General features: G+C 66.0%; 201 protein-coding genes, 2 tRNA genes, 3 pseudogenes and 1 riboswitch (2 of these 207 cut by a window edge). Of the genes and pseudogenes, 109 read left to right on the forward strand and 97 right to left on the reverse strand.

Annotation, left to right across the window (positions count from 1 at the left end):
• From ABFA30_RS22815 to ABFA30_RS22825, 3 genes are all read left to right on the forward strand, one after another.
• On the forward strand, positions 1–277 hold the 3' portion of the coding sequence (locus ABFA30_RS22815) for an oxidoreductase (RefSeq protein WP_225787921.1). The gene continues 554 nt to the left of window position 1, outside the view; only the last 277 of its 831 coding nucleotides appear in the window; the start codon falls outside the window, past its left edge; its stop codon occupies positions 275–277.
• A gap of 92 nt (positions 278–369) precedes the next feature.
• Positions 370–1,161, forward strand: a complete 792-nt coding sequence (gene hisN, locus ABFA30_RS22820; protein WP_225787920.1) for a histidinol-phosphatase — start codon at positions 370–372, stop codon at positions 1,159–1,161.
• 113 nt (positions 1,162–1,274) lie between these two features.
• Positions 1,275–2,006, forward strand: a complete 732-nt coding sequence (locus tag ABFA30_RS22825; protein ID WP_225787919.1) for a hypothetical protein — start codon at positions 1,275–1,277, stop codon at positions 2,004–2,006.
• 197 nt (positions 2,007–2,203) lie between these two features.
• Here ABFA30_RS22825 and ABFA30_RS22830 read toward each other — a convergent pair whose 3' ends face one another.
• Complete coding sequence (locus ABFA30_RS22830) at positions 2,204–3,211, reverse strand: LysR family transcriptional regulator (protein WP_225787918.1); 1,008 nt, start codon at positions 3,209–3,211, stop codon at positions 2,204–2,206.
• Positions 3,212–3,663: 452 nt separating this feature from the next.
• Between ABFA30_RS22830 and ABFA30_RS22835 the strand changes: the two genes are divergently transcribed.
• The 17 genes from ABFA30_RS22835 (at position 3,664) to ABFA30_RS22915 (ending at position 21,859) form a co-directional block, all read left to right on the forward strand.
• Entirely contained in the window at positions 3,664–4,824 is a 1,161-nt protein-coding gene (locus ABFA30_RS22835; protein ID WP_225787917.1) for a glycine betaine/L-proline ABC transporter ATP-binding protein, read from the forward strand.
• A 55-nt stretch (positions 4,825–4,879) separates the two neighbouring features.
• A complete protein-coding gene (gene proW / locus ABFA30_RS22840) occupies positions 4,880–5,830 on the forward strand; it encodes a glycine betaine/L-proline ABC transporter permease ProW (protein WP_225787916.1) in 951 nt (316 codons plus the stop codon).
• Positions 5,831–5,887: 57 nt separating this feature from the next.
• Positions 5,888–6,907, forward strand: coding sequence for a glycine betaine/L-proline ABC transporter substrate-binding protein ProX (gene proX, locus ABFA30_RS22845; RefSeq protein WP_253090831.1), 1,020 nt, complete (start codon positions 5,888–5,890; stop codon positions 6,905–6,907).
• Positions 6,908–6,966: 59 nt separating this feature from the next.
• On the forward strand, positions 6,967–8,022 hold the full coding sequence (locus ABFA30_RS22850) for a GlxA family transcriptional regulator (protein WP_225787914.1): 1,056 nt from the start codon (positions 6,967–6,969) through the stop codon (positions 8,020–8,022).
• Positions 8,023–8,297: 275 nt separating this feature from the next.
• Positions 8,298–9,260: an AraC family transcriptional regulator gene (locus ABFA30_RS22855; protein WP_225787913.1), complete on the forward strand. Its 963-nt coding sequence runs from the start codon at positions 8,298–8,300 to the stop codon at positions 9,258–9,260.
• 147 nt (positions 9,261–9,407) lie between these two features.
• Entirely contained in the window at positions 9,408–10,766 is a 1,359-nt protein-coding gene (gene benA, locus ABFA30_RS22860; protein ID WP_225787912.1) for a benzoate 1,2-dioxygenase large subunit, read from the forward strand.
• Positions 10,763–11,251 carry a benzoate 1,2-dioxygenase small subunit gene (benB, locus tag ABFA30_RS22865; protein ID WP_253090830.1) on the forward strand — a complete coding sequence of 163 codons (489 nt, stop codon included), beginning with the start codon at positions 10,763–10,765 and terminating at the stop codon, positions 11,249–11,251. The genes benA and benB overlap by 4 nt, the downstream gene beginning before the upstream one ends.
• 73 nt (positions 11,252–11,324) lie before the next feature.
• Positions 11,325–12,338, forward strand: a complete 1,014-nt coding sequence (benC, locus tag ABFA30_RS22870) for a benzoate 1,2-dioxygenase electron transfer component BenC (RefSeq protein ID WP_225787910.1) — start codon at positions 11,325–11,327, stop codon at positions 12,336–12,338.
• A 230-nt stretch (positions 12,339–12,568) separates the two neighbouring features.
• A complete protein-coding gene (locus tag ABFA30_RS22875; RefSeq protein ID WP_410045994.1) occupies positions 12,569–13,330 on the forward strand; it encodes a 1,6-dihydroxycyclohexa-2,4-diene-1-carboxylate dehydrogenase in 762 nt (253 codons plus the stop codon).
• Positions 13,331–13,386: 56 nt separating this feature from the next.
• The gene (locus ABFA30_RS22880; RefSeq protein WP_225787908.1) at positions 13,387–14,715 is read left to right on the forward strand and encodes an MFS transporter; all 1,329 of its coding nucleotides are present in this window, start codon (positions 13,387–13,389) and stop codon (positions 14,713–14,715) included.
• A gap of 28 nt (positions 14,716–14,743) precedes the next feature.
• Positions 14,744–15,865, forward strand: coding sequence for a muconate cycloisomerase family protein (locus ABFA30_RS22885; protein ID WP_410045995.1), 1,122 nt, complete (start codon positions 14,744–14,746; stop codon positions 15,863–15,865).
• Between the two features lie 28 nt (positions 15,866–15,893).
• Entirely contained in the window at positions 15,894–16,184 is a 291-nt protein-coding gene (catC, locus tag ABFA30_RS22890) for a muconolactone Delta-isomerase (RefSeq protein WP_225787906.1), read from the forward strand.
• A 40-nt stretch (positions 16,185–16,224) separates the two neighbouring features.
• Positions 16,225–17,151 carry a catechol 1,2-dioxygenase gene (gene catA, locus ABFA30_RS22895; protein ID WP_225787905.1) on the forward strand — a complete coding sequence of 309 codons (927 nt, stop codon included), beginning with the start codon at positions 16,225–16,227 and terminating at the stop codon, positions 17,149–17,151.
• Positions 17,152–17,336: 185 nt separating this feature from the next.
• Positions 17,337–18,536, forward strand: a complete 1,200-nt coding sequence (locus ABFA30_RS22900) for a benzoate/H(+) symporter BenE family transporter (protein WP_253101395.1) — start codon at positions 17,337–17,339, stop codon at positions 18,534–18,536.
• Between the two features lie 75 nt (positions 18,537–18,611).
• Complete coding sequence (locus ABFA30_RS22905; protein WP_253101398.1) at positions 18,612–19,862, forward strand: OprD family porin; 1,251 nt, start codon at positions 18,612–18,614, stop codon at positions 19,860–19,862.
• A gap of 207 nt (positions 19,863–20,069) precedes the next feature.
• A complete protein-coding gene (locus tag ABFA30_RS22910; RefSeq protein WP_410045996.1) occupies positions 20,070–21,152 on the forward strand; it encodes a metal-dependent hydrolase in 1,083 nt (360 codons plus the stop codon).
• Complete coding sequence (locus ABFA30_RS22915) at positions 21,152–21,859, forward strand: TraX family protein (RefSeq protein ID WP_410045997.1); 708 nt, start codon at positions 21,152–21,154, stop codon at positions 21,857–21,859. The genes ABFA30_RS22910 and ABFA30_RS22915 overlap by 1 nt, the downstream gene beginning before the upstream one ends.
• 53 nt (positions 21,860–21,912) lie before the next feature.
• On the opposite strand, the gene ABFA30_RS22920 is transcribed toward ABFA30_RS22915, so the two are convergent.
• Positions 21,913–22,923, reverse strand: coding sequence for an aldo/keto reductase (locus ABFA30_RS22920; RefSeq protein ID WP_225787900.1), 1,011 nt, complete (start codon positions 22,921–22,923; stop codon positions 21,913–21,915).
• Positions 22,924–23,494: 571 nt separating this feature from the next.
• Between ABFA30_RS22920 and ABFA30_RS22925 the strand changes: the two genes are divergently transcribed.
• A complete protein-coding gene (locus ABFA30_RS22925) occupies positions 23,495–24,487 on the forward strand; it encodes a SagB/ThcOx family dehydrogenase (RefSeq protein ID WP_410045998.1) in 993 nt (330 codons plus the stop codon).
• Entirely contained in the window at positions 24,487–25,491 is a 1,005-nt protein-coding gene (locus ABFA30_RS22930; RefSeq protein WP_410045999.1) for a diiron oxygenase, read from the forward strand. Before ABFA30_RS22925 ends, ABFA30_RS22930 begins: the two co-directional genes overlap by 1 nt.
• 173 nt (positions 25,492–25,664) lie before the next feature.
• Here ABFA30_RS22930 and ABFA30_RS22935 read toward each other — a convergent pair whose 3' ends face one another.
• Both ABFA30_RS22935 and ABFA30_RS22940 read right to left on the reverse strand, forming a co-directional pair.
• Positions 25,665–27,158, reverse strand: a complete 1,494-nt coding sequence (locus ABFA30_RS22935; RefSeq protein ID WP_225790914.1) for a CoA-acylating methylmalonate-semialdehyde dehydrogenase — start codon at positions 27,156–27,158, stop codon at positions 25,665–25,667.
• A 69-nt stretch (positions 27,159–27,227) separates the two neighbouring features.
• Positions 27,228–28,574 carry an aspartate aminotransferase family protein gene (locus ABFA30_RS22940; RefSeq protein ID WP_225790913.1) on the reverse strand — a complete coding sequence of 449 codons (1,347 nt, stop codon included), beginning with the start codon at positions 28,572–28,574 and terminating at the stop codon, positions 27,228–27,230.
• A 118-nt stretch (positions 28,575–28,692) separates the two neighbouring features.
• On the opposite strand from ABFA30_RS22940, the gene ABFA30_RS22945 reads away from it, so the two are divergent.
• From ABFA30_RS22945 to ABFA30_RS22970, 6 genes are all read left to right on the forward strand, one after another.
• On the forward strand, positions 28,693–29,610 hold the full coding sequence (locus tag ABFA30_RS22945; RefSeq protein WP_225790912.1) for a LysR family transcriptional regulator: 918 nt from the start codon (positions 28,693–28,695) through the stop codon (positions 29,608–29,610).
• A gap of 89 nt (positions 29,611–29,699) precedes the next feature.
• On the forward strand, positions 29,700–30,362 hold the full coding sequence (locus ABFA30_RS22950) for a TetR/AcrR family transcriptional regulator (protein WP_225790911.1): 663 nt from the start codon (positions 29,700–29,702) through the stop codon (positions 30,360–30,362).
• A gap of 9 nt (positions 30,363–30,371) precedes the next feature.
• A complete protein-coding gene (locus tag ABFA30_RS22955; RefSeq protein ID WP_410046000.1) occupies positions 30,372–30,956 on the forward strand; it encodes an IMPACT family protein in 585 nt (194 codons plus the stop codon).
• 402 nt (positions 30,957–31,358) lie between these two features.
• A complete protein-coding gene (locus ABFA30_RS22960) occupies positions 31,359–32,045 on the forward strand; it encodes an SDR family oxidoreductase (protein WP_225790909.1) in 687 nt (228 codons plus the stop codon).
• Between the two features lie 120 nt (positions 32,046–32,165).
• The gene (locus ABFA30_RS22965; RefSeq protein WP_225790908.1) at positions 32,166–33,521 is read left to right on the forward strand and encodes an 8-oxoguanine deaminase; all 1,356 of its coding nucleotides are present in this window, start codon (positions 32,166–32,168) and stop codon (positions 33,519–33,521) included.
• 135 nt (positions 33,522–33,656) lie between these two features.
• Complete coding sequence (locus ABFA30_RS22970; RefSeq protein WP_225790907.1) at positions 33,657–34,604, forward strand: adenosine deaminase; 948 nt, start codon at positions 33,657–33,659, stop codon at positions 34,602–34,604.
• Positions 34,605–34,629: 25 nt separating this feature from the next.
• Here the strand turns inward: ABFA30_RS22970 and ABFA30_RS22975 are convergent, their stop codons facing one another.
• Positions 34,630–35,343: an ArsR/SmtB family transcription factor gene (locus ABFA30_RS22975; protein WP_253080409.1), complete on the reverse strand. Its 714-nt coding sequence runs from the start codon at positions 35,341–35,343 to the stop codon at positions 34,630–34,632.
• 524 nt (positions 35,344–35,867) lie between these two features.
• Here ABFA30_RS22975 and ABFA30_RS22980 point away from each other — a divergent pair.
• The gene (locus ABFA30_RS22980) at positions 35,868–36,065 is read left to right on the forward strand and encodes a hypothetical protein (protein ID WP_225790905.1); all 198 of its coding nucleotides are present in this window, start codon (positions 35,868–35,870) and stop codon (positions 36,063–36,065) included.
• Here the strand turns inward: ABFA30_RS22980 and ABFA30_RS22985 are convergent.
• Positions 36,016–37,197, reverse strand: a complete 1,182-nt coding sequence (locus ABFA30_RS22985) for a multidrug effflux MFS transporter (RefSeq protein ID WP_225790904.1) — start codon at positions 37,195–37,197, stop codon at positions 36,016–36,018. The two genes, ABFA30_RS22980 and ABFA30_RS22985, sit on opposite strands and share 50 nt — an antisense overlap.
• Before the next feature lie 212 nt (positions 37,198–37,409).
• Positions 37,410–37,607 carry a cation transporter gene (locus ABFA30_RS22990; RefSeq protein WP_225790903.1) on the reverse strand — a complete coding sequence of 66 codons (198 nt, stop codon included), beginning with the start codon at positions 37,605–37,607 and terminating at the stop codon, positions 37,410–37,412.
• A 145-nt stretch (positions 37,608–37,752) separates the two neighbouring features.
• Here ABFA30_RS22990 and ABFA30_RS22995 point away from each other — a divergent pair, with 145 nt between their 5' ends.
• The 5 genes and pseudogenes from ABFA30_RS22995 to ABFA30_RS23015 all read left to right on the forward strand — a co-directional run bounded on the left by ABFA30_RS22995 (position 37,753) and on the right by ABFA30_RS23015 (position 43,154).
• A complete protein-coding gene (locus ABFA30_RS22995) occupies positions 37,753–38,139 on the forward strand; it encodes a hypothetical protein (protein ID WP_225790902.1) in 387 nt (128 codons plus the stop codon).
• A 52-nt stretch (positions 38,140–38,191) separates the two neighbouring features.
• Entirely contained in the window at positions 38,192–40,591 is a 2,400-nt protein-coding gene (locus tag ABFA30_RS23000; protein WP_410046001.1) for a heavy metal translocating P-type ATPase, read from the forward strand.
• Positions 40,588–41,013, forward strand: coding sequence for a Cu(I)-responsive transcriptional regulator (cueR, locus tag ABFA30_RS23005; RefSeq protein ID WP_225790900.1), 426 nt, complete (start codon positions 40,588–40,590; stop codon positions 41,011–41,013). Before ABFA30_RS23000 ends, cueR begins: the two co-directional genes overlap by 4 nt.
• Before the next feature lie 353 nt (positions 41,014–41,366).
• Positions 41,367–42,296 (forward strand): annotated as a pseudogene (locus tag ABFA30_RS23010) (cache domain-containing protein); the annotation flags it as partial.
• A gap of 129 nt (positions 42,297–42,425) precedes the next feature.
• Positions 42,426–43,154, forward strand: coding sequence for a methyl-accepting chemotaxis protein (locus ABFA30_RS23015; protein ID WP_410046069.1), 729 nt, complete (start codon positions 42,426–42,428; stop codon positions 43,152–43,154).
• 34 nt (positions 43,155–43,188) lie between these two features.
• Here ABFA30_RS23015 and ABFA30_RS23020 read toward each other — a convergent pair whose 3' ends face one another.
• Both ABFA30_RS23020 and ABFA30_RS23025 read right to left on the reverse strand, forming a co-directional pair.
• On the reverse strand, positions 43,189–43,977 hold the full coding sequence (locus ABFA30_RS23020; protein WP_253080410.1) for an AraC family transcriptional regulator: 789 nt from the start codon (positions 43,975–43,977) through the stop codon (positions 43,189–43,191).
• A 106-nt stretch (positions 43,978–44,083) separates the two neighbouring features.
• Positions 44,084–45,361, reverse strand: coding sequence for an acetyl-CoA C-acetyltransferase (locus tag ABFA30_RS23025; RefSeq protein ID WP_253080411.1), 1,278 nt, complete (start codon positions 45,359–45,361; stop codon positions 44,084–44,086).
• 119 nt (positions 45,362–45,480) lie between these two features.
• Here ABFA30_RS23025 and ABFA30_RS23030 point away from each other — a divergent pair, with 119 nt between their 5' ends.
• From ABFA30_RS23030 to ABFA30_RS23060, 7 genes are all read left to right on the forward strand, one after another.
• The gene (locus ABFA30_RS23030; RefSeq protein WP_410046002.1) at positions 45,481–46,833 is read left to right on the forward strand and encodes a 3-oxoacyl-ACP reductase; all 1,353 of its coding nucleotides are present in this window, start codon (positions 45,481–45,483) and stop codon (positions 46,831–46,833) included.
• Positions 46,834–46,835: 2 nt separating this feature from the next.
• Positions 46,836–47,687: a MaoC family dehydratase gene (locus ABFA30_RS23035; protein ID WP_225790474.1), complete on the forward strand. Its 852-nt coding sequence runs from the start codon at positions 46,836–46,838 to the stop codon at positions 47,685–47,687.
• A gap of 194 nt (positions 47,688–47,881) precedes the next feature.
• Positions 47,882–48,187 (forward strand): MazG-like family protein, encoded by a 306-nt coding sequence (locus ABFA30_RS23040; RefSeq protein WP_225790475.1) that lies wholly within the window; start codon positions 47,882–47,884, stop codon positions 48,185–48,187.
• Complete coding sequence (locus ABFA30_RS23045) at positions 48,184–48,933, forward strand: methyltransferase domain-containing protein (protein WP_225790476.1); 750 nt, start codon at positions 48,184–48,186, stop codon at positions 48,931–48,933. The genes ABFA30_RS23040 and ABFA30_RS23045 overlap by 4 nt, the downstream gene beginning before the upstream one ends.
• A gap of 21 nt (positions 48,934–48,954) precedes the next feature.
• Complete coding sequence (locus tag ABFA30_RS23050; protein ID WP_225790477.1) at positions 48,955–49,590, forward strand: DUF4136 domain-containing protein; 636 nt, start codon at positions 48,955–48,957, stop codon at positions 49,588–49,590.
• Positions 49,591–49,609: 19 nt separating this feature from the next.
• Complete coding sequence (locus ABFA30_RS23055) at positions 49,610–50,170, forward strand: DUF4136 domain-containing protein (protein WP_225790478.1); 561 nt, start codon at positions 49,610–49,612, stop codon at positions 50,168–50,170.
• A gap of 101 nt (positions 50,171–50,271) precedes the next feature.
• On the forward strand, positions 50,272–52,221 hold the full coding sequence (locus ABFA30_RS23060) for a pilus assembly protein TadG-related protein (RefSeq protein WP_410046003.1): 1,950 nt from the start codon (positions 50,272–50,274) through the stop codon (positions 52,219–52,221).
• On the opposite strand, the gene ABFA30_RS23065 is transcribed toward ABFA30_RS23060, so the two are convergent.
• On the reverse strand, positions 52,206–54,851 hold the full coding sequence (locus ABFA30_RS23065; RefSeq protein ID WP_410046004.1) for an ATP-binding protein: 2,646 nt from the start codon (positions 54,849–54,851) through the stop codon (positions 52,206–52,208). The genes ABFA30_RS23060 and ABFA30_RS23065 overlap by 16 nt on opposite strands.
• Positions 54,848–55,291 (reverse strand): TadE/TadG family type IV pilus assembly protein, encoded by a 444-nt coding sequence (locus ABFA30_RS23070; protein ID WP_225790481.1) that lies wholly within the window; start codon positions 55,289–55,291, stop codon positions 54,848–54,850. Before ABFA30_RS23070 ends, ABFA30_RS23065 begins: the two co-directional genes overlap by 4 nt.
• 75 nt (positions 55,292–55,366) lie before the next feature.
• Here ABFA30_RS23070 and ABFA30_RS23075 point away from each other — a divergent pair, with 75 nt between their 5' ends.
• Complete coding sequence (locus ABFA30_RS23075) at positions 55,367–55,837, forward strand: prepilin peptidase (RefSeq protein WP_225790482.1); 471 nt, start codon at positions 55,367–55,369, stop codon at positions 55,835–55,837.
• Between the two features lie 121 nt (positions 55,838–55,958).
• On the forward strand, positions 55,959–56,735 hold the full coding sequence (locus tag ABFA30_RS23080; protein ID WP_225790483.1) for a response regulator transcription factor: 777 nt from the start codon (positions 55,959–55,961) through the stop codon (positions 56,733–56,735).
• Positions 56,736–57,164: 429 nt separating this feature from the next.
• Here the strand turns inward: ABFA30_RS23080 and ABFA30_RS23085 are convergent, their stop codons facing one another.
• The 8 genes from ABFA30_RS23085 to cpaB form a co-directional block, all read right to left on the reverse strand.
• Entirely contained in the window at positions 57,165–57,410 is a 246-nt protein-coding gene (locus ABFA30_RS23085; RefSeq protein ID WP_253081013.1) for a DUF3613 domain-containing protein, read from the reverse strand.
• A gap of 20 nt (positions 57,411–57,430) precedes the next feature.
• A complete protein-coding gene (locus tag ABFA30_RS23090; protein ID WP_225790485.1) occupies positions 57,431–58,108 on the reverse strand; it encodes a tetratricopeptide repeat protein in 678 nt (225 codons plus the stop codon).
• A 15-nt stretch (positions 58,109–58,123) separates the two neighbouring features.
• Positions 58,124–59,011, reverse strand: a complete 888-nt coding sequence (locus tag ABFA30_RS23095; protein WP_410046005.1) for a type II secretion system F family protein — start codon at positions 59,009–59,011, stop codon at positions 58,124–58,126.
• Between the two features lie 2 nt (positions 59,012–59,013).
• Positions 59,014–59,895, reverse strand: a complete 882-nt coding sequence (locus ABFA30_RS23100) for a type II secretion system F family protein (protein WP_410046006.1) — start codon at positions 59,893–59,895, stop codon at positions 59,014–59,016.
• Complete coding sequence (locus ABFA30_RS23105; RefSeq protein WP_225790488.1) at positions 59,892–61,148, reverse strand: CpaF family protein; 1,257 nt, start codon at positions 61,146–61,148, stop codon at positions 59,892–59,894. The genes ABFA30_RS23100 and ABFA30_RS23105 overlap by 4 nt, the downstream gene beginning before the upstream one ends.
• A complete protein-coding gene (locus ABFA30_RS23110) occupies positions 61,145–62,335 on the reverse strand; it encodes a pilus assembly protein (RefSeq protein WP_253081012.1) in 1,191 nt (396 codons plus the stop codon). The genes ABFA30_RS23105 and ABFA30_RS23110 overlap by 4 nt, the downstream gene beginning before the upstream one ends.
• Entirely contained in the window at positions 62,332–63,561 is a 1,230-nt protein-coding gene (locus ABFA30_RS23115; RefSeq protein ID WP_368816089.1) for a type II and III secretion system protein family protein, read from the reverse strand. Before ABFA30_RS23115 ends, ABFA30_RS23110 begins: the two co-directional genes overlap by 4 nt.
• 69 nt (positions 63,562–63,630) lie before the next feature.
• Positions 63,631–64,566, reverse strand: a complete 936-nt coding sequence (cpaB, locus tag ABFA30_RS23120) for a Flp pilus assembly protein CpaB (RefSeq protein ID WP_410046007.1) — start codon at positions 64,564–64,566, stop codon at positions 63,631–63,633.
• 287 nt (positions 64,567–64,853) lie between these two features.
• Here cpaB and ABFA30_RS23125 point away from each other — a divergent pair, with 287 nt between their 5' ends.
• Both ABFA30_RS23125 and ABFA30_RS23130 read left to right on the forward strand, forming a co-directional pair.
• On the forward strand, positions 64,854–65,045 hold the full coding sequence (locus tag ABFA30_RS23125) for a Flp family type IVb pilin (RefSeq protein ID WP_225790491.1): 192 nt from the start codon (positions 64,854–64,856) through the stop codon (positions 65,043–65,045).
• A 51-nt stretch (positions 65,046–65,096) separates the two neighbouring features.
• Positions 65,097–65,507, forward strand: a complete 411-nt coding sequence (locus ABFA30_RS23130; RefSeq protein ID WP_225790492.1) for a response regulator — start codon at positions 65,097–65,099, stop codon at positions 65,505–65,507.
• Between the two features lie 3 nt (positions 65,508–65,510).
• Here the strand turns inward: ABFA30_RS23130 and ABFA30_RS23135 are convergent, their stop codons facing one another.
• The 3 genes from ABFA30_RS23135 to pbpC form a co-directional block, all read right to left on the reverse strand.
• Positions 65,511–66,086 (reverse strand): PIN domain-containing protein, encoded by a 576-nt coding sequence (locus tag ABFA30_RS23135; RefSeq protein WP_225790493.1) that lies wholly within the window; start codon positions 66,084–66,086, stop codon positions 65,511–65,513.
• On the reverse strand, positions 66,086–66,544 hold the full coding sequence (locus ABFA30_RS23140; RefSeq protein ID WP_225790494.1) for a helix-turn-helix domain-containing protein: 459 nt from the start codon (positions 66,542–66,544) through the stop codon (positions 66,086–66,088). The genes ABFA30_RS23135 and ABFA30_RS23140 overlap by 1 nt, the downstream gene beginning before the upstream one ends.
• A 255-nt stretch (positions 66,545–66,799) precedes the next feature.
• Positions 66,800–69,154 carry a peptidoglycan glycosyltransferase PbpC gene (gene pbpC / locus ABFA30_RS23145; RefSeq protein WP_410046008.1) on the reverse strand — a complete coding sequence of 785 codons (2,355 nt, stop codon included), beginning with the start codon at positions 69,152–69,154 and terminating at the stop codon, positions 66,800–66,802.
• A gap of 77 nt (positions 69,155–69,231) precedes the next feature.
• On the opposite strand from pbpC, the gene ABFA30_RS23150 reads away from it, so the two are divergent.
• On the forward strand, positions 69,232–69,525 hold the full coding sequence (locus ABFA30_RS23150) for a hypothetical protein (RefSeq protein WP_225790496.1): 294 nt from the start codon (positions 69,232–69,234) through the stop codon (positions 69,523–69,525).
• A 269-nt stretch (positions 69,526–69,794) separates the two neighbouring features.
• Here ABFA30_RS23150 and ABFA30_RS23155 read toward each other — a convergent pair whose 3' ends face one another.
• The gene (locus tag ABFA30_RS23155) at positions 69,795–74,699 is read right to left on the reverse strand and encodes an alpha-2-macroglobulin family protein (RefSeq protein WP_410046009.1); all 4,905 of its coding nucleotides are present in this window, start codon (positions 74,697–74,699) and stop codon (positions 69,795–69,797) included.
• A 260-nt stretch (positions 74,700–74,959) separates the two neighbouring features.
• Here ABFA30_RS23155 and ABFA30_RS23160 point away from each other — a divergent pair, with 260 nt between their 5' ends.
• Entirely contained in the window at positions 74,960–76,297 is a 1,338-nt protein-coding gene (locus ABFA30_RS23160) for an MATE family efflux transporter (protein ID WP_410046010.1), read from the forward strand.
• 82 nt (positions 76,298–76,379) lie between these two features.
• Here ABFA30_RS23160 and speA read toward each other — a convergent pair whose 3' ends face one another.
• From speA to ABFA30_RS23180, 4 genes are all read right to left on the reverse strand, one after another.
• Positions 76,380–78,293, reverse strand: a complete 1,914-nt coding sequence (gene speA / locus ABFA30_RS23165; RefSeq protein ID WP_225790499.1) for an arginine decarboxylase — start codon at positions 78,291–78,293, stop codon at positions 76,380–76,382.
• Positions 78,294–78,448: 155 nt separating this feature from the next.
• Positions 78,449–78,820, reverse strand: a complete 372-nt coding sequence (locus ABFA30_RS23170) for a translation initiation factor Sui1 (RefSeq protein WP_225790500.1) — start codon at positions 78,818–78,820, stop codon at positions 78,449–78,451.
• Between the two features lie 258 nt (positions 78,821–79,078).
• Entirely contained in the window at positions 79,079–79,615 is a 537-nt protein-coding gene (locus tag ABFA30_RS23175) for an NUDIX hydrolase (protein ID WP_225790501.1), read from the reverse strand.
• Positions 79,616–79,617: 2 nt separating this feature from the next.
• Positions 79,618–80,685, reverse strand: a complete 1,068-nt coding sequence (locus ABFA30_RS23180) for a DUF2333 family protein (RefSeq protein WP_225790502.1) — start codon at positions 80,683–80,685, stop codon at positions 79,618–79,620.
• Positions 80,686–82,414: 1,729 nt separating this feature from the next.
• Here ABFA30_RS23180 and ABFA30_RS23185 point away from each other — a divergent pair.
• From ABFA30_RS23185 to accC, 5 genes and pseudogenes are all read left to right on the forward strand, one after another.
• Positions 82,415–82,930, forward strand: a pseudogene (locus tag ABFA30_RS23185) (methyl-accepting chemotaxis protein); the annotation flags it as partial.
• Between the two features lie 187 nt (positions 82,931–83,117).
• A complete protein-coding gene (locus ABFA30_RS23190) occupies positions 83,118–84,905 on the forward strand; it encodes a protein-disulfide reductase DsbD (protein WP_225790504.1) in 1,788 nt (595 codons plus the stop codon).
• Between the two features lie 178 nt (positions 84,906–85,083).
• Positions 85,084–85,536 carry a type II 3-dehydroquinate dehydratase gene (aroQ, locus tag ABFA30_RS23195; RefSeq protein ID WP_070090423.1) on the forward strand — a complete coding sequence of 151 codons (453 nt, stop codon included), beginning with the start codon at positions 85,084–85,086 and terminating at the stop codon, positions 85,534–85,536.
• A gap of 98 nt (positions 85,537–85,634) precedes the next feature.
• Entirely contained in the window at positions 85,635–86,102 is a 468-nt protein-coding gene (gene accB / locus ABFA30_RS23200; protein ID WP_225790505.1) for an acetyl-CoA carboxylase biotin carboxyl carrier protein, read from the forward strand.
• A gap of 17 nt (positions 86,103–86,119) precedes the next feature.
• The gene (accC, locus tag ABFA30_RS23205) at positions 86,120–87,466 is read left to right on the forward strand and encodes an acetyl-CoA carboxylase biotin carboxylase subunit (RefSeq protein WP_225790506.1); all 1,347 of its coding nucleotides are present in this window, start codon (positions 86,120–86,122) and stop codon (positions 87,464–87,466) included.
• 83 nt (positions 87,467–87,549) lie between these two features.
• Here accC and ABFA30_RS23210 read toward each other — a convergent pair whose 3' ends face one another.
• A complete protein-coding gene (locus ABFA30_RS23210) occupies positions 87,550–89,403 on the reverse strand; it encodes a sigma-54-dependent Fis family transcriptional regulator (RefSeq protein ID WP_225790507.1) in 1,854 nt (617 codons plus the stop codon).
• Positions 89,404–89,682: 279 nt separating this feature from the next.
• On the opposite strand from ABFA30_RS23210, the gene ABFA30_RS23215 reads away from it, so the two are divergent.
• The 13 genes from ABFA30_RS23215 to ABFA30_RS23275 all read left to right on the forward strand — a co-directional run bounded on the left by ABFA30_RS23215 (position 89,683) and on the right by ABFA30_RS23275 (position 105,455).
• On the forward strand, positions 89,683–90,738 hold the full coding sequence (locus ABFA30_RS23215; protein ID WP_253081007.1) for an ATP-NAD kinase family protein: 1,056 nt from the start codon (positions 89,683–89,685) through the stop codon (positions 90,736–90,738).
• 22 nt (positions 90,739–90,760) lie between these two features.
• Positions 90,761–91,738 (forward strand): thiamine pyrophosphate-dependent dehydrogenase E1 component subunit alpha, encoded by a 978-nt coding sequence (locus tag ABFA30_RS23220; RefSeq protein WP_225790509.1) that lies wholly within the window; start codon positions 90,761–90,763, stop codon positions 91,736–91,738.
• Positions 91,739–91,771: 33 nt separating this feature from the next.
• The gene (locus ABFA30_RS23225; RefSeq protein WP_410046011.1) at positions 91,772–92,794 is read left to right on the forward strand and encodes an alpha-ketoacid dehydrogenase subunit beta; all 1,023 of its coding nucleotides are present in this window, start codon (positions 91,772–91,774) and stop codon (positions 92,792–92,794) included.
• A complete protein-coding gene (locus ABFA30_RS23230) occupies positions 92,791–93,894 on the forward strand; it encodes an acetoin dehydrogenase dihydrolipoyllysine-residue acetyltransferase subunit (protein WP_410046012.1) in 1,104 nt (367 codons plus the stop codon). Before ABFA30_RS23225 ends, ABFA30_RS23230 begins: the two co-directional genes overlap by 4 nt.
• Before the next feature lie 533 nt (positions 93,895–94,427).
• Positions 94,428–94,733: a DUF3077 domain-containing protein gene (locus ABFA30_RS23235; RefSeq protein WP_410046013.1), complete on the forward strand. Its 306-nt coding sequence runs from the start codon at positions 94,428–94,430 to the stop codon at positions 94,731–94,733.
• Positions 94,734–94,876: 143 nt separating this feature from the next.
• Positions 94,877–95,770, forward strand: coding sequence for a 50S ribosomal protein L11 methyltransferase (gene prmA, locus ABFA30_RS23240; RefSeq protein ID WP_410046014.1), 894 nt, complete (start codon positions 94,877–94,879; stop codon positions 95,768–95,770).
• A gap of 29 nt (positions 95,771–95,799) precedes the next feature.
• Positions 95,800–97,119, forward strand: a complete 1,320-nt coding sequence (locus ABFA30_RS23245; protein WP_410046015.1) for a DUF3426 domain-containing protein — start codon at positions 95,800–95,802, stop codon at positions 97,117–97,119.
• 269 nt (positions 97,120–97,388) lie between these two features.
• Positions 97,389–98,402, forward strand: a complete 1,014-nt coding sequence (gene dusB / locus ABFA30_RS23250) for a tRNA dihydrouridine synthase DusB (protein WP_225790630.1) — start codon at positions 97,389–97,391, stop codon at positions 98,400–98,402.
• Positions 98,399–98,719 carry a DNA-binding transcriptional regulator Fis gene (gene fis, locus ABFA30_RS23255; protein ID WP_008093076.1) on the forward strand — a complete coding sequence of 107 codons (321 nt, stop codon included), beginning with the start codon at positions 98,399–98,401 and terminating at the stop codon, positions 98,717–98,719. Before dusB ends, fis begins: the two co-directional genes overlap by 4 nt.
• An 80-nt stretch (positions 98,720–98,799) precedes the next feature.
• On the forward strand, positions 98,800–100,407 hold the full coding sequence (gene purH, locus ABFA30_RS23260) for a bifunctional phosphoribosylaminoimidazolecarboxamide formyltransferase/IMP cyclohydrolase (RefSeq protein WP_253081005.1): 1,608 nt from the start codon (positions 98,800–98,802) through the stop codon (positions 100,405–100,407).
• 161 nt (positions 100,408–100,568) lie between these two features.
• Positions 100,569–101,864: a phosphoribosylamine--glycine ligase gene (purD, locus tag ABFA30_RS23265; RefSeq protein WP_225790628.1), complete on the forward strand. Its 1,296-nt coding sequence runs from the start codon at positions 100,569–100,571 to the stop codon at positions 101,862–101,864.
• A 135-nt stretch (positions 101,865–101,999) separates the two neighbouring features.
• A complete protein-coding gene (locus tag ABFA30_RS23270) occupies positions 102,000–104,771 on the forward strand; it encodes a hybrid sensor histidine kinase/response regulator (RefSeq protein ID WP_253081003.1) in 2,772 nt (923 codons plus the stop codon).
• Positions 104,772–104,858: 87 nt separating this feature from the next.
• Entirely contained in the window at positions 104,859–105,455 is a 597-nt protein-coding gene (locus ABFA30_RS23275; protein ID WP_225790626.1) for a MarC family protein, read from the forward strand.
• Here the strand turns inward: ABFA30_RS23275 and cobJ are convergent.
• Genes cobJ through cobG form a run of 4 tightly spaced genes read right to left on the reverse strand, consistent with a single transcriptional unit; the run spans position 105,433 to position 109,817 of the window.
• Positions 105,433–107,133: a precorrin-3B C(17)-methyltransferase gene (gene cobJ / locus ABFA30_RS23280; RefSeq protein ID WP_225790625.1), complete on the reverse strand. Its 1,701-nt coding sequence runs from the start codon at positions 107,131–107,133 to the stop codon at positions 105,433–105,435. The two genes, ABFA30_RS23275 and cobJ, sit on opposite strands and share 23 nt — an antisense overlap.
• Before the next feature lie 2 nt (positions 107,134–107,135).
• Entirely contained in the window at positions 107,136–107,867 is a 732-nt protein-coding gene (locus ABFA30_RS23285) for a precorrin-2 C(20)-methyltransferase (RefSeq protein WP_225790624.1), read from the reverse strand.
• Complete coding sequence (locus tag ABFA30_RS23290) at positions 107,867–108,493, reverse strand: precorrin-8X methylmutase (protein WP_225790623.1); 627 nt, start codon at positions 108,491–108,493, stop codon at positions 107,867–107,869. The genes ABFA30_RS23285 and ABFA30_RS23290 overlap by 1 nt, the downstream gene beginning before the upstream one ends.
• A complete protein-coding gene (gene cobG, locus ABFA30_RS23295; protein WP_225790622.1) occupies positions 108,486–109,817 on the reverse strand; it encodes a precorrin-3B synthase in 1,332 nt (443 codons plus the stop codon). The genes ABFA30_RS23290 and cobG overlap by 8 nt, the downstream gene beginning before the upstream one ends.
• 133 nt (positions 109,818–109,950) lie before the next feature.
• Here cobG and cbiE point away from each other — a divergent pair, with 133 nt between their 5' ends.
• The 17 genes from cbiE to ABFA30_RS23380 all read left to right on the forward strand — a co-directional run bounded on the left by cbiE (position 109,951) and on the right by ABFA30_RS23380 (position 127,789).
• Positions 109,951–111,162: a precorrin-6y C5,15-methyltransferase (decarboxylating) subunit CbiE gene (gene cbiE / locus ABFA30_RS23300; RefSeq protein ID WP_225790633.1), complete on the forward strand. Its 1,212-nt coding sequence runs from the start codon at positions 109,951–109,953 to the stop codon at positions 111,160–111,162.
• Positions 111,155–112,249: a cobalt-precorrin-5B (C(1))-methyltransferase gene (locus ABFA30_RS23305; protein ID WP_225790621.1), complete on the forward strand. Its 1,095-nt coding sequence runs from the start codon at positions 111,155–111,157 to the stop codon at positions 112,247–112,249. Before cbiE ends, ABFA30_RS23305 begins: the two co-directional genes overlap by 8 nt.
• Positions 112,246–112,983: a cobalt-precorrin-6A reductase gene (locus ABFA30_RS23310; RefSeq protein WP_225790620.1), complete on the forward strand. Its 738-nt coding sequence runs from the start codon at positions 112,246–112,248 to the stop codon at positions 112,981–112,983. Before ABFA30_RS23305 ends, ABFA30_RS23310 begins: the two co-directional genes overlap by 4 nt.
• A gap of 232 nt (positions 112,984–113,215) precedes the next feature.
• Positions 113,216–113,653, forward strand: a complete 438-nt coding sequence (locus ABFA30_RS23315; protein WP_225790619.1) for an NfeD family protein — start codon at positions 113,216–113,218, stop codon at positions 113,651–113,653.
• A 26-nt stretch (positions 113,654–113,679) separates the two neighbouring features.
• Entirely contained in the window at positions 113,680–114,537 is an 858-nt protein-coding gene (locus tag ABFA30_RS23320; protein WP_225790618.1) for an SPFH domain-containing protein, read from the forward strand.
• A gap of 350 nt (positions 114,538–114,887) precedes the next feature.
• Complete coding sequence (locus ABFA30_RS23325) at positions 114,888–115,277, forward strand: DUF2946 domain-containing protein (protein ID WP_225790617.1); 390 nt, start codon at positions 114,888–114,890, stop codon at positions 115,275–115,277.
• A gap of 48 nt (positions 115,278–115,325) precedes the next feature.
• Positions 115,326–115,808: a copper chaperone PCu(A)C gene (locus tag ABFA30_RS23330; RefSeq protein ID WP_225790616.1), complete on the forward strand. Its 483-nt coding sequence runs from the start codon at positions 115,326–115,328 to the stop codon at positions 115,806–115,808.
• A gap of 19 nt (positions 115,809–115,827) precedes the next feature.
• Positions 115,828–116,250, forward strand: coding sequence for a DUF2946 domain-containing protein (locus ABFA30_RS23335; protein WP_225790615.1), 423 nt, complete (start codon positions 115,828–115,830; stop codon positions 116,248–116,250).
• A 67-nt stretch (positions 116,251–116,317) separates the two neighbouring features.
• Positions 116,318–118,384 carry a TonB-dependent copper receptor gene (locus ABFA30_RS23340; RefSeq protein ID WP_253102595.1) on the forward strand — a complete coding sequence of 689 codons (2,067 nt, stop codon included), beginning with the start codon at positions 116,318–116,320 and terminating at the stop codon, positions 118,382–118,384.
• Between the two features lie 60 nt (positions 118,385–118,444).
• Positions 118,445–119,809: a PepSY-associated TM helix domain-containing protein gene (locus tag ABFA30_RS23345; RefSeq protein WP_368816083.1), complete on the forward strand. Its 1,365-nt coding sequence runs from the start codon at positions 118,445–118,447 to the stop codon at positions 119,807–119,809.
• Positions 119,810–120,040: 231 nt separating this feature from the next.
• The gene (gene cycA, locus ABFA30_RS23350) at positions 120,041–121,456 is read left to right on the forward strand and encodes a D-serine/D-alanine/glycine transporter (RefSeq protein WP_253168066.1); all 1,416 of its coding nucleotides are present in this window, start codon (positions 120,041–120,043) and stop codon (positions 121,454–121,456) included.
• Between the two features lie 188 nt (positions 121,457–121,644).
• Positions 121,645–122,910, forward strand: coding sequence for an urea ABC transporter substrate-binding protein (gene urtA / locus ABFA30_RS23355; protein ID WP_225790611.1), 1,266 nt, complete (start codon positions 121,645–121,647; stop codon positions 122,908–122,910).
• Positions 122,911–123,029: 119 nt separating this feature from the next.
• Positions 123,030–124,517, forward strand: coding sequence for an urea ABC transporter permease subunit UrtB (urtB, locus tag ABFA30_RS23360; RefSeq protein ID WP_225790610.1), 1,488 nt, complete (start codon positions 123,030–123,032; stop codon positions 124,515–124,517).
• The gene (urtC, locus tag ABFA30_RS23365; protein ID WP_253168063.1) at positions 124,517–125,596 is read left to right on the forward strand and encodes an urea ABC transporter permease subunit UrtC; all 1,080 of its coding nucleotides are present in this window, start codon (positions 124,517–124,519) and stop codon (positions 125,594–125,596) included. Before urtB ends, urtC begins: the two co-directional genes overlap by 1 nt.
• On the forward strand, positions 125,593–126,450 hold the full coding sequence (gene urtD / locus ABFA30_RS23370; RefSeq protein ID WP_253080998.1) for an urea ABC transporter ATP-binding protein UrtD: 858 nt from the start codon (positions 125,593–125,595) through the stop codon (positions 126,448–126,450). Before urtC ends, urtD begins: the two co-directional genes overlap by 4 nt.
• A 90-nt stretch (positions 126,451–126,540) precedes the next feature.
• Positions 126,541–127,239, forward strand: a complete 699-nt coding sequence (urtE, locus tag ABFA30_RS23375; RefSeq protein ID WP_253080997.1) for an urea ABC transporter ATP-binding subunit UrtE — start codon at positions 126,541–126,543, stop codon at positions 127,237–127,239.
• A 31-nt stretch (positions 127,240–127,270) separates the two neighbouring features.
• A complete protein-coding gene (locus ABFA30_RS23380) occupies positions 127,271–127,789 on the forward strand; it encodes a GNAT family N-acetyltransferase (protein ID WP_225790606.1) in 519 nt (172 codons plus the stop codon).
• Between the two features lie 30 nt (positions 127,790–127,819).
• On the opposite strand, the gene ABFA30_RS23385 is transcribed toward ABFA30_RS23380, so the two are convergent.
• Positions 127,820–128,125: a chaperone modulator CbpM gene (locus ABFA30_RS23385; RefSeq protein WP_225790605.1), complete on the reverse strand. Its 306-nt coding sequence runs from the start codon at positions 128,123–128,125 to the stop codon at positions 127,820–127,822.
• Positions 128,126–128,127: 2 nt separating this feature from the next.
• Positions 128,128–129,075, reverse strand: a complete 948-nt coding sequence (gene cbpA / locus ABFA30_RS23390) for a curved DNA-binding protein (protein ID WP_225790604.1) — start codon at positions 129,073–129,075, stop codon at positions 128,128–128,130.
• Positions 129,076–129,241: 166 nt separating this feature from the next.
• Here cbpA and ABFA30_RS23395 point away from each other — a divergent pair, with 166 nt between their 5' ends.
• Positions 129,242–130,513: an Hsp70 family protein gene (locus tag ABFA30_RS23395; RefSeq protein WP_225790603.1), complete on the forward strand. Its 1,272-nt coding sequence runs from the start codon at positions 129,242–129,244 to the stop codon at positions 130,511–130,513.
• A gap of 234 nt (positions 130,514–130,747) precedes the next feature.
• Here ABFA30_RS23395 and ABFA30_RS23400 read toward each other — a convergent pair whose 3' ends face one another.
• The 3 genes from ABFA30_RS23400 to ABFA30_RS23410 all read right to left on the reverse strand — a co-directional run bounded on the left by ABFA30_RS23400 (position 130,748) and on the right by ABFA30_RS23410 (position 133,070).
• Complete coding sequence (locus ABFA30_RS23400; protein WP_225790602.1) at positions 130,748–131,755, reverse strand: AI-2E family transporter; 1,008 nt, start codon at positions 131,753–131,755, stop codon at positions 130,748–130,750.
• A gap of 78 nt (positions 131,756–131,833) precedes the next feature.
• Complete coding sequence (locus ABFA30_RS23405) at positions 131,834–132,106, reverse strand: PsiF family protein (protein ID WP_225790601.1); 273 nt, start codon at positions 132,104–132,106, stop codon at positions 131,834–131,836.
• A gap of 73 nt (positions 132,107–132,179) precedes the next feature.
• On the reverse strand, positions 132,180–133,070 hold the full coding sequence (locus ABFA30_RS23410; protein ID WP_225790600.1) for an esterase/lipase family protein: 891 nt from the start codon (positions 133,068–133,070) through the stop codon (positions 132,180–132,182).
• Between the two features lie 121 nt (positions 133,071–133,191).
• Between ABFA30_RS23410 and osmE the strand changes: the two genes are divergently transcribed.
• Positions 133,192–133,533 (forward strand): osmotically-inducible lipoprotein OsmE, encoded by a 342-nt coding sequence (osmE, locus tag ABFA30_RS23415; RefSeq protein WP_225790599.1) that lies wholly within the window; start codon positions 133,192–133,194, stop codon positions 133,531–133,533.
• A 47-nt stretch (positions 133,534–133,580) separates the two neighbouring features.
• Positions 133,581–134,111: a bacterioferritin gene (locus ABFA30_RS23420; RefSeq protein WP_225790598.1), complete on the forward strand. Its 531-nt coding sequence runs from the start codon at positions 133,581–133,583 to the stop codon at positions 134,109–134,111.
• Between the two features lie 51 nt (positions 134,112–134,162).
• Here the strand turns inward: ABFA30_RS23420 and ABFA30_RS23425 are convergent, their stop codons facing one another.
• On the reverse strand, positions 134,163–136,226 hold the full coding sequence (locus ABFA30_RS23425) for an AsmA family protein (protein ID WP_253081072.1): 2,064 nt from the start codon (positions 136,224–136,226) through the stop codon (positions 134,163–134,165).
• A gap of 342 nt (positions 136,227–136,568) precedes the next feature.
• Here ABFA30_RS23425 and ABFA30_RS23430 point away from each other — a divergent pair, with 342 nt between their 5' ends.
• From ABFA30_RS23430 to ABFA30_RS23440, 3 genes are all read left to right on the forward strand, one after another.
• Complete coding sequence (locus ABFA30_RS23430; RefSeq protein WP_225790596.1) at positions 136,569–137,024, forward strand: phage infection protein; 456 nt, start codon at positions 136,569–136,571, stop codon at positions 137,022–137,024.
• Between the two features lie 122 nt (positions 137,025–137,146).
• Positions 137,147–137,779 carry a TetR family transcriptional regulator gene (locus tag ABFA30_RS23435; RefSeq protein WP_225790595.1) on the forward strand — a complete coding sequence of 211 codons (633 nt, stop codon included), beginning with the start codon at positions 137,147–137,149 and terminating at the stop codon, positions 137,777–137,779.
• 132 nt (positions 137,780–137,911) lie between these two features.
• The gene (locus ABFA30_RS23440) at positions 137,912–139,021 is read left to right on the forward strand and encodes an AGE family epimerase/isomerase (RefSeq protein WP_253081070.1); all 1,110 of its coding nucleotides are present in this window, start codon (positions 137,912–137,914) and stop codon (positions 139,019–139,021) included.
• A gap of 27 nt (positions 139,022–139,048) precedes the next feature.
• Here the strand turns inward: ABFA30_RS23440 and ABFA30_RS23445 are convergent, their stop codons facing one another.
• The 6 genes from ABFA30_RS23445 to ABFA30_RS23470 all read right to left on the reverse strand — a co-directional run bounded on the left by ABFA30_RS23445 (position 139,049) and on the right by ABFA30_RS23470 (position 145,510).
• On the reverse strand, positions 139,049–139,816 hold the full coding sequence (locus tag ABFA30_RS23445) for an SDR family oxidoreductase (protein ID WP_225788974.1): 768 nt from the start codon (positions 139,814–139,816) through the stop codon (positions 139,049–139,051).
• A 611-nt stretch (positions 139,817–140,427) separates the two neighbouring features.
• Positions 140,428–141,144, reverse strand: coding sequence for an ABC transporter ATP-binding protein (locus ABFA30_RS23450; RefSeq protein WP_225788973.1), 717 nt, complete (start codon positions 141,142–141,144; stop codon positions 140,428–140,430).
• Positions 141,141–142,016, reverse strand: a complete 876-nt coding sequence (locus ABFA30_RS23455) for an ABC transporter ATP-binding protein (RefSeq protein ID WP_225788972.1) — start codon at positions 142,014–142,016, stop codon at positions 141,141–141,143. Before ABFA30_RS23455 ends, ABFA30_RS23450 begins: the two co-directional genes overlap by 4 nt.
• The gene (gene livM / locus ABFA30_RS23460) at positions 142,013–143,302 is read right to left on the reverse strand and encodes a high-affinity branched-chain amino acid ABC transporter permease LivM (protein WP_225788971.1); all 1,290 of its coding nucleotides are present in this window, start codon (positions 143,300–143,302) and stop codon (positions 142,013–142,015) included. Before livM ends, ABFA30_RS23455 begins: the two co-directional genes overlap by 4 nt.
• A 2-nt stretch (positions 143,303–143,304) precedes the next feature.
• Positions 143,305–144,219 (reverse strand): ABC transporter permease subunit, encoded by a 915-nt coding sequence (locus ABFA30_RS23465; RefSeq protein WP_225788970.1) that lies wholly within the window; start codon positions 144,217–144,219, stop codon positions 143,305–143,307.
• A gap of 154 nt (positions 144,220–144,373) precedes the next feature.
• Positions 144,374–145,510 carry a branched-chain amino acid ABC transporter substrate-binding protein gene (locus ABFA30_RS23470; protein WP_225788969.1) on the reverse strand — a complete coding sequence of 379 codons (1,137 nt, stop codon included), beginning with the start codon at positions 145,508–145,510 and terminating at the stop codon, positions 144,374–144,376.
• Positions 145,511–146,026: 516 nt separating this feature from the next.
• Between ABFA30_RS23470 and pncB the strand changes: the two genes are divergently transcribed.
• Both pncB and nadE read left to right on the forward strand, forming a co-directional pair.
• Positions 146,027–147,232: a nicotinate phosphoribosyltransferase gene (gene pncB, locus ABFA30_RS23475; protein ID WP_225788968.1), complete on the forward strand. Its 1,206-nt coding sequence runs from the start codon at positions 146,027–146,029 to the stop codon at positions 147,230–147,232.
• Positions 147,233–147,235: 3 nt separating this feature from the next.
• Entirely contained in the window at positions 147,236–148,063 is an 828-nt protein-coding gene (gene nadE / locus ABFA30_RS23480) for an ammonia-dependent NAD(+) synthetase (protein ID WP_225788967.1), read from the forward strand.
• 114 nt (positions 148,064–148,177) lie between these two features.
• On the opposite strand, the gene azu is transcribed toward nadE, so the two are convergent.
• A complete protein-coding gene (gene azu, locus ABFA30_RS23485; RefSeq protein ID WP_225788966.1) occupies positions 148,178–148,627 on the reverse strand; it encodes an azurin in 450 nt (149 codons plus the stop codon).
• Positions 148,628–148,974: 347 nt separating this feature from the next.
• Here azu and ABFA30_RS23490 point away from each other — a divergent pair, with 347 nt between their 5' ends.
• Entirely contained in the window at positions 148,975–149,562 is a 588-nt protein-coding gene (locus tag ABFA30_RS23490; RefSeq protein ID WP_410046016.1) for a TIGR00730 family Rossman fold protein, read from the forward strand.
• 36 nt (positions 149,563–149,598) lie between these two features.
• Here ABFA30_RS23490 and ABFA30_RS23495 read toward each other — a convergent pair whose 3' ends face one another.
• From ABFA30_RS23495 to ABFA30_RS23535, 9 genes are all read right to left on the reverse strand, one after another.
• Positions 149,599–151,899, reverse strand: coding sequence for a YgiQ family radical SAM protein (locus ABFA30_RS23495; protein WP_225788964.1), 2,301 nt, complete (start codon positions 151,897–151,899; stop codon positions 149,599–149,601).
• A 149-nt stretch (positions 151,900–152,048) separates the two neighbouring features.
• Positions 152,049–153,446 (reverse strand): replicative DNA helicase, encoded by a 1,398-nt coding sequence (gene dnaB, locus ABFA30_RS23500; RefSeq protein WP_225788963.1) that lies wholly within the window; start codon positions 153,444–153,446, stop codon positions 152,049–152,051.
• A 112-nt stretch (positions 153,447–153,558) separates the two neighbouring features.
• On the reverse strand, positions 153,559–154,005 hold the full coding sequence (rplI, locus tag ABFA30_RS23505) for a 50S ribosomal protein L9 (protein WP_225788962.1): 447 nt from the start codon (positions 154,003–154,005) through the stop codon (positions 153,559–153,561).
• Positions 154,006–154,025: 20 nt separating this feature from the next.
• On the reverse strand, positions 154,026–154,919 hold the full coding sequence (locus ABFA30_RS23510) for a hypothetical protein (protein ID WP_225788961.1): 894 nt from the start codon (positions 154,917–154,919) through the stop codon (positions 154,026–154,028).
• Positions 154,920–154,952: 33 nt separating this feature from the next.
• Positions 154,953–155,183 (reverse strand): 30S ribosomal protein S18, encoded by a 231-nt coding sequence (rpsR, locus tag ABFA30_RS23515; RefSeq protein WP_009403887.1) that lies wholly within the window; start codon positions 155,181–155,183, stop codon positions 154,953–154,955.
• Positions 155,184–155,212: 29 nt separating this feature from the next.
• Entirely contained in the window at positions 155,213–155,638 is a 426-nt protein-coding gene (gene rpsF, locus ABFA30_RS23520) for a 30S ribosomal protein S6 (protein ID WP_225788960.1), read from the reverse strand.
• Positions 155,639–155,880: 242 nt separating this feature from the next.
• The gene (gene rlmB / locus ABFA30_RS23525; RefSeq protein ID WP_253081068.1) at positions 155,881–156,627 is read right to left on the reverse strand and encodes a 23S rRNA (guanosine(2251)-2'-O)-methyltransferase RlmB; all 747 of its coding nucleotides are present in this window, start codon (positions 156,625–156,627) and stop codon (positions 155,881–155,883) included.
• Positions 156,624–159,188 carry a ribonuclease R gene (gene rnr / locus ABFA30_RS23530; protein WP_225788958.1) on the reverse strand — a complete coding sequence of 855 codons (2,565 nt, stop codon included), beginning with the start codon at positions 159,186–159,188 and terminating at the stop codon, positions 156,624–156,626. Before rnr ends, rlmB begins: the two co-directional genes overlap by 4 nt.
• Positions 159,188–159,442, reverse strand: coding sequence for a hypothetical protein (locus ABFA30_RS23535; RefSeq protein ID WP_225788957.1), 255 nt, complete (start codon positions 159,440–159,442; stop codon positions 159,188–159,190). Before ABFA30_RS23535 ends, rnr begins: the two co-directional genes overlap by 1 nt.
• A 16-nt stretch (positions 159,443–159,458) precedes the next feature.
• Between ABFA30_RS23535 and ABFA30_RS23540 the strand changes: the two genes are divergently transcribed.
• From ABFA30_RS23540 to ABFA30_RS23555, 4 genes are all read left to right on the forward strand, one after another.
• Positions 159,459–159,545 (forward strand) — tRNA-Leu (locus ABFA30_RS23540).
• 80 nt (positions 159,546–159,625) lie between these two features.
• A tRNA-Leu gene (locus ABFA30_RS23545) sits at positions 159,626–159,712 on the forward strand.
• 218 nt (positions 159,713–159,930) lie between these two features.
• A complete protein-coding gene (locus ABFA30_RS23550; protein WP_225788956.1) occupies positions 159,931–160,944 on the forward strand; it encodes an extracellular solute-binding protein in 1,014 nt (337 codons plus the stop codon).
• Positions 160,944–162,509 carry an ABC transporter permease gene (locus ABFA30_RS23555; protein ID WP_253081066.1) on the forward strand — a complete coding sequence of 522 codons (1,566 nt, stop codon included), beginning with the start codon at positions 160,944–160,946 and terminating at the stop codon, positions 162,507–162,509. Before ABFA30_RS23550 ends, ABFA30_RS23555 begins: the two co-directional genes overlap by 1 nt.
• Before the next feature lie 106 nt (positions 162,510–162,615).
• Here the strand turns inward: ABFA30_RS23555 and ABFA30_RS23560 are convergent, their stop codons facing one another.
• From ABFA30_RS23560 to ABFA30_RS23620, 13 genes and pseudogenes are all read right to left on the reverse strand, one after another.
• Entirely contained in the window at positions 162,616–163,500 is an 885-nt protein-coding gene (locus ABFA30_RS23560) for a methyl-accepting chemotaxis protein (protein ID WP_410046070.1), read from the reverse strand.
• Positions 163,501–163,521: 21 nt separating this feature from the next.
• Positions 163,522–164,214, reverse strand: a pseudogene (locus ABFA30_RS23565) (methyl-accepting chemotaxis protein); the annotation flags it as partial.
• Between the two features lie 552 nt (positions 164,215–164,766).
• Positions 164,767–166,059, reverse strand: a complete 1,293-nt coding sequence (locus tag ABFA30_RS23570; protein ID WP_225788953.1) for an adenylosuccinate synthase — start codon at positions 166,057–166,059, stop codon at positions 164,767–164,769.
• A gap of 56 nt (positions 166,060–166,115) precedes the next feature.
• Positions 166,116–167,303: an ATP phosphoribosyltransferase regulatory subunit gene (locus ABFA30_RS23575; protein ID WP_253103084.1), complete on the reverse strand. Its 1,188-nt coding sequence runs from the start codon at positions 167,301–167,303 to the stop codon at positions 166,116–166,118.
• Between the two features lie 290 nt (positions 167,304–167,593).
• Positions 167,594–168,463 (reverse strand): protease modulator HflC, encoded by an 870-nt coding sequence (hflC, locus tag ABFA30_RS23580; RefSeq protein WP_225788951.1) that lies wholly within the window; start codon positions 168,461–168,463, stop codon positions 167,594–167,596.
• Positions 168,463–169,641, reverse strand: a complete 1,179-nt coding sequence (gene hflK / locus ABFA30_RS23585) for an FtsH protease activity modulator HflK (RefSeq protein ID WP_225788950.1) — start codon at positions 169,639–169,641, stop codon at positions 168,463–168,465. The genes hflC and hflK overlap by 1 nt, the downstream gene beginning before the upstream one ends.
• Positions 169,642–169,737: 96 nt before the next feature.
• The gene (gene hflX, locus ABFA30_RS23590; protein ID WP_225788949.1) at positions 169,738–171,039 is read right to left on the reverse strand and encodes a ribosome rescue GTPase HflX; all 1,302 of its coding nucleotides are present in this window, start codon (positions 171,037–171,039) and stop codon (positions 169,738–169,740) included.
• A 12-nt stretch (positions 171,040–171,051) separates the two neighbouring features.
• Positions 171,052–171,312 (reverse strand): RNA chaperone Hfq, encoded by a 261-nt coding sequence (gene hfq, locus ABFA30_RS23595; protein ID WP_196176002.1) that lies wholly within the window; start codon positions 171,310–171,312, stop codon positions 171,052–171,054.
• Between the two features lie 94 nt (positions 171,313–171,406).
• Positions 171,407–172,378: a tRNA (adenosine(37)-N6)-dimethylallyltransferase MiaA gene (miaA, locus tag ABFA30_RS23600; RefSeq protein WP_225788948.1), complete on the reverse strand. Its 972-nt coding sequence runs from the start codon at positions 172,376–172,378 to the stop codon at positions 171,407–171,409.
• 1 nt (position 172,379) lies between these two features.
• The gene (gene mutL / locus ABFA30_RS23605) at positions 172,380–174,278 is read right to left on the reverse strand and encodes a DNA mismatch repair endonuclease MutL (RefSeq protein WP_225788947.1); all 1,899 of its coding nucleotides are present in this window, start codon (positions 174,276–174,278) and stop codon (positions 172,380–172,382) included.
• Positions 174,275–175,714, reverse strand: coding sequence for an N-acetylmuramoyl-L-alanine amidase (locus ABFA30_RS23610; RefSeq protein ID WP_410046017.1), 1,440 nt, complete (start codon positions 175,712–175,714; stop codon positions 174,275–174,277). The genes mutL and ABFA30_RS23610 overlap by 4 nt, the downstream gene beginning before the upstream one ends.
• A complete protein-coding gene (gene tsaE / locus ABFA30_RS23615) occupies positions 175,715–176,188 on the reverse strand; it encodes a tRNA (adenosine(37)-N6)-threonylcarbamoyltransferase complex ATPase subunit type 1 TsaE (RefSeq protein ID WP_410046018.1) in 474 nt (157 codons plus the stop codon).
• Complete coding sequence (locus ABFA30_RS23620; protein ID WP_225788944.1) at positions 176,176–177,036, reverse strand: NAD(P)H-hydrate dehydratase; 861 nt, start codon at positions 177,034–177,036, stop codon at positions 176,176–176,178. Before ABFA30_RS23620 ends, tsaE begins: the two co-directional genes overlap by 13 nt.
• Before the next feature lie 65 nt (positions 177,037–177,101).
• Between ABFA30_RS23620 and queG the strand changes: the two genes are divergently transcribed.
• The gene (gene queG, locus ABFA30_RS23625) at positions 177,102–178,172 is read left to right on the forward strand and encodes a tRNA epoxyqueuosine(34) reductase QueG (protein WP_225788943.1); all 1,071 of its coding nucleotides are present in this window, start codon (positions 177,102–177,104) and stop codon (positions 178,170–178,172) included.
• A 66-nt stretch (positions 178,173–178,238) separates the two neighbouring features.
• Here queG and ABFA30_RS23630 read toward each other — a convergent pair whose 3' ends face one another.
• Together ABFA30_RS23630 and orn are read right to left on the reverse strand one after the other, a co-directional pair.
• Positions 178,239–178,850 (reverse strand): trimeric intracellular cation channel family protein, encoded by a 612-nt coding sequence (locus tag ABFA30_RS23630; RefSeq protein WP_225788942.1) that lies wholly within the window; start codon positions 178,848–178,850, stop codon positions 178,239–178,241.
• A gap of 108 nt (positions 178,851–178,958) precedes the next feature.
• A complete protein-coding gene (gene orn, locus ABFA30_RS23635) occupies positions 178,959–179,501 on the reverse strand; it encodes an oligoribonuclease (RefSeq protein WP_225788941.1) in 543 nt (180 codons plus the stop codon).
• Positions 179,502–179,646: 145 nt separating this feature from the next.
• Between orn and rsgA the strand changes: the two genes are divergently transcribed.
• A complete protein-coding gene (gene rsgA, locus ABFA30_RS23640) occupies positions 179,647–180,678 on the forward strand; it encodes a small ribosomal subunit biogenesis GTPase RsgA (RefSeq protein ID WP_225788940.1) in 1,032 nt (343 codons plus the stop codon).
• A gap of 134 nt (positions 180,679–180,812) precedes the next feature.
• Here rsgA and motB read toward each other — a convergent pair whose 3' ends face one another.
• Positions 180,813–181,832, reverse strand: coding sequence for a flagellar motor protein MotB (gene motB, locus ABFA30_RS23645; RefSeq protein WP_225788939.1), 1,020 nt, complete (start codon positions 181,830–181,832; stop codon positions 180,813–180,815).
• Positions 181,833–181,835: 3 nt separating this feature from the next.
• Positions 181,836–182,687 (reverse strand): flagellar motor stator protein MotA, encoded by an 852-nt coding sequence (motA, locus tag ABFA30_RS23650; protein WP_253081062.1) that lies wholly within the window; start codon positions 182,685–182,687, stop codon positions 181,836–181,838.
• Positions 182,688–182,810: 123 nt separating this feature from the next.
• Here motA and ABFA30_RS23655 point away from each other — a divergent pair, with 123 nt between their 5' ends.
• The 3 genes from ABFA30_RS23655 to asd are packed head-to-tail and all read left to right on the forward strand — an operon-like array spanning position 182,811 to position 186,083.
• Positions 182,811–184,346, forward strand: coding sequence for an HDOD domain-containing protein (locus tag ABFA30_RS23655; protein WP_225788937.1), 1,536 nt, complete (start codon positions 182,811–182,813; stop codon positions 184,344–184,346).
• A gap of 46 nt (positions 184,347–184,392) precedes the next feature.
• Complete coding sequence (locus tag ABFA30_RS23660) at positions 184,393–185,202, forward strand: rhodanese-like domain-containing protein (RefSeq protein ID WP_225788936.1); 810 nt, start codon at positions 184,393–184,395, stop codon at positions 185,200–185,202.
• A 17-nt stretch (positions 185,203–185,219) separates the two neighbouring features.
• Positions 185,220–186,083, forward strand: a complete 864-nt coding sequence (asd, locus tag ABFA30_RS23665; RefSeq protein WP_225788935.1) for an archaetidylserine decarboxylase — start codon at positions 185,220–185,222, stop codon at positions 186,081–186,083.
• Between the two features lie 97 nt (positions 186,084–186,180).
• On the opposite strand, the gene serB is transcribed toward asd, so the two are convergent.
• On the reverse strand, positions 186,181–187,392 hold the full coding sequence (gene serB, locus ABFA30_RS23670) for a phosphoserine phosphatase SerB (protein ID WP_225788934.1): 1,212 nt from the start codon (positions 187,390–187,392) through the stop codon (positions 186,181–186,183).
• A 136-nt stretch (positions 187,393–187,528) separates the two neighbouring features.
• Between serB and ABFA30_RS23675 the strand changes: the two genes are divergently transcribed.
• Positions 187,529–188,962, forward strand: coding sequence for a histidine kinase (locus ABFA30_RS23675; RefSeq protein WP_225788933.1), 1,434 nt, complete (start codon positions 187,529–187,531; stop codon positions 188,960–188,962).
• Between the two features lie 276 nt (positions 188,963–189,238).
• On the opposite strand, the gene ABFA30_RS23680 is transcribed toward ABFA30_RS23675, so the two are convergent.
• The 9 genes from ABFA30_RS23680 to ABFA30_RS23720 all read right to left on the reverse strand — a co-directional run bounded on the left by ABFA30_RS23680 (position 189,239) and on the right by ABFA30_RS23720 (position 198,526).
• The gene (locus tag ABFA30_RS23680; protein ID WP_225788932.1) at positions 189,239–189,949 is read right to left on the reverse strand and encodes a membrane integrity-associated transporter subunit PqiC; all 711 of its coding nucleotides are present in this window, start codon (positions 189,947–189,949) and stop codon (positions 189,239–189,241) included.
• 175 nt (positions 189,950–190,124) lie between these two features.
• Positions 190,125–192,383 (reverse strand): DNA topoisomerase IV subunit A, encoded by a 2,259-nt coding sequence (gene parC / locus ABFA30_RS23685; protein WP_253103079.1) that lies wholly within the window; start codon positions 192,381–192,383, stop codon positions 190,125–190,127.
• A gap of 10 nt (positions 192,384–192,393) precedes the next feature.
• Positions 192,394–192,912 (reverse strand): TIGR02281 family clan AA aspartic protease, encoded by a 519-nt coding sequence (locus tag ABFA30_RS23690; RefSeq protein WP_225788930.1) that lies wholly within the window; start codon positions 192,910–192,912, stop codon positions 192,394–192,396.
• A complete protein-coding gene (locus tag ABFA30_RS23695; protein WP_225788929.1) occupies positions 192,909–193,895 on the reverse strand; it encodes an esterase-like activity of phytase family protein in 987 nt (328 codons plus the stop codon). The genes ABFA30_RS23690 and ABFA30_RS23695 overlap by 4 nt, the downstream gene beginning before the upstream one ends.
• Positions 193,892–195,796, reverse strand: a complete 1,905-nt coding sequence (parE, locus tag ABFA30_RS23700; protein WP_225788928.1) for a DNA topoisomerase IV subunit B — start codon at positions 195,794–195,796, stop codon at positions 193,892–193,894. Before parE ends, ABFA30_RS23695 begins: the two co-directional genes overlap by 4 nt.
• Positions 195,797–195,831: 35 nt before the next feature.
• On the reverse strand, positions 195,832–196,440 hold the full coding sequence (locus tag ABFA30_RS23705; protein ID WP_225788927.1) for a YqiA/YcfP family alpha/beta fold hydrolase: 609 nt from the start codon (positions 196,438–196,440) through the stop codon (positions 195,832–195,834).
• 133 nt (positions 196,441–196,573) lie between these two features.
• Positions 196,574–197,389, reverse strand: a complete 816-nt coding sequence (cpdA, locus tag ABFA30_RS23710; RefSeq protein WP_225788926.1) for a 3',5'-cyclic-AMP phosphodiesterase — start codon at positions 197,387–197,389, stop codon at positions 196,574–196,576.
• A gap of 76 nt (positions 197,390–197,465) precedes the next feature.
• A complete protein-coding gene (locus ABFA30_RS23715; RefSeq protein WP_225788925.1) occupies positions 197,466–197,918 on the reverse strand; it encodes a DUF1249 domain-containing protein in 453 nt (150 codons plus the stop codon).
• Positions 197,909–198,526, reverse strand: a complete 618-nt coding sequence (locus tag ABFA30_RS23720) for an NUDIX domain-containing protein (protein WP_225788924.1) — start codon at positions 198,524–198,526, stop codon at positions 197,909–197,911. Before ABFA30_RS23720 ends, ABFA30_RS23715 begins: the two co-directional genes overlap by 10 nt.
• A 184-nt stretch (positions 198,527–198,710) precedes the next feature.
• Between ABFA30_RS23720 and ABFA30_RS23725 the strand changes: the two genes are divergently transcribed.
• Complete coding sequence (locus ABFA30_RS23725) at positions 198,711–199,457, forward strand: RsiV family protein (protein ID WP_225788923.1); 747 nt, start codon at positions 198,711–198,713, stop codon at positions 199,455–199,457.
• Here ABFA30_RS23725 and cytX read toward each other — a convergent pair.
• Together cytX and thiC are read right to left on the reverse strand one after the other, a co-directional pair.
• The gene (gene cytX / locus ABFA30_RS23730; RefSeq protein WP_225788922.1) at positions 199,426–200,703 is read right to left on the reverse strand and encodes a putative hydroxymethylpyrimidine transporter CytX; all 1,278 of its coding nucleotides are present in this window, start codon (positions 200,701–200,703) and stop codon (positions 199,426–199,428) included. The two genes, ABFA30_RS23725 and cytX, sit on opposite strands and share 32 nt — an antisense overlap.
• 116 nt (positions 200,704–200,819) lie before the next feature.
• Positions 200,820–202,706 carry a phosphomethylpyrimidine synthase ThiC gene (thiC, locus tag ABFA30_RS23735; RefSeq protein ID WP_225788921.1) on the reverse strand — a complete coding sequence of 629 codons (1,887 nt, stop codon included), beginning with the start codon at positions 202,704–202,706 and terminating at the stop codon, positions 200,820–200,822.
• Between the two features lie 152 nt (positions 202,707–202,858).
• Positions 202,859–202,965: riboswitch (TPP riboswitch) on the reverse strand.
• Between the two features lie 162 nt (positions 202,966–203,127).
• Between thiC and ABFA30_RS23740 the strand changes: the two genes are divergently transcribed.
• A complete protein-coding gene (locus tag ABFA30_RS23740) occupies positions 203,128–204,564 on the forward strand; it encodes a TolC family outer membrane protein (protein ID WP_225788920.1) in 1,437 nt (478 codons plus the stop codon).
• Between the two features lie 31 nt (positions 204,565–204,595).
• Here the strand turns inward: ABFA30_RS23740 and waaA are convergent, their stop codons facing one another.
• Both waaA and ABFA30_RS23750 read right to left on the reverse strand, forming a co-directional pair.
• Positions 204,596–205,867: a lipid IV(A) 3-deoxy-D-manno-octulosonic acid transferase gene (waaA, locus tag ABFA30_RS23745; protein ID WP_225788919.1), complete on the reverse strand. Its 1,272-nt coding sequence runs from the start codon at positions 205,865–205,867 to the stop codon at positions 204,596–204,598.
• Positions 205,868–206,049: 182 nt separating this feature from the next.
• Positions 206,050–206,940: a LysR family transcriptional regulator gene (locus ABFA30_RS23750; protein WP_225788918.1), complete on the reverse strand. Its 891-nt coding sequence runs from the start codon at positions 206,938–206,940 to the stop codon at positions 206,050–206,052.
• An 88-nt stretch (positions 206,941–207,028) separates the two neighbouring features.
• Here ABFA30_RS23750 and ABFA30_RS23755 point away from each other — a divergent pair, with 88 nt between their 5' ends.
• From ABFA30_RS23755 to ABFA30_RS23770, 4 genes are all read left to right on the forward strand, one after another.
• Positions 207,029–207,361, forward strand: a complete 333-nt coding sequence (locus tag ABFA30_RS23755; RefSeq protein ID WP_225788917.1) for a DMT family transporter — start codon at positions 207,029–207,031, stop codon at positions 207,359–207,361.
• 120 nt (positions 207,362–207,481) lie between these two features.
• On the forward strand, positions 207,482–208,657 hold the full coding sequence (locus ABFA30_RS23760; protein WP_225788916.1) for an NAD(P)/FAD-dependent oxidoreductase: 1,176 nt from the start codon (positions 207,482–207,484) through the stop codon (positions 208,655–208,657).
• On the forward strand, positions 208,654–209,466 hold the full coding sequence (locus tag ABFA30_RS23765; RefSeq protein WP_225788915.1) for an aldo/keto reductase: 813 nt from the start codon (positions 208,654–208,656) through the stop codon (positions 209,464–209,466). The genes ABFA30_RS23760 and ABFA30_RS23765 overlap by 4 nt, the downstream gene beginning before the upstream one ends.
• A gap of 37 nt (positions 209,467–209,503) precedes the next feature.
• Complete coding sequence (locus ABFA30_RS23770) at positions 209,504–210,472, forward strand: metal ABC transporter ATPase (RefSeq protein WP_225788914.1); 969 nt, start codon at positions 209,504–209,506, stop codon at positions 210,470–210,472.
• A gap of 174 nt (positions 210,473–210,646) precedes the next feature.
• On the opposite strand, the gene hldE is transcribed toward ABFA30_RS23770, so the two are convergent.
• The 3 genes from hldE to ABFA30_RS23785 form a co-directional block, all read right to left on the reverse strand.
• Positions 210,647–212,068 (reverse strand): bifunctional D-glycero-beta-D-manno-heptose-7-phosphate kinase/D-glycero-beta-D-manno-heptose 1-phosphate adenylyltransferase HldE, encoded by a 1,422-nt coding sequence (hldE, locus tag ABFA30_RS23775; RefSeq protein ID WP_225788913.1) that lies wholly within the window; start codon positions 212,066–212,068, stop codon positions 210,647–210,649.
• 129 nt (positions 212,069–212,197) lie between these two features.
• Positions 212,198–214,006 carry a lipid A export permease/ATP-binding protein MsbA gene (gene msbA / locus ABFA30_RS23780; protein WP_225788912.1) on the reverse strand — a complete coding sequence of 603 codons (1,809 nt, stop codon included), beginning with the start codon at positions 214,004–214,006 and terminating at the stop codon, positions 212,198–212,200.
• Positions 214,007–214,021: 15 nt separating this feature from the next.
• Positions 214,022–215,197, reverse strand: coding sequence for an O-antigen ligase family protein (locus tag ABFA30_RS23785; RefSeq protein ID WP_225788911.1), 1,176 nt, complete (start codon positions 215,195–215,197; stop codon positions 214,022–214,024).
• A 103-nt stretch (positions 215,198–215,300) separates the two neighbouring features.
• On the opposite strand from ABFA30_RS23785, the gene ABFA30_RS23790 reads away from it, so the two are divergent.
• A complete protein-coding gene (locus tag ABFA30_RS23790) occupies positions 215,301–215,906 on the forward strand; it encodes a toluene tolerance protein (protein ID WP_253090950.1) in 606 nt (201 codons plus the stop codon).
• Positions 215,907–215,909: 3 nt separating this feature from the next.
• Here ABFA30_RS23790 and ABFA30_RS23795 read toward each other — a convergent pair whose 3' ends face one another.
• The 9 genes from ABFA30_RS23795 to putP form a co-directional block, all read right to left on the reverse strand.
• Positions 215,910–217,001: a glycosyltransferase gene (locus ABFA30_RS23795; RefSeq protein ID WP_225788909.1), complete on the reverse strand. Its 1,092-nt coding sequence runs from the start codon at positions 216,999–217,001 to the stop codon at positions 215,910–215,912.
• Positions 217,002–217,049: 48 nt separating this feature from the next.
• Entirely contained in the window at positions 217,050–217,823 is a 774-nt protein-coding gene (locus ABFA30_RS23800; protein ID WP_225788908.1) for a glycosyltransferase family 2 protein, read from the reverse strand.
• A gap of 66 nt (positions 217,824–217,889) precedes the next feature.
• On the reverse strand, positions 217,890–218,846 hold the full coding sequence (locus ABFA30_RS23805) for a glycosyltransferase (RefSeq protein ID WP_225788907.1): 957 nt from the start codon (positions 218,844–218,846) through the stop codon (positions 217,890–217,892).
• Positions 218,847–218,893: 47 nt separating this feature from the next.
• A complete protein-coding gene (locus ABFA30_RS23810; protein WP_225788906.1) occupies positions 218,894–220,297 on the reverse strand; it encodes a PIG-L deacetylase family protein in 1,404 nt (467 codons plus the stop codon).
• Positions 220,294–221,190: an antimicrobial resistance protein Mig-14 gene (locus tag ABFA30_RS23815; protein WP_225788905.1), complete on the reverse strand. Its 897-nt coding sequence runs from the start codon at positions 221,188–221,190 to the stop codon at positions 220,294–220,296. Before ABFA30_RS23815 ends, ABFA30_RS23810 begins: the two co-directional genes overlap by 4 nt.
• Positions 221,190–222,320, reverse strand: coding sequence for a glycosyltransferase (locus tag ABFA30_RS23820; protein ID WP_225788904.1), 1,131 nt, complete (start codon positions 222,318–222,320; stop codon positions 221,190–221,192). The genes ABFA30_RS23815 and ABFA30_RS23820 overlap by 1 nt, the downstream gene beginning before the upstream one ends.
• The gene (locus tag ABFA30_RS23825) at positions 222,304–224,061 is read right to left on the reverse strand and encodes a carbamoyltransferase (RefSeq protein WP_225788903.1); all 1,758 of its coding nucleotides are present in this window, start codon (positions 224,059–224,061) and stop codon (positions 222,304–222,306) included. The genes ABFA30_RS23820 and ABFA30_RS23825 overlap by 17 nt, the downstream gene beginning before the upstream one ends.
• A 175-nt stretch (positions 224,062–224,236) precedes the next feature.
• On the reverse strand, positions 224,237–225,073 hold the full coding sequence (locus tag ABFA30_RS23830; protein WP_225788902.1) for a 23S rRNA (adenine(2030)-N(6))-methyltransferase RlmJ: 837 nt from the start codon (positions 225,071–225,073) through the stop codon (positions 224,237–224,239).
• Between the two features lie 126 nt (positions 225,074–225,199).
• Positions 225,200–226,678, reverse strand: a complete 1,479-nt coding sequence (putP, locus tag ABFA30_RS23835; RefSeq protein WP_225788901.1) for a sodium/proline symporter PutP — start codon at positions 226,676–226,678, stop codon at positions 225,200–225,202.
• Positions 226,679–227,038: 360 nt separating this feature from the next.
• Here putP and putA point away from each other — a divergent pair, with 360 nt between their 5' ends.
• Positions 227,039–228,733, forward strand: partial view of a trifunctional transcriptional regulator/proline dehydrogenase/L-glutamate gamma-semialdehyde dehydrogenase gene (putA, locus tag ABFA30_RS23840; RefSeq protein WP_225788900.1) — the beginning only. The gene runs 2,259 nt beyond the window's last position; the window shows 1,695 of its 3,954 coding nt (coding positions 1–1,695); its start codon is at positions 227,039–227,041; its stop codon lies off the right edge, out of view.

Raw genomic sequence — 228,733 nt, forward strand, 5'->3', positions numbered from 1 at the left:
CGACCAGTCGCTGGTCAAGACCGCCCTGGAACTGCCCGACTATGACCAGACGGTCGGCCAGATGCGCACCTTCGCCGCTTCGGCCAACCATGCCCAGCCGGGCGACCCGCAACGATTCGCCGAAGCCATGCTGGCCCTGGCCAACGCCGAGCAGCCACCGCTGCGCCTGCCGCTGGGCAGCGATGCGGTCGCGCGGGTCGAGGCCAAGCATGCCCTGGTCGAGCGGGAACTGGCGCACTGGCGGGAATGGTCGCTGTCCACCGACTTCGCCGATTGAATGGGCGCGCTCCACCCTGGGTTCGACACAGGCTTCGATCCCGGGTGGAGTCGGGTATGATGCGAGCCCTTTCCCTGAACGAGGCCTGACCCATGTCCCTGAGTGCTGAGCAGATTGGCGAATTCCGCGTCTTCGCCGAGCAGTTGGCCGATGCCGCCGCGGCGGCGATCCAGCCGTATTTCCGGGCGAGCCTGGAGGTCGAGGACAAGGGCGGGCGCCTGTACGACCCGGTCACCGTGGCCGACAAGGCCGCCGAGGATGCCATGCGTGCGCAGATCCAGGCCCGCTACCCGGAGCACGGTATCCTCGGCGAGGAGCAAGGCGTGGCCGCTGGCAGCAGCCCGCTGACCTGGGTGCTCGACCCGATCGACGGCACCCGCGCCTTCATCACCGGCCTGCCATTGTGGGGCACGCTGATTGCCCTGAACGACGGTACGCGCCCGGTCCTCGGGGTGATGAACCAGCCGTTCACCGGCGAGCGTTTCGTCGGCACGCCCGAGGGCGCCTGGCGCAGCGGCACACCCTTGAAGACCCGCGCCTGCGCCGACCTGGCCGCGGCGACCTTGATGTGCACCACCCCGGACATGTTCGACACGCCCGCGCGCAAGGCGGCCTTCGAGGCCGTGGCCGGCCGTGCCCGGTTGATGCGCTACGGTGGCGACTGCTATGCCTACTGCATGCTGGCGTCCGGCTTCGTCGACGTGATCGTCGAGGCCAGCCTGCAGCCCTACGACGTACAGGCGCTGATCCCGATCATCGAGGGCGCGGGCGGGGTGATCACCGCCTGGGACGGCGGCCCGGCGCAGCACGGCGGCTGCGTGGTGGCCTGTGGCGATCCGGCGCTGCATGCACAGGTGGTGCAGATGCTGCGCCAAGCGATGTGAGCCAAGGGGCGGCGTTGCAACCGCCCGCCGCACTTTTTCCCATTTGCGCGCTCTATGTCTGGTCAGGTTGGGCCGATTCCCGGCCCAGCCGTTGATTCCAGACCCCGGTGCCGATGGTTGCTCCACACCTCAGACTCTCCCTGCGCCTGCTCCTGGCAGGTGCGTTGACCGCCCTGTGCGCCTGCACCCAGCAGCAGGGCCGTGACATCATCAGCCAGTTCGGCGACGGTCAGCCCAGCGAGCTGTTCCAGACCAGCGTCGACCGCATGGCCACCCTGTCCATGCGTGACAACCTGCAGAGCCTGTACCTGCTGATGAACAAGCTGTACCTGCGCAACCCCAGCCAGTGGAAGCAGTCCGGCTACCTCGATGCCGCCACCGCCGAGCGGCAGATCCGCCTGGCCATCGAACAGCGCCAGCCGTTGCCGCAACTGGGCAACCGCCGCGACCTGGCAGCGCTGAGCTATGCCTTGAGCCCGGAGTTTCGTGGCGACCGGGTCGGTGCCTTCATCTACGCCATCGGCAGCATGCTGATCACCGCCCATGGCGGGCGCACCGAGTTCTACATGACCGATACCATCGACCCGCTGTTCGTCAACAACGCTGCGCGCAATATCGAGAAGGCCACCTGGATGCTCAGCCAGCGCCAGGATGCCAATGGTGTGCTGTTGCTGTTCTCCAACGAGATTTCCGAGGAGGGCAGCAACCTGAGTTTCGCGGTGGAGTTCGGCAAGATCGTGGCGAGGCTGGACCTGCTGGCGCAGATGCTCGACGAGCGCTACCGGAGGATCGGGCTGAACTATGCGCAGAGCCTGTTGCTGATGAACTTCCTGCCGGTGCAGTAGCCTATGGGCCGGTCGTGATACCAGCGGTACAGGGCAAGGGTTGCGCCTTGTTCGCGGGCAAGCCCGCTCCCACACGGCCCTGCAAGCCACCCTCATGTGTGATCGGCTTGGCGCCTGTGGGGCTGCTTCGCAGCCCATCGCCGGCTCTGACAGCATCGGTGTATGGCAAGAACTGCGGCCTTGCTCACGGCTCGTCGCTAGCGGAGCGATCGATGAGCTGGCGTTATGGCGCCGGGATCGTCCCGTTGCAGTGGCTCGTATTGTGCCAGCAACCAGTCACGCAGGCGGCGGCAGCTGGAGTCGTGCTCCTTGTCTTCGTTGAACGACAGGTAGTGGAAGGTGTCCTTGAGCACCACCTCCTGGGGCACCGGCCGCACCAGCAGGCCCTGGGCGACCAGCGGCGCCACCAGGATATGCCAGCCGAGCACCACGCCCTGGTGGCTCTGGGCGAGCTGCACCAGCAGGTTGTAGTCGTTGGCGTTGAAGAAGTGCGGTGCCTGGCTGGCCCGGCTCTTCAGGTCGATGTCATGGAAGGCCAGCCAAACGTTCCAGTCCACGTGCTCGGCGACCTGGGAGCGGCCATAAGGGCTGAGGTTGAGCAGGGCACCATCCCGGATGCCTTCCAGGGTGCGCAGCTCCGGATGCTGCTCCAGGTACTGGGGCGAGCACACCGGGTAGATGATGTCGTGGTTCAGCGGCTGGCAGCGGTAGCCTTCGTGGATCCTGCCCAGCTTGGAGATGAAGATGTCCGGCCGCGCCCCCGGCTCCATGGACAGGAAGTTCTGGGTGGTGATGAGGTTGATGTCGATGTCCGGGTTCTCCTCGAAGAACCGCGGCAGCCGAGGCCCGAGCCAGAGCGCGGAGAACGCTGGCGAGCAGCACAGGGTGACCACGTGCTTGGTGTTGGTGTTGCTGCGGATGCGCTCGGCGGCCTGGGAAATGTTGACGAACGACAACTGCACGGCATCGAAGAAGATCGAGCCGGCCACGGTCAGCTCCACCGCACGCCCGGCGCGGGTGAACAGTTCGGCGCCCAGGTGCGCCTCGAGCTCGCGGATCTGCCGGCTGACCGCCGCCTGGGTCACGCACAGGGCCTCGGCGGCGCGGGTGAAGTTCTGATACTTGGCGGCGGCGACGAAGACCTTGACCGCACGCAGGGAGGGCATCTTGATCAGGGTCTGATCGGGTTCGGTGTGTCTGGCCATGGGGCAGGGCGTCGAGGTCCTTCGTGGGGCTGGGGAGGGCGCGGTGTGCCTCACTCTAGCGTGGGAGCGCCCAGGCGGTAAACCGCTGCGTCGGGGCGCGGGGCACGGCCATGCGGCCCTTCGCGGCGGTATGCGCTTGCCCTGGGGAAGCCGTGGCCCCGCTGGAACCTGCAGGACAGTGCGCTCGCCAGGGCATTGATAACCCCAGGTAATGGTTAGCGCGCCCTAAATGTCGTTGGACCCCGCTCCCCCCCTGGGCCTAACGTGAAAGCAACGGCGCGGCATCGAAGACATCGATGTCGAGAATTTTTCCAAGCAGGGCCGCCTGCGTGCCGGTTTGACTCGCGTTCGAACTTGAACGGACTGCCAAGCGTACTCGCACTGATCCGAACCCGCCTTACCCGAGAAGTGCGATGTTTGAAGATTGGTTATAAGCATAAGAAGAGGGTCGTATGAGCCATGCCGATGAAATTCTTTCGGTGAACAATATTTTCAAGGTGTTTGGTCCGAACCCGGACATGGCCATGGAGATGTTGCGCAAGGGTGCCGACAAGAATGAGATTTTCAGCAAGACCGGCCACGTCGTCGGCGTGTTCGATGCAAGCTTTTCCGTCAAGCGTGGCGAGATCTTCGTCATCATGGGCCTGTCCGGGTCGGGCAAGTCGACCATGGTGCGCTTGTTCAACCGCCTGATCGAACCCACCGCCGGCAGTATCCACCTCAACGGCAGAGAGATCACCGGTCTGTCCGACAAGGACTTGCTCGACGTGCGGCGCAAGGAAATGGGGATGGTGTTCCAGTCCTTCGCCCTGATGCCCCACATGAGCGTGCTGGAGAACACCGCCTTCGGCCTGGAGATCGCCGGCGTCCCGGAGCAGGAGCGCCACGCCAGGGCCCGCGAAGCCTTGAGCCAGGTTGGCCTCGCTGGCCACGAGCACAGTTACCCGCACCAGCTCTCCGGTGGCATGCAGCAGCGCGTGGGCCTAGCCCGCGCGCTGGCCAACGACCCGGCGATCCTGCTGATGGACGAGGCCTTCTCGGCCCTCGACCCACTGATCCGCAGCGAGATGCAGGGCGAGCTGATCCGCCTGCAGGCCGAGCAGCAACGCACCATCATCTTCATTTCCCACGACATTGAGGAAGCCATCCGCATCGGCCATCGCATCGCGATCATGGAAGGCGGCCGGGTGGTGCAGATCGGCACGCCCCAGGAGCTGATCAACCAGCCGGCCAACGAGTACGTGCGCACCTTCTTCAAAGGCTTCGACAGCTCGCGGGTGCTCAAGGCAGGGGATGTCGCCCAGTTCGATCCAGAGACGGTGTGCCGGGTCAACGGCAAGGCGCCACGCTTCAAGCCCGGGGTGCCGTACGGCTACCTGGTCGACGAGCATGGCCAGTTGCTTGGCGTGGTCGACACCGACGTCAACGGCGCCTCGGCCAGCGATCGCTACAGCCTGCACGAGCAGCAGCCGGTGTACATCGACACGCCCCTGCATGACGTGCTGGGTATCGTTGCCAGCCTGCCTTACCCGGTACCCGTGCTCGACCGCGCCGGCGCCCTCAAAGGCACCATTTCCAAGAACGAGCTGCTGCAGACCCTGAGCCGCCACTGAGCGCCCGTCGCGGGTGCCGATGAGCGCCTGCGGCCACAAGAAGAGGTAAGCCCCGATGTCCGAGTTCAGTCTTCTCGACCCGTTCCAGTCCGCCACCCTGCCGCTGGGTGACTGGGTGGAAGCCACCCTGAATTTTCTGGTGCACAACTTCCGCGACGTATTCCGTGCCATCCGCTGGCCGATCGACCAGGTGCTCAACGGTATCGAGTTCGTGCTGCAGAGCATCCCGCCGAGCATCGGCATCATCCTTTCGTCGTTGCTCGGTTGGCAGTTGGCCGGCCGGCGCATGGCGCTGCTGTGCTTCGTCACCCTGACCCTGCTGGGGCTGATCGGCGTGTGGTCGGAATCCATGACCACCCTGGCGCTGGTGCTGACCTCGGTGTTCTTCTGCGCGGTGATCGGCATCCCGCTGGGCATCCTCTGCGCCCGCAGCGATCACCTGGAGCGGGTGGTGCGCCCGGTGCTCGATGCCATGCAAACCTTGCCGGCGTTCGTCTACCTGGTGCCGGTGGTGATGCTGTTTGGCATCGGCAACGTGCCGGGCGTGCTGGTGACCATCGTCTTCGCCCTGCCGCCGCTGGTGCGCCTGACCAACCTGGGGATCCGCCAGGTGCCGGAAGACAAGATCGAGGCGGCGCGCGCCTTCGGTTGCACGCCGCGGCAGATGCTGACCCGGGTGCAACTGCCCCTGGCCACCTCGACCATCATGGCGGGCATGAACCAGACCCTGATGCTGTCGCTGTCGATGGTGGTGATCGCTTCGATGATTTCGGTGGGTGGCCTGGGGCAGATGGTGCTGCGCGGTATCGGCCGCCTGGACATGGGCCTGGCCACGGTCGGCGGGGTAGGGCTGGTGCTGCTGGCGATCTTCCTCGACCGCCTGACCCAGGCCATGGGCGCGCGCAGCAGCGCCGACCCAAGCCTGCGCTGGTACCACACCGGCCCCGTGGGCCTGCTGCTGCGCCTGTGTGGTTCAGGGCAGGGCGCACCACGCAAGGCCGCCTGAGCCCACCGACCCCATCTGCCCTACCTGTAAAGAACAACCAGAAGAAGGTAAGTGACAATGCATCGATCCAAGTTCTCCCGTAGCGTCCTGCAATGCGCCACCGCCTTGTCGCTGGTGGCCGCCTCCCTGTGCGCCAGCGCCTCGGCCGAAAAGCCGGGCGAGGGCGCCAAGGTCACGCCGATCTTCCCCTCCATCGCCGAGGAGCGCTTCCGTGGCGAGGTGGCCATGGAAGGCTTGCGTGAACTGGGCTACAAGGTCCAGGAACCGAAGGAGACCGAGTACGGCGTGATGATGGTGGCCTTGGCCAATGGCGACGCCGACTTCACCGTGCACCTGTGGGAGAAGCTGCACGACAAGTTCTACCAGCAGGCCGGCGGTGACAGCGCGATGGTCAAGACCGGCAACATCCTGCCCGGAGTGAGCCAGGGCTACCTGATCGACAAGAAGACCGCCGATGCGCACAACATCAAGTACATCACCGACCTGAAGAAGCCAGAGATCGCCAAGCTGTTCGACACCGACGGCGATGGCAAGGCCGATCTGACCGGCTGCAACCCGGGCTGGGGCTGCGAATTGGTGATCGCCCACCACATGAAGGCCTACGACCTGGAGAAGACCGTGCACGTCAACCAAGGCTCGTACTTCGCACTGATGGCCGACACCATCACCCGCTACAAGGATGGCAAGCCGATCCTGTATTTCACCTGGGTACCGCAGTGGATCGCCAGCGTGCTGGTCGAAGGCCGCGACGTGGTCTGGCTGGAAGTGCCCAAGACCGACCTGCCTGACGGCAACAACGATGTCGACACCCTGTACAAGGGCAAGAACCTGGGCTTTGCCGTGGACAAGGTGGTGGCCGTGCTGAACAAGGACTTCGCCGACAAGAACCCGGCGGCGCTGAAGTTCCTCTCGCTGGTGCAGATCAGCACCGACGACGAGAGCGCGCAGAACCTGAAGATGCAGCAGGGCGAGAAGAAGCCTGCCGATATCCAGCGCCACGCCAAGGAATGGGTCGCCGCCCACCGCCAGCAGTTCGACGAGTGGCTGCAGGCGTCCCGCGACGCCGCCGGCAAGTAAACGTTTTTCTCCCACCCGCCCTGGCCTGGCCGGGGCACCGGCTGCCTGTGAGTCGAGCCATGAGTCATTTCGAAAGCGTCCTGAAGAACACCAACCTGGCCCACCTGGATCCGTCTGGCCGCACGGCGCTGTCGCAGCCGTGCCGGCGGGTGGCCTTCGTCCTGCGCGAGCACTTCTCCATGATGGCCTTCACCGCTGCCATGGACACCCTGGTGACCGCCAACCTGATGAGCGCCACGCCGTTGTTCCAGATCCAGGTGGTGGGCGAGGGCAGCCAGGTCATGAGCGACCTGGGGCTGGCCTTGCCGGTCAACACGCCGCTGGCCGAGCTCGATGTGCAGGGGCTGGACATCCTGCTGGTGTGCGGTGGTTTCCGGGTGCGCCTGGAGAACGATCCGTTGTTGCGTGGCAAGCTACGCCAGGCCGACCAGCAAGGCTGCCTGCTCGGTGGCCTGTGGAACGGGGCCTACTTCCTGGCCGAGGCCGGCCTGCTCAATGACCATGAATGCGCCTTCCACCCCGATGGCCGGGCGATGATGAACGAGCTGTTCCCGCATGTGCGGGTCAGCCGGCTGGCCCATGTGCTGGATCGCAAGCGCATGAGTTGTGCCGGCGCCAGCAGTGCCCTGGACATGATGCTCGGGCTGCTCGAACACAGCGGGGGCGAGCTGCTGCGCCGGGCCGTGGAGCAGATGCTGGCCTGCGACCGTTCACGGGTGCAGGCCAGCCTGCCGGCGGCCGCGCCGGACATCGACCCGACCTTGCCGCGCGGTGTGCGCCTGGCCCTTGAACTGATGCATGCCAATATCGAGGACCCTATCTGCATCGACGAGATCGCCCGCCATGCCGGGCTTTCCCGGCGTCACCTGGAGCGCCTGTTCCGCCGCCATGTCCAGGCCACGCCGCCGCGCTACTACCTGGAGCTGCGCCTGACCCATGCGCGGCAGTTGCTGCAGCACACCAGCAAGTCGCTGACCGAAGTGGCGGTGGCCAGCGGGTTCGTCAGCTTCCCGCATTTCTACCGGCGTTTTCGTGAGCTGTTCTCCATCGCGCCACGGCAGTTCCGGGCTCGCAGCCAGGGTTGGGCGGTTCGTCAGGACATGGCGGCGCATTGAGCTTGTTGGGGTCAGCTTGCCCATCTGGATTCAAAATTTGTCCGATAATCGCCCGGCTACCCGTCCAGCCCTGTCCGCTATCCGCACGACCTTTCCTTGGTCGCATTGCCTGGCTCTCGGCTTTTTGCTTAGTGTGTGCAAGCATCGCCGGTGGTCGCCTGAGCCCTGAATTCCCCCGCCGGCCCGATAGAATGACCGTGAACGACCGCGACCACAGGCCCTCGCGCCCGTAGGAAGCGGCGACCAGAACAATAACGAAGCCGAGTGCCTTGCCTATGGAAAGCCGCCTGTTGAGCGAGCGCAGCAGCGTGTTCCATCACGCCGACCCCTATGCCGTTTCCGACTACGTCAACCGGCATGTGGGCCAGCATTGCATCGGCCTGTCCCGAAGCACCCACCCCCAGGCCAGCCTGAGCCATCGCAAGTTCGCCGACCTCGACCTGTGCCGCATCAGCTACGGCGGCAGCGTGCGCGTCACCTCGCCGGCGTTGGAGACCATCTACCACCTGCAAGTGCTGCTCAACGGCAATTGCCTGTGGCGCGGGCACCAGCGCGAGCACCACCTGGTGCCGGGCGAACTGCTGCTGATCAACCCGGACGACCCGGTCGACCTGACCTACTCGGAAGATTGCGAGAAGTTCATCCTCAAGGTGCCGACCCGCCTGCTCGAGTCGATCTGCGACGAGCAGCGCTGGCAGCGACCCAGCGCAGGCGTACGCTTCTTGCGCAATCACTACCGGCTGGAGGAGCTGGACGGTTTCGTCAGCCTGCTGGCGATGATCTGCCACGAGGCCGAGGTGAGCGATTCGCTGCCGCGGGTGCAGGGGCACTACAGCCAGATCGTCGCCAGCAAGCTGCTGACCCTGCTGACCACCAACGTCCGCCGTGAATGCCTCGGTACGCCGGGGGCCAGCCTGGAGCGAATCCTCGAGCACATCGAGCACAACCTGAAGCTGGAGATGTCCGCCGAAGGCTTGGCCGAGCAGGCGTGCATGAGCGTGCGCTCGTTGTACGCGCTGTTCGACCGGCACCTGGGGACCACCCCCAGGCAGTACATTCGCCAGCGCAAGCTGGAGCAGGTGCACGCCTGCCTGAGCGATGCCAGCTGCGCGGTGCGCAGCGTGACCGAGTTGGCGATGGACTATGGCTTCCTGCACCTGGGGCGGTTTTCCGAGAGCTACCGGCAGCAGTTCGGCGAGTTGCCCTCCGAGACCTTGCGGCGTCGCACGGGCGCCTGATCCAGGGGCCGCTTTGCGGCCCCGATACACCCAGGCGCCCAACCTGCCTGCACAAATCGGATAGCACTCTGCACGATCCGGATATTGCCCCATCCCGGCACACCCTAACCTGACCTGGCCTGAACAATAACAATGGAGACCCTGGCCATGTCCCTGGGATTCGATTACCTCAATGCCTTGCTCGAGGATGACCGGGAAAAAGGTGTCTATCGCTGCAAGCGAGAGATGTTCACCGACCCGCGCCTGTTCGAACTCGAGATGAAGCACATCTTCGAGGGCAACTGGATCTACCTGGCCCACGAAAGCCAGATCCCCGAGAAGAACGACTTCCTCACCCTGACCATGGGGCGCCAGCCGATCTTCATCGCGCGCAACAAGGACGGGGAGCTCAATGCCTTCCTCAATGCCTGCAGCCACCGCGGCGCCATGCTGTGCCGGCACAAGCGCGGCAACCGTTCGAGCTATACCTGCCCGTTCCATGGCTGGACCTTCAACAACAGCGGCAAGCTGCTCAAGGTCAAGGACCCGAGCAACGCCGGCTACCCCGACAGCTTCAACTGCGACGGCTCCCACGACCTGACCAAGGTCGCCCGCTTCGAGTCCTATCGCGGCTTCCTGTTCGGCAGCCTCAACCCCGATGTCAAACCCCTGGTCGAACACCTGGGCGAGTCGGCGAAGATCATCGACATGATCGTCGACCAGTCGCCGGAAGGCCTGGAAGTGCTGCGCGGCGCCAGCTCCTACATCTACGAAGGCAACTGGAAGCTCACCGCCGAGAACGGCGCCGATGGCTACCACGTCAGTTCCGTGCACTGGAACTACGCCGCCACCCAGAACCAGCGCAAGCAGCGCGAGGCTGGGGAACAGATCAAGACCATGAGTGCCGGCGCCTGGGCCAAGCAGGGTGGCGGCTTCTATTCCTTCGACCATGGCCACCTGCTGCTGTGGACCCGCTGGGCCAACCCCGAGGACCGTCCGGCGTATGAGCGACGTGATGAGCTAGCCGCCGATTTCGGCCAGGCCCGCGCCGACTGGATGATCGAGAATTCGCGCAACCTGTGCCTGTACCCCAACGTCTACCTGATGGATCAGTTCAGCTCGCAGATCCGCATCGCCCGGCCTATTTCGGTGAACAAGACCGAGATCACCATCTACTGCATCGCCCCCAAGGGCGAGAGTGCCGAGGCCCGGGCCAGGCGTATCCGCCAGTACGAGGACTTCTTCAACGTCAGCGGCATGGCCACCCCGGATGACCTGGAGGAGTTCCGCTCCTGCCAGACCGGCTATGGCGCCGGTGCCGGCTGGAACGACATGTCCCGTGGCGCGGCCCACTGGGTCGAAGGCGCCGACGAGGCCGCCCGCGAGATCGAGCTCAAGCCGCTGCTGTCGGGCGTACGCACCGAGGACGAGGGCCTGTTCGTGCTGCAGCACAAGTACTGGCAGGAGACCATGATCAAGGCCCTTGAGCAGGAACAGCGCCTGATCCCCGTGGAGGCCGTGCAATGACCAGCACCTATGAAACCGTGCGCGACTTCCTCTACCGCGAGGCGCGCTACCTGGACGATGCCCAGTGGGACCTGTGGCTGGAGCTGTACGCTGCCGACGCGACCTTCTGGATGCCGTCCTGGGACGATGACGACCGCCTCACCGAAGACCCGCAGAGCGAGATCTCGCTGATCTGGTACGGCAACCGTGGCGGCCTGGAGGACCGGGTGTTCCGCATCAAGACCGAGCGCTCCAGCGCCACCGTCCCGGACACCCGCACCTCCCACAACATCAGCAACATCGAGATCGTCGAGCAGCGCGATGGCCAGTGCCAGGTGCGGTTCAACTGGCACACCCTGAGCTTTCGCTACAAGACCACCGACAGCTACTTCGGCACCAGCTTCTACACCCTCGACCTGCGGGGCGAAGACCTGCGGATCCTGGCCAAGAAGGTGGTCCTGAAGAACGACTACGTGCGTCAGGTCATCGACATCTACCACATCTGACACCAGGCCAAGGCGAGGGTCGCCCGGTGTGCCGCATGGCGCACCGTGGCCAGGCTCGCCCCGGAGGTACGCCATGAGCTTCCAGATCGCATTGAATTTCGAAGACGGGGTGACCCGTTTCATCCAGGCCGAAGGCCACGAGAGCGTGGCCGACGCCGCCTACCGCCAGGGCATCAACATCCCCCTGGACTGCCGCGACGGCGCCTGCGGCACCTGCAAGTGCCAGGCCGAGGCCGGGCGCTATGACCTGGGCGACAACTTCATCGAGGACGCCTTGAGCGAGCAAGAGATCGCCCAGGGCTACGTGCTGACCTGCCAGATGCGCGCGATGAGCGACTGCGTGGTGCGCATTCCGGCCTCGTCGCAGCTGTGCAAGGCCGAGCAGGCCAGCTTCGAGGCGGCCATCAGCGAGGTACGCCAGTTGTCCGAGAGCACCATCGCCCTGTCGATCAAGGGCGAGTCCCTGAGCCGCCTGGCGTTCCTGCCGGGCCAGTACGTCAACCTGCAGGTGCCGGGCAGCGACCAGAGCCGTGCTTATTCCTTCAGCTCGCTGCAGAAGGACGGCGAGGTCAGCTTCCTGATCCGCAACGTGCCCGGCGGCTTGATGAGCCACTTCCTCACCAGCCTGGCCAAGGCCGGCGACAGCCTGACCCTGGCAGGGCCGCTGGGCAGCTTCTACCTGCGCCCGATCCAGCGGCCGCTGTTGCTGCTGGCCGGCGGCACGGGCCTGGCGCCGTTCACGGCGATGCTGGAGAAGATCGCCGAGCAGGGCTCGGAGCATCCCCTGCACCTGATCTACGGCGTCACCAACGACTTCGACCTGGTCGAGATGGAGCGCCTCCAGGCCCTGGCCGCGCGCATCCCCAACTTCACCTTCAGCGCCTGCGTGGCCAACCCGGACAGCCAGTACCCGCAGAAGGGCTACGTGACCCAGCACATCGAGCCGCGCCACCTCAACGACGGCGATGTCGACGTGTACCTGTGCGGGCCACCGCCGATGGTCGAGGCGGTCAGCCAGTACATCCGCGAACAGGGCATCACCCCGGCCAACTTCTACTACGAAAAGTTCGCCGCCGCGGCAGCCTGAGACTTCACGGGGCTGCCCGCATCGTGCGGGTGAGGGCGGCCTCCTTTTTATTCCTGGCGACTGGCGAGGGCGTTGCCCCCGATCGCAGGCAGCCAGCTCCCACATTTCGAGGCATGCGCTGTACCTGTGGGAGCAACTGCTTGCGGCGAATGGGCCGGTAGCCGCAACCCAAGCCCACGGGCCTGAAGGGGCTCGTGGCGGGTTCGACAACCCAATGGTGGGAGAGAACGATGGATAGCAGATTCCAAGGCAAGGTCGCCCTGGTCACCGGCGCCGCGCAGGGTATCGGCCGAGGCGTGTGCTGGCGGCTCAAGGCCGAGGGCGCGCAGGTGGTGGCGGTGGACCGCTCCGAACTGGTCCACGAGCTGGCCGGGGAAGGCGTGCTGACCCTTACCGCCGACCTCGAGCAATACGCCGACTGCACCCGGGTCATGGCCACGGCCGTGGCGACCTTCGGCTGCCTCGACATCCTGGTCAACAACGTCGGCGGCACGATCTGGGCCAAGCCCTTCGAGCATTACGAGGTGGCGCAGATCGAGGCCGAAGTGCGCCGCTCGCTGTTCCCCACCCTGTGGTGCTGCCACGCGGCGCTGCCCTACATGCTCGAGCGCGGCAGCGGCGCCATCGTCAACGTCTCGTCCATCGCCACCCGAGGGGTCAACCGCGTGCCCTACGGTGCGGCCAAGGGTGGGGTCAACGCGCTCACCGCGTGCCTGGCCTTCGAGACGGCCGGCCGTGGCATCCGGGTCAATGCCACCGCCCCAGGCGGCACCGAGGCACCGCCCCGGCGCATTCTGCGCAACAGCAGCGAGCAGAGCGAGCAGGAAAAGGGCTGGTACCAGCAGATCGTCGACCAGACCGTCTCCAGCAGCCTGATGAAACGCTACGGGAGCATCGACGAACAGGTCGGCGCGATCCTCTTCCTGGCCTCCGACGAGGCCTCCTACATCACCGGCGTGACCCTGCCGGTAGGCGGCGGCGACCTCGGCTGAGCGCCGCCTTCGGGCAAGGTTTTCCTCACACAACAAAAACAAGAGAGACAGATGCCATGCGAACCCTCGACGTCCACCCGATCATCGACAATGCCCGCTTCACCCCGTTTCACTGGATGGTCATGGCCTGGTGCGGCCTGCTGCTGGTCTTCGACGGCTACGACCTGTTCATCTACGGCGTGGTGCTGCCGGTGATCATGAAAGAGTGGGGCCTGACCCCGCTGCAGGCCGGCGCCCTGGGCAGCTACGCGCTGTTCGGCATGATGTTCGGCGCCCTGGTCTTCGGCAGCCTGGCCGACCGCATCGGGCGCAAGAAGGGCATCGCCATCTGCTTCGCCCTGTTCTCCGGGGCGACCATCCTCAACGGCTTCGCCAGCACCCCCGGTGAGTTCGGCGTGTACCGCTTCTTCGCCGGGCTCGGCTGCGGCGGGCTGATGCCCAACGCCGTGGCGCTGATGAACGAGTACGCGCCCAAGCGCCTGCGCAGCACCCTGGTGGCCATCATGTTCAGCGGCTACTCGTTGGGCGGCATGCTCTCGGCGGGCATCGGGATCTACCTGCTGCCACGCTTCGGTTGGGAGTCGATGTTCTTCGCCGCCGCGCTGCCACTGCTGCTGTTGCCGGTGATCCTCTACTACCTGCCGGAATCCATCGGCTTCCTGGTGCGCCAGGGCCGTACGGAGCAAGCGCGTGCACTGCTCAAGCGCCTGGACCCCGACTGCGACGTGCGGCCCGATGACGTGCTGCAGGCACCGGAGCGCAAGGGCAAGGGGGCCTCGGTGCTGGCGCTGTTGCGCGACGGCCTGGCGGTGCGCACCCTGGCCCTGTGGCTGGCGTTTTTCTGCTGCCTGCTGATGGTCTATGCGCTCAGCTCCTGGCTGCCCAAGCTGATGGCCAACGCCGGCTACAGCCTGGGGTCGAGCCTGTCGTTCCTGCTGGCGCTGAACTTCGGCGGCATGGCCGGGGCGATCCTCGGTGGCTGGCTGGGCGACCGCTACAACCTGGTCAAGGTCAAGGTGGCGTTCTTCCTCGGCGCGGCGCTGTCGATCAGCCTGCTGGGCGTCAACAGCCCGATGCCGGTGCTGTACCTGCTGATCTTCGTCGCCGGGGCCACCACCATCGGCACGCAGATCCTGCTCTATGCCGGCGCCGCCCAGCTCTATGGCCTGTCGGTACGCTCCACCGGCCTTGGCTGGGCCTCCGGCATCGGCCGCAACGGCGCCATCGTCGGCCCGCTGCTCGGTGGCGCGCTGATGGGCATCAACCTGCCGCTGCAACTGAACTTCATCGCCTTCGCCATCCCTGGCGCGGTCGCCGCGCTGGCCATGGCCGTGCACCTGGCCAGCGGCCGGCGCCAAGGCCTGCTGGCCGCCGGCCAGGCGTGACCCTCAACTGACTGAACTGGAGCCTTGCATGACAAGCCCGACCATCGACCGGCTGGAGGCGATCATCGTCGACCTGCCGACCATCCGCCCCCACAAGCTGGCCATGCACACGATGCAGCAGCAGACCCTGGTGATCCTGCGCCTGCGCTGCAGCGACGGCGTCGAGGGCATCGGCGAGGCCACTACCATTGGCGGGCTGGCCTACGGTTACGAAAGCCCCGAGGGGATCAAGGCCAATATCGATGCCCACCTGGCGCCCGCGCTGCTGGGCATGGCGGCGGACAACATCAACGCCGCGATGCTCAAGCTGGACAAGATCGCCAAGGGCAACACGTTCGCCAAGTCTGGCATCGAGAGCGCCTTGCTCGATGCCCAAGGCAAGCGCCTGGGCCTGCCGGTCAGCGAACTGCTCGGTGGCCGGGTGCGCGACAGCCTGGACGTGGCCTGGACCCTGGCCAGCGGCGACACCACCCGGGACATCGCCGAGGCCGAGCAGATGCTCGAGGCACGCCGCCATCGCATCTTCAAGCTGAAGATCGGCGCCAACCCGCTGGATCACGACCTCAAGCACGTGGTGGCGATCAAGCGCGCCCTGGGCGAGCGGGCCAGCGTGCGGGTCGACGTCAACCAGTACTGGGACGAGTCCCAGGCGATCCGCGCCTGCCAGGTGCTGGGCGACAACGGCATCGACCTGATCGAGCAACCCATCTCGCGCATCAATCGCGCCGGCCAGGTGCGCCTGAACCAGCGCAGCCCGGCGCCGATCATGGCCGACGAGTCGATCGAGAGCGTCGAGGATGCCTTCAGCCTGGCGGCCGACGGCGCGGCGAGCATCTTCGCCTTGAAGATCGCCAAGAACGGCGGCCCGCGTGCCGTGCTGCGCACCGCGCAGATCGCCGAGGCGGCCGGCATCGCCCTGTACGGCGGGACCATGCTCGAAGGCTCGATCGGCACCCTGGCCTCGGCCCATGCCTTCCTCACCCTGCGCCAGCTGACCTGGGGCACCGAGCTGTTCGGGCCGCTGCTGCTGACCGAGGAAATCGTCAGCCAGGCGCCGGTCTACCGCGACTTCCAGCTCCACGTGCCACGCACGCCGGGCCTGGGCCTGGCCCTGGACGAAGCGCGCCTGGTCCGTTTCGCCCGGCGCTGAACCTGACTTGCCTAGAAGGAGAAGCACCATGCTGTTCCACGTGAAGATGACCGTGAGACTGCCGGTCGACATGGACCCGGCCAAGGCCGCGCAACTGAAGGCCGACGAGAAGGCGCTGGCCCAGCGCCTGCAGCGCGAGGGCACCTGGCGCCACCTGTGGCGCATCGCCGGGCACTACGCCAACTACAGCGTGTTCGACCTGCCCAGCGTCGAGGCCCTGCACGACACCCTGATGCAGTTGCCGCTGTTCCCCTACATGGATATCGAGGTGCACGGCCTGTGCCGCCACCCCTCGTCGATCCACGCCGACGACCGCTGACCCACCCGCTACGCACAAGAACAACACGAGGTACGCCATCATGACCGTGAAGATTTCCCACACTGCCGAGGTCCAGAAGTTCTTCGAAGAAGTCGCCGGCTTCGGCAACGACGACGGCAACCCGCGCCTCAAGCGCATCATCCAGCGCGTGCTGCAGGACACCGCCCGCCTGATCGAGGACCTGGAGGTCAGCGAGGACGAGTTCTGGCATGCCGTCGACTACCTCAACCGTCTGGGCGGGCGCGGCGAGGCCGGGCTGCTGGTGGCTGGCCTTGGTATCGAGCACTTGCTCGACCTGCTGCAGGATGCCAAGGATGCCCAGGCCGGCCTCACCGGCGGCACCCCGCGCACCATCGAAGGCCCACTGTACGTGGCCGGCGCGCCGATTGCCCAAGGCGAGGTGCGCATGGACGACGGCAGCGAGGAGGGCGTGGCCACGGTGATGTTCCTCGAAGGCCAGGTGCTCGATCCCCAGGGCCAGCCGCTGGCCGGGGCCACGGTCGATTTGTGGCATGCCAACACCCGTGGCACCTACTCGTTCTTCGACCAGAGCCAGTCCGAGTACAACCTGCGCCGGCGCATCGTCACCGATGCCGAGGGCCGCTACCGTGCGCGCACCATCGTGCCCTCGGGCTACGGCTGCGACCCGCAGGGCCCGACCCAGGAGTGCCTGGACCTGCTCGGCCGCCACGGCCAGCGCCCGGCCCATGTGCACTTCTTCATCTCGGCGCCGGGGCACCGGCACCTGACCACCCAGATCAACCTGTCTGGCGACAAGTACCTGTGGGACGACTTCGCCTACGCCACCCGCGATGGCTTGGTGGGCGAGGTGGTGTTCCGCGAGGACGGGGCGCGGGGGATCGCCGGGCGCTATGCCGAGCTGACGTTCGACTTCCAGCTGCAGAAGGCGCCCGACAGCGATGCCGAGCAGCGCAGCAACCGGCCGCGAGCGTTGCAAGAGGGCTGAGGGCGCAGGGGCTGCCTCGCAGCCCCTTCACGGCGGCGCTCCCACACGGCCTTGCCGTGGTCGACTCGGGCCCTGTGGGAGCGGGCTTGCCCGCGAATCGAGGGCCAAGCCCTCGCCATGCCGGCCCCCCTGACAACAAGCGCCCGCCACCCAAGGCCGGGCCCCGATGTCTCACGCGAGGTCCCATGAAAGACCTGTTCAAGGACTGCTCCCTGTCCGCCATCGTCGCCGGCATGATCGCCACGATGATCTCCTACGCCGGCCCCCTGGTGATCATTTTCCACGCTGCCGAGGCCGCGGGCCTGTCCCAGGGGCTGCTGTCGTCCTGGGTGTGGGCGGTGTCGATGGGCAGCGCCGTGCTCGGCGCACTGCTCAGCCTGCGCTACCGGGTGCCGGTGGTGATCGCCTGGTCGATCCCCGGCTCCGCGCTGCTGGTCACGGCCTTGCCCCAGCTTGGCCTGGAGCAGGCCATCGGCGCTTATCTGGCGGCCAACCTGGTGCTGCTGCTGATCGGTATCAGCGGCGCCTTCGACCGCATCATCGCCCGCCTGCCGGGCTCCATTGCCGCCGGCATGCAGGCCGGCATCCTGTTCAGCTTCGGTATTGAGGTGTTCCGGGCCTTGCCGGCACAGCCGGCGCTGGTGCTGGCGATGTTCGTCACCTACGTGCTGATGCGCAGGCTCCGGCCGCGCTACGCGGTGGCCACTGTGCTGCTGGTCGGTGCGGCGGTCACCCTGGCCAGCGGGCAACTGCGCAGCGAAGCCCTGGTGCTGGAATTGGCCTCGCCGCAATTCATCGCCCCGCAGTTCAGCCTGTCGGCGCTGTTCAGCCTGGGTCTGCCCCTGGTGCTGGTCGCCCTGACCGGGCAGTTCATGCCGGGCATGGCGGTGCTGCGCAACGCCGGCTACCAGACCTCGGCCAGCCCGCTGATCAGCGCCAGCGCCGTGGGCGGCGCCTTGCTCGCGCCGTTCGGCTGCCATGGGCTGAACCTCGCGGCGGTCACCGCCAGCCTGTGCACCGGCCGCGAGGCCCACGAGGACCCGCGGCGGCGCTATGTCGCGGCCGTCGCCGGCAGTGTGCTGTACCTGTTGCTGGGCATTGCCGGGGCCACCTTGATGTCGTTGTTCGCCGCATTCCCCGCCGCCTTGGTCGCCGCCCTGGCCGGCCTTGCCTTGTACGGCGCCATCAGCGAGGCCCTGGCCCGCAGCCTGGCCGAACCGCAAGAGCGCGATGCGGGCCTGTTCACCTTCCTGGTGACGGCCTCGGGCGTCTCCTTCCTTGGCCTGTCGGCAGCATTCTGGGGCTTGCTGTTCGGCCTGGCGGCCCATGCGCTGCTGCGCCTGCGCCGCCCCCAACCCCAGGCGGCCTTGCGCCGTAGCCCTTAGGAGGAACCCACCAACCGCCACCTTCGCGTTCCCAGCACCTTACTCACAATAACAAGATCCAAAGAGAGCTTCGGAATGAACCACACCCCTTGCGTCGCCCTGGGCGTCACCTTGCTCAGCCAACCCCTGCTGGCCGCCGAAGGCGGCTTCTTCGAGGATGCCAAGGCCAGCCTGAGCGCCCGTCACTACTACTTCAGCCGTGACTATTCCGACATCGTCGGGGCCAATCCGCAGTCGAAGACCGAGGAGTGGGCCCAGGGCTTCATCCTCGACTTCAAGTCCGGCTACACCCCGGGCACCCTGGGCGTCGGCGTGGATGCCCTGGGCCTTCTGGGCATCAAGCTCGACAGCAGCCCCGACCGGGCCAACAGCGGCCTGTTGCCGGTGCATGGCGATGGCCGCGCCGCCGACGAGTACAGCCGCCTGGCACCGACCTTCAAGGCGCGGCTGTCGAAGACCGAACTGCGCATCGGCGAGCTGCAGCCCAACCTGCCGGTGCTGACCTTCAGCGACATCCGCCTGCTGCCGCCGACCTACCAGGGGGCGAGCATCCGTTCCACCGAGCTGGACGGCCTGACCGTGCAGGCTGGCCACCTGAAGTCCTCGCACCTGCGCAACGAGGGGGGCGACGGCAAGATGAGCGCCATGCTCGGCCATGTCCCCATGCGCCAGGCCGAGAGCGACGCCTTCAACTATGCGGGCGGCGACTATGCCTTCAATGGCGAGCGGAGCAGCGTCAGCCTGTGGTACGGGCAATTGGAGGATATCTACCGGCAGGGCTTCGTCGGCTTCAAGCACAGCGAGCCTGTGGGGGATTGGCTGCTCAGCGCCAATCTGGGGTACTTCACCGCGCGCGAAGAGGGCGATGCCCTGCTGGGCGACATCGACAACCAGGCGTTCTTCTCGCTGTTCACGGCCAAGCACGGCGGGCACAGCTTCCATGTCGGCTACCAGGGCATGTATGGCGACAGCCCGTTCCCGCGAGTGTTCGCCAACATCACGCCGCTGGGCAACGAGGTGCCGACCTATGAATTCGCCTATACCGACGAACGCTCGTACCAGGTGCGCTATGACTACAACTTCGCAGCCCTGGGTATCCCCGGGCTGACCGCGACCGTGCGCTACATCACCGGCGACAATGTCGACACCGGGCTGGGCTACGAAGGCAAGGACCGGGAGCGGGACATCGACATCGGCTATGCGGTACAGGATGGGATGTTCAAGGGGCTCGGCATTCGGGTGAGAAATGCCATGGCGCGGTCGAACTACCGCACCGACATCGACGAGAACCGCTTGATCCTGGTCTATACCTGGCAGCTGTTCTGAGGGGGCGGCGCAGCTGCAAGCTTCAAGCTACAAGCTACAAGCTACAAGCTACAAGCTACAAGCTACAAGCTACAAGCGGCAAGAAAAGCGGGATCTGCGCGGGCCAGCTTTTTTCTTGCAGCTTGAAGCTTGCCAGGCGATTGGATTTGCACTGCCCACCGCGATGCAGGTAGGTTCCCGAAAACATCTGCTTCAGGGACCTGAACCGTGGACTCACTGACTCAAGCCGTACTCGGCGCCGCCCTGCAGGGCTCGGTCCTGGGCCGTATCCAGGGCCGCCGTTCGCTGCTCTACGGCGCTGCCCTGGGCACGTTGCCCGACCTCGACGTAGTGATCCGCTATGCCGACCCCGTGTCGCAGATGACCTACCACCGGGGTTTCTCCCATTCGGTCTTCGTCCTCACCGCCCTGGCCCTGTTGCTGGCCTGGCTGGTCGAGCGGATCGGGCGCAGGCGCTGGCCGCACAAGGGCTACACCTTGCCCAGGCTGTTCCTGGCGTTCTGGCTGGTGCTGGTCACCCACCCGATCCTCGACGCTTTCACCGTCTACGGCACCCAGTTGTTCTGGCCGCTGCACTCGATCCCCGAGAGCTGGGCCGCGGTGTTCATCATCGACCCGCTGTACACCGTGCCGCTGCTGGCCGCCGTCGCCTATGCCGGCATCAGGGGCATGGCGGGGAGGGCGATCCCGCTGCTGACGGCGGCCTTGCTGTTCAGTACCGCCTACCTGGGCTTCGGCCTGGCCGGGCGCATGGCCGCCGAGCAACGCTTCGAACTCGCGCTCGAACACCGTGGGATCGCCATCACCGAGCTGCGCGCCGTGCCCATCGCCTTCAACAGCCTGGTCTGGCGGGTGCTGGCCAAGACCCCGGACGGCGACTACTACGAAGGCGTGAGCAGCTGGTTCGACCGCGAGCCGCCGGAAATGCAGCGCCAGCCGCTCAACCTGGCGCTGGCCAAGGCGCTGCAGGGTGAGCCCCTGCACGAGCGCCTGCGCTGGTTCACCGGCGACTGGCTGCGCTACGACGTGGTCGGCGACGCCCTGGTGGTGAGCGACCTGCGCATGGGCATCCCCGGCAACTACACCTTCCGCTTCGACATGGCCCACCGCGATGGGCAAGGGCGCTGGGCAGCCGTCACGCCGTCGCTGTGGCTCGGCGCCGGGGCCGGCTCGATGCTCAATGCCCACGACCTGGCGCTGATCTGGCGACGCATCCTCGAGCAGCAACCGCCGCTGCCCCTGGCCGCCTGGAGCGACAAATACCTGGGGCAGGGGGCGGACGCCCATTGATGCGCTCGGCAGGGCTGGACCTGGTCAAGTGGACGGCGATCCTGACCATGGTCGCCGACCACCTGCGCTTTCTCTGGCCGGCCGCCGAGGGCCTGTTCGTCCTCGGGCGGCTGGCCTTTCCGCTGTTCTGCCTGGCCATCGCCGTCAATGTCGGGCGCAGCCGCAGCGGGGCCTTGTTCACCCGTGGCAATGCTCGCTACCTGGGCTGGCTGCTGGTGTTCGCGGTGCTCTGCGAAGGCCCCTACCGCTGGCTGGACAACGGCTCGCAGACCTTCAGCGTGATCCCCACCCTGGCGCTGGGCCTGCTGGTCGCCTGGGGCGTGCACCATCCCCAGGCGTTGGCGCGCCTGGGCGGGATCGCCGCGGCGTTGCTCGCCGCCCTGGCCAGCGAGCGCCTGATGTACGGTGTGCCCGGTGTGCTATTGCCGGGCGCCTGCCTGATCGCGCGTAGCCGGGGTGGGGCGAGCTGGCTGTTGCCCTGCCTGCTGGCCATGGCTGGCAACCTGACCAACAGCTGGTTGCGCGACCACCTCCTGCACCCCACGACCTTGCTGGTCTTGGCCATCGCCGCCGTGGCGCTCCCGCTGGGGGGCTGGCTACTGCGCCGTGACGACTGGCGTATCGTGCCGGTGGGGCGCTGGGGCTATGCCTTCTACCCGCTGCACCTGCTGGCGATCAAAGGCTTGCAGGGGCTGATCCAGGCATAAACGCTTGCAATCGGCCGATGCCAGGTTGGGGCCGCTTCGCGGCCCCGAGCGACTCACTGGCGCGGCAGTCGCCCTGTCACGAAATGCGCCACGTCGTTGAAACCTGGCGTGGAGGCATGCCCCGGCGTCACCAGCGAATCGATGAAGGCCTCGTCCTCGGCGGTGATCGCCACGTCCAGCGCGCCTGCGTAGGTGTTCCATTGCGCTTCGGTACGCGGCCCGACGATGGCCGAGCTGACCAGTTGGTTGTTCAGCACCCAGGCGATGGCGAACTCGACGATGCCAACCCCCTTGGCCTGGGTGTAGGCCTGGATCTTCTGGGCGATGGCCAGCGATTCCTGGCGCCACTCCACCTCCATGATGCGCTTGTCCTGGCGGCCGGCGCGGCTGCTGGCGTCCGGCACCGCCCCGGGGGCGTACTTGCCGCTGAGCACGCCGCGGGCCAACGGGCTGAACGGCACCACGCCGAGGCCGTGGTACGCGGCTGCGGTCAACTGTTCTGGTTCGGCCTGGCGGTTGACGATGTTGTACAGCGGCTGGCTCACCACCGGCTTGGCCACGCCCAGGCGCTCGGCCAGGTTGCACAGTTCGGCGATGCGCCAGCCCCGGAAGTTGGACACGCCCCAATAGCGGATCTTGCCTTGCTGCAGCAAGTCGCCCATGGCCCGCACGGTTTCCTCCAGCGGCACCTTGTGGTCTTCGCGGTGCAGGTAGTAGATGTCCAGGTAGTCCAGGCCCATGCGTGTCAACGACGCCTCGATGGCGTTGAACAGGTGCTTGCGCGAAAGGCCGCTGCGGTTGGGTATCCCTTCCACCGGGCCATAGCCGGCCTTGGACGCCACGATCCAGTCCTGGCGGTGACGGGCCACCGCCTCGCCGACGATCTCCTCGGAGCGGCCACCGTTGTATACGTCGGCGGTGTCGATGAAGTTGATGCCCTGGTCCCAGGCCTTGTCGATGATGCGCAGGGCGTCCTCGGTGCTGGTCTGCTCGCCGAACATCATGCTGCCGAGGGTGAGGGCCGAGACCTGGAGGCCACTTTGGCCGAGGGGGCGGTAGATCATGGAGAGGGTCCTTTTCTTGCCGTGAGGGATCTGGACTGTTTTACACAGGTCCCCCACGGTTTGAAAGGGTATGGGACGTGGGCTGCTGTGTATCGAGTCTGCGTAGCGGCGGGATAGCGCCTGGCTTTTGATATGGAGTAAGGGGGAGCGGCACATATTGATTGGTTAATTTTCTGTCAGTTTGTGAGACTCAAAAGGGTAGATGGCTGAGAGATTTCGAATGAGTTGTGCTTCTTGTGGAAAAGGACTTCAGCTGTCTGGGAATATTCCTATTGCATATTTTATTGCCTTCGAGGTGTGCTTGGCTAATATTGTTTGTGTCGCAATAAGGCGGCATTTAAAGGAGATGTGGAAATGAAAGAGGTCAAACTTGAGTCCGATAAGCTTGCCAATCTTGCTCATTTGGTTTTGGGTAAGTAGATCCTATCAATAAATGATGCTAAGGCGCAGAGCCGGCCTGCGCCTTGGCGGATGTCGAGTAAGAGCCATGATAATAAATAGGGATTGCTTTTTTATTGCGGCGGCGTCAGGTCTCATCTGCTGGGATTTTAAGCGGCACAGGTAGTTCGAAATGGATCAAGAGCATGCTGCACACTTGATTGAGCTGGCTTACGCATCGGTAGGCGTCGAGCCTCGCAGCACCGTTGATCAAAATTTAATTGATTGCAATGTTCTTGTTTCGGAATGCCCTGTGGATAATCATTGGGGGTGGGACGTACTGTCGGAGATATTTCATTATGGTACACGAAGCATACCGCTTGCGGCACTTCCAGGAAACGAACGGGCGTGGGCCGAATTCTACCTGAAGCACTGTCATCATGTGCTGGCCTCTCCCAAACCGTCTGAAAACATTGAACAGTACGCAAGCGGGGGTATTGAACTGCCATCGTTCGGCGATAACACACAGTTTGAACATGTTCTGGAAAGGCGTCAGACCGTCAGGTCATTTCTCGATAAGCCTGTGCCCTTGGAGGTAGTGAGTCATTTGCTGCAGTTTTCACTGGGCTTCATGCCGTCTCGGGAAGTCAATGCTCCTGACGATTTATCTATGACGCTCTGCAGACGCCGCTGTAGCCCTTCTGGTGGAGGCTTGAATGCAACGGAAGGCTATTTATATGTTAATAATGTAATGGGTCTGGCACCGGGTATTTATTATTATGACTCCAGCCGCCATGCACTGCATTTATGCACGGATTGTCTTCCCTCATTAGGAATAGTGCTGGCGGGGCAGCATTTCGCCAATAATCTGCCTGTGGGACTATTTCTTACCTCGCGCTTCGACAAGTACTGGTGGAAATACCCCCACTCACGTGCTTATCGCATGGCACTGATTGAAGTAGGCCACATAGCTCAGACATTTCAGTTGATTGCGACTGACCAAGGGCTGGGTACTTGGTTGACTGGGGCAATGGATGAAGATGCAATTGAACCGTTACTCAAACTCGGCAATTCAGCCGAGCAGCTTCTGTTCTTTGTAGGCGCCGGGTTCAGCGATGGTTCACACACTCCCAAATCGCTTCGGGACTTGATGAGTGCAAGGACCAGTCATGAGGTGATGTCCTGATGACAAAGATCTATGCTCAGGATCGGGGTGAGAGAGCTTTTCATGACTGGCATCAAAACAGTGCTGTCCGTTCTCGACCTTACGCTTATCTATTGACCCCCCAAGACCTGGCCGATACGGACCCGGAACGTTGGTACCCAACGAGCTTGAACCCAGTACTCAGTTTATCAGAGGTCACTAAACTACCTTCGTCCACACGTCTGAATGCTCATGTCGCTCACCTTGTTCATTTTCTTGATTATACGACCACTCTTGAACTCACCGTTGTCAACGATGCTGTAGCCTCCATGACTCTTGGGGCTTTGAAGCAAAATTTCGATGCAGTCGATCAGCGCGCCGCACTGAAGCTTTATACTGACGAAGGTTATCATGCATTGTTTTCTCGGCAAATAGCCGACCAGTTAGTCGAGCATTTCGACATTGCCCGGCATCCCGCCATGCGCTTGCTCCTGCTGAATCAATACATTGAGCAGACCCCGTCCACCTACAAATCCCTCGCGGTTTTTATGATCGCTTTCGTTTCCGAGACCATCATAACCCGAGAGTTGCTGGACCTCTCGCGTGAGCAATTGGTTGAGCCTGTTTTTCACATGCTACGTGACCATTTGCATGACGAGGCCAGGCATTCGGTATTTTTTTCTGATTGTTTTTGCAAACTACTGCCACAGTTGTCGCGAGCCGAGGAGGCGTTCGTGGCTAGTGCGCTGACAGATATTATCTGGATGTTTTGCCGGCCTGATCGTGATTTTCTGAAAATTTTGTTCGGTAGCGACCAGCAAAATTTTAGCCTAATCCTTGAGAGGCTCGATAGCACGGTAAGCACCCGTATTGCCTGGATTGCCGCTCCTACGATCCGGGCAATACAACGAACCAATCTTTTGAAACACAAGGAGCATCGGAATCTGTTCAGAACCCGAGGGCTTTTAGGGAAACTCCGAACAAGTTACTCATCATCCGGAAATGGACGGCTTGGGAACGCCGAAAAGCCCGATTTCAGACGCTGATTATTGGATAACCAAGGCAACGCCTTAGTTTTTCGTTTCGACTACGTCGGAAGTGGGGCGCATTATAAGGGGATTCGAAACCCCGTCAACCGTTATTTTCATAAATCTTTAAATAAAGAGCACGGCACAAACAAAACGGGGAGGCCTACTGGCCTCCCCGCTTCACTGCTTCATTACAGGCTTGGGAACGCGAACTGCGACGCCTCATGGCTGGCGCGCTGCGGCCAACGCTGGGTGATCGCCTTGCGACGGGTATAGAAGCGCACACCATCCGGGCCATAGGCGTGCAGGTCGCCGAACAGCGAGCGCTTCCAGCCACCAAAGCTGTGGTAGGCCACCGGCACCGGCAGCGGCACGTTCACGCCGACCATGCCTACTTCGATCTCGTCGCAGAACAGGCGCGCCGCCTCACCGTCACGGGTGAAGATGCAGGTACCGTTGCCGTACTCGTGCTCGTTGATCAGGCGCATGGCATCTTCCAGGCTGTTCACACGCACCACGCACAGCACCGGGCCAAAGATCTCTTCTTTATAGATGCGCATTTCTGGGGTCACGTTGTCGAACAGGGTGCCCCCCACGAAGTAGCCGTCTTCATGACCGGCCACACGCAAGCCACGCCCGTCGACCACCAGCTTGGCACCAGCCGCCACGCCGTCGTCGATGTAGCCAACCACCTTGTCACGGGCCGCCGCGGTCACCAGCGGGCCCATGTCCAGGCCGCAGGACGTGCCGGCACCGATCTTCAGCGCCTTGATCTGTGGCTCCAGCTTGGCGATCAGCGCATCAGCGACCTGGTCACCTACGCACACCGCCACCGAGATGGCCATGCAACGCTCACCGCACGAACCGTAGGCGGCGCCCATCAGTGCGCTGACCGCGTTGTCCAGGTCGGCATCGGGCATCAGCACGGCGTGGTTCTTCGCGCCGCCCAGGGCCTGCACGCGCTTGCCGCGCTTGGTGCCTTCGGCATAGATGTATTCGGCGATCGGGGTCGAGCCGACGAAGCTCAGGGCCTTGACCTCGGGCGCCTCGATCAGTGCATCGACCGCTTCCTTGTCGCCATTGACCACGTTGAGGATACCCTTCGGCAGGCCAGCCTCGTGCAGCAGTTGGGCAATGAACAGAGTCGAGCTCGGGTCACGCTCGGACGGCTTGAGGATGAAGGCGTTACCGCAGGCGATGGCCAGCGGGTACATCCACAGCGGCACCATGGCCGGGAAGTTGAACGGGGTGATGCCGGCGACGATACCCAGCGGCTGGAAGTCCGACCAAGCATCGATGTTCGGGCCGACATTGCGGCTGTACTCACCCTTGAGCAGTTCTGGCGCTGCACAGGCGAACTCGACGTTCTCGATACCGCGCTTGAGCTCACCGGCGGCGTCTTCCAAGGTCTTGCCGTGCTCCTCGCTGATCATCTGCGAGATACGCGCCTCGTTCTGCTCCAGCAGTTGCTTGAAGCGGAACATCACCTGGGCACGTTTGGCCGGCGGGGTGTTGCGCCAGGCAGGGAAAGCGGCCTTGGCAGAATCGATGGCCGCCTGGATGGTGGCGCGGCTGGCCAGCTCGACCTTGCGGGTGCTCTCGCCAGTGGCTGGGTTGAAGACATCGGCGGTGCGCTCGCCCTTGGAAACCAGCTCGCCGTTGATCAGGTGCTGAACGATGCTCATGCAGAACTCCAAGTAAAGAAGGTTGATGCAGGCGCGTGGGTGTGCGCCTGCCGTCAGAGTCGGAAAAGATCAGTCGATCTGGTTCAGGGCTTCGCCCACCGCGTCGAACAGGCGGTCCAGTTCCTGCGGCTGGGTATTGAAGGTCGGGCCGAACTGCAGGGTGTCGCCACCGAAGCGGACATAGAAGCCCGCCTGCCACAGCTTCATCGCAGCCTCGTACGGACGCACGATGGCATCGCCGTCACGCGCAGCGATCTGGATGGCACCAGCCAGGCCGTAGTTGCGGATGTCGATGACGTTCTTGGTGCCCTTGATGCCGTGCAGCACCTTCTCGAAGTGCGGCGCCAGCTCGGCGGCCGACTGCACCAGGTTCTCCTTCTGCAGCAGGTCCAGCGCGGCGATACCGGCGGCGCAGGCCACAGGGTGGGCCGAGTAGGTGTAGCCATGGGGGAATTCCACGGCGTATTCCGGCGTCGGCTGGTTCATGAAGGTCTGGTAGATCTCGCTGCTGGCGATCACCGCGCCCATGGGGATGGCGCCGTTGGTGACCTGCTTGGCGATGCACATCAGGTCCGGCGTCACACCGAAAGCTTCCGAGCCAGTCATGGCCCCCATGCGGCCGAAGCCGGTGATGACTTCGTCGAAGATCAGCAGGATGTTGTGCTGGCTGCAGATCTCGCGCAGGCGCTTGAGGTAGCCCTTCGGCGGCGGCAACACACCGGCCGAGCCGGCCAGGGGCTCGACGATCACCGCGGCGATGTTCGAAGCATCATGCAGCTCGATCAGCTTGAGCATTTCGTCGGCCAGGGCGATGCCGCCCTCCTCCGGCATGCCTTTGGTGAAGGCATTGCCCGGCAGCAGGGTGTGCGGCAGGTGATCGACGTCCAGCAACTGACCGAACAGCTTACGGTTGCCATTGACGCCACCCAGGCTGGTACCGGCGATGTTCACCCCGTGGTAGCCACGGGCACGGCCGATGATCTTGGTCTTGGTGGCCTGGCCTTTCAGGCGCCAGTAGGCGCGCACCATCTTCAGCGCGGTATCGGCGCACTCGGAGCCGGAGTTGGTGAAGAACACATGGTTGAGGTCGCCCGGAGTCAGATCGGCGATCTTCTCGGCCAGTTGGAACGACAGCGGATGGCCGAACTGGAAGGCCGGCGAGTAATCCAGCACGCTGACCTGGCGCGCCACGGCCTCGGAGATTTCCTTGCGGGTATGCCCGGCACCGCAGGTCCACAAGCCGGACAGGGCGTCGAAGATCTTGCGGCCCTTGTCATCGACCAAATAGCTGCCTTCGGCCGCCACGATCATGCGGGGGTCACGCTGGAAGTTACGGTTGGCGGTGTAGGGCATCCAGTGGGCATCCAGCTTGAGCTGGCTGGCGATACCGGCGGAAGCGGTTTCGGGCATGTTCATCGGCGGTTCCTCGGAAGACGATTAGGCAACGATGGATGTTGTTGCAGCTAAGTTGTCACGGGGATAAAGTCTGAAAAACCCAACATTTCTAATCTTCAGTTAGTAGAAGACTAAACTTATGAGCCGACGTCCCGATCCCCTGGCCCAGGTCAGCGACTTCGACATCCGCCTGCTGAAGATCTACCGCAGTGTGGTCGAGTGCGGGGGGTTCTCGGCTGCGGAGAACGTCCTCGGAATCGGCCGCTCGGCCATCAGCCAGCAGATGAACGACCTGGAGCAGCGCCTCGGCCTGCGCCTGTGCCAACGGGGGCGCGCCGGCTTCTCGCTGACCGAGGAAGGCCGCGAGGTGTACCACTCGGCCCTGCAACTGCTCAGCGCCCTGGAGACCTTCCGCACCGAGGTCAACGGCCTGCACCAGCACCTGCGCGGCGAGCTGAACATCGGCCTGACCGACAACCTGGTGACCCTGCCGCACATGCGCATCACCCATGCCCTGGCCGAGCTCAAGGACCGTGGCCCGGACGTGCGCATCCAGATCCGCATGATCGCCCCCAGCCAGGTCGAGCAAGGTGTGCTCGACGGCAGCCTGCATGTCGGCGTAGTGCCCCAGACCAGCCCGCTCTCGGGCCTGGAATACCAACCGTTGTACAGCGAGCGCTCGCTGCTCTACTGCGCGGTCGGCCACCCGCTGTTCTATGCCGACGACCAGCAGATCGACGACGACCGGCTCAACAGCCAGGAGGCCATCGCCCCGACCTTCCGCCTGCCCGCCGACATCCAGGCGCACTACCAGGCCCTGCGTTGCACCGCCAGCGCCTCGGACCGCGAGGGCATGGCCTTTCTCATCCTCACCGGGCGCTACATCGGCTACCTGCCCGACCACTACGCCACGTTCTGGGTCCAGCAGGGCCGCCTGCGAGCCCTGAAACCCAGCGAGCGTTTCTACGACCTGAGCCTGAGCTGGGTGACGCGCAAGGGACGACGGCCGAACCTGGTGCTGGAAAGCTTCCTGGATAGCCTGGCAGCGACACGCTGATGCCTGTCGCTGACGCCAATGCTTGTCACTTCGGCACAGGAAGGTAATCTGTCCGACATCCGTTGCCACAGACCCGTACGGAATCGTCCATGACCCTTGAAGTCCCTGCGCATCGTCCCTCCGCCTCCGGCAAGCCCGCCGGCCGCATCCGCCAGAAGAACGAACAGGCCATCATCCAGGCCGCCGAAGACGAGTTCGCCCGCCACGGTTTCAAGGGCACCAGCATGAACACCATCGCCCTGAAGGCAGGCTTGCCCAAGGCCAACCTGCACTACTACTTCACCAACAAGCTGGGCCTGTACATCGCCGTGCTCAGCAACATCATCGAGCTGTGGGACAGTACCTTCAACGCCCTGAGCGTCGAGGACGATCCGGCCCAGGCGCTGAGCCAGTACATCCGCACCAAGATGGAGTTCTCCCGGCGCAACCCACAAGCCTCGCGGATCTTCGCCATGGAAGTGATCAGCGGCGGGCAGTGCCTGAGCGAATACTTCAGCGCCGACTACCGCGAATGGTTCCGTGGCCGTGCCGCGGTGTTCCAGGCCTGGATCGATGCCGGCAAGATGGACCCGGTCGACCCCGTGCACCTGATCTTCCTGCTCTGGGGCAGCACCCAGCACTATGCCGACTTCGCCACCCAGATCTGCCAGGTCACCGGCCGCAGCCGCCTGACCAAGCAGGACATGGAAGACGCCAGCAACAACCTTATCCACATCATTCTCAAAGGCTGCGGCATCACTCCGCCCGCCTGAACCGGACCTATGCCTTCTACCCTGCTCGAGCTCTGCGAATTCCGCGAGGAAATCCGCAAGAGCCGCTTCATCACCCTCGCCGCCCCGATCACCAGCGCAGCCGAGGCGATGGCCTTCATCGAACGCCACAGCGACCTGGCGGCAACCCATAACTGCTGGGCCTGGAAGCTCGGCGCGCAGTACCGCAGCAGCGACGACGGCGAGCCCGGCGGCACCGCCGGCCGGCCGATCCTCGCCGCCATCGAGGCCCAGGACTGCGACCAGGTGGTGGTGCTGGTGATCCGCTGGTACGGCGGCATCCAGCTCGGTACCGGTGGCCTGGCCCGCGCCTACGGCGGCGGCGCCAACAAATGCCTGCAGCAGGCGCCCAAGCGGGTACTGGTGCAGCGCAGCGAATACCGCTGTAGTTGCAGCTTCAGCGAGCTGGCGCTGCTCAAGCTGCGTCTGGCGGAAGCCGACGGTCTGGTGCTGGACGAGCAATTCACGGCCAACGGGGTGGACCTGCACCTGGCGCTCGGCGAAGCACACCTGGAGATGCTGCAACAACAACTGGCCGACCTCAGTCGTGGTCGGATCCGCCTTGAAGCGTGCTGACGTTTCCCACAACTACTGTGGGCCTGCCTGTGGATAAGCTTGGGGCATTCTGTTGCAAGCCTTTACCCCCAAGGCCTGCAGGGTGTTGAGCATATTTTGATCACAGGCATGTGACAGCCGGGCAAGCGATCCCGAATCAATGAGTTATCCCCAGTTTCGGCGCCCGTGCCCCCTCTGCCGCCAGCATTCGACAGCGCTCCCGCTTGCACACAGATACTGTGGAGCAGCTTGTGGATAAGCCGTGAACCACCCGGCCGGAGCCCGACGGCGTCGGCCTCGGGGCGCATTGGTCATTTTTTGTTCGGTTCCGGCGAATGTCTTCGTCCCATGCCATGAAGGCGACAGGACAATACCTGGAGTATGCTCCAAGACCCTTCCTGAACCTGCTCAAGGAGTATCGAGATGCCCGCAAACAAGACTGCCCTGATCATCGGCGCCTCCCGTGGGCTGGGGCTGGGCCTGGTACGACGCCTGCACGAGGATGGCTGGAACGTCATCGCCACCGTCCGCGACCCGCATAAGGCCGATGACCTGCGCACCCTCCCCGGTGTGCGCATCGAGACCCTGGAAATGAACGACGGTGCCCAACTGGACGCCTTGCGCCAGCGCCTGCAAGGGGAAGTGTTCGACCTGCTGTTCGTCAACGCCGGTGTCATGGGCCCACTGCCACAGAACCTGGAAACCGTCCAGCCCAAGGAGGTGGGCGACTTGTTCATGACCAATGCCGTGGCGCCGATCCGCGTCGCCCGGCGCCTGGTCGGGCAAGTCCGCGAAGGCTCCGGCGTGCTGGCCTTCATGAGCTCGATCCTGGGCAGCGTGACCATCCCCGACGGCGGCGAGATCTGCCTGTACAAGGCCAGCAAGGCGGCCCTCAACTCGATGATCAACAGCTTCGTGGTCGAACTGCAGCGCCCCGACCTCTGCGTGCTGGCGATGCACCCAGGCTGGGTCAAGACCGACATGGGCGGCGAGAATGCCGAGATCGACGTGCTGACCAGCACCCAAGGCATGCTCGAGCAGATCAAGGCACAAAGCGGCAATGGCGGCCTGCGCTTCATCAACTACAAGGGCGAGGCCCTCATCTGGTGAATTGAAAGCCGCGTGGCGAGGCAGTAGACTCGATGCCTCGCCCACACGGCGGACCTGGATCAGCAGACAGGGCAACACTGAGCTGGCTAACCTGAACCCACTTTCAGAGGAGCCGGCACCATGCCTGCGACCCGTATCTGGTTGAAATCCCCGCTTGCCATCTTCACCGCCAACGATGCCGACGCCCGCGGCGGCCTGGTCATCGAAGACGGCCGTATCACCCAACTCCTGGCCCTCGGCGAAAGCCCCAGCCTGCCGTGCGAACAGGTCTTCGACGCCCGCGAGCACGTGGTCCTGCCCGGCCTGATCAACACCCACCACCACTTCTACCAGACCCTCACCCGCGCCTGGGCGCCGGTGGTCAACCAACCGCTGTTCCCCTGGTTGAAGACCCTCTACCCAGTCTGGGCACGCCTCACCCCGGCCAAGCTGGCACTGGCCAGCCAGGTGGCCCTGGCGGAGCTGCTGCTGTCGGGCTGCACCACCGCCGCCGACCATCACTACCTGTTCCCCCAGGGCCTGGACAATGCCATCGACGTGCAGGTCGAGGCCGTGCGCAAGCTGGGCATGCGCGCCATGCTGACCCGCGGCTCCATGAGCCTGGGCGAGGCCGATGGCGGCCTGCCGCCGCAGCAGACGGTGCAACAGGGCGAAGTGATCCTGGCCGACAGCCAGCGACTTATCCACAGCTACCACGAACGGGGTGACGGCGCGCGCATCCAGATCGCCCTGGCACCCTGCTCGCCATTCTCGGTCACTCCCGAAATCATGCGTGCCAGCGCGGCCCTCGCCGAAGAACTGGATGTGCGCCTGCACACCCACCTGGCCGAAACCCTCGATGAAGAGGACTTCTGCCTGCAACGCTTCGGCCTGCGCACCGTCGACTACCTGGACAGCGTCGGCTGGCTCGGCCCACGCACCTGGCTGGCCCATGGCATCCACTTCAACGCCGAGGAAATCGCCCGCCTCGGCGCTGCCGGCACCGGTATCTGCCATTGCCCGAGCTCGAACATGCGCCTGGCCTCGGGCATCTGCCCGACCGTCGACCTGGAAGCGGCTGGCGCACCCGTTGGCCTCGGCGTCGATGGCTCGGCCTCCAACGACGCCTCGAACATGATCCTCGAGGCGCGCCAGGCCCTGTACCTGCAGCGCCTGCGCTATGGCGCCGAACAGATCACCCCGCAACGCGCCCTGGGCTGGGCCACCCGTGGCTCGGCACGCCTGCTGGGCCGCGACGACATCGGCGAACTGGCGGTGGGCAAGCAGGCCGACCTCGCCCTGTTCAAGCTCGACGAACTGCGCTTCTCTGGCAGCCACGACCCACTCTCGGCCCTGCTGCTGTGCGGCGCCGACCAGGCCGATCGGGTCATGGTCGGTGGCCAGTGGCGCGTCATCGACGGGCAGATCGAAGGGCTGGATGTACAGGGCCTGATCGCCGATCACCGCCAGGCAGCGGCCCGCCTGATCGCCGGTTGACTTCACGGGCCGTTGTACGCCCCCATCGCCGGCTAGCCGGCGATGGGCTGCAAGGCAGCCCCAAGGCCTCGACTGAACAGCATCGGCTCCAGCCCTGTAGAATGACGGCAACCGTACCTGATCGAGACTACACACATGTATGACTGGCTCAACGCCTTGCCCAAGGCGGAACTGCACATGCACCTGGAGGGCTCGCTGGAGCCGGAGCTGCTGTTCGCCCTGGCCGAACGCAACAAGATCGCCCTGCCCTGGGCCGACGTGGAAACCCTGCGCAGCGCCTATGCCTTCAACAACCTGCAGGAGTTCCTCGACCTCTACTACCAAGGCGCCGATGTCCTGCGCACCGAGCAGGACTTCTACGACCTGACCTGGGCCTACCTGCAACGCTGCAAGGCACAGAACGTGGTGCACACCGAACCCTTCTTCGATCCGCAGACCCACACCGACCGGGGCATCCCCTTCGAGGTGGTGTTAGGCGGCATCCGCCAGGCCCTCAGGGATGGCCATGAACAACTGGGCATCAGCAGCGGGCTGATCCTGAGCTTCCTGCGCCACCTGAGCGAAGAGGAGGCACACAAGACCCTCGACCAGGCGCTGCCATTTCGCGATGCCTTCATCGCCGTGGGCCTGGACAGCTCCGAGCAAGGCCACCCGCCGAGCAAGTTCCAGCGCGTCTTCGAGCGCGCCCGCGCCGAAGGCTTCCAGGCCGTCGCGCACGCTGGCGAGGAAGGCCCACCCGAGTACATCTGGGAAGCCCTCGACCTGCTGAAGATCAAGCGTATCGACCACGGCGTGCGCGCCATCGAGGACGAACGCCTGATGCAACGCATCATCGACGAGCAGATCCCCCTGACCGTCTGCCCGTTGTCGAACACCAAGCTCTGTGTATTCGAGCACATGGGCCAGCACAACATCCTCGAAATGCTCGAGCGTGGCGTCAAGGTCACGGTCAACTCCGATGACCCGGCCTACTTCGGCGGCTATGTCACCGAGAACTTCCATGCCCTGCACATCCACCTGGGGATGACCGAAGACCAGGCCCGGCGCTTGGCACAGAACAGCCTGGATGCCCGCCTGGCCTGAGACCTGCCCGGCGTTGCGGGTACGGCTATCCGACCTGCAACGCTGGCACGTGGGCGATACGGTTGATGCACTGGATGCCCAGCGCTGAAATCTGCAACAGCCGGGAGCCCTCCTGTTCGCGTATCCAGCCTGACTGCAGGAACAGCCTGAGCAGCGCCTGCCCCAGGCTGCCCCCCAGGTGCGGGCCCTGGTCGCTCCATTCGCTGCAACGGCAGATGGTGCACTCGCCCTGCTGCGGCGAGGCCAACGCCTCGGTGTAGACGCCGATGGCCGCCAGCTGCGTACGCCCTTCCAGGCTGATCCGCGGTTGCAGGTCGCTCCCTTCCAGCCAACCGGCCGCGACCAGCCGCTGGTAGAGATCGCTCGCCAGCTCGCCGCCCAGGTGAGCACCGCAGCGGCGCGCCCGGCGCATCGACAGGGGCACTTGCAGCGGCGCCGCCTGCCCAGGCTGCGATCCGTTGTCCTTCAGTTGCAGGCTGGCCAGAGCCTCCACCGCCGCACCGACGGCCGGCGAGGCCAGGCGGAAATAGCGTTTGCGCCCCCGCGCCTCGAGCTTGAGCAAGCCGGCCGACGACAGCAACGACAGGTGCGCACAGGCAGACGAGGCGGTCAGCCCAGTCATGTCGGCCAACTCGTCGGTAGGACGGGGAATGCCATCGATCAGCGCCCACAACATGGCGCTGCGTTTCGGGTCGGCCATCAGGCCGGCGACCTGGCTGATACTGCTGACTGCTTTCATATCCCTGTAACTCCCTGCAAGGTCACGTCTTGTTCCAGTGGCCAGCCATGGCAGCGAAACGGCCGTGCGGCATGCCGGCCCACCTGCAAGGGCAGTCATCGCTTGCCGCTCCCTGGCAGGGAAGTGTCTCTCGCTGGCACTGACCGCAGCAGCCAGTATAAGTCGCGCGCCGGCGACGCGACCTGGCAGCCCACGGCACAAAACCGCAGGGTATCCCGACCCTCTACCCACCAGCAGACGCAGATTCGCCGAGGCCGCGTTGCCCGGAAGAAAGCCTGGCAGCCCACGGTAGCGAGCGTTCGACGCTGGCGGGAGCAAGCTCGGGCAAGCATGCCCTGGAACAATGCCGACAACGCGCTTCATCAAGTACGGCAAACAAAAGCGAAGCGTCCACATGCAGCCCCACTGGGCAGCCGACCGGCCCGAGGCCACGACCGTCAGTCAGGAGATCCCACGCCGGTCATGGCAAGCACAAGCGGCGGCGCTACACTTCATCCGCTCTCACCCAGTGGAGGTAGGCCGCGATGAAAATTGTCGTCAGTGCGTCGAACCGCAACCCCAACTGTCCATGGCAGGTACGCCTCGACCAACATGTGGTGAGTTTTCGCAGCGAAGCGCAGGCGCGTGCCTTCGTCGCCACGCTGGAAACCCGCCTGCAGGCGCCTCACCCACTCACGCCGGACGCCTGGCCTGCAAGCGCCGAGTCAGCATCGCGACACTGACCACCAGCGCACCGCACAGGCTGATCACCAAGGCCATCGGCACCGCGCTGCCATCGTGCAGCAGGCTCACCAGCGCCGCCGCGCCCGCGGCGACGCTGAACTGCACGCACCCCATCAGCGCCGAGGCACTGCCGGCCCGTGCGCCCTGCCCACTCATGGCGCACGCCGAGGCATTGGGGATGATGCAGCCCAGGCTGGCGATGCACGCGAACAGCGGCACCAACAATGGCCACAACTGCGCCGGCCGCCATGCCGCCATGCCCAGCAGCACCAACCCCGCCCCCAGGTACAGCCACACGGCCCGCCCCAACAGGAAGGCCGGACCACGCTTGGCCAGCAGGCGCGCATTGACCTGGGCGACGAGGATGAAACCCGCGGCATTGGTGCCGAACAGCCAGCCGTAGTGCTCGGGGGGCACGCCATACAGCTTGATGAACACGAACGGCGAACCGGCGATGTAGGCGAACATGCCGGCGATGGCGATGCCCCCGGTCAGCGCATGGCCCATGAACACCCGGTCGCCCAGCAGCCGCAGGTACTGGCGCAACGCCCCCGACAGCGGCTGGCGCGGCATGTCCGGCGCCAGGCTCTCCGGCAGGCCCAGGCTGACCGCCAGCAAGCAGGCGGCGCTGAACAGGCCCAGGGCGAGGAAGATCGATTGCCAGCCCGCGAGGTTGACCAGCACCCCGCCCAGCATCGGCGCGAGGATCGGCGCCAGGCCCATCACCAGCATCAGTTGCGAGAACACCTTGGCCGAAGCCACCGCGTCGCACTTGTCGCTGACGATCGCCCGCGACAGGACCATCCCGGCGCAGCCGCCCAGGGCCTGGACGAAGCGCGCCAGGATCAGGGTGTCGAGGTTCGGCGCATAGGCGCAGGCCAGCGAGGCCAGGGTGAAGAGCGTGATGCCGAACATGAGCGGCTTGCGCCGGCCGAAGCGGTCGGCCACCGGGCCATAGGCCAGTTGGCCGAGGGACAGGCCGAGGAAATAGGCGGCCAGGGTGGTCTGGACATGTTTCTCGTCGGTGGCGAAGGCTTGCGCCATGGCCGGGAAGGCGGGCAGATAGAAGTCGATCGCCAATGGCCCGAACGCACTGAGGGCGCCCAGGATCAGCACAATTCGCAGGTTCATCAGGAATCCATAGCAGGCTAAGCAAGTGGGTAAGTCTACCTGCTGCAGGCAGCACCGGTATGAAAACCTTTGTAACAGTTACTGGAGAGATCGCCCAGTCCCATGGGCCGCGCTGGGGTGGCAGAGAACATCGAGAGCAGTTTTGTAGCCATCTGGGGCCGCTTCGCAGCCCCAAATACCGGCTTAACGCTGTCAAACATCGAAAGGCGGTTTCAGGCCACTTCAGCCTGGTACCCTTGCTCGCGAATCGCCGCTAGGATCCGCTCACCCGCCACCTGGCTCTGTACCCGTACCTGCTTGCCCGCCAGGTCCACCTCCACCTGGGCTGCCGCGTCCAGGTCCTGTACCGCGCGGGTCACCGCCTTCACGCAGTGGCCGCAGGTCATGCCTTGCACATTGAACACTTGCATCGGTCCTACCTCCTTCAGGGTTTGCCGCAGTTTCAGGCTTGCCATCATGGCAAGGTCAAGTTCTGCCCGAAACGGCCGGGGTGGAAATCCGCGTGCGGCTCGGCCAAGCTGCGCCTTTGACGATTCGGCAAGCAGGAGATTCTTCATGTTCAGGGCAGCATTGGGCCTGGTCGGGCTGCTAGGCGCACTGGCGGTGGTGCCACCGGCCAGCGCCGAAGGCAACTCGGACTACAGCGTATTGGTCATTTCCCGGGAGCGCCTGGAAGTGGCCAGCAGTTGCGAGATCGGCATCTACCTCAACGACCAGTTGGCCGGCCGCCTGTTCCAGGAACAGTCGACCTCGTTCAACCTGCCGCCAGGGCCCGTGGACGTCCGCCTGCGCCTGCTGCCAGGGCAGACACCCGGCTGCGCCCCAGGGATCGAGGACCAACGCAGCACCCGCCTGAACCTGCAAGCCGGACAAATCAGCAAGTACCGCATTGCCACGGGTCACCAGGGCCTGGAGTTGAAGCGCGCCAGCCTGGGCTATTGACCTTACCAACGTGGCAAGCTTGATGCTGGAGGCCAGTCCAAGGAGGAGAGCCATGTCCGCATCCACCACTTTCGACCTGCCGATCTCCGGCATGACCTGCGCCAGCTGCGCTGGCCGCGTCGAGCGCGCCTTGCGCAAGGTCACCGGCGCCGAGCAGGTCAGCGTCAACCTTGCCACCGAACAGGCCCGGGTCCAGGCCCCGGCCGGCAGCCTGCCAGCCCTCGTCGATGCGGTACGGGAGGCTGGCTACGGCGTGCCGACCCGCACCGTCGAGCTGCAGATCGGCGGCATGACCTGCGCCAGTTGCGTAGGCCGCGTCGAACGCGCCCTGGGCAAGTTGCCGGGCGTCGAGCAGGTCAGCGTCAACCTGGCCAGCGAGCGCGCCCACCTCGAAGTCCTCGCGGCCGTCGACGACAGCCTGTTGCTCCAGGCCGTGGAAAAAGCCGGCTACAGCGCCAGCCTGCCTCACAGCACCCATGACGACCAAGCACAAGCCCTGCGCCGCCTGCGCAACGAACGCCTGGCGGTTGCCGCCGCGCTGCTGCTGGCCCTGCCGCTGGTGCTGCCGATGCTCGGCCAGCCGTTCGGCCTGCACTGGATGCTGCCGGCCTGGGCGCAGTTCCTGCTGGCGACGCCGGTACAGTTCATCCTCGGCGCCCGCTTCTACGTGGCCGCCTGGAAGGCCGTGCGTGCCGGTGCCGGCAACATGGACCTGCTGGTCGCCCTGGGCACCAGCGCCGGCTATGGCCTGAGCCTGTACGAATGGGCCCGTGCCCCGGCCGGCCTGCAGCCACACCTGTACTTCGAAGCCTCGGCGGTGGTGATCGCCCTGGTGCTGCTGGGCAAGTACCTGGAAAGCCGCGCCAAGCGCCAGACCGCCAGTGCCATACGGGCGCTGGAGGCGCTGCGCCCGGAGCGGGCCGTGCGGGTGCTCGACGGCCACGAGGAAGACGTGGCGATCAGCCAGTTGCGCCTGGGCGACCTGGTGCTGGTCAGGCCCGGCGAACGTTTCCCGGTCGATGGCCAGGTGCTCGAAGGCAGCAGCCACGCCGACGAGGCCCTGATCAGCGGCGAAAGCCTGCCGGTGCCCAAGCAGCCTGGCGACCCGGTCACCGGAGGCGCCATCAACGGCGAGGGCCGTCTGCTGGTACGCACCCTGGCCCTCGGCACCGAGACCGTGCTGGCCCGCATCATCCGCCTGGTCGAGGATGCCCAGGCAGCCAAGGCACCGATCCAGAAGCTGGTGGACCGGGTCAGCCAGGTGTTCGTACCGGCGGTGCTGGTCGTCGCGCTGGTCACCCTGGCCGGCTGGTGGCTGGCCGGTGCGCCGCTGGAAAACGCCCTGATCAATGCCGTCGCCGTGCTGGTGATCGCCTGCCCATGCGCCCTCGGCCTGGCCACTCCCGCCGCCATCATGGCCGGCACCGGCGTGGCTGCCCGCCACGGCATCCTGATCAAGGACGCCGAAGCGCTGGAGCGCGCCCATGCAGTGAATCGCGTGGTCTTCGACAAGACCGGCACCCTCACCTCCGGCAGCCCCCGCGTGGTCCACAGCCAGGCCCTCGACGGCGACCGAGGCGAACTGCACCGCCTGGCCGGCGCTCTGCAGCGGGGCAGCGAACACCCGCTGGCCAAGGCGGTACTCGATGCCTGCGCCGAGCAAGGCCTGCACGTGCCGCAGGTGGCCGACAGCCAATCCCTCACCGGCCGTGGCATCGCCGGGCGGGTGGAGGGCCGCGAACTGGCCCTGGGCAACCGCCGCCTGCTCGACGAGAGCGCCCTGCAAGCGGGCGAACTGGCCGCCAAGGCCCAGGCCTGGGAAGCCGAAGGGCGCACCCTGTCCTGGTTGATCGAGCGCGGGCCACAGCCTCGGGTGCTGGGCCTGTTCGCCTTCGGCGACAGCCTCAAACCAGGCGCCGGGCAGGCTATCCATGCATTGCACGAGCAAGGCATCAGCAGCCACCTGCTGACCGGCGACAACCGTGGCAGTGCCAAGGTGGTGGCCGATGCCTTGGGCATCGACGACGTGCATGCCGAAGTGCTGCCGGCCGACAAAGCGGCCACGGTGGCGGCGCTCAAGCGCAATGGCGTGGTGGCCATGGTCGGCGACGGCATCAACGACGCCCCTGCACTGGCCGCCGCCGACATCGGCATCGCCATGGGCGGTGGCACCGACGTGGCCATGCAGGCTGCCGGGATCACCCTGATGCGTGGCGATCCGCGCCTGGTGCCCGCCGCCCTGGAGATCAGCCGCAAGACCTACGCGAAGATCCGCCAGAACCTGTTCTGGGCTTTCATCTACAACCTGATCGGCATTCCCCTGGCCGCCTTCGGCCTGCTCAACCCGGTGCTGGCTGGCGCGGCCATGGCGTTGTCCAGCGTCAGCGTGGTGAGCAATGCCCTGTGGCTGAAGACCTGGAAGCCCACCGCCCCCCGACAGGAGGCCCCATGAACATCGGCCAAGCCGCCCGCCGCAGCGGGCTCAGCACCAAGATGATCCGCTACTACGAGTCCATCGGCCTGCTCAAGCCGGCCAAACGCAGCGACAGCGGCTACCGTCTGTACCAGCAGGACGACCTGCACACGCTGGCCTTCATCAAGCGCTCCCGTGACCTGGGGTTCTCCCTGGACGAGGTGGCCAGGCTCCTGACCCTCTGGCAGGACCGCCAGCGTGCCAGTGCCGATGTGAAGGCCCTGGCGATGCAGCATATCGAGGCGTTGAACCGGCGTATCGAGGAACTCGTTGGGCTGCGCGATACCTTGGGCGAGCTGGTTGCCCATTGCCATGGCGATGACCGGCCGGATTGCCCGATCCTCAAGGACCTGGCCAATGGCAGCGGTTGCTGCCGGGGCAAGGACAAATCCCTGGGCTGAAGCATTCAAGCGGTACTGGGGCTGCTTTGCAGCCCTGAGCGCCACTGGCATCCCCAGGCCATCCAAACACGACCGCACAGTCACCAAACACGACCTCGCCCAATAAATACGGGAACTTCCCTACAAAAAAACCAGACGCTGCCGATCTCTTGGACACCTGCCTCATGTGTCGCACAAGAAAAACTCCGGGAGCGTGGATGAACATCAAACAGAAACTGACCTGGGCCTTCGCCGTCATCGCCGGCCTGCCCATCGTCCTCGTGGCCACCCTGGTGGTCCTCAACCTGCGCGGCGAAGCCCGCGAGGACTTCCTCGACAACAGCAGTCGGGAAATCCGCCAGGTCAGCAACGCGATGCATATCTTCTTCCAGGGCATCGACCAGAACGTGAACTACCTGGCCGCCCAGCCGCTGGTCGCCGCCACCGGCGATAACCTGAACAAGTACCTGGCCACCAACCCCAGCAACGAGCTGGGCGAGCAGGACAAGCAAGTCCTCGAGTTCTTCACCCGCCTGGCGCAGGTCCACCCCAGCTACGCCTATGTCTCGTACGGCGTGAACGACGGCGGCTACGTCGGCTGGCCGGCCGGGCAGAAGTTCTCCAACTACGACCCGCGCCAACGCCCGTGGTACCAGTTGGCGATGGCCAACCCCGGCAAGACCGTGCGCACCGGCGCCTATTACTGGGCCGCCGACGATGCCGTCCTGATCAGCACCGTGCGGGCAGTCCCCAACGCCCTCGGCAACCCTGGCGGCGTCGTCAACATCGACGTTTCCCTGAACGGGCTCACCGAGATCGTCAAGAAGATCAAGCTCGGCGACAGCGGCTACCTGATGCTCGTGGAAAAGAACGGCAACGTGATGGTCGACCCGCGAGATGCCAGCCACAACTTCAAGCAGTTGGCCAGTTTCGGCGATGGCTACGCGGCCCTCGCCAAGGCCGGCCAAGGCCTGGTCGAGGTGGAGCTGGGCGGGGAGCGCTACATGGCCAACGTCTACCCTGACGAGCAACTGGGCTGGACCTTCATCGGCCTGATCCGCCACGACGAAGTGATGCAGACCACTACCCGCCTGACCTGGCTGATCGGCATCATCGCCTTGGCCTTGGCCGCCGTGTTCGCGGTCGTCGGTACGGCCTTCGCCAAGCTCATCGTGCGGCCGATCAACAGTGTCACCAACGGCCTGGAAGACATCGCCCAAGGCGAAGGCGACCTGACCCGCAGCCTGGAGGTTCGCGGGCGCGACGAAACCGCCCAGTTGGCCAACTGGTTCAACCAGTTCCTCGGCGCCATCCGCAGCCTGATCCAGCACATCGGTACCGCCGCCGGGCAGATCCTCCACACCTCCAGCAGTTCGACCCGTGTCTCCGGCGACATGGCCGAAGCCGCCGGCCGCCAGCGCGAGGCCGTGGACATGGTCTCCACCGCGTTCCATGAAATGGTCGCCACCGCCAACGAGGTCGCCCGCTCCTGCAGCCAGGCCGCGCAGTCGGCCGACAGCGGCCAGCAACAGGCCCGCGAAGGCCAGCAGCAGATCGACGCGGCGGTGCAAAGCGTCGACCGCCTGAGCCAGGAGATCGAGCAGTCGGCCCAGTCGATCCAGCAGCTCGAGCGCGACAGCAATGCCATCCAGTCGATCCTCGGCACCATCCGTTCGATCGCCGAGCAGACCAACCTGCTGGCCCTCAACGCCGCCATCGAGGCCGCCCGCGCTGGCGAGCAGGGCCGTGGCTTCGCCGTGGTCGCCGACGAAGTTCGCGCCCTGGCCAAGCGCACCGCCGACTCCACCGCCGAGATCGATGGCCTGCTGGGCAACCTGGCCGCCCGTACCGCCGAAGTCGCCGAGCAGATGCACGCCAGCCTGGAGGTTTCGCAGCAGTCGGTCAGCCGCATCGGCATGGCTCGCGACAGCTTCGGGCAGATCCGCGAGTCGGTGGACATCATCCGCGACATGAACACCCAGATCGCCACGGCTGCCGAAGAGCAACACCAGGTGGCCGAGGACATCAACCGGCATATCAGCCAGATCCATGGCGATGCGCAGTTGGTGGCCGAACTGGCCCAGGCCGCCAGGCAGGACTCCGAAAGCCTGGCAGGGCTGTCCAACGAGCTGGATGCGCTGGTACGACGCTTCCGAACCTGAGCCCATCGGGGCTGCTTCGCAGCCCCGGTATTCGTTACAAGCGCAACTCCCCAGGCGTCGCCCCGAACAGCTGCTTGAACGCGGCGATATACGCCGAAGTGGAATCGTACCCACAGCCCAGCGCCGCCTCGGTCACGCTCTCCCCCGCCTCCAGCAAGGCCAGGGACGACAAGAGCCGCATGCGCTGGCGCCAATTGCGAAAACTCAGGCCCGTCTCACGCTGGAACAGGCGCATCAGGGTCTTCTCCGAACACCCCAACTGCCGGGCCCACTGCCGCAAGGTCTGGGGTCGGTCCGGCTCGGCGATCAATCCGTTGCACAGCGCCAACAGGCCTGGGTGGCGCGGCAACGGCAGGGAGAACCCCACCTCCGGCAGGGTGCGCAACTGGTCGAGCAGCACCGCCACCAGCCGCGCCTCGGCGCTGTCGTTTTCCGGGTACTCCGGCGGGTACAGGCAGAACTGCTTGATCAGCTCCCGTACCAGAGGGGTCACTTCCAGCACCCGGCACTGCTCCTCGGCCCAAGGGCAGGCATCGCGGCGCACGTAGAGGCTGCGCATCTCGGCTTGCATCGAGGTCACCACTTCATGCTCGATGCCAGCGGGGATCCACACCCCCCACTGGGGCGGGGCGAAATAGCTGCCATCGCTGGTGTAGACGCCGAGCACGCCACTGATGGCATAGGAGAACTGCACCCAGTCGTGACGGTGGCGGGTGGTCCAGGAGCCGGCGCCCAGGCTTTCGGCGCGGGCGTAGAGCGGCCTGGGCAGGTGCTCCAGGGCGGGGATGGCGCGAGGGGGGGGAAGCTGTCCGGTACTCGACATGACGGGTTCGTGTGTTGCAGAAGTGACAAGCCTAACAGAGATTCGTCAGGGGCCAGTGTCAGTCGGGGTCCTGACTCACCGACACTGGGCCCAACCTGCGAAGCACTCAACGCTCGACGATCGCCGTCACCCCCTGCCCCCCCGCCGCACAGATGGAGATCAGCCCCCTGCCCTTGCCAGCCTTGGCCAACAGCTTGGCCATGTTCGCCAAAATCCGCCCGCCCGTGGCCGCGAAGGGATGCCCCGCCGCCAGCGAGCTGCCCTTCACATTGAGCCTGCTGCGATCGATCGCCCCCAGCGGCGCCTCCAGCCCCAGGCGAGTGCGGCAGTACTCCTCGTCCTCCCAGGCCTTGAGCGTGCACAGCACCTGGGCGGCGAAGGCCTCGTGGATCTCGTAGTAATCGAAGTCCTGCAAGGTCAGGCCATTGCGCGCCAACAGACGCGGCACGGCATACACCGGGGCCATCAGTAGCCCCTCCTGGCCCTTGACGAAATCCACCGCGGCGGTTTCGCCATCGACCAGGTAGGCCAGCACCGGCAGGCCACGCTCCTCGGCCCATTGCTCGCTGCCGAGCAGCACCAGCGAGGCGCCGTCGGTCAGCGGCGTGGAATTGCCCGGGGTCAGGGTGCCCAGGCCGCTGCGGTCGAACACCGGCTTGAGCTTGGCCAACTGCTCCAGCGTCAGGTCCGGACGCAGGTTGTTGTCGCGGGTCAGGCCCAGGTAGGGCGTGAGCAGGTCGTCATGCCAGCCTTCGACGAAGGACGCCGCCAGGTGCTGGTGGCTGAGCAGGGCCAGCTCGTCCTGCTCGGTGCGGCCGATCTGCCAGCCCTGGGCCATGCGCTCGCAGTGCTCGCCCATGGAAAGCCCGGTGCGCGGCTCGACATTGCGCGGCAACTCGGGCTTCAAGTGCCTGGGACGCAGCTTGAGGAAAGGCTTGAGCCGTTCGCCCAGGTGCTTGCCGCGATTGGCCTGCAACAGGATGCGACGCAGGCCTTCGTTGACCCCGATCGGAACATCGGAGGTGGTATCGACGCCGCCAGCGATCCCGCACTCTATCTGCCCCAGGGCAATCTTGTTGGCCACCAGCAGCGCCGCCTCCAGGCCCGTGCCGCAGGCCTGCTGGATATCGTAGGCCGGCGTTTGCGGCGACAGGCGCGAACCGAGCACGCACTCGCGGGTCAGGTTCATGTCACGGGCATGCTTGAGCACCGTGCCTGCCGCCACCTCGCCCAGGCGCAGGCCATGCAGGCGATAGCGCTCGACCAGGCCTTCGAGGGCGGCGGTAAGCATCGCCTGGTTGCTGGCATTGGCATAGGCCCCGTTGGAGCGGGCGAAGGGGATTCGGTTGCCACCCAGGATCGCGACCCGGCGAGGTGAGCGCATGCGTATGTTCCTCCTGAAACAATTTCGATCCGTACAGCCTAGGTCTTTTTACCGCATTCGAACGTCCCGCCCGCAAACTTGGTCCACACTTGCATGCTTGCCTTCAGGGAGAACCGTACATGAGCGATCGCTATCTCGGCTTTGCCAACTCCAACCTGGGCCGCCGCCTCGTCGATGCCCTCGGCCTGCCTCGCCCGGCCCCCTTGCAGCGCTGGCAGGCTGGCCGCCTGCGGCCGGTGGAAGGCGCACTGGTGCTGGGTGGCGGGCCATTGGCGAGCACGCTCGAGGCCATCGCCGCACGCCTGACCACCGAGCTCTACAGCTTCAACGTCGAAGGCCTGCAAGCCCCGGCCTGGGTCGCCGGGCTCGGCCCCAGGCTCCAGGCGGTGGTGTTCGATGCCAGCCAACTGTCCGACAGCGACGAGCTGCGTCAGTTGCGCGAGTTCTTCCAGCCCCTGCTACGCAGCCTCGCCCCCTGTGCCCACGTGGTGATCCTCGGCCGCGCGCCAGAAAGCCTCGACGACCCGCGGGCCAGCGTAGCCCAGCGCGCCCTGGAAGGCTTCAGCCGCTCGCTGGGCAAGGAGCTGCGCAACGGCGCCACGGCGCAACTGCTGTATGTCGGTGCCGGCGCCGAGGACCAGCTCGAAGGCGCCCTGCGCTTCTTCCTCTCGCCCAAGAGCGCGTTCGTCTCCGGCCAGGTCCTGCGCCTGGAGGCCTGCGCCAGCCAGGTCGAGGACTGGACCCGCCCCCTGGCCGGGCGTCGCGCCCTGGTAACCGGCGCGGCGCGGGGTATCGGCGCGGCCATTGCCGAAACCCTGGCCCGCGATGGCGCCGAGGTGACCCTGCTCGACGTACCACCGGCGCAGCAGGACCTCGACGCCCTCGCCGCCCGCCTCGGCGGCCGTGCCCTGGCCCTGGACATCTGTGCCAGCGATGCCCCGGCGAAACTGCTCGACGCCCTCCCCGAAGGCATCGACATCGTGGTCCACAACGCCGGCATCACCCGCGACAAGACCCTGGCCAACATGACGCCCGAATACTGGGACGCGGTCATGGCGGTCAACCTCAAGGCGCCCCAGTTGCTGACCCAGGCGCTGCACGAGGCCGGTGCCCTCGGCGAAGACGCGCGCATCACCCTGCTCGCTTCGGTCAGCGGTATCGCCGGCAACCGCGGCCAGGCCAACTATGCGGCGAGCAAGGCCGGCCTGATCGGCTTCGCCCAGGCCTGGGCGCCGAAACTGGCCGAGCGCGGCGGCACCATCAATGCCGTGGCGCCGGGCTTCATCGAGACCCACATGACCGCCGCCATGCCCATGGCCCTGCGCGAGGCCGGGCGCCGCCTGAGCTCGCTGGGCCAGGGCGGGCAGCCCCAGGATGTCGCCGAGGCCGTGGCCTGGCTCAGCCAACCCGGCTCCGGTGCGGTGAATGGCCAGGTCCTGCGGGTCTGCGGCCAGGCACTGATGGGGGCCTGAACATGAACCGGCAATGGCATGACCTGCACACCCCCGAATCGCGCGCCAGCCTCTACCTGCGGGCGCTGGGCAAACGCAAGATCCACGGCACCCGCCTACCCGAGACCGGCCTGCGCTGTTTCCTGCGGGTGCAGCCCGACAACCTGTCGGCTTATCGACGACTCTGCCATTTCGCCGACCATGGCCAACTGCCGCCGACCTATCCCCATGTCATGGCCTTTACCCTGCAACTTCAGTTGTTGACGGCCCGTGACTTCCCCTTCCCGTTGCTCGGCCTGGTTCACTTGCACAATGCCATCGAGGTGTATCGCCCGTTGGGTGGGGTCGATGGCCTGCGTTTCGCGGTGTATGTCGACGCTCTGAAACCCCATGCCAAGGGCGGCACCTTCGACCTGGTCACCGAAGCCGAGGATGCGCTAGGCCCGCTCTGGCGCGAGAGCAGCCGCATGCTGGTGCGGGGCCTGCAGCTTGACGGGCAAGCCGATGAGGAAACGGAGCTCGAGCCCGGCAACCTGCCCGAGGTCACCCGTTGGTATGCCGACCGCGACATCGGCCGGCGCTATGCCAACGTCTGCGGCGACTACAACCCGATCCACCTGAGCGCCCCCAGCGCCCGCCTGTTCGGTTTTCCCAAGGCCATCGCCCATGGCATGTGGAGCAAGGCCATGGCGATGGCCGCGCTGCAAGGCCACCTGCCGGCCAGCGGTTATGCCTTCGAGGTGGATTTCCGCAAGCCGGTGCGCTTGCCGTCCGAGGTGGTGCTCAGCGCCAGCGAGGCCGGGCCGGAAGGTATCTTGCGCCTGGATGGGCATGGCGAACGGGTGCACATGCTCGGGCGGTGGCGCGCGCTCTAGAGCCAAGCGGCATTGGGGCTGCCTTGCAGCCCATCGCCGGCAAGCTCCCGCAAGGTGCGAGTCGACCACGCATGATGCGGTTTGCAGGGCCCCTGTGGGAGCCGGGTTGCCGGCGATGGGGCGCGAAGCGGCCCCAATGCACTTGCTTTGCACAAAGGCTCATCCGAAGCTATGCGCCAAGAGGAGAGCCCCCGATGAACCTGCAAGAACTGACCGAACGCCTGCACCGGATCCGCGACACCAACGACTGGCGCGGCTTCCACAGCCCGAAGAACCTGGCCATGGCCGCCAGCGTGGAGATGGCCGAACTGGTGGAGATCTTCCAGTGGCTGAGCGAGGACGAGTCACGCCAGCTACCCCCCGAGCAACTCGCCCATGCCGGCCAGGAGGTCGGCGACGTGGTGCTGTACCTGTTGCTGCTGTGCAGCGAACTGGGCCTGGACATGGAACAGGTGGTGCGCGCCAAACTGGCCGACAGCGAGAGGCGTTTCGCCCGATGAACGACCGTCACTTCGATGAGCTGGCCAGCCGCTTCGCCGAGAAGATCTATGGCGGCGCCAAGGGTGCCATCCGCCTGGCCGTACTCCAGGCCGACCTGGCCGAGGCCCTGCCCGATCGCCCCCTGCGCGTGCTGGATATCGGCGCCGGCCTCGGCCACATGGCCCTGTGGCTGGCCGAGCGCGGCCACCAGGTGACCCTCGCCGAGCCCGCCGCCCCCATGCTCGACGGTGCTCGGGCACGCTTCGCCGAGGCAGGCCAGCAGGCCACCTTCATCCAGGCACCCTGGCAGGACCTGCTCGGCCAGCTGACCGAACCCTTCGACCTGGTCCTGTGCCATGCCGTGCTGGAATGGCTGGCCGAACCCGAGAGCATCCTGCCGGTGCTGCACCAGCTGACCGCCCCAGGCGGCTGGTTGTCGCTGGCGTTCTACAACCGCGACGCACTGATCTACCGCAACCTGCTCAAGGGCCATTTCCGCAAGCTGCGCAGCAACCGCCTGGCCGGCGAGAAGCAGAGCCTGACCCCGCAAAAACCCCTTGATCCCCGCGAGCTCAAGGCGCAACTTGAACCCATGTGGCAGGTCGAAAGCGAAAGTGGTGTGCGGATTTTCCACGACTACATGCCCAAGGAGTTCCAGGCCAAGGCCGAATTGCTCGACCTGCTGGAAATGGAGCTGGCCCACCGCCGACATCCAAGCTTCGCCGGGCTGGGCCGCTACCTGCACTGGGTCTGTCGCCCGCACTGACCCGCCTGCCGGGAGGAACACATGCGGTACCGTCTCTTGTGCCTGCCCCTGCTGCCCCTCGCCCTGGCTGCCTGCCAGGGCAGCAACCCCTATGTCGCCAGCGGCCGCCCCCTGCCGCCAGCCCCGCCCCAGGCGGCCAGCACCTTCGATGCCAGTGCCTACCCGGCAGCCCCTCGTGACTACGGGCGCTATCGCAGCTGGAGCTGGCGCAACGGCCAACTGCCCAGCGCCAGTGCCAGTGCCGACCCGGCGCAACTGGCCGAGGCGGTCAGCAGCGCCCTCGACCAGCACGGCCTGCGCCCGGCCCGGGGTGGCAGCGCCGACCTGCTGGTCAGTGCCGACATGCGCCTGGAGCGACGCCTGCGCCAGGTCCGCGACTACGACTACTACGACCCCTACTACGGCCCGTACCCCTATGGCGGCATCGGCTACGGCGGCTACCGCCACGGCTACGGGGCCTACGGCAGCGTGCCGATCGTGCGCACCTACGAGGTCGAAGTGATGGTGGTGCGGATCGACCTGTTTGATGCCCGCGATGGCCAGCCGGTATGGAGCGCCAGCGCCGAGAGCGGCAGCGACAGGAGCTCGCCACGCGACCGCGAGAAGGCCTTGCGCGAATCGGTGCACAAGGCCCTCGACGGCTATCCTCCCAGTTAACCTGCACCGGAGAACCATCATGTTGCGCCGCCTCGTTCTGCTGTCGTTCACGCTGCTGCTGGCCGCGTGCGCGAGCAACAACGTCACCCAGGATTTCGACGCCAGCCGCGACTTCGCCGGGTACCGCAGTTGGGCCTGGCAGGAGCCGGCATTGCAGTATCGCCCGGACGATCCGCGGATCAAGAGCGACCTGACCGAACAGCGCATCCGCCAGGCCGTCGCCGACCAGCTCGACCAGCGCGGCCTGCGCCCGGCGCAGGCCAATGCCCGGCCAGACGTCAGGGTGCGCACCTACCTGATCGTCGAGCAGCGCCAGCAGCAGATCACCACCAACTACGGCGGAGCCTGGGGCGGCTATTGGGGAGGCTACTGGGGCGGGCCGATGTACAACGAAACCCGCAGCGTCGACTACAAGGTGGCGACCATCCAGGTCGACCTGTTCGATGGGCGCGACGGCAAGCTGGTCTGGCGCGGCAGTGCCGAGCAGATCATGAACAACTATCCGCCCAGCCCGCAGGAGCGCAATGCCGCGATCCAGAAGACCGTCGCGCAATTGATGAGCAACTATCCACCGCGTTGAGGCGCTGACGGCCACTCGATCAAGGCAATTTGCCATCACCCTGACTACACTCCTTTCATCGCCGCTGCGCTGCGTGGCCGATGGCCTGCAAAGGAGTGCCCGTGGTTCCCCGTTCCGCTGTGCGCCAACGCGGCGCGATCGGCCTGATGGCCGCCCTGACCCTCGGCCTGGCCCTGCTGTTCCTGCTGCTGGTGGTCGACAGCGGCAGGCTCTACCTCGAGCAGCGCAAGTTACAGCGCATCGCCGACATGGCCGCGCTGGAAGCCGCCGGGCAGCACGCCGGCTGCAATGGCAACGGCCCCCAGGCCAGCACCCTCGCCCGCGCCGCGGCCACCCGCAACGGCCATGCCCCCGGCAACCCCCTCGTGGCCAGCTGTGGCTACCTGCAGACCGATGCCCGCAACCTGCGCATCTTCACCTCCGACACCTCGCGCAACGAAGCGATCAAGGTCGAGGTACGCAACACGGTGCCCACGAGCATTGCCGCCAGTGCCTTCACCCTGGTGCAAGGCAGCGACCTGCCATTGACCACGACCCTCGGCGCCAGCGCAGTGGCTTCGATGCCCCGGCCACCCCAGGCCATGCTGAGCATCCGCAGCACCCTGCTGAAAGTCGACTCGCGTCAGTCGGCGATACTCAACGCCCTGCTCGGCGCCCTCGGCAGCCATGTGCAACTGGACGTGGCGGGCTGGCAAGGCCTAGCCGACGCCGATATCAACCTGCTGCGCTACCTCGACCAGTTGGCCATCGACCTGGGCCTGGACATCGGCGATTACCACCAGTTGCTCAACGCCGATGCCACTGCCACGCAACTGCTGCAAGCGGCCGTCAAGGTGCTGCAGCAGAGCGGTGCCGCCGCTGAGGTCATCACCAACCTCGGCAAGGTGGCCGTGGGCAGCGGCAATGGCACGCTCCTGAAGCTGGGCAGGATTCTCGACATCCAGAACGGCACCACCCAGGCCGGGCTGGATGCCAGTGTCCAACTGCTGCAACTGGTGCAGGGTGTGGTCCAGCTTGCGACCAGCGAAAACGCCGCCAACATCGACTTGCCTCTCAGTGTGCTGGGCCTGGTCAATGGCCGCATACGCCTGAAGGTGATCGAACCGCAGCAGGTCTCCGCAGCAGGCGATCCACGAAGCGACGAGATCGCGGTTCACACCGCGCAGGTACGAGCGTTGGTCTCTCTCGACCTGCCGCTGCTGTCAGGCATCGCCGGGCTGGCCAACGCCGTCCTCGACCTGGCGGCGCCCCTGACCAACGTACTCAACAGCCTGCTCAACCTGAACCTGCTGGGCACGGTGCACTCACTCACCTGCGCCCTGGGCATTCCTTGCAAGGTCAGCGACATCAAGCTGCTGGACGGCAAGCTGCACATCGATATCGGCCTGGAAGCGGCCAAAGCCTCCGCCCGCCTCAGGCCCGGCCCACCAGCCAGCTACAGCTGCGCGCCCAAGCAGTTGAGCGTGCTTGCCGAGAAGGCTGCGGTGAGGCTGGCGGTCGGCAAGTTCGAGCCCCCCGAGACGTTCTTCAGCCAAGGCCCCCCCACGGTCAAGGCGCTCCCGTTGATCGACATCGGGACCAACGTCTGTAGCCGCCTGCTGATCCTGCCGCCGATATGCGGCACGCGCGTGCCCTTCGCCGGGGGCGGCATCGGGCTGCGCATCGACAGCAAGGTGCTGGGCAGTGGCGCCACGGCAATGCCCCTGCTGTTCAAGGACGCCAGCGAGCCGCCCGACATCGGGCAACCGCCCCGCTACCTGTCGATGGCCGACAGCCAGGTCGTCGGCAGCCTCGGCGACACCTTGGCGGGCATCCGCCTGGAAGCCTACAAACCCACCGCCAACAGCGGCCTGGGCGAGCTTCTGGTGCTCACCGCCGGGCTGCTGGACGGCGTGAAGAACATTCTGGAGCCGCTGATCCGGAACCTCCTGAGCCCGTTGCTCGACCCGCTGGTCAATGCCCTGCTCAAGGTGCTCGGCATTGACCTGGTCAACGCCGAAGTCGGTGCCAACCTGACCTGCTCCAGCGGTCGCGCTCAACTGGTGCAGTGAAGCGGCAGGCTGATCCGAAAACACGCCCCCTCGGCGCCATTGGCCACGCTCAGGCTGCCGCCCATGCCCTCGACGATGCCATGGCTCACCGACAACCCCAGGCCCGTGCCGACACCGGCCGGCTTGGTGGTGAAGAAAGGCTCGAAGATCCGTGCCTGCAACTGGGGATCGATACCGCCGCCGTTGTCTTCCACCCACAGGCACAACTCCCCGGGCTGCAACGACTGGCGCATGCAGATCCACGGCGCGTCCCGGCGCTGTTCGAGCAGCGCGTCACGGGCATTGACCATCAGGTTGATCAACACCTGTTCGAGCTGATCCTGGTGCCCCAGCACCAGCGGCTGCTGCTGCGGAGGCTCGATGCGCAGGGTCACCCCCTTGCCGCGCAGGCCTTCGTCGAGCAGGGCCACCGCCCCTTCCACCGCCGCCCAGGCACTGAAACGCTGGCGCTCGACCTCGGAGCGACGTCCGAACACCCGCATGTGGTCGACCAACCGTGCCGTGCGTTCGACCTGGGCTTCGATGCGGCGCAGCTTGTCTTGCAGGTAGGCCGGCTCGGCGGCGCCGTTGTCCAACCGTTTCAAGGCATTGACCGTGGCCATGCGCATGACGTTGAGGGGCTGGTTGATCTCGTGCAGCAACCCAGTGGTCAGCTCGCCGAGGGTCGCCATCTTGGCGCCTTGCAGGAGCTGGCGCTGGCTGCGCCGGACCTCGGTGTTGTCACGCGCCACCGCCTGCACCTCCAACAACCGGCCCTGGTCGTCGAACAGGCCACGGTCGGCCCAGACCCACCAGGCATGCTCGTGGCCAGGCAGCTGCAGGCAGACCTGCGCACTGCTCACCGGCTGCTCGGGGGTCAGGGCCTGGAGCCGCTGGAGGAACTCGCCACGCTGTGTATCGGACATCCACTGCCCGAGGTTCATGCCCAGCAGTTGCTCCGGCGTGCAGCGCAGGCAGTCGGCCAGCGGCCGGTTGCCGAACAGCAGGGCCAGGTCCGGGCGGTAGCGGCAGATCATCGCCGGCGAATCCTCCACCAGCACCCGATAGCGTTCCTCGCTCTGGCGCACCCGCTCGGCGGCCTCGGTCGCCTCGCTGACATCCAGCCACAGGCCGACCACCTCCAGCGGCTGGCCGAGATCGTTGCGCAGCAGGCGTGCCTCGTCCAGCACCCAGTGATAGCCGCCCCGGCTGTCACACAGGCGGTAGCGGCAGCGCGCCTGGCCGTCGCGTAACAAGCTGCGGGTGCGCTCCAGCCACAGCGAGCGATCGTCCGGATGCACCGCCAGGCCCGGCTGGCGTGCCTGCTCGCTGTCCGCGGCCCAACCGAGCAGCGGCATCAGGCTGGCACTGAAGAACTCGCTGTACAGCGCACCGTCGGCGTAACGCTGGATGTAGATCACCGCCGGCGAACTGGCGATCAGGTTCTCCAGCCGCGCCCGCGCAGCACCGGCCTGGAGCTCCTGCGCCTTGAGTGCGCTGATATCGAGCAAGAATCCGCGCAACTGCCGCCCCTGCAAGCGCCCGACCCAATGGAACCAGCGTGGCGCCGCCAGGGTATCGTCGCCCGGCATACGCAGGCTCAGGCTCAGTTCCCCGCTGCTGCGGGCCTGCTCCAGCGCCAGTTGCGCCGCTTCGCGATCCGCCGGGTGCACACGTGCCAGCCATTGCTCAAGGCTCGGTTCACGCGCCAGGCCCAGGCTGGCAGCGAGGTACGGATCCAGATGCAGGGGGCCGTGCAGCGGCCACGCCCACCACCCCGCCCCCAGCTGTTGCTGCAACGCCTCCAGGTGGTGGGTCTGGCGCAGCAGCTGGGCCTGCCGATGACGGCCCAGCAACGGCTCGACCAGAGCCTGCAGCAGCCCCTGCGCCGCCGCTGTCTGCGGCAGCGCCTGGGCACCGGCGCACAGCAGCCAGGCCTCGGCCTCAGCCCCCTGGCAGTAAGGCAGCAGGAACAGCGAGACACCCCCGCACAGCGCCAGCAGTTCGGGATGCTCGCGGCTGTCGAGCAACGCCTGGGCCGGCAACCGCGTCAACCAAGGTTGCAGGCGCGTGTCTTCGGGCCAGGGCCAGTCGGCGTCGTTGCTGGCGAAGCTGCGCCAGCCAGCCGGCTCGCGCAGCACCAGGCGCAACGCCGGGGCATGCCAGCACTCAGCCAGACGCTGTAACTGCTCCACCACGCACTGTGCCAGGTGCTCCTCGCCGCATTCGCGCACGGCGCGGCCGACCTCTCCCGCCAGTTGTCGCAGGCCTTGCTGCTCATTGGCGTGGGCACGCTCGAGCAACAGGTCGCCAATATCGAACAGTTGCAGCAACCAACCGTCACCGTGGCGCATCAGCCAACCACGGGTGTGCAGGGGATGCCCCATGACGGTGTGGAAATCCAGGTCCAGGGGTAGCCCCTGCCAGTCGGCCGGCTCGCCTTCGAGCACCAGCCAGCTGTGCCGCTCCAGGTAGTCATGCACCCGCCCGCCACCGTGGGCGGGCAAGGCCAGCAGGGTACGCAACGGGCCAGACAGACGCTGCACCGCGCCCTGGGCATCGAGCCACAGTTGCAGGCCCACCGCCGGTGGCACCTCGGCCTCGTGCGCGCTCGGTGGCGCCGCACGCCAGCGATCGAACAGGCCGCTCACAGTTGCAGGCTCGCTTCGGCCTGCAGGCGTTCGGGCAGGCGTGGCACCTCACCGATCAAGGGCAGCACCAGCACCGGCAGTACGCGGACCAGGCGCTCGCGAGGGTAGTCGATCGAGACGGTCAGCAGGTTGTCGCCGCTCCAGGTGACCTTCGTATCGGTGACGACGCTGAAACCCAGGGCCGCCGGCATCCAGGCCAGTTGCTGCCCGACCACCTCCCGGGCCAGGCTGTCGACGTCGCTTCGGTAATGCTCGCCGCCCGGGTCGAGCGCCACGCAGCGACGCACCGCCTCGCTGCTGGCCTGGTTGAACGACTGCAACATCAGCATCGGCAACGCATGGCTGACCAAGCCATAGAACACCGCGAAAAACACCATGAAAACGGCGACGAACTCGATGGCTGCCGCACCTTTTTGCCGTCCCGCCAGGCTTGCTTTCATGTTCGCGTCTACCCTGACTATGACACCTGACTGACAGCATAGAACCGTTCAACGAATAGGGATGGCAATTTGCCAATGCAAAGCATTGTTCTCCTGATGTGGCTTGCCTTGTGCACCGAACAAGATATCCGTGAACGACAGCTTTCCAACGCCCTGACACTGGGTGTCGCCGCAGCTGCGCTGGCCTGGCTGTTCGCCACCGGCCACAGCTGGATCGGCGCCGATCCCAGCGATGCCGGCTGGGCGCTGGCCATCGTCATGCTGCTTACCCTGCCCGGCTACATGCTTGGCCGTTTCGGCGCCGGCGACGTCAAGCTGATGGGCGCCCTGGCCCTGGCCACCAGCCACCAGTACGTGCTCGGCACCTTCATCGGCGCCGGCATCACCGTGCTGGCCTGGATGCTCGCCAGGCGTCGCCTGCTGGCCTTGCTCAGCCCCAAGGTGAGGAAACGCTTGCAGCAACTGGCCGAAGAGGTCGACGAGAAACAACCCTTCGCGCCTTTCGTGCTGGCGGGCTTCCTGCTGACGGCCGTCTGGATCCCGTAAATGACTACTCGGTCCAGATTCGTCGTACAGCCCGTGTACATACTCGCAAAGTGCGACTAGTGTCTTTAGCGGCCAGTCTCTCTGGCCCAGGAGCAGGACCGAGTCGAACAGGGAGTCGATCGTGAACAAATCCATCAGTGAGGTGAAGCTACTGGTCGTCGACGGCCAGGCGTTGATCGTCGAGCAGTTGTGTGAATTTCTCGAGTACCAGGGCTACGGCTGCGTCCCGGCCCATTCCACGGAGCAGGCCATCGAGCGCTACCAGGCCGATGACGGCATTGGCCTGGTGCTGTGCGACCTGCACCTGCCCGGACGCGATGGGATCGAGCTGGTCCGCATGCTGAAAGCGCTGTCCGGGCGCCGGCGCATGTTCGAGGCGATCATGCTCACCGGGCGGGCCGAAAAGCAGGATGTCATCCGCGCCTTGCGCGAAGGTTTCGCCGACTACTACCAGAAGCCCATCGACCTGGACGAGCTGCTCGAGGGCGTGCGCCGCCAGGAGCAGGCGCTGCTGGAGCGCCAGCGCAACCTGCGTGAGCTGGGCAAGCTGAACCAGCGCCTGCAGGAGCTGGCCGAGTCCATCGACGATCTCTACCACGACCTGGAAAAGGCCCGTGGCCTGGGTGTGCAGCGCCGTGCCGGCGATCCCGAGGAGGCCGAGGCCGAACTGCCGCCGAACTTCGAGAAGCTCTCGCCGCGCCAGCTGGAAGTCGCCAGGCTGGTGAGCAAGGGCAAGACCAACTACCAGATCGCCTGCGAGCTGGGCATCACCGAGAACACGGTCAAGCTCTACGTGTCCCAGGTCCTGCGCCTGACCCACATGCACAACCGTACCCAACTGGCCCTGGCGCTGACGCCGCGTTCGTCACCGGTGCACCAGCGCTTTACGGCCCATTGAAAGCCCCTGGCACGGCGGCTGATGCTGTTCACTTAAGTCTGATGTGACATCGATTGGGGCTGCCTTGCAGCCCTTCGCGGGCAAGCCCGCTCCCACAGGATCGTGCATTCCTTGAGGTTTGCAGCGTACTTGTAGGAGATTACCCAGCCTTTGAGCTGCGCTGTCACGCAGAGAACTGATAGTGGCTTTACGCGGCCCCTGTGGGAGCGGGCTTGCCCGCGAAGGGCCGCAAGGCGGCCCCAATGGCTTAAGTGAACAGCATTACTAGCATGGCGGCGCCCTTTTCGCGGGCAAGCCCGCTCCCACAGGGGCCCGTTGCTCTTTCGGTCTCTGTTCCCAGATTTCCCACAGAGCCCGCGCCGCTCTTGAGATCGACGCAGAAGCCGGCTTGCCGGCGATGGGGCGCGAAGCGGTCCCAGATGAGCCAGCTCAGTCACCCGACGAACCAACCGACTGCCAGCGGAATACCTCGGGGATCGGGTACTTGTAGCTGTCCAGCCAGCGCTGCAGGGCCTGCTCCCGCTCCCGGGCGGTCTGCACCTGTGGCGTCGGCGAGGCCTGCTGGTTGCTCGCCTGCACCTGCAAGAGCGCTTCGGTGGCCGTCTGCGCCGGCTCCTCGGCCAACGCTGCCAGGGGGCCGGCAAGGCCGACCAACAGGATCACGCACTTGAGCATGGGCATCTCCTCCCTTGGATTCAACCGAGCGGCGTCGCGCCACGCCCGCTCGTCTTCAACTGCGTCGCCCGGGCCTGGGCCTCGGCGAACTGTTCGGGCCTGAGCCGCAACCGGGCCACCAGGTCGGCAGCCTGCTGCCAGTTGTCCTGGACCAGCGCGAGGGTCACCAGGTTGACCGCCGGCAGCGTGTTGTCGTCCTTCAGTTCGATCGCGGTGAGAAACTCGAAACGCGCCTGCTCGTGATCGCCCAGGTGCATCAACACCACGCCCAGGTCGTTGCGCACCTTCTCGTCGGTCGGCGCCAGGCGCACGGCCCGCTGCAGGTGACGCAGGGCCTGGGCATCGTCGCCCCGGGCCGAGGCGAGCTGGCCAAGGCCATGCTCGCCCTCGGCCGCCAGGCAACCACCGAGCAAGCCACGGTACAGCGGCTCGGCCTCGCTGCGCCCGAGCAAGCGCAAGACCTTGGCCTTGCGCAGGCGCACCTGGTCGAGCGCATCCGGCAACTGCTGCAGGTGCGCCAGACTGGCATGGGGCCGGCCTTCGTTGAGCATTTCATCCGCCAGGTTCAGGGCCAACTGCTGGTTGGCGTCCGGCTTGCCGCACTGGGCAGCGCCCAGCAGCCGGGCCAGGCCATCAGGTGGCTGGCCGGCGCAACCGGCGAGCAGCAACAACCCGGTGAACAACAACAGCGCTTTCATCCGCCTCCCCTCCCTTCAGGATCCCAAGGCCCGCGCCAGCGCGGTAAAGCCCGGCCCGGCCAGGACGATGAGCAAGGCCGGGAACAAGAACAGCATCATCACCGCCGACATCTTCGCCGACATCTTCGACACCCGCTCCTGCAAGCGGGTCAGGCGGCGGTCGTCGAGCAATACCTTGAGCGCCTGCAGCGATTTCATCCCGCCGCTGCCTTGCACCAGCAACTGCCGCAGGATCACGCAGGTATCGATGAATTCGTCCACCGCCAGCAGGTGGGCGCTCTTTTCCAGCTCCGGCCCCAGGGCAAGGCCCGAATCCACCCGCTGCAGTACCAGGCGCAGCTCCTCGCTGATCTCCGGCAGCAGGCCGCGGCCCTCCTGGCTCAGCACCCGCAAGGCCTGCTCGACCGCAAGCCCAGTCTCGAACAGGATGCGCAGCAACGGGATCAGCAGGCTGACCTCCAGGGCGATGCGCTGCTGACGCCGCTGCGCCGCCACCGCCAGCAGGCGCTTGGGCAACAGGTAGCCGACACCCAGGGCGCACAAGGGCAGCACCAGCCAGTGCCCTGGGCCTTCGCCCACCAGGCCATGCTGCAACAGCAACGTCATCCCCACGGCCAGCAACGGCAGCCCCAGCTGCACGGCGGCGAACAACGCCCGCTGACGGCTGCGCCGCCAACCGACCCGGTCGAGCAGGGCCTGGGTCTCGCCGTCGAGTGTCTGCAAACGTCGCCCCAGTGCCGTGCTACCCAACCAGTGCAACCAGTCCCCCAGGCGCTCCTCCCGTGCCATCTGCCCTTGCAGGCGACGTGCGACCAATTGCCGGGCGCGCCACTGGCGCGCCGCCTGCAGGCCCAGCAGCGCGGACGCCACGAACAGGCACAGGGCGCACAGCAGCAAGGCCATGTTCACAAGCGCCTCATCATGCGCCACAGCACCAGGCAACCCAGGGCCTGGAGGGCGAAGGCGAACAGCAGCATCCACTGACCGTGGTCGTCACGCCACATGGCCAGCAGGTAACCGGGGTTGCCCAGCAGGAAGTAGCCGACCATGGCCAGCGGCAAGGCACCGAGGATCCAGGCGGTGACCCGTGTCTCCCCGGTCATGGCCCGCAGTTGCCGGGCCCCCTGCTCGCGCTCGCGGATCAGCTTGATCAGGTTTTCCAGCAACTCGCTGGCGTTGCCGCCATAGTGTTGGTTGATACGCAGGCCAAGGGCGAACAGGCGTAGTTCGTCCTGCTCGTACAGCTCGGCCAGTTCACCTGCCGCGTCCTCCAGCGGCACGCCCAGTTGCACGTTGCGCCGCACCCGGCCCATGGCCGAGCGCAAGGGCTCGCGGGTGCCGTCGATACCACCGAGCACCGCGTCGCTCAGCGTGCGCCCGGCCTTGAGGCTGCGAACGCTGTAGTCCAGCAGCCCCGGCAACTGCTCGATGATCTTCCCCAGGCGCCGGCGGTAGCGCCCGTGCAGGTAGAGGTAGGCCAGCAGCGGCATGCCCGGCAACAGCGCCATTGCCGCCACCCAACCAGACACCAGCCAGGCCGCCAGCACCAGGGCGAACCAGGCCAGCAGCCAAGGCCGCAGGCTGAAGCCGGCATGGGCCAGCCCGGCACGCTGCAGCAGCGGGTCGAGCCAGTCGCGCCTGGCATTGCCCGTGCGCACGGCCTGGTAGGCCCGCCCCAGGCGCTGGAGGATGCGCTCCTCGCCCCGCTTGTGCAGGCCAAGACGCAGCAGCAGCACGGCGATGCCCAGGCACAGCGGCGACAGCGCGAGCAACAACGGCCCCATCACAACACCCCCTCATGGCGCAGCTTGGCGCCCGCCGGGTTCGGCGCCTCGCGCAGGAAGCCCTCGCCGCTGCGTCGGTCGAGGCGGAACAGGGTATTGGTGACATAGACGTCATCCCGCACCCCGACCACTTCCAGCACCTCGCTGACGCAGCGCCGGCCATCGGCCAGGCGGGTCAGTTGGATCACCACGTCGAGCGCCGCGCAGATCATCTGCCGCAGGGTCTTCTCGGCGACCTGCCGCCCGGTCAGGCCGACCAGCGTTTCCAGCCGCAGCAGGGCGTCCTGGGCGGTATTGGCGTGCACCGTGCTCATCGAGCCGTCGTGCCCGGTGTTCATCGCCGTGAGCACATCGAGCACCTCGGCGCCGCGGATCTCGCCGAGCAGGATACGGTCCGGGCGCATGCGCAGGGCATTGCGGATCAGCTCGCTGGCCTTGATCTCGCCGTGGCCCTCGGCGTTCGGCGGGCGGGTTTCCAGGCGCACCACATGAGGGTGGTGCAACTGCAGCTCGGCGACGTCCTCGATGGTCACCAGGCGCTCCTGGGGGGCGATCATCTGGCTGAGGATGTTGAGCAGGGTGGTCTTGCCGGTGCCGGTACCGCCGCTGACCAGGATGTTGCAGCGCCGCCCCACGGCGCGCTCGAGGAAGTCGAAGATGGCCTGGTCGATGGCCCGGGTGGCCAGCAGGTCAGCGCTCTTGAGCATGTCCTGGCGAAACTTGCGGATCGACAAGCAGGGCCCGTCCAGCGCCACCGGCGGGATGATGGCATTGACCCGACTGCCGTCGGGCAGGCGCGCATCGACCATGGGCGAGGACTCGTCCAGGCGCCTGCCGAGCGGGGCGAGGATGCGCTGCATCACCCGCTCCACATGATGGGCGTCGATGAAACGCAGGTCGGTCTGCTGCAGCACCCCGGCGCGCTCGACGAACACCCGGTACGGGCCGTTGACCAGGATCTCGGTGACGCTGGCATCGCGCAGCAGCACTTCCAGCGGGCCATAGCCGGTCAGCTCGTCGACCAGTTCCTCGGCCAGGCGCTCCATCTCGTAGCGTGACAAGGCCAAGTGCAGGCGCGCCACATAGTCGCCCACCTGCTCCACGACGAACTGGGTCAGGGCCGGCCGCGCGCCCTCCAGCAGGTTGCGCCCGCTGTCTTCGATGGCATCGATGACGAAACGGTGCAGGGCCCGCTTGAGTGCCTGCGGGTCTGCCGCGGCATGGCGTGGCCCGCCGAAGGGTTCGTCGCCACTCATTTGCTGCTCCACAGGCGGCGAAACCAGGTGAAGGTGGGTGTCGCCAGGTTCTCCGAGCGCCGCGCCAGGCGCTCGCCCAAGCCGCGCAAGGCCTGGGTCAGGCTTTCCCGCGGCGCCAGCTCGAACAGGCTCGCCCCCTGGTTCTTGGCATTCAGGCGCACCTCGGGGCTGTAGGGCAGCACCTTGAGCAACGGCAGGCCGTAGCGCTTGGCCAGGGCATCGGCATCCGGCGCCACCTGGCGCAGGTAGCGGTCCACCAGCAGGCCGGCATGCTCGAGCTTGATGCCACGGTCACGCCACTGCTCCAGCACCTCTAGGTTGCGCCGGCAGTCGAGGATGTTCTGGTCGGTATAGAGGATCAGCTTGTCGCAATGGCTGACGATGGTCCGCAGGGCTTCGCTGTCGGCCTGCCCGGCGAGGTTGACCACGATGTGCTGGAAGTGCTGGCGCAAGGCGCTGAGCAGCATGTACAGCTCGGCGGTGCTCGATTGCGCCAGCGGCACGTCGCTCTCGGCGTAGGCGAGGATGCGCAGGCCGCCCTTGTCGGCCGTGAAGGCGCTGTCGATCAGGGTGGCATCGAGGCGGCGCAAGTGGCGCAGGGCATCGCCGAAGAAGAACGACGCCTCCAGCCCCAGTAGCGCCAGGCTGTCACCGCGCGGCAGGCCGAGGTCGAGCAGCAGGGTCTGCTGGCCGCTCTCCTGGACCACTCGCGCCAGGTGGGTGGTCAGCAGTGCACCATCGGCGCCACGCTGGGCACCGTAGAGCACGCTCAGGCCACCCAGGCTGGGGTTGCTGGCCACCACCGGCAGGCGCTTGCCCAGGCGCCGCACCAGCCCGGCCACTTCGCTGGCCCGCGAGCCGTAGGCGACGAAATCGCGTGCCCCGGCGCGCATGGCGTGCAGCACCAACTGGTTGTCCATGCCATCGCCCAGGGCAACGATCGCCAGCATCGGCTTGGCCTCCAGCACACCTTCGATCAAGGCGCACTGGTTGACCAGTTGCTCACGGTCCAGGCCGATAAACACCAGGTTGCTGAAGGTCACATCGACCAGCGCCAGCAACTCGTCGAGGCTGCCGCCGCTGGCGCCGATCACCTGGCCCAGCGGCGCCAAGGCGCCTTGCAGCCAGTGCAGGTCGTCCTCGTTGCGGGTGATGGCCAGGTAGGTCTGGTTCAGGCTCTCGCTCATCGTGATAACCCACTACGGCCGTCGAAGTTGCCGTTTTCCAGGAAGAACAGCTGGCCCCAGCTGGGGTCGTAGGTACGCAAGTGCTCGCCTGGCAGTTGTGGCAGCCGTGCATTGGCGGCCAGTGGCTGGACCAGGTGTGGGGTGACGATCATCAGCAGCTCGGTGTCTTCGCGGTTGAGCGTCGATTGGCGAAAGAACGCGCCGATGATCGGCAGGTTGCCCAGGCCCGGGAACTTGTCCACGGCAGAGCGGGTGTTGCTGCTGACCAGGCCGCTGATGATGAAGCTCTCGCCATCGGCCAGGGAGATGCTGGTGTCGGTGCGTCGCACCTTCAGGCCCGGGACGAGGGTGCCGGCGATGTTCACAGGGTTGCTGTAGTCCAGCTCGCTGACCTCCGGCGCCACCTTGAGGGTGATGCGGTCGCGGCTGATCACCGTCGGGGTCAGCGCCAGGCGTACTCCGAACTCCTTGTACTCGATCGAGACGTTGTCGCTGCCACTGCTCGGTACCGGGATAGGAATTTCCCCGCCCGCCAGGAAGCTCGCGGTGAACCCGCTGAGCACGGTGAGGCTGGGGCGCGCCAGGGTATAGGCGAAGCCGCTGTTCTCCAGGGCGTTGATCATCGCCAGGAAGCGGCTGCTACCGCCGCCCCAGACGATGTTGAAGACACCGTTGTCGAGGGGAATACCCGGACGCACGTCCGCGTAGGTCACCGGGTTGGCGCTGGTCTGGATCCCCGGCACATGGTCAGGGCGCACGACAGTGTTGGGTACCGTGCCGGGCGAGCCGATCAGGCTATTGTTCGAACCCTTGAAGAACAACCGCGCCCCAGCTTCCTTGTACTTGACCCGCTGCACCTCGACGAAGCGGATATCGGCCTGCACCTGGCTGGGCAACTGCGGGTCCTGGGACGGCAACAGCGCGCCCTCGGCCATGTCCACGCTGGCCCGCCCCTTGACGAACAACATGGCCCGGTGCGGTGCCGGGGCGCAGGCGGTCCACAGCATCAGGCTGGTGTTGCCCGGCGCCACCGCGGTCAGCAGTACGGCACGCTCGCCACTGGCCTGGACGTCGGCGACCTTCGGCTCGCCGACCGCCACCCGGCTGATGGCCACCGGCAAACGCAGCTCCTGCTGCAGGCCCTGGTCCATCTCGATCACCGAGGGTAACTGGGCGAACGCCGCGCAGCCTTGGCTGGCCGCCTCGGCCAATGGCAGCATCGCCATCAATGGCAGGGCATGGCACAACTGTCTGAATATCCGCGCGGTACTACGCATGGCGGCATCCTTGCTGGGTCAGGGAGTCTTGTGGGTAGCGTCGGGCTGGGCACCCCGGATGACCTGCATGCCCGGCGCAGTGCGGGTGGACGGCGCCTTGGCTGGCGCCACCTGGGACAGCTGGCTGAAGCGATAGAGATCGCGGTGGGCATTGGCCACCTGGGGCGTGGCCTCGGGGTCGGACCAGTAGCGCGCCAGCAAGTGTTCGTCGGCGCTGCGCACCGCCAGGCGCAAGGTTCCGGCCTGGGCCGCCAGCATCAGGCGACTGGCCAACGCCTCGGGCACGGCCAGGGCCACGGTGCGCGTGGCGTTGCCCAACGACTCGCGGCGCGCCTTCTGCTCTTCGGCGGTCTGCGCCGGGCGGCCATCGTTGGCCAGGCCCATCTGCTCGCCGACGCTGAGCACGCGCAAGGCCGGCAGTACCACCTGGGCGGTGGCCTGCGGGTTGTTGTTTTCCTCACGCAGGAACAGCAGCACGTCGACATAGTCGCCTGGCCGTACCTGCCCAGCGGCGCCGATCACCTCGTCCACGGCCACCGCCACCGCGCGCTCATGCCGACGGATCATCCGCGCCAGCGGCCCACCGGCCTGGAAGCTGGTTTCGTCGAGCCAACTGCCTGCCGCCAGCGGGCGCGCACTGCTGCGCCCGAGCACCTGCTCGAGCCGCTGGAACGCACCCTCGGGCACGACCTGCAGGCGCTCCACCAGCAGGTCGTCCTCGGTCAATGGCGTGTGGGCGGCGACGTCGCGGCGCAGCACCACGATCGGCGAGCGTAGCGGCTCCTCTGGCCTCACCGGTGCCGGGGCGACCTGTGGCACGGGGGCTTCGGCCACCACGGTGGCCGGTTGCACCGCCGGTATCGGCGGCCGGCTGAGAACCAGCCCCCAGTAGCCGGCCAGCACCGCGGCGAACAAGAACAAGACGGCGAGAATCATGGTCAAGCGACTGCTCATTTCCGCCCTCCCTGCGCCTGGCACCCAATGATGGCAAAAAGTAATTATTTTGCTATTGCACGGTAGCGCAGCGTCGACGATTCGCCATGAGCCGGCGGGCTTTTTCGCAGCCGAAAAATTGACGCGCTGTAAAAACAGAAACTTAGCGCGGCCGTTTCAAACCAATACTTTAGAGATAATGCTTTCTTACATTTGCAGCTTCGCGCAGCTTGGCAATCCTATGATGGCAAAGGGGCATCACCCATATGGCCCCGCCTACCGCCGCTGATCGCGCAAGGAGTTGTGCCATGTTGCTGCAACAGATCCTTTTCCACTGCAAGAACTTCCTGAAACGCAAGGACGGAGCTTCCGGTATCGAGTACGCGGTGATCGCGGCGATGGTCGCGGTGGTGCTGGCGGGGTTCGTCGGCGATATCTCGGGGCATGTGGATAGCATCATGACAACCATCTCGGAAGCCATAACACCTGATGCTGGTTAATGATCGCCGGCCCCCAATGCAGGCATCTTTCCCCATCCACTGGAGACGACCATGCCAACCTCTTCCTTGCGTCAACAGATCCTCCTGGTCGACGACGAGGAAGAGGCCCTGCTCGAACTCGCCGAACTGCTGGAGAACGAAGGTTTCTGCTGCCACACCGCGACGTCCGTGAAGGCTGCCCTGCAACAGCTCACCCGCCACCCGGACGTGGCCCTGGTCATCACCGACCTGCGCATGCCCGAGGAGAGCGGCATCGGCCTGATCAAGCGCCTGCGCGACCACACGGACCGCCAGCACCTGCCGGTGATCGTCATGTCCGGCCATGCGGACCTGGAAGATGTCAGCGACCTGCTGCGCCTGCAGGTGCTCGACCTGTTCCGCAAGCCGATCTATCACGCACGGTTGCTGGAGACCCTGGAGAATCTGTTTCCCAAACCGAGGATGCAGGTGGTGGGGCAATGAAGCTCATATGAGCATGATGTAGTCATTCAGGGCGCTGGCCGTCTGCGGCAGCCCCTGCTTCAGAATGCATTCAACGAAGGTTTCGGGAGTGTAGGGAGAGCGGACCAGACAGCGACGCATTTCAGCCATAGTGGCAAGCACCGTTGCCTGATCCAGCCCCCAGAGATCCATGATGAACTCATCAGGATGTTGCGCTTGCACCCCGTAGGACTTCAGCGTCGAGGCGGGAAAGTCCTTCAGGTTGAACGTGACGATCACCTCGGCATTGCTTCTGATTGCAGCAGCAAGTACGTGGGCATCATCTGGGTCAGGCAACAACAGCGACTCGCATAGCTGCTCGTATTCAGTGACGAGTGCATCGGGAATGGCGGCTTCCATCAACCGAGAAACACGGTCGAGTTGCACCTGGGCCAGATCCTTGCGATTACGCAGGAGATTTCGTTTCCATTCCTCATCGATCCTCGATGTCCATCTGGCCCTATAGAGTCCCTTGCCCGCTAGCCTCAGGAGCAAATCCCTAAGAGGGGCCGGATACAGTACACATGCATCGTAGATAGCGATGAAGGACGACTCCCGCATCAATAGCCCAGCCCAAGCTCTTCAGAGAGGTTTGCAAGCTCATCCAAGGCCTTGCGGCTGGCTTGATCCCTTTTTTGCTTGTAAGTCATGAGGTCCGAGAACAGTACCCGACGATGGCGGCCGGCCTTATGGAAAGGCAGCTTCCCCTCCTCCAGCAGCTTCACCAGGTGTGGACGCGAGACATTCAGTAAGTCTGCCGCTTCCTGCGTCGTCAGTTCGGCATGTATCGGCACCACCCGGACTGAGTTTCCTTGCGCCAGCTCTCCGAGGATATCCACCAACAACCGCAACGCGCTGGTCGGCAATTCGACCGCATGGGCCTTGTTGTCGGTGTCGTAGATTTCGATTCGTTGCATCTGTGTCTTGGTACAGAGAAAAGCCGCAAGGTCCCGTTGCCCTTGAACCGCCGCGGCAATCTCTCGAGACTCTGGAAAGTCGGCTCGTTTCGACAAGCTCATGACCACGCTCCCATTCGCCATGCCATTACTCTCCGACTCTAAACGAAATAATCGAAAACTCAAGACACGCTCCCCTGCCTGCACGCATGCGCAAAGGCTAGAGGGGTGGGCTTTCCCATGCAATCGGAAGGCGATCGACAAATCGCGTAGGGCAAGTCCTAGGCTGTAAGGCATCAAACCAGCCCACTCGCGGGACAAACCGGTCAGTCAAGTGACACTGGGGCTGCTTCGCAGCCCATCGCCGCCCCGCTCCCTTCACTCGTTCACCTGAAACTCCACCCGCGCCGTCTCACCGCTTTCATCCAGCGCACTGAGCTCAATGTGCCCGGCCTGTTCGAAACGCACCAGCAGGCTGTCCTGGCCACGGGTCTCGCCCAGGGGCCGGCCATTGAGGAACCACCAGCGCTGGCCGCCGCCGCCCAGTGCCGAGACGTGCAGTTGCAAAGGCTCGCGGCTGGTGGCCGGACGGCGCAGGTTGTCGCCGGGGCGCACCCCGACGATCGACAACGGCGGCGCGCTGGCCGGTACCTGTGGCGGGCAGGCGGGGTCCAGCGCCGGCAGGCGTGCGGCACGGCGCTCTACACGAGGCAGCCAGGGCTCCAGTGGCGCCGGCCACAGCGCCACGTCGCGGGCCTGGGCGCCGCTGCAACTGGCATCGACCCGCAGCCCTTGGTCATTGACCCAGACCGTCTCGCGCAACCCCAACCCCAGCGGCTGGTCGGCCGCCTGCAAGGTCGGTGGGGTGGTGCCGTCGAGGGTCCAGGCGAAACGCTGGCGGCGGCAGTTGGGGTCCTGGCGCGGCATGGGCTGGCCCAACGGCCAGCAGATCGCCGCCACGCCAACGCTCGCCGGTACGTGCTCCGCCGGCGCGGCGATGCCCCGCTGGCTGTCGCGGTTGCTCAGCAGGTCATGCACCTGCAACATCAACGGCGCCGCCGAGGCCAGGCCGAACTGGCCGGGCACCGGGGTACCGTCGGGGCGCCCGATCCACACGCCGATCAGGTAGCGTGGCCCCACACCGACCGACCAGGCATCGCGAAAGCCATAGCTGGTGCCGGTCTTCCAGGCCAGTTGCGTGCGCGGCACCAGCTCGGCATGCCGATCGCGGTCCGGCCGGGCCTGGCCGCTGAGGATACGGCGAACGATCCAGGCCGAACCGGGCGACAGCAGCCGCCGCTCCAGCAGTGGGTCCTGGGGCTGCAGGCGGATACGCGCGCTCTTGCCTTCGCGGGCCAGTGCCGCATAACCGCCGACCAGGTCCTCCAGCCGGCTACCTGCCCCGCCGAGGATCAACGACAGGTTCGGCTCGGCCAGGGGCGGCAGCATCAACGGCATGCCGCCCATGCGCATCTGCGCAGCGAAGCGCTTCGGCCCGTAGGCCTCCAGCAACTGCACCGCCGGCAAGTTGAGCGACAGGGCCAGGGCCGAGCTGGCCGAGACCGGGCCGCTGAAGCCCATGGAGAAGTTGCCGGGACGATAGTCGCCGTAACGCCGTGGCACATCCTGCAGCAACGACTCGGAATGGATCAGGCCATCGTCCAGGGCCATGGCGTAGAGGAACGGCTTGAGCGTCGAGCCGGGCGAGCGCAGGGCATGGACCATGTCCACATGACCAAAGCGGCGTGCATCGTTGAGGTCGAGGGAGCCCAGGTAGGCACGCACCGCCATGGTCTTTGCCTCGACCACCAGCAACGCCGCCGAGGTGCGCTCCGGCAGCCGGGCCCGCCAGCCCAGCAGCAGGTCTTCCAGACGCCGTTGCAAGGCCGCATCGAGGGTGGTGCGGATCAACGGCGGGCTACCCGGGCGGTTCAGCCGACGGGCCAGCAGGGGCGCCAGGGCTGGCTCCTGGCGCGGCGCGAGGAGCAAGGGTTCCTCACGCGCCTCCTCGATCAGCCGGGCCGGCCACACCTGGTACTCGGCCAGGCGCTGCAAGACCTTGTCGCGGGCGCGCTGGGCACGTTCGGGGTGGCGGTCGGGACGCAGCCGGCTGGGGGCCTGGGGCAGCACGGCAAGCAGCGCCGCCTCGGCCGGGGTGAGGTGCTTCGGCGACTTGCCCAGGTACGCCCAGCTGGCCGCCGCCACGCCCTGCAAGGTACCGCCGAAGGGGGCACGGTCGAGGTAGAGCTGCAGGATCTCGCCCTTGGACAGGTGCCACTCCAGTTGCACGGTGCGCCACAGCTGGCGCAGCTTGCCTGCCAGGGTGCGGTCGTGCGGATCGAGCAGGCGCGCCACCTGCATCGACAAGGTGCTGCCGCCAGAGACCACACGCCCACCGCGCAGGTTGAGCCAGGCCGCCCGGACCAGGGCCAGCGGGTTGATCCCGGGATGATGGTAGAACCAGCGGTCCTCATAGGTCAGCAGCGCCTCCAGGTACAGCGGCGACACCTCGTCAGGGCTGACTGGGTAGCGCCATACGCCCTCGGCATCGGCGAAACGCCACAGCGGTGTGCCGTCCTCGGCCAGCACCACCCGCGCCTGGTCGTCGCCTGGCAGGGGCAAGGGCCATAGGCGGTCAGCCAGCCACAGCAGCGCCACGGCCACCAGGCCGGCCACGCCGACGCCCCGCAGGGCCCTTGCGGTGCGCGTACGCAGGCAGGCTAACATTGGCATCGGGAACCGACCTGGCCAGCTAATGGCCAAAGGCTTGGGAACGGCACCCACGCCGATTCGATCATCAGGAAGCGACTATGCATGTAGAAGGTTTTTTCGAGTGGCTGGGCCAGGCACTGGGTTCGTTGATCCGCTTCATCGTCGACGGATTGAGCGGCCTGTTCAACCTGCTGGCCAACGCCGGGGGTAATTTCATCGATGGCCTGGCACGCACGCTGGGGATGGACACCTCGCTGGTCAGCATCCTCGCGCTGGTCATTGGCCTGATGCTGCTGTACTCGGCGGTGCGCGCGTTCATGCGTGCCTCGATCATCCTCGGGATCATCTGGTTACTGCTCGGGCTGTGGGTGTTGAGCTGGGTGGTGCACTAGTAGCGGAACACAAGCTGCAAGAAAGGCCAATAGCAGCCTGGCCAGCCTGTTAGGCGGCAGTGGGGCTGCTTTGCAGCCCATCGCCGGCAAGCCGGCTCCCACAAGGCCCGCTGCATGGCACATGATTCGCGAACACCACAAGCCCCTGTGGGGCTTGCCGGCGATGGGGCGCGCAACGCCCCCAAAATCTGAAAGTCACCACTGCCCGCACTGGCCGGCGCCGGCTGTTTTTTCTTACCGCTTGCAGCTTGCGGCTCGAAGCTCGAACGTCAGCGACCTCTAACGATCACCTCCCCCTGCCCTTCCCCGACCGCCTGCAAGTTCGGCCGGTACATCGACTCCACCTGCGGCGGCGGCACGCGGTAGGTGCCTGGCGTCACCGCCCGGGCCAGGTACAACAGGTGCGTGGTGCCATAGCTGTCGAGCTTGAGCGCCGCCACATAGCGGTCGTCGCGGAACTCCTGATGCACCACGTTGGCGTTCTGCATCGATTCGCGCCACTGCTTCACCGTGCTGCTGGCGTTGTCCAGGCTGGCAGCGCTCTGCGCCAGGTTCTGGTTCTCCAGCTCCAGGCCCGCCGGCAGCAGGTCGACCACCAGCGCATCCGGCACCTGGGTACTGGCCTTCAGCGCCAGGTGCACCAGCACCAGGTCGCCACTGCGCAGGTTGCGCAGGTCCAATGGCTGGCCGTTCATGCCCTGGTACTCACGGCGGATCTCCAGGCCATTGCCGCCTGCCGCCGGTGCTTGACGCGGATAGCCGGAGAGGGTCAGTTGCTGGTAGAGCGTCTCGCTGCCTTCATTCTGCACGGTCAGCGGCGACCTCAGCAGCGCCCCTTCGAGCTTCATGCCCGACTCGGCATTGTTGAACGCGCGAACCTCCCCAGCGCTGTCCAGGCGTGCCTGCCACTGGCCTTCCGGCTTGCCCAGCAGGCCGCGGCCGGCCAGGTACAGGGCGTTGCGCTCCTGGGTCGACAGCCAGCGATTGGCCGCCAGTTCGTCAGACAGCGCGAACAGGCGCTGGTCGACCTGGTCGCTGGCCAGCTCGTTCTCCTGCAGCAATGCCAGGATCAGCGCCTGGTCACGCAGGGCACTGCCATAGTCGGCCATCCAGCCCTCGCTGCGGCCGGCACCCAGGCCTGCCTGCAGCGCCTGCTGGGCACGAGGCTTGTCGCCCATCTTGTCCAGCGCCACCGCCAGTTGCACCAAGGGCAGGCCGGAGCGGGCATCGCTGCGCCGTTCGAACAGGCTGCGCAGAGCGCCCAGCGGAGCCTGCTGGTTGCGCGCCAGCACCAGGGCCGCGTAGGCCTGCACGGCAAAGCGGGTGTGATCGGCGTTCTGGCTGTAGTCCACCTCGATCAGGTTGCGCTCCTGCACGTAGCGCAACAGGCGCTCGTTGGCCTTCTTCAGCGCCTCGGCCGGCACGCCGAAGCCCTGCTCGCGGGCGCGCAGGAGGAAATCGGTGACATAGGCGGTCAACCAGTATTCCTCTTCGCTGTCCGAGCTCCACAGGCCGAAGCTGCCGTTGTAGCGCTGCATGCCCAGCAGGTGCTCGATGCCCATCTCGATCTTGCGCTTGCGCACATCGGCCGGCTCGCCCTTGATGCCCAAGCGCTTGAGGCTCTCGGCATCGGCATAGAGCGACGGGTACAGCCCGCTGGCGGTCTGCTCCAGGCAGCCGTAGGGGTATGCCTCGAGGGCGCGGATCTGCTCGGCGAGGTTCAGCGGCGGGCGGCTGGAAAGCGCCAGGCTGGCTTCCAGGCCGGCCGGTTCGAACGCCGCCAGGTCGCCTTCCGGCAAGGTCCAGGGCTGGTCCTTCAAGGCGACGCGATAGTGCTTGAGCATCGCTGGGTAGGCCGGTCGAATGCCCAGGGTCCACTCACGCTCGAAGGCGTTGACCGGTTCACCCGGCAATTGCAGGCCCTCGACCCGCACCTGCACCTTGCCCTGGCCGAGGCCGCCCTGGGCCTGCACCGGGATCAGCAAGGTCTTGCGCTGGCCCTCGGCCAGGCTGACGCTCTGCGAGCCCTCGCCGGCCAGGCTCAACTGGCCCCCGGCGCTGACCTGCACGCTCAACTGCTGGGCCCGCCCCGACAGGTTGGCCAGGTCCAGGGCCAGGCTGGTGCGGTCGCCGCCGGCGAGAAAGCGCGGTGTCGACAGTTCGGCGATCAGCGGTGCGGCAACCACCGTCTTGCCTTCGGCCATGCCGAAGCGATCGTCGCTCCAGGCCTGGGCCATCAGGCGCAACTCGCCATTGAAGTCGGGGATCTCGACGGTGGCCTGGCCCTCGCCCTGCGCATCGAGGGTCACCGGCAGGCTCTGCTGGGCGACGATGGTCACCGTGGTGTTGGGGCGCTTGCCGCCCTTGGCCATGGCCGCGTCGCCACCGAATGCCAGGCTCGCCAGGCGGCCCTGGCCGGCTTCGATCAACTGGCCGTAGATGTCCAGTTGGTCGGCGCCGTAGGCCTTGCGGCCGAACAGGCTGGCGAACGGGTCGGGGGTCTTGAAGTCGGTGATGTTGAGGATGCCCACGTCCACCGCAGACAACAGCACATGCACGTGCCTGGGCGTACTGCCATCGGCATTGGCGGCCTTGAACTTCACCGTCAGTGGCTGCTTGGGCCGCATCTTCTCCGGCGCCTGCAAGGTCAGGGCGAGCTTGCGCTCGGTGCGCTCCAGTGGCAGGTGCAGCACACCCACGGCGCGCTTGGGCGTGGCGTTGGCCTTGCGCTCGCCGGGGCGGATCACCAGCGCGCTGATGTACAGGTCATGGCGCGCCCAGTTCTTGTCCAGTTGCACGTCGAAGGCCTTGCCCTCGGCAGGCACCTCGATCTCCTGCCACCACAGCGGACCGTCACTGGACTCGATCATCAGGTAGCCGCTGCCGGCGGCTGGCGGGGTCACGGTGACCTTGGCGGTGGCGCCGTCGGCATAGGCCGGTTTGTCCAGGGCCAGCTTGACCTGGTCTGGGCGCACCGCACCGCCTTCGGCGTTGTCCTGGGCGCGGTAGCCGGCCCAGAAACGCGCGCTGGAGACCAGCCCGGTCTGCGGATCTTCCACCTCGACCCGGTACGGTCCCCACTCGACCTGGAAGCTCAGCTTGGCGGTACCCCCGGCCTTGACGCTGACGGTCTCCTCGCTCTGGGTGAGGAACTTCTCGTTGTAGTTGTAGCTCCAGCCGTCACTCTGGGAGTAGTTCCAGTAGTAGTCGCGGCGCTCGCGGACCAAGCGCACCTTGAGCGCATCGGCGGCCAGCTTGTGGCCTTCGCGGTCGGCCACCAGGAACTCGAACTGCACCGGGGCATCGCCATCGGTCTCGTCGCCGTCGAACAGGCCGCGCAGCCCCGGCAGGCGCTCGGCTGGCCAGATCGGCTGCTCGAGACGGCGGGTGATCGGCCGGCCGCCAGACTCTTGCAGGCTGGCCTGGACGGTCAGTTGCAGGGGCGAACGGGCCTCGGCCCAGCGGCTCTCGATGTCCAGACGGGCCTTGCCGGCCTGGTCGAGGGTGACTTCGTCCAGTTCCAGGTCCTGGTTGAGCTCGCTCTCGGTGACCGAGCCGAACTGGTAGCCCGGCAACGCCGGTACCGCCTCGCGCAGAGGGCGCAGGTAGGCCTGCCCGCTCAGGCGGTTGCCGGCGGCCGGGGCGCCATAGAGGTAGCGGCCATTGACGTGGACATGGGCCGTCTGCTCCGGGCTCAGCGGCGTGCTGCTGCCCTTGAGCTCGAGGGCCAGGCGCTCGGGCAGGAAGTCTTCGACGAGGAACTCATGGACCTGCTTGCGCCCGCCGCCCAGGTCGAGCAACAACTGCCAGCGACCTGTCGGCGCCTCGCCCGCCAGTTGCAACTGATACTGGTACAGGCCATTGGCATCGGCCTCCCAGACGAACTTGCGGCTGACCTGCTCATCGGGCCGGCGGACCTCCACGGTCACCGGCTGGGCCTTCACCGGCTTGCCGTCCTGGTCGCGCAGCAGGCCATTGAGCAGCACGGTCTCGCCCGGACGATACAGGTCGCGCGGGCCGAAGATGAAGAACTGCAGCGGGTTGGCCTGGGGGCCGGTGATATCGAACTCGGCCAGGTCCAGGGCAGCGGTGTTCAAGCGCAGCAGGGTGGTGTGCACGCCCTGGGTGGCGATCAGGGTGTCGGCCTTGGGCGTGATCGGCAACTGGGCATGGCCGCGACCGTCGGTCTCGGCCTGGGCCAGCAGCTTGCCCTTGCCGTCGTGCAGTTCCAGGTTCACGCCTGCCAGTGCCTTGCCGCCCTCCAGGGCCTGGGCGAACACGTCCAGGCGGTCGCGGTAACGGTGGGCGGAAACGCCGATGTCGCTGAGGGTGAACAGGGTCGCCGGCTGCGAGTAGTCGTAGGTACCCGAGGCGCGCATCACCGCCAAGTACACGCCTGGCTCCTGCAACGGCTTGATCCCGGCGATCGGCAGCAACACGGTTTCACGGGTGTTGCGTGCCGGGTTGAGGTCGAAGCGGCCGCTGTAGACCAGGTCGGCCATCTCCAGGGTCTCCTTCGACTGGTAGTCGTACAGGCTGCTGTTGCGGCCCCAGTTGACCAGGAAACTGGAGAGCATGTCCGGCTTGATGCGGAAGAACTCCACGTCGACCTTGTCGACGTTCAGGGCGATCACCGGCAGCCCTTCTGCCAGGCGCGTGGGCAGCAGCGAACCACGGCTGGCGAAGCCCACGGTGGGTTGCAGGTCGCGGGTTTCCAGGCGACTGATCGACTCCTTCTCCAGGCGCTTGCCATTGACCGCCAGCAGGCCCTTGTCGACGGTCAGCACCAGCTTGCGCTGGGGTTCCAGGTGGCGCAGGCGCAGCTCCATCTGGTTCTCGGCAAGCTCCCAGGCACCGTCGACCTTGCCCTTGACGGTGTCGACCAGGTGCACCTTGGCGGCGAAGTCCTGGTTGGCATCCAACGGCGCGGAGAAGCTGATCGACAGGCTGCTGGCGCCGTCGAGCTGGACCTCCGAGACGTCCAGCACGGTCAGCTCACGGCCTTCGTAGCGCTTGGCGAGGGCGGCCGGGTCTTCTTGCCTGGGTGCGGCGGTTTCGGCAGGGGCAGTGGCGGCCGGCTTTTCGGCGGGCGCGGGCTGCTTGTCCGGCGAGGAAGAATCACAGGCACTGAGCAGGGCCAGCACGCAGGCCAGCAACAATCCTTTGTCGAGCATGGGAAGGAAACTCTTCGGCAGCATGTACGTAAGGGCGCAACTATAGCGCAACGGCAGGGGGCGTACCTGCGGCCCGGCCGCTAGAATGCGCGTTTGCCTAGCCAGTGCGGTGTATGGAATCACGCGCTCGGCACTTCGCGGACAAGCCCGCTCCCCATGGCCCTGCACATCACATCCTGTGTGATCGGCTCATGCCCTGCGGAGCTTGCCCGCGAAGCGCCAGTCGAGGATAGGCAGCCCACGCTTGCCCAGGAGCCCGCATGCCCCAACTGTCCACCGATTGGCGCGACCGCCGTACCCACCGCAAGGTCTGGGCCCTGGCCGCACCGATGATCCTGTCCAACGTCTCGGTGCCGCTGGTGGCCTTGGTCGACAGCACAGTGATCGGCCACCTGCCCCATGCCCACCAGTTGGGTGCGGTGGCGGTGGGCGCCACCCTGTTCACCTTCATGGTCGGGCTGATGGGTTTCCTGCGCATGGGCTCCACCGGCTTCGCCGCCCAGGCCGCCGGGCGCGCCGATGGTGCCGCGCTGCGCCAGGTGTTGGTGCAGGGGCTGCTGCTCGCGCTCGCCTTCGCCCTGCTGATCGGCCTGCTGGCCCTACCTTTCAGCCAACTGGCGCTGCACGCGATGCAACCGAGCGAAGCGCTGCAGCAATCCACCGAGGACTTCTTCCACACCCGCTTGCTCGGTCTGCCGGCAGCCCTGGCCAGCTATGCCTTGGTCGGCTGGTTCCTCGGCACCCAGAACGCCCGTGCGCCCCTGGCGATCCTGCTGGTCACCAACCTGCTCAACATCGTCCTCAACCTGTGGTTCGTCCTCGGCCTGGGCTGGGGTGTCCTGGGCTCGGCACGCGCCTCGGTGATCGCCGAATGGAGTGCCGCCCTGCTGGGCCTGGCCCTGACCCGCCCGGCCCTACGCGCCTACCCCGGGCGCATCGCCTGGCAGGCGCTGAAGCGCTGGCAGGCCTGGCGGCCGTTGTTGTCGGTCAACCGCGACATCTTCCTGCGCAGCCTGGCGTTGCAGTTGGTGTTCCTGCTGGTCACCGTCCAGGGCGCGCGGCTGGGCGAAGCCACGGTGGCGGCCAACGCCCTGCTGCTCAATGGCCTGATGCTCACCGCCTACGCCCTCGACGGCCTGGCCCATGCCGTCGAAGCGCTGTGCGGCCACGCCATCGGCGCCCGCGACCGTGACGCCCTGCGCCGCGCGATGGTGGTGGCCTGCGGCTGGTCGCTGCTCACCAGCCTGGGCTTCGCCGTGCTGTTCCTGCTCGGTGGGCACCTGTTCATCGATCTGCAGACCGATATCGACAGCGTGCGCGCGGCCGCCTACCCCTTCCTGCCCTACCTCGCCGTGCTGCCGCTGGTCGCGGTGTGGAGCTACCTGCTCGATGGCCTGTTCATCGGCGCCACCCGGGCACGGGAAATGCGCAATGCCATGTTGCTTTCCGTGCTGCTCGCCCTGCCCCTGGCACTGGGCATGCGCGGGCTCGGCAACCACGGGCTGTGGCTGGCGTTCCTGGGGTTCATGGGGTTGCGGGCGGTGAGCCTGGGCTGGCTCGGCTGGCGACTGCAGCAAAGGGATCAGTGGGTGCGCTGAACACCCACCGTCTTCCTCGTATGGGAGCGGCCTTGCGGGACGCCGGACCGGTCGGAAAGGGCCGCAAAGCGGCCCCCTTGGATCACGAAGACAAATACGAAGACCGGGTCAGCCCCAGGCGCAGGGCATCGAGGAACTGCGTGCGCTCCCGTGCGCTGATCTTGGCGCTGGCGACCTTGTCGCGGTAGTGGGTCATCAGCTCTTCCGGCGACAGGTGCACGTAGCGCAGCATGTCCTCGATGGTGTCGTGGGTCTCGATGCCGGCGTGGTACACGCTGCCATCGGCGTTCTGGTAGATGTTCACCGAGTCGGTGTCGCCGAACAGGTTGTGCATGTCGCCGAGGATCTCCTGGTAGGCACCGACCAGGAAGATGCCCAGCAGGTAGTCCTCGCCCTCCTTGACGCCATGCACCGGCAGGCTGGTCTCGATGCTCTGCTCGTCGACGTACTGGTTGATCTTGCCGTCGGAGTCGCAGGTCAGGTCCTGCAACACGGCGCGGCGCAGGGGCTCTTCGTCCAGGCGATGCAGCGGCAGGATCGGCAGGACCTGGCCGATGGCCCAGGTGTCGGGCAGGCTCTGGAACACCGAGAAGTTGCAGATGTACTTGTCGGCCAGCTTGTCGTTGAGCTCGTCGAGCACCTGGCGGTGCGAGCGCTGGCGAGCCTTGAGCGAGTTGTGCAAGCGCCGGCAGAGGGCGAAGTAGCACTGCTCGGCCAGGGCCTTCTCGGCCAGCGAAACCTTGCCATCGGCATACTGGGCGGCCACGTCGCTCATGTAGTGGGTGGCGCGCCAGTAGGTCTCGGTGACCATCTCGATGTCGGTCGGCCCGAGCAGGTCGGCCAGCCAGCGCACGCTCTCGGGCAGGCTTTCCTTGTTCTCGATGGTCGGCACCTCGTCGTTGTGCTTCTCCACGTCGGTCACCTGCACCACCAGCATGGCGTGGTGCGCGGTCAGGGCGCGGCCGCTTTCCGAGAAGATGTGCGGGTGCGGCAGGCCCTGGGCGTCGCAGAACTCCTTGAGCATGCCGACCACGACGGCAGCGTAGTCGTCGATGTCGTAGTTGATCGAGCTGGCGTTGCGCGAGTGAGTACCGTCGTAGTCCACGCCCAGGCCACCACCGACATCGATATGATCCACCGGCAGGCCCAGGCCGCGCAGTTCGCCGTAGTAGCGGATGGCCTCCTTGAAGCCGTGCTGGTAGTCGGCCAGGTTGGCGATCTGCGACCCCATGTGGAAGTGCAGCAGGCGGATGCCCTGGTCGAGGCCGGCCTCACGGAAGCGCTGCACCACCGAGAGCAACTGGGCGGCCGACAGGCCGAACTTGGATTTCTCGCCCCCGGTGTCGGCCCACTTGCTCGATGCCAGCGACGACAGGCGCACGCGCAGCCCGACCTGCGGCTTGACCTTGAGCTCGCCAGCCTCCTCGATCACCAGGGCGACCTCGGACTCCTTCTCGATGACGATGAACACGTTGTGGCCGAGCTTCTGGCCCATCAGCGCCAGGCGGATGAACTCGCGGTCCTTGTAGCCGTTGCAGACGATGGTACCGCCCTTCGGCGCCAGCGCCAGCACCGCCAGCAGCTCGGGCTTGGAGCCGGCCTCCAGGCCGATGGAGACGTTCTGGGTGGCGATGATGTTCTCCACCACTGCTTCCTGCTGGTTGACCTTGATCGGGTACAGGGCCGTGTACTTGCTCTGGTATTCCAGGCGCGCGATGTTGGCATCGAAGGCGCCGGTCAGTTGCCGCACGCGGTGCTGCAGGATGTCGGGGAAGCGCACCAGCAGCGGCAGGGAAAGACCGCTCTGGCGCAGCTCGTCGATCTGCGCATAGAGATCGATCGGCGCGCTGTCCGGGCCGTTGGGGCGCACTTCGACGCGCCCGGCTTCATTGATGGCGAAATAACCAGCGCCCCAATGGCGGATACCGTAAACACTGCGGCTGTCGGCCACGGTCCATTGGCTGCCATCGTCTTTGCGTGTGCGTCGTACGGACATTCAAGTCCCCTGTAGATAAAGTCGAAGACACTGCCCCGCGCAGGAGGCGGATGCAGTGTAGAAACTGAAAATGACGATTCGCCCGTGTCCAGGGATAGACCCTGGCTACGGGAACGAGTTTAGAAAGCCCAGGGCAAAAAATCGCGCAACCGGCATCAGCCGCCGGATTTCTTCGCCTTGAAGCCCTGCTTGGCCAGCTCGGCGAGCAGCAGCTCGACGTGGTCGCCCTGGATCTCGATGACCCCATCCTTCAGCGCGCCCCCGGTGCCGCAACGGCGCTTGAGGTTGCTGGCCAGCTCCTTGAGCTGGTCCAGGGGCAGCGGCACGCCGCTGATGGTGGTCACGGTCTTGCCGCCCCGGCCTTTGCTTTCGCGGCGCACACGGGCGATCCCATCCCCTGCGGGGATGACCTGTTGCTTGCAGATGCAGGCGTCCACCGGCTTGCCACAGTCCGGGCAATGCCGACCGGCATCGGTGGAGTACACAAGACCGCCAAGGGCGGCGAAGGAAGAAGCTTTCTTGGCCACTTTTGTTCCTCTTGCTGAGGACAAAAACTGGTCGACGCCTGGAGCCAGGGCCGACCGCGAAGCCCCACTCTGGCAGGGGCAGCGCTACTGCCGCAGGTCCTGCGGCAGCCCGAAAAGGGCGCGCAGTTTAACGATAAATCCGCCGGTTGCTAAGTACCCGGATGCGCCATTTTACGAATGTTTTGCGACCCCTTCGCGGGTAGGCCAGTCAGTCGAGCGGTGCTTTGGCAATCCTGGGGCCGCTTCGTGCCCCAAACACTAACGCAACCCCGCCTTGTAGCGCTGCAAGGCGGCCAGCGAGTCGGGGCAGTACGGCTGGACCAGGCTGTCGGCCTCGGCCCGGGCGATGCTGACGAAACGCGCCTCGCTGACCTCCTCCGGCTGCAGCCGCAGCGGCGCATCGGAAACCGCCGAGAACACCGCGCACCACAGGCGGTTGTCGGGCTGGTCGAAGTAGAAGCGCTCATGAAAGCGCAACTCGACGCCACCGATGCCCAGCTCCTCCTCCAGTTCACGCGCCGCCGACTCCGCGTAGCTCTCCCCGGCCGCCACCATGCCCCCGGCAGCCACGTCCCAGTAGCCGGGATACAGCGCCTTGCTCAGGGTGCGCCGATGCACGCACAGCTCGCCGGCACTGTTGAACAGCAGGATGAAGGTGCAGCGGCCGATCAGGCCACGCTCGCGCAGTTCGGCCCGTGGCAGGGCGCCGAGCAGGCGGTCGGCCTCGTCGACCCAGGCGACCGATTCACGATCCGAGGCCGCACGATGCGCGGCCTCGGCTGGGCTGATGGTCATCCTCAGCCCTGCGACAGCAGTTGACGCAGGTCGATGACCGCGGCGTTGGCCCGGGAAATGTAGTTGGCCATCACCAGCGAGTGGTTGGCCCACATGCCGAAGCCGCTGCCGTTGAGCACCATCGGGCTCCACAGTGCCTCCTGGGAGGCCTCCAGCTCACGGATGATCTGGCGTACGCTGACGGTGGCGTTCTTCTTCGCCAGCACATCGGCGAAGTCCACCTCGATGGCGCGCAGCAGGTGGGACAGCGCCCAGGCCTGGCCACGGGCCTCGTAGAACACGTTGTCGATCTGCAGCCAGGGCGTTTCCACCAGCTCTTCGTCGACCTGCGGCGCCTGGCCTGCGACCACCGACTCGGTCTTCAGGGTGCTGTTGAGCTTGACCCGGCCAACGCTGGCCGACAGGCGCTGGGACAGCGAACCCAGGCGCGTGGCCACGTCGCCCAGCCAGTTGTTCAGGTTGTCGGCGCGGGTATAGAAGATCGCGCCCTGGTCGCCGGCGGCCAGGCGGGACTGGTAGCGGGTCAGCGACTTGAGGCCCTCCTCGAACTCCGACTCGCTGGACGGCAGGATCCAGCTCTTGTTGTCGAAGTTGAAGCGCGGCTCGGCCTTGGCCAGGTCGGCATCCTCGGTGGATTGCGACTGGGAGCGGGCGAAGTCCTTGCGCAGAGCGCGGGCCAGGTCGCGCACCTGGACCAGCACGCCGTATTCCCAGCTGGGCATATTGTCCATCCACAGCCCAGGCGGGAAGCGGTCGTTGGAGATATAGCCGCCCGGCTTGTCCAGCAAGGTGCCGGCCACGGTCTTGAGGGTCTCGATGGTGGTATAGCCAACCACCATCTGCTGGTTGCTGCGCTCGGCCGCGGCCTGGGCGTTCTGCTGCACCGGGAACAGGTCCGGCTCCTGGCTCCAGTACCAGCTCAGGCCGATGCACACCAGCAGGTACAGGCCGATCAGGGTGCCCAGGGCACGGCTCCACAGGCCGCCAAGGTAACTACGGGTAGCAGCGCCACGGGCATCGACCCGCTCGCGGGGCTCGGCCTTGGCCTCGCGGTTTTTCCAGTCCAGCATGGCTATATCCTTAATCAGTCACGACGTTCAGGGGCTTGGACCTCCAGCCTCGGCCAGGGTGCCACCGCAAGCCCGCGTGGCAGCACTATAAAGCAGACACCGGCGTATGCATAAGCGACCAATGACCCAGGCCCCCAAATAGCCGGGCCATCGGGCGTGCCCGTGAACAGCAATAGCGAATAAAGGCAAAACGCCACTTTTATCCGCCTCCGTCATCACCTCGTCACAAAACCGCAATAACTTCAGGCACCTACCTCTCCATCCCCGCTGGAAGTTCTCGGCTATGCGCCTGAAGTGGCTGACCAATTTCAACACCCTGCTGCTGGTGACCGTCTGTATCGCCCTGGCTGCGACCCTGTGGTGGTCGCAACGCGCCCTGGAGCGTCCCTACCAATTGATGGAGCGCTACCTGGGCCTGTCGCAGCAGTTCCAGAACGATGCGGCGAGCAACATCCAGGCCTACCTGGGCAGCGGCGACGCCCTGCGCCACGCCGCAGCCATGGCGGCCAACACGCAGTTGCAGGCAGCCCTGGCCGACTGGCCCGAAGCGCTGGCCGACCAGTTGCGCCCCAGCCTGGACCACCTGCAAGCGTTCACCGCCAACGAGCTGCTCGCCGCCGGCAAGCTGGCCGGCGATCCCCAGGCCCTGCTGCTGCAGGCCGAGCGTGAACTTGGCGCCAACTTCGAGCAATTGGCCACTTACGCGCGCGACAGCGCCAACCCCGAGGCCGAGCGCTACCTCGTGCCACTGTTCGACGCCAGCCTGCACCTGGGGCGCCTGTCCCTGGCCCGGGACAAGCTGGTCAGCAGTGGCCGCGCCGAGCTTGCCGACGAAGTCGAACGCGAACTGCAAGCGATCCGCGCCCAGGCCCAGGTGATCGACAGCCTGCCCTTGCTGGGCGTGACCCGCGCCGCCGAGTCCAACGCCGACGACTTCGCCGCCCTGATGGGCCTGGAGACCCAAGCCAGCGATCAACGCGAGGATGTCGCGGTGGGCCTCAAACGGGAGCTGCACAGCCTGCTGGGCCGCTACCCTGCCGAACTGCAGCGCACCCGCGAGCAGATCGAGCGCCGCGCCGCCCTGGCCGCCAGCACTGGCGAGCGCCTGGGCGCCGTGCAACAGGCCATCGCCGGCCTGGAGCCGCAGGTGCGCGGCCAGCACGCGACGATCGCCAGCGAAGTGCGCCTGATCCAGGGCCTGATGATCGGCCTGATCCTGCTGATCGCCCTGCTCGTCGATACCCTCCAGCGCCGCCTGGCCCGTACCCTGACCGGCCTGGCCCCGGCGCTGTCGCGCTGGGCCGAGGGCGACTTCGCCGAGGCCATCGCCCTGGGCCGTACCAACCGCGAGCTGCACGACATCCAGGCGTCGCTCAACCGCCTGCGCCAGTACCTGGTGGAGCTGGTCGGCACCCTTCGCCACAACGCCGAGCAGGTGGCCGGCAGCAGCCACGCCCTGGCCGGCATGAGCACCGCCCTGCACCACGGCGCCGAGCGCCAGGCCGGCGACACTGCGCAGATCCGCGATGCCCTGGGCGAGCTGGAGGCGACCATCCAGCAAGTCGCCGGCGATGCCAGCTCGGCCGCCGACGCCAGCCGCGACGCCGGCCGCGCGGTGGAACAGGGCCAGGCGGTGATCGGCCAGAGCCTGTCCGGCTTGCGCGCGCTGGTGGATGAGGTCCAGGGCAATGCGCAGATGATCGAGCAACTGGCCGAGGAGTCGGCCACGATCGGCGGTGTACTGACGGTGATCCGCGCCATCGCCGAGCAGACCAACCTGCTGGCCCTCAATGCCGCGATCGAGGCGGCGCGAGCCGGCGAGATGGGCCGAGGTTTCGCCGTGGTCGCCGATGAGGTGCGCTCGCTGGCCCAGCGCACCACAGGTGCCACAGGCGAGATCCAGGCGCTGATCGACCGCCTGCAGCAGGCTGCCCGCGAGTCGGTGGAGGGTATGCGCGCCCAGCTGGAACACGCCGAGACCACCGCCAGCCAGGCCCAGGCCGCCGATGGTGCGCTGGACGAGATCGTCAGCGCCATTCGCACCATTGCCGATACCGCAGTGCGCATCGCCGACGTGACCGCACAGCAGAGCGGCGCGGTGAGCGAGATCCGCGATCACAGCGAGCGGATCCACGCACTGGGCGAAGACAACCTGCAACGTATCGGCGAAGGACGCGAGCAAGGGGAGCAACTGCTCAAGCTGGGTGGCGAGCTGAATACGGCGGTGCGGGCGTTTCGCCTCTGAGGCGCGGCAAGAAAAAGCGGCAAGCTACAAGCTGCAAGAAAAAGCAGGCGGCGCCCATTTGAACCGAGCACAGCCATGACAAGCGGCGCCGATCAGCTTGCAGCTTGCGGTTTGGAGCTTGCAGCTTCGCCCCCAACCCCAGGCAACTCCGCTATCATGCGCCCAGGTTCCACCTCGCGAGTCCGCCATGCGCCGCCTGTTTTTCCTGCTGTTCCTGCTGCTGGCCAGCCCCGCCTTCGCCAGCGGCCTGCTCGACAACCGCCCCAGCGCCACCCTCGGGGCCGCCTCGTCGTCCAACAACGCCGACTTCCTGCCCGTCCACGAAGCCTTCAAGCTCAGCCTGGTGCATGCCGATGCCCAGACCATCAAGCTGCGCTTCGTCGCCGCCGACGGCTACTACCTCTACCGCCACCGCTTCCAGTTCCATACCGAGCCCACCGACATCGTCCTCGGCGCACCGCGGATCCCCAACGGCGAAGCCAAGCACGACGAGTTCTTCGGTGACGTCGAGGTGTACCACGGCGTGCTCGACATCGAACTGCCGCGCAACGCCTCGGACCTGCGCGCCTTCACCCTGCTGGTGGGCTACCAGGGCTGCGCCGACAAGGGCCTGTGCTACCCCCCGGAAACCGAACGGCTGAGCATCGGCGGCGAAGGCGGCAAGCCCGGCGCGCTTCCCCTCGGCGACGAGAAGGGCTGGAGCTGGCAGTCGCTGCTGCTGTTCTTCCTCGCCGGTGTCGGCCTGACCTTCACCCCCTGCGTGCTGCCCATGCTGCCGATCCTCTCTGGGGTGGTGCTGCGCGGCCAGGTCGGTGGCTGGCGCGGCCTGTCCCTGTCGCTGGCCTACGTGCTGCCGATGGCCGCCAGCTTCGCCGTGCTCGGCGCGCTGATGGGCGTATTCGGCGCCAGTCTCAACCTGCAGGCACGCCTGCAGTCGGCCTGGGTGCTGGTGCCCTTCGCGCTGTTCTTCGTGCTGTTCGCCCTGGCCATGTTCGGCCTGTTCGAGCTGAAGCTGCCCCAGGCCCTGGGCAATCGCCTGAACAGCCTCGCCAACCGCACCCGGGGCGGCTCGCTGCTGGGCGCCGCGGTGCTCGGCGTGCTCTCCAGCCTGCTGGTATCGCCCTGCGTATCGGCGCCGCTGGCCGGCGCCTTGCTGTACATCAGCGCCAGCGGCGATGCCCTGGGCGGGGCATTGAAACTGTTCGCCCTCGGCCTGGGCATGGGCGCCCCCCTGCTACTGGTGGCCACCGGTGGCGCGGCTTGGCTGCCCAAGAGCGGCCCCTGGTTGAACACGGTCAAGAACGCCATCGGCGTGCTCCTGCTGGGCCTGGCCATCGGCCTGCTCAGCCGCGTGCTGCCTGGCCCCGTGACACTGCTGCTGGTCGGCCTGCTGGCCGCCGGGGTGGCGCTGTTCCTCGGCGCCCTGGAATTCGTGGTCAAGACGCCCCGCCAGCGCCTGGCGCAATTGCTCGGCCTGGCCCTACTGGTCTATGCCCTGGCCTGCTGGTACGGCGCCTTGAGCGGTCGCGGCGACCCACTGCGCCCGCTGCCACCCCCCACGCCCGCGAGCAGCGCCGGTAACCCGGCCGCCAGCACGGCCAGCGCCTGGCAGACCCTCAGCACGCCCGCGGCGCTGGATGCCGCCCTGGCCGAGGCCAAGGCCGCCGGCCAGCCGGTGCTGCTGGACTGGTACGCCGACTGGTGCATCAGTTGCAAGGTGATCGAGCACGAAGTGCTCAATGCCCCGCAGGTCCAGGCGCAACTGGGCGCCTTCAAGCTGCTGCGCTTCGATATCACCGAGAGCAACGCCCAGCAACGCGCCCTGCTCGACCGCTACCAGCTGTTCGGCCCACCGGCCCTGTTGTTCTTTGCAGCGAACGGCAGCGAAATGACCGCTGATCGGGTCATTGGCGAGATAAATGCCACGGAATTTGCCAATCATCTGGTGCGCGTGCGCAGCGATCTGGGTCTATAACTTCCCGCGAGGCGGGATTTTTCATTGCAGCGGTGACCAGATTTAATCATCTGGTCACATACTTTGCGCGAACCTCGGACATCGTGCTGCGTATTGCCGGGAACTGGACACTCCTCTGCTCTTGCGGCATAGTCGCCGCGCTATGTCGTATTGCCCTACAAAATCAAGGAATCCGCAGATGGCGACCCTACTGGTGCTGCACGGCCCCAACCTCAACCTGCTCGGTACCCGCGAACCGGGCCACTACGGCGCCGTGACCCTGGCCCAGATCAACCAGGACCTGGAGCAGCGTGCCCGCGCCGCCGGTCACCACCTGCAATACCTGCAGAGCAATGCCGAGTACGAACTGATCGACCGCATCCACGCCGCCCGCAACGAAGGCGTGGACTTCATCCTGATCAATCCGGCGGCGTTCACCCACACCAGCGTCGCATTACGTGACGCATTGCTCGCGGTGAGCATCCCATTCATCGAAGTGCACCTCTCGAACGTGCACAAACGCGAACCGTTCCGTCATCACTCCTACTTCTCCGATGTCGCCGTAGGGGTGATCTGCGGCCTGGGCGCCACCGGCTACCGGTTGGCCCTGGAGTCTGCGCTGGAATACCTGGCTGCCAACGCACAGCCCTGATGACACAAGGCCTCGGCCCCTTCGGGCCGGGGTTTGGAAAAACGTTTTCGACACGTTTTCAATTACGTCCCCGACCGAACCTTGGGAGTTGATGATTAATGGATATCCGTAAAGTCAAGAAGCTGATCGAACTGCTGGAAGAGTCTGGCATCGACGAACTGGAGATCAAGGAAGGCGAAGAGTCCGTTCGCATCAGCCGTCACAGCAAGACCCCGGCCGGCCAGCAGTTCTTCGCCGCCCCGGCGCCGGTCGCCGCGCCCGTGGCCGCTGCCGTAGCCCCGGTTGCCGCCGCGCCGGTCGCCGAAGCCGCTGCCGCCGCACCGGCCCTCAAAGGCACCGTGGTTCGCTCGCCGATGGTCGGCACCTTCTACCGCAAGCCTTCGCCGACCTCGGCCAACTTCGCCGAAGTCGGTCAGACCGTGAAGAAAGGCGATACCCTGTGCATCGTCGAAGCCATGAAGATGATGAACCACATCGAAGCCGATGTCGGCGGTGTCATCGACGCCATCCTGGTGGAAGACGGTCAGCCGGTTGAGTTCGACCAGCCGCTGTTCACCATCGTTTGAACCGCGGAGAGCCTGCGATGTTGGAAAAAGTTCTGATCGCCAACCGCGGCGAAATTGCCCTGCGTATCCTGCGTGCCTGCAAGGAACTGGGTATCAAGACCGTCGCCGTACACTCCACGGCCGACCGCGAGCTGATGCACCTGGGCCTGGCTGACGAGTCCGTGTGCATCGGCCCGGCGTCGTCCCGCGAATCCTACCTGCACATCCCGGCGATCATCGCCGCTGCCGAAGTGACGGGCGCCACCGCCATCCACCCAGGCTACGGCTTCCTCGCCGAGAACGCCGACTTCGCCGAACAGGTGGAGAAATCCGGCTTCGCCTTCATCGGCCCGAAAGCCGACACCATCCGCCTGATGGGCGACAAGGTCTCGGCCAAGGACGCGATGATCAAGGCCGGCGTGCCGACCGTGCCGGGCTCCGACGGCCCGCTGCCGGAAGACGAGGAAACCGCGCTGGCGATCGCCCGCGAGGTAGGCTACCCGGTGATCATCAAGGCCGCCGGTGGCGGTGGTGGTCGCGGCATGCGCGTGGTGCACAAGGAAGAAGACCTGATCGCCGCGGCCAAGCTGACTCGCAACGAAGCCGGTGCCGCCTTCGGCAACCCGATGGTCTACCTGGAGAAGTTCCTGACCAACCCACGCCACGTGGAAGTCCAGGTGCTTTCCGACGGCCAGGGCAACGCCATCCACCTGGGCGACCGTGACTGCTCCCTGCAGCGCCGTCACCAGAAGGTGCTGGAAGAAGCCCCGGCCCCGGGCATCGACGAGGACGCCCGCCAGGAAGTGTTCGCCCGCTGCGTGCAGGCGTGCATCGAGATCGGCTACCGCGGTGCCGGTACCTTCGAGTTCCTGTACGAGAACGGTCGTTTCTACTTCATCGAGATGAACACCCGCGTTCAGGTCGAGCACCCGGTCTCGGAGATGGTCACCGGTATCGACATCGTCAAGGAGATGCTCAGCATCGCCGCTGGCAACAAGCTGTCGATCCGCCAGGAAGACGTGGTCATCCGTGGCCACTCGCTGGAGTGCCGGATCAACGCCGAGGACCCGAAGAAGTTCATCCCGAGCCCAGGTACCGTCAAGCACTTCCATGCTCCGGGCGGCAATGGCGTGCGTGTCGACTCGCACCTGTACAGCGGTTACTCGGTCCCGCCGAACTACGACTCGCTGATCGGCAAGCTGATCACCTACGGCAAGGACCGCGACGAAGCCATGGCGCGCATGCGCAATGCCCTGGACGAGATCGTGGTCGACGGCATCAAGACCAACATCCCGCTGCACCGTGACCTGGTGCGCGATGAAGGTTTCTGCAAAGGTGGCGTCAACATCCACTACCTCGAGCACAAACTGGCCAACCAGGAGTGATCGTGCGTGTGAGGTGACAGAACCCCGGCCTGGTGCCGGGGTTCTTTTTTAGCGGCAAGCGACAAGAAAAACCAGGCGGCCCCCTAACCCTTCATCCGGGGCATCTCGATCCGGTGCTCGTGGACCCGTCGATACAGGGTCGCCCGCGAGATTCCCAGGGCCCGTGCCGCCTCCGCCGGCTTCCAGCGATGGCGAATCAGGGCATCGAGCAAGGCTTGGCGTGCTGGGCTGGAGATTGCCGCTTCAGTGGAGGGCGCGTACCCACTACGCACCTCCTCGGGCAGATCCTCCAGCCCTACCTGGCCGCCCTCGCACACCGCGCAGGCATAGCGCAGCACTTGCCGCAACTGCCGCAGGTTGCCCGGCCAGCGATAGGTCAACAGCGCCTCCAGCGCCGCATCGGCCAGCACCACCTCGACGCCGCACGCCTCGGCCTCCTCCGCCAGCAACCGGTGGATCAGCCCCAGTCGGTCCTCCCGCTCGCGCAGCGGCGGTAATTCGAAACGTGCGTTGGCCAGGCGGAAATACAAGTCCTCGCGAAAGCGCCCTTCGGCCACCATCGCCGCCAGGTCGCGGTGGGTCGCGCAGATCACCTGGATATCCACCCGCTCACGGCGCGCCGCCCCCAACGGCGCTACCTCGCCCTCGGCCAGCACTCGCAGCAAGCGGGTCTGCAAGTTAAGCGGCATGTCGCCGATTTCATCGAGGAACAAGGTGCCGCCATCGGCCTGTTGCAGCAGCCCCTGCATGCCCTTGCTCGACGCACCGGTGAACGCACCGGCCACGTAGCCGAACAGTTCGCTCTCGATCAGGCTCTCGGGTATCGCCGCGCAGTTCAGGGTGACGAACGGCCCGTCGCGGCGCTGGCTCTGCTGGTGCAACTGGCGGGCGAAGACCTCCTTGCCGGCGCCGGTCTCGCCCAGTACCAGCACCGCCAGGTTGCAATCCTTCACCCGCGTGGCCAGGCGCAGGTGCTGTTCGATGCGCGCATCCTGGGCCTGGCGCGGCGGCACTGCCCGGCTACGCCGTTGCGGTGCGCTGACCCGCCCATAGAGGCCGCCCCAACCTGGCAGGCGTTGTGCCGAGGCATCGCTGGCGCGGCGCAGTTGGTCGAGGTCGAACACCTCGCCGATATGCGCGGGCAAGCGGCCATGCTGCGCGAGCAGGCGCTGGCGGGCCAGGCTGTTGATCGCCTGCAGGCGGCCGTCGGCATCCCAGGCCAGCAGGTAGTCCGGCTGGCTCTCCACGTAGCCCGGCGTGCCATGGGCGCGCATCACCCAATGGCCCTGGGCGCTGTGCATGAAGAAGGCGTTCTCGATCTCCCGTGCGGTCTGCTCCACCAACTGGCGGATCAGGTGCTGGCTGCGCCGGTCGTCGGGCGACTGCAGGGCGGAAACATCCACCACCCCGAGCAGTTCGCCATGGGGGTCGAACACCGGCGCCGCGGTGCAGGTCAAGCCGATGAAGGCGGCGCGAAAATGGTCGCGCTTGTGCACCGTGACCGGGGCCTTGCTGGTCAGCACCGCCGCCACCCCGCAGGTACCCTCCTCGCCCTCCGACCAGCAGGTGCCCAGGTACAGCCCGGCCTTGCGGCAGTCGTTGCGGATCGCCGACTCCACCCGATAGTCGATGGTGCGCCCCAGAGCGTCGGTGAGTAGCACGCAATAGTCGGCGCCGCGCACCCGCTCATGCAACCGCGCCACCGCATCGCTGGCGATGCGCAGGAACAGCTCGGCGCGTTCGCGGCATTCGTTGAGCAGTGTCTGGGAAAGGATGCGCGGGCCCTGCAAGGAGCCCGGGTCGAGGCGGTACAACTCCATGGAGCGGCGCCACGAGTCGAGGATCAGCGTCGGCACCGGGGCCTGGGGCAGGCGATCGGCGTTCTTCAGCACCCGGCTGACGCAATCGACATGGGCTCGGGAGTTCGCGGCAAGCATTGGGGCCCTCCGGTTCTCGTGTTCTTGTCGTTGTGCGGCCATTAAGCGCCTCCACGGATTGTCCGACAAGCGCCGCGTGATCACCGGTGCGCTTGAGACGCAGCGTCTCAGTGTCTCGCCGGCGCCCCCGCCCGGCTGGCACCCGGCGTCTCGCCTGGCACCGCCCAGGCTTCGCCTGCAACCCTGCCGGATCGCTCTGCCACGCGCCTTACAGGCAGCCCGGGCAAACCTGGCACCGCGCTTGCTCAAGCCCTGGCAAACAAGAAAACGAGGTGCGCCATGCCGCAACCCGCCCCGACCATCGGCATCATCGCCAACCCGGCGTCCGGTCGCGACCTGCGTCGCCTGACCGCCAATGCCGGGCTGTACTCCAGTACCGACAAGGCCTCGGCCATCCAGCGCCTGCTCGCGGCCTTCGGCGCCACCGGCATCGCCCGGGTGCTGCTGCCCACCGACATGACCGGTATCGCCGCCGCCGTGCTCAAGGCCAGCCTCGGCCCGCTGGCCCGTGACCAGCACTGGCCCACCCTGGAAGTCCTCGACCTGCCACTGACCCAGACCGTCGCCGACACCCGCCTGGCCACCCGCCAGATGGTCGAGCGCGGCGTGGCGATGATCGCCGTGCTCGGTGGCGACGGGACCCACAAGGCCGTGGCTGCCGAGGCTGGCGACGTGCCCTTGCTGACCTTGTCCACCGGCACCAACAACGCCTTTCCCGAACTGCGCGAGGCCACCAGCGCGGGCCTGGCCGGCGGCCTGCAGGCCAGCGGCCAGATCCCCGCCGGCATCGGCCTGCGCCGCAACAAGCGGCTGCTGGTGCGCGTGCCCGAACAGGGCCTGTGCGAGTGGGCGCTGGTGGAGGTCGCCGTGTCGCCCCAGCGCTTCATCGGTGCCCGCGCCCTCAGCCGCAGCGAAGACCTGGCCGAAGTCTTCGCCTGTTTCGCCGAACCCCATGCCATCGGCCTGTCGGCCCTGTGCGGGCTGTGGTGCCCGGTGTCGCGCCACGACCGGCACGGTGCCTGGGTACGTCTCGAGGCCGACAGCGCACAGGCCCTGCTCGCCCCGCTGGCCCCCGGCCTGCTGCAGGGCTGCGGCATCAGCGCCTCTGGCCCGCTCGAACCCGGCGTGGCCTACCCCCTGGCCCTGGCCTGCGGCACCTTGGCCCTGGACGGCGAACGGGAGATCGAGTTCGCCGAGCACGATACCCCGACCATCACCCTCGACCCCCACGGCCCCCTGACCGTGGATGTCGAGGCCGTGCTGGCCCATGCCGCCCGTCATCACCTGCTGGTCGTCCCCCGCGACCACCGGCGCCCCGCTGCACCCCCGTGTTGAGACAACCCTGGAGAACAACAAGATGTCCACTCACCTCAGTTCCGAGCAGTTGCTGCATGCCTATGAAGTGATGCGCACCATCCGCGCCTTCGAAGAACGCCTGCACGTCGAGTTCGCCACCGGCGAGATCCCCGGCTTCGTCCACCTGTATGCCGGCGAGGAAGCCTCCGCCGCCGGGGTCATGGCCCACCTGCGCGACAGCGACTGCATTGCCTCGACCCACCGCGGCCACGGCCACTGCATCGCCAAGGGCGTCGACGTGTACGGCATGATGGCCGAGATCTACGGCAAGAAGACCGGCGTGTGCGGCGGCAAGGGTGGCTCCATGCACATCGCCGACCTGGAGAAGGGCATGCTCGGTGCCAACGGCATCGTCGGTGCCGGCGCCCCCTTGGTGGCCGGCGCCGCCCTGGCCGCCAAGATCAAGGGCCGCGACGATGTGTCGGTGGCCTTCTTCGGCGACGGAGCCTCCAACGAAGGCGCGGTGTTCGAGGCGATGAACCTGGCCTCGATCATGAACCTGCCGTGCATCTTCGTCGCCGAGAACAACGGCTACGCCGAGGCCACGGCCTCGACCTGGTCGGTGGCGTGCGATCACATCGCCGACCGCGCCGCCGGCTTCGGCATGCCTGGCGTGACCATCGACGGCTTCGACTTCTTCGCCGTGCACGAGGCCGCTGGCGCCGCCATCGAGCGCGCCCGCGCCGGGCAAGGGCCGTCGCTGATCGAGGTCAAGCTCAGCCGCTACTACGGCCACTTCGAAGGCGACGCCCAGACCTACCGGGCCCCGGACGAGGTGAAGAACCTGCGTGAAAGCCGAGACTGCCTGCTGCAGTTTCGCCACAAGACCACCCACGCCGGCCTGCTGACCCTCGACCAGCTCGATGCCATCGACGCCCGTGTCGAGGCCCTGATCGACGACGCCGTGCGCCGCGCCAAGTCCGACCCCAAGCCGCAGCCCGCCGACCTGCTCAGCGACGTCTACGTCGCCTACCCCTGAGCCCGCCCGACAAGAACAAGCAGGAGAACCACCATGGCAAGAAAGATCAGCTACCAGCAGGCCATCAACGAGGCGCTGGCCCAGGAAATGCGCCGTGACAGCACGGTATTCATCATTGGCGAGGACGTGGCCGGCGGCGCCGGTGCGCCAGGCGAGGACGATGCCTGGGGCGGCGTGCTGGGCGTGACCAAGGGGCTGTACCACCAGTTCCCCGGCCGGGTACTGGATGCACCGCTGTCGGAGATCGGCTACGTGGGGGCCGCCGTCGGCGCCGCGACCCAGGGCCTGCGCCCGGTGTGCGAACTGATGTTCGTCGACTTCGCCGGTTGCTGCCTGGACCAGATCCTCAATCAAGCAGCCAAGTTCCGCTACATGTTCGGCGGCAAGGCCGTGACCCCGCTGGTGCTGCGCACCATGTACGGCGCCGGCCTGCGCGCGGCGGCCCAGCACTCGCAGATGCTCACCTCGCTGTGGACGCACATCCCAGGCCTGAAGGTGGTCTGCCCCTCCTCGCCATACGACGCCAAGGGGCTGCTGATCCAGGCGATCCGCGACAACGACCCGGTGATCTTCTGCGAGCACAAGCTGCTCTACGGCATGCAAGGCGAGGTCCCGGAAGAGGTCTACAGCGTGCCCTTCGGCGAAGCCAACTTCCTGCGCGATGGCGACGACGTGACCCTGGTGACCTACGGGCGGATGGTCCACGTGGCGCTGGAGGCGGCCAATAACCTGGCCCGCCAGGGCATCGACTGCGAAGTGCTGGACCTGCGCACCACCAGCCCGCTGGATGAAGACAGCATCCTCGAAAGCGTGGAGAAGACCGGCCGCCTGGTGGTGATCGACGAAGCCAACCCGCGCTGCTCCATGGCCACCGACATCAGCGCGCTGGTGGCGCAGAAGGCCTTCGGCACCCTCAAGGGGCCGATCGAGATGGTCACCGCACCGCATACCCCGGTGCCCTTCTCCGATGCCCTGGAAGACCTGTACATCCCTGACGCGGCGAAGATCGAGGCCGCCGTACACAAGGTGATCGAAGCCGCGAGGAGTGCCGCATGAGCCAGATCCATACGCTGACCATGCCCAAGTGGGGCCTGTCGATGACCGAGGGCCGGGTCGACACCTGGCTCAAGCAGGAAGGCGATGAAATCAACAAGGGCGACGAAGTGCTGGACGTCGAGACCGACAAGATCAGCAGCAGCGTCGAAGCCCCGTTCAGCGGCGTGCTGCGCCGCCAGGTGGCCAGGCCCGACGAGACCCTGCCGGTGGGCGCCCTGCTCGCCGTGGTGGTGGAGGGAGAGGCCCAGGAGTCCGAGATCGACGCCGTGGTGCAACGCTTCCAGGCCGAGTTCGTCGCCGAGGGCGGCGAGCAGGCCCAGGGGCCGGCCCCGCAGAAGGCCGAGGTCGGTGGCCGCCTGCTGCGCTGGTTCGTGCTGGGCGAAGGCGGCACGCCGCTGGTGCTGGTGCACGGGTTCGGTGGCGACCTCGACAACTGGCTGTTCAACCACCCGGCCCTGGCTGCCGAGCGCCGGGTCATCGCCCTCGACCTGCCTGGCCATGGCGAATCGGCCAAGGCCCTGCAACGGGGCGACCTGGATGAACTGAGCGAAACCGTGCTGGCCCTGCTCGATCACCTGGACATCCCCCGCGCCCATCTGGTCGGCCACTCCATGGGCGGTGCGGTGAGCCTGAACGTCGCGCGCCTGGCGCCGCAGCGGGTGGCCAGCCTGGGCCTGATCGCCAGCGCGGGGCTTGGCCAGGCGATCAACGGCCGGTACCTGCAAGGCTTCGTCGAGGCCGGCAACCGCAACGCGCTCAAGCCGCAGATGAGCCAACTGTTCGCCGACCCGGGGCTGGTGACCCGGCAAATGCTCGAGGACATGCTCAAGTTCAAGCGCCTGGAGGGCGTCGACACGGCCCTGCGCCAGTTGGCGGCGGCCATCGCCGACGGCGACCGCCAGCGCCACGACCTGCGCGGCGTGCTGGGCCAGTTGCCAGTGCTGGTGGTCTGGGGCAGCGAGGACGCGATCATCCCGGCCAGCCATGCCGAGGGGCTGGAGGCGGAGGTCGTGGTGATCCCGGGGGTGGGGCACATGGTGCAGATGGAAGCGGCGGAGCAGGTGAACCAACAGGTGCTGGCGTTCCTGCGCAAGCACTGAGTGTGCAGGGGGCCGCTGCGCGGCCCATTCGCGGGCAAGCCCGCTCCCACAGGTTCACCGCTGCCCGTGAGAGCGGCGCTGTGCCTGTGGGAAGATTACCCAGCCCATCGGGCTGCGCTGTCGCGCAGAGAGCAGGGACCGAATGGGCAACACAGCCTGTGTGGGAGCGGGCTTGCCCGCGAATGGGTCGCGAAGCGGCCCCAGCGATCTCAACCTTGTCAGACATTTCCGAACTTGGAACCAAACACTTCAGCCCACCACGTCTGGCGAACTATCCTACGCAACTGCCGGAAACCGCCGCATTGTTAGGGCAATACCCTGGGGATAACTTCACCGGGTCGTCACATTTGGCGACCGGGTGTGAGAAACCCGACCTGCACTGCTACGGCATCGCTTCATGGCAGCCATGCGCGGGCAGACTTCGGTCTGGCCGGGTTTCCAGTGCACCGGTTTTCTCACCCCGCGTACGGCTGCCACCTTTGTCCGTGAGAAAGATCCAGGTGGTCGCTCCTGCCACGCACTGGAGATCCATCATGAAGAAGACCGTCCCCGACCCGCCCCATCTTGCCCATCCCATCCCCCTCAACGACGCCCCTGCCCCGAAAGCCTGCTCGACCGCCGGCCGCGAAACCTTCATGGAGCTGTTCCGTATCCAACCCGGCGTCTCTCTCGAACATGCCCTCTGCGAGCTGTCGGTGCTGCTGGGTTGCATCCGCCACCTGTCCACCGAGGCGGAGATGGAAGGCGACCTGATCGCCGGCAGCGCCGCGCGGATTCTCAGCGGCTTCGCCAAGGCACTGATCGACGACATCGAGCGCGGGATGCACCGGCACCCCTGACCAGGTGCAGCCCTCCCGGCCGCGGCGCGGCCCATTGCCCGCGCCCGGCCAAACCGTCCTGCACAAACCCCACGCACTCAAGTAAACTGCCAGGCTTCGCGCAGCCCTGGGCTGCCCCTGTCGATTTACCAAAGGTGCCCGCCATGCCCTGGCTGCAAGTACGCCTGGCCATCAGCCCGGAACAAGCCGAAACCTACGAAGACGCCCTGCTCGAAGTCGGTGCCGTCTCGGTGACCTTCATGGACGCCGAGGACCAGCCCATTTTCGAACCGGACCTCAACACCACCCCGCTGTGGTCGCACACCCATCTGCTGGCCCTGTTCGAGGCCGATGCCGAGCCTGAGCAGGTGTTCGCCCACCTGCGCCTGCTGACCGGCGCCGAGCTGCCGGAGCACCACGCCGAGGTGATCGAGGACCAGGACTGGGAACGCAGCTGGATGGACAACTTCCAGCCCATGCGCTTCGGCCGCCGCCTGTGGATCGTCCCGAGCTGGCACGAGGCCCCGGAAAAGGACGCGGTGAACCTGCTCCTGGACCCGGGCCTGGCCTTCGGCACCGGCACCCACCCGACCACCGCCCTGTGCCTGGAGTGGCTCGACGGCCAGCAGCTCGAAGGCACCCAGGTGCTGGACTTCGGTTGCGGCTCGGGCATCCTGGCCATCGCCGCCCTGCTGCTGGGCGCCCGCGAGGCAGTGGGCACCGACATCGACGTGCAAGCCCTGGAGGCCTCGCGTGACAACGCCGGGCGCAATGGCATCGCCGACCAGCGGCTGGCCCTGTACCTGCCCGAACAGATGCCGGCCCTGCAGGCCGACGTGCTGGTCGCCAACATCCTCGCCGGCCCTCTGGTTTCGCTGGCCCCGCAGTTGTCCGGCCTGGTCCGCCCCGGTGGCCTGCTGGCGCTCTCCGGCATCCTCGCCGAACAAGGTGAGGAAGTGGCCGCCGCCTATGCCGCCGACTTCGAGCTCGACCCGATCGTCGAGCGCGACGGCTGGGTGCGCATCAGTGGTCGCCGCCGCCCGGCAGGCCTAGAATAAATCCCTGCACCAGCCCTCCGGATCGCCGCATGACCGACAGTTTCGTCACCCAGTGCCCGCATTGCCAGACCAGCTTTCGCGTCACTCACCACCAGTTGAGCGTGGCCCGTGGCGTGGTGCGCTGCGGCCACTGCCTGCAGGTGTTCAATGCCGCCAAGCAACTGTTGGAGCAGAACCGCGCCGCAGGCGCGCAAGCGGCTCCGGCCCCGGCCGCAGCGCCAGAGCCAACACCTGAGCCGGCGGCACAGCCGGCCAGCCAGCGCCCGGTCGTGGACCAGGAGGACTGGACCCTCACGGCGCAGGCGCTGGATGACCTCGACCTGGACCAGGAGCTGGCCCGCCTCGAACAACGCGATACCCCAGCCGAACGCCAGGAGGCCCCACGCGCCGAGGCCTTGCAGGCCCGCCGCGACGCCCCCGACGACGAAGCGCACAGCGACGCCCCCTTCGGCACCGCGACCGACGAGCAGCCCGACCTGCACCCTGTCGACGAGCCCGCCCCCGTACTGGTCGAACAGGAAGACCTCGACCTGGAGCCAGCACCGGGCGATCGCACCGAGCCGACCCTGGGCAGCAACCTGGACCTGGACGACGAAGAGCCCCACACCTTCACCCCGCTTTCCGACCCGCGGGGCGAACACTTGTCGACCGACGACGAAGTCCCGCAAATGGGGCTTTCGGCACTGGACGACGAGGAACGTGGCCTCCATCTGTCGGCGCACGACGACGATGACGATGCCCGCCACCTGCCCGACGAACGGCTGGAGCCGGGGCTGGCCGCCCGGCCCGAGCGCCCGACGCGCAAGGAGCCGTTGGTACACGTGGTCGACGACCCGTTGCAGCTCGACTGGCACAAGCCCCGCCCCAACTGGGCCAAGCGCCTGCTGTGGGGCGTGCTGACCCTGCTGGCCGCTGGCCTGCTGGCGTTCCAGTACGTCTGGTACCACTTCGACGAGATGGCCCGCCAGGACCAGTACCGCCCCTGGTTCCAGCAACTGTGCCCGCTGCTCGGCTGCCAGGTGCCGACCCGCGTGGACATCTCGCGGATCAAGAGCAGCAACCTGGTGGTGCGCAGCCACCCGGACTTCAAGGGTGCGCTGATCGTCGATGCGATCATCTACAACCGCGCGCCCTTCGCCCAGCCGTTCCCGCTGTTGGAGCTGCGTTTCGCCGACCTCAACGGCCAGCTCATCGCCAGCCGTCGCTTCAAGCCCAGCGAGTACCTCTCGGGCGAGTTGGCCGGGCGCGGCGAGATGCCCAGCCAGACCCCGATCCACATCGCCCTCGACATCCTCGACCCCGGCCCCAAGGCGGTGAACTACAGCCTCAGCTTCCGCTCCCCCGAATAAGCCGCAAGCTGCAAGAAAAAGCGCACCGAGCCTCGGCTTACGGTCTCTTGCAGCCCTCATAAGCGACGAGCTGCAGGCCTCGCGAGAAAGCGCACGGTGCTCCGGCCCCCGCTCTCTTGCCGCTTGAAGCGCGCAGCTTGCAGCTTTCGCTATAAGCCTCGAGCTGTTCAGATTTTATCCAAATCCATCTTTATCCGGTCACCGAGAGCGGGTATCATGCCAACCCTTTTTCGGACTCCAATGATTCGGCCCCACAACAGGGAACACCTATGTCGGCGGTACGCATCGGCCCTTATACACTGCGAAACAACCTGATCCTCGCGCCCATGGCCGGGGTCACGGACCAACCTTTGCGCACGCTCTGCCAACGCCTGGGGGCGGGCATGGTGGTGTCGGAGATGGTGACCAGCGACATGAGCCTGTGGAACAGCCGCAAGTCGCGCCTGCGCCGCATCCACGAAGGTGATCCCGAGCCACGCTCGGTACAGATCGCCGGTGGCGATGCGCAGATGCTGGCGGCCGCGGCCCGGGCCAACGTCGAAGCCGGCGCCCAGATCATCGACATCAACATGGGCTGCCCGGCGAAAAAAGTCTGCAACAAAGCCGCAGGCTCTGCTTTATTGAGAGATGAAGCCTTGGTCAGCGAGATCCTCCATGCCGTCGTCGGCGCCGTGGAGGTCCCGGTGACCCTGAAGATCCGCACCGGCTGGGACCGGGCGAACAAGAACGGCCTGAACGTGGCGAAGATCGCCGAACAGGCCGGCATCCAGGCGCTTGCGGTGCATGGCCGCACACGCGCCGACCTGTATACCGGCGAAGCCGAATACGACACCATCGCTGCCATCAAGCAAGCGGTGTCGATCCCGGTTTTCGCCAACGGCGACATTACCTCGCCAGAAAAGGCCCGGGCGGTGCTGGACGCCACCGGTGCCGACGGCCTGCTGATCGGCCGTGCCGCCCAGGGGCGGCCGTGGATCTTCCGCGAGATCGAGCATTACCTGCGCACGGGCGAGCATCTGCCAGCCCCGGGGCTGGAAGAAGTGGAACGCATTCTGCTGGAGCACCTGGCCGCGCTGCATGCCTTCTATGGCGATGTGATGGGTGTACGTATCGCCCGCAAGCACGTTGGCTGGTACCTGGCGACACGACCTGGCGGCAAGGAGTTTCGCGGCCGGTTCAACGCTTTGGAAGACACACAAGCGCAGTGCGCCAACGTTCGCGCGTTTTTCCGCGAGCGTCGACAGAGCCTTGAGACAGAGGACGGACAAGGGGTGGCCGCATGACGATGATGACCGAGACTTTAGTGAGTGGAACAACGCCCGTGAGCGACAACGCCAATCTCAAGCAGCACCTCAACACGCCGAGCGAGGAGGGCCAGACCCTGCGCGACAGCGTGGAGAAGGCGCTGCACAACTATTTCGCCCACCTGGAAGGCGCCACCGTCACCGACGTCTACAACCTGGTGCTCTCGGAAGTCGAGGCGCCGCTGCTCGAAAGCGTGATGAACTACGTCAAGGGCAACCAGACCAAGGCCAGCGAGATGCTCGGGCTCAACCGTGGCACCCTGCGCAAGAAGCTCAAGCAGTACGACCTGTTGTAAAGCCAGAATCCCAATCAGAAAAGGCGGCTCCCCTAAAGAGGCGCCTTTTTTGCTGAATCCACCGCGTTATGGAATCCGAAATGACCGACCAGACTACCCGCCTGCCGATCCGCCGCGCCCTGATCAGCGTCTCCGACAAGACCGGGATCCTCGAGTTCGCCCGTGAGCTGCAACAGCTCGGCGTCGAGATCCTGTCCACCGGCGGTACCTACAAGCTGCTCAAGGACAACGGCGTGAACGCGGTGGAAGTGGCCGACTACACCGGCTTCGCCGAAATGATGGACGGCCGGGTCAAGACCCTGCATCCGAAGATCCACGGCGGCATCCTCGGCCGGCGCGGCATCGACGACGCCATCATGAACGAGCACGGCATCAAGCCGATCGACCTGGTCGCCGTCAACCTGTACCCCTTCGAGGCGACCATCGCCAAGCCCGGCTGCGACCTGCCGACCGCCATCGAGAACATCGACATCGGCGGCCCGACCATGGTCCGTTCGGCGGCCAAGAACCACAAGGACGTGGCCATCGTGGTCAACGCCAGCGACTACGCCCAGGTCCTGGAAAACCTCAAGGCCGGTGGCCTGACCTACGCCCAGCGCTTCGACCTGATGCTCAAGGCCTTCGAGCACACCGCTGCCTACGACGGCATGATCGCCAACTACATGGGCACCATCGACCAGTCGAAGGACACCCTGTCCACCGAAGGCCGCAGCGAATTCCCGCGCACCTTCAACAGCCAGTTCGTCAAGGCCCAGGAAATGCGCTACGGCGAGAACCCGCACCAGAGCGCGGCGTTCTACGTCGAGGCCCGCAAGGGCGAGGCCAGCGTCTCCACCGCCCTGCAGTTGCAAGGCAAGGAACTGTCGTTCAACAACGTGGCCGACACCGACGCCGCGCTGGAGTGCGTCAAGAGCTTCGTCAAGCCGGCCTGCGTGATCGTCAAGCATGCCAACCCGTGCGGCGTGGCCGTGGTCCCCGAGGACGAGGGCGGCATCCGCAAGGCCTACGACCTGGCCTACGCCACCGACACCGAGTCGGCCTTTGGCGGCATCATCGCCTTCAACCGCGAGCTGGACGGTGAAACCGCCAAGGCCATCGTCGAGCGCCAGTTCGTCGAAGTGATCATCGCGCCGAAGATCTCCCAGGCCGCCCGTGACGTCGTGGCCGCCAAGCAGAACGTACGCCTGCTCGAGTGCGGCGAATGGCCAGCCGAACGCGCCGCCGGCTGGGACTTCAAGCGCGTCAACGGTGGCCTGCTGGTGCAGAGCCGCGATATCGGCATGATCACCGCCGATGACCTGAAGATCGTCACCAAGCGCGCCCCGACCGAGCAGGAAATCCACGACCTGGTGTTCGCCTGGAAAGTGGCCAAGTTCGTCAAGTCCAATGCCATCGTGTACGCCAAGCAGCGCCAGACCATCGGCGTCGGCGCCGGCCAGATGAGCCGCGTCAACTCCGCCCGCATCGCCGCCATCAAGGCCGAGCACGCCGGCCTGCAGGTACAGGGCGCGGTCATGGCCTCGGACGCCTTCTTCCCGTTCCGTGACGGCATCGACAATGCGGCTAAAGTGGGTATCAGCGCTGTCATCCAGCCAGGTGGCTCGATGCGTGATGCCGAGGTGATCGCCGCGGCCGACGAAGCCGGTATCGCCATGGTGTTCACCGGCATGCGCCACTTCCGCCACTAAGTTGTTACGCGGATCTCCGGGCTGGTGGTGGAGCTTGTGGGAGCGGGCTTGCCCGCGAATGCGGCGGTGAAGGCACCATCGTATTCGCGGGCAAGCCCGCTCCCACAGAGATCCCCGCCAGCATGGAGATCCCCTGAATTCAGCGTCATCGAGGTTTTGACATGAAAGTTTTGATCATCGGCAGCGGCGGCCGTGAGCACGCCCTGGCCTGGAAAGTCGCCCAGGACCCTCGGGTCGAGAAGGTCTACGTTGCCCCGGGCAACGCCGGTACCGCCACCGAAGCCAAGTGCGAGAACGTCGCCATCGACGTCACCGCCCTGGAGCAACTGGCCGACTTCGCCGAGAAGAACGTGCAGATGACCATCGTCGGCCCCGAGGCGCCGCTGGTCGCCGGTGTCGTCGACCTGTTCCGCAGCCGTGGCCTGGACTGCTTCGGCCCAACCAAGGGCGCGGCCCAGCTGGAAGGCTCCAAGGCCTTCACCAAGGACTTCCTGGCACGCCACAAGATCCCCACCGCCGACTACCAGAACTTCACCGAGATCGAGCCGGCCCTGGCCTATCTGAAGGAAAAGGGAGCGCCGATCGTCATCAAGGCCGACGGCCTGGCCGCGGGCAAGGGCGTGATCGTCGCCATGACCCTGGAAGAAGCCGAAGCCGCGGTGCGTGACATGCTCGCCGGCAACGCCTTCGGCGACGCCGGTTCGCGCGTGGTGATCGAGGAGTTCCTCGACGGCGAGGAAGCCAGCTTCATCGTCATGGTCGACGGCCACAACGTGCTGCCCATGGCCACCAGCCAGGACCACAAGCGCGTCGGCAACGCCGACACCGGCCCGAACACCGGCGGCATGGGCGCCTACTCCCCGGCCCCGGTGGTGACCCCGGACGTGCACCAGCGCGTGATGGACCAGGTGATCTGGCCGACCGTGCGCGGCATGGCCGAGGAAGGCAACGTCTACACCGGCTTCCTCTATGCCGGCCTGATGATCGACAAGGCGGGCAACCCCAAGGTCATCGAGTTCAACTGCCGTTTCGGCGACCCGGAGACCCAGCCGGTCATGCTGCGCCTGGAGTCGAGCCTGGTGCTGCTGGTCGAGGCGGCCTTCGCCAAGGCCCTGGACAAGGTCGAGGCCCAGTGGAACCCGCAGCCGAGCCTGGGCGTGGTCCTGGCCGCCGGCGGCTACCCGGGCGACTACCAGAAAGGCGCGGCGATCAGCGGCCTGGACGCCGCCGCCCAGCTGGACGGCAAGGTATTCCACGCTGGCACCGCGCTGAAGGACGGCCAGGTCGTGGCCAACGGCGGGCGCGTACTCTGCGCCACCGCCCTGGGCGACACCGTCGAGGCTGCCCAGCGCCAGGCCTACCGCCTGGCCGAGCAGATCCAGTGGGACGGCAGCTTCTACCGTACCGACATCGGCTACCGGGCCATCGCCCGCGAGCGTGGTGAGCACCAGCAGTAACCTGCACCGGATCGCCGTGCCGCCTTGGGCGCACGGCCTCCGGCTCGTCGACAGGGCCCCCGGGGGGCCTTGCCTTCGCCTTGGCGCGCCGCGCATAGTTGTTATCCGGCACATCAGCTAAGAAGGGACTTCGTCTTGCGTCGGCTTCGGATTGCCATTGCCCTGTTCGTCAGCCTGCTGACCCTGCTCTGCCTTCCTCCGGCCTCGGCCGAACCAGGTGGTGGCTGGTCCGTTCTGCTCGACGAGCAGGCCAACCTGCAATTGAGCGACGTGCGCTCCGACCGCTACCGCAACCAGTTCAGCCCCCTGCAACTGTTCGAGCTCAACGCCGCCTCTGCCGACCAGGCCCTGTGGCTGCACTACCGGCTCGAGCCCCGGGAGCAGGAGCGCCTGCTGCGCATCTTCGCCCCCGACCTGTCACGCCTGGACCTCTACGCCCTGGATGGCGAAAAACTGCTGCGCCAGCTGCACCACGGGCGCCAGGGCGGCAATGCCAGCCCCACCCTGCGCGGCAGCGACCATGTGCTGCCCCTGCCCAACAGCCCCCATGCGCTGGACATCTACGTGCGCCTGGTCTCGGAGCATCAGCTGCGCCCAGCCATCAGCCTGGAGGATGCGGCCTCGGCCGCCACCGACCAGAGCCAACCGCTGCTGTTCGGCCTGCTGTTCGGCGGGCTGGCCATGCTCATCCTGCACAACCTGATCCGTTTTCTGTACACGCGCTCCAGCACGACCCTGGTCCTGGCCCTCTACCACGGCCTGATGCTGCTCAGCGCCCTGATCCTGCTCAACCTCAGCGGCCCCTGGTGGCAGCTGTGGCACAGTGCCCAGACGCCCGCCGCCTACCTGACCCTGGTGCTGGCGGGCCTTGCCGGGCTGTACTTCACCCTGCGTTTCTTCGGCCCCTGCAGCTCGCCCAGGCTCAACCGCCTGCTGCATGGCGAAATGCTGGTCGTCGCGGTCAGCGGCCTGGTGCTGCTGTTCGTCGACACCCTGCCGCTCAACCTGATGACCTACGCCCTGCTCGCCCTCGGCAGCGTGAGCATGCTGCTGGCCAGCGCCTACCACTGGTACAAGGGCTACGGGCCGGCGCGCCTGTTCACCGTCGCCATGCTGGTGTTCAACCTCGGCGGCCTGGTGCTGCTGCCGGCCTTGCTGGGGCTCACCCGCACCTCGACGCCCTGGCTGCTGTGCATCCTCATGGGCCTGACCGTGGCCAGCGGCCTGCTGCTCAACCTGGCGGTCAGCGAACGCCTGCGCAAGATCAGCGACGAGCGTTACCGCGCCAGCCGCGCCCTGGCCGCCAGCGATGCCGAGATCAACGCCAAGGCCGAGTTCCTGGCCAAGATCAGCCACGAGATCCGCACGCCGATGAACGGTGTGCTGGGCATGACCGAGCTGCTGCTCGGCACGCCGCTGTCGGTCAAGCAGCGCGACTACGTGCAGACCATCCACAGCGCGGGCAACGAGCTGCTGACCCTGATCAACGAGATTCTCGACATTTCCAAGCTCGAGTCCCGGCAGATCGAGCTCGATGATGTGCAGTTCGACCTCAACGCGCTGATCGAGGACTGCCTCAACATCTTCCGGGCCAAGGCCGAGCAGCAGAACATCGAGCTGATCAGCTTCACCCAGCCCCAGGTGCCGCGGGTCGTCAGCGGCGACCCGACGCGCCTGCGCCAGGCCCTGTCGAGCCTGCTGGAGAACGCCCTGAAGAACACCGTGCAAGGCGAGATCCTGCTGGTGGTGGCCCTGGACCAGCGCGGCGATGTCCCGCGCCTGCGCATCGCCGTACAGGACAGCGGCGAACCGATGCCCTCGGCCGAGCGCGACGCCCTGTTGCAAGCCGAGCTGCACAGCCACCAGTTCCTCTCCAGCAGCAAGCTCGGCGGGCACCTGGGGCTGATCATCGCCAAGCAACTGATCGGCCTGATGCAGGGCGAGTTCGGCATCAAGAGCAGCACCAGCATGGGCAACACCCTCTGGCTGACCTTGCCCCTCGACCCGCTGCGCCTGGAGCAGCCGCCTGCCGACCTGGACGGCCCGCTGCGCGATGCGCGGGTGCTGGTGGTGGACGACAACGACACCTGCCGCAAGGTCCTGGTGCAGCAGTGCAGTGCCTGGGGCATGAACGTCAGCGCCGTGCCCTCGGGCAAGGAGGCCCTGGCCCTGCTGCGCACCAAGGCGCACCTGCGCGACTACTTCGATGCCGTGCTGCTGGACCAGAACATGCCCGGCATGACCGGCATGCAACTGGCGGCCAAGATCAAGGAAGACCCGAGCCTGAACCACGACATCCTGGTGGTGATGCTCACCGGCATCAGCAATGCGCCAAGCAAGATCATCGCGCGCAACGCCGGGGTCAAGCGCATCCTGGCCAAGCCGGTGGCCGGCTATACCCTCAAGACCACCCTGGCCGAAGAGCTGGCCCAGCGAGGCCGCGAGCAAGCCGCCCCACCCTCCCTGGCCGGCACGCCACCACCGCTGGACCTGCCCAGCGATTTCCGCGTGCTGGTCGCCGAGGACAACAGCATCTCGACCAAGGTCATCCGTGGCATGCTCGGCAAGCTCAACCTCGAGCCGGATACCGCCAGCAACGGCGAGGAAGCCTTGCAGGCAATGAAGGCGCGGCGCTATGACCTGGTGCTGATGGACTGCGAGATGCCGGTGCTCGACGGTTTTTCGGCCACCCAGCAACTGCGCGCCTGGGAAACCGCCAACCAGCGCCAGCGCACCCCGGTGGTGGCGCTGACCGCGCACATTCTCAGCGAGCACAAGGAGCGTGCGCGCTTGGCCGGCATGGACGGGCACATGGCCAAGCCGGTGGAGCTGTCGCAACTGCGCGAGCTGATCCAGTTCTGGGCGAGCCAGCGGGCCGCCACCTCGGACCCGTTGCAGACATCCTGAGATTCAGGGGCGCTCCCCGCGATTGCCGCGCCGCCGCTGCGACTGCTGATACACTTGCCCACACCCTCCCCGCCATGGATCCGGACCATGTTCCATGAGTTGTTCAGCGTCTACCTGAAGATGCTCGTGCTCTACAGCCCATTCTTCGTGCTGTCGTGCTTCATCAGCCTGACCCGCGGCCACTCCAGCAAGGAGCGCAAGCAACTGGCCTGGCGCGTGGCCATCGCCGTGCTGATCGCCAGCGTGCTGCTCTACCTGTTCGGGCGGGTGATCTTCGGCGTGTTCGGCATCACCGCCGACGCCTTCCGCATCGGCGCCGGCAGCGTGCTGTTCATCTCCGCCCTGGGCATGGCCCAGGGCAAGTCGGCGGTGCAGGCCGACAACGTGCAGCAGGACGTGACCATCGTGCCGCTGACCATCCCCCTGACCGTCGGCCCCGGCACCATCGGTGCGCTGCTGGTGATGGGGGTGAGCCAGCCGCACTGGGACGACAAGCTGCTGGCCATCGTCAGCATCGCCCTGGCCAGTTTCACCGTGGGCCTGGTGCTCTACCTCTCGCACCGCATCGAACGCCTGCTCGGCGACCAGGGCCTGCAGATCGTCAGCCGCCTGATGGGGCTGTTCGTCTGCGCCCTGGCGGCGCAGATCATCTTCACCGGGATCAAGGGTTACCTGGTGCCGTAGGGTACCAGCGCGGCGTGTACACCCACTGGCCGCCCCCGGCAGTCTCGAACACGCACGTGGTGGACGAGCCGACCAGCACCAGGGTGCGCATGTCGACCATCTCGGGCACCAGCTCGCCCAGGGTGACGACCCGCAGGGATTGCCCCGGCCGGCCGATGTCGCGGCCGAGCACCACGGGCGTGTGCGCAGCGCGGTGCCGACGCACGATGTCCAGCGCCTGCCCTAGCTGCCACGGCCGGGCCCGGGAGATCGGGTTGTAGAACGCCAGCACCAGGTCGGCCTGGGCCGCCAGGTCCAGGCGTTGCTCGATGATCGACCAAGGCTTGAGGTTGTCCGACAGCGACATCACGCAGAAATCGTGGCCCAGCGGTGCGCCAGCCTGGGCAGCCGTGGCCAGGGAGGCGGATACCCCCGGCAGGACCTGCAGCTCGACCCGGTGCCAGGCTGGGTCGGTGGACATGTGCAGCGCCTCGAGCACCGCGGCGGCCATGGCGAACACGCCTGGATCACCCGATGACACCACCACCACCGAGCGCCCCTGGGCCGCCAGCGCGAACGCATGGCGAGCGCGCTGCATCTCCTCGCGGTTGTCGGTGCAGTGCAGCACCTGGTCGTCGCGGAACGGGCCGGCCATGCGCACGTAGGTCTCGTAGCCGAGCACGTCCTGGGCGCGGGCCAGTTCGGCCTTGACCGCCGGCACCATCAGCTCGGCGGCGCCTGGGCCCAGGCCGATCACGGCCAGGCGACCACGCCGGCGGCCGATCCGTTCGATCGCCACCGGCGCAGCGGCGATGGCCAAGGCCAGAGCGCCGGCGCTCTCCAGGCGTGCCTGGGGCAGCGCCTCGGCGAGCATCTGCGCCGGGCTCGCCGCAGCGGGGGCGAAACGCAGGGCAACGCCCAGCGCTTGCGCAGCCTCGTGCAAGGCAGGCTCGGCCATGTCGGCTTCGCTCGCCAACAGGCAGGCCAACGCAGGTTCGGCGATGCCCGCCGCTTGCAGCGCGGCCCGCACGCGCTGCGTCAGGTCAGCGACACCGGCAGCGACAGCCACCACGACACAGCGCGAATGGATCAGCAGTTCGTCACGGCTGGCCGGGCGCGCGGCGCAGCCCACATGAATGATGCGCTGGGCGCTGTCGCTTGCCGGCAACTGCGCCTGCTCGAGCCAGGGCGCATCGCCCTCGATACGTACCGCCTCGCCCGCGAGCAGGTCGCAGACGAAACGCTTGCCCTGCTCCAGATCCGCCAGGGCATAACCCTCGGGCGGATCGAGCAGGCACGTGCCGAAGCGTAGCTCGCCACTGGTGGTGATCGCCGCTGCCACGCCCAGCGCCTCGCCGAGCACCCGGGCCATGGCGTTGACCCCGCCCAGGCCACCGAGCAGCGGCACCACGGCGCTGCCGTCCTCGGCCACCGCCAGCACCGGCGGCTCGGCGCCCTTTGCGTCCAGCATCGGGGCCAGGCTACGGATGACGATGCCCGCCGCGCACAGGGCGATGATCGGGGTGTCCTGCTGGTAGAGCTGGCGCAGGGTGTCGCCGAAGCGCAGGTACTGCACGTCGACGCCCTCGACACGGCCCTGCAGGCCATGGATCGACGCCCGTGGATAACACTGCTGGATACGCCGCGCCGTGGCCAGGCTGCCGGGGCCGAGCACGACGATGGCGGGTGCCTTGTGCATGTTCATCCCTGCCATTTTTCACCCGGCACGACGATCAGCGAGAAGTACGGCGACGACTGCGGGTCCACCTCGTCCAGCGGGACGATCTTCTGGTTGGCCATGGTCGCCCGCTCGACGTACAGCGCACGCCGCTCCAGCCCCAGCTCGCCCAGCACCTGGCGCACCTTGGGGAAGTTGCGCCCCAGCTTCATGATCACCGCCGCATCGGCATCGGCCAGGCGACGCTTGAGCTCGTCGTGGGGCAGCACGCCCGACAACACCGACAGGCTCTGGTTGCGATACACCAGCGGCGCGCCCAGCACCGAGGCGCCACCGAGCATCGAGCAGACGCCCGGCACCACCTCGGCCGGGTAGCGCTGGGCAAGGCGGTCGTGCAGGTACATATAGGAGCCATAGAAGAACGGGTCGCCCTCGCAGATCACCGCCACGTCGCGGCCAGCATCCAGGTGCGCCGCCACCTGCAGGCTGGCTTCGTCGTAGAAGTCGCTGATCACCTGCTCGTAGGACAACGGTGCCGGCAGCACCTCGGTGGTCACCGGGTAGACCAACGCCAGCAGGGTTTGCGCCGGTTGCAGGTGCGCCTCGATGATGCCGAAGGCATTGCCGCGCTTGCCCTTGGCCACGAAGTAGGCCACCACCGGCGCTTCGCGCAGCAGGCGCAGGGCCTTGACCGTGATCAACTCCGGGTCGCCGGGGCCGACGCCCAGGCCGAGCAGACGTCCACGTGGCTGCATCACTCCACCTCCGTGGCCAGGGCGTTGACGGCGGCGGCGGCCATGGCGCTGCCGCCCAGGCGGCCTTGCATGATCACGAACGGCACGCCACGGCTGTCGGCAGCGAGCATGGCCTTGGATTCGGCCGCACCGACGAAGCCCACCGGGAAGCCGAGGATCAGTGCCGGCCTGGGTGCGCCGGCGTCGAGCATCTCCAGCAGGTAGAACAGCGCGGTCGGGGCATTGCCGATCACTACCACGCTGCCCTCCAGGTGCGGGCGCCACAGTTCCAGGGCCACCGCCGAACGGGTGTTGCCCAGCTCGCGGGCCAGGTCCGGCACGCTCGGGTCGCGCAGGGTGCAGATCACCTCGTTGTGGGCCGGCAGGCGTGCGCGGGTGATGCCTTCGGCGACCATGTGCGCGTCGCAGAGGATCGGCGCGCCCTTGGCCAGGGCTTCGCGCCCGGCACGGCCAGCGCCCTCGGAGAATTGCAGGCCATCGATGGCCTCGACCATGCCGCAGGCATGGATCACCCGCACGGCGAGCTTCTCCAGGTCGGCGGGAATCCGCTCGAGACGGGCTTGCTCGCGGATGATCCGGAAGGAATTGCGATAGATCTCCTGACCATCGCGGATGTAGTCAATCATCAAGGTGCTCCGTGGGCAGGTCGAGCAGGGCGCCTGCTTCTTCTGGGGTGAGGTCGGTCGCGCGCAGCACACCGAATCCTGGCAGGCGCGCATCACGCAAATACAGGTCGTAACGGCCCGGTGCACGGGCCAGCAGGGTGGCCGGGGCGACATGGGCCACGGCGCAGGAACGGGGGCAGCCAGACAGGTGCACGCTGCCCGGGCCGCCCTGGTGCAGCAGGCCGGCGAGCACGACGGCATCGGCCTTGGTATCGGCCTGGGCCTTGGCGCAGCCACGGCTGCCGGTGCAGGCGACCAGGCGCGTCAACGGTTGCCCGGCGCTGCACAGCAGGCCCAGCGCCGCCAGTTCGGCCAGGCCCTCGTGGGCACGCGCAGGGTCGAAGCCGGGCAGCAGCAGGCTTTGCCAGGGGCTCAGGCGCAGGCTGCCATCGCCGGCCTCGCGCGCCAGCCGGGCAGCGCCGCGCAGCATGGCCGGGGTCAGTCGCCCCAAGGGCGGGGCGACGCCCAGGGCAAGGCCCTGGCGCTGGGGCAAAACACCCAGCCATTTGGCCCGGGATGCCGGGCGCCGCCAAGCGAGCACGGCCGCATCACGCCGGATAGCCAGCCCCAGCCCCGCGACGAAGGCGTCGGCCGGGCACGCATCGAGCAGATGGCGCATCCGCGACTGCTCCGGCCTCGCCAGGTCGAGGAAGCGCTCCAGCACCGCGCGAACCAGGGCCAGGCCCTGCTCCACCGGCACGGCGCCCAATGCCCGCTGCTGCGCCGGGCAACCCGCCAGGCCGAAGGCCAGCCAGGTACGCTGCTCCAGCCGCACGGCCGACAGCCATAGGTCATGGGGGTGTTCGAGCATCGCCAGGCCTTCGCCGCCATCGAGCTGCACGGCGAACTTGGCCGACAGCTCGTGCAGGCGCGGGGTGGTTTCCAGCATCCGCAGGAGCTGCGCCGCCAGCGGGCGAACATCGAGCAGCATGAGGGGGTCGAGGCCGGCCAGGGGGCTGAGCATCAGGTTGCGCACATCGTCGCCAGCCGCCTCGCGTGGGCCCAGGCCGGCGGCCAGCAAGGCGTCGAGCAGGCCGTGGTGGTCGGCGCCGATGCCACGGACCTGCAGGTTGCCACGGTTGGTCGCCTCGATCACACCGCCGGCGAAACGCTCGGCGGCATCGGCCACGGCGTCGGCCTGGTCGGCCAGCAGCACGCCACCGGGCAGCTTGATCCGACAGATCCCGCCGTCACGGGCCGTGACGATGCGCCACAACCCCGGGCAGGCCGAGGGGCGGGGCGAAACGTCGGGGGCGAGGACCTGCGTCAAAGGGGCATCCGGCAATCGTGAAAGTGCGCTTGAGTGTAGAAGGCGCGGTATTATGCCTGCTTTGCTCGACGGCATGAAAAACCGGCGGTCGAGCGTGATGATTCCGGGACCGCTTCGCGCCCCCGATTGATGGATGAGCAAGCAAACAATGACCCCCTGGCTGACAGTAGTAGGCATCGGCGAAGACGGCTTCAGCGGCCTGGGCAAGCAGGCCCGCCGCGCCCTGCTCTCGGCCTCGCGGATCTTCGGCAGCCCGCGCCAGTTGGCGCTGCTCCCGCGCTGCGTGGTCGGCGAACGCAACCACTGGCCCAGCCCCTTCGCGCTGGCCCCGCTGCTGGCCCTGCGCGGCGAGCCGGTCTGCGTGCTGGCCAGCGGCGATCCGATGTTCTATGGCGTCGGCGCCAGCCTGGCGCGGCAGCTCCCCGCCGGGGAAATGCAGGTGCTGTCGATGCCGTCCTCCTGCGCCCTGGCCGCCGCCCGCCTGGGCTGGCCCCTGCAGGAGGTGCAGGTGCTGTCGATCGTCGCCCGCCCCCTGGCCACGCTCAACGCCCAGCTCCACAGCGGCGTGCGCCTGTTCGTCCTGAGCAATGACGGCGACAGCCCGGCCGCGATCGCCGCGTTGCTGCGCGAGCGCGGTTTCGGGCCGAGCCGGATGCATGTCCTGGAACACCTCGGCGGGCCACAGGAGCGTCAGCTGTCCGGTACCGCCGAGGACTGGCCGCATACGCACGTCGCCGCCCTCAACCTGGTGGCCCTCGAATGCCTCGCCGCACCCGACGCACCTCGCCTGCCTTGCACCGCCGGCCTACCGGACAGCGCCTTGCGCCACGATGGCCAACTGACCAAGCGCGACGTACGCGCCATCACCCTGGCCCGCCTGGCGCCCACCCCAGGCGAACTGCTCTGGGACGTGGGCGCAGGCTGTGGCTCCATCGGCATCGAGTGGATGCGCGCCCACCCCAGTTGCCGAGCCCTGGCCATCGAGGCCGACGAAGGCCGCCAGGCGTTCATCGAGTACAACCGCGATGAGCTCGGCGTGCCCGGCCTGCAACTGATCCGGGGCAAGGCGCCCGAAGCCCTGGTCGGCCTGGAACGGCCCGATGCGATCTTCATCGGCGGCGGAGTCACCCGTGAAGGCGTGCTGCCCCTGTGCTGGGAACGGCTGCGCCCCGGCGGACGGCTGGTGGCCAACGCCGTGACCCTGCAGAGCGAACTGGCCCTGGCGCATTTTCGCCAGGCCCATGGCGGCGAGCTGACCCGTATCCATGTGGCCCAGGCCCAGCCGCTGGGTGCCTTCGACACCTGGCGCCAGGCCTTGCCGATCACCCTGCTCGAGGTGGTGAAGCCCGCCGATGCGTGAAGAAACCCGCGAACGGCCCGCGCCCCTGCGCAGCGGCCTGACCACTGGCAGCTGCGCCACCGCCACCAGCCTGGCCGCGGCGCGCCTGCTGCTGACCGGCCAGTGCGACGATGCCGTGCGCATCACCCTGCCCAAGGGCAGGCAGGTGCAGATGCGCCTGGAGTTCTGCCGCCGCGAGGGCGAAAGCGCCGAGGCCGGCACCTTGAAAGACGCCGGCGACGACCCGGACGTGACCCACGGCGCCCTGCTCTACAGCCAGGTGCGCCTGCTCGCCGAGCCCGGCATCCGCTTCGTCGCCGGCAAGGGGGTGGGCACCGTCACGCGCCCAGGCTTGGTCCTGCCGGTGGGCGAGCCCGCCATCAACCCGGTACCACGGCGGATGATCAGCGAGCACCTGCAACAACTGGCCGATGCCTGCGCCTACGATGGCGGCTTCGAAGTGACGGTCAACGTGCGCGACGGCGAGCAGCTCGCCCTGAAGACCATGAACCCGCGCCTAGGCATCCTCGGTGGGCTGTCGATCCTGGGCACCAGCGGCATCGTCCGGCCGTTCTCCTGCTCGGCCTACATCGCCTCGATCCAGCAGGGCATCGATGTCGCCCATACCAATGGCTACACGCATATCGCCGCGTGCACCGGCAATGCCAGCGAGGACACCATGCGCCGGGTCTACGGCCTGCCGGAAATCGCCTTGATCGAGATGGGCGACTTCGTCGGCGCGGTGCTCAAGCACCTGCGCAAGGTGCCAGTGGCGCGCCTGAGCCTGTGCGGCGGCTTCGGCAAGATCAGCAAGCTGGCCGCCGGGCACATGGACCTGCACAGCCGCAGTTCGAGCATCGACCTGCCGCAACTGGCCGGCTGGGCGGCACACATCGGCGCCGACGCGGCCCTGCAGGCGGCGATCGTCGGCGCCAACACCAGCCAGCAGGCCCTGGCCCTGGCCCATGCGGCAGGCGTGCCCCTGGGCGATGCGGTGTGCACCCATGCTCTGGCCTTCGCCCGCAGCGTGGTGCCCGCCCAGGTGCAGGTCGAGGTGTTCGCCATCGACCGCCAAGGCGGCATCGTCGGCCAGGCGGGCGTGCAATGAGCAGGCGCATCCTGCTGTTGGGCGGCATCAGCGAGGCGCTGGCCATCGCTCGCCAGTTGGGCCCTGAGCATGTCTACAGCCTGGCCGGCATCGGCCGCGTCCCCCAGGACCTGGCCTGCCAGGTGCGGGTCGGCGGCTATGGCGGCGCCGAAGGGCTGGCGACCTACCTGCGCCAGGGCGGCATCGACCTGTTGCTCGACGCCACCCACCCCTACGCCGCGCAGATCAGCCGCAATGCCGCGCAGGCCGCGCAAGCCGTGGGCATCCCCTGCTGGGCCCTGCGCCGTCCGGCCTGGCAGGCGCAACCCGGTGACGACTGGCGCGAGGTGGCGGGCTGGGCCGAGCTGATCGAAGCCCTCGCGCCCTTCCAGCGCCCGCTGTTCACGCTCGGCCGCGAACCCCTGCAGCACCTGGACGAGATCCCGCCACGGCAGTTCTGGACCCTGCGTGCTCTGGAGGCCTGCCCGGGCAACGCACGCTGCGAGGTGATCGGCGCCCGTGGACCGTTTCGCCTCGAGGACGAGCGCGCGCTGTTCGAACGACGGCGGATCGATGTGCTGGTGAGCAAGAACAGCGGCAGCGCCGCCACCGAACCGAAGCTGGAGGTGGCCCGGGAACGGGGCGTGCCGGTACTGGTGCTGAAGCGGCCGGTGCTGCCTGGCGTGGATCGCGAGTTCTCGGATGTTCGCCTGTTGCGGGAGGCCATTGGCTGCTTCGTATCCGCTCGGGTGTAACATAGATTCCATTGATGTATGTGCACCTCGGCATAGAACGGACGTTCATTGCCAGGGAAGCTCGCCATCTTGCGCGTGGGAGCCTGACTGGCGTCAGCCAACTGACCCGCTCCAGCGAATCCCCTGACAGCGAAAACGGAAAACCTTCCCTGCACAGCGGGCGGCATCGGATGGCCGTTTGCCGCCCCCATGCCTTAAACTCTTTCCCCCTCTCTTGGAAGGCCTTGCCCATATGGAAATGCAATGGTGGATCTGGCTCGTCTTCGGCGTGGCGTTGATCCTGCTGGAACTGGTCCTGCCGACGTTCTTCATCCTCTGGTTCGGCATCGGTGCCGTGCTGGTGGCGTTGATCGCCCTGCTCGCGCCCAGCCTGCAGCTGGACATGCAGGTGTTGCTCTGGGTGCTGCTCTCCTCCGTCACCACCGCCTTGTGGTTCAAGCTGTTCCGGCGCAAGAAGCCGGACGTACGCTGGACCGCCGACAGCGTGATCGGCGAGGTCGGCCTGCTGACCCTGGGCGTCTCGGAGTTTCAGAAAGGCCGCGTGCGTTTCCAGAAGCCTGTGCTCGGCAACGAGGAATGGGTGTGCATCGCCGACAGCGAGATCCCCGCCGGCGAGCGCGTGCGCCTGGCCGCCATCGAAGGCAACACCGCCCGGGTCACCCGGGCCTGAACCCGCATTAAAAGGAAGTTCACCCCATGACCAGCCTCATCGTCGTCGCCGCCCTGGCCCTGTTCGTCCTCGTCACCGTGTTCAAGGGGGTACGTATCGTGCCCCAGGGCGAGGAATGGATCGTCGAGCGCCTGGGCCGCTACCACAACACGCTCAAGCCCGGCCTGAACATCGTCATCCCCTACATGGACGTGGTCGCCTACCGCCTGCCGACCAAGGACATCATCCTCGACGTGCAGGAGCAGGAGATCATCACCCGCGACAACGCGGTGATCGTCGCCAACGCCCTGTGCTTCGCCAAGGTGGTGGACCCGCAGAAGGCCTCCTATGGCGTGCAGAACTTCTCCTTCGCCGTCACCAGCCTGACCATGACCTCGCTGCGAGCCATCGTCGGCGCCATGGACCTGGACGAAGCGCTGTCCAGCCGCGAGCAGATCAAGGCGCGCCTGCGCGAAGCCATGTCCGAGCAGACCGAGGACTGGGGCGTGACCGTGCGCTCCGTGGAGATCCAGGACATCAAGCCGTCGGAGAACATGCAGGTCGCCATGGAGCGCCAGGCGGCGGCCGAGCGTGAGCGCAAGGCCGACGTGACCCGCGCCGAAGGCGCCAAGCAGGCCGCGATCCTCGAGGCCGAGGCGCGCCTGCAGGCGGCCAAGCTGGACGCCGAGGCGCAGATCAACCTGGCCGAGGCCTCGGCCCGGGCCATCTCGCTGGTCAAGGAAGCGGTCGGCAGCGAGACCGTGCCGGCCATGTACCTGCTGGGCGAGCGCTACATCGGCGCCATGGAGAACCTGGCGGGCAGCGACAATGCCAAGGTCGTGGTGCTGCCCGCCGACCTGCAGGAGACCGTGCGCGGGCTGCTGGGGCGCAACAAGGCGGTCTGATCGAGCAACGTTCTTCGCGGGCAAGCCCTTGCCAGACACCGGTGCGGCATTGGGGCTGCTTTGCAGCCCATCGCCGGCAAGCCGGCTCCCACCAGAGTCCTCTGCAAGGCACATGATTCGTGAGCACCACCGGCCCTGTGGGAGCCGGCTTGCCGGCGATGGGGCGCGAAGCGGCCCCAAAATGGCAGTGAACTGACCATCATGGGGGTAAGCCCAATCGACCGCGCTGTGCACAACACCCCGGCCTTATACCGAAGGGCCGCCCCAGCCTGCGGCACTTCACCGCACCCCGGCATTTTTTCCTATACTCGGCCTTACAATGACCACCTGATTCCTGACCGGATCTCTCCATGACCTCACGTCGGCACATCGCCTGGATAGCCTGCTTGGCAGTGCTGTTCAACCTGCTGGCCATGCCGCTGTCCTCGGCCGCGCCCAAGGGGCCGGCCGAGCAGTTGCTGTGGGGTGCCTTCTGTTCCAGCGTCGCCGGCAAGGCCAAGGTCGATGTACAGGCCCTGGCCAAGATCGACCTTGGCCAGCAAGGCGACGATCATTCGGCCATGCAGCACTGCTGGTGCTGCTCCGGCACCGCGCCGCTGCTGGCCCTGCCGGGCCATGCCCCGCAGTTGCGCAGCCCTGCGGCGCAGTTCTTGGGCCATGCCCCCCAACTCGCCGCCTACCAGCCCACACCGCGCCAGCAATGGCCCGCGCTCAATCCCCGCGCCTCTCCCCTGGCTTGAGTTCACCGCACCGTCGCCCTGAACCCGAACAGACCGGAGATCTCAACCATGTTCAAGCACGCCCTCGTCCTGGCCGCCCTGCTGCTGCCCGGCGCCTTCGCCAACGCCCATGAATACACCCAGGGCGACCTGCACATCGCCCACCCCTGGTCGTTGCAGCTGCCACCGAACGCCCCCAACGTGGCCGCGTACTTCATCGTGCACAACAACGGCAAGGCCGATGACCGCCTGCTGGGCGCCGACAGCCCGCTGAGCGATGACGTGCAACTGCACGAACACGCCAAGGCCGCCAGCGGCGCCATGAAGATGCAACAGGTGCCCAACGTGCTCGTCCCCGCCGGCAAGGACCTGACCTTCTCTCCCGGCGCCTACCACGTGATGCTGATGCAACCGAAGGACCGCAGCCTGCTCGTCGATGGCAAGCGCTTCCCGCTGACCTTGCACTTCGAGAAGGCCGGCGACATCACCGTCGAGGTCGCCGTGCAACAGCAGCCGCCGGCCGATCAGCCAGGGCACGACCACGCGCACTGACCGCTGACGGGCGCTCGCCATGAGCCTGCCGCGCAACCGGATCACCCGCTCCACCCGCCCTGTTCGCAGGCGCGTCGGTGGCGGCTGGCTGAGCCTGTTCGCCATGTGGATGATCTTCATCGGCCCACTGGTCTCCCAGTCGATGCCGATGGAGCACCACGCCAGCATGCCCATGCCGATGGACATGTCCATGTCCGCCGGCCATCACCATGGCGATGACGCGCATCACGGCGACGGCCACCAGCATGCCCTTTGGGAAAAGTGCGGCTACTGCAGCCTGCTGTTCAACTGCCCAGCCCTGCCCCAAGCCCTCAGCCCGCTCAGCGTCGGCCTCGTCATTCCCTCCACGCACCTCTTCACCCCAACGCGCCAGGGCCATGCCCGGCAGGCCGTGTTCCCCGGTGCGCGCAGCCGCGCGCCGCCCCTCCCGATCAGCGTCTGAACACTTTTTTTGTCGCACGGAGCCAGGAGGCTTCGCGCCCACTCACGACTGATCGACGGAAAATTCCATGTCCGGCTGTACCCCTGCTTTCGCCTTGTCCCTGCGTGGGACCATCGCCTTGCTCTGCGGCTCGCTGCTCGCGCCCCTGGCCCTGGCCACCGAAACCGGCCACGAAGGCCACGAGCACGACCCGGCCGAACTGAGCCCCACAGTCATCACCGCCATCGCGCCCAGTTCGCCGCTGACCGTGGTCACCAACCCCAAGGACCCACGCCAGCCCGTGCCGGCCAGCGACGGCGCCGACTACCTCAAGACCATCCCCGGCTTCTCGGCGATCCGCTCCGGCGGCACCAACGGCGACCCAGTGCTGCGCGGCATGTTCGGCTCGCGCCTGAACATCCTCACCAACGGCGGCGTGATGCTCGGCGCCTGCCCCAACCGCATGGACGCCCCGACCTCCTACATCTCGCCGGAAACCTACGACCGCCTCACCGTGATCAAAGGCCCGCAAAGCGTGATCTGGGGCCCCGGCGGTTCGGCCGGGACCATTCTCTTCGAGCGCGAACCAGAACGCTTCGGCGAACTGGGCAGCCGCGTCGACGCGAGCCTGCTGGCCGGCTCCAATGGCCGCTTCGACAAGGTGCTGGACGCCGCCGCCGGCAACAGCCAGGCCTATGCGCGCTTCGTCGGCAACCAGTCGCGCTCGGACGACTACGAGGACGGCAATGGCGACACCGTGCCGTCGCGCTGGGACAAATGGAACGGCGATGTCACCCTCGGCTGGACGCCAGACGCCGACACCCTGCTGGAGCTGACCGCCGGCAAGGGCGACGGCGAGGCCCGCTACGCCGGGCGCGGCATGGACGGCTCGCAGTTCAAGCGCGAGAGCCTGGGCCTGCGCTTCGAGAAGTCCAATCTCGGCGAGGTGCTCGACAAGGTCGAGGCGCAGGTCTACTACAACTACGCCGACCACGTGATGGACAACTACAGCCTGCGCACCCCGTCGGGCAGCGGCATGATGGGCATGCCCATGGTCAGCAACGTCGACCGTCGCACCCTGGGCGCGCGGATCAAGGCCACCTGGCGCTGGGCCGACGTGCAACTGGTCAGCGGCATCGACGCACAGACCAACGAACACCGCGCGCGCGGTGGCATGGGGGTGGATGCGCACAAGGGCCAGCCTTGGACCAAGGACGCCGACTTCCACAACTACGGTGCGTTCGGCGAGCTGACCTGGTACGCCACCGGCGAGGACCGCCTGGTCACTGGCGTGCGCCTCGACCGAGCCTCGGCCAGGGACTTGCGTGAAGGCAGCGCCACCGAAGGCGACACCCGCGCCGACACCCTGCCCAGCGGTTTCGTGCGCTACGAGCACGACCTGGCCTCGATCCCGGCGACCACCTACATCGGCCTCGGCCATGCCCAGCGTTTCCCTGACTATTGGGAGCTGTTCTCGCCCAAGCTGGCTCCGGACGGCGCGGCCAACGCCTTCGACGGCATCAAGCCAGAAAAGACCACCCAGCTCGACTTCGGCCTGCAGTACCGCGACGAGCGCCTGGAAGCCTGGGCCTCGGGTTATGTCGGGCAGGTCCGCGACTACATTCTGTTCGACTACCGTCCCGGCATGATGGGCATGCTCAGCTCCCAAGCCCAGAACATCGACGCCCGCATCATGGGTGGCGAACTGGGCGCGGCCTACAAGCTGACCGAGCGCTGGAAGGCCGACGCCACCCTGGCCTACGCCTGGGGCAAGAACAGCAGCGATGGCAAGGCGCTGCCGCAGATGCCTCCCCTGGAAAGCCGGCTGGGCCTGACCTACAGCCGCGATACCTGGAGCGTCGGTGCCTTGTGGCGGCTGGTGGCGGCGCAGAACCGTATCGCCGAGAACCAGGGCAACGTGGTCGGCAAGGACTATGAGAAGAGCGCCGGCTTCGGCGTGTTCTCGCTCAACGGCGCCTACAAGGTCAGCCGCAACCTCAAGCTCAGCGCCGGCGTCGACAACCTGTTCGACAAGGCCTACGCCGAGCACCTGAACCTGGCCGGGAACGCCGGGTTCGGCTACCCGGCCACGGACCCGCGGCCGGTGAACGAGCCAGGCAGGACCTTCTGGACCAAGGTCGACATCAGCTTCTGACAACAACGAACCGGGCGCGGCCAGCACCGCGCCCCAACCTGGTCATATGGGGAGGTTCCCATGAGCACACCACGCATCTCCTTCTACAACCTGGCCTGGCGCTGGCATTTCTACGCCGGGCTGTTCGTCGCGCCGTTCATGATCCTGCTGGCGATCACCGGGATCGTCTACCTGTTCAAGCCGCAGCTCGACCCGCTGATGTACCGCGACCTGATGGTGGTCGAGGCCGGCCATCACCGGCAAGGCGCCGACACCTTGCTGGCCGAGGTGCGCCAGGCTTATCCACAAGGGCATGTGGGGCAGTACCTGCCGCCGCTCAATGCCGAGCGCAGCGCGCAGTTCGTGGTGCACGACGGCGGGCGCGAGCTGAACGTGTTCGTCGACCCTTACAGCGGCAAGGTACTCGGCGAACAGGACGGCAAGAACAACCTGCAGGCGATCGCCCGCGCCCTGCATGGCGAGCTGATGGTCGGCACACTGGGCGATCGCCTGGTGGAACTGGCCGCCGGCTGGGGCATCGTGCTGGTGGTGTCTGGCCTGTACCTGTGGTGGCCGCGCGGGCGCAACGGCGCCGGCGTGCTGTGGCCCCGCCTGTCGGCACGCGGCCGTGTGCTGTGGCGCGACCTGCATGCAGTCAGCGGTTTCTGGGGCTCGGCCCTGCTGTTGCTGATGCTGCTCAGCGGCATGACCTGGACCGGCCTGTGGGGCAAGCAGTACGCCGAATTGTGGAACCGCTTTCCCGCCGCCATGTGGAACGACGTACCCACCTCCGACCAGCAGGCCGGCGCGCTCAACCAGGCCCACCGCCAGACCGTGCCCTGGGCCCTGGAGAACACGCCGATGCCGGTCTCCGGCGCCCATGCCGAGCATGCCAGGCACCACGCCATGGCCAGCGCACCGGCCGCGCCGCAGGTGAGCCTGCAGCAGGTCGAGGACATCGCCAGCGCACGCCAGGTCGAGCCCGGCTACAGCATCACCCTGCCGACCACGGCGGATGGGGTGTTCACTGTCGCGGTGTTCGCCGACGATCCGCGCAACGACGCCACCCTGCATGTGGACCAGTACACTGGCAAGGTCTTGGCCGATGTGCGCTGGCAGGACTACGGCCCGGTCGCCCGTGCCACCGAACTCGGGGTGATGCTGCATGAGGGGCGGATGTTCGGGCCGTTGAACCAGTTCATCATCCTGGTGGTGTGCCTGATGATCCTGCTGGGCTCGGTCAGTGGCCTGGTGATGTGGTGGAAGCGCCGGCCGGTCGGTGGGCTGGGAGTGCCACCGCTGCGGCATGACCTGCCGCGCTGGAAGACCGCCGTGGGGGTGATGCTGGTGCTGGGCCTCGCCTTCCCGCTGGTAGGGGTGTCGATGCTGGTGATGTGGTTGGTCGACAGCCTGGCGGTGCGCCGCAAGGTGCTTGCCAGGGCTTGAGCCCCGGACCGCTTTGCGGCCCATTGCGGGCAAGCTCGCGCCTACAGGTAACCGCTGCCCTCGAGAGCGGCGCCGCCCCTGTGGGCGCGGGCTTGCCCGCGATTGGGCTGCGCAGCAGCCCCTTGCGCGATCCCCGCTGGAGTCGATCTGCCGCGTCCCCCGACCGGAACACGCGTGTTAGCCTACCCGGCTTCCCGACAACAAGACCGACCCTCGATGGAATACAAGCCCATGACACGGACCTCTCCCACACCAGCAGATGACCAGCACCTGCAACGCAACCTGACCAACCGCCACATCCAGCTGATCGCCATCGGTGGCGCCATCGGCACCGGCCTGTTCATGGGCTCGGGCAAGACCATCAGCCTGGCGGGGCCGTCGATCATCTTCGTCTACATGATCATCGGCTTCATGCTGTTCTTCGTCATGCGCGCCATGGGCGAACTGCTGCTGTCGAACCTGAACTACAAGTCGTTCATCGACTTCTCCTCCGACCTGCTCGGCCCCTGGGCCGGCTATTTCACCGGCTGGACCTACTGGTTCTGCTGGGTCATCACCGGCATCGCCGACGTGATCGCCATCGCCGCCTACTCGCAGTTCTGGTTTCCCGACCTGCCCCAGTGGGTACCGGCGCTGGCCTGCGTCGGCGTGCTGCTGTCGCTGAACCTGATCACCGTGAAGATGTTCGGCGAGATCGAGTTCTGGTTCGCCATGATCAAGATCGTCGCCATCCTCGGCCTGGTCGCCACCGGCCTGTACATGGTCGTCAGCGGCTTCGAGTCGCCGGCTGGCCGCACCGCGAGCCTGGCCAACCTGTGGAACGACGACGGCATGTTCCCCCATGGCCCGATGGGCTTCTTCGCGGGCTTTCAGATCGCCGTGTTCGCCTTCGTCGGCATCGAGCTGGTGGGCACCACCGCCGCCGAGGCGAAGAACCCCGAGCGCACCTTGCCACGGGCGATCAACTCGATCCCGGTCCGCATCATCGTGTTCTATGTGCTGGCGCTGATCGCCATCATGGCCGTCACCCCGTGGCGCGACGTGGTGCCGGGCAAGAGCCCGTTCGTGGAGTTGTTCGTCCTGGCTGGCCTGCCGGCGGCGGCGAGCATCATCAACTTCGTGGTGCTGACCTCGGCCGCGTCCTCGGCCAACAGCGGCGTGTTCTCCACCAGCCGCATGCTCTATGGCCTGGCCCAGGAGGGCGACGCGCCCAAGGCCTTCGAGAAACTGTCGCGCCGCGCCGTGCCGGCCAACGGCCTGTACTTCTCCTGCACCTGCCTGCTGCTCGGTGCCGTGCTGATCTACGTGATCCCCGACCTGGTCGAGGCCTTCACCCTGGTCACTACCGTCTCGGCGCTGTTGTTCATGTTCGTCTGGACGCTGATCCTGCTGTCGTACCTGACCTACCGCAAGCAGCACGCCGCCCTGCATGAGGCGTCGAAGTACAAGATGCCTGGCGGGCGCGTGATGTGCTACGTGTGCCTGGCGTTCTTCGCCTTCATCCTGGTGCTGCTGAGCCTGGAAGACGACACCCGTGCGGCCCTGGTGGTCACGCCGCTGTGGTTCGTGATCCTGGCGGTCACCTACCAGTTCGTGCGCAGCAAACGCCAGCTGCGTAGAACGGTGGGCGGTGTGCAGGACAACTGAGGCCCATTTGGGGCCGCCTCGCGGCCCCAATGCCGTGCACACCTGCCCGGCAGGCACCAAGCTGGACCGCCCCGGTGCCCCAGATCGTCGCCAACCCCGCCTGCCTCAAGCCTTTGCGCCTTCGGCACAGCCCTTGCAATCGCCCTCCCCGAGTCGCCACACCCCACCGAACTCAACGGAGAGAGCACATGAAGCGTCGCAGTCTGATCAAGGCCGTCACCCTCAGCGCCAGCCTGGCCGCCATGGGTCTGAGCTGGACCCTCCAGGCCGCCGAGACCATCAAGGTCGGTATCCTGCATTCGCTGTCCGGGACCATGGCGATCTCCGAGACGTCGCTCAAGGACATGGCCCTGATGACCATCGAGCAGATCAACGCCAAGGGCGGGGTGAACGGCAAGCTGCTGGAGCCCGTGGTGGTGGACCCGGCCTCGAACTGGCCGCTGTTCGCCGAGAAGAGCCGCCAGTTGCTGACCCAGGACAAGGTCGCGGTGGTGTTCGGCTGCTGGACCTCGGTGTCGCGCAAGTCGGTGCTGCCGGTATTCGAGGAGCTCGACGGCCTGCTGTTCTACCCGGTGCAGTACGAGGGCGAGGAGATGTCGCCCAACGTCTTCTATACCGGCGCGGCACCGAACCAGCAGGCCATCCCGGCGGTGGAATACCTGATGAGCGAAGACGGCGGCGAAGCCAAGCGCTTCTTCCTGCTGGGCACCGACTACGTCTACCCGCGCACCACCAACAAGATCCTGCGCGCCTTCCTGCACAGCAAGGGCGTGGCCGACAAGGACATCGAAGAGGTGTACACGCCGTTCGGCCACAGCGACTACCAGACCATCGTCGCCAACATCAAGAAATTCGCCGCCGGCGGCAAGACGGCGGTGATCTCCACGGTCAACGGCGATTCCAACGTGCCCTTCTACAAGGAGCTGGCCAACCAGGGCCTGAAGGCCACCGAGGTACCGGTGGTGGCGTTCTCGGTGGGCGAGGAGGAGCTGCGTGGCATCGACACCAAGCCACTGGTGGGCCACCTGGCGGCGTGGAACTACTTCGAGTCGGTGGACAACCCGGTCAACCAACGCTTCGTCGCCGACTGGAAGGCCTATGCCAAGGCCAAGAACCTGCCGGGCGCCGACAAGGCGGTGACCAACGACCCGATGGAGGCCACCTACGTGGGCATCCATATGTGGGCACAGGCCGTGGAGAAGGCCGGCAGCACCGAGGTCGCCAAGGTCCGCGAGGCCCTGGCCGGGCAGAGCTTCCAGGCACCGTCGGGTTACACCCTGACCATGGACAAGAGCAACCACCACCTGCACAAGCCAGTGATGATCGGCGAAATCCAGGACGACGGGCAGTTCAGCGTGGTCTGGGAAACCGAACAGCCGTTGCGGGCGCAGCCCTGGAGCCCGTTCATTCCGGGCAACGAAAAGCGGCCTGACTATGCAGTGAAAGGCAACTGAGTGCCCAGGGGCCGCTCTGCGGCCCAGTCACCGGCAAGCCCGCGCCCACTGCCCTCAAGCGCTGCGGCGTCGTGGTGGGCTTGCCGGCGATGAATTCACCGCTGATCCGGGATACCCTCATGTACCGACTCCTGCTCACGCTCTTGCTCCTGCTGCCCCTGGCAACCCAGGCCAGCGAGGGCGAATTCTTCCTCGCCGCCAAAGCCAACGAACAGGCCCGCCTGCTCCTGGGCTGGGCAGCGCAACCCGAGCCCTCGCGGCTGGCGCTGCTGAGCGCGCTCAAGCAGGGCCGCATCGCCGAAGGCGACACCCGCAAGGTGCGCCTGAACAACCGACTGCGCGGGCTGATCGACAACGCCCTGGCCAGCCACCAGTTGTTCAGCGACGACAGCGACCTGCGCCTGGCCGCTGCCCGTCAATTGCAAAAGAGCGCGCAGCCGGCGCAGGTGGCCTTCCTCGACCGGCGCTTGGCCAGCGAGCCGGACGCCGCCGTGCATGCCGCCCTCGGCCTGGCCCTGGCCAACCTGCAGTTGGGCGCCAGCGAGCCTGCGGTACGCCTGGCGGCCGTGCGCCTGCTCGGCGAAACCGGTGACCCGCTGGCCCGCACGCGCCTGGAGGCCCTGCTGCAACCGGACGCGGAAAGCGACCCGGCCGTACGTACCGCCGCCGAAACCAGCCTGGCCCAGGTCAAGCGCAAGTTGCTGGTCGGCGAGCTGCTCGGCCAGGCCTTCAGCGGCCTGTCCCTGGGCTCGGTCCTGCTGCTGGCGGCCCTGGGCCTGGCGATCACCTTCGGCCTGCTGGGGGTGATAAACATGGCCCATGGCGAGATGCTCATGCTGGGCGCCTACACCACCTACCTGGTTCAGGTACTGGTGCAGCGCCACGCCCCCGGGGCCATCGAGTTCTACCCGTTGATCGCCCTGCCGGTGGCCTTCGCCGTCAGCGCCGGGGTCGGCATGGCGCTGGAGCGCACGGTGATCCGTCACTTGTACGGCCGGCCGTTGGAAACCCTGCTGGCGACCTGGGGCATCAGCCTGATCCTGATCCAGGCCATCCGCCTGCTGTTCGGCGCGCAGAACGTCGAAGTGGGCAACCCGGCCTGGCTGTCCGGCGGCATCCAGGTGCTGCCGAACCTGGTGCTGCCCTACAACCGCCTGGTGATCATCGGCTTCGCCCTGGCCGTGGTGCTGCTCACCTGGCTGCTGCTCAACCGCACACGGTTGGGCCTGCACGTACGCGCCGTGACCCAGAACCGCAACATGGCTGCCTGCTGCGGCGTCGCCACCGGCCGGGTGGACATGCTCGCCTTCGGCCTTGGCTCGGGCATCGCCGGGCTGGGCGGCGTGGCCCTGAGCCAGGTGGGCAACGTCGGCCCCGACCTTGGCCAGGGCTACATCATCGACTCGTTCCTGGTGGTGGTGCTCGGCGGTGTCGGCCAGCTCGCCGGCAGCCTCTGGGCCGCCTTCGGCCTAGGGATCGCCAACAAGCTGCTGGAGCCGCAGATCGGTGCGGTGCTCGGCAAGATCCTCATCCTTGCGCTGATCATCCTGTTCATCCAGAAGCGTCCGCAAGGCCTGTTCGCCCTCAAGGGACGGGTAATCGACTGATGAACCAGCCACTGCTTGTCACTGCCACGCAAAAGGCCGGGCCACGCCTGGCACTGGCCATCGGCGCCGTCGTCGTCCTGGTGCTGCTGGCCCTGCCGCTGTTGTCGCTACTACCGGCGACGCACCCGCTGCAGGTCTCGGCCTACACCCTGACCCTGGTCGGCAAGATCCTCTGCTACGCCATCGTCGCCCTGGCGCTGGACCTGGTCTGGGGCTATGCCGGGTTGCTGTCCCTGGGCCACGGCCTGTTCTTCGCCCTCGGCGGCTACGCCATGGGCATGTACCTGATGCGCCAGGCGGCGGGCGACGGCCTGCCCGGGTTCATGACCTTCCTGTCGTGGAGCGAGCTGCCCTGGTACTGGGCCGGCACCCAGCACTTTGCCTGGGCCCTGTGCCTGGTGGTGCTCGCCCCTGGGCTGCTGGCCCTGGTGTTCGGCTGGTTCGCCTTCCGTTCGCGGATCAAGGGCGTGTACTTCTCGATCATGACCCAGGCCCTGACCTTCGCCGCCATGCTGCTGTTCTTTCGCAACGAGACGGGCTTCGGTGGCAACAACGGCTTCACCAGCTTCCGCACCCTGCTGGGCTTCGACATCGCCGCCCCGGGCACCCGGGCAGTGCTGTTCCTGCTCACCGTGGCCCTGTTGCTGGGCAGTCTGTACCTGTGCTGGCGCCTGACCCAAAGCAAGTTCGGCCGCCTGCTCACCGCGCTGCGCGATGCCGAGAACCGCCTGATGTTCTGCGGCTACGACCCACGCGGCTTCAAGCTGCTGGTGTGGGTGCTCAGCGCCGTGTTGTGCGGCCTGGCCGGAGCCCTGTACGTGCCGCAGGTGGGCATCATCAACCCCAGCGAGATGTCGCCGACCAACTCTATCGAAGCCGCCGTGTGGGTCGCCCTGGGCGGGCGTGGCACGCTGCTCGGCCCGTTGCTCGGCGCAGGCCTGGTCAATGGCATGAAGAGCTGGTTCACCGTGGCCTTCCCGGAGTTCTGGCTGTTCTTCCTCGGCGCCCTGTTCATCCTGGTCACGCTGTACCTGCCCAAGGGCGTGGTCGGCCTGCTGAAGAAAAGGAGCCAGCCATGAAAGGCGTGCCCCCGGTGCATCCGGAATTCATGCTCGAACCGGTGTTCGATCAGCTCGGTGCCGGCCGCGACGCCATCGGCCTCGGCCAGCGCCGCAGCGCCGGCCTCGATGCGCGCCATGGCACGGTGCTGAGCCTGGAGGACATCAGTGTCAGCTTCGATGGCTTCAAGGCGCTCAACGCGCTGAACCTGTACATCGGCGTTGGCGAGCTGCGCTGCATCATCGGCCCCAATGGCGCCGGCAAGACCACGCTGATGGACGTGATCACCGGCAAGACCCGCCCGGACACCGGCAGCGCGTTCTTCGGCGACACCCTCGACCTGACGCACCTGAGCGAGTACCAGATCGCCCAGGCCGGCATTGGCCGCAAGTTCCAGAAGCCCACGGTATTCGAAGCCCTGAGCGTCTACGAGAACCTGGAGCTGGCACTCAAGACGGACAAGTCGGTATGGGCCAGCCTGGTCACGCGGTTGTCGGGCGAACAGCGCCAGCGCATCGAGCAGGTGCTGGCGACCCTGCGCCTGCTGCCACTGGCGCAGCGCCAGGCGGGCCTGTTGTCCCATGGGCAGAAGCAGTTCCTGGAGATCGGCATGCTGCTGGTGCAGGAGCCGCAGTTGCTGTTGCTCGACGAACCGGTGGCGGGCATGACCGATGCCGAGACCGAGTTCACCGCCGAACTGTTCAAGGGCCTGGCCGGCCGGCATTCGCTGATGGTGGTGGAGCATGACATGGGGTTCGTCGGCAGCATTGCCGACCATGTCACGGTGCTGCACCAGGGCAGCGTACTGGCCGAAGGCTCGCTGGAGCAGGTGCAGGCGGATGAACGGGTAGTCGAGGTTTATCTCGGGCGCTGACGCGCCCTCAAGCGCCAAGCGGCAAGATGTCCCGAGCGGCTTTTACTTGCAGCTTGCCGCTCGGGTCTGCCAGTAACGAGGAATGTCGAAGTGCTCCAAATCAGTGAATTGCATCAGTACTACGGCGGCAGCCACATCCTGCGCGGCCTGTCCTTCGAGGCCAAGGTCGGCGAAGTCACCTGCCTGCTCGGCCGCAACGGCGTGGGCAAGACCACCCTGCTGCGCTGCCTGATGGGGCTGGTGCCGGCACGCGAGGGCAGCGTGCACTGGGAGCAGCAGGACATCACTCGCTTCAAGCCCCAGCAGCGGGTCCAGGCTGGCATCGCCTATGTGCCGCAGGGCCGCGAGATCTTCCCGCGGCTCACCGTCGAGGAAAACCTGCTGATGGGCCTGTCGCGCTTCCCCGCCCGCGAAGCGCGCGAGGTACCGGCCTTCATCTACGAACTGTTCCCGGTGCTGGAGCAGATGAAGCAACGCCGTGGCGGCGACCTGTCCGGCGGCCAGCAGCAGCAACTGGCCATCGGCCGTGCCCTGGCCAGCCGCCCACGCCTGCTGATCCTCGACGAACCCACCGAAGGCATCCAGCCGTCGGTGATCAAGGAGATCGGCGCGGTGATCCGCCAGCTGGCCGATCGCGGCGACCTGGCCATCCTGCTGGTGGAGCAGTTCTACGACTTCGCCGAGGCCCTGGCCGACCAGTACCTGGTGATGGCCCGGGGTGAGATCGTCCAGCGTGGCCGTGGCGAAAACATGCAAGCTGAAGGTGTGCGCGGCCTGGTAACCATTTAATCTGCACCGATCCACCCTGCGAGACGCTGTCATGAACCACGTAATCCGCGACGCCCTGCCCGACGACGTGCCGGGGATCCTCGACATCTACAACGACGCCGTGCGCAACACCACGGCGATCTGGAACGAAACGCCGGTCGATTTGGCCAACCGCCAGGCCTGGTTCGAGGCCCGGGCGCAGCAGGGCTACCCGATCCTGGTGGCGGTGGATGACAGTGGCGTGCTGGGCTACGCCTCGTTCGGCGACTGGCGGCCGTTCGAGGGTTTTCGGCATACCGTGGAGCACTCGGTCTACATCCGCGATGACCAGCGCGGCAAGGGCCTGGGGCCGCTGCTGATGCAGGCGCTGGTGGAGCGGGCGCGGGCATGTGGCAAGCATGTGATGGTCGCCGCCATCGAGAGCGGCAACGCGGCGTCGATCCGCCTGCATGAGCGGCTGGGGTTCGTGGTGACAGGGCAGATGCCGCAGGTAGGGGTGAAGTTCGGCAAGTGGCTGGACCTGACCTTCATGCAACTGATGCTCGACCCGGGGGCCGAACCCAAGCGCTGAGGCGAGGGCCGCAAGGCGGCCCCAATCCGCTCACATCTGGATGAACCTGCCCAACCGCTGGCGCAGCATGCTGTTCTCGCTGCGCAGTTGCTGCACCTCTTCCAGCAGCTCCAGCGCCAGCGCCACGCCTTCCCATTCCAGCTCCAGCTCCTCGTGCAGCTTGGCCGCACGCTTGGCGAGCCAGGGTGCCTGGTCGTCGAACAACCAGTCCTCCGGCGTTCGCCCCGAAGGTTCAACGATGCCGTGCTCGACGATTTCGATCACGCAGTCGGCCGTGAGGTCGGCCTCCTGACAGAGGGTTCGCATGTCCAGTTGAACGATCAGGGTGCTGCTCATGATCAACTACTCCATTGTGTCCTCGGATTGAACGCAGCCTTCTCGGCGAGCTTGCTCCAGAGTTCGCGGGCGGCCGCATCCGACTGGCTGGGCATGACCACCTTGAGCTGGGCATAGAGGTCGCCACGCTGGCCCTGCTTGTTGGCCAGGCCCATGCCCTTGACCCGCAGGCGCTGGCCGCTCTGGCTGTCGGGGCGGATGGTCAGGTTGATCTTGCCGGTGAGGGTCGGCACCTCCACCTTGGCGCCCAGGGCAGCCTCCCAAGGCGCCAGGGGCACGGTGATGATCAGGTCATGACCTTCGACATCGAACAGCGGGTGCGGTGCCATGCGGATGGTCAGGAACAGGTCGCCGTTGGCCCCGCCAGCGACGCCCGGCGCCCCCTGGCCCTTGAGGCGGATACGCTCGCCATCGGTGACCCCGGCAGGGATACGCACGTTGAGGGTCTTGGTGGTGAAGCCGGTACGCTGGCCAGCGGCGTTGGTCTGCGGCACCTGGAAACTGATCTGCTTGGACTCCTTGCTCAGGGTTTCCTCGAGGAAGATCGCCAGCTCCAGTTCCACGTCCTGCCCTCGCCTGCCCGCGCTGCGTTGCTGACCACGGCCGAAGGGGTTGCCGCCCCGGGCACCGAAGATCGAACTGAAGAATTCCGAGAAATCCCCTGCCTCGAAGCCACCCTCAGCCCCACGGGCCTCCCAGCCCGGCGGTGCCTGGAAGGGCCGGCCGTGCTGGCCGCCGTACTTGCGGATCTCGTCGTACTCGGCGCGCTTTTGTGTATCGCCCAGCACTTCGTAGGCCTCGTTGGCCTCCTTGAATTTCTCCTCGGCGTCGCGCTCCTTGCTGACGTCGGGGTGATACTTGCGCGCGAGCTTGCGGTAGGCGGTCTTGATCGCCTTCTCGTCCGCCGTCGGCTCGACGCCGAGTATCTTGTAGTAGTCTTTGAAGTCCATCTAGGGGATCACCGTTCAGAATGTGTGCGTTGCATCTGAAGATAAGGGTCAAGCATAGCCTTTCAAGGCCTGCTTGGGGTTGCTCCAGAGCAGACGATCGGTCTTGATTCTGCTGGCCACTGGCATAAACTGCGCGGCCGTTTTGCCTCCGGAAGCATTCCCCCCCATGTCTGACGTATCCCCGGCCCGTGCCTTGGGCATCGACTTCGGCACCTCCAACTCCACGGTCGGCTGGCACCGCCCCGGCGTGCAATCGCTGATCGCCCTGGAAGACGGCAAGATCACCCTGCCCTCGGTGGTCTTCTTCAATATCGAGGAACGCCGTCCGGTATACGGCCGCCTGGCCCTGCACGAATACCTGGAGGGCTACGAAGGACGCCTGATGCGCTCGCTCAAGAGCCTGCTCGGCTCCAAGCTGATCAAGCACGACACCAGCGTGCTGGGCACCGCCCTGCCGTTCAAGGACCTGCTGGGCATGTTCATCGGCGAGCTGAAGAAACGCGCCGAGGCCAATGCCGGCCGCAGCTTCGACGAGGTGGTGCTGGGCCGCCCGGTGTTCTTCGTCGACGAAGACCCGACCGCCGACCAGGAGGCCGAGGACACCCTGGCCGAGGTGGCGCGCAAGGTCGGCTTCAAGGAGGTTTCGTTCCAGTACGAGCCGATCGCCGCGGCGTTCGACTACGAGTCGGGCATCGACCGTGAGGAACTGGTGCTGATCGTCGACATCGGCGGTGGTACCTCGGACTTCTCGCTGATCCGCCTGTCGCCCGAGCGTCACCTGCTCGATGAGCGCCACAGCGACATCCTCGCCACTGGCGGCGTGCACATCGGCGGTACCGACTTCGACAAGCAGTTGAGCCTGCAAGGCGTGATGCCGCTGTTCGGTTACGGCAGCCGGATGAAAAGCCAGGCGTTGATGCCCACCAGCTACCACCTGAACCTGGCCACCTGGCACACCATCAACGCGCTGTATTCGCAAAAATCCCAGTTGGCCCTGGGCAGCATGCGCTACGACATCGAGGACACCCTGGGTATCGATCGCCTGTTCAAGCTGATCGAGCAGCGTGCCGGGCACTGGCTGGCCATGGAAGTGGAGGCCAGCAAGATCGAGCTGACCGAACAGGAGCGCCGGCACATCGACCTGGGCCGCATCGAACCGGCGCTGGGTGTGGACCTGACCCGTGCGCTGTTCGAGGATGCCATCGAGGGGCTGCTGGGGCGTGTGCGTGGCAGCGTCGGCGAACTGCTGACCAAGGCCGGCGTGCGCGAAAGCCAGGTGGACACGGTGTTCTTCACCGGCGGCTCCAGCGGCATCCCGGCCTTGCGCAACAGCGTCGCGGCGATGCTACCCAACGCCCGCCACGTGGAAGGCAATATCTTCGGCAGCATCGGCAGCGGCCTGGCGATCGAAGCCCGCAAACGCTACGGCGCGCTCTGAAGTTTCTAGCTACAAGCCACAAGCTGCAAGTAAAAGCAGGCCGGTGGGGTAATGCTGTTCACTTAAGTCTGATGTGACATCGATTGGGGCTGCCTTGCAGCCCTTCGCGGGCAAGCCCGCTCCCACAGGATCGTGCATTTGCAGCGTACTTGTGGGAGCGGGCTTGCCCGCGAAGGGCCGCAAGGCGGCCCCAATGGCTTAAGTGAACAGCATTAGGCCAGTGGAGTCGCCACTTCAGACCAGCTCGGCACGCTTGAGCTCGCTCTTGAGGTAGGCATAGTAGATCGGCCCCGCCACCACGCCCGGCAAGCCGAATGCCGCCTCGAACACCAGCATCGCCAACAGCAACTCCCACGACTTGGCACTGATCTGCCCGCCGACGATCCGCGCATTGAGGAAGTACTCGACCTTGTGGATCACGATCAAGTAGCCCAGGGCGGCCACCGCCACCCAGATCGACAGGGACAGCCCGACGATGGTGATCAGGGTGTTGGACATCAGGTTGCCGATCACCGGCAACAGGCCCAGCAGGAAAGTCAGCACGATCAAGGTCTTGGTCAGCGGCAGGTGCACCCCGAACAACGGGAACACCACCGCCAGGAAGATGCCGGTGAAGAAGGTGTTGAGCAGGGAAATCTTGATCTGGGCGAAGACGATGTTGCGAAACGCCTGCACCAGCAGGCTCAGGCGCTCGAACAGCGCCGCGGCCAGGGGCTTGCGCCGGGATATGTCGGGAATGCGCTGCAAGGCGACGATGGCACCGAGGATCATGCCGATCAGCAGGGTGACGAACATGTGCGCCATGCCCTTGCCCACCAGTTGCAGCTCGCCCAGGTGGCTCTTGAGCCAGTCGCCGATGGCCACCTTGAACTCCGCAGCGCTGGCCGGCAGGTAGCCGTCGATGAACGGCGGCAACTGGGCGCGCGCCCGCTCCACCAGGGCCATGAACTTGTCCAGCGAAGCACCGGGGTTCTCGGCCTCGTGCAGGAGGAAACTGAAGGCACCGGCGAACACCAAGGTCAGGGTACTGACCACCAGCGTGCCGAGCAGGGCCACGGCCAACCAGCGCGCACGCTGGCCGGCGATCAACGGCTGCAGCCTGGGGGTGAGCATGTTGACCAGCTCGAACACCAGCAGGCCGGCCAGCAGGCTGGGCAGCAACTTCAGGGGGAGCGCCAGCAGCAGGCCGGCAAGCACGATGATCCAACTGGCCAGGGTGATCTGGCGAGGGGTGAAGGTCATACAGCCTCAACGGCAGACAACAGAAAAGACCCGCAGTCTGCCAGCCTTCGTCCTACAAACATAGTGACTCGGCGCAGCTCACTTCTTCTTCAGGCAGTCGCTCATGAACGCCTTGCGCTCATCGCCCTTGAGGGCCTTGGCAGTGGCGTTGGCGTTGCAGGTCTTCATCTTCTCCTGCTGGGTGACCTTGAGGCACTTGCTCATGAACGCCTTGCGTTCATCCCCTTTCAGGGCCTGTTCGGTGGCTTCGGCATTGCAGGTCTTCATCTTTTCCTGCTGGGCGGTGGCGGCGAATCCCTGCGCGCTGATCAACACACCCAACACCAACAACGGCACTTGCAGCACTTTCATGGAGTGGTCTCCTTGTCTCCGTGCCCGCTGCACGGTCGTCGTGCAGAGTGTAGACAAGAATTTTTACATCTCCCTACAAGCCTGCGGCCTTGAGCCGTGCAGCGTGCTCGGTGAACAGCCGCACCGGGTCGGCGCCCTTGCCCACCGCGCCGAGGGACTGGTTGACGATGTCCAGGTGGTCGAGCGGATAGTCGTCGCCGATGACCTGGCCCAGGTGCGAGCTGTAGCGCCCGACCATGCCGTCGCATTGGCCCTTCTCGCGCGTGAAGGTGCGGGCGAACAACCGGCAGAAGCGGTTGCTGCCGTCGAAGCGGTTGCGCCCCTGGTCGGTACGCCCCGGTTGCAGGGTGCCGGACCACGAGTAATAGCGCACGCCATCGACCTCGGCCGGGCCCTCGCCCCCCCAGGAGGTCGGCAGGCCCTGTGGATAAGCCTGGTTGAACAGGGCCACGCCGGCGCTAGTGAGGGACTGGTGCGAGGCGTGCACGTCGATCGGCAGCGGCTCGCGCCGCCAGCCGGTTTCCAGCCATACCAGCAACACCGCAAGGCCATGCAGCACAGCCTTGAGTATCCGCCCCTGGGGTGAGTCGCCCGGGGCCTTGTGCGCCAAGTAGTCGGCCAGCTCCGAGCCCTGGTTGGGCCCGGCCACCGAGGTCACCGACGCCACCCGGTCGGGCCTCTTCGCCGCCGCGTAGCGGGCGCTGAGGGCCCCCTGGCTGTGGCCGATAAGGTTGACCCGTTCGGCCCCGGTCCGCCGGCAGATGTCCTCGATGATCGCCAGCAGCTGTTCGCCACGGACTTCGCTGGCATGCAGCGGCGACACCTGCACCGGGAATACCTGCGCTCCACCCCGGCGCAGCGCCGGAACGATGCCATACCAGTACGGATAGAGCAGCACCCGCACGAAACCGAGCATGCCCGGTACCAGCACCAGTGGGTAGCGCGTGGCCAGGTCCTGGTTCATGGCCTCTCCCTCTCCTTGGTCAGTCGGCCAACACTACAGGGCCGGGGCCAGGCATCGCAATCGAACTCCTGGCGCGCCATGCGGCTCCAACCAGAACAGACCCTGAGCAAGGAGCGGGACCATGTACAAGCAGACCCTGGCAATCCTTCTGGCGGGCGCGACCCTGGCCGCCTGCGGCAGCCGCCCGGAAAACCCGGTGGACTACGTCACCTACCGCGACGAGCCGCTGGTCAAGCAGGTCGAGAACGGCATGACCATGCAGAAGGTCATCGCCATCGGCGGCAGCCCGTCGAAGGTGAGCGACCTGCCCCATGGCGGCACCTGCAACGACTACATCCTCAACCGCGACGGCCACCAGCAGCCCTACTACGTACGCTTCGACGCCACCGGCCATGTCGATGCCAAGGGCTTCAAGACCTGCCAGCAACGAGAAGAGGACCGCGAGGCCGTACCCGGCGCGTGAGCCCTCCCTGACACCCCGTGACCACCCTGATCCTTTCGGAGATGAACATGAACGCTACCGAACTGACCGATGTGCAGACCCTGCGCGAGCGCGCCCGCCAGCATGTCGAGCAAGGCGCCGTGACCGAGGGCTACAGTGCCGATCGCGACAGGATCCTGCGCCTGCTCAATGAATCGCTGGCCACCGAGCTGGTCTGCACCCTGCGCTACAAGCGCCACTACTTCATGGCCAGCGGCATCAAGGCCAGCGTCGCCGCCGAGGAGTTCCTCGAGCATGCCAACCAGGAGGCCGAGCACGCCGACAAGCTGGCCGAGCGCATCGTCCAGCTCGGTGGCGAGCCGGATTTCAACCCGGACAACCTGAGCAAGAACGCCCACGCCCAGTACGTCGCGGGCAGTACCTTGAAAGAGATGGTCCTGGAGGACCTGGTGGCCGAGCGCATCGCCATCGACAGCTACCGCGAGATCATCCAGTACATCGGCGAGAAAGACCCGACCACCCGGCGCATCTTCGAAGACATCCTGGCCCAGGAAGAAGAGCACGCCGACGACATGGCGGACCTGCTCAAAGGCTTGTGATCCACTGGGGCCGCTGTGCGGCCCCAGCGTTTGCCAGCCCCCTGCCCGAAGCTACTTGCGCCCCTTCACCGCCGCCGGCGCCTTGCCGGCCCGCATCTGTTCGAGCAACGGCGTGCACTGGTTCGGCTCGTCCCCACTCGGTGCGATCAGCGCCAGTAGCCCTGCCGCAGGGCCGATCGCCACGCCCAGCGCCACCATCCCGGCGCCTCGCAGGGCTAGCGGCACCGCCTGCACCCCGGCGCTGGGCTTGGCGAACGGCCCACGCACGTACAACGGCGAACGCAGCGAGAACAAGCGCACGCCCTTCGATTCGGGGGTGATCTTCAAGTCCAACTGCTCGCTGGCGAAGTTGGCCGTACCGTCGACATGGATGATCGCGTTCTCGGTATCGAAGACGAACAACCGCGTGGTCGCCAGGCCATCCTTGATGCCCACGTCGGCCGCCGCGCAGTTGATCTTCACCTCCTCGTCGCCGAACAACTTGCCGATCACATAGTTGCCCACGTTGAGCCCGGCGATTTCCATCAGGCCCCGGCTGATGGCGCCATCGTTGATGAGCAGGCGCAGGTCGCCATTGGAGGTGCCGAGCAGGGCCGCCACCGAATTACCGCGCCCACCCAGGTCGGCATCACCGTTGAGCTCGCCGAAGCTGGTCTGCATGGGCGCGAAGCTGGGGAACAGTTGCTTGAGCTTGAAGCCCCGGGCGGTCAGCCGGGCGCGGCCTTGCATCGGCACCGTGCGACCGTCCAGGCGGATGTTGGCATTGAGGTTGCCCCCGGCGACGCCGAAGCGCAGCGGCTCCAGGCGCAACAGGCCGTCCTCGAGCAAGACACGGGCGGACAGGTCGTTGAACGGCAGTTGCTCGCTGTGCACGATGCGCTTGCCGCTGAAGGTAACGTCGGCATCCATCGCCCGCCAGCGCTCGGTGCGAAACTCCTCCACCGGCAAGACCTTGCCTGCCGGCTGCTTGCTGGCGCCACCACGGGCCTTCTGCTCGACGTTGGAGTCGGCGCCGATCAACGGGGCCAGGTCCTTGAACAGCAGTTGGTTGGACACCAGGTTGCCGGCGAGCTTCGGCCGCGGCTGGCTGGCGACGAAGGCCAGGTCGCCATGGATGTCGCTGTCGCCGATCTTGCCGTTGAAGCCTTCGTAGCGGAACCGCGCGCCGTCCGGATCCTGCAGGTTGGCGGTGAGGTGGCCGTCGGTGGAATAGGCCGGCGTGTCCGGCAAGGTCACGCCAGTCAGGGGATACAGGTTGCCCAGGCTGCTGCCGGACAGGCGCAGGCGCAGGTCGAGCGCGCCGAGGTTGCGTGGGTCGGTCAGGGTACCGGCAAGGGCCGCCCGGGTGTCGCCGATGCGCACGTCGGCCTGCAGCGGGAACGGCTGGCTGGCATCCTGCAGCGCCAGCAGGCCACCGATCTTGCCGGTGCCGGACACCGCCTGGCCTTTGTAGCGGCCCTGGGCCTTGAGGCCGAAGGCATAGTCCTGGGCGCCCCCGGCCTTCTCGGCGCTGGCCTTGCCGACGATCTCGCTGAACGGGATCGGCTTGCCCAGCGGGTCGATCTGCACCTTCATGCTGGTTTTCAGGATCTGGTCGTCGAAGCTGACGTTGCCCTGGTCGAAGCCGATGGCGCCGATGTCCAGCACCCACTTGGACGGCTCGGCATTTTCGTCCTCGGGCCCGAAGTCGAAGGTCCAGTTGGCCCGGCCATCGGCCAGGCGGGTAAGGCTGGCGGTGGGCTTGGTCAGGTCGATGCGCGGGATGACGATCTGCTGGAACGCCAGAGGCACGGGCGACAGGCGGAACTCCACGCGCTCCAGGCCGACCATCTGCGGCGTCTTCAGCCAGTCTGGATTGCCCAGGGTCAGGTCTTCGGCGATGAAGTGCGGCCAGGGCACCCAGGCCCGCCAACCACCCTCCTGCGGCTCGGTACGCCACTGCACGGCGAGGTTGCCGTTGATCGCGAACGGCCGGTGCAGGGCCTCGGAGACTTTCTCGTTGAGCAGCGGCTTGATGCGGTTCCAGTCGAACGTGGCGATCACCACCACCAGTATCGCCAACAGGGTCAACAGGCTGGCGAGGCTCCAGGTGAGGATTCTGACGGGACGCATCATTGCGTGATTCTCCTGACGACGACATGGCACAAAGCGGGCGTGACGATGGCACACATTATGTCGGACTGATGAAAGTCCGCTGGGTTTAATTCACCACCCCTGGAATGACGACTTTCCTGACCCCTTTCTCAGTTTCTGGCCGAGAAACAGATCCGGCGTCAGCTGAAAAACCTGCTAGCACATGGCCTTCAAATCCTCTGACAGCCTTGCCTTAGAGCCTTCACGACCCTGTATCAACGCGGTCGATTGTCACCATTATCCGTATGAACTTTTCTCTGGCGTTACCGAGCGTAGCATTGGCTTCGTACCCACTTTCCAGCCCCCCAGAGGAGCACCGATATCATGAAACGCCACCTGCTGCTGAGCCTGACCCTGTCCATCCTGGCCGCCAATGCCTTCGCCCTGCCAGCCGAAGAACAGCACCTGAGCGCCGAGTCCCGTACCAGCTCGGCCGAAATCGCCCAACCGCTGAAGACCTTGGCCGAGGGTGGCGCTGATCGTCTGCAGGAACGTGCCGCCCGCGTCGCCGAAGGGGGTTCCGACCGCCTGATCGAACGCAACAACCGCGTCGCCGAGGGGGGCTCCGACCGCCTGATCGAACGCAACAACCGCGTCGCCGAGGGGGGCTCCGACCGCCTGATCGAGCGCAACAACCGTGTCGCCGAAGGGGGCTCCGACCGCCTGATCGAGCGCAACAACCGTGTCGCCGAGGGTGGCTCCGACCGCCTGATCGAACGCAACAACCGTGTCGCCGAAGGGGGCTCCGACCGCCTGATCGAAATCAGCCGCATGAGCTGATCGTCATGGCCAAGAACAACAACCCGCCGCGCAGCACCTGCTCTCCCCCAAGCCCGGTCCATTGACCGGGCTTCGTTTTTTTATCCAGAATGCCCAGCCGTACAACCACAGAAGCCCGCCCCATGCTGCCGCGCGCCGAACAGAAGCTACAGACACGCCAGGCCCTGCTGGATGCCGCCTGCCAGCTCATGGAGAGCGGCCGTGGCTTCGGCAGCATCAGCCTGCGCGAAGTGGCCAAGGCCGCCGGCATCGTGCCCACCGGTTTCTACCGACACTTCCCCGACATGGACGCGCTGGGCCTTGCCCTGGTCGCCGAGGTCGACGCGACCTTCCGCCAAACCATCCGTCTGGTGCGGCAAAACGAATTCGAGCTGGGCGGCATCACCGACGCCTCGGTACGCATCTTCCTCGATGTGGTCGCCGCCCACCGCGCCCAGTTCCTGTTCCTCGCCCGCGAGCAGTACGGCGGCTCCCAGGCGGTGCGCCAGGCCATCGCCCGCTTGCGCCAGGACATCAGCGCCGACCTGGCCACCGACCTCGCCCGCATGCCCCGCTGGCAGCACCTGGATGCCGCCGCCCTGGCGGTGATGGCCGACCTGGTGGTCAAGACGGTGTTCGCCACCCTGCCGGAACTGATCGACAGCCCAGGCCCCGACGACCCGCAAGCGCTTACGCCCCAGGAAAAGATCACCCAGCAGCTGCGTTTCATCTTCGTCGGCGCGCGGCATTGGCAGGGCCTCGGTAACCCGGGGTAAGCACAGCGGGGATCTGCAAGTAAAAGCAAAAATCAAAATCTGCGCAGGCATGCTTTTTCTTGCAGCTTGCAGCTTGCAGCTTGCCGCTAGCTGCTACCATGACGCACTGCCCGATTGCGACGAGCACGCCCCATGTCCGACCCCCGCCCCACCCCGCCCGAGCTACGCCCCTACGTGGCCCGTTTCCGCCAGCATTTCGCCGAGCGTATCGTGCCCTTGTGGCAAGGCCCTGGCTGGAATGCCGAGATGGCCCTGCCCTACGAGGCGCTCGACGGTCAGCACCGGCCACTGCCGGTGCAGCGCTACCGGGCCATGGCCTGCGCCCGCCAACTGTACCTGTTCAGCAGTCGCATCGAGCAGCCGGGCGCGGCCGAGCGGGCCGCGGCGCTGTTCCGCTCGCTGCAACGGCATTTCCATGATGCCGAGCACGGCGGCTGGTTCTACAGCATCGATGCCGAAGGCCGGCCCCTCGACCGGCGCAAGGACCTCTACACCCATGCCTTCATCGTCTTCGCCTGCGCCCATTACTGGGGCAAGGTGCGCGAGCCACTGGTCGAGGCCAAGCTGAATGCGGCGCTGAGCATCGTCGCCGAGCGTTTCGCCCGGGATGATGGGTTGTACGAGGCAAGCCTGGACGAAGACTGGTCGGCACTGGGCAGCGGCCCTTTGCAGAACCCGCAGATGCATCTGGCCGAAGCCTTCCTGCAAACGCTGGCAGTACGCGAGGACGAGCAGGTACGACAGGCGCTGTTGCAGCTGTGCGAAGCCCTGCAGGTGCATTTCATCGACCCGGCCCACGGCCTGATGCTGGAGAAACCCCGCGGTGCTGTGGATAACTGGTTCGAGCCTGGGCATCAATTCGAATGGTTCTACCTGCTCGATACCTCGCCACTGCTGCGTGGCGGCCCGTTGCACGGCTCCCTTGCCCGCGCCTTCGCATACGCCGAGCAACAGGGCGTGACGGATTCGGCGGTGCTGGCGATGCTGGATGTGCAGGGCAATGTGACCGATCCGACCCAGCGCATCTGGGCCCAGGCCGAGTACTTGCGGGCACTGGCGCTTCGACCGGGTAGCGAGGAAAGGTTGCTACGCCAGTTGCAGGCGCTGGAAACGCGCTTCCTGCATCCAGGCGGCTGGCACGAGTGCCGCGATGGCAACGGCGCGGTCAGCCGGCATGACATGCCGTCGACCACGCCCTATCACCTGGCGACCTGCCTGGAAGGCTTGCGGCAGCTGGGCTGAAGCATTCGCGACGCGCCCCCCCTGAATTCACCCTTTGGCCGACCGATCGATCGCAAACCCCGCCCAATCCTGGCTCACCGGCATCAGCTCGAGGCTGTTGATGTTGATATGCGCCGGCTGGTTGAGGATCCAGAAGATGGTCTCGGCGATATCCTGCGGCTGGATCGGCTCGATACCGGCATAGGTCGCGTCGTAGCGCGCCTGGTCGCCGCCGAAGCGCACCAGGGAGAACTCGCTCTCGCACATTCCGGGCTCGATGTTGCTGACCCGTACGCCCGTGCCGCGCAGGTCGCAACGCAGGCTCAGGGAGAACTGGCCGACGAAGGCCTTGGTGCCGCCGTACACATGGCTGCCCGGATAGGGGTAGATGCCCGCCACCGAACCGACATTGAGGATGGTCGCGCCACGGCCATGGGCGATCAGCCGTGGCAGCAGCAGGCGGGTGGTGTACATCAGGCCCTTGATGTTGGTGTCGACCATGGTTTCCCAATCGTCCAGGTCGCAGTTCTGCGCCGGCTCCGCGCCCAGGGCGAGGCCGGCGTTGTTGACCAGGCCGCGCAGCGTGTCGAAGGCCGGCGGCAGGTTGGCGATGGCCTGCTCCATGGCCTTGCGGTCGCGCACATCGACCACCAGGCCATGCACCTCGGTCTTGGCCGACAGCTCGGCGCACAGGGCGTCCAGGCGCTCCTTGCGCCGGCCGGTGAGCACCAGCTTCCAGCCCGCCTCGGCGAAACGGCGGGCGGCGGCCTCGCCGAACCCGGAAGTCGCGCCAGTGATGAATACGGTGGACGTCATGCTGTTCTCCTTCGCTGTGCTGTGGATTGCCTCGGCAGGTCTTGAAGCATGCCCGCCACCGGCGTTGCCAGCAAGTCGTCGATGGTACTGCCCAATAAATGAACAGCATGGCGGAACCCTTGTGGTAGAGGGGCTGGCGCGTGCTATACGCATCTTATCCACAGGGCTTTCCCCACGGATTGGGGGCAACTCGTCGGGTCGCTGGAACCCTTTTTCATCGGAGCGCTGGGGCAACAATGGTCGAGTGATGGCGCAACGCTTTCAAGGATGCCGCCTGCAGCGGTCTGTCCAAGGCTTTCACACAGAGTTATCCACAGGAATCGACGGCGCTGGAAATACGTGCGCGCGATCCGGAAAACGCAGTGAAATCATCCACATGGGAACTTTGATCAAAAGATGAGCAGCAGGCTACAGGGCAGGTATATCAAGGGCTAGAGCGATATGCCACCATGTTTCCCACAGCCGGTTCCACATTTTCCGTGGAAAATTCGGGCTTGTGGAAACAATGACTTGCGAGGCGATCCTAGTGTGCTTCGTGTGAGTTGTGCGACAAGTTGTCCACATGGCCATGAACAGCCGGGGGCGCGAAGCGGCCCCCGTATCGAACGCAATCAATGCCCGCCCAGATAGGCGTTACGCACCTCCTCGTTGACCAGCAGTTCATGCCCCGTCCCGGTCATGCGGATCTGCCCGTTGACCATCACGTAGGCCCGGTCGGACAGCTTCAGCGCATGGTTGGCGTTCTGCTCCACCAGGAAGATGGTCATACCGGTCTTGGCCAGTTCGCGCAGGGTGGCGAAGATCTGCTTGACCACGATCGGCGCCAGCCCCAGCGAGGGCTCGTCGAGCAACAGCAGCTTGGGCCGGCTCATCAGCGCACGGGCGATGGCAAGCATCTGCTGCTCGCCGCCGGACATGGTCATGGCACGCTGGTTACGCCGCTCCTTGAGCCTCGGGAACAGCTCGTACATGCGCTGCATGTCCTCGTCGGCGTGCTTGTCGCCGATAGGGATGGTGCCCATCATCAGGTTTTCCTCGACGGTCATGTCGGGGAACACCCGGCGCCCTTCCGGCGACTGGGCGATGCCGTTGGAGGCGATGAAGTGCGACGACTTGCGGGTGATGTCGGTGCCGCGATAGACGATCTGCCCGGACGCCGCCCGTGGCTGGCCGAAGATCGACATCAGCAGGGTCGACTTGCCGGCGCCATTGGCGCCGATCAGGCTCACCGTCTCGCCTTCGTTGATGTGCAGGCTGACTTTCTTCAATGCCTGGATCGGCCCGTAGAACACGTCCAGATCCTTCAGTTCGAGAATGGGTGCACTCATACCAGTTCCTCTTCGTCGGCACCCAGGTAGGCGGCGATCACCGTCGGGTTGTTGCGGATCTCCTGTGGCGCGCCCTCGGCGATCAGTTTGCCGTGGTCGAGCACGACGATATGGTCGGAGATGCTCATGACCATGCCCATGTCGTGCTCGATCAGCACCACGGTGATGTCGTGCTCGTCGCGCAGCACGCGGATCATGCGGCTCAGGGCCTCGGTTTCCTGGGGGTTGAGGCCGGCGGCCGGCTCGTCCAGGCAGATGATCTTCGGCCGCGTGCACATGGCCCTGGCGATCTCCAGGCGGCGCTGCTGGCCGTAGGAGAGTTCGCCGGCCAGGCGGTTGGCGCAGTCGACCAGGTCCACCACCTCCAGCCAGTAGAACGCGTGGTCCAGGGCATCGCTCTCGGCCTTGCGGTAGGCCTTGGTGTTGAGCACGCCGGCCAGCAGGTTGCGGTTGACCCACATGTGCTGGGCCACCAGCAGGTTCTCCACCACCGACATTTCCTTGAACAGGCGGATGTTCTGGAAGGTGCGTGCCAGCCCCGCGCGGTTGACCAGGTGAGTACCGCCGAACATCTTGTAGTACAAGCGGTTGGCGAAACGCGCCGGCGACACGAAGTCCGCCACCTGGAAGCGCTCGCCGAGCAACTGGATGACGTCGGTACGGGTACCGCGCACATTCAGCTCGATGCGCCCGCCACTGGCCTTGTAGAAGCCGGTCAAGCAGTTGAACACCGTGGTCTTGCCGGCACCGTTGGGGCCGATCAGGGCAAAGATCTGGTTGCGCCGGACCTTGAGGCTGACATCGCTGAGCGCCTTGATGCCGCCGAACTGCATCATCAGGTTGTCGACCGAGAGAATGACTTCGTCGTTCATGGCGCCACTCCTTTACGCGGGACCACACCGGTGCGGCTGATGCGGATCAGCCCACGCGGTCGCCAGATCATCATCAGCACCATCAGCACGCCGAACAGCAGCACCCGGTACTCGGAGAAGCTGCGCAGCAGCTCCGGCGCCACGGTCAGCACGAACGCCGCGATCACCACGCCCACGGTCGAGCCCATGCCGCCGAGTACGACGATGGCCAGGATCAGCGCCGACTCGAAGAAGGTGAACGACGACGGGTTGACGAAGCCCTGGTACGTGGCGAAGAACACCCCGGCCAGGCCTGCGGTGGAAGCGCCGATGGTGAAGGCCGAGAGCTTGACCAGCACATGGTTCAGGCCCATGGAACGGCAGGCGATCTCGTCCTCGCGCAGGGCTTCCCAGGCGCGCCCCACCGGCATGCGGGTCAGCCGGTGCTTGATGTACAGCACCGCCAGCACCACCAGGAACAGCACGACGTAGATGAACAGGAATTTCAGGTTGGGGTTGTAGTCGATGCCGAAGAACTCATGGAACGGCACCCCGCCATCCTTGGCCCGACGGCCGAACTCCAGGCCCAGGAAGGTCGGCGATGGCGCCGGCATGCCGTTGGGGCCGCCGGTGAACGACAGCCAGTTGTTCAGCACCAGGCGGATGATCTCGCCGAAGCCCAAGGTCACGATGGCCAGGTAGTCGCCGTGCATGCGCAACACCGGGAACCCGAGGATGCACCCCGCCAGCGCCGCCGCGATCGCCGCCAGCGGCAGCACGCTCCAGAAGCCGAGCCCCAGGTACTGGTAGCCCAGCGCCAGGCCGTAGGCGCCGATGGCGTAGAAGGCCACGTAGCCCAGGTCGAGCAGCCCGGCCAGGCCGACCACGATGTTCAGGCCCAAGCCCAGCAGCACGTAGATCAGGCCGAGGATGACCACGGTCAGCAGGTACTTGTTGGCGAAAACCGGGAAGACGATGGCGACCACGATCAGCAGGGGGATGATGTAACGCAGTCGCGACTTGTAGTCCGGCGCCCGCACGTGCACGCCCGAACCGCCACTCTCGAAGCCGTGCAGGATGTGCCGGCCAGTGCCGCTCTGGAAGAACAGGCTGAGCAAGAAGCGCCCCACCATCACCCCGCCGACCAGCCAGGCCACACGGGTGGGTTCGGCATTGAAGCTGTAGCCATCGAGCACCACCCCGACCACGGGGCCGAACACGATCAGGGCCAGCAAGCCCGCGACGACGGTTTCCAGCAGGCTGCGTTTGATGTCGAAACCGGAAGAAGCAATATTGGCAGCGGACATGTTCACACCTTAGCCACGAGCGGGCGACCCAGCAGGCCTTGGGGACGGAAGATCAGGATCAGCACCAGCAGCGAGAAGCTGAACACATCCTTGTAGTCGGAGTTGATCAAACCGGAGAACAGCGACTCGGAAATCCCCAGGACGATCCCGCCCAGCATGGCGCCAGGGAGCGAGCCGATACCGCCGAGCACCGCGGCGGTGAACGCCTTGATACCGATGATGAAGCCGGCATAGAAGTCGAAAGTGCCGTAGTTCATGGTGATCAGCACGCCAGCCAGGGCGGCCATCACCGCGCCGATGACGAACACGTAGGAGATCACCCGGTCGGTGTTGATCCCCAGGATCGAGGCCATCTTGCGGTCCTGCTGGGTGGCACGGCACATGCGTCCGAGCTTGGTGTACTTGATCACGTAGGTGAGCAGGGCCATGCCGACGAAGGCCGCGACCAGGATGAAAATCTTGGTGTAGGTCAGTTGCACGAAGCCTGTGCCCACCTCGACGCGCCAGGCGCCTTCGAGCAGGGTCGGCACGCCTTGCTGGCGGGCGCCCTGGCTGATCTGCGCGTAGTTCTGCAAGATCAGCGAGATGCCGATGGCGCTGATCAGCGGCGCCAGGCGGGTGGAGTTACGCAGGGGCTTGTAGGCGATGCGTTCGATGGTGAAGCCATAGACGCCGGTGATGACGATGGTGAACAACAAGGTTCCCAGCATCAGCAGCGGAAACGACTCGATACCGAAATAAGCCAGCAATGCCAGGCTGATCGCCGCGAGGTACGCGGAGATCATATACACCTCGCCGTGCGCGAAGTTGATCATGCCGATGATGCCATAGACCATTGTGTAGCCGATGGCGATCAGACCATAGACCGACCCGAGGGTCAGCCCATTGATCAGTTGCTGCAGGAAAATACCATCCATAACGCAATCTCACCTGATTGAGATTGCACGAGCGCCGACCACGGCGGGCCTGGAATGACGCGGCCCTCGCAGCGCAGAACTGGTGCAGATCTACGAGTAGGAACGGGTACCGCAGGGGCAGCGGCCCGGGCACCTGCCCGGGCTTGTGCCTTTGTTATTTTTGTTTTTCCAGTTGGTGGTACTTGCCGTTGGCATCCCACTGGTAGACCACGTAGTCGGAGACGGTCAGGTCGCCCTTGCTATCGAATTTCTTCTCGCCCATGACGGTCTTGACCGAGTTGGCCTTGAGCCACTTGGCGGCATCCTCGCCATTGTTCGACTTGGCGCCGTTGAAGGCTGCGGCCAGCACCTGCAGGGAAGCGTAGGCATACAGGGTGTAGCCCTCAGGCTCGGTGCCGCCCTTGCGGAACTCGTCGACCACCGCCTTGCTGTCCGGCAGCAGGCGTGGGTCGGCGCCGAAGGTCATGTACACACCGTTGGTGTATTGTGGGCCGCCGGCAGTGGCCACCAGTTCGTCGGTGACGATGCCATCGTCGGACATGAACGGAATGTCCTTCAGGCCCTGCTCGCGCAGCTGGCGCACCAGCGGGCCGGCTTCCGGGTGCAGGCCACCGAAGTAGACGACATCGGCACCGGCAGCGCGGATCTTGGTGACCACGGCGCTGAAGTCTTTCTCGCCACGGGTCAGGCCTTCATACAGCACCGGCTTGACGCCGCGTTTCTCCAGCTGGGCCTTGGTCGCGTCGGCAAGGCCCTGGCCGTAGGTGTCCTTGTCGTGCAGCACGACGACCTTCTTGCCCTTGAGCACGTCGACGATGTAGTCGCCGGCGACAATGCCCTGCTGGTCGTCGCGGCCGCACATGCGGAACATCGCCGACAGGCCGCGCTCGGTCACCTGCGGGTTGGTGGAGCCGGGGGTGACGGCGATGATGCCGGCTTCATCGTAGACCTCCGAGGCCGGGATGGTGGACGAGGAACAGAAGTGGCCGATCACCCCGACGACCTTCTCCTGATCGACCAAGCGGTTGGCCACCGCCACGGCCTGCTTCGGCTCACAGGCATCGTCCCCCCTCACCAGGACGATTTTCTCGCCGTTGACCCCACCGGCGGCGTTGATCTTGTCGGCCGCCGCCTGGGCACCTTTCATGTATTGCTCGCCAAACGCTGCGTTGGCCCCGGTCATGGGGCCTGCGACGCCGATCTTGACGTCGGCCTGAACATACGCAGAAACACCCAGTGCCGAAGCTACGGCCAGAGCCAGGAAACCTTTCTTGTAAAACGTCTGCGACATGAGGTGGTGCTCCTAGAGTTTTTTTGATTGGCACTACAACTTCTCAGCCCTGTGCTCCGAGCAAGGGCCGTGCCATTGGTTTTGTCTTGTAGGAAAACGCCAGGGAAAGGCAGGCAAAAGGCGACCGACGGCCTTTTCTTTATTGAGCGTGCAACCGTCTGCCACACAGCAGGCGCCACCCAGCAAGGAGGAAAGGAGCAACCATCGAGTGCCATCATTGCAACCCTGGCAAGTGTTAACGTGCAACCAACCTGTAACAGCCGACGTCACCGAACTGCACACAACTGGTGCGCAACTGCTACAGGCGGCACCGTTTAGAGCCTAGCTGGTGCATGGCGAAACGACCTGGGCTGCGCTGTCGCGCAACGGGTATGTGGGAACGGGCCTGCCCGCGAATGGGCCAGCCCAGCCAGCGCAAAGGGCTCATCTGCACGCTCCACGCAAAAGGCTGGCACAATGGCTGCCAACCCCGCGCTTGCGCCGTTCCAGCGAGCGCCACCGACCTGGAGCCTGCCCATGAGCGTGAGCGCATTCGCCGAGCGCATCGTGCATAACCTGCTCGACACCGACTTCTACAAGCTGACGATGATGCAGGCGGTGCTGCACAACTACCCGGACGCCGACGTGGAATGGGAGTTTCGCTGCCGCAACGGCGAGGACCTGCGCCCTTACCTGGACGAGATCCGCACCCAGGTCGAACGGCTCGGCGAGCTGACCCTGGACGACGGCCAACTGGCCTTTCTCGAACGCATCAGCTTCCTCAAGCCAGACTTCCTGCGCTTTCTCGGCTTGTTCCGCTTCAACCTGCGCTACCTGCACCTGGGGATCGAGAACGACCAGCTGTGCCTGCGCCTGCGCGGCCCCTGGCTGCATGTGATCCTGTTCGAGGTGCCGTTGCTGGCGATCATCAGCGAGGTGCGCAACCGCCACCTGCATCCGCGCATGCGCCTGGCCGAGGCCCGTGACCAGTTGTACCGCAAGTTCGACTGGCTGCGCGCCCACGCCAGCGACGACGAGCTGGCCGAACTGCAAGTCGCCGACTTCGGCACACGCCGGCGCTTCTCCAGCCGGGTCCAGGAGGAGGTGGTGCGGGTCCTGCGCGACGACTTCCCGGCGCGCTTCGTCGGCACCAGCAATGTCGACCTGGCATGGAAACTGGATATCAAGCCACTGGGCACCATGGCTCATGAATGGATCATGGCCCACCAGCAGCTCGGCCCGCGGCTGATCGACAGCCAGATCGCCGCCCTGGACTGCTGGGTCCGCGAGTACCGCGGGCTACTGGGCATCGCCCTGACCGACTGCATCACCATGGATGCGTTCCTGGGCGATTTCGACCTGTACTTCGCCAAGCTGTTCGATGGCCTGCGCCACGACTCGGGCGAGCCGGTGGCCTGGGCCGAGAAGGCCATCGCCCACTACCAGAGACTGGGTATCGACCCCATGACCAAGACACTGGTGTTTTCCGACGGCCTCAACCTCACCCGGTCGCTGGAAATCTTCCGTGCCCTGCGCGGCCGCATCAACGTCAGCTTCGGCATCGGCACCAACCTGACCTGCGATATCCCCGGTGTGGCACCGATGAGCATCGTGCTTAAAATGACCGACTGCAATGGCTCGCCGGTGGCGAAGATCTCCGACGAGGCCGCCAAGACCCAATGCCGCGACGAGAATTTCGTTGCCTACCTGCGTCACGTATTCAAAGTCCCCAGCAAGGAGTAACCCATGCAAGCCGTCCAGCGAGAGATTGCGCAAGCGCTCAAGGTGCAGCCGCCGTTCGCCGACGCCGCGGCGCTCGAGGCCGAAGTCGCCCGGCGCGTGGCCTTCATCAAGGACTGCCTGGCCAATGCCCGGCTCAAGACCCTGGTCCTGGGTATCAGTGGCGGAGTCGACTCGCTGACCGCCGCCCTGCTCGCCCAGCGCGCCGTCAACGAATTGCGCGCCGAGACCGGCGATGACGGCTACCGCTTCATCGCCGTGCGCCTGCCCTACCAGGTGCAGCACGACGAGCACGACGCCCAGGCCTGCCTGGATGTCATCAAGGCCGACGAGGTCCATACCGTCGACATCGCACCGGCAGTGCGCGCCCTGGCGGGAGAGGTGAAGGCCCTGGAAGGCGGTTCGCCGACCTTGGTCGACTTCGTCGTCGGCAACGTCAAGGCGCGCATGCGCATGGTTGCCCAATACAGCATCGCCGGCGCCCGCCAGGGCCTGGTGATCGGCACCGACCATGCCGCCGAGGCGGTGATGGGCTTCTTCACCAAGTTCGGTGACGGAGCCTGCGACCTGGCGCCGCTGAGCGGCCTGGTGAAAAACCAGGTGCGCGCCATCGCCCGTAGCTTCGGCGCACCGGAGTCGCTGGTGGAAAAGGTGCCGACGGCGGACCTGGAAGACCTGGCGCCGGGCAAGCCGGACGAAGCATCCCATGGCGTGACCTACCAGCAGATCGATGCCTTCCTGCATGGCGAGCCGGTCAGCCAGGAGGCGTTCGACATCATCGTCGCCACCTACCGCAAGACCCAGCACAAGCGCGAGCTGCCGTTCGCCCCCTGAAAAGCTTCGCGGGCAAGCCCGCTCCACAGGGTCATCACTGTCCTCGAGACCAGTGGTCAACCTGTGGGAGCGGGCTTGCCCGCGAAGAGGCCAGTAAGCCCTACATGGCTTTACTTACTTGACGATAACCTTGCCCTTCATCATCGAGATATGGCCCGGGAAGGTGCAGAAGAAGCTGTAGTCACCGCCCGCTTCCAGCTTGGAGGTGTCGAACTTCACCTCGGTTTCCTTCTCTGGCGCACCGATCATCGCGGTGTGGGCGATGATCGCGGCGTTGTCTTCCTTCAGGTAGCCCTTGTCGATGCCCTGGGTCATGCCTTCGGTGGCAATGCCCTGCATGTCGGCGGTCTTGCTGATCACCAGGTTGTGGCCCATGACGTTCTTCGGCAGGTTGCCGGAGTGGGTCAGCTTGACGGTGAACTCCTTGCAGCTCTTGTCGACGGTGAATTCCTTGGTGTTGTAAGACATCTGGTCGGTCGAGTCGACAGTCACCGAACACTCGGCTGCGAAGACAGAGGCGCTGGCGAGGGTCAGCAGGGATACCGCTACAGCTTTCGCAAACATCGTGAATCTCCTTGGCAGGGTTTTATCAATTGCGAGACTGCCTGAAACCGCCATGCCCCTTCCTGATGTGCGTCAAGGGGCGTCAAGTGGTCAGCCAGTTGATTTGTTCAATGGATTGTATACAACCAATCTAAGTGCACATCATGCCTTCTTAGCGGACGATGAGACAACCTCTCATTAAGGAGCAATGAACATGTCCCTCGGTAGCTTGATGAACAGTCTGTTGGCCGCCTACGCCCATGGTGCGAGCGGTGCCGTCCACGAATTCTCGCGCCCGGAGTGAAACTGGCCTTGGAAGCGGCAGGCATGCGCCTTACCCTGTTTACGCATGTAACTGGAGATAAGCAATGCCTGTACGTTCCGTTTGTGTCTTCTGCGGTGCCAGCATCGGCGCCAACCCAGCCCATCGCGAGGCGGCCATCGCACTCGGCCAGGCCATCGCCCGCCGTGGCCTGACCCTGGTCTACGGCGGCGGCGCGGTCGGCCTGATGGGCACCGTGGCCGACGCGGCCATGGCCGCTGGTGGCGAGGTCATCGGCATCATCCCGCAGAGCCTGATGAATGCCGAGATCGGCCACACCGGCCTGACCCGCCTGGAGGTGGTCGACGGCATGCATGCCCGCAAGGCGCGCATGGCAGAGCTCAGCGATGCCTTCATCGCCCTGCCCGGTGGCCTGGGCACGCTGGAGGAGCTGTTCGAGGTGTGGACCTGGGGGCAGTTGGGCTATCACGCCAAGCCGCTGGGGCTGCTGGACGTCAATGGCTTCTATGAAAAGCTTGGTGGGTTCCTCGACCACATCGTCGAGGAAGGCTTCGTGCGACCGCAGCACCGGGCGATGCTGTTGCTCGGCAAGCAGCCGGATGAGCTGCTGGACGGGATGGAAGCGTTCGAGGCGCCGGTGTTGCCAAAATGGGTCGACCGCAAGCCTGACTGATACCCGGGGGCTGCTTCGCAGCCCCACATGCCCCCTTCAGCGCGGAATGACTGGCTGGCGCGGCTTCTTCTTGCCCTTGCCGCCCTTGGCCGCTTCCTTGCGCTCCTTGGCCGCCTGCTGGTTGCGGGCGAACGCCTCGGCCTTGGCCTTCTCACGCTTGTCCCACGGCTTGCTGCCATCGCTGGCGCGCGGAGGCAGGCCGGTGTGCTGGGTCAGGATCTTCTGCTCCTTGCCCACCTTGTGGCTACCCGCCGGCGTCGAATTCTTGCGCCGGGCACTCTGGTAGTGGTCGGTCTGCGGCTGGTGCAGCGGGATCAACTGATGCTTGCCAGGCCCGATCAGGTCGGCACGGCCCATGCGCTGCAGGGCCTCGCGCAGCAGCGGCCAGTTCTTCGGATCGTGGTAGCGCAAAAACGCCTTGTGCAACCGGCGCTGCTCCTCGCTCTTGACGATGTCCACCCCTTCGCTCTTGTAGGTGACCTTGCGCAGCGGGTTCTTGCCCGAGTGGTACATGGCCGTGGCCGAGGCCATCGGCGAGGGATAGAACGCCTGCACCTGGTCGGCGCGGAAGCCGTTGTTCTTCAGCCACAGGGCGAGGTTCATCATGTCCTCGTCGGTGGTGCCCGGGTGCGCAGCGATGAAGTACGGGATCAGGTACTGCTCCTTGCCCGCCTCTTTGGAGAACTTCTCGAACATGCGCTTGAAGCGGTCGTAGGTACCGATGCCCGGCTTCATCATCTTGTCCAGCGGGCCACGTTCGGTGTGCTCCGGGGCGATCTTGAGGTAGCCGCCGACGTGGTGGGTCACCAGTTCCTTGACGTACTCCGGCGATTCCACGGCCAGGTCGTAGCGCAGGCCCGAGGCGATCAGGATCTTCTTCACCCCCGGCAAGGCACGAGCCTTGCGGTACAACTCGATCAGCGAACTGTGGTCGGTGTTGAGGTTCTCGCAGATGCCAGGGAACACGCACGACGGCTTGCGGCAGTGCTTCTCGATGTCGTGGCTCTTGCAGGCGATGCGGTACATGTTGGCGGTCGGCCCACCGAGGTCGGAGATGACCCCGGTGAAACCCGGCACCTTGTCGCGCATCTCCTCGATCTCGCGGATGATCGATTCGTGGGAGCGGTTCTGGATGATCCGCCCCTCGTGCTCGGTGATCGAGCAGAAGGTACAGCCACCGAAGCAGCCCCGCATGATGTTCACCGAGAAGCGGATCATCTCGTAGGCCGGGATGCGCTCCTTGCCATACACCGGGTGCGGCACGCGCGCATAGGGCATGTCGAACACGTAGTCCATTTCCTCGGTGCTCATGGGAATGGGCGGAGGATTGAACCAGACGTCCACCTCGCCATGCTTCTGCACCAGGGCACGGGCGTTACCCGGGTTGGTCTCCAGGTGCAGCACGCGGTTGGCATGGGCGTAGAGCACTGGGTCGTTGCGCACCTTCTCGAACGACGGCAGGCGGATCACCGTCTTGTCGCGGGTCATGCGCGGGCTGTCGAGGATCTGCACCACCTTGGCCTCGTTCGGGTCCTCGACCTCGCCCTTGGCCTGCTCGATGGCGCAGGCGTCCATGTCCTGGGTGTTGACGTAGGGGTTGATGATCTTGTCGACCTTGCCAGGGCGATCGATGCGGGTCGAATCGATCTCGTACCAGCCCTGGGGCGTGTCGCGACGGATGAACGCCGTGCCGCGCACGTCGGTGATGCTCTCGATCTTCTCGCCATTGGCCAGGCGCTGGGCCACCTCGACCACCGCGCGTTCGGCGTTGCCGAACAGCAGGATGTCGGCGCTGGCATCGACCAGGATCGAATGACGGACCTTGTCCTGCCAGTAGTCGTAGTGGGCGATGCGGCGCAGGGAGGCCTCGATGCCACCGAGGACGATCGGCACGTGCTTGTAGGCTTCCTTGCAACGCTGGCTGTACACCAGGCTGGCGCGATCGGGCCGCTTGCCGGCCATGCCACCGGGAGTGTAGGCGTCATCGGAGCGGATTTTCTTGTCCGCGGTGTAGCGGTTGATCATCGAGTCCATGTTGCCGGCCGCGACGCCGAAGAACAGGTTCGGCTCGCCGAGCTTCATGAAGTCGTCCTTCGACTGCCAGTTCGGCTGGGCGATGATGCCCACGCGAAAGCCCTGGGCTTCCAGCAGGCGGCCGATGATGGCCATGCCGAAGGAGGGATGGTCGACGTAGGCATCACCGGTCACGATGATGATGTCGCAGGAATCCCAGCCGAGCTGATCCATCTCCTCCCTGCTCATGGGCAGGAACGGCGCTGGTCCGAAGCATTCGGCCCAGTACTTGGGATAGTCGTAGAGTGGCTTGGCTGCTTGCATGTCAGTGACCGGTTCTGGTGTGCAGGGAAATCGCGGGCGCGGAATATAGCACAAATTTTGATCAAATCCGACGACAGGGGTCGGATTCATGAAAGACACAGAACCCTGTGGGGCCGCAGGGCAAGCGCTCCCCAGGGGGCCTTCCGCGGTTATTCGTCGTCGTCGAAGTTGTACATGCCCGGCGCAAGGTTCTCGAAGCGGGTGTACTTGCCGATGAACGCCAGGCGGATGAAGCCGATGGGGCCGTTACGCTGCTTGCCGATGATGATCTCGGCGATGCCCTTGTGCTCGGTCTCCGGGTGATACACCTCGTCACGGTAGACGAACATGATCACGTCGGCGTCCTGCTCGATCGCCCCGGATTCACGCAGGTCGGAGTTCACCGGGCGCTTGTTCGGCCGCTGCTCCAGGGAGCGGTTGAGCTGCGACAGGGCGATCACCGGGCAGTTGAACTCCTTGGCCAGGGCCTTGAGCGAGCGGGAGATCTCGGAGATCTCGTTGGTGCGGTTGTCGCCGCTGGAGCCGGGGATCTGCATCAGCTGCAGGTAGTCGACCATGATCAGGGCGACATCGCCGTGCTCACGCACCAGGCGACGGGTACGGGCGCGCATTTCCGAGGGGCTGATGCCGGCGGTATCGTCGATGAACAGCTTGCGATCGTTGAGCAGGTTGACCGCCGAGGTCAGCCTCGGCCAGTCGTCGTCGTCCAGTTGGCCGGAGCGGACCTTGGTCTGGTCGATCCGCCCCAGCGACGACAACATACGCATGATCAGCGCCTCGCCGGGCATCTCCAGGGAGAACACCAGCACCGCCTTGTCGCTGCGCAGCACGGCGTTCTCCACCAGGTTCATGGCGAAGGTGGTCTTGCCCATCGACGGACGACCGGCAACGATGATCAGGTCGGCCGGCTGCAGGCCGCTGGTCTTCTCGTCCAGGTCGGTGTAGCCGGTGGACAGGCCGGTGATGTCGCTGTCGGAGTTGAACAGCGTGTCGATGCGGTCGATGGCCTTGGTCAGCAGCTCGTTGACGCCCACCGGGCCGCCGGTCTTTGGCCGCGCCTCGGCGATCTGGAAGATCTGCCGCTCGGCATCGTCGAGGATTTCCTCGGCGTTGCGCCCCTGCGGGTTGAAGGCGTTGTCGGCGATGTCGGTGCTGATGCTGATCAACTGGCGCAGCGTGGCCCGCTCGCGGATGATCGCCGCATAGGCCTTGATGTTGGCCACCGACGGGGTGTTCTTGGCCAGCTCGGCGAGGTAGGCCAGGCCACCGACCTGGGACGACAGGCCTTCCTTGTCCAGTTGCTCGTGCAGGGTCACCACGTCGAACGGCTGGTTCTGGTCCACCAGCTTGTGGATGGCGCGGAAGATCAGGCGGTGGTCATGCCGATAGAAATCACCGTCCGAGACCTGGTCCAGCACCCGTTCCCAGGCGTTGTTGTCCAGCATCAGGCCACCGAGCACGGCCTGTTCGGCCTCGATGGAATGCGGCGGCACCTTGAGGGCGGCGGTCTGCAGGTCGAGTTGCTCGGGGTTGCTGATCTCGTTCATGTCCACGCGAAAAATCTGGGTGATGAAAAAGACAAAGGGCACGACCTGCATGAAGCAGGACCGTGCCCGATGTTACCGGCTGGCCCACGAGGAGCCAACCGATCGCTGCAGCTTAGGCTGCGACGACAACCACGCGTACGGTGGCTTCGACGTCGCTGTGCAGGTGCACGGCAACGTCGTATTCGCCGACGTTACGGATGGTGCCGTTCGGCAGACGAACTTCAGCCTTGGCCACTTCGACGCCGGAGGCGGTCAGGGCGTCAGCGATGTCGTGGGTGCCGATCGAACCGAACAGCTTGCCTTCGTCACCGGCGGTGGCAGTGATGGTCACTTCCAGCTCGGCCAGTTGGGCAGCGCGGCTTTCAGCCGAAGCCTTACGGTCGGCAGCAGCTTTTTCCAGCTCGGCGCGGCGCTCTTCGAACGCGGCCAGGTTGGCGGCGTTGGCAACGACGGCCTTGCCGAAAGGCAGCAGGAAGTTACGGCCGTAACCACCTTTTACTTTTACTTTGTCGCCCAGGTTGCCCAGGTTGGCGACTTTTTCCAGCAGGATCAGTTCCATTTGGTAAAACCTCTTAACTTTTAACCTTCACCGTTCGCGGAATCGTCACCCTGGTGAGGGGACTTGCGACCGCGAAAATCAATCAGGCTATCGACAATGGCCAAGACCACGAGCAACGGATAGGTCAGCTGCATGAACAGCACCAGCGTCACGTACAACCCCACCAGCCAGAACCTGGCCAGGCGTTTCTGGGCCACCAGCCCATGCAGCAGGGCGATCCCCGCGAACATGAGCGGCACGCTGCACAGCGGCGTCAGCAATGCCAGGGCAGAACCGAAGTTCGGCCCGAACAGCATGCACGCCAGCAGCACCAGTGCCGGCACCAGGGGAATCCGCACCGCTTGAAACTCGCGGCCGAAACCTCCCGGGTTGTACAACGCGGCCTGCCAGTAGCGCCCCAACATCAGGGCCAGCACACTGACCACCTGCAGCAACGCCGCGATCAGGCCGTTGAGCACCGGTACGATGAGGCTCCCGAGGTGTGCCTGCTCCTCCACCGACAACTGCTGGTAGAGACCGCCGAGCATCTGCGGCAGGGCTTTTTCAAGCGCTCGCGCCAGAGCTTCGATCGGTTCGCGGAACACCGAACCCAGGATGACACCGTACAACAGGCCCAAGGCGATGCTGGACAACAGCACCCGGTTCCAGGAATGCCCGGCGCGCAACAGCGCAGCCAGCCCCAGCGTCCCCAGCAGCACCATCAAGGTGCGCGGCTCGCCGAAGATCCACCAGGCCAATGCCGGCAGGATGCCCCAGACGATCACCGAGGAAGCGTCCTTGAAACCGCGCCGCAGGAACACCAGGCTCCCGGCAGCGGCACTCAACCAGAACAACAGCGGCAATGCCGCACAACCGGCCACCACGATGGAGGCCTGCACGCGACCGCGCATGATGAAATCAGCCAACGCTCGCATGCTTATCCCTTGCTACTTGTCGACGACCCGGTCTCAGCGGCCGTGGCTGTCGGTGTAGGGCAGCAGGGCCAGGAAGCGGGCGCGCTTGATAGCGGTAGCCAGCTGACGCTGATAACGAGCTTTGGTACCGGTGATACGGCTTGGAACGATTTTGCCGGTTTCGGATACGTAAGCTTTCAGGGTGTTGAGATCTTTGTAGTCGATCTCTTTCACGTCTTCGGCAGTGAAGCGGCAGAATTTACGACGACGGAAGAAACGTGCCATGTAATAGGCTCCTCAAAAAGGTCCGTGGATTACTCGTCAGCGTTATCGCTGTTGTCGCTGTCGTTGCTGTCGTCGCCTTCGGCGCCATCAGCAGCTTCAGGACGCTCACGACGCTCACGGCGCTCGCTGCGGTTCTCTTCGGCCTTCAGCATCTCGGACGGGCCGGTGATGGCTTCGTCGCGACGGATGATCAGGTTACGGATCACGGCATCGTTGTAGCGGAAGTTGTCTTCCAGCTCGGCCAGGGCCTTGCCGGTGCACTCGACGTTCAGCATCACGTAGTGAGCCTTGTGAACGTTGTTGATGGCGTAGGCCAGCTGACGACGGCCCCAGTCTTCCAGGCGGTGGATCTTGCCGCCGTCTTCTTCGATCAGCTTGGTGTAACGCTCGACCATGCCGCCGACTTGCTCGCTCTGGTCAGGGTGGACCAGGAAGATGATTTCGTAATGACGCATGAATGCTCCTTACGGGTTAGTAGTCTGCCAGCGATCTGGTCAGACAAGGAGTGAATGACACTGTATGTCTTGCCTTGGAAAGAAGGCACATGCGCGCCTGCCTGCACGGCAAGGGGCGCAATTGTAGAGAAGGCGGGGCGGACAAGCAAGGCGCCGGAAGCTTCAAGTTACAAGCGGCAAGCGGCACGTTGAAAGCAGATCCACCACGGTTCTGCTTTCTCCTGCCCCTTGGCGCCCGCAGCTCAAGGCTGCTGGCGGCGCTGCCTGACAGCCTCGAACAGGCACACCCCGGTGGCCACCGAGACGTTCAGGCTGCTGACGCTGCCGGCCATCGGCAGCTTGACCAAAAAGTCGCAGTGCTCGCGGGTCAGCCGGCGCATGCCCTTGCCTTCGGCGCCCATGACCATGACCAGCGGCCCGGTCAGGTCCTGCTGGTACAGCTCCTGCTCGGCCTCGCCGGCGGTGCCGACCACCCACAGGCCGCGCTGCTGGAGCTTCTCCAGGGTGCGGGCGAGGTTGGTCACGGCCACCAGCGGGATCACCTCGGCGGCGCCGCAGGCGACCTTGCGCACCACGCCAGTGAGGGTCGCCGACTTGTCCTTGGGGATCACCACCGCCGTGGCGCCGGCGGCATCGGCCGTGCGCAGGCAGGCGCCGAGGTTGTGCGGGTCGGTGACCCCATCGAGCACCAGGATCAGCGGCGGCTGCTCGGTGCGCTCGAGCAGTTCGTCGAGCATGGCCTCGCCCCAGACTTGGCTGGGGCTGACCTCGGCGACCACGCCCTGGTGCACGCCTTCGACCCAGGCATCGAGCTCGCGCCGCTCGGCCTGGCCGACCGGCACGCGGTACTCCGCCGCCAGCGCCAGCAAGGCCTGGATGCGTGGCTCGCTACGCCCCTCGGACAACCAGATCTGCTTGACCCGCTTGGGATGATGCTGCAGCAACGCCTGTACGGCGTGCACGCCGTAGATCTTTTCCAGCTGGCTCATGACTTGTTCTTGCCTTTACGTGGCGCGCCGGACTTCGACGGCCCCTTGCGATGCTTGGTCTTGCCGGAGGCCTTGGCGCCCTTCTCGGCCTTGGCGCCAGCCTGGCCGTGGCGGGCCTCGCTCATCAGCGCCTTCTTCATTTCGCGGCTCTTGCGCACTTCGGCGTTACGCTGCACGGCATCCTTGGGGAAGTACGCCTCGGCGGACTCGCGCTTGCCGCTGCGCGGCTTGGGTGTGGCCTTGGGCTCAGGCGCCGGCTCTGCCGCAGGCTCGGGCGAAGGGCTGCGCGACTTGCGCCCGACCGGTGCGGTGGCTGCCTTCTCCGACAGTTCGAAGTCGATCTTGCGCTCGTCCAGGTCGACCCGCATGACCTTGACCTCGATCGTGTCGCCCAAGCGGAAACTGCGCCCGCTGCGCTCGCCGGACAAGCGATGGTGCACCGGGTCGAAGTGGTAGTAGTCACCCGGCAAGGCGCTGACATGCACCAGGCCTTCGACGTAGATGTCGGTCAGCTCGACGAACAGGCCGAAACCGGTCACCGCGGTGATCACGCCCGGGAAGGTCTCGCCGACGCGGTCGCGCATGTACTCGCACTTGAGCCAGTTGACCACGTCGCGGGTGGCTTCGTCGGCACGCCGTTCGGTCATCGAGCACTGTTCGCCCATCTGCTCCAGGGCATGCTCGTCGTACGGGTAGATGCGCGCCTTGGGGATGCTCATGGCGCCGGCACGCTTGACGTGCGGGGTGTCGACCCGCGAGCGGATCACGCTGCGGATGGCGCGGTGCACCAGCAGGTCCGGATAGCGGCGAATCGGCGAGGTGAAGTGGGTGTAGGCCTCGTAGTTCAGGCCGAAGTGGCCATTGTTCTCGACGCTGTACACCGCCTGGCTGAGCGAGCGCAGCATGACGGTCTGGATCAGGTGGAAGTCCGGGCGCTCGGCGATGCTCGCCAGCAGCGCTTGGTAGTCCTTCGGCGACGGTTCCTTGCCCTTGTGCAACGACAGGCCCAGTTCGCCAAGGAAGGCGCGCAGTTTTTCCAGGCGCTCCGGCGGCGGGCCGTCATGCACCCGGTACAGGGCCGGCACGCCGTGCTTCTGCAGGAACTCGGCGGTGGCCACGTTGGCCGCCAGCATGCATTCCTCGATCAGCTTGTGGGCATCGTTGCGCACGGTCGGGCAGATTTCCGCGATCTTGCGCTCTTCGCCGAAGATGATGCGGGTTTCCTGGGTCTCGAAGTCGATCGCACCCCGGGTATGACGGGCCGCCACCAGCGCCTTGTACAAGGCGTAGAGGTGCTTGAGGTCTGGCAGCACCGCGCTGTACTCCTCGCGCAGCGCCTTGCCCTCGCGGGTGCGGGCGTGCTCGAGCATGCTGCTGACCTTGTTGTAGGTCAGCCGGGCATGGGAGTGGATCACCGCCTCGTAGAACTGGTAGTCGACCATCTGGCCGGCCTTGTTGATGGTCATCTCGCAGACCATGGCCAGGCGATCGACGTGCGGGTTCAGCGAGCACAGGCCGTTGGACAGCTCCTCCGGCAGCATCGGCACCACCCGCTCGGGGAAGTACACCGAGTTGCCGCGCTGCTGCGCCTCGGTGTCCAGGGCCGAGCCCAGGCGTACGTAGCTGGACACGTCGGCGATCGCCACGTACAGGCGCCAGCCGCCCGAGAACAGGCGCAGCTTGCCCAGTGGCTCGCAGTAGACGGCGTCGTCGAAGTCGCGGGCGTCCTCGCCATCGATGGTGACGAACGGCAGGTGGCGCAGGTCGATGCGCTTTTCCTTGTCCTTCTCTTCGACTTCGGAGCGGAACTTGCGCGCTTCCTTGATCACCTCCTTGGGCCAGACATGCGGGATGTCGTAGCTGCGCAGGGCGACATCGATCTCCATGCCCGGCGCCATGTAGTTGCCGATCACCTCGACCACGTCGCCCTGGGGCTGGAAGCGCGGGGTTGGCCAGTGGGTGATCTTGATCTCGACGAACTGGCCGATCTTGGCGCCACCGTTGCGCCCGGCGGTGACCAGCACTTCCTGCTGGATCTTCGGGTTGTCGGGGGTGACGTAGCCGATGCCGCCTTCCTCGAAGTAGCGGCCGACCACGCTCTCGTGGGCACGGGAGATGACCTCCACCAGCACACCTTCGCGGCGGCCACGGCGGTCGACGCCGGAAACCCGGGCCAGGGCGCGATCGCCGTCGAACACCAGGCGCATCTGCGCCGGGCTGAGGAACAGGTCGTCGCTGCCATCATCGGGGATGAGGAAACCAAAACCGTCGCGGTGGCCGGAGATGCGGCCGCAGATCAGGTCCAGCTTGTCCACCGGGGCATAGGTGCCGCGCCGGGTGTAGATCAGCTGGCCATCGCGCTCCATCGCCCGCAGGCGACGGCGCAGGGCTTCGATCTGGTCTTCCTCGTAGAGGCCGAACTCCGCCGCCAGCTGCTCGCGCGCAGCCGGTTCGCCGCGGTCGGCAAGGTGTTGCAGGATCAGCTCACGGCTGGGGATGGGATTCTCGTATTTTTCCGCTTCACGGGCGGCCTCGGGGTCGAGGGATTGCCAATCGGCCATCAGGAGGGGTTCACCTTGGTATATATAGAGAAGAAGTTTGGCATAGGCGTATTGAAACCGGAAATGTCAGCCTTGGACAGCCCCGTCGGAGTCCCGGGGGTCGGTAGAAGGCCTGCGGAATCAACAAGTTGAATTTTTTGAAATTTTTTTCGATCCGGGGCTTTACAGCCCACCGGGGCATCCGTATAGTGCGCACCACGACGACGGACACCCCCGACGTTGTAGTTGAGAGAAGCGATGTTGTAAAGCATCATGTGATCTCGACGATGTGCCCAGGTGGCGGAATTGGTAGACGCGCTGGTTTCAGGTATCAGTGGCTTAACGGCCGTGGAAGTTCGAGTCTTCTCCTGGGCACCAAAATTTTCGAGCGATAGATAACAGGTTTGTCTGTCACTCAGCAAGTGATGCATCTTGCATGCTGTAGACGTAAAAGATTTGCCCAGGTGGCGGAATTGGTAGACGCGCTGGTTTCAGGTATCAGTGGCTTAACGGCCGTGGAAGTTCGAGTCTTCTCCTGGGCACCATATAAAAACCCACTAGCTTGCTAGTGGGTTTTTTCTTGCCCGCGATTTAATCAGCCCCATGAAAAAGATCGTCCAGACCACGGGGCGATCTCCTAGCGGCCCCGCAGTCCATCTCATTCGATAGTCTGCTCATGAATTTTCCCTCACACGGCCACTTGAGAAACGATTTCGTTTACCATTGTTTCCAAATATGTAGCCGTAAGCGAGGAAGTACCCGCATGACGATCCGCCCGCAACCGCTGATGCGCATCCTGGCCGCCGCTGTCCTGGGCCTGGCGATCGGCGCTCCGGCCGCCTTGGCAGACGAACCGGTCACCCTGACCCTGTACAACGGCCAGCACAAGGAAATCGGCGAAGCCATCGCCAAGGCCTACGAGGCCAAGACCGGCATCCACATCAATATCCGCAAGGGCAGCAGCAACCAGCTGGCCAGCCAGATCATCGAGGAAGGTGATCGCTCGCCAGCCGATGTCATCTATACCGAGGAATCGCCGCCCCTGAACAACCTGGGCGAGCTGGGCCTGCTGGCGAAGATCGACGATGCCACCCTGGACATGCTGCCCAAGGAGTACGTCGCCGCCAACGGTACCTGGATGGGCGTCACCGCCCGCACCCGCGTGGTCGTCTTCAACCCCAAGAAGATCGATGAAAAGGACCTGCCGCAATCGGTCATGGACTTCGCCAACCCCGAATGGGACGGCCGGGTCGGTTTCGTGCCGACCAGCGGCGCGTTCCAGGAGCAGGCCGTGGCCATCCTCAAACTGCACGGGCGTGACGCAGCCGAGGACTGGCTCACCGGCCTGAAGGCCTTCGGCAAGACCTACACCAACAACATGGTCGCGCTGAAAGCCGTGGAAAAGGGTGAAGTCGATGCTGTGCTGGTGAACAACTACTATTGGTATGCCCTCAAGCGCGAACGCGGGCAACTGGACTCCAGGCTCTATTACCTGGCCGACGGCGACGCTGGCGGCCTGGTGACCATTTCCGGCGCCGCCGCGGTCAAGGCCAGCAAGCACCCGAAAGAGGCCCAGGCCCTGCTCAACTGGATGGCCAGCGAAGAAGGCCAACGGGTGATCACCCAGACCACCGCCGAATACCCGCTGCACAAAGGCATGGTCTCCGACCAGGGCCTGAAGCCGTTCGAGGAACTGCGCCCGCCGAAGATCACTCCCGCCGACCTGGGCAATGCCGAGGAAGCCCTGGAGCTCGAGCGCGAGGTCGGCCTGCTCTGATGACTGCCGCCCTGCCCCAGCCGGCCTTGGCGCGTTTCGTGCCACGCCGCAAGCGCCCCTCGATCTGGGTGGTGCTGCCTGTCCTGTTCCTGGTGGCGATGAGCTTGCTGCCGCTGCTGTACGTCGCCCTCAAGGCCTGGCAGGCCGGCTGGCACGAAGCCCTGCGCCTGCTCTGGCGCCCTTTCGTCTGGGGCTTGCTGCGCAACACCCTGATGCTGATGGTCGGGGTCACGCTGGCCTGCATGGTGGTCGGCCTGGCCCTGGCCTGGCTGCTGGAACGCAGCGACCTGCCCGGCCGGCGCCTGTGGGGTGTGGTGCTGTGCCTACCGTTCGCCGTGCCGGCGTTCGTCAGCAGCTTCACCTGGGTCTCGCTGAGCTCCGACTTCGAGGGCCTGGGCGGGGCGATCCTGGTCATGGCATTGTCCAAGTACCCGCTGGTGTTCCTGCCGGTGGCGGCGACCCTGCGCAACCTCGACACCTCCCTGGAGGAGTCGGCGCGCACCCTGGGCTGCGGGCGCTGGGGCGTCTTCCTCAAGGTCACCCTGCCGCTGCTGTGGCCCTCGATCCTCGGCGGCGCACTGCTGATCGCCCTGCACATGCTGGTGGAGTTCGGCGCCCTGTCGATCCTCGGCCTGCAGACCTTCACCACGGCGATCTACCAGCAGTTCGAGCTGGAATTCAGCAACGCCAACGCCGCCATGCTCTCGGCGGTGCTGCTGGCGCTGTGCCTGGCGATGCTCTGGCTGGAGCTGCGGGTACGCGGCAAGGCCCGCCACGTGCGCATTGGCCAGGGCGTGGCGCGCCGTGCCCAACCGCTGCGCCTGCGGGGCTGGATGCCATTGGCGCAGGCGTTCTGCCTGGGCTTGGCGGTGCTGGGTAGCGGCATCCCCCTGGCCATGCTCGGCTACTGGCTGAGTGTCGGTTCCTCGGCCGCCTTCCCGGTCGCGGACATCGGCAAGGCGCTGCTCACGTCGCTGTCGGTATCCCTCGGTGGCGCAGGCTTCTGCGTGCTGCTGGCGCTGCCGGTCAGCTTCCTGGTGGTGCGCTACAAGGGGCGACTGGCACTCTGGGCCGAGCGCCTGCCGTACCTGCTGCATGCCCTGCCGGGCCTGGTGATCGCCCTGACCCTGGTGTTCTTCGCCCTGCACTATGTGCCGGTGCTGTACCAGACCACCGCGCTGTTGCTGCTGGCCTATGCCCTGTTGTTCCTGCCATTGGCCCAGGCGCCGGTGCGCACGGCGCTGAACAAGGCCTCGCCGACGCTGGAGGAAGCCGCGCGCACCCTCGGTGCCAGCAGCTTTGGTGCCTTCTGCCGGGTGACCTTGCCGATCATCTTCCCGGCCCTGGCCGCCGCCTTCGCCCTGGTGTTCCTCGATGCCATGAAGGAGCTGACCGCCACCCTGCTGCTCAGCCCCACGGGCATGACGACCCTGGCCACCGAAGTGTGGGCGCATACGGCCAATGTCGAGTTCGCCGCGGCAGCGCCCTATGCGGCGCTGTTGATCGTGGTGTCGGGGCTGCCGGTGTACCTGCTGACCACGCGGATGTACCTGAACAAGGCGTAGGCCTCTTCGCGGGCAAACCCATTCCCACGGGGGCCGAGCCGATCATGGATGATGCGGTTTTCGGTCGAGCGACATTGGGGCTGCTTTGCAGCCCCGCCTTCGGTCCTCAGGCGCGGAACTGCCCCAGGCTGGCCCGCAACTGTGCCGCCAGGTCATCCAGTACCTTGCTGCTGGCCGTGGTCTGCATCACCACCTCGGCCGAGCGTTCGGCCTGGGCATGGATATTCTCCACCCGCCCGCGCACCGCCTGGGCGCCATGGGCCTGCTGCTCGGCGGCCCGGGTGGCCAGGCCGATGGCCGCATGCACCTGCTCCACCGCGGCCTGCACCGATTGCTGGCGACGCTCGTTCTCGCGCAGTACCAGCAAGCCCTCGCTGGCCTGGCGCCCCGCCTGGCCGATGGTCGCCACAGCCTCCTTCGCCCCTTGCTGCAGCGCAGCGATATGCGCCTGGATATCCCCGGTGGAGCTTTGTGTCTTGCTCGCCAGGGCCCGCACCTCGTCGGCCACCACGGCGAAACCACGACCGGTCTCGCCAGCCCGGGCCGCCTCGATGGCCGCATTGAGCGCCAGCAGGTTGGTCTGCTCGGCAATACCGTGGATCACCGTCAGCACCACCTCGATCTGCTCGCTCTGCCTGGCCAGCCGCTCGATCACCTCGGAGCCGGTCTCTACCTGCCCGGCGAGGTTCTCGATCAACCCTGCCAACTGGGTCGAGGCGCGGCTGTTGTCATCGGTGGCCTGGCGGATGTCGACCACCTGCTGCAACGCGGCCTGCATGGCCTGGCTCTCGGCCTGGGCCTCGTCAGCCATGCTCGACAGATCGCGCAGGCTGGCCGCGACCTCGTCACGCTGCAACGCGGCGGCGGCATCGGCACCGGCATTGCGCTGGGCCATGGCACCGATTTCCACGCCGGTGCGCTGGGCCACCTCACCGGCCTCACGGACGATGGGCTGCAGCTTGTCGACGAAACGGTTGACCGCCGAGGCCATGTCGCCGATCTCGTCACGGCTGTCGAGGGGCACGCGCCGGGTCAGGTCTCCATCGCCAGCGGCCAGGTCATCGAGGGCCGCGATCAGCAGGCGCAGCTTGCTGACCACTCGCCGCCCCAGGACCACCGCCACCACCAGCAGCACACCCAGGCCCACCAGCACCAACCCCAGGCCGATGCGCCAGCGCAGTTCGGCGGCGGCATCGCGGACGGTCTGCGCGGTGTTGGCCTGCATGGCCGTGGCGCTGTTCTGTGCGGTCTCCAGGCGTGCGCGCAAGGCCTTGCCGCTGTCGGCAGCCGCCGCTACCAGGCTGTCGCCCACCAATTGCTCGCCGCTGGCGATCAAGGCGGTGAAACGCTGGTCCAGGGCCTTGAGTTCCTGCTCGACACCGGCGGTGGACACCCCCATCAGCACCTTGCCGATCTCGGCACCATTGGGGTTGATCGAGGCCTCGACGTAATAGACGGATGGATCCTTGCGCGCGGCATCCAGCACCTTGTCCAATGCCCGCTCGCCCTGGCCCTTCTCGATCAGCGCCTGGTTGATCGGGTTCTGCCGGTTGAGGTAGCGCGTCAGGTGCTGGCCCTGGGCGTCGTCGTAAATGACGAACAGTACGTTGGGATTGCGCTGGGCACGACGGGCGAAGTCCGAGAGCATCGGCACGTCATTGTCCCAGATGGCCCGGGGTGCGACCGAGGCGAGCAATTCGGCCATGTCGTTGGCCGAGTCCTTCAGGTTCTTCTCCAGGGTGGCGCGCAGTTGCTGCTGCTCGCTCTCCAGGCGCGACGACAACCCGGCGCTCAGGCGCTGGCGGGTGCTGGCGGAAAGGCTGTCGAGGCCCGAACGCACGTCCTGGCCAGCCTGCTCCAGCTCCGTGGCGAGCTTGCGGCTGTCGTTGCCCAGACGCTCCCCCAGGTCGGCTTCCAGGGCCGTGACCGTGCTCCGGGTCAGTGCAACGGCAACCAGCACCTGCACCAGAAGAGCGATACCGAGCGCAACAAACACAGGCCGCAGGAGGCGGCTTCGTAACAGTGAAAGGATGGCAGACACGTTGTAACCCTCGTGTTTCTGGCGCCACTATTTTGATGGCAACTACAGACATTTCTTACAGCAAGGGTTGTGCCGCAGGCAGCAGGCATAAACGCCAAATGCACTGACTGTGTTTGTCAGGGTCGGCTTTTTTGCGTAGCAAGACTTTCGGGGGCTATGAAAAACGCCGCGCCCCTTGCGGGAACGCGGCGTTCGATCAGCTTGCGAGGCAGCGGATCAGGCGAACGGGTGACGCAGGACGATGGTCTCGTTGCGGTCCGGGCCGGTGGAGATGATGTCGATCGGCGCGCCGACCAGCTCTTCGATGCGCTTGATGTAGGCGCGAGCGTTAGCGGGCAGTTCTTCCAGGGTCTTGGCGCCCACGGTCGACTCGCTCCAGCCTGGCATCTCTTCGTACACCGGCTTCAGGCCAATGTAGCTGTCGGCGTCGGTCGGGGCGTCGATGACCGCACCGTTTTCATCCTCGTAGCCCACGCAGATGCTGATGGTTTCCAGGCCGTCCAGGACGTCCAGCTTGGTCAGGCACAGGCCGGAGATGCTGTTGACGTCGATGGCACGGCGCAGGATGACGGCATCGAACCAGCCGCAGCGACGGGCACGGCCGGTGGTGGAACCGAACTCATGGCCGCGCTTGGCCAGGGTGGCACCGGTCTCGTCGAACAGTTCGGTCGGGAACGGGCCCGAACCCACACGAGTGGTGTAGGCCTTGGTGATGCCGAGGATGTAGTCCAGGTACATCGGGCCAACGCCGGAGCCGGTGGAGATACCGCCGGCGGTGGTGTTGGAGCTGGTGACATACGGGTAGGTGCCGTGGTCGATATCCAGCAGCGAGCCCTGGGCGCCTTCGAACATGATGTCCTTGCCGGCACGACGCAGGTTGTGCAGCTCGGCGGTGACGTCGAGCATCAGCGGCTTGAGCTGCTCGGCGTAGGCCATGCACTCGTCCAGGGTCTGCTGGAAGTCGATGGCCGGTTCCTTGTAGTAGTTCACCAGCTGGAAGTTGTGGTAATCCAGCAGCTCGCCGAGCTTGGCGGCAAAACGCTCGCGGTGGAACAGGTCGCCCACGCGCAGGCCACGACGGGCCACCTTGTCTTCGTAGGCTGGGCCGATGCCACGGCCGGTGGTGCCGATCTTGGCTTCGCCACGGGCCTTCTCGCGGGCCTGGTCGAGGGCCACGTGGTAGGACAGGATCAACGGGGCAGCCGGGCTGATACGCAGGCGCTCGCGCACCGGTACGCCCTTCTCTTCCAGCTTGGTGATTTCACGCATCAGGGCATCCGGGGCAACGACCACGCCGTTGCCGATCAGGCACTGCACGCCTTCACGCAGGATGCCGGAGGGGATCAGGTGCAGCACGGTCTTCTCACCGTTGATCACCAGGGTGTGACCTGCGTTGTGGCCGCCCTGGTAACGCACGACGGCGGCAGCATGTTCGGTCAGCAGATCGACGATCTTGCCTTTGCCCTCATCACCCCACTGGGTGCCCAGGACGACGACATTCTTACCCATAACACTTGTCCTCATTCACGCAAACTTGGTTGCCGGCCTGCTGCCGGCGAAGAATCTCAATGGGTCAGCGGCAGTACCTGCCAGCGCCCGTCCTGCTGAATCAATTGACGATCACAATCCGCCTCGAAGGCAGCACTCAGCGGCTGGCCAGGCAGGGCCTGGACCACACGCTGGCCCTCGTTGCGCAACTGGCAGACCATCTGCCAGAGGGCCGTGTCGCCGCTGTCGGGCATCCAGATCCCGCCAGAGGGCAGCACGACCTCCGCTCGCCCCAGTGTGACCAGGGTCTTCAAATCCGTGGAGAAACCAGTGGCCGGGCGCGCCCGGCCGAAGTCGGCACCGATGTCGTCATAGCGCCCACCCTGGGCGATCGACTGGCCGACGCCCGGGACGAACACGGCGAACACCACGCCGGTGTGGTAGTGGTAGCCGCGCAGCTCGCCCAGGTCGAAGTACAACGGCAGGTCCGGGTAGCGCGTGGCCAGGCGATCGGCGATCGCCAGCAGATCGTCCAGGGCCGCTAGCACGCTGGCCGGTGCCCGGCCCAGGCGCACGCGGGCCTCGGCCAGCACTTCACGGCCGCCGCACAGTTCGCTCAGCGCGCGCAGCATGTTGCCCAGGTCCACCGGCAGGTCAGCGGTCAATGCATGCACTTCGTCGCTGGCCTTGCGCTGCAGGGCGTCGAACAGCTGCTGCTCGACCGCACCGGAGAGGCCGGCGGCACGGGCCAGGCCGCGGTAGATACCGACGTGGCCCAGGTCCATGTGCACGTCCGGCACATCGGCCAGTTGCAGCATGGCCAGCATCAGGCTGATCACTTCGACGTCGCTGGTGGGGCTGGCATCGCCGTACAGCTCGGCACCCAGCTGGATCGGGCTGCGCGAGGTGGACAGGGCACGCGGCTGGGCATGCAGGACGCTACCGGCATAGCACAGGCGGCTCGGGCCTTCGCGGCGCAGGGTGTGGGCATCGATGCGCGCCACCTGGGGGGTGAAGTCGGCACGAAAGCCCATCAGGCGACCGGACTGCGGGTCGACCACCTTGAAGGTCCGCAGGTCCAGGTCCTGGCCGGCACCGGTGAGCAGCGATTCCAGGTACTCGATATGCGGGGTGACGACCAGTTCGTAACCCCAACTCTGGAACAGGTCCAACACCTGGCGGCGCGCGATCTCGATGCGCGCAGCCTCAGGTGGCAGTACTTCCTCGATGCCATCTGGCAGCAGCCAGCGGTCTACCGTTGCCATTACGCCATTTCCCCTCTGGTCCGGGCGGCTTGCCTGCAGGCGAGCCGTCAGTGAAGCAGGCATTGGCGCACAGCAGCGGGCAGCACCGATCCCAGCGCTACCACCGTACCCAATACCCTCGAATTGCCTTGCGACCTGACCAAACCGTCAACTGGCCGTTTGCCAATCAACCTTGCAGACGCAAAAAAGCCGGGAAATTTCCCGGCTGCCTCATCATACACCCCTTTTCATTCAGGATGCACCCCGACTGGTGTTTTAGCTGCCAGGCGGGGCGCTCCCGAATCAGAGCATCAGGGTTTGCTCTTGTCCAGGAAGCGGAAGAACTCGTTCTTCGGATCCAGGACCAGTACATCGCTCTTGCTGGCGAAGCTCTCGCGGTACGCCTGCAGGCTACGGTAGAACGCATAGAACTCGGCGTCCTGGGTGTAGGCCTTGGCATAGATGGCGGCCGCCTGGGCGTCGCCGTCACCGCGGGTCTCCTCGGCCTCGCGATAGGCCTCGGCCAGCAGCACCCGGCGCTGACGGTCGGCATCGGCGCGAATACCTTCGGCCAACTCGTTACCCTTGGCGCGGTGCTCGCGGGCTTCCCGTTCACGCTCGGTGCTCATCCGGTCGAACACGCTGCGGTTGACTTCCTTCGGCAGGTCGATGGCCTTGACGCGCACGTCGATGACCTCGATGCCCAGCTCCTTGCTGGCCATGCGGTTCAGCGAAGCGGTGATGTCGGCCATCAGCGCGTCACGCTCACCGGAGACCACCTCGTGCAGGGTACGCTTACCGAACTGGTCACGCAGGCCGCTTTCCAGACGACGGGACAGACGCTCGTCGGCGATCTGCTTGAGACCCGAGGTCGCGGTATAGAAGCGCTCGGCGTCCTGGACGCGCCACTTGGCGTAGGCATCGACCATCACCGCTTTCTTCTCCAGGGTCAGGAAGCGCTGGGTCGGGGCATCCAGGGTCATCAGGCGGGCGTCGAACTTGCGCACCTGGTTGACGTATGGAATCTTCACATGCAGGCCCGGCTGGACATCCGCCTGGACCACACGGCCGAACTGCAGCAATACCGCACGTTCGGTCTGGGCCACGATGTAGAAGCTGTTCCAGGCCACGATCGCCAGCACCACGGCGGCGATCAGGACGATCAGCGATTTATTGCTCATCAGCGGCTCTCCCTAGAACGCAGCGACTGTTGTTGCTGTTGCATGTCCTGCGCTGCGCGCACGGCCGCATCGTTGACCGACGCCGGTACGCTGCCACCCGACGCGGCAGAGCTGCTGCGGCTGCCCTCGACCATCTTGTCCAGCGGCAGGTAGAGCAGGTTGTTCTGCCCATCCTTGGTCGCCACCAGGACCTTGCTCGAATTGCTGTAGACCTCCTGCATGGTCTCCAGGTACAGACGCTGACGGGTGACGTCGGGCGCCTTGCGGTACTCGGCGACCAGCTTGGTGAAGCGGTCGGCCTCACCCTTGGCGCGGGCGATCACTTCGTCGCGGTAGCCGTTGGCATCCTCGATGATGCGCTGGGCCTGGCCTCGGGCTTCCGGCACCACGCCGTTGGCATAGGACTCGGCCTGGTTGCGCGCACGCTGCTCGTCCTCACGGGCACGGATCACGTCGTCGAAGGCTTCCTGCACCTCACGCGGGGCTGCCGCGCTCTGTACGTTGACCTGGGTGACGGTGATACCGGTGCGGTAGTTGTCGAGGAAGCGCTGCAGGCGCTCGCGGATGTCCACGGCCATCTGCTCACGACCCTCGGTCAGCACCTGGTCCATGGAGGTGGAGCCCACCACGTGGCGCAGGGCGCTGTCGGTCGCATGCTGCAGGCTGACCTCCGGCTGGTCGACGTTGAGCACGAAGTCCTGCAGGTTGGTGATCTTGTACTGCACGGTCAGCGGCACCTCGACGATGTTCTCGTCCTCGGTGAGCATCTGCCCCTGCTTGGTGTAGGCCCGCTCGCGGGTCACGTTCTCCAGGTACTTGCGATCGATCGGCGGGAAGTAGATGTTCAGGCCCGGGCCAACCGTCTCGTAGTACTTGCCGAAGCGCAGCACCACGGCCTGCTCCTGCTCGTCCACCACGTACACGGCGTTGTACAGCCAGATCGCAGCCAGCACCGCCAGGCCAATGCCCAGCAAGCCGAAGCCGCCACCCTTGCCGATGTTCCTGTCACCACCACCGCGTTTCTTGCCGCTGCCGAACATGCCGTTCAGGCTGTCCTGCAGCTTGCGGAAGGCCTCGTCGAGATCCGGTGGACCTTTCTTGTCGCCACCACCACCGCCACGGCGGCCGCCCCAGGGATCCTGATTGTTCGAGTTGCCACCCGGCTCGTTCCAAGCCATAGCGCTCTCCATCTGATAAAGCAAAGACGCGCCCACGGCGCGCCGTCCAATGCTACAGAATGCCTGTCACGGCTGCCCGGCGACCTCGACGGGCATTTATTGCAAAGTGTGTTGCTCGATGAACACCTGCGGCTCCATACCCTCGCGGCTGACCAGCCGATTGAGTTCGACCCGGGGCAGTCGCACGCTCAGCAGGCTGCTGCCGTGTTCATCATGCACCTCGCCTTGCACCGCGCCGAGAGCGAAGAATTGCGCGCGCAAGCGGGCAAATCGCTGCTCCAGGCGCAGGGTTCCGACAAACAGATCATCCCCCAGCAACTCGGCAATCGCCTGGCCGATCAATTCCAGGCCACGTCCATCACGTGCCGATACCCAAACCCGCTGCGGCTTGCCGTCGGCATCGCGCTGGATCTGCGGCTCGACATCTTCGAGCAGGTCGAGTTTGTTATAGACCTCGAGGATCGGCAAGCCTTCGGCACCGATCTCGCCCAATACCGCCAGTACCTGCTCGATCTGCTCCATGCGCTCGGGCTCATGGGCGTCGATCACGTGCAGCAGCAGGTCGGCGTTGCTCGATTCCTCGAGCGTAGCCCGAAATGCCTCGACCAGCTTGTGCGGCAGGTGGCGGATGAAGCCCACGGTATCGGCCAGCACGATCGGCCCCAGGTCGTCCAGCTCGAGCCGGCGCAGGGTCGGGTCGAGGGTGGCGAAGAGCTGGTCGGCGGCATACACCTGCGAAGCGGTCAGGGCATTGAACAGCGTGGACTTGCCGGCGTTGGTGTAGCCCACCAGCGAGACCGACGGGATGTCCGCGCGCCGGCGCCCGCGCCTGGCTTGCTCGCGCTGGCTGCGCACCTTCTCCAGACGTGCCTTGATCTGCCGCAGGCGCACCCGCAGCAGGCGACGGTCGGTTTCCAGCTGGGTCTCGCCCGGACCGCGCAGGCCGATACCGCCCTTCTGCCGCTCCAGGTGGGTCCAGCCGCGCACCAGCCGCGTGCTCATGTGTTCGAGCTGGGCCAGTTCGACCTGCAGCTTGCCTTCATGGGTACGCGCCCGCTGGGCGAAGATGTCGAGGATCAGCCCGGTACGGTCGAGCACGCGACACTCGAAGACACGTTCGAGGTTGCGCTCCTGGCTGGGCGTGAGGGTGTGATTGAAAATCACCAGGTCTACCTGCTCGGCGTGGACCAGGTCGCGCAGTTCCTCGACCTTGCCGCTGCCAATCAGGTATTTCGCTGTAGGTTGGTGCCGTGCCACTGTCGCCAGCGAAACGATGTCCGCTCCGGCCGACAGTGCCAGTTCCCGAAACTCCTGCGGATCTTCGCGCGCCTCAGGGTTCTGACCTTCCAAGTGAACGAGAAGGGCCCGTTCACCACCACCGTGGCGCTCAAAGAACAATGCAGGCTCCTATCAGGCGTTGCCTGGCTCGGCGTCGCCGTGGTCGGAATCGGACGGGCTTGGCAGGCGAACCGGACGGGCAGGTACCACGGTCGAGATGGCGTGCTTGTAGACCATCTGGCTGACAGTGTTCTTCAGCAGCACCACGAACTGGTCGAAGGATTCGATCGAGCCCTGCAGCTTGATCCCGTTGACCAGGTAGATCGAAACCGGGACCTTTTCTTTTCTCAAGGTGTTCAAGTAAGGGTCTTGTAGCGAATGCCCTTTTGACATATGCCGCACTCCTGTAAGGATCAATAGTAGAAAAACAAGAAAATTCGATAATTCCGGCCGCCCTTTCGCAAGAATAGACGGCATTTGCAGGGACTCAGCTCAATATGGAGACGGTCCCCAGGTATTTCAAGGTGCGGGACAGATTGTCGCAGGCCAGGCTATCCAGCCAATGCACGCCGGACCAGCCGCGCAACCAGGTGAATTGCCGCTTGGCCAGCTGGCGCGTGGCAATGATACCCCGTTCGCGCATCTCTTCGGCCGTCAGCTTGCCGTCCAGATGATCCCAGACCTGCCGATACCCCACTGCCCGTATAGACGGCAGCCCGGCGTGCAAGTCACTTCTGGCTCGCAGCTTTCGGACCTCGTCGACGAAACCCTGTTCCAGCATCTGCGAAAATCGTAACGCAATTCGCTGATGCAAAATGTGACGATCTGTAGGCGCGATGGCCAGGCTGGCGACAGTATAGGGCAAATGCCCGCCCGCGCCTGCGTCTGCCTCGCGACTTTCCGCGAATTGACGCCGCCGATGCGCGGTCATGCTCTGCCCACTGACCCGGTAGACTTCCAGGGCACGGATCAGCCGCTGCGGGTCGTTGGGGTGGATACGCGCCGCCGACTCCGGATCGACCTCGGCCAATTGCCGATGCAGCTCGGCCAGGCCCAGCTCCCGGGCTTGGGCCTCCAGCTCGGCGCGTACCGCGGCATCGGCCGCCGGCATATCCGCCAGGCCGTCGACCAGGGCCTTGTAGTACAGCATGGTGCCGCCGACCAGCAGCGGGACCCTGCCCCGCGCGGTGATCTCGGCCATGGCCTGCAGGGCATCGGTGCAGAATTGCGCGGCCGAATAGCTCTCGGCCGGGTCGAGGATATCGATCAACCGGTGCGGGTGGGCGGCCAGTACTTCCTTCGATGGCTTGGCGGTACCGATGTCCATGCCACGGTAGACCAGCGCCGAGTCGACGCTGATCAGCTCGCAGGGCAGCACCTTGGTCAGCTCGATGGCCAGGTCGGTCTTGCCGGCCGCCGTCGGGCCCATGAGGAATATCGCTGGGGGCTTGCCGCTCATCTCATCGACCGCGCAGGAAGAGTTTGTCCAGGTCGTCCAGGCCAAGCTGGGTCCAGGTCGGCCGGCCATGGTTGCATTGGCCGCTGCGCTCGGTGTTCTCCATGTCGCGCAGCAGCGCGTTCATCTCGGGGATGGCCAGGCGACGATTGGCGCGCACGGCGCCGTGGCAGGCCATGGTACCGAGCAGTTCGTTCAGGTGCGCCTGGATGCGATCGCTGGTGCCGTACTCCATCAGGTCGCCGAGCACGTCCTGGACCAGGCGATTGGCCTCGGCCTGCTTGAGCAACGCCGGGATCTGGCGAATCGCCAGGGTTTCCGGGCCCAGGCGCTGGAGCTCGAAGCCCAGGCGCTGGAACCACTGCGCATGCTCCTCGGCACAGTCCGCCTCGCGCTGGCTGAGCGCCAGCGACTCGGGCACCAGCAGCGGCTGGCCGCTCAGGCCCTCGCTGGCCATGGCCACCTTGAGCCGTTCGTACATGATCCGCTCATGGGCCGCGTGCATGTCCACCAGCACCAGGCCGATGGCGTTCTCGGCCAGGATATAGATGCCCTTGAGCTGGGCCAGCGCATAGCCCAGCGGCGGTATGTCGCCCTGGCTTTCCGGCAGCGCCACGGGGCTGGCCACGCCGCTCTCCAGCGGGGCGAAGAACTCGCGGTAGACCGCCTGGGCCTCGGCGGCCGGCACGGGCTGCGCGGGGCGCGGGCTGTAGCTGTACTGATAGCCCGCCCCACTACCACCGGAAAACGCCTGGCGTGGCTCGGCTTGGGGCTGCTCGAGCACCGGCGAGGCCAGGCGCATCTCGCCCTGAGGGCCGAACTCGCCCGCCTGCTGGCCCGTGGGGCGAACGATCTCGCTCACCGCCGCCGGCGCGGCCACCTGGTCCTCCGGACGCACGTCCGCCAGGGCTCGGTGCAGGGTGCCGTAGAGGAAGTCGTGGACCATGCGCCCTTCGCGAAAGCGCACTTCGTGCTTGGTCGGGTGCACGTTGACGTCGACCCCGTTCGGCTCCAGCTCGAGGAACAGCACGAAGGTCGGGTGCCGGCCGTTGAACAGCACGTCGCGGTATGCCTGGCGCACGGCGTGGGCCACCAGCTTGTCGCGCACCGCGCGGCCATTGACGAAGAAGTACTGCAGGTCTGCCTGGCTGCGCGAGAAGGTCGGCAAACCGACCCAGCCCCACAGGCGCAGGCCGTTGCGCTCGACATCGATCGGCAACGCCTGCTCGAGGAAGCCCGGCCCGCAGATGGCACCGACCCGCCTGGCCCGGGCGATCTCGTCGGGCGCCTCGTGCAGGCTGAGGACGCTCTTGCCGTTGTGCCGCAGGTGGAAGCCGACGTCGAAACGCGCCAGGGCCAGACGCCGGATGACTTCCTGCAGGTGGTCGAACTCGGTCTTCTCCGACTTGAGGAACTTGCGCCGGGCCGGGGTATTGAAGAACAGGTCGCGCACCTCCACCGAGGTGCCGACCGGGTGCGCGGCCGGCTGCACCCGCGGCGTCATGTCACGGCCTTCGGTCTCCACCTGCCAGGCCTCGCCGGCACTGGCCGTGCGCGAGGTCAGGGTCAGGCGCGCCACCGAACTGATCGAGGCCAGCGCTTCGCCACGGAACCCCAGGCTGAGCACCCCTTCGAGGTCCTCCAGCTCGCGGATCTTGCTGGTGGCATGGCGGGCCAGGGCCAAAGGCAGATCGTCGGGGGCGATGCCACCACCGTCGTCACGCACGCGCAGCAGCTTGACCCCGCCCTGCTCGACATCGATGTCGATACGCCGGGCGCCGGAGTCCAGGCTGTTTTCCAGCAGTTCCTTGGCCACCGATGCCGGGCGCTCGACCACCTCGCCAGCGGCGATCTGGTTGGCCAGCCGAGGGCTGAGCAACTGGATACGAGAACCACCACTCATCGCTGGGACGCCAGGGTGGTGCTGGGGATATCGAGGTGCTGGCCGACCTTCAGCTCATCGCTCTTGAGGCTGTTGGTGCTGCGCAGGCTGGCCACGCTGACCTGGTAGCGCACGGCGATCATGGCCAGGGTCTCGCCCGGGCGTACCGTATGCTCGCGGGGCCCCTGGGCGATCTTGCCGCTGTCACGCAGCCAGGCGATGTAGGTGCCCGGCGGCGGGTTCTGCTGGAAGTACTGGCGCACGCCGGTATGGATCGAACGCGCCAGGGCCTGCTGGTGGCTCCGGGTGGCCAGCTTGGCGGCCTCGTTGGCGTTGGAGATGAACCCGGTTTCCACAAGGATCGATGGGATGTCCGGCGATTTCAGCACCATGAAGCCAGCCTGCTCCACACGCCGCTTGTGCAGCGGAGTGATACGGCCCATGTTGCCCAGCACCTTCTGGCCGACATCGAGGCTGGAGCTGAGGGTAGCGGTCATCGACAGGTCCAGCAGTACACCGGCCAGCATGCGGTCCTTGTCGTCCAGGCTGACGTTGCCAGCCCCGCCGATCAGGTCGGAACGGTTCTCCGTGTCGGCCAGCCAGCGCGCGGTCTCGGACGTGGCGCCACGGTCGGACAGGGCGAATACCGAAGCACCGAAGGCGGCCTTGGACGGCGCGGCATCGGCGTGGACCGAGATGAACAGGTCGGCGCCCTTCTTGCGGGCGATCTCGGTGCGCTTGCGCAGCGGGATGAAGTAGTCGCCCGTGCGGGTCAGCTCGGCGCGGTAACCCTTCTCGGTGTTGATCTGGCGCTGCAGTTCCTTGGCGATCTGCAGCACGATGTCTTTTTCATGCTGGCCACGCGAGCCCGAGGCGCCCGGGTCCTCGCCGCCGTGGCCGGCGTCGATGGCGATGACGATATCGCGCTTGCCGCTGGACACCGGCGGCAACTTGATCGCCGGCTGCGCGGGGGTCACCGGCACCGCCGGGGTGGTGGCAGGCGTACGCGCCGGCGGTGGCGTCGGCGCACTGGCGGCGATGGCGTCGGCTTCTCGGTCGTACAGGTCGACCACCAGGCGATTACCGTACTGGGCGTTGGGGGTCAGGGTGAAGCTCTTGGGAGTGACCGCCTGCTTGAGGTCGACCACCACGCGCAGGTCGGTGGGCGTGCGCTGGGCCGAACGCACGTTGCTGATCGGCGTGTTGGAGGTGGAGACGTTCAGCGGCCCGCCCAGGGTCGCCCCATTGATGTCGATGACCAGGCGGTCTGGCGCGGTCAGGGTGAAGACGCTGTGCTGCACGGGACCGGACAGGTCGAAGACCAGCCGCGTGTTATCCGGTGCGCGCCATAGGCGCATGCTCTTGACTTGCGTGACGGCCAGAGCGTCAACGGTCACCGCTGTCAGCAGCAGCCCAACGACGGCGACCAGTGCGCGTATGCGCATACCTAACCCCATTTACTGTTTGAATTCTACGGCCAGAGCGGCGCACCAGGACTCACCGCGAGCCCCCTGCGGTGACAGGATCAGCGAGCGCCCGCCCGCCTGCGGGCTTATGGTAATGGTCAGGTCGGGCTTTGGCAAAACGCCCGCACCCTTTTGCGGCCATTCGAACAGGCACAGCGGGTCGCCCTCGAAGTAGTCGCGGATCCCCATGAACTCCAGTTCCTCAGGATCGACCAGGCGGTACAGGTCGAAATGGAAGGCGCACACCTCGCCGATCTCGTAGGGCTCGACCACGGTGAACGTGGGGCTCTTGACCGGGCCCGTATGGCCCAGGCCGCGGATCAACCCACGCGACAGCGTGGTCTTGCCGGCGCCCAGGTCACCCTCGAGAAAGATCACGCCATGACCGCCCGTCAGCTGGGCCAGACGAGCGCCGAAGGCGACGGTGGCCGCCTCGTCGGCCAGAAACAGGGTTATGCCTGACACGCTGAATGCTCCTCCAACAATTCACGAATGACCGGCACCAGGTCGCTGGCTGCCAGCCCTCTTCCTTTCACCCCCAGGCGCTCGCCGGCACAGGCGTGCAGCCACACCCCCAGGCCGGCCGCCGACCAGGCGTCCAGCCCCTGGGCCAGCAGGGCGGCCAGCACGCCAGTGAGCACGTCGCCAAGGCCGGCACCGGCCATCGCCGGATGGCCGCGCCCGCACAGCACCAGTTGCCCGGCCGGGTCGGCCACCAGCGTACCGGCCCCCTTGAGCACGCAGACGCTGGCATGCTTGCGAGCCAGCTTGCGGGCCGCGCCCGGCCGGTCGGCCTGCACGGCCTCGGTGGAAATACCCAACAGACGCGCCGCCTCACCCGGATGAGGGGTGAGGATACTGCCACTGGGCAACGCCAGGGGCGTATGAGCCAGCAGGTTCAGCGCGTCGGCGTCCCATACCTGCGGCAGGTGGGCATTGGCCACCGCCGACAGCAAGCTGCGGCCCCAGGCGGCCTGGCCCAGGCCCGGGCCGACCACCAGCACCGAAGCCCGTTCGAGCAGGCCCTGCAACTGGTTGGCCGAGTTCGTCCCCAGCCACATGGTCTCGGGCAGGCGGGTCAGGCCAGCGGCGACGTGCTCCGGGCGGGTGGCCACGCTCACCAGGCCGGCCCCGCAGCGCAGCGCGGCCTCGGCGCTGAGCAGCACCGCGCCGCCGGTACCCAGGTCGCCACCGACGATGAGCACATGGCCGAAATCGCCCTTGTGGGCGTGCGCACGGCGTGGCGGCAGGCTGGCGATGCTCACGCTGCTGAGCAGCTGTGGGGCATTGGCAGGGTGTTTGGTCTGGGGCATGGGGTCAAAGGCTCCGATGTCTGGCAGAATTATACGCACCTGATCCTGTATTGCCTTGTCCATCCATGTCCGCTCACACCCCTGACCTCGCCGCGCTGTCCCAATCGATCAAGGATTGGGGCCGGGAACTCGGTTTCGCCCACGTCGGTATCGCCGGCGTGGACCTTGGCGAGCATGAACAGCACCTGCAACGCTGGCTGGCGGCCGGCTACCAGGGCGAGATGGACTACATGGCCGCCCATGGCAGCAAGCGCTCCCACCCCGAGCAACTGGTACCCGGCACCTTGCGCGTGGTGTCGCTGCGCATGGACTACCTGCCCGGCGACACGCGCATGGCGCAACAGCTCGCCCAGCCCGAGAAGGCCTATGTCTCGCGCTATGCTCTGGGCCGCGACTACCACAAGCTGGTACGCAAGCGTGTGCAGCACCTGGCCGAGCGCGTGCAACAGGCGATCGGCCCGTTCGGCTTTCGCGCCTTCGTCGACAGCGCCCCGGTGCTGGAGAAGGCCATCGCCCAGCAGGCCGGCCTGGGCTGGATCGGCAAGAACACCTTGCTGCTCAACCGCAAGGCCGGCAGCTACTTCTTCCTCGCCGAGCTGTTCGTCGACCTGCCGCTGCCGGTGGACGAGGCCCAGGCCAGCGAGCACTGCGGCCGCTGCCAGGCATGCCTGGACATCTGCCCGACCAAGGCCTTCGTCGGCCCCTACGTGCTCGATGCACGGCGCTGCATTTCCTACCTGACCATCGAGCTCAAGCAAGCGATCCCGGTGGAACTGCGCCCGCTGATCGGCAACCGGGTGTTCGGCTGCGACGACTGCCAGATCGTCTGTCCGTGGAACCGCTTCGCCCGGCCGACCCAGGAGAACGACTTCAAGCCGCGCCACGGTCTGGACAACGCCGAGCTGGCGGAGCTGTTTCTCTGGGACGAAAGCACCTTCCTCAGCAATACCGAGGGTTCGCCGCTGCGCCGAGCAGGCTACGAGCGCTGGCTACGCAACCTGGCGGTGGGGCTGGGCAATGCGCCGACGACCATACCGGTGCTGGAGGCCTTGCGAGCGCGGCGCGAGCACCCCTCGGATCTGGTGCGCGAGCACGTGGCCTGGGCCCTGGCGCAGCATGGCCAAGCCTCCAGCTGACTTGCGCCGCTCAACCAAGCCGGGCACGCCCTCGGCACCAACGCCAATCCGCCTGCAGCTCGAAATTCACGGCTGATCGTTGTAGTGGAACTTGGGCATTTCCCAGTGGAAGCGAATCGCCAGCAGGCGCACCAGGAACCCGCCGAACAAGGTCAGCAGCATGGCCTGTTCGGCTGGCACCTTGAAATGCACGCACCCCAGGTAGAACCAGGCCGCGGCGAAGGACACGCTGGCATACAGTTCGCGACGGAATACCAAGGGGATGTCGTTGCAGAAGATGTCCCGCAGAATGCCGCCAAACACCCCGGTAATGACCCCGCTGATCGAAGCCACCAGCAGGCCCTGCCCCATCTCCAGGGCGGTCATGCAGCCGATGAGGGTGAAGGCCACCAGCCCCAGGGCATCGAGCACCAGAAACAGCGAGCGCAGATGGCGCATGAGCGGTGCGATGAAAATCGTCAACAAGGCCGCGAAACTGGTCAGCACCAGGTACTCCGGGTGTTTCACCCAGGTCAGCGGATAGTGCCCCAACAGCACGTCGCGCACCGAGCCGCCGCCCAGGGCGGTGACGCAGGCGATCAACACCACGCCGAACCAGTCCATGCCTCGCCGGCCTGCCGACAAGGCTCCGGTCATGGCTTCAGCGGTAATCGCAATCAGGTAAAGCATCAACAGCATGGTGCAGGTCCAGAAGAAGCGACAAGCTGCAAGCGCCAAGCCAAAAGCAATACGCGCGCTCGAGCGCGCCGTTGCTCAACTTGAAGCTTGCAGCTCGGGGCTTGAAGCTTAGAGTTTGATGAAATGTTCGCGGTAGTGACGCAGCTCGGCGATCGACTCGCGGATATCGTCCAGCGCCAGGTGGGTACCGCCCTTCTTGAAGCTGTCGCGCACCTGCGGGGCCCAGCGTGCGGCCAGTTCCTTGAGGGTGGAGACGTCGAGGTTACGGTAGTGGAAGTAGCCTTCGAGCGCCGGCATGTGGCGATACAGGAAACGCCGGTCCTGGCAGATGCTGTTGCCGCAGATCGGCGACTTACCCTTGGGCACCCATTGTTCGAGGAACGCCAGGGTCTGCGCCTCGGCCTCGGCCATGCCGATGCGGCTTTCGCGCACGCGCTGGGTCAGGCCCGAGGCACCGTGGGTGCGGGTGTTCCACTCGTCCATGCGCGCCAGCACCTCGTCGCTGTGATGGATCGCGATTACCGGGCCCTCGGCCAGGGTGTTCAGCTCGCTGTCGGTGACGATGGTGGCCATCTCGATGATGACGTCGTTGTCCGGATCCAGGCCGGTCATTTCCAGATCGATCCAGATCAGGTTCTGTGGGTTCTGCATGAAAGAGCTCCTCGAATAGGCCGTCATATTAGCCTAGCGGTCGCTGCCGATGCATTCGCGCTGGAAAGGTAACGGAATGGCACGCCAGCCGGGCGTGCTAAACTGCCTGCCGTTTTTCCTTCTGCCCCGCCGACACGGAACCTCCATGGCCAAACGCCAGCTCAACCGCCGCCAGAACTGGCGCATCGAAAAGATCCAGGGCGAACGCGCCGCCCGCGCTGCCAAACGCGAGCAGCATGCCCTGCAGGAACTGGAAGGTGGCGACCTGGGGCCTGAGCAACTGGGCCTGGTGATCGCCCACTTCGGCGTGCAGGTGGAGGTCGAGGCCCAGGACAGCGAGGCGGCAGGCCAGGTGTTCCGCTGCCACCTGCGGGCCAACCTGCCGGCGCTGGTCACCGGCGACCGGGTGGTGTGGCGTGCCGGCAACCAGGGCAACGGCGTGATCGTCGCGCAGATGCCGCGCAGCGCCGAGCTGTGCCGACCGAACAACCATGGCCAGCTCAAGCCGGTAGCGGCCAACGTCGATCTGATCGTGATCGTTTTCGCCCCGGCCCCCGAGCCCCAGGCCAACCTGATCGATCGCTACCTGGTGGCGGCCGAGCATGCGGGCATCCGCCCCCTGCTGCTGCTGAACAAGGCCGACCTGATCGACGAGGGCAATGCCTCGACGCTCGAGGCCCTGCTGGCGGTGTACCGCGAGCTGGGCTACCCGCTGCTGGAGGTTTCGGCCCACCAGGGCGATGGCATGCAGCGCCTGCAACAGGCGCTGGACGGGCATATCAGCGTCTTCGTCGGCCAGTCCGGGGTGGGCAAGTCATCGCTGGTCAACAGCCTGCTGCCGCAGGCGCAGACCCGCGTGGGCGATCTCTCCGAGTGGTCCGGCCAGGGCACCCACACCACGACCACTGCCCGCCTCTATCACTTCCCCAATGGCGGCGACCTGATCGACTCGCCCGGCATCCGCGAGTTCGGCCTGGGCCATGTCAGCCGCGACGACGTCGAGGCAGGCTTCATCGAGTTCCGCGACCTGCTCGGCCATTGCCGCTTCCGCGACTGCAAGCACGACCGCGAGCCTGGCTGCGCCCTGCTCCAGGCGCTGGAGGAAGGGCGCATCAAGCCGCAGCGGATGAGCAGCTACCGCTCGATCATTGCCAGCTTGGCGCAGGACAGCTACTGAGCCCGGGCATCGGCGTTGGCCTTTTCGCGGGCAAGCCCGCTCCCACAAGGGCCGAGTCGATCATGAATGAGGCGGGTTGCAGCCCCGTGTGGGAGCGGGCTTGCCCGCAAAAGGGCCAGCACTGACAGCAGGAATTATTCCTGGGCGTCATCCATCTTCAGCACGCCATCCTCGAAGATATTCAGCTTTTGACGTAGCTCGCGTGGCTGCATCGGCGCCTGGGCGGCATCGCCCTGGCCCGGCGCCGGCGAAGCCGAGGCACCCGGTGCGCCATCGGCGGGCGTCTCCGGCGCTTGCTGTGTGCCCTGCTCGCCTTCGATGGTGCGCTGGGCCTTCTTGGTCAGGACGATGATGTCGATACGCCGGTTGACCGGGTTGAACGGATCCTTGCGGTCGAACAGCGACGACGAGGCATAGCCGACCACCCGCGCCACCTGCGCATCTGGATAGCCACCGGCGACCAGCGCCCGGCGCGCGGCGTTGGCACGGCTGGCCGACAGCTCCCAGTTGCCGAACTCGCCAGTGCCGGCATAGGGCTTGGCATCGGTATGGCCGCTGATGCTGATCTTGTTCGGCACCGCCTTGATGGTGTCGGCCATGGCCAGCAGGATGTCCTCGAAGTACGGCTGCAGGCGCGCACTGCCCAGGTCGAACATCGGCCGGTTCTCGGCGTCCATGATTTGGATGCGCAGGCCATCCTGGGTGATCTCGAACAGGATCTGGTCCTTGAACTTCTGCAGCTGGGGATTTTCCTCGACCTTGTTCTGCAGTTCCTGCAACAGCAACTGGAGGCGTTCCTGCTCGACCTGCTCGGCCAGGCTCTCGACCCGGTCCTTGTCCAGCTGGATGCTGGTGTCGGGCATAGGCTCGGACTCCGCCTCCGGGTTGATGGTCTTCTCCGGCGCCAGTTTCGGCGAGCCGCCCAGGTCGATGATGTAGGGGGTACCGCTCTCGGAAAAGCCAATCGGGTCCTTGAAGTAGCCGGCGATGGCGATCTTCTGCTCGGGCGTGGCCGTGGACAGCAACCAGAGCACCAGGAAGAACGCCATCATCGCCGTGGCGAAGTCAGCGAAGGCGATCTTCCAGGAACCACCGTGGTGGCCGTCGCCAAAGCGCTTGACGCGCTTGACGATGATGGGTTGATTGTTCTCCATGGCTTAGCGACCGCGGACCGCTTGTTCCAGTTCGGCGAAGCTCGGACGGTGCGCCGGGTACAACACCTTGCGGCCGAACTCCACGGCCAACGACGGCGGCATGCCGGAAGCCGAGGCCACCAGCGAGGCCTTGATCGCCTCGTAGACGTTCAGTTCTTCCTTGGCGTCGTGGCGCAAGGCGTTGGACAGCGGGCCGAAGAAGCCATAGGCGGCGAGAATACCGAAGAAGGTACCCACCAGCGCCGCGCCCACATGCAGGCCGATGGACGTCTGGTCGCCATCGCCCAGGGACGCCATGGTCACCACGATGCCCAGGACCGCCGCGACGATACCGAAGCCCGGCATGCCGTCGGCAACGCTGTTCACCGCGTGCGCAGGGTGGTCCAGCTCTTCCTTCAGGCTCATCAGTTCCATGTCGAACAGGCCCTCGAGCTCGTGCGGGGCCATGTTGCCGGTGGACATGATGCGCAGGTAGTCGCAGACGAACGCGGTCATGCGCTCGTCGCCCAGCACCGTCGGGTACTTGGCGAAGATAGGGCTGGCGGCCGGGTCTTCGATGTCACCCTCGATGGCCATCATGCCTTCGCGGCGGCTCTTGTTGAGGATCTCGTAGATCAGGCCCAGCACCTCCAGGTAGAAAGTGTGGGTGAAGCGGGTGCCGAACATCTTCAGCGACTTCTTCATCACATGCAGGGTCATGTGGCCAGGGTTGGCCTGAAGAAACGCACCGAAGGCGGCACCACCGATGATCAGCACTTCGAACGGCTGGATCAGTGCCGCGATCTTGCCGTGGGAAAGCACGTATCCGCCGAGCACGCTCGCGATTACGACGATGATGCCGATAATTTTAGCCATAGGTTCAAAGCACTTGCAGTCAGGGTCAGGGGCGGGCGCATTGGAACGCTCTTCTACTTATCGGCAGAACTGCGCCAGACTATAGCCACTAAACGTGAAAAGCCAGTTCGGACTGATATCAAAATGCCAATCGAAACCAAGGTGCCAAATCAGGCTCCGCGCACGCTCCAGGCCTGGGTAAAGCTGCTCGATGGCATCCGCCTGCCGGTGCCGAAGCAGAGCCATGACCAGGTGTTGTCGGCCATCAACGACAGCCGCCGCTCCCTGCGCGATATCGCCGAACTGATGCAGGACAGCCCGGCCCTGGTGCTGTCGGTCATGCGCGAGGCCAACCATCCGGCCAATGCCAGCCTGGCCGAGCCCGCCGAAAGCCTCGAGATCGCCCTCAACCGCCTGGGCCTGGCGCGCAGCGCCGAGTTGCTGGCGCGCCTGCCCGCCGTGCCGGGCGAGGAGATCCCACCGGTGTTGCGCCAGTTCCTGCTGATCAGCCAGCACGCCACCCAGCAGGCCAACGGCTTGTTCGCCAGCCGCCTGGCACGGCTGTGGCAAGAGATCCACTGGGGCAGCCTGCTGTTTCTCTCCCCGCTCTGGCCCCTGGCGCTGGCCTATCCCAGGCTGCTCGACGCCTGGGAGCTGCGGGTCATCCACAAGGACGAGGAGGCCGCCGAGGTCGAGCACGAGTTGTTCGGCGTGCGCATCATGCAACTGTGCCAGGCCATGGCCGAGCACTGGCGCCTACCCGAATGGGTGACCCAGGGCTACCGCCTGCTGATGGACGAACGCGAACGACTGGCCCAGGTGCTGAACATCGCCCGTGACCAGGACCGCCTCAGCCAGCAACAGCGCCTGGACGACGAGCCCGGGCTGCGGCGTTGGTTCAACCAGCCGGCCAACACCGTGCTGCTGGCCAACGGCCTGGCCCTGGCGGCCCAGGTCGGCTGGGACCACCCACACCTGCTGCGCTGGCAGTTGCTGACCGCCCTGTACCTGCAGACGTCCCTGGACGACGTGCAGCAGCAAGTCCACCAGCAGGCTGCGGCCAGTGCCCGCCAGCATGCCCGGCACGCGCTATTCCATCCCGCCGAGGCACTGATCTGGCCATGGCAGCAGCGCCGCCCACACCCGGACATGCTCGCCCCGCCGCCACCACCCAGCCAGGACCTGGAGCGCTGGCGCAGGCTGTGCGGCGAACTGCTGGTGACCCCCAGCCCGTTCAGCAACGCCATTCACCTCGCCACCCAAGGCAGCGACGCCCTGCTGGCCTGCGGCATGCAACGGGTCATGCTGTTGATGCTCGACAAGCCCAACGAGTGCCTGCGCGTGCAACAGGCCGCCGGCCATCCCAAGGAGGCCTCTGCCCTGGTGCTGCCGCTGGCCCAGAGCAAACTGTTGCAACGCCTGATGAGCCAGGCGGCGCAGTTACGTCTGACGCCGGAGAACCACGCCCAGTTCTGCGCGCTGATGCCAGCGCCGCTGCGCACCTTCTGGCGCAGCGAGCACCTGCTGCTGCGTTCGCTGGCGGTCGATGGCCAGCCGCTGATGCTGGTGATCGCCGACCAGGGTGGCAAACCGCTGGCCGATATCGGCGTGCAGGCGTTCGGCAAGACCGCGCAATGCCTGGAGCGCGCCCTGGCCACCTTTGCCAACCGCAACGCCTGAGCCTTGCGCTACAATCGCCCCCTCTATTCCACCCTGGAGACCGTGGATGACTGACTTTTCCGGCTTGCCTCTGGTGATCGAACCGGCCGACCTGCTGCCACGCCTGGCTTCGCCACAGCTGATCCTGGTCGACTTGACCTGCGCCAACCGCTATGGCAGCGGGCATATCCCTGGCGCCCGCTTCGTCGATCCCAAGCGCACCCAGCTGGGCCAGCCGCCAGCCCCCGGCCTGCTGCCGGCGCGCGCCGACCTGGAGAAGCTGTTCGGCGAGCTCGGCCACCGCGACGACGCGGTCTATGTGGTCTACGACGACGAAGGCGGCGGCTGGGCCGGGCGCTTCATCTGGATGCTCGATGTCATCGGCCACAAGGCCTACCACTACCTCAATGGCGGTATCCAGGCGTGGCCGGCGGACAAGCTCTCCACCGAGGTGCCACCCAGCGCCGGCGGCCCGGTCCACCTGCAACTGCACCCGGAACCCACGGCCACCCGCGAATACCTGCAAAGCCGCCTGGGCGCGACCGACCTGGCCATCTGGGACGCCCGCAGCCCCGGCGAGTACCGCGGCGAGAAGGTCCTGGCGGCCAAGGGTGGACACATCCCCGGCGCGGTCAACTTCGAGTGGACCGCCGGCATGGACCTCAACGACCACCTGCGCATCCGCCAGGACATGGCCGACATCCTCCAGCAGCTTGGCATCACTCCCGACAAGGAAGTGATCACCCACTGCCAGACCCACCACCGTTCCGGCTTCACCTACCTGGTGGCCAAGGCCCTGGGCTACCCACGGGTCAAGGCCTACGCCGGCTCCTGGGGCGAATGGGGCAACCACCCGGATACGCCTGTAGAAGTCTGAAATTCCAAGGAAACCCAATGAAATCCCGCTTGTTCATCCTCAGCCAGTACCTGCTGGCGCACCATCTGCTGTCGCGCCTGGCCGGCTGCATCGCCGAATGCCGCGCACGCTGGTTCAAGAACGCCTTCACCGCCTGGTTCGCCAAGCGCTACCAGGTGAACATGTCCGAGGCGCTGGTCGAGGACCTGACCGCCTACGAGCACTTCAACGCCTTCTTCACCCGCGCCCTCAAGCCAGGCGCGCGGCCGCTGGACGAGACCCCGGGCGCCATCCTCTGCCCGGCCGACGGCGCGGTCAGCCAGCTCGGCCCGATCGAGCACGGACGCCTCTTCCAGGCCAAGGGCCACAGCTTCAGCGCCCTGGAGCTGCTCGGTGGCGACCCGGCCCTGGCCGCACCGTTCATGGGCGGCGAGTTCGCCACCATCTACCTGTCGCCCAAGGACTACCACCGCGTGCACATGCCGCTGGCCGGCACCCTGCGCGAGATGGTCTATGTGCCGGGGCGGCTGTTCTCGGTCAACCAGACCACCGCCGAGAACGTACCGGAGCTGTTCGCTCGCAACGAGCGGGTGGTGTGCCTGTTCGACACCGAGCGCGGGCCGATGGCCGTGGTGCTGGTCGGCGCGATGATCGTCGCCTCGATCGAGACGGTCTGGGCTGGCCTGGTCACCCCGCCGAAGCGTGAGCTCAAGACCTTCCGCTACGACGAAGCCAGCCGCACGCCGATCCACCTGGAAAAAGGCGCCGAGCTGGGACGCTTCAAGCTGGGTTCGACCGCCATCGTGCTGTTCGGGCCGGAGCAGGTGAAATGGGCCGAGGGCCTGGGTGCGGGCTCGGCAGTGCGCATGGGGCAGCAGTTGGCGGCGCCGGCGCAGGCGTGATCGCCGCTTGATACAAAAAGGCCCTGCCTGGCGTGCGTCAGGCAGGGCCTTTTTCATGGGCTGTCGGGGCTGCCTTGCAGCCCGCTACCCCGTAGCCTCAGCGCGCGTCGCGGTCACGGATACCCAGCAGGTACAGCACGCCATCCAGCCCCAAGGTGGAGATCGCCTGCTTGGCCGACTGGCGCACCAGCGGCTTGGCCCGGAAGGCCACGCCCAGCCCGGCCAGCGACAACATCGGCAGGTCGTTGGCGCCATCGCCCACGGCGATGGTCTGCTCCAGTCGCAGGCCCTCCCGGCTCGCCAGTTCCTGGAGCAGCTCGGCCTTGCGCTGGGCATCGACGATCGGCTCGACGGCAACGCCGGTGACCTTGCCATCGACCACTTCCAGTTCATTGGCGAAGACGTAGTCGATACCCAGGCGCGCCTGCACCTGCTTGGCGAAGTAGGAAAAGCCACCGGAGAGAATCGCTGTCTTGTAGCCCAGGCGCTTGAGCTCGGCGAACAGGCGCTCGGCGCCTTCGGTCAGGCGCAGGGAAGCACCGATCTCATCCAGCACGCCGACGTCCAGGCCCTTGAGCAGCGCCATGCGCTCCTTGAAGCTGGCGCGAAAATCCAGCTCGCCGCGCATGGCCCGCTCGGTGATCGCCGACACCTGCTCGCCAACCCCGGCAGCCTTGGCCAGTTCGTCGATCACCTCGGCCTCGATCAGGGTCGAGTCCATGTCGAACACCGCCAGGCGGCGATTGCGGCGGAACAGGTCATCCTTCTGGAAGGCGATGTCGACGCTCAGTTCCTCGGCCAGGGCGAAGAAGTCCGCACGCAGGGCCTGGGCGTCGCTCGGCTCGCCACGCACGGAAATCTCGATGCTGGCCTTGCCCTTCTCCCGCGGGGCATCCAGCACCACGCGCGCAGACAGCCGCTCGATCCGCTCGATGGTCAGGCCGTACTGGCTGATGACCGCGCTGACCCGCTGCAGTTGCTCGGGGGTCACCTTGCGGCTGAGCAGGGTCACGATATGGCGTGCCTCGCCCTGGCTATCGGCCCAGTGCTGGTAGTCGGCCTCGGAGATCGGTGTGTAGCGCGCCTGCAGGTTCAGCTCGTGGGCCTTGGCCTGCACGCTCTGCAACAGGGCGGTGGCCACCTCGTTGTCCGGAATGTCGACCAAGATGCCGAAGGACAGGGTGCCGTGCATCACCGCCAGGCCGATGTCGAGAATGTTCACTCCGCCCTGGACCAGGACGCCGGTGATGGCCGCGGTGAGACCTGGACGGTCTTCACCAGTGATGTTGATCAGGACGATTTCGCGCAAGACCGGGCTCCGACTTCGATGAAAAATGCGCATTCTACCGATTTTCCGTGATCATCGGGCACCGCCGATACTTTGCCGACAAAACACGGCTCGCTATACTGCGCAACACCTTTTCCGCCATGAAGAGCCGCGCTCTGTGAACCGGCCCACGCCAGTCAAACCCGATAATTTCTTCCTGATGATCTTCCGTGCCCTGCGCCAGCGTCGCATTCCCCTGGCACTGCGCATCGCCAGCCACAACATTTTCCTGGTGGCCCTGGCGCTGGTGATCTATGCCTGCGTGATGGGCCTGCAGTTCAGGCAGGCCATGCACGACCAGGCCGATGCCCTTGGCCAGAGCCTGACCATCCAGACCGCCACCTCGGCCACCGAGCTGCTGGTGTCCAACGACATCCTCAGCCTCAACGTGCTGCTGGGCAACCTGGTGAAGAACCCGCTGGTGGCCCATGCGGCGATCTACAGCGTGGACAACCGCATCCTCGCCGAGGCCGGCCAACGGCCGAAGAACAGCCTGCTGGGCGAGGCCGAAGGCCTGTACCAGACCAAGATCACCTTCCAGGACGTCACCGCCGGGCAGTTGCGCATCAGCCTGGACATGAACCAGTTCCAGCAACCGATGACGATCAGCCTGCAGAGCATGGGCATCCTTGCCGCCATCCTGCTGGCCCTGGCGCTGGCCCTGAGCCTGCGCCTGGGGCGCTTCATCTCCACCCCGCTGCTGCAACTGCGCGTGTGGCTGCGCGACCCGCATCCCTACACCCCGGCGATCGATCGCCAGGACGAGATCGGCGACCTGGCCAGGCAGTTGCATGCGCGCCTGGCGCCACCGCCACCGGAGCCCGAGGAAGAAGACGAGGACGATTTCGACGAGCTCGGCGACGACCAGGCCCCCAAGGCCACGCCACGGCTGCAGGACGACGAGGACGATGAGGCCTTCGCCGGCCTGATCGATGCCGAAGACAGTGCAGCCAAGCCTGCCGTCGTCGAGTCGGACGAACCACAGTACAGTGCTGTGCTGGCCGTGCAACTGGGCTCCCAGGAGCAGTTGCGCCGCCTGCCGCGCACGCGCCTGACCGAGCTGCTGGAGCGCTACCGCGACTGCCTGGAGCAGGCCGCCTCGCTGTATGAAGGCGAGACCCACACCCTCAACGACGGCAGCACCCTGGTGCTGTTCCACAGCCGTGACTGTGGCGAGGACTACCTGACCAACGCCATCTGCTGCGGCGAGCTGCTGCGCGCCCTGGGCCATGCCTTGCAGATCGAGGTGGCCGACAGCGGCATCACCTTGCAACTGCAGTTGGGCCTGGCCCTGGGCGATGACCTGCAGGGCCTGGAACAGGTGGACCTGCTGATGGCCGAGAAGGCCCAGGATGCCCTGGCGCTGTCCCAGCACAGCCGCAACCTGCTGCTGGTGGAACGCCAGATCAGCGATGACGCCCTGATTCGCCAGCGGGCACGCATCCGGCCGATCGCCAGCCCCGAAGGGGCCTGCTGTGTCGAGCGGCTGATGGAGCCTTATCCTTCGATGCTCGAGCGCCAGCTGGCACGGATGCACGAGCGCCGGGCCTGATACCCGCCCTCTCCCACTGAGCTGGCCGGGCTTGTGGGAACGGGCTTGCCTCGAGAACAAGGGCACAGCCCTTACCGTGTGGATTGGGGCTGCTTTGCAGCCCATCGCCGGCAAGCCGGCTTCCCGCAGGTTCATCACGGCCCTTGAGCCCAGCGGAGTACCTGTGGGGCTTGCCGGCGATGGGGCGCGAAGCGGCCCCAACAACCGACACCGATCCTCAGAACCAGCAGACATGAAAAAGCCCGCATCGCTGCGGGCTTTTTCATGCTTGGGCAATCAGAATCGATAGACTTCCATATCGGTACGGATAGGCGAAGCCATGGGGATCTTCGGCTTCTCGGGCGCCTTCTTGACCTGGGTGGGCGCTGCTGGCTTCTTGCGTGTCTCCTCGGCGAGGGCCGGCTGGTTGGCCAGCGGCTTGACCGCAGTGCTGAGCTGCTCGGCCAGCTTTTGCAGCAATTGCCCCTGGGCCTGGACCTGGGACGCCTCGGAGCCCTCGTGCGGCTGCTCCAGGTGGACGATGCGGTTGTCACGCACCTGGCCACGACGATCCAGCAGGCGCCACTGGGCATCCAGGATCGCCGGCTGGTTCTTGCCCGAGTCCAGGCGGGTGATCGACAGCAGCACCTGCACGTCCGGCGAGAAGCCGGCACTGGCCGGGGCCAGGACCACGCGCTGGCTGTCCAGGCGCCAGGCCAGCTGGCGCACCAGCAGTTGGTCGATATCCGACGACAGGCTACCCGCCCAGCGACCGTCGGTCGCCGACGTCAGGCTGCCATCGGCCTGGCGCTGCAGGAAGGTCTCGCGTTGCAGGTAGTCGGCCAGCGACACCGGGCCAAGCACCACGGCCATGCCCGCACTCTGCGAAGGCTGGCCAGGATCACCGCTGTCGAGCTGATACAGGGCCACCTGCTGATGCATGCTGCATCCGCTCAAGCCCAGCAGGCCAGTGATCAACAGCGCAAATGGAAGGCGCAGAAATTTCATTCATCCCATCCAAGCGGTCGCCATCAGGCATACCGCAGTGATACTCATGTAGATTCTTACGGGCACACGGCCACGCCGGCACCGCAAGGGCACTATCATCCGCGAAATATGCGTCCGACTCCAGCATTTCTGCCTGGAACGACGCTGAAAATGCCGCTCCAGGCAGACAGCCGGTTCACACCGGGCGCTCTACCGCCATGCCATCCACCCGCTGGAAGCCACGTGGCAATTTGCTACCGCGACGCCCGCGCTCGCCCTTGTAGTGCTCCAGATCGTCCGGTTTGAGCGACAGGGTACGCTTGCCAGCCTGCAACACAAGGGTCGAGCCCTCGCCGAGCACGGCCAGGTCGGTGACGAACTCTTCACGACTGGCCACCCGATCGCCCGGCACGCCGATGATCTTGTTGCCCTTGCCCTTGCCCAACTGCGGCAGGTCGCCAACCTTGAACACCAGCAGGCGCCCTTCGGTGGTGACGGCCGCCAGCCAGTCCTGCTCACGGTCGACCACCGGCCGTGGGGTCATGACCTTGGCGCCGCTGGGCAGGCTGAGCAGGCCCTTGCCGGCCTTGTTCTTGGCCTGCAGGTCCTCGCCCTTGACCACGAAACCGTAGCCGGCATCGGAGGCTACCACATAGAGCGCTTCGTCATCGGGCAATAGCACGCACTCGAAGCTCGCTCCCGGCGGTGGCGTCAGGCGCCCCGTCAGTGGCTCGCCCTGGCCACGGGCCGACGGCAGGGTATGCGCCGCCACCGAGTAGCTGCGCCCGGTGGAGTCGATGAACACCGCAAACTGGTTGGAACGCCCGGCAGCCGCGCCCTTGAAGCTGTCGCCGGCCTTGTACGACAGGCCGCCGGCATCGATGTCGTGGCCCTTGGCGCAGCGCACCCAGCCCTTCTCCGAGAGCACCACGGTGACCGGCTCGGTCGGCATCAGCTCGTTTTCCGAGAGGGCCTTGGCCTCGGCCCGCTCGACGATCGGCGAGCGCCGTTCGTCGCCATAGGTCTCGGCATCCTTGATCAGTTCGCTGCGCACCAGCTTGCGTAGCTTGGCCTCGCTGCCGAGCAGGGCAAGCAACTTGGCCTGTTCCTTGAGCAGCTCGTCCTGTTCGCCACGGATCTTCATCTCTTCCAGGCGAGCCAACTGGCGCAGGCGCGTCTCGAGGATGTAGTCGGCCTGGACTTCGCTGAGGTCGAAGCGGGCGATCAGTGCCTGCTTGGGGTGGTCCTCGGTGCGAATGATGTGGATCACTTCGTCCAGGTTGAGGAAGGCGGTGAGCAAGCCTTCGAGCAGGTGCAGGCGCTTTTCCACCTTGTCCAGGCGGAACTGCAGGCGGCGGCGGACGGTGCCGATGCGGTACTGCAGCCACTCCTGCAGCAGGGTGCGCAGGTTCTTCAACTGCGGGCGACCGTCCAGGCCGATGATGTTGACGTTGACCCGGTAGCTGCTCTCCAGGTCGGTGGTGGCGAACAGGTGCTGCATCAACTCGTCGGCATCCACGCGGTTCGAGCGCGGGATGATGACGATACGGCAGGGGTGCTCATGGTCCGACTCGTCACGCAGGTCGGCGACCATCGGCAGCTTCTTGGCCTGCATCTGTGCGGCGATCTGCTCCAGCACCTTGGCGCCGGAGACCTGGTGCGGCAACGCCGTGACGACGATGTCGCCATCCTCGACCCGGTAGACGGCACGCATGCGGATCGAGCCCCTGCCACTCTCGTAGAGCTTGAGGATCTCGGCACGTGGGGTGACGATCTCGGCCTCGGTCGGATAGTCCGGCCCCTGGATATGCTCGCACAGCTGCTCGACCGTGGCCTTGGGCTCGTCGAGCAGGCGCACGCAGGCGCTGGCCACTTCGCGCAGGTTGTGTGGCGGCACGTCGGTGGCCATACCCACGGCGATGCCGGTGGTGCCATTGAGCAGGATGTTCGGCAGGCGTGCGGGCAGTACCGCCGGCTCCTGCAGGGTGCCGTCGAAGTTGGCGACCCAGTCGACAGTGCCCTGGCCCAGCTCGCTGAGCAGCACCTCGGAATAGCGGGACAGGCGCGCCTCGGTGTAGCGCATGGCGGCGAACGACTTGGGATCGTCTGGAGCCCCCCAGTTGCCCTGGCCGTCGACCAGGGTGTAGCGGTAGCTGAATGGCTGGGCCATCAGCACCATGGCCTCGTAGCAGGCGGAGTCGCCGTGGGGATGGAACTTGCCGAGCACGTCGCCGACGGTACGCGCCGACTTCTTGTGCTTGGCGTCGGCATCCAGGCCCAACTCGCTCATGGCATAGACGATGCGCCGCTGGACCGGCTTGAGCCCGTCGCCGATGTGCGGCAGGGCGCGGTCCATGATCACGTACATGGAGTAGTTGAGGTAGGCCTGTTCGGTGAAGTCAGCCAGTGAGCGGCGTTCGACGCCGTCGAGACTGAGTTCCAGTGAGTCGCTCATGCGGGCCTCGTCATTTCAGGTTCTGGCGCAGCAGCAAGGTACCGCCGCGCTGGGTAAATTCAAGTTGTTTCAGGGCGCTCATGCCCAGCAGCACCTGCTCGCCGTCCAGCCCGGGAACCACCAGGGCGCGTACGTTGCGCAGGTGGATGTCGCCCAGTTGCAGGCTGTCCAGGCGGGTCCGGTAGCCCTGGGTACGACCATTGGCGGTACTGAGCATCACCGGTGCGCCACGTTGCAGGTCAAGCTCGCGGGCCAGCGTCTCGGGGATCGCCACGTCGGTTGCGCCGGTGTCGAGCAGCAAGCGCCCCCTTTGGCCGTTGATCACCCCGTCAGCGACGAAGTGGCCCTGGCCATTGCTCAGCAGGCGGACCTCGATGAAGCCTTCGCCGTGCGAAGACTGCACCTGGGCGTTGGGGTTCTGCTGGCGCGCCTCCCACTGCCCGAAAAAGCGCGTGGCAAGGAACAGCGCCGCCGCCCAGGCGACGATCAGCAGCACCTTGCCCGCACGCTTGCCCGGCGGCTGGCTCACGGCTTGGCGCTCCAGCCGCCTTCAGGCGCCGCGAAGCGCCACACGATCGGGCGTGTCTCGCCATCGGCACGGTCGCCGCCGTTGTTGTCCAGGCCGATCCAGGCCCCCTTGGCGTCGATCACCAGGGCTTCGGCCAGGCCGAACGGCTGGTCGTAGCGGCGCGAGTCCACCAGCGCATCGGCGGCGAACGACCAGCAGCGCTCGACCTTGCCACTGTCGGCATCCCGCCGGCAGATGCGAAACGCGTTGCGCTCGAGGGTGAACAGCTTGCCCTGGTACAGCGCCAGGTCGGAAAAATCCCGCGACCGTGCCTGGGGCGACGGCATCTGCGGTGGCTGCATCTCGACCCCGGCTTCGCTGAGCAGCACGCAACTGCGCCCGCAAGTCCATACCGACTGCTGGCGCTGGATCGCCACCAGCCCGCGCCGCTCACGCTCGGCAGCCAGCCACAGGCGGTCACCCGCCGGGTTGACCGCCAGGCCCTCGAACAGCGCATTGAAATGCAGGAGCATGCCGCTGGCGCGCGCCTGGCGGACCATGGCCTGGTCGATCTTCAACCACTCCGGCTCGCCCTCGGCCGGCACCTGCAGCACCGCCGCATGGGCTTCGCTGACCAGGTAGAAATTGCCAGCCTGGTCGCAGCTGACACCTTCGAAGTCCAGCTCGCCACCGCGCAGGAAGGACACCGCCCAGTTACGCGACTTCAGGCCCCAGGGCAGTCCGCTCTCCGGTGCCGGTGGCGGCGTGAACACCAATGGCTGGGCGCGCATGACCCGGTTCGTCTGGTCGAGGCGGTAGATACGATCGTCGTCCCGGTCGGAGATGGCCCACAGGGCGCCACGGCACTCGGCCAGGCCCGACAGGTTGGCGCCACGCATGCCTTCGACCGGGTGCTCGTCGACAAGCTTGAGCTCCGGCCAGTTGCCGGCAAGGCTCGGCATGGCGAGCAACGTCAGGCACGCCGCGAGCAGCAGACGGATCAAACCAGTACCTCGGCCAGGTTGCCCTTGGTTTCCAGCCAGCTCTTGCGATCGCCCGCGCGCTTCTTGGCCAACAGCATGTCCATGATCTCGGTGGTGCCCTGCAGGTCGTCCAGGGTCAGCTGGACCAGGCGCCGGGTGTTCGGGTCCATGGTGGTTTCACGCAGCTGCGGCGGGTTCATTTCACCCAGCCCCTTGAAGCGGGTGACCTGCGGCTTGCCGCGCTTCTTCTCGGCCACCAGCCGATCGAGGATGCCATCGCGCTCGGCCTCGTCGAGGGCGTAGTAGATCTCCTTGCCCAGGTCGATGCGATACAGCGGCGGCATGGCCACGTAGACATGGCCTGCCTCCACCAGCGGGCGGAAATGCTGGACGAACAGGGCGCACAGCAAGGTGGCGATGTGCAGGCCGTCGGAGTCGGCGTCGGCGAGGATGCAGATCTTGCCGTAGCGCAGTTGGGACAGGTCGGTGGCCCCCGGGTCGACGCCAATGGCCACGGCGATGTTGTGCACTTCCTGGCTGGCCAGGACCTCGCCGCCATCGACCTCCCAGGTGTTGAGGATCTTGCCGCGCAACGGCAGGATCGCCTGGAATTCCTTGTCCCGTGCCTGCTTGGCCGAACCGCCGGCCGAGTCACCCTCGACCAGGAACAGCTCGGCGCGCATCGGGTCCTGGCCGGCGCAATCGGCCAGCTTGCCAGGCAGCGCCGGGCCCTGGGTGATGCGCTTGCGCTCGACCTTCTTGCTCGCCTTCAGGCGCCGACCGGCGTTGCTGATGGCAAGCTCGGCCAGTTGCATGCCCAGCTCGGGGTGGGCGTTGAGCCACAGGCTGAAGGCATCCTTGACCACACCGGAGACGAACGCCGCCGCCTCGCGGGACGACAGGCGCTCCTTGGTCTGCCCGGAGAACTGCGGCTCCTGCATCTTCATCGACAGCACGAAGGTGATGCGCTCCCAGACGTCCTCGGGCGCCAGCTTGACGCCACGCGGCAGCAGGTTGCGGAACTCGCAGAACTCGCGCATCGCATCCAGCAGGCCCTGGCGCAGGCCATTGACGTGGGTACCGCCCTGGGCGGTAGGAATCAGGTTGACATAGCTCTCCTGGACGCTGTCGCCACCTTCGGGCAGCCACAGCAGGGCCCAGTCCACGGCTTCCTTGTTGCCGGCCAGGCTGCCGCAGAACGGCTCGTCGGGCAGGCGCAGGAACTCGCTGACCGAGTCGACCAGGTAGGAGCGCAGGCCGTCTTCGTAGTGCCACTCGACTTTCTCGCCGCTGGCCTTGTCCTCGAAGCTGACCAGCAGGCCGGGGCAGAGCACTGCCTTGGCCTTGAGCACATGCTTGAGACGGCTGACGGAGAACTTCGGCGAGTCGAAGTATTTCGGATCGGGGGAAAAGAACACGCTGGTGCCGGTATTGCGCCGGCCGACCGTGCCGACCACCTCCAGCTCGCTGGACTTGTAGCCATCGGCGAAAGTCATCTGGTACTCGTTGCCGTCGCGCTTGACGCGCACGCGCACCTGCTTCGACAGGGCGTTGACCACCGAGATACCGACACCGTGCAGGCCGCCGGAGAACTGGTAGTTCTTGTTGGAGAACTTGCCGCCGGCATGCAGCTTGGTGAGGATCAGCTCGACCCCCGACACGCCCTCCTCGGGGTGGATGTCCACCGGCATGCCACGGCCGTCGTCGCAGACCTCCAGCGAATGGTCGGCGTGAAGGATCACCTGCACCGAGCGGGCGTGGCCGGCGAGGGCTTCGTCGACGCTGTTGTCGATGACTTCCTGGGCCAGGTGGTTGGGCCGGCTGGTATCGGTGTACATGCCTGGCCGCTTGCGGACCGGGTCAAGGCCGGAGAGGACTTCGATGGCGTCTGCGTTATAGGCGCTAGCGCTGGGATTGGCCATGGGTTCTCGTCGTCAGTCTGGTGAATGCAAAAAGATCAAAATACAGAAAAATCGAGCGCCGCATACTGCCCCCGGGCAATCCCGGCGAAGGCCAGCAAGGCCGGCAGGCGCTCGGCGAAGCCTTGGAAACCGTGGTCGCCGCCGGCCTGGATGCGCAGGGCGCAGGCCCGGTAATAACGCTCGGCCTGGCGATAGTCCAGGGTTTCGTCGGCTGTCTGCAACCATACCTGGTAGCGGCTGGCGTCCTGCGGCGGCGGCACTTCCAGTTCGGCCAGGGCCTGCACGTGGTCCAGGGTCAGTTCCCAGGTTTCGTCGGTGTACAGGTTGCGCTGGGTACCGAGGTAGCCGTCGAACAGCCGGTGCGGCGCGACCGCCGGGTTGATCAGCAGGGCCTTGAGGCCATGGCGCTCGGCCAGATGGGTGGCATAGTAGCCGCCCAGCGAACTGCCGACCAGCAAGGGCGCGCCGAGTTCGTCGATGGCGGTTTCCAGCTGGGCGATGGCCTGGCGCGGCTGGTGATGCAGCGCCGGGACGCGCAAACGCTCGGCCAGGCCCAACTGCTGCATCACCGCCTCGAGCTGACGCGCCTTCCTCGACAGTGGCGAGCTGTTGAAACCATGGATATAGAGGATGGAACCCGACATGCTGCCCCCGGTGTCTGCTGCGGTACGCCCGTCCGTGCGGGCGCAGGGACGCGCAGTGTAGCCTGTTCGCAGGGCTTTGGCGCAGCATCGGGTTTTTCGCAACAAATTTCACTGGGGCCAGGGGCCTGGCGTGTCAGTACCCTGCGCTGTCGAAGTCCAGCCTCACCTCGAAGTCCCGTGCCCGCTCCACACCGGTTTCCACCCGCCCGTCGGCATGCAGGCGCAACCAGCGGTAGCCCGGCAACTCCTCGCTCACCTTGAATTCCTCGCTGCGCGCGGCGAACTGGATGCAGGTGGAAGGCGATGCCAGCCATCGCAGCCCGTCGCGCACTTCGTCCCACTCCTGGTGGATGTGCCCCCAGAGCACCGCCCGCACCCGCGGATGCCCCTGCAGCCGCTGGAGCAACGCCTCGGCATTGCGCAGGCCGATCGGCGCGATCCAGGCACAGCCGATATCCACCGGCTGATGGTGCAGGCACACCAGGCAATGGCGCTCGCCCGCGCCGGCCAGGGCCTGGTCCAGGCAGGCGAGCTGGTCATCGGCCAGCCAGCCGTGGGTCGCGTCGGGCACTGCCGAGTCGAGCATGACGATGCGCCAGGCGCCGATATCGGTCACCGCCCGCACCAGGTCGCTACCACGCGCCACCTGCGCCATGACCCGGGCCTCGTCATGGTTGCCGGGCAACCAGCGGGTCGGCACGCCGAAGTCGGCGGTCAACTGGCGAAAGGCCTCATAGGAAGCGACGCTGCCGTCCTGGGAGAGATCCCCGGTACACAACAGCAGGTCGATGCGCGGCTGCTCGCGGCGAGCCTGGTCGATCACATGGCGCAGGCTGTCGCGGGTATTCATGCCCAGCAGGGTACCGCCTGGCTCGGCGAACAGGTGGGCATCGGACAATTGCACCACATGGACGGGTGCAGGGTCTTGGCAATGATTGGGCTGCGGCAACGGCCGTCTCCTCGAACGGATTCAGCGCGATTATGGCGGCTATGCGGGTTCGAGCAAATACGCGAAAGCGCTCATTTCAGCGCACGGTTTCCAACTCATGGCCACAGGCCAGGCAGTGGCTCAGCCATTCACCGAGGAACAGGTTGAGCTGGGCCTTCTCGTCCGGCTGGTGCATGGCGGCGTTGGGATACGGGTAGATGCTGCGCAGGCGCCGGGTGTGCTCGGCGCTGACCACCTCGGCCATGCGCGCGTCGTGGTACACCTGCACCTCCAGGTGCGGCACCGGCAACCAGGGCAGGCTGTGCTCCTGGCGCACCCGCAGGGTGGTGGTGTAGGGGCAGGCCAGCAGCACGTCGAGCACCAGCACGCCGAGCATCTGGTCGCCCTGGGTCATGCCGATGCGGCGCGAGCTCTGGGCGGTACGCATGTCCGGCAGCAAGCGCATCAAGCGGGCATAGTTGGCTTCGCAGGCCGCCTGCAGCCCGGCCAGGTCGACCCGATAGCGCTCACGCAGCAGGTTCACGACCACATACCTCGCACTTCGCTACGGTTCAGCGCCAGCCATTGCAGGCCGATGATGGTGGCGGCGTTGCAGATCCGCCCGTCCCGCACGGCCTGCAGGGCATCCTCGAACGCCCAGACACGCACACGGATGTCCTCGCCCTCCTCCTCCAGGCCATGCAGGCCACCGGCACCTTCGCTGCTGCAACGGCCGAGGAACAGGTGGACATACTCGTCGCTGCCGCCCGGCGAAGGGAAGTAACGGGTCATCGGCCACAGCGCGCTGAAAGCCAGGCCGGCCTCTTCCTCGGCCTCGCGATGGGCGACCTCCTCGGGCACTTCGTCCTTGTCGATCAGGCCAGCCACCATCTCGATCAGCCAGGGATTGTCGACCTTGCCCAGCGCGCCGACCCGGAACTGCTCGATCAGCACCACCTCGTCGCGCTGCGGATCGTAGGGCAGCACGCAGACCGCGTCGTGGCGCACGAACAGCTCGCGGCTGATCTCACGCCCCATGCCCCCGGCGAACAGTTCGTGGCGCAGGCGCAGCTTGTCGAGCCTGTAGAAACCCTGGAAGCAGTTGGCCTGCTCGACGATCTCGACCGTCCTGGGCTGCGAATTCAACGTATCTGACATGGAAATCCTCATGACCTCGTGTGCCGCATCGCGCCATCCTACTCTGCGTGCCGCCGGGTTTCATCCCTTTCCGGCGACCGTTCGGGCAGCCGGGACAGGCTGGCGCCTCTCTGTTAGCTTAGTGGCGAACCGAAGGCTCCGCCGACGGTCCAAGGCCGACTACCTTTGACCTGCAAGGATCATCATGACGCTTGTCAAACTCACTTCCGTGGCCGTGCTGGCACTGGCCCTGGGCGCCTGCCAGAGCCTGTTCGAGCCCAACTACCGGGCACCGCTCGAGGTCAAGCGCGACGCTTGGGAACACGTCAAGCCCGGTTGCAGCGAGCGTGACTGCCCGCTGGTGAACATCGATACCATCCACTTCCCGGACCTGCCCAAGCTCGACGGCATCGTCGAACGCCGCCTGCTGCAGTTGACCGAGGACAACCAGCGCGCCAACGCGCCGACCTCGCTCAAGGCCTACGAGGAGCAGTACCTGGCCAGCGCCGAGAAGCGCAACAGCAGCTACCTGCAGGCCAAGGTACGCGAGCAGCATGACGGGCTGGTGATCATCGAGCTGTCCAGCTACCTGGACAGCGGCGGCGCCCATGGCATGCCCGGGCGTGGCTTCATCAACTACTCGCGCAAGCTGGACAAGGTCCTGACCCTGCAGGACATGCTGCTGCCGGGCCAGGAGGAGACCTTCTGGAAGACCGCCGAACAATCCCACCAGGCTTGGCTGGCCAGCACCGGCATGGACAAGGACCCGGAATTCGTCAAGACCTGGCCGTTCCGCCAGACCCCGCACGTGGCCCTGACCTACGGCGCGGTGGTGCTCAAGTACGAGGTCTATGCCATCGCACCCTACTCCATGGGCCACATCGAATTGAAGATCCCCTACCCGCGCCTGAACGGCATTCTCAGGCCCGAGCTGTTTCCCGGCCGCGGCTGAGGCTCAGCACAGCGTGCAACACCCCTGCCAGCAGCAATGCCGGCAGGGTCGCCCCCAGCTCCGGTGCGGCATTCGCCATCAGGTGATAAGCCGCCACCCCCACCGCCCAGGCCACCAGAGCCTGCCAATGCAGCCCGCCGATCGCCACCGGCATCTGCCGGCGGCGGATCACGAAGTGATCCACCAGCACCACGCCGAACAGCGGCGCGAACACCGAGCCGATCAGCAGCAGGAAGTTCTGGTACTGCGCCAAGGGCGCCAGCAGCGCCACCAGGGTGCACAGCGCACCGATGGCCAGGGCCAGGTGCTCGACCTTAAGGCGTACCAGCAAGCCGGTGGAGACCGCCGCCGAATGGATGTCGGCAAAGGCGTTTTCCGACTCGTCGAGCAGGATCAGCAGCAGCGGGATCCCCAACCCGGCCCCTGCCAGCGCCAGCAACAGCGCATTGACTTCGCCGCTCGGGGCGAAGGCCAGGGTGTAGGCCACGCCCAGGCTCATCAACCAGGCGTTGCCGATGAAAAAGCCCAGAGCCGTACCGCCGAACACCCGCCTGGCACGCTGGCCGAAGCGTGAATAGTCGGCGATCAATGGCAGCCAGGACAGCGGCATGGCGATGACGATGTCGAAGCCCACCGCCAAGGACAGCGAACCATCCCCGCCACGCCCCCACAACGCGGCCAGGTCGGCTTTGGCGAACAGGTTCCAGGTCAGCCACAGGCAGGCACCGAGCAACAGCCAGATGCCCCACTTGCGCAACACCTTGCGCACGAAGGCCAGCGGCCCGCTGACGGCCAACAGGGTGGCCAGGGCGCCGAAGCACAGGGTCCAGAGCAGCGGGCTGCTCCAGTGGCTGCCCTCGCCGAAGGCACGGGCGCCGAGCAGGCTGGCGGCGTCGCGCATGACGATGATCTCGAACGAGCCCCAGCCGACCAGTTGCAGCAAATTGAGCAGCGCCGGCAGGCGGGCACCGTGGCGCCCCAGGCTCAGGCGCAGGGTGGCCATGGCCGACAGGCCGGTATCGCTGCCGATCACCCCGGCCGCCGCCAGCAGCATCACCCCCACAGCGCTGCCGAGGACGATCGCCAGGATTGCCCCGGCCAGCCCCAGGCCCGGCGCGAGCAAGCCACCGACCTGCAGGACCATCAGGCCGATGCCGAGGGAGAACCAGAGCGAGAACAGGTCGCGGGCACCGAACAGGCGCTGGTTGGAAGGGACCGGATGGTCGGGGGAGAAGTGGCTGCTCATTGGAATTCGTCCACACGTTGAATCTGTAATCACAGGGGCCGCCTTGCGTCCCATTCGCGGCGCTCCGGCGCGAATGGGACGCAAGGCGGCCCCCAACGATCAGTCAGTCGCTGCCATCACACCTTGTGATACAGCTGGCTGCCTTCCTGGCGGAACCGCTCGGCCTGCTCGCGCATGCCCTCCTCGACCGACACGTCCACCGCATCGATGCGCTGGTTAGCGGCGTACTCGCGCACTTCCTGGGTGATCTTCATGGAGCAGAACTTCGGTCCGCACATCGAGCAGAAGTGGGCGACCTTGGCCGACTCCTTGGGCAGCGTCTCATCGTGGAAGGCACGCGCGGTGTCCGGGTCCAGGCCCAGGTTGAACTGGTCTTCCCAACGGAATTCGAAACGCGCCTTGGACAAGGCATTGTCACGGATCTGCGCCCCGGGGTGCCCCTTGGCCAGGTCGGCGGCGTGCGCGGCGATCTTGTAGGTGATGATGCCGGTCTTGACATCGTCCTTGTTCGGCAGGCCCAGGTGCTCCTTGGGCGTCACGTAGCAGAGCATGGCGCAACCGAACCAGCCGATCATCGCCGCACCGATACCGGAGGTGATGTGGTCGTAGCCTGGGGCGATGTCGGTGGTCAGGGGGCCGAGGGTGTAGAACGGCGCCTCGTCGCAACACTCCAGCTGCTTGTCCATGTTCTCCTTGATCAGTTGCATCGGCACGTGGCCGGGGCCTTCGATCATGGTCTGCACGTCATGCTTCCAGGCGGTCTTGGTCAGCTCGCCGAGGGTTTCCAGCTCGCCGAACTGGGCAGCGTCGTTGGCGTCGGCGATCGAACCCGGACGCAGGCCGTCGCCCAGCGAGAAGCTGACGTCGTAGGCCTTCATGATCTCGCAGATTTCGTCGAAGTGGGTGTAGAGGAAGTTCTCCTGGTGATGGGCCAGGCACCACTTGGCCATGATCGAGCCACCGCGGCTGACGATGCCGGTGACCCGCTTGGCGGTCAGCGGCACATAGCGCAGCAAGACGCCTGCGTGGATGGTGAAGTAGTCCACGCCTTGCTCGGCCTGTTCGATCAGGGTGTCGCGGAACAGCTCCCAGGTCAGGTCCTCGGCGATGCCGCCGACCTTCTCCAGGGCCTGGTAGATCGGCACGGTACCGATCGGCACCGGCGAGTTGCGGATGATCCACTCGCGGGTCTCGTGGATGTGCTTGCCGGTGGACAGGTCCATGACCGTGTCCGAACCCCAGCGGATACCCCAGGTCAGCTTGGCCACCTCTTCCTCGATGGACGAGCCCAGGGCGCTGTTGCCGATGTTGCCGTTGATCTTCACCAGGAAGTTGCGGCCGATGATCATCGGCTCGAGTTCGGTGTGGTTGATGTTGGCTGGAATGATCGCGCGACCACGGGCGATCTCCTGGCGCACGAACTCAGGGGTGATTTCCTTGGGGATCGCCGCGCCGAAGCTGTGGCCAGCGTGCTGCTGGGCCAGCAGGCCGGCTTCGCGGGCCTCCTGCAGCTTCATGTTCTCGCGGATGGCGACGTATTCCATCTCGTCGGTGATGATGCCCTTGCGCGCATAGTGCATCTGCGTGACGTTGGCGCCGGCCTTGGCGCGGCGTGGGTTGCGCACATGGGCGAAGCGCAGTCGGGTCAGCTCCGGGTCGCTCAGGCGCTGCTGGCCGAAGTTCGAGCTCAGGCCGTCCAGGCGCAGGGTGTCGCCACGGGCCTCGATCCAGGCCGAGCGCACATCGCCCAGGCCCTTGCGCACGTCGATGATGACGCTGGGGTCGGTGTAGGGGCCGGAAGTGTCGTACACCAGCACCGGGGCGTTCTGCTCGCCGCCGAAGTCGGTGGGGGTATCGTGCAGGCTGATCTCGCGCATGGGCACGCGGATGTCGGGACGAGAGCCCTCGACATAGACCTTGCGCGAGCGGGGGAAGGGTTGCACGGACTGCTGGTCGACTTGCGCCGACTCGCTGAGGTGGATCGTTTTTTCTTGTTTGCTCATCACAGGCTCTCCAGACAGCTTCCTAGCGGGTGGAATGTCGGGGGAGAACCTGAATGGCGTGGATGCACCCTCCACGGGTGCGGTGCCGGATGCACGGGGGGCCTCGAGCGCGAGCTCGACGATCCCGGACCTGGCACAAGAGTCTCGCCGGGAAAGCGAGCAATCTTGTTCCCTACGCAGGCGCTAACCTGATCAGGTTCAACGGGACCCGGACCTCTCCGATCTCAGCCTTTGATTCAAGGCACCCCGACAAGAACATGCGCAGTCTAGACTCAAGTGGTCGGCAAAGCCAAGCGTGTCAGCAGGGGGAATGATGAAAGGCGCAACAGGCGGATTGTTGCCGGCTGCGCGCGGCACTACACTGGCCCATCGCCCGATACTCAACAGTTCAGTAATTCAATTTCGTACAAGGATTGCCCCTATGCTGCGCAAACTCTCACTGGCGATCGCCGTGTCTTGTGCGTCCAACACGGTGGCCTGGGCAGCGGACGTGCCCACGACGGTGAAGACCGACCTGATCAGCGTCTACCAGGAAGCGGTCGACAACAACGCCGACCTGGCCGCCGCCCGCGCCGACTACGGCGCCCGCCGCGAAGTGGTGCCCCAGGCCCGGGCCGGCCTGCTGCCGAACCTGTCGGCCGGTGCCGAGATGATGAGTACCCGCACCAAGCTCGACGAACCGTCGATCACCTCCAACCGCAGCGGCAATGCCTGGAGCGCCACCCTGGCGCAACCGATCTTCCGTGCCGACCGCTGGTTCCAGCTGCAAGCGGCCGAGGCGGTCAACGAACAGGCCGCGCTGGAGCTGTCGGCCACCGAACAGAACCTGATCCTGCAGACGGCCGAGAACTACTTCGCAGTGCTGCGCGCCCAGGACAACCTGGCCTCGACCAAGGCCGAGGAGGCGGCCTTCAAGCGCCAGCTGGACCAGTCCAACGAGCGCTTCGACGTCGGGCTTTCCGACAAGACCGACGTGCTGCAGTCCCAGGCCAGCTACGACACCGCCCGGGCCAACCGGATCATCGCCGAGCGCCAGGTGCAGGACGCCTTCGAGGCCCTGATCACCCTGACCAACCGCCAGTATTCGTCGATCCAGGGCGTGGTCCACAGCCTGCCGGTGCAAGTGCCGACACCCAATGACGCCAAGGCCTGGGTCGAGACCGCCGCACGCCAGAACCTCAACCTGCTGGCGACCAACCATGCCGTCAGCGCCGCCGAGCAAACCCTGCGCCAGCGCAAGGCCGGTCACGCCCCGACCCTGGACGCGGTGGCACGCTACCAGCGGGGCGACAACGACAACCTGGGTTTCACCAACCCCGCCCCCCAACCGGGCGTGCGCTACAGCGGCGACGTGGAGCAGACCAGCATCGGCCTGCAGCTGAACATCCCGATCTACAGCGGTGGCCTGACCAGTTCCCAGGTACGCGAGGCCTACCAGCGCCTGAACCAGACCGAGCAACAGCGTGAGAGCCTGCGCCGCCAGGTGGTGGAAAATACCCGTAACCTGCATCGGGCGGTGAACACCGATGTGGAACAGGTGCAGGCGCGCAAGCAGTCGATCATTTCCAACCAGAGCGCTCTGGAAGCCACCGAGATCGGTTACCAGGTCGGCACCCGCAACATCGTCGACGTGCTCGATGCCCAGCGCCAGCTGTACACCTCGGTACGCGACTACAACAACAGCCGCTACGACTACATCCTCGACAACCTGCGCCTCAAGCAGGCCGCCGGCACCCTCAGCCCGCAAGACCTGCAGGACCTGGGGCGCTACCTGAAGGCCGACTACAACCCGGACCGGGACTTCCTGCCACCGGACCTGGCAGAGGCGGCGGCGAAGAACTTCGAACGCCGACCGTGAACGCAACCCTTGGCCTGTAGGAGCGGCTCCGTCACCCCAAAAGGCGAGCCAACCCATCCAGCAAGCGCTGCAATGCCCCTTGGTTGGCACGCATCACCTGGTTGCCCGCCTCACCCATGCGCCGGGCATCCTGGGGCAACTCGACCAGGCGGCGCACGGCCGTGGCCAGGCCCTCGGCATCGTCCACTTCCTGCAACGCTCCTGCCTCGCGCAGCATCGCGCTGATCTCGAGGAAGTTGAACACGTGCGGCCCGGTGATCACCGGCAGTGACAGCGCTGCCGGCTCCAGCGGGTTGTGCCCGCCAGTGGGTACCAGGCTGCCGCCGACGAAGGCGATGTCGGCCAAGGCATAGAGGAACAGCAGCTCGCCCATGGTGTCGCCGAGCAACACGCGGGTCTGCCCGTCGACGGGTGCACCGCTGGAGCGGCGCACCGTGGCGAACTGCTCGCGGCACAGCGCATGCACCGCCTCGAACCGCTCGGGATGGCGCGGCACCAGGATCAGCAGCGCATCGCCATGGGCCTGCAACAATTGCCGATGGGCCTGGAGCACCAAGGCATCCTCGCCCTCGTGGGTGCTGGCGGCGATCCAGACCGGGCGTTGCTCGGCGCCCCATTGCTCACGCAACTGGCGCGCGCGCGGCAGCAGTTGCTCATCGATCTTCAGGTCGAACTTGATCGAGCCGGTCACCTGCACGCACGCGGGGCGAGCGCCCAGGCTGCGGAAGCGTTCGGCCTCGACCTCGGTCTGCACGGCGATCAGGTTCATCTCGGCGAGCATCGGCCGGGTCAGGCCGGCGAAACGCCCGTAGCCTCGGGCGGAACGCTCCGACAACCGCGCGTTGGCCAGGGCCACCGGGATGCCACGCCTGGCGCACTGGTGAATATGGTTGGGCCACAGCTCGGTCTCCATGATGATGCCCAACCGTGGCCGGACATGATCGAGGAAGCGCCCGGCCGCCCATGGCAGGTCGTAGGGCAAATAGCAGTGCTGGATGCGCGGTTCGCCTTCGAACATCGCGCGGATCCGCTGCGAACCGGTCGGGGTCATGCAGGTGAGGGTGATCGGCAGGTCCGGATAGGCCTTGAGCAAGGCACGGACCATGGGCGCTGCGGCGATGCTCTCGCCCACCGACACCGCATGCACCCAGATGCCGCCTTGGCGCATGGGCGGTAGCTTGCAGGCGAAACGCTCGGCGATCCGCTGGCCGTAGGCCGGCGCCTTGCGTGCACGCAGGAACAGGCGCAGCGCGACCAGCGGCAGGCCCAGGTGAAACAGCAAGGTATAAAGAGTTCTGTTCATGGCGGCGCAGTTTACTAGGAACGGGATGAAAAGGCCTGTGTCCAGGTCATTCGTTCAGGTGATGGACAGGGAATCCAGGGTGTCAAGGCAGGCCTATTCGCAGCGGTTCGGCGCCCCGACAAGCCCGTTCCCACAAGAGCCTCCGTCAACCGTATGTTCTGTGTGCGACAGCGCATGGTCCCCTAGCCGATTGCCCGTAGGTGCACGGCAAAGCGCTCGGCCAGCCACTGTGCCGCCGGCCCCAGTGGCTGGTCGCGGCGCCAGGCCAGTTCGGCCACCAGCGCCGGTGGCCGCCATTCGCTGTCCAGCTCGACCATCTGCGCCTGGTAGGTTGGGTATTGCACCACATGCCGCGGCAACCAGGCCCAACCCAGGCCGCGCATGAGCAACTCGGCCATGGCGTAGAAGCTGTCCGCGCGCCACACCTGCGGGCTGATCGCCTCTCCGCCTGGGTAGCCGCTTTGCTGCGGGGTGATCAGCAACTGCCGGTGACGCGCCAGTTGCTGGCGCGAGACCCGGCCCTGGCGGGCCAGGGGATGGTCCACGGCACAGACCGTGATCATCTCGACGCTGCCCAGGGCACGCCGCTCCAGCGAGGCCGGGATCTGCTCGTGATGGAAGAACAGCCCCAGGTCGGCGCGGCGCTCCACCAGCTTGCGCGCCACGTCGCCCTGGGCCCCGCTGGCCAGTTGCACTTCGAGAAACGGGTAGTGGCTGGCCAGCTCGTCCAGGCTGTCGATGACCGGCTGATACGGCATGGCCTCGTCCTGGGCGACCCGTAACTGGGCCTCCTGGCCACGCATCAGGGCCAGCGCGCGACCGTCCAGGCGCTCGCACTGGCGCAACAGTTCCCGGGCGTCCTCCAGCAATGCGGCGCCCCGCTCGGTCAGGCGCGGCTGGCGGCCGCTGCTGCGCTCGAACAGGACCACGCCCAGGTCGGTTTCCAGCAGGGCGATGGCATTGCTGATCGCCGACTGGGCCTTGCGCTGCTCGCGGGCGACAGCGGAAAACGAACGCAGCTCGGCAACCCGCACGAACAGGCGCAGTTGCTCCAGGTTCCAATGCTCGGCCATGCAAGCTATCTCCATAACAGATAGGTAATGACTTTACCGCATCCATGGAGCGTCTAGAATGCCAGCCCAGCAACGGAGGACCTGCACCATGAACGCCTACACCTACCTGGCCATCGCCATTTGCGCCGAAGTCATCGCCACCGCTTCCATGAAGGCGGTCAAGGGCTTGAGCACGCCGCTGCCGCTGCTGCTGATGGTCTGCGGCTATGCCGTGGCGTTCTGGATGCTGACCCTGGTAGTGCGCAGCATTCCGGTAGGCATCGCCTATGCGATCTGGTCGGGCCTGGGCATCGTGCTGATCAGCGCGGTGGCACTGGTGATCTATGGGCAGAAGCTGGACTTCCCGGCCATGCTCGGCATGGCCATGATCGTCGGCGGCGTGGTGGTGATCCAGGTATTCTCCCGGACCGCAGGGCACTGATCCGTATCCGGGGCTGCTTTGCAGCCCCAAATGGCAACTGCAAGCCCTGAGCCCGGCATTGGGAAGCCTGCCTTCACAGCCTGTATACTTGCCAGCTGTCCCAATCCTCGAGGTGCCCGCATGCCAACCGCCATTTCCACTGACGTGCTGATCGTCGGCGCTGGGGTCGCTGGCCTCTGGCTCAACGCCCGCCTGCGGCGCCTGGGCTATTCGACGGTGCTGGTGGAGCGCGCCAGCCTTGGCGGCGAACAGACCATCAAGTCCCAGGGCATCATCCATGGTGGCACCAAGTACGCGCTGCACGGCGCCCTGACCGGTGCCTCGGAGGCCATCGCCGACATGCCGCGGCGCTGGCGCGAGGCCCTGGCCGGCAGCGGCGAGCTTAACCTGGGCAACACCCGCCTGTTGTCCGATGCCCACTACCTCTGGTCCCCAGGCACCCTGGCAGGCAACCTCACCAGTTTCTTCGCCAGCAAGGCCGTGCGCGGCCGGGTCGACCAAGTCAAGGGCGAGCAACTGCCCCCCGCCCTGCAAGACCGCGCCTTCAAGGGCAAGGTCTACCGCCTGGCCGAGCTGGTCATCGATGTACCCAGCCTGCTCGCCAACCTGGCCGAGCTGGCCGGTGACAGCCTGCTGGCCGGCGAGCGCATCGAGCCGCTGCGCGAGGGCGGCGAACTGCTCGGCCTGCGCGTGGACGATCGCGAGATCCGCGCCCAGCGCATCGTGCTCAGCGCCGGTGCCGGCACCGAGGCACTGCTCCAGGCCCTGGGCCTGGAGCAGCCGGCCATGCAGCGCCGTCCCCTGCACATGGTCATGGCCAAGGGGCCGAACCTCAAGCCGCTCTATGCCCACTGCCTGGGCGGCGGGCCGAAGCCGCGGGTCACCATCACCACCCACCCGGCCGCAGACGGCCAGTGGGTCTGGTACCTCGGTGGCGACCTGGCCGAAGCCGACGGCGTGGCCCGCGAGCCGGCGGCGCAGATCGCCGCAGCGCAAAAGGAAATCGCCAACCTGCTGCCCTGGGTCGACCAGCGCCAGGTGCGCTGGGCCACCCTGCGGGTCGACCGCGCCGAGCCGGCGCAGTCCGGCCTGGTGCGCCCGGACAATGCCTTCCTGGCCGAGCAACAACGCCTGCTGGTGGGCTGGCCAACCAAGCTGGCCCTGGCGCCCGACTTCTGCGACCGTGTGCTGGCGAGCCTGGAGCGTGATGGCATCCGCCCAAGCGCGCAACCGAACCTTGCCGACCTGCCCCGCCCCGCGCTGGGCGTGCCTGCCTGGGAGCAACTGCTGCCATGAGCCTGCCGACCCTGCACGACTTCCACCGCCCGTTGGGCAGCACCGGCCTGACCGTGTCGCCCCTGGGCCTGGGCACGGTCAAGCTTGGCCGCGACCAGGGCGTCAAGTACCCCACCGGCTTCACCATCCCCGGCGACGACGAAGCCCGCCTGCTGCTGGCCCAGGCCCGTGAGCTGGGCATCAACCTGATCGACACCGCGCCGGCCTATGGCCGCAGCGAAGAACGCCTGGGCCCGCTGCTGCGTGGCCAGCGCGATGAGTGGGTGATCGTCAGCAAGGTGGGCGAAGAGTTCGAGAATGGCCAGTCGCATTTCGATTTCAGCGCCGCCCACACCCGACTTTCGGTGGAACGCAGCCTGCGCCGCCTGGAAACCGATCGCATCGACCTGGTGCTGGTGCACTCCGATGGCAACGACCTGGCGATACTCGAGCAGCAGGAGGTCTACCAGACTCTCGCCGCCCTCAAGCAGGAGGGCAAGATCCTCGGCTACGGCCTCTCCGGCAAGACCGTGGCCGGCGGCCTCAAGGCCCTGGAACAAGGCGACTGCGCCATGGTCACCTACAACCTCAACGAGCAGGCAGAACGCCCGGTACTGGACTACGCTGCCGAGCACGGCAAGGCCATCCTGGTGAAAAAGGCCCTGGCCAGCGGGCACGTTTGCCTGGCGCCTGGGGTCGATCCGGTGCAGGCCAGCTTCGAGCTGCTGTTCTCCCACCCTGGCGTGAGCAGTGCTATCGTCGGCACCATCAATCCGTTGCACCTGGCCCATAACGTGGCCACCGTCGCCCGCATCCTGGGCCAGTCTTGAGCCAACCACCAGGGCGCCCAACGCAAGGAGGAGCCTCGTGCCGCGCATGCTGATCCGCAAGAACCCGAGCAACTTCAAGACCTTGCCGCTGCATGTAGAAGCCACCCCCGACGGCCTGACCTACCAGAGCATCGGCATGCCGTTGAACTTCGCCCAGGTCCAGCAACGGCGCAAGGCCATCCAGTTGGCCGACACCGAGCGTTTCGTGGTGGAACTGGCCAACCTCGGCGTCTCGGTGCGCCTGACCCTGCACTGGCAGCACCGCGACTACTGGGTGCTGGTACGCCAGCGCCGGCAGGACCGTGGCGATGTGGTCTTGAAGCTGATCTCAGGCTACGTGCCCGCCCAGGAACTCAACCTGCCGCTGCACACCGCCATCCAGGAAGTGGCGGAGGAGTGCCTGCTGGAAACCCCCGAAGGCTGGCTCGGCGGGCGTTTCAACGACACCTGGCTGCCGGCGCCCTACGCCACCGCCCTGCACTACCGCGAGGCCCTGCCCTTCGTCCTTACACCCGAGTCCGGTGCCGCACGGCCGGTGCATTGCGCCAACCTGATGCTGCTGGAGCGGCCACGGGCCTACGTGCACCTGCCCACGGCATCGCTGCAACTGATCTACGACCTGCGCCTGCAGGTGCCCAGGGAAGCCAAGTCGCTGAGCCTGTTCCATGTCGACGAGCGGCTGGAGGGTGAGCACCTGGTGGCCCGGCTCAACCGCAAGCGCCCGGACCTGTACCTGATGCCGCTGAAGGACGGTCGGCCGCTGGCCGAGCTCTATACCTTGAAGAAGGACGAACTGGTGCCCGCCAGCACCCGTGGCCTGTACCTGGCCGAGAGCTTCGCCCGACAGGAGGGTTGGGTGGTGCAGGATGAGCGGGTGCGCTGGAAGGACTGGGTGAAACGGCAGGGGTTGGTGGAGCCGAAGCGGGAGCCGGCATCGCACCTGGAGCGCTTCGGTGAGAAAGCGCGGGAGTTGCTGGCCCGGGCACGGACCACCTTGCACAAGTGATCATGGGGCTGCTGCGCAGCCCATCGCCGGCAAGCCGGCTCCCACAGGTTTCCCGCTGGATTCAAGCCCTGCGCTCTATCTGTGGGAGATCATGCGCTGCGCTATCTGCGGTTTACGCAGGCCCTTGTGGGAGCCGGCTTGCCGGCGATGGGCCGCATTGCGGCCCCGGCACTCTCAGTGCTTGCGGATCTTCTCGACGATCGCCGTGGTCGAGCTGTTTTCCACCAGCCCCAGCACCTTCACCGTCCCGCCATAGGCCTTGACGATATCGGCGCCGACCACTTGGTCGATGCCATAGTCGCCCCCCTTGACCAGCACATCCGGCTTGACCTGGCGCAGCAGGTTCTCGGGCGTCCCCTCGGGGAAACTGATGACCCAGTCCACCGCACCCAGGCCGGCGAGCACGGCCATGCGCCGATCGACGCTGTTGATCGGCCGGCCCGGCCCCTTCAGGCGGCTGACCGAAGCGTCGTCGTTGACCGCCACGATCAGGCGGTCGCCCTGGGCACGTGCCTGCTCCAGGTAGGTCACGTGGCCGGCATGGAGAATGTCGAAGCAGCCGTTGGTGAAGACGATCGTCTCGTTGTGCGCCCGCGCATCGTCGATGGCCAGCAACAGCTGGTCGAGGGTCAACACGCCGCGCTCGGAGCCCTCCTCGCGCTGGATCGCCCGACGCAGTTCGGGGGCGCTGATAGCTGCAGTACCGAGCTTGCCGACCACGATGCCGGCAGCCAGGTTGGCCAGGGCGACCGCGTGGGGCAGGTCCTCGCCGGCGGCGATGGCCGCCGCCAGGGTGGAGATCACGGTATCGCCGGCACCGGTGACATCGAACACCTCGCGGGCACGTGCCGGCAAGTGCAGCGCCGGATGACCGGTGCGCAGCAGGGTCATGCCATGCTCGCCACGGGTCACCAGCAAGGCGCCGAGCTCCAGATCGTGCAGCAGTTGCAGCCCCTTGGCGACCAGGTCGGCCTCGTCGACGCAGCGCCCGACGATGGTCTCGAACTCGCTCAGGTTCGGCGTGATCAGGCTGGCGCCCCGGTAGATGGAGAAGTCCTTGCCCTTGGGGTCGGCCAGCACCGGGATGCCCTTGGCCCGCGCCGCCTGGATCAGGCTCTGGTGGTTCTTCAGCGCGCCCTTGCCGTAGTCCGACAGCACCAGCACCTTGACGCCCTCGAGCAGGTCGTCGACTTCCTCCCCCAGCGACAATGGGTCGGTGGCGAAGGGTTCTTCGAAATCGATGCGCAGCAATTGCTGGTGGCGGCTCATGACCCGCAGCTTGACGATGGTCGGCTGGTGGGCGATGCGCTGGAAGATCGAACGCACGCCCGCGGCCTGCAAGCTGTTGGACAGGCTATCGGCGGCCTCGTCCTGGCCGGTCACGCCGACCAGCGCGGCCGGCGCACCGAGCGCGGCGATGTTCAGTGCGACGTTGGCCGCGCCGCCGGGGCGATCCTCGATCTGCTCGACCTTGACCACCGGCACCGGCGCTTCGGGAGAAATCCGCGAGGTACCGCCATGCCAGTAGCGGTCGAGCATGACATCGCCGACCACCAGTACCGGGGCTTGATCGAAACGCGGCATGGACAACTTCATGGGCAACCCAAATGGAAAAATGAACAGGGGCAGGATATTAGCACAGGGCAAGCGACGGCTTTATGGCCACCTGCGCTCGCGACAACTCCAGTGACAATCGGGGCCGGCCAGGCCCCGATTCAGTAGGCTTCAGGTGATATCGGCCTTTTCCGGCTGATCCAGGCCCATGGCATGCAGGCGGGCATAATGGCCATTTGCCTGGAGCAACTCGGCGTGGGTGCCGCGCTCCACCAGCCGGCCCTGATCCATGACCAGGATCTGGTCGGCCTTCTCGATGGTCGACAGGCGATGGGCGATCACCAGGGTGGTGCGGCCTTCCATCACATGGTCGAGCGCGGCCTGGATGTGGCGCTCGGACTCGGTATCCAGGGCCGAGGTGGCCTCGTCGAGGATCAACAACGGCGCGTTCTTCAACAGGGCACGGGCGATCGCCAGGCGCTGGCGCTGGCCGCCGGACAGCAGTACGCCGTTCTCGCCGACCTGGGTGTCGAAGCCCTGGGGCAACTGGTCGACGAACTCCTTGGCGTAGGCATCGGCAGCCGCGGCCTCGATGGCCTCGCGCGGCGCACCGGCCAGGTCGCCATAGGCGATGTTGTTGGCGACCGTGTCGTTGAACAGGGTCACGTGCTGGGTCACCTGGGCCACGTGGCGGCGCAGGTTGCGCAGGCGGTAGTTCTCGATCTCCACGCCATCGAGCAGGATCTGCCCCTTGTCATGGTGATAGAAGCGTGGAATCAGCCCGGCCAGGGTCGACTTGCCGCTGCCGGAGCGACCGACCAGGGCGATCATCTGCCCAGGCTCGGCGGTAAAGCTGATGTCGCTCAGCACCTCGCGCTCGGTGCCTGGGTAGGTGAAGCTGAGGTTGCGCACCTCCAGGCGACCTTCGACCCGCTCCATCTCCACGGTGCCGGCATCCACCTCCGGCTGCTCGTCCAGTTGCTCGAAGATGCTCTCGGCACCGGCCAGGCCTTTCTGGATGGTCGAGCTGACTTCCGACAACTGGCGAATCGGCTTGGGCAACAGGCCCGCCGCCGTGATGTAGGCGACCAGGTCGCCCGCAGAGGCATCGCCCCGCAGGAACAGCACCAGGAACATCAGCGCCGCCATGGCGCTGTAGATCACCAGTTGCAGCAACGGCGTGTACAGCGCGCCGGTCTTGGTCATGCGCAGCTGCTTGTCGGTATTGCCCTGGCTGGCCTGCTGGAAGCGCCGCTCCTCGTAGGCCTCGCCACCGAAGCTGCGCACCACGCGGTAGCCCTGGATGGTCTCGGAGGCAACGTGGGTCACGTCGCCCATGGCCACCTGGATCTTCTTGCTCTGCTTGCGGAACTTCTTGCTGGCGGTGCTCACCATCAGGGCGATGATCGGCAGGATGGCGACCATCACCAGGGTCAGCTTCCAGTTCATCCACAACAGGTAGGCGAACAGGAAGACCACGGTCAGGCCCTCGCGGATCACCACCTTGATCGCATCGGTGGCGGCGCCGGTGACCATGGTCACGTTGAAGGTGATCCGCGAGATCAGGTGCCCGGAGTTGTGGTTGTCGAAATAGCGGTTGGGCAGTACCAGCAGCTTGTTGAACAGCTCCACCCGCAGGTCGTGCACCAGGCACAGGGATACCTTGGCCAGGAAATAGTTGCCCAGGAACGAGCCCAGCCCCTGCCAGGCGGCGATCAGGATGATCAGCAGCGGCACCGCCTGCAGCAGCTGCAGGTCGCGCAGGTAGGGCACGTCGGGGAACAGCACCGCTTGCGGATTGCTCAGCCCATCGACGAAGTACTTGAGGATCCCGGCCAGCATCGGCTGGGTCGAGGCGAAGATCACGAAACCTACGATGCTCAGCAGGAAGATGCCAATGTAGGGTTTCACGTAGCCCAGCAGCCGGAAGTAGATCTTCAGGCTGGAGGCATGCTCCGCGGTTCGCGGTGTTTCGGCCATCATCGAACTCGCTGTTCAGGTTGAACCGGAAATTTTACCACAGGCTCGATCCTCGGCACGCACCCAGGGCAACAACATCGCCAGCCCCACCGGCAGCCAGCTGATGAACCACTCGGCACGCGGCGTGTCGGTCAGGCTCGCGGCGTCGAACTGCATGGCCAGGGTGGCGAACACCCAGAACGCCAGCAGGGCCTTGCCGAACGCCGTATGGCGGACCCGCACGATCTCGCCTAGGGTGAACAGCCATACCGCTGTCCATAGCAGCAGGCCTGGCAGGCCAAGCTCCACGGCAACGTGGGTGAACATGTTGTGGGTATGGTCGAAGGACTTGCCGAACGCCTCGACCCGATAGACCTCGCCCAGCCCCAAGCCGGTCCAAGGGTGCTCGGCGATCATCTGCAACGCCGACTGGAACAGCTCTGGACGGAAGGACGCCCCACGGCGCAGGATCAGCTCGTGCATCACGCCGAAAGCAACGACGGTGGCGACCAGGGCCAGGATGGCATACAGGCCGCTCTTGCGGTCACGGAACCACAGCGGCGCCAGGACCACGGTCATGACCAGCGCCAGGGCCGCCCCGCGACTCTGGCTGAACACCACGAACGCGCCCAGACAGGCCAGCGCCACGGCCCAGGCGACTTGCAGGCCACGCTGTCGGGGTACGTCGTAAAGCGTCCAGAAGATCGCGGCGGCAATGACATAGGCGCCCAGGATAGGGTGGGAGATCTCGCCGATCCCCTCCAGGCGAGCCGTCAGTCGATTTGGCTGCAGGCCATAGTAATGAACGATCGACGCCAGCGCGGCCACTGCCAGCAGGGCGCCCCCCATGCGTAGCAGGGCCTGGCAGCGCGCCAGGCCAGCCTGGGCCAGGAGAGGAAAGGCGAGGAGAAACAGCAGGATGTACAGCAGCCTCTTGGCGTCCCGCCCGGGCTGCTCGGAGGCCGACCAGGCCAGGCTCACGGCGCTCCAGCCAACCAGCAACGCGACGCCGATCCACAGGGCGGGCTGACGGCGCCAGGCCTCCACCAGCACGCGGCGCGCAGGCCAGGCCAACAGCAGCGTCGGCAACCAGAGAAAGAGGATGAGCCCCTGCTGGTAGAGCTTGTTGCTGGGCGCCAGGGCAATCCCTCCCAAAAACCAGACAAAGCCGAGCCCAAACCAGGCCTGGGCCCAGCGATTCTGATACGACATCCATTCCCCCCGGTAGATCAACAAGACACCATCATGGTGCTACAGCTTCAAATTCGGCATTATGGCCGGTCATTTTCGCTTGCAAGACGACAAGGCCCTATCCATGCAATGCTCCCGGCTCTCCCAAGTCGACTTCGATCAGCTGACACTCGGCGCCAAGGTTCTAGAGGCAGATAGCTATGGCGCTAAAGTCTACCTGCTCGGCGATGGAAATATCCTGAAGGTTTTTCGTCGCAAGCGCCTGATTTCATCTGCGCTGCTACGCCCGTACTCGCAGCGCTTCGTCGACAACGCCAGGCGCCTGGCCCAGCTGGGCATTCCAACGCTCGAGGTGATCAGCCAGTACAAGCTGCCAATGCCTGGGCGCACGGCCGTGCTCTACCGCCCGCTGCCGGGCGAGACGCTGCTGCAGTTGTCGCGCCAAGAGGGCTTCAGCTGGGACAAGTACCTGCCCCAGTTGATCGAACTGGTCCGCCGCTTGCACCGTTCAGGGATCTACTTTCGCTCGCTGCACCTGGGCAACGTGGTCGTCACCCCCGAGCAGCGCTTGGGCCTGATCGACGTGGCGGACATGCGTTTCCTGCGCCCACCGCTGTCGGCGCGCATGGTACGGCGTAACGTGCAGCACCTGGCCAGCTATATCGAGCGGGAGAAACTCGCCGACCGCTTCCCCCTCGCCGACTTCCAGGCGGCCCTGCTCGGGCGCTGAACCTCAGCGGCGCAGCAAGTTGGCCGAACCCTGGCGAAATGCCTGCCAGGCCAGCTCCGGCGCCAGGGCCTGGCGTTGCTGGCCGGCCGTGTCGCTGGCGTCGAGCGTGACGCAGCGCTCGATCGCCGCAGTCCAGGCGGCTTCGTCGCCGATCGGCAGGTAATAGCCCGCCTCGCCCAATTGCTCGCGAAATACCGGCAGGTCGCTGCACAACACCGGCACGTCGGCCAGCACGGCTTCCTGTAGCACGAGCCCCAGGCCCTCTGACCGTGAGGGCACGAGCAGCCAGTCGAAGGCCCGGTACAACTGCGACATGTCCGGGCGGTAGCCGCAGAACCACACGCTCCCCCCCAGCCCCAGCGCCTCGCTGCGTGCCACCAGGTGCGCTTTCAGTTCACCCTCGCCGAGAATCGCCAACTGGATGTCCGGTTGCTGCGCCCGCGCCTTGGCGAATGCTTCGATCAGCATCTCGAAACCCTTGCTCTCGACCAACCGCCCCACCGCACCGAACAGGCGACCAGGGTTTGCGGGCAAGGCCAGGGAGCGCCGGGCCGACGCCTGATCGAGCAACCCGTCGGCGAACGCCCGGGGGTCGAGCGCGATACGCAGGGTCTGCACTGGACACCCAAGGGTCTGTTCCAGCTCCCGGGCGAGCGTGCGGGACACCGCGGCGACGCTCAGGCGCTCGACACCCACGTCACACAGCAAACGGATATCCCGGCGGCGCAGGCGGGTCGAGCCATGGAACAGCACCGTCGCCCGTACATTCGGCAGATGGCGCAACAACGGCAGTACCAGACGGGCGACGCCCAGGCCATCGAGCAACAGCACGTCGGCCTCGGCCTGCTCCAATGCCTTGCGCAGACGCAGGCGCAGCCACGGCCGCAACAGCCGCCAGAAGTACCGTCCCTTGAGCGCGCGCTGTGGCATGTGCCACTCACGCGTGGTGCCGAGGCCGCAGCACAGGCCATCGCCAAGCAGCAACCAGTTGCTGATGCGGGCATCGTCACCGGCGTGCTTGAGCATTTGCCGGTGGACCTCATGCACGGAGATATACGGAGCTCCGCCCGACCACATCACGTTGACGATGTTCATCGGAATAGCTCCCTTGCACCTGGCAGGCTATCTGCCAGGCCAGCAGATTCAGTGAACAAGAAAACCGATTCCCGTACCAATCAAGACCCCTGCCACCAATACCGCTGCCAGCCTGACCCGGTCGCGCTGTCGTCGCTTGGCCTTGCGCTGGACCTCCTCGGGGACGGTCACGTGGCTACCAAAGCCCGTGTGCAGCACCGCGTCACCCTCCAGGGTGATGGCGGTCAGGTTCAATTCAGCGTAGCGCCGCGACAGCGCTTTTTCACCGGCATAATCAGCGAAAGGCGCACAACGCTGGTAATCGCTCAGCCTGCGCAGGCCTGGATTGAGCGAGAAGGCTTGCCACTCGGCCTTGTCCGAGAGCAGCGGGTAGCAGGGTACGCCGGCGATCACCTGGCGATCGCCGAGGTGGATGTAGGGGCTGTGGATCGCCAGGTCATGGGCATGGCTGCGCAACCAGACCTGCAGCACGTCCGGGCTCGCTTCCAGGATGGCCCGTGAGTCCTCGACGAAGCCCTGCCGGTAGAACCGCCAGTCATCCTCGCAGTGAAAGATGTAGGGCGTCTTGACCCGGCCATAGGCCAGGTCGATCGAGGCCAGTTGGCCCAGCTTCGGCCGGTTGACGAACACCGTGCAGTGATCCTTCCAGTGCGCGGGCACCGCGTCGTGCACGGCATCGTCGCCGGAGTCCTCGGTAATGAAGACTTCGCGTATGGGCGCCGTGTTGTAGCGGTCGAAACTCTCCAGGGTTTCCTTGAGCAGGTCGAAGCGCCCGCAACTGGTCACCACCAGGGTAATGTCACTGTTTTCCGAGAAGCGCACGGGGCTCCCTCCACCTTACGGTCTTGAATTGTTGATGCCCAACCCCCGGGACCTGCGATTCGTCACTCACAGCCCAAGCCTCAGGCGCAGGCGCTGCCATCCCGTCAGCGGCGGGTGTGGCCTCAATGGAGGGGTCATGTGTTCGACGATGCTACGCCCAACCTGGGCAAAGCTGAAACGCGAAACCGCCAGCTCGCGTCCATTCGCGGCGATTCGCTCGGTCAACGCAGGGTCTGCCCGTAAAAGCCGGAGCTTCTCCTGCAATACAGGGATGCTGTCGTACAGCACCACGCTGTGCATGTCCTGCAAGCCCAGGGCGCGATTCTCCTCCTCGCCCTGGTCGAACGCCAGCAAGACACAGCCGCACGCCATCGCTTCGAAGTTCTTGATCATGTATTCGCCCATGCCGACATCGGCACTGACGAAGAAGCGGATGCGGTTGAGGGTGTTGCAGTAGTCCTCACCCGAGTTGGTGCGGGTCACCACCAGGTTCTCCACCCGCCCCAGTTCGTCCAGCAGCGCCTTGCGCCCACTGTAGGCCACGCTCTTGGTACTGCCGACGAACGCCAGTTCGATATCGCGTTCACGCCCCTGGTCGCTGAGCAGTTGCTCATCGTAGCCCTTGGGCACGAACACCGCGTCGAAGCCCTCCTCGCGCAGGCGCTCGCTGACACGGTAGCCGGAACTGATCACCCGCGCCCAGGGCAGCTTGCGGTAATGCGCGCTGAACTTGCCGGTGTATTTGCAAGGGATGTAGTTCTGGTAGGCGTCATGCTCGAGGATCACCAGGTTCGGCACCGTGCGGATGAAGCCGGCCTGACGCATCTCCTGCTTGAAGCGCAGGAAGAAGACGATGCGGTCGTAGCGCGAGACATCCACCTCGCGCCGGAAATAACGGCGCAGGTTGCGCTGGTCCTCGCTGCTCAGCCAGCGCAGGTCGCAATCGCAGTTCGCCGCGACGCCATCGTACAGCCGGTCGAGGATTGCCCGCTGTTCTTTCTGCACCAGAAATAGGACTTTCATGGCTTTCCTTGGGCTCTTTGCGTCAGACGCTCAATCATAGGTGGCACTCAGGAGTCTCGGCGCCAGAACAATTCGTGCCGGCGCACCGCCTTGCGGAAGAACTCGTTCTCCCCGTACGGCGATGGGCGGCGCCCTGCCAACCAGCGCTGCAAGGCCCGGCGCACGCGACGCTTGAACGGTGCGGGCGGCTGCAGGTCGTGCATCATGCCCAAGGCCATGGCCTTGTCGCGCTGGGTCGGCACGTCCAGGACCAGGCTGCAGGGGGCCCAGGCCTGGTCGGCATGCAGTTGCGGCGGCAACGCCACGCCATCGCCGCTGTCGCCCATGGGCCAGCGGTCGTTGTCATGCAGGTGGTTGGCGTAGCAGAGTACGGTTTCCGGTTGCCAGGCCAAGCCCTGCAAGGCCTCGAGCACCGCCGCCCGGGCACACAGGTGGTCGGGGTGCGGGTCGAGCTGCGGATGGGGCATGACCAGTACCTGCGGCCTGGCCCGCTCCAGCAGGACGCGTAGGTCGGCCAACAGGTTGTTCCAGGTCGGCGCACCGTCGGCATCGGCTGGCAGCGCAAACGGATTGAAACGGCGGAATGGGCGAATATCGGCCATGTCAGCCTCACGCGAGTCCACGGGCTGGTCGGGCGCCGCCTGCATGGCCGGCAGTTGCAGGCAGAAGTAACCCAGTTGCACGCAGCGCGACTCGGGCACGCCAGCCCAGCGTGGCACGGCGATGCTGTCCCAGGCCCGCAGTCGCCCTTTCAGCCGTGCGGCCTCGGCCTTGGCCATGCCCATCCGCTGGTAATGCTCGGCTTCGATTTCACCGGCGGTCAAGGTCACCACCCAGGCTTCGTCGGCCTGGCTGTACAACCCGTAGGCGGCCAGCTCGGCATCGTCGGCATGGGGGGCGATGACCATGACTCGGCGTTGGCGCAGCTCGACACCCGGTGCAATCCACAACCGTGGCGCCCCCACCAGCCGGCAGTGCCGTCCCCGCAGCCGCAGGGTGCCCGCCATCAGGGGGGCCGCCAGGCCGGTCAGGTTGAGAAAGCGCACACCCTCGACCCCGCGTTCGAACGTCTGCCGGTCACCCTGCCCCTCTGCAAGCAGTTCGACCTGCGGATCGAGCAGGCGGCCCAGCCAGGTGCTCTTCACCCGGACCTCGAGGACCAGCGTCTCGTCCCCGGCCAGCGCGGCATCTACCTCGAGCAGGCCGCCGCGCAGGGTCACGGACGCCTCGCGGGTCTGCTCACCGAAGCGGTACTCGTAGTCCTCGGCCGGGGAATAGAACAGGTGATCGGCGAACCAGGCCTCGTGGGCCACCCAGATCAGCGGCAGCAGTACCAGCGGCAGCCACCAGTACGTGGCGACCCCGAGCACGACCAGCAGGACCAGGCCCGCCAGCAGGCCGAAGCGCTTGTTGCGCCGGTGGCGCCTGAGCAGCGCCTGCTTGCGGCTCATGCCTGGAACACCGGCACAGGGTTGCACCAGCGGTCCTTGTACTCGCGGTCGGCACGACCGAACGAGAACCGCAGCGGCTTGTTGCGGGCGCGGGCATCCTCCCAGGCGGCCTGGGTATTGAGGAAGCTCAGCACGCTGCCGGGGCTGAAGGCCTTGGTTTCAGGGTCGACGCCGCCATTGACGTACTCGACGCTGATCCATTCCGGCGCCTCGACCCGGTACACCAGCTGGATGGCGATGGGTGCGCCTTCGAGCAACAGCACCGAACCGATCATCAGCTCGCGCAAACGCTCCAGCACCTCTGCCATGCGCGCAGCGCCAGTGGCCGGAAAGCCCCAGCGCCGCTGGAACAGGTCGCAGTACATGGCGGCGAGCTGCGCGGCGCTGAAGTCGCCGATCGGTCGCACCTGGCCGCCCGCCTCTTCCAGCAGGCGCAGCTCGCGACGCTGGTTGTAGCGGAACTTCTTCGACAGGTCTTCGTGGGGGCGGGCCATGGCCAACTGCTCGGGCTGCGCCTTGAGGCCGGTGAAACGCCCCTGGTTCAGCTCGGACAGGTAGCGCCCGGCGTGCCGCAGCGGCGCACCGGCGTCGGCGGCGGCCGGCAGGATGATCTCCGCATTGCCCAGGTCGAACAGCCCCTTCTTGCCCATGCGCTTGAGCACGTCCTTGGACAGCGCCAGGTGGCGTCCCCAGGTAGGAATGGCGGCCTTGAGCTCGCCATCCTGTCGCCAGCCCAGGTAGCGCACCGGGATTTGCGCCAGGTCGGCCAGTTGCTCGACCACCAGGGGGTGCGTCGCCACGCTGCCGCCGAAACGCTGCCAGGCGGCGGCATAGTCTGCTGGGTCGATGGCCTGCCAGCCGCGTTCGCGAAAGGCCTGGATATGATTGAGCATCACGCCTGCACCACCAACGCGCGCACCTGCGCAAGCTGCCAGAATGCCTCGCGCACGGCCTGGTCGCTGAAGCGCTCGCGCAGGCGTTGCAGCATGTGCTCGGCGCACGCCTGGCGCTGTGCCTCGTCCAGCCCTGCCAGGTGCTGCAGGCCCTGGGCCAACTGCCCGGCATCGCCCAAGGGGAACAGCACGCCCACGCCCTCGACCACCTCGCGGGCACCACCGCAGGCCGTGGCCAGCAGCGGGACTCCAGCAACCATGGCCTCCAGCAGGACCATGCCGAACGGCTCGTGGTCGGAGCTCAGGGCGAACACATCGAACGCCTGGAAATAACGGCGGGCATCGGCCACCTGGCCGAGGAAGTCCACCTGCCCGGCGATCCCCAGTGCCGCGGCCTGGGCCTTGAGTTTGTCTTCCAGGCGGCCTTGGCCCAGCAGCACCAGGCGGGCGCTGGCCGGCAGGCCCGGCAGCGCCTCGGCGAAGCCACGCAGCAGGGTGGCCTGGTCCTTGTCAGGGTGCAGGCGACCGACGTTGCCGACGATCCAGGCCTGCGGGTCGAGGCCCAACGCACGGCGCGCCTCGTCACGCGGCACGAGGGCTGCCTGCAGGGCCTCGACGTCGATGCGGTTGTACAAGGTCTGGATACGCTCGGCGGGCCACGTGGGCAGGCAGCGACGCATGTCGTCGCGCACCGCGTCCGAGACCCCGAGCAGGCTCAGGCGTTTGCGAAAGAGGTTGGCGAACAGCCGCCGCCCGCCGCGTGCGTAGTCGCCGAAGGCATGGTGCACGCCGATCACCGGCAGGCCGGTGGCCAGCAGCGTCACGTAGATGGGCTTGAAGCGGTGGGCGATGCAGAAGCTGAAGTTGCGCTCGGCAGCGATCTTGCGCAGCGCCTGGATGGCACCCAGCTTCAGCCCGCGTACAGCCTTGGAACTGAACGCCAGGAACAAGACCTCGTCGGACGCGCAGCCGGCGGCTACCCGTGGGTCGGCCTTGCCAGTGAGAAAGACCGTGGTGACCCGGTAGCCCGTGCCCTGGAACAGACTGGCGTATTGACGGGCGCAATCGAGGAAAGGCCCGTCATAGCCATGGCAGAACTGCAGGATGCGCTGTTCAGAGCGGTTGGTCATAAGGCGCCGCGCCATCCTTGACCACCAGGATGTCTTCCATGATCAGGTACTGCAGGTCCGAGCCGAAGAACATGTTCAAGGCATCGGTCGGCGAGCAGATCATGGGTTCGCCACGACGGTTGAGCGAGGTGTTCAGCGACACGCCGTTGCCGGTCAGGTCTTCGAGGGCCTTCATCATGTCGTAGTAGCGCGGGTTGTACTCCCGCTTGAGCACCTGGGCGCGCGACGTGCCGTCCTCGTGGACCACTTCCGGGACACGGGTCTTCCACTCCTCGGCGACTTCGAAGGTGAACGTCATGAACGGTGCCGGATGGTCGACCTTGATCATCTGCGGTGCGACGGTGTCGAGCATCGACGGGCAGAATGGTCTCCAGCGCTCGCGGAACTTGATCTGCTCGTTGATCCGGTCGGCCACGCCCGGCACGCTCGGGCAACCGATGATCGAGCGGCCGCCCAGGGCACGCGGGCCGAACTCCATGCGGCCCTGGAACCAGGCCACCGGGTTGCCATCGACCATGATCTTGGCGATGCGCTGGGGCATGTCGTCGATCTTGCGCCACTTCGGCGCGCTTGGGTGGCGGGCGCAGGCGGCGATCACGTCTTCGTTGGAATACGAAGGACCGAGGTAGACGTGCTCCATCTTCTCGACCGGCACGCCACGGGCATGGGACACATAGGCCGCCGCACCGACCGCGGTACCGGCGTCACCGGAGGCAGGCTGGACGAACAGCTCCTTGACGTCCGGGCGGGCGATGATCTTCTGGTTCAGCTTGACGTTCAGCGCACAACCGCCGGCGAAGGCCAGCTTGCCGGTCTGCTTGAGGATATCGCCCAGGTAATGGTCGATCATCTGCAGGGCCAGCTTCTCAAACAGCGCCTGCATACTCGCCGCATAGTGGATGTACGGCTCGTCGGCGATGTCGCCCTCGCGCTTGGGGCCAAGCCATTCGATGAGCTTGGGCGAGAAGTAGAAGCCCTTGCCCTTCTCTTTATAGCGACGCAGGCCGATGACGTTGGCGTATTCGGTGTTGATCACCAGTTCGCCATTCTCGAAGCTGGCCAGGCGGGAGAAGTCGTACTTGCTGGCATCGCCGTACGGGGCCATGCCCATGACCTTGAACTCGCCGTCGAGCATCTCGAAGCCGAGGAACTCGGTGATCGCGCCGTACAGGCCACCGAGCGAGTCCGGGTCGTAGAATTCCTTGATCTTGTGGATACGGCCGTTTTCACCGTAGCCGAAGAAGGTGGTGGCGTACTCGCCCTTGCCGTCGATGCCGAGGATCGCGGTCTTTTCCTGGAAGCCCGAGCAGTGATAGGCGCTGGAAGCGTGGGCCAGGTGGTGCTCGACCGGCTCGATCTTGATCTTTTTCGGATCGAAGCCCAGTTGCTCCAGACACCAGACGATCTTCTTGCGGTAGCGCTTGTAGCGGCGGTTGCCCATCAGGATCGCATCGAGCGCGCGGTCAGGGGCGTACCAGTAGCGCTTGGCGTAGTGCCAACGGGCCTTGCCGAACAGGCTGATCGGGGCGAACGGAATGGCCACCACGTCGACGTCGGACGGCTTGATGCCGGCCTGCTCCAGGCAGAACTTCGCCGACTCGTAGGGCATGCGGTTCTTCGCATGCTTGTCACGCACGAAGCGCTCTTCTTCGGCGGCGGCAACCAGCTTGCCGTCGATGTACAGGGCCGCGGAAGGGTCATGGCTAAGGGCGCCGGACAGGCCAAGAATCGTCAATGCCAAGGGTCTAGCCTCTTCATTCGGTAGAAATGCGCCGCCGGCTCGCGGGCGGACGGCGACTAAAGAGCGGGATTATAACGCAAAGCGCTGTGTGCGGATGCCTCTGCGAGGGCTGCGCCTTCGATTGCGGGCCTGCACCAATGCCGGGGCCGCTTCGCGCCCCAAAGAGGTCTACAGGCTACTCCGCGATCAACCAGTCCATCCGCCAGCTACCCGCCGTCTGCGCCAGCTCCTTGGCCAGCCAAGGCAGCAACTCGCGCAGTTCCTCTTCCAGCCCCCAAGGCGGGTTGGCGATGGCCAGGCCCGAGCCATTGAGCCCCTGCGGGCTGTCCTGGTGGTGCACGTACAGCTCTGCGCGCAGCAGCTTGGGCGCACCGGTGCTGGTCAGGTCCTGGTAGAAGCGGGTCAGCGAGCGCTGGTCCTTGATCGGGTACCAGATCGCGGCGACGGTCTGGCGCATGCGCCCGATCGCCTCCTTCATCGCCACGGTGCAGCGCTTGAGCTCGTCGGGCTGCTCGAATGGTGGGTCGACCAGCATGATCGCGCGCTTCTCCTGCACCGGCAGCAGGGCCCGCGGCACGTGCCAGCCCTCGCCCAGGTGAACGACGACCCGTGGGTCCTTCTTCATGTTCTCCTTGAGCAGCGGCCCGTCCTCGGGGTGCTTCTCGTTGAGCAGGGCGCGGTCCTGCTGGCGCATCAAGCGCCGGGCCAGCTCTGGCGAGCCAGGGTAGTAGCGCAGCTCACCGTCGGCGTTCAGGCGCTTGACGATGCGCAGGTAGTCGGTGGTGATGGCCGGCAGGTCGTCGCGGTTCCACAGCCGGGCGATACCTTCGAGGTATTCGCCGGTGCGCGTCGCCTGGTCGCCCTGCAGGTCGTACAGCCCCAGGCCGGCATGGGTATCGAGGTAGGCGAACGGCTGCTCCTTGCGCGACATCAGGGCGATGAGGCGGGTCAGCACGATGTGCTTGAAGACGTCGGCATGGTTGCCGGCGTGGAAGGCGTGACGATAGTTCATGGCAACTCCTGCGAAGCCGGCAAGTTTACCTTGTCGCGCCGACGCCGTCAGGTCGCGCCCGCCGAAACGACAGCGGCCCGCGTCTCGGCGAGGCGCGGGCCGCTTCAGGCAGGCGTCAGCGAAACATCACTTGCCGATATGGTAGGCCTCGTCGGCCTTCTCGAAGCTCGAGACCATGCTGGCCGAAGGACGCCCCAGCTTGCTCACCACGACGATGGCGAGGGTCGCCAGCAGGAAGCCCGGGATGATTTCGTACAGACCCAGGCCGACATAGTTCTTCCACACGATCACGGTCACGGCACCGACCAGGATACCGGCCAGGGCGCCGTTGCGGGTCATGCCCTTCCACAGCACAGAGATCAGCACCACCGGACCGAAGGCGGCGCCGAAGCCGGCCCAGGCGTAGGCCACCAGGCCCAGCACGCGGTTCTCAGGGTTGGCGGCCAGGGCGATGGCGATCAGGGCCACGGCCAGGACCATCAGGCGGCCGACCCAGACCAGCTCGACCTGGGAAGCGTTCTTGCGCAGGAAGGCCTTGTAGAAGTCTTCGGTCAGGGCACTGGAGCACACCAGCAGCTGGCAGCTCAGGGTACTCATCACCGCCGCCAGGATGGCCGACAGCAGTACACCGGCGATCCATGGGTTGAACAGGATCTTCGCCAGCTCGATGAACACACGCTCGTGGTTCTCGGTGACCGGGCCGGCCAGGCCAGGGTTGGCCGAGAAGTAGGCGATACCGAAGAAGCCCACGGCGCAGGTGCCGGCCAGGCACAGAATCATCCAGGTCATGGAGATGCGGCGGGCGTTGGCGATCGACTTGACCGACTCGGCGGCCATGAAGCGCGCCAGGATGTGCGGCTGGCCGAAGTAGCCCAGGCCCCAGCCCAGCAGCGAGATGATGCCGATGAAGGTGGCGCCGCGGAACATGTCGAAGTTGGCCGGGTTCTGCGCCTCGATGGCGAGGAACGTGGTGTCGAAGCCGCCAGTGGAGATCAGCACGATGATCGGGGTGAGGATCAGCGCGAAGATCATCAGCGAGGCCTGCACGGTGTCGGTCCAGCTCACCGCCAGGAAGCCACCGACGAAGGTGTAGGCGATGGTCGCCGCGGCACCGGCCCACAGGGCGGTCTCGTACGACATGCCGAAGGTGCTTTCGAACAGGCGGGCGCCGGCGACGATGCCGGAAGCGCAGTAGATGGTGAAGAACACCAGGATGACGACGGCCGAGATCACCCGCAGCAGGCCGCTCTTGTCTTCGAAACGGCTGGTGAAGTAGTCCGGCAGGGTCAGGGCGTCGCCGTTGTACTCGGTCTGCACGCGCAGGCGGCCGGCCACGAACAGCCAGTTCAGGTAGGCGCCGATGGTCAGGCCGATGGCGATCCAGGCCTCCGAGAGGCCCGACAGGTAGATGGCGCCCGGCAGGCCCATCAGCAGCCAGCCGCTCATGTCGGAAGCGCCGGCGGAGAGCGCGGTGACCACGCTGCCGAGGCTACGGCCGCCGAGGATGTAGTCGGAGAGGTTCTTGGTGGAGCGATAGGCCACGAAGCCGATCAGCACCATTGCCGCGATGTAGACCACGAAGGTGATCGTGAGTGGATTGCCCATGGTTGTGCCCTGGCGTTTGTTTTTATCTCTTGCGAACCGCCTCGGTAAAGGTGGTTGCACCCAGGCGGCGCATCCTATGCAACAACACGAACAGGGTGCAACCATTTTTCAATGCCAAGTTGCACCTGGACGCACCTTTTCAGAAAAAGTGCCTTTTTTGCTCCTTTTCGGAGCATGCGGCACGTTTTTCATAAGAAAACGCACCGACAACGACCTTTTTCGCCATGTGGGAAATACCACCGGACGAGTTGCACCTTTTCCTCCAAAAAAACGGGTTGCACCCGGTTGCACCCGAATTGTCCTACAGCTAATCTTGCCGACAGCTTAGGCCACACCCGTGGCAATATCGAGGAATAAGAAATGGCGACGACCACCCTTGGGGTCAAACTCGACGACCCGACCCGTGAGCGACTCAAAGCCGCTGCGCAGTCCATCGACCGCACACCGCACTGGCTGATCAAGCAAGCGATCTTCAGCTACCTGGAGAAGCTCGAGGGTGGCGCCACCCTGACCGAACTCAACGGCCAGGCCGGTCACCCGGCCGACGATGCCGGGGAAATCCAGCCCGACCACAGCCACCAGTGCTTCCTCGAGTTCGCCGAGAGCATCCTGCCGCAGTCGGTGCTGCGCTCGGCCATCACCGCCGCCTACCGCCGCCCGGAACAGGAAATGGTGCCGATGCTGCTGGAGCAGGCCCGCCTGTCGGCCGCCCAGGCCGAGGCCACCAACAAGCTGGCCTCCGGCATCGCCGAGAAGCTGCGCAACCAGAAGAGCGCCAGCGGCCGTGCCGGCATCGTCCAGGGCCTGCTGCAGGAGTTCTCCCTGTCGTCCCAGGAGGGCGTGGCCCTGATGTGCCTGGCCGAAGCCCTGCTGCGCATTCCCGACAAGGGCACCCGCGATGCCCTGATCCGCGACAAGATCAGCACCGGCAACTGGCAACCGCACCTGGGCAACAGCCCGTCGCTGTTCGTCAACGCCGCCACCTGGGGCCTGCTGCTGACCGGCAAGCTGGTTTCCACCCACAACGAATCCGGCCTGACCTCCTCGCTCACCCGCATCATCGGCAAGAGCGGCGAACCGATGATCCGCAAGGGCGTCGACATGGCCATGCGTCTGATGGGCGAGCAGTTCGTCACCGGCGAGACCATCGCCGAGGCCCTGGCCAATGCCAGCCGCTTCGAGTCCAAGGGTTTCCGCTATTCCTACGACATGCTCGGCGAAGCCGCACTGACCGAGCACGACGCACAGAAGTACCTGGCTTCCTACGAGCAGGCGATCCACTCGATCGGCAAGGCGTCCCACGGCCGTGGCATCTATGAAGGCCCGGGCATCTCCATCAAGCTGTCGGCCCTGCACCCGCGCTACAGCCGCGCCCAGTACGAGCGTGTGATGGAAGAGCTGTACCCACGCCTGCTGTCGCTGACCCTGCTGGCCAAGCAGTACGACATCGGCCTGAACATCGATGCCGAGGAAGCCGACCGCCTGGAGCTGTCCCTGGACCTGCTCGAGCGCCTGTGCTTCGAGCCTGCGCTGGCCGGCTGGAACGGTATCGGCTTCGTCATCCAGGCCTACCAGAAGCGCTGCCCGTACGTGATCGACTACGTCATCGACCTGGCCAAGCGCAGCCGCCACCGCCTGATGATCCGCCTGGTCAAGGGCGCCTACTGGGACAGCGAGATCAAGCGCGCCCAGGTCGAAGGCCTGGAAGGCTACCCGGTGTACACCCGCAAGGTGTACACCGACGTGTCCTACATCGCCTGCGCACGCAAGCTGCTGTCGGTACCGGATGCCATCTACCCGCAGTTCGCCACGCACAACGCCCACACCCTGTCGGCCATCTACCATATTGCCGGTCAGAACTATTACCCGGGCCAATACGAGTTCCAGTGCCTGCACGGCATGGGCGAGCCCCTGTACGAGCAGGTGGTGGGCAAGGTTTCCGAAGGCAAGCTGAACCGCCCGTGCCGCGTCTACGCGCCGGTCGGCACCCATGAGACCCTGCTGGCCTACCTGGTGCGCCGCCTGCTGGAAAACGGCGCCAACACCTCGTTCGTC

Source organism: Pseudomonas sp. HLMP, assembly GCF_046365545.1.
GTDB classification, from domain to species: Bacteria; Pseudomonadota; Gammaproteobacteria; order Pseudomonadales; family Pseudomonadaceae; genus Aquipseudomonas; species Aquipseudomonas guariconensis_B.

Excerpts from the sequence above, each read along its gene's own strand:
- ABFA30_RS23340 (WP_253102595.1), top strand. The coding sequence starts at position 116,318 with ATGTCCGGCTGTACCCCTGCTTTCGCCTTGTCCCTGCGTGGGACCATC.
- ABFA30_RS22975 (WP_253080409.1), bottom strand. The coding sequence starts at position 35,343 with ATGAAAGCAGTCAGCAGTATCAGCCAGGTCGCCGGCCTGATGGCCGAC.
- nadE (WP_225788967.1), top strand. The coding sequence starts at position 147,236 with ATGCAAGCCGTCCAGCGAGAGATTGCGCAAGCGCTCAAGGTGCAGCCG.
- ABFA30_RS22885 (WP_410045995.1), top strand. The coding sequence starts at position 14,744 with ATGACAAGCCCGACCATCGACCGGCTGGAGGCGATCATCGTCGACCTG.
- rnr (WP_225788958.1), bottom strand. The coding sequence starts at position 159,188 with ATGGCCGATTGGCAATCCCTCGACCCCGAGGCCGCCCGTGAAGCGGAA.
- ABFA30_RS23345 (WP_368816083.1), top strand. The coding sequence starts at position 118,445 with ATGAGCACACCACGCATCTCCTTCTACAACCTGGCCTGGCGCTGGCAT.
- ABFA30_RS23025 (WP_253080411.1), bottom strand. The coding sequence starts at position 45,361 with ATGCGCTCACCTCGCCGGGTCGCGATCCTGGGTGGCAACCGAATCCCC.
- ABFA30_RS22980 (WP_225790905.1), top strand. The coding sequence starts at position 35,868 with ATGAAAATTGTCGTCAGTGCGTCGAACCGCAACCCCAACTGTCCATGG.
- ABFA30_RS23805 (WP_225788907.1), bottom strand. The coding sequence starts at position 218,846 with ATGAAAGTCCTATTTCTGGTGCAGAAAGAACAGCGGGCAATCCTCGAC.
- ABFA30_RS23310 (WP_225790620.1), top strand. The coding sequence starts at position 112,246 with ATGAGCAGGCGCATCCTGCTGTTGGGCGGCATCAGCGAGGCGCTGGCC.
- hflK (WP_225788950.1), bottom strand. The coding sequence starts at position 169,641 with ATGGCTTGGAACGAGCCGGGTGGCAACTCGAACAATCAGGATCCCTGG.
- accC (WP_225790506.1), top strand. The coding sequence starts at position 86,120 with ATGTTGGAAAAAGTTCTGATCGCCAACCGCGGCGAAATTGCCCTGCGT.
- cobJ (WP_225790625.1), bottom strand. The coding sequence starts at position 107,133 with ATGCACAAGGCACCCGCCATCGTCGTGCTCGGCCCCGGCAGCCTGGCC.
- ABFA30_RS23180 (WP_225790502.1), bottom strand. The coding sequence starts at position 80,685 with ATGCTGGACTGGAAAAACCGCGAGGCCAAGGCCGAGCCCCGCGAGCGG.
- ABFA30_RS23115 (WP_368816089.1), bottom strand. The coding sequence starts at position 63,561 with ATGGCGATGCTGCCATTGGCCGAGGCGGCCAGCCAAGGCTGCGCGGCG.
- ABFA30_RS23740 (WP_225788920.1), top strand. The coding sequence starts at position 203,128 with ATGCTGCGCAAACTCTCACTGGCGATCGCCGTGTCTTGTGCGTCCAAC.
- ABFA30_RS22855 (WP_225787913.1), top strand. The coding sequence starts at position 8,298 with ATGGAAAGCCGCCTGTTGAGCGAGCGCAGCAGCGTGTTCCATCACGCC.
- ABFA30_RS23680 (WP_225788932.1), bottom strand. The coding sequence starts at position 189,949 with ATGAAATTTCTGCGCCTTCCATTTGCGCTGTTGATCACTGGCCTGCTG.
- ABFA30_RS23755 (WP_225788917.1), top strand. The coding sequence starts at position 207,029 with ATGAACGCCTACACCTACCTGGCCATCGCCATTTGCGCCGAAGTCATC.
- ABFA30_RS23125 (WP_225790491.1), top strand. The coding sequence starts at position 64,854 with ATGTTGCTGCAACAGATCCTTTTCCACTGCAAGAACTTCCTGAAACGC.
- ABFA30_RS23210 (WP_225790507.1), bottom strand. The coding sequence starts at position 89,403 with ATGCTTGCCGCGAACTCCCGAGCCCATGTCGATTGCGTCAGCCGGGTG.
- ABFA30_RS23380 (WP_225790606.1), top strand. The coding sequence starts at position 127,271 with ATGAACCACGTAATCCGCGACGCCCTGCCCGACGACGTGCCGGGGATC.
- ABFA30_RS23555 (WP_253081066.1), top strand. The coding sequence starts at position 160,944 with ATGACTGCCGCCCTGCCCCAGCCGGCCTTGGCGCGTTTCGTGCCACGC.
- ABFA30_RS22850 (WP_225787914.1), top strand. The coding sequence starts at position 6,967 with ATGAGTCATTTCGAAAGCGTCCTGAAGAACACCAACCTGGCCCACCTG.
- dusB (WP_225790630.1), top strand. The coding sequence starts at position 97,389 with ATGTCGGCGGTACGCATCGGCCCTTATACACTGCGAAACAACCTGATC.
- rpsR (WP_009403887.1), bottom strand. The coding sequence starts at position 155,183 with ATGGCACGTTTCTTCCGTCGTCGTAAATTCTGCCGCTTCACTGCCGAA.
- ABFA30_RS23435 (WP_225790595.1), top strand. The coding sequence starts at position 137,147 with ATGCTGCCGCGCGCCGAACAGAAGCTACAGACACGCCAGGCCCTGCTG.
- waaA (WP_225788919.1), bottom strand. The coding sequence starts at position 205,867 with ATGAACAGAACTCTTTATACCTTGCTGTTTCACCTGGGCCTGCCGCTG.
- ABFA30_RS23495 (WP_225788964.1), bottom strand. The coding sequence starts at position 151,899 with ATGCAAGCAGCCAAGCCACTCTACGACTATCCCAAGTACTGGGCCGAA.
- mutL (WP_225788947.1), bottom strand. The coding sequence starts at position 174,278 with ATGAGTGGTGGTTCTCGTATCCAGTTGCTCAGCCCTCGGCTGGCCAAC.
- ABFA30_RS23055 (WP_225790478.1), top strand. The coding sequence starts at position 49,610 with ATGTTGCGCCGCCTCGTTCTGCTGTCGTTCACGCTGCTGCTGGCCGCG.
- ABFA30_RS23095 (WP_410046005.1), bottom strand. The coding sequence starts at position 59,011 with ATGGCCTTGCTGCTGTGCGCCCTGTGCCTGTTCGTGGCGTCCGCGCTG.
- ABFA30_RS23395 (WP_225790603.1), top strand. The coding sequence starts at position 129,242 with ATGTCTGACGTATCCCCGGCCCGTGCCTTGGGCATCGACTTCGGCACC.
- ABFA30_RS23550 (WP_225788956.1), top strand. The coding sequence starts at position 159,931 with ATGACGATCCGCCCGCAACCGCTGATGCGCATCCTGGCCGCCGCTGTC.
- ABFA30_RS23285 (WP_225790624.1), bottom strand. The coding sequence starts at position 107,867 with ATGCAGCCACGTGGACGTCTGCTCGGCCTGGGCGTCGGCCCCGGCGAC.
- ABFA30_RS23405 (WP_225790601.1), bottom strand. The coding sequence starts at position 132,106 with ATGAAAGTGCTGCAAGTGCCGTTGTTGGTGTTGGGTGTGTTGATCAGC.
- ABFA30_RS23490 (WP_410046016.1), top strand. The coding sequence starts at position 148,975 with ATGCCTGTACGTTCCGTTTGTGTCTTCTGCGGTGCCAGCATCGGCGCC.
- ABFA30_RS23655 (WP_225788937.1), top strand. The coding sequence starts at position 182,811 with ATGCCAATCGAAACCAAGGTGCCAAATCAGGCTCCGCGCACGCTCCAG.
- cbiE (WP_225790633.1), top strand. The coding sequence starts at position 109,951 with ATGACCCCCTGGCTGACAGTAGTAGGCATCGGCGAAGACGGCTTCAGC.
- ABFA30_RS23130 (WP_225790492.1), top strand. The coding sequence starts at position 65,097 with ATGCCAACCTCTTCCTTGCGTCAACAGATCCTCCTGGTCGACGACGAG.
- ABFA30_RS23190 (WP_225790504.1), top strand. The coding sequence starts at position 83,118 with ATGCGCCGCCTGTTTTTCCTGCTGTTCCTGCTGCTGGCCAGCCCCGCC.
- ABFA30_RS23235 (WP_410046013.1), top strand. The coding sequence starts at position 94,428 with ATGAAGAAGACCGTCCCCGACCCGCCCCATCTTGCCCATCCCATCCCC.
- ABFA30_RS23810 (WP_225788906.1), bottom strand. The coding sequence starts at position 220,297 with ATGAGCCGCAAGCAGGCGCTGCTCAGGCGCCACCGGCGCAACAAGCGC.
- benB (WP_253090830.1), top strand. The coding sequence starts at position 10,763 with ATGACCAGCACCTATGAAACCGTGCGCGACTTCCTCTACCGCGAGGCG.
- motA (WP_253081062.1), bottom strand. The coding sequence starts at position 182,687 with ATGGCTAAAATTATCGGCATCATCGTCGTAATCGCGAGCGTGCTCGGC.
- ABFA30_RS23820 (WP_225788904.1), bottom strand. The coding sequence starts at position 222,320 with ATGACCAACCGCTCTGAACAGCGCATCCTGCAGTTCTGCCATGGCTAT.
- ABFA30_RS23035 (WP_225790474.1), top strand. The coding sequence starts at position 46,836 with ATGAACCGGCAATGGCATGACCTGCACACCCCCGAATCGCGCGCCAGC.
- ABFA30_RS22940 (WP_225790913.1), bottom strand. The coding sequence starts at position 28,574 with ATGAACATGCCCGAAACCGCTTCCGCCGGTATCGCCAGCCAGCTCAAG.
- urtA (WP_225790611.1), top strand. The coding sequence starts at position 121,645 with ATGAAGCGTCGCAGTCTGATCAAGGCCGTCACCCTCAGCGCCAGCCTG.
- ABFA30_RS23660 (WP_225788936.1), top strand. The coding sequence starts at position 184,393 with ATGACTGACTTTTCCGGCTTGCCTCTGGTGATCGAACCGGCCGACCTG.
- rpsF (WP_225788960.1), bottom strand. The coding sequence starts at position 155,638 with ATGCGTCATTACGAAATCATCTTCCTGGTCCACCCTGACCAGAGCGAG.
- hldE (WP_225788913.1), bottom strand. The coding sequence starts at position 212,068 with ATGAAGTTGTCCATGCCGCGTTTCGATCAAGCCCCGGTACTGGTGGTC.
- ABFA30_RS22915 (WP_410045997.1), top strand. The coding sequence starts at position 21,152 with ATGCGCTCGGCAGGGCTGGACCTGGTCAAGTGGACGGCGATCCTGACC.
- ABFA30_RS23420 (WP_225790598.1), top strand. The coding sequence starts at position 133,581 with ATGAACGCTACCGAACTGACCGATGTGCAGACCCTGCGCGAGCGCGCC.
- fis (WP_008093076.1), top strand. The coding sequence starts at position 98,399 with ATGACGATGATGACCGAGACTTTAGTGAGTGGAACAACGCCCGTGAGC.
- rlmB (WP_253081068.1), bottom strand. The coding sequence starts at position 156,627 with ATGAGCCAGCTGGAAAAGATCTACGGCGTGCACGCCGTACAGGCGTTG.
- ABFA30_RS23015 (WP_410046069.1), top strand. The coding sequence starts at position 42,426 with ATGGTCTCCACCGCGTTCCATGAAATGGTCGCCACCGCCAACGAGGTC.
- ABFA30_RS23720 (WP_225788924.1), bottom strand. The coding sequence starts at position 198,526 with ATGTCAGATACGTTGAATTCGCAGCCCAGGACGGTCGAGATCGTCGAG.
- ABFA30_RS23795 (WP_225788909.1), bottom strand. The coding sequence starts at position 217,001 with ATGAACATCGTCAACGTGATGTGGTCGGGCGGAGCTCCGTATATCTCC.
- purH (WP_253081005.1), top strand. The coding sequence starts at position 98,800 with ATGACCGACCAGACTACCCGCCTGCCGATCCGCCGCGCCCTGATCAGC.
- ABFA30_RS23455 (WP_225788972.1), bottom strand. The coding sequence starts at position 142,016 with ATGAACGACGAAGTCATTCTCTCGGTCGACAACCTGATGATGCAGTTC.
- ABFA30_RS23175 (WP_225790501.1), bottom strand. The coding sequence starts at position 79,615 with ATGACCATCAGCCCAGCCGAGGCCGCGCATCGTGCGGCCTCGGATCGT.
- ABFA30_RS22925 (WP_410045998.1), top strand. The coding sequence starts at position 23,495 with ATGGATCAAGAGCATGCTGCACACTTGATTGAGCTGGCTTACGCATCG.
- ABFA30_RS22950 (WP_225790911.1), top strand. The coding sequence starts at position 29,700 with ATGACCCTTGAAGTCCCTGCGCATCGTCCCTCCGCCTCCGGCAAGCCC.
- ABFA30_RS23610 (WP_410046017.1), bottom strand. The coding sequence starts at position 175,714 with ATGGGGTTAGGTATGCGCATACGCGCACTGGTCGCCGTCGTTGGGCTG.
- ABFA30_RS23290 (WP_225790623.1), bottom strand. The coding sequence starts at position 108,493 with ATGATTGACTACATCCGCGATGGTCAGGAGATCTATCGCAATTCCTTC.
- pncB (WP_225788968.1), top strand. The coding sequence starts at position 146,027 with ATGAGCGTGAGCGCATTCGCCGAGCGCATCGTGCATAACCTGCTCGAC.
- livM (WP_225788971.1), bottom strand. The coding sequence starts at position 143,302 with ATGTCCGCTGCCAATATTGCTTCTTCCGGTTTCGACATCAAACGCAGC.
- miaA (WP_225788948.1), bottom strand. The coding sequence starts at position 172,378 with ATGAGCGGCAAGCCCCCAGCGATATTCCTCATGGGCCCGACGGCGGCC.
- thiC (WP_225788921.1), bottom strand. The coding sequence starts at position 202,706 with ATGAGCAAACAAGAAAAAACGATCCACCTCAGCGAGTCGGCGCAAGTC.
- ABFA30_RS22905 (WP_253101398.1), top strand. The coding sequence starts at position 18,612 with ATGAACCACACCCCTTGCGTCGCCCTGGGCGTCACCTTGCTCAGCCAA.
- parC (WP_253103079.1), bottom strand. The coding sequence starts at position 192,383 with ATGAGCGACTCACTGGAACTCAGTCTCGACGGCGTCGAACGCCGCTCA.
- ABFA30_RS23320 (WP_225790618.1), top strand. The coding sequence starts at position 113,680 with ATGACCAGCCTCATCGTCGTCGCCGCCCTGGCCCTGTTCGTCCTCGTC.
- ABFA30_RS22875 (WP_410045994.1), top strand. The coding sequence starts at position 12,569 with ATGGATAGCAGATTCCAAGGCAAGGTCGCCCTGGTCACCGGCGCCGCG.
- ABFA30_RS23465 (WP_225788970.1), bottom strand. The coding sequence starts at position 144,219 with ATGGATGGTATTTTCCTGCAGCAACTGATCAATGGGCTGACCCTCGGG.
- ABFA30_RS22880 (WP_225787908.1), top strand. The coding sequence starts at position 13,387 with ATGCGAACCCTCGACGTCCACCCGATCATCGACAATGCCCGCTTCACC.
- dnaB (WP_225788963.1), bottom strand. The coding sequence starts at position 153,446 with ATGAACGAGATCAGCAACCCCGAGCAACTCGACCTGCAGACCGCCGCC.
- ABFA30_RS22990 (WP_225790903.1), bottom strand. The coding sequence starts at position 37,607 with ATGCAAGTGTTCAATGTGCAAGGCATGACCTGCGGCCACTGCGTGAAG.
- ABFA30_RS22960 (WP_225790909.1), top strand. The coding sequence starts at position 31,359 with ATGCCCGCAAACAAGACTGCCCTGATCATCGGCGCCTCCCGTGGGCTG.
- parE (WP_225788928.1), bottom strand. The coding sequence starts at position 195,796 with ATGGCCAATCCCAGCGCTAGCGCCTATAACGCAGACGCCATCGAAGTC.
- ABFA30_RS22945 (WP_225790912.1), top strand. The coding sequence starts at position 28,693 with ATGAGCCGACGTCCCGATCCCCTGGCCCAGGTCAGCGACTTCGACATC.
- ABFA30_RS23620 (WP_225788944.1), bottom strand. The coding sequence starts at position 177,036 with ATGCCCCAGACCAAACACCCTGCCAATGCCCCACAGCTGCTCAGCAGC.
- purD (WP_225790628.1), top strand. The coding sequence starts at position 100,569 with ATGAAAGTTTTGATCATCGGCAGCGGCGGCCGTGAGCACGCCCTGGCC.
- ABFA30_RS23765 (WP_225788915.1), top strand. The coding sequence starts at position 208,654 with ATGAGCCTGCCGACCCTGCACGACTTCCACCGCCCGTTGGGCAGCACC.
- ABFA30_RS22970 (WP_225790907.1), top strand. The coding sequence starts at position 33,657 with ATGTATGACTGGCTCAACGCCTTGCCCAAGGCGGAACTGCACATGCAC.
- ABFA30_RS22900 (WP_253101395.1), top strand. The coding sequence starts at position 17,337 with ATGAAAGACCTGTTCAAGGACTGCTCCCTGTCCGCCATCGTCGCCGGC.
- ABFA30_RS23815 (WP_225788905.1), bottom strand. The coding sequence starts at position 221,190 with ATGCTCAATCATATCCAGGCCTTTCGCGAACGCGGCTGGCAGGCCATC.
- ABFA30_RS23110 (WP_253081012.1), bottom strand. The coding sequence starts at position 62,335 with ATGAGCGAGAGCCTGAACCAGACCTACCTGGCCATCACCCGCAACGAG.
- queG (WP_225788943.1), top strand. The coding sequence starts at position 177,102 with ATGTCCGCTCACACCCCTGACCTCGCCGCGCTGTCCCAATCGATCAAG.
- ABFA30_RS23570 (WP_225788953.1), bottom strand. The coding sequence starts at position 166,059 with ATGGGTAAGAATGTCGTCGTCCTGGGCACCCAGTGGGGTGATGAGGGC.
- ABFA30_RS23325 (WP_225790617.1), top strand. The coding sequence starts at position 114,888 with ATGACCTCACGTCGGCACATCGCCTGGATAGCCTGCTTGGCAGTGCTG.
- prmA (WP_410046014.1), top strand. The coding sequence starts at position 94,877 with ATGCCCTGGCTGCAAGTACGCCTGGCCATCAGCCCGGAACAAGCCGAA.
- ABFA30_RS23425 (WP_253081072.1), bottom strand. The coding sequence starts at position 136,226 with ATGATGCGTCCCGTCAGAATCCTCACCTGGAGCCTCGCCAGCCTGTTG.
- ABFA30_RS23315 (WP_225790619.1), top strand. The coding sequence starts at position 113,216 with ATGGAAATGCAATGGTGGATCTGGCTCGTCTTCGGCGTGGCGTTGATC.
- urtB (WP_225790610.1), top strand. The coding sequence starts at position 123,030 with ATGTACCGACTCCTGCTCACGCTCTTGCTCCTGCTGCCCCTGGCAACC.
- ABFA30_RS23760 (WP_225788916.1), top strand. The coding sequence starts at position 207,482 with ATGCCAACCGCCATTTCCACTGACGTGCTGATCGTCGGCGCTGGGGTC.
- ABFA30_RS22995 (WP_225790902.1), top strand. The coding sequence starts at position 37,753 with ATGTTCAGGGCAGCATTGGGCCTGGTCGGGCTGCTAGGCGCACTGGCG.
- catA (WP_225787905.1), top strand. The coding sequence starts at position 16,225 with ATGACCGTGAAGATTTCCCACACTGCCGAGGTCCAGAAGTTCTTCGAA.
- benC (WP_225787910.1), top strand. The coding sequence starts at position 11,325 with ATGAGCTTCCAGATCGCATTGAATTTCGAAGACGGGGTGACCCGTTTC.
- cueR (WP_225790900.1), top strand. The coding sequence starts at position 40,588 with ATGAACATCGGCCAAGCCGCCCGCCGCAGCGGGCTCAGCACCAAGATG.
- ABFA30_RS23070 (WP_225790481.1), bottom strand. The coding sequence starts at position 55,291 with ATGAAAGCAAGCCTGGCGGGACGGCAAAAAGGTGCGGCAGCCATCGAG.
- proX (WP_253090831.1), top strand. The coding sequence starts at position 5,888 with ATGCATCGATCCAAGTTCTCCCGTAGCGTCCTGCAATGCGCCACCGCC.
- ABFA30_RS23275 (WP_225790626.1), top strand. The coding sequence starts at position 104,859 with ATGTTCCATGAGTTGTTCAGCGTCTACCTGAAGATGCTCGTGCTCTAC.
- ABFA30_RS23155 (WP_410046009.1), bottom strand. The coding sequence starts at position 74,699 with ATGCTCGACAAAGGATTGTTGCTGGCCTGCGTGCTGGCCCTGCTCAGT.
- cbpA (WP_225790604.1), bottom strand. The coding sequence starts at position 129,075 with ATGGACTTCAAAGACTACTACAAGATACTCGGCGTCGAGCCGACGGCG.
- ABFA30_RS22835 (WP_225787917.1), top strand. The coding sequence starts at position 3,664 with ATGAGCCATGCCGATGAAATTCTTTCGGTGAACAATATTTTCAAGGTG.
- ABFA30_RS23220 (WP_225790509.1), top strand. The coding sequence starts at position 90,761 with ATGTCCACTCACCTCAGTTCCGAGCAGTTGCTGCATGCCTATGAAGTG.
- ABFA30_RS23330 (WP_225790616.1), top strand. The coding sequence starts at position 115,326 with ATGTTCAAGCACGCCCTCGTCCTGGCCGCCCTGCTGCTGCCCGGCGCC.
- ABFA30_RS23575 (WP_253103084.1), bottom strand. The coding sequence starts at position 167,303 with ATGGCAACGGTAGACCGCTGGCTGCTGCCAGATGGCATCGAGGAAGTA.
- benA (WP_225787912.1), top strand. The coding sequence starts at position 9,408 with ATGTCCCTGGGATTCGATTACCTCAATGCCTTGCTCGAGGATGACCGG.
- ABFA30_RS23535 (WP_225788957.1), bottom strand. The coding sequence starts at position 159,442 with ATGATGCTTTACAACATCGCTTCTCTCAACTACAACGTCGGGGGTGTC.
- cpaB (WP_410046007.1), bottom strand. The coding sequence starts at position 64,566 with ATGAGCAGTCGCTTGACCATGATTCTCGCCGTCTTGTTCTTGTTCGCC.
- aroQ (WP_070090423.1), top strand. The coding sequence starts at position 85,084 with ATGGCGACCCTACTGGTGCTGCACGGCCCCAACCTCAACCTGCTCGGT.
- ABFA30_RS22825 (WP_225787919.1), top strand. The coding sequence starts at position 1,275 with ATGGTTGCTCCACACCTCAGACTCTCCCTGCGCCTGCTCCTGGCAGGT.
- ABFA30_RS23085 (WP_253081013.1), bottom strand. The coding sequence starts at position 57,410 with ATGCTCAAGTGCGTGATCCTGTTGGTCGGCCTTGCCGGCCCCCTGGCA.
- ABFA30_RS23510 (WP_225788961.1), bottom strand. The coding sequence starts at position 154,919 with ATGCGAGCGTTGGCTGATTTCATCATGCGCGGTCGCGTGCAGGCCTCC.
- ABFA30_RS23560 (WP_410046070.1), bottom strand. The coding sequence starts at position 163,500 with ATGGCCTCGGCGGTCAACCGTTTCGTCGACAAGCTGCAGCCCATCGTC.
- cycA (WP_253168066.1), top strand. The coding sequence starts at position 120,041 with ATGACACGGACCTCTCCCACACCAGCAGATGACCAGCACCTGCAACGC.
- ABFA30_RS22935 (WP_225790914.1), bottom strand. The coding sequence starts at position 27,158 with ATGAGCATCGTTCAGCACCTGATCAACGGCGAGCTGGTTTCCAAGGGC.
- ABFA30_RS23040 (WP_225790475.1), top strand. The coding sequence starts at position 47,882 with ATGAACCTGCAAGAACTGACCGAACGCCTGCACCGGATCCGCGACACC.
- ABFA30_RS23090 (WP_225790485.1), bottom strand. The coding sequence starts at position 58,108 with ATGAAAGCGCTGTTGTTGTTCACCGGGTTGTTGCTGCTCGCCGGTTGC.
- catC (WP_225787906.1), top strand. The coding sequence starts at position 15,894 with ATGCTGTTCCACGTGAAGATGACCGTGAGACTGCCGGTCGACATGGAC.
- ABFA30_RS23630 (WP_225788942.1), bottom strand. The coding sequence starts at position 178,850 with ATGCTGTTGATGCTTTACCTGATTGCGATTACCGCTGAAGCCATGACC.
- ABFA30_RS22965 (WP_225790908.1), top strand. The coding sequence starts at position 32,166 with ATGCCTGCGACCCGTATCTGGTTGAAATCCCCGCTTGCCATCTTCACC.
- hflC (WP_225788951.1), bottom strand. The coding sequence starts at position 168,463 with ATGAGCAATAAATCGCTGATCGTCCTGATCGCCGCCGTGGTGCTGGCG.
- ABFA30_RS23105 (WP_225790488.1), bottom strand. The coding sequence starts at position 61,148 with ATGAGTGGCGACGAACCCTTCGGCGGGCCACGCCATGCCGCGGCAGAC.
- ABFA30_RS23445 (WP_225788974.1), bottom strand. The coding sequence starts at position 139,816 with ATGACGTCCACCGTATTCATCACTGGCGCGACTTCCGGGTTCGGCGAG.
- speA (WP_225790499.1), bottom strand. The coding sequence starts at position 78,293 with ATGTCCGTACGACGCACACGCAAAGACGATGGCAGCCAATGGACCGTG.
- ABFA30_RS23440 (WP_253081070.1), top strand. The coding sequence starts at position 137,912 with ATGTCCGACCCCCGCCCCACCCCGCCCGAGCTACGCCCCTACGTGGCC.
- ABFA30_RS23135 (WP_225790493.1), bottom strand. The coding sequence starts at position 66,086 with ATGCGGGAGTCGTCCTTCATCGCTATCTACGATGCATGTGTACTGTAT.
- ABFA30_RS23705 (WP_225788927.1), bottom strand. The coding sequence starts at position 196,440 with ATGTCGGGTTCCATCCTCTATATCCATGGTTTCAACAGCTCGCCACTG.
- urtC (WP_253168063.1), top strand. The coding sequence starts at position 124,517 with ATGAACCAGCCACTGCTTGTCACTGCCACGCAAAAGGCCGGGCCACGC.
- ABFA30_RS23385 (WP_225790605.1), bottom strand. The coding sequence starts at position 128,125 with ATGAGCAGCACCCTGATCGTTCAACTGGACATGCGAACCCTCTGTCAG.
- ABFA30_RS23020 (WP_253080410.1), bottom strand. The coding sequence starts at position 43,977 with ATGTCGAGTACCGGACAGCTTCCCCCCCCTCGCGCCATCCCCGCCCTG.
- ABFA30_RS23790 (WP_253090950.1), top strand. The coding sequence starts at position 215,301 with ATGCAATGCTCCCGGCTCTCCCAAGTCGACTTCGATCAGCTGACACTC.
- ABFA30_RS23450 (WP_225788973.1), bottom strand. The coding sequence starts at position 141,144 with ATGAGTGCACCCATTCTCGAACTGAAGGATCTGGACGTGTTCTACGGG.
- putP (WP_225788901.1), bottom strand. The coding sequence starts at position 226,678 with ATGGGCAATCCACTCACGATCACCTTCGTGGTCTACATCGCGGCAATG.
- motB (WP_225788939.1), bottom strand. The coding sequence starts at position 181,832 with ATGGAGAACAATCAACCCATCATCGTCAAGCGCGTCAAGCGCTTTGGC.
- hfq (WP_196176002.1), bottom strand. The coding sequence starts at position 171,312 with ATGTCAAAAGGGCATTCGCTACAAGACCCTTACTTGAACACCTTGAGA.
- osmE (WP_225790599.1), top strand. The coding sequence starts at position 133,192 with ATGTACAAGCAGACCCTGGCAATCCTTCTGGCGGGCGCGACCCTGGCC.
- urtD (WP_253080998.1), top strand. The coding sequence starts at position 125,593 with ATGAAAGGCGTGCCCCCGGTGCATCCGGAATTCATGCTCGAACCGGTG.
- ABFA30_RS23000 (WP_410046001.1), top strand. The coding sequence starts at position 38,192 with ATGTCCGCATCCACCACTTTCGACCTGCCGATCTCCGGCATGACCTGC.
- hisN (WP_225787920.1), top strand. The coding sequence starts at position 370 with ATGTCCCTGAGTGCTGAGCAGATTGGCGAATTCCGCGTCTTCGCCGAG.
- accB (WP_225790505.1), top strand. The coding sequence starts at position 85,635 with ATGGATATCCGTAAAGTCAAGAAGCTGATCGAACTGCTGGAAGAGTCT.
- ABFA30_RS23225 (WP_410046011.1), top strand. The coding sequence starts at position 91,772 with ATGGCAAGAAAGATCAGCTACCAGCAGGCCATCAACGAGGCGCTGGCC.
- ABFA30_RS23215 (WP_253081007.1), top strand. The coding sequence starts at position 89,683 with ATGCCGCAACCCGCCCCGACCATCGGCATCATCGCCAACCCGGCGTCC.
- proW (WP_225787916.1), top strand. The coding sequence starts at position 4,880 with ATGTCCGAGTTCAGTCTTCTCGACCCGTTCCAGTCCGCCACCCTGCCG.
- ABFA30_RS23160 (WP_410046010.1), top strand. The coding sequence starts at position 74,960 with ATGCCCCAACTGTCCACCGATTGGCGCGACCGCCGTACCCACCGCAAG.
- pbpC (WP_410046008.1), bottom strand. The coding sequence starts at position 69,154 with ATGCCAATGTTAGCCTGCCTGCGTACGCGCACCGCAAGGGCCCTGCGG.
- ABFA30_RS23470 (WP_225788969.1), bottom strand. The coding sequence starts at position 145,510 with ATGTCGCAGACGTTTTACAAGAAAGGTTTCCTGGCTCTGGCCGTAGCT.
- ABFA30_RS22920 (WP_225787900.1), bottom strand. The coding sequence starts at position 22,923 with ATGATCTACCGCCCCCTCGGCCAAAGTGGCCTCCAGGTCTCGGCCCTC.
- orn (WP_225788941.1), bottom strand. The coding sequence starts at position 179,501 with ATGCAGAACCCACAGAACCTGATCTGGATCGATCTGGAAATGACCGGC.
- ABFA30_RS22930 (WP_410045999.1), top strand. The coding sequence starts at position 24,487 with ATGACAAAGATCTATGCTCAGGATCGGGGTGAGAGAGCTTTTCATGAC.
- ABFA30_RS23245 (WP_410046015.1), top strand. The coding sequence starts at position 95,800 with ATGACCGACAGTTTCGTCACCCAGTGCCCGCATTGCCAGACCAGCTTT.
- msbA (WP_225788912.1), bottom strand. The coding sequence starts at position 214,006 with ATGGCCGAAACACCGCGAACCGCGGAGCATGCCTCCAGCCTGAAGATC.
- ABFA30_RS23785 (WP_225788911.1), bottom strand. The coding sequence starts at position 215,197 with ATGTCGTATCAGAATCGCTGGGCCCAGGCCTGGTTTGGGCTCGGCTTT.
- ABFA30_RS23030 (WP_410046002.1), top strand. The coding sequence starts at position 45,481 with ATGAGCGATCGCTATCTCGGCTTTGCCAACTCCAACCTGGGCCGCCGC.
- ABFA30_RS23075 (WP_225790482.1), top strand. The coding sequence starts at position 55,367 with ATGCAAAGCATTGTTCTCCTGATGTGGCTTGCCTTGTGCACCGAACAA.
- rsgA (WP_225788940.1), top strand. The coding sequence starts at position 179,647 with ATGGCCAAACGCCAGCTCAACCGCCGCCAGAACTGGCGCATCGAAAAG.
- ABFA30_RS22830 (WP_225787918.1), bottom strand. The coding sequence starts at position 3,211 with ATGGCCAGACACACCGAACCCGATCAGACCCTGATCAAGATGCCCTCC.
- ABFA30_RS23410 (WP_225790600.1), bottom strand. The coding sequence starts at position 133,070 with ATGAACCAGGACCTGGCCACGCGCTACCCACTGGTGCTGGTACCGGGC.
- ABFA30_RS23230 (WP_410046012.1), top strand. The coding sequence starts at position 92,791 with ATGAGCCAGATCCATACGCTGACCATGCCCAAGTGGGGCCTGTCGATG.
- rplI (WP_225788962.1), bottom strand. The coding sequence starts at position 154,005 with ATGGAACTGATCCTGCTGGAAAAAGTCGCCAACCTGGGCAACCTGGGC.
- ABFA30_RS23830 (WP_225788902.1), bottom strand. The coding sequence starts at position 225,073 with ATGAACTATCGTCACGCCTTCCACGCCGGCAACCATGCCGACGTCTTC.
- ABFA30_RS22985 (WP_225790904.1), bottom strand. The coding sequence starts at position 37,197 with ATGAACCTGCGAATTGTGCTGATCCTGGGCGCCCTCAGTGCGTTCGGG.
- ABFA30_RS22955 (WP_410046000.1), top strand. The coding sequence starts at position 30,372 with ATGCCTTCTACCCTGCTCGAGCTCTGCGAATTCCGCGAGGAAATCCGC.
- ABFA30_RS23140 (WP_225790494.1), bottom strand. The coding sequence starts at position 66,544 with ATGAGCTTGTCGAAACGAGCCGACTTTCCAGAGTCTCGAGAGATTGCC.
- asd (WP_225788935.1), top strand. The coding sequence starts at position 185,220 with ATGAAATCCCGCTTGTTCATCCTCAGCCAGTACCTGCTGGCGCACCAT.
- ABFA30_RS23750 (WP_225788918.1), bottom strand. The coding sequence starts at position 206,940 with ATGGCCGAGCATTGGAACCTGGAGCAACTGCGCCTGTTCGTGCGGGTT.
- ABFA30_RS23430 (WP_225790596.1), top strand. The coding sequence starts at position 136,569 with ATGAAACGCCACCTGCTGCTGAGCCTGACCCTGTCCATCCTGGCCGCC.
- ABFA30_RS23305 (WP_225790621.1), top strand. The coding sequence starts at position 111,155 with ATGCGTGAAGAAACCCGCGAACGGCCCGCGCCCCTGCGCAGCGGCCTG.
- ABFA30_RS23150 (WP_225790496.1), top strand. The coding sequence starts at position 69,232 with ATGCATGTAGAAGGTTTTTTCGAGTGGCTGGGCCAGGCACTGGGTTCG.
- ABFA30_RS23400 (WP_225790602.1), bottom strand. The coding sequence starts at position 131,755 with ATGACCTTCACCCCTCGCCAGATCACCCTGGCCAGTTGGATCATCGTG.
- ABFA30_RS23045 (WP_225790476.1), top strand. The coding sequence starts at position 48,184 with ATGAACGACCGTCACTTCGATGAGCTGGCCAGCCGCTTCGCCGAGAAG.
- ABFA30_RS23050 (WP_225790477.1), top strand. The coding sequence starts at position 48,955 with ATGCGGTACCGTCTCTTGTGCCTGCCCCTGCTGCCCCTCGCCCTGGCT.
- ABFA30_RS23335 (WP_225790615.1), top strand. The coding sequence starts at position 115,828 with ATGAGCCTGCCGCGCAACCGGATCACCCGCTCCACCCGCCCTGTTCGC.
- cytX (WP_225788922.1), bottom strand. The coding sequence starts at position 200,703 with ATGAGCAGCCACTTCTCCCCCGACCATCCGGTCCCTTCCAACCAGCGC.
- ABFA30_RS23725 (WP_225788923.1), top strand. The coding sequence starts at position 198,711 with ATGACGCTTGTCAAACTCACTTCCGTGGCCGTGCTGGCACTGGCCCTG.
- azu (WP_225788966.1), bottom strand. The coding sequence starts at position 148,627 with ATGTTTGCGAAAGCTGTAGCGGTATCCCTGCTGACCCTCGCCAGCGCC.